The following is a 175,756-nucleotide window of genomic DNA, read 5'->3' as shown; positions in this document are numbered from 1 at the left end:
TCCCGGGGCGCTGCCTGTTCCCGGGGCCGCAGCCTCCTCCCGGGGCCCACCCTCTCCCGGGGCGCTGCGCTGCCTCCTCCCGGCCCCGGGCCGCCGCGTTCTCCCGGGCCCGCCTTCTCCCGGGGCGCTGCCTGTTCCCGGGGCCGCAGCCTCCTCCCGGGGCCCACCCTCTCCCGGGGCGCTGCGCTGCCTCCTCCCGGCCCCGGGCCGCCCGCCGGGACGGGTAACGTTCCCGGCCATGGGGATCATGCTTGTCACCGGGGCCGGGGGCGCCGGTCGGACCACCGTGGCCGTCGCCGCCGCACTCGCCGAGGCACAGACCGGCCGCCGCGTCCTGCTCGTCTCCGGCGACGCCGACGACGGCCTCGGGGTGGACGTCCTGCGGCCCACCCCCGCCGCCGACTTCCGGCGCGAGTTCCTCGCCCTGCAGGAACGCTCCGCCACCGCCCTCGACCTCCTGGGCGCCACCCCCTTCGAGGACGCCGAGCTCACCGAGCTACCCGGCAGCGCCTCCTTCGCCCTGCTCCGCGCCCTGCGCGAGGCGGCCGCACGGGTGCGCGGTCACGAGCGGGACCTCGTCGTCGTCGACCTGCCCCCGCTCCTCGACGCCCTCGCCCTGCTCGCCCTGCCCGAGCAGCTGCGCCGCTACCTCCGCCGCCTCCTGCCGCCCGAACGGCAGGCCGCCCGCGCCCTGCGCCCCATGCTCGCCCAGCTCGCCGGCGTCCCCATGCCCGCGCAGTTCCTCTACGACACGACCGCCCGCTGGGAGGAGGAGCTCGCCGCCGTCCAGGCCGTGGTCGACGCCCCCACCACCACCGTCCGCCTCGTCGTCGAGCCCGGACCCGCCGCGGCCGAGACCCTGCGCACCGCCCGCCTCGGGCTCGCGCTCCACGGCCTCGCCCTCGACGCGGTCGTCGCCAACAAGCTGCTCCCCGCCGCGTCCGAGGACCCCTGGTTCGCCGCGCTCACCGCGCAGCAGCACGCGCACCTGGCCCACCTGCGTACCGGACACGACGGAGCCGTCCACGCCCTCCCGCACCTCGGCCGGGACCCGCGCGGCGCCGAGGACCTCGCCCTGCTCGCGGTCGATGCGAAGCCCACGCCCGCCCCCGCGTGGACGGTCGAGGACCGCCGTGCCGAGGACGGCACCCTCGTCTGGCACATCCCCCTGCCCGGCGCGGTCAAGGGGGAGCTCTCCCTCGTCCGGCGCGGCGACGAACTCCTCCTCGCGGTCGGCCCGTTCCGCCGCAACGTCCCGCTGCCGCCCGCCCTGCGCCGCTGCACGGTCGCCGGGGCCGGTCTCGTCGACGGCGATCTGCGGGTCAGGTTCACCCCGGACGCCGGACTCTGGCCGAAGGCCCCCTGAGGGCGTGTACCGTCGACGGTACAAGCCGTAAGGAGTACGCCATGAGCGATTCGGATGCCTGGGCCAAGGCGTGCGCCGAGGACCTGGAGGCCGAGAAGGCCCGCCGTCGCGCCGCCTCCGGCGCGGAGCCCGGCTCGGCCGCAGAGGAACTCCGCAAGCTCTTCGACGCCGTCGCCGACAAGGTATCGACCCTGCGCGGACCGCTGACGGGTATGGCCGCCCAGGGCACCGTCCAGCAGTTCGTCAACCAGGCGAAGGCCGCCGTCGAGCCGATCATCGAGCGGAACCCGCAGGTCTTCGACCACCTCGCGGCCGCCGGGAACGAGCTGCTCGCCGCCTACCGCTCGGCGGTCGAGACCCACGAGACCCGCTGGACGCGCGACGAGCCGGGCGACCCGCGCCGCGACAGCACCCCGCGGGACGCCTCGCGGGACGACCGGCAGGACCCTTCGCAGGGCCCCGGGCCCGAGGACGAGGGGCCCGAACCCGGGCGCCCCATCGACCTGGACTGATCAGTACGGGCGGCCCCCTCGGGTACGGTTGGCCCTAGCGGGGCTCGACCGAAAACTGAGGGACACATGGGACTCACCATCGGCGTCGACATCGGCGGCACGAAGATCGCGGCCGGCGTGGTCGACGAGGAGGGCAACATCCTCGACACGCACAAGGTGCCCACCCCGCCGACCCCCGAAGGCATCGTCGACGCGATCTGCGCCGCTGTCTCCGAGGCCGGCAAGGGCCATCAGATCGAGGCGGTCGGCATCGGTGCCGCGGGCTACGTCGACGACAAGCGCGCCACCGTCCTCTTCGCGCCGAACATCGACTGGCGGCACGAGCCGCTGAAGGACAAGGTCGAGCAGCGGGTCGGCCTGCCGGTCGTCGTCGAGAACGACGCGAACGCGGCCGCCTGGGGCGAGTACAAGTTCGGCGCGGGCAAGGGCCACGAGGACGTCATCTGCATCACCCTCGGCACCGGCCTCGGCGGCGGCATCATCATCGGCAACAAGCTGCGCCGCGGCCGCTTCGGCGTCGCGGCCGAGTTCGGCCACATCCGGGTCGTCCCCGACGGCCTGCTGTGCGGCTGCGGCAGCCAGGGCTGCTGGGAGCAGTACGCCTCCGGGCGCGCCCTCGTCCGGTACGCCAAGCAGCGCGCCAACGCCACGCCCGAGCGCGCCGAGGTCCTGCTCGGTCTCGGCGACGGCACGCCCGAGGGCATCGAGGGCAAGCACATCAGCGAGGCCGCCCGCGCCGGCGACCCGGTGGCCGTGGACTCCTTCCGCGAGTTGGCCCGCTGGGCCGGCGCCGGTCTCGCCGACCTGGCCTCGCTCTTCGACCCGTCGGCGTTCATCGTCGGCGGCGGCGTCTCGGACGAGGGCGAGCTGGTCCTCGACCCGATCCGCAAGTCCTTCCGCCGCTGGCTGATCGGCGGCCAGTGGCGTCCGCACGCCCAGGTCCTCGCCGCGCAGCTCGGCGGCAAGGCCGGTCTCGTCGGCGCGGCCGACCTGGCCCGCCAGGGCTAGCTTTCGCACGGCACCCTCACCCGCCCGCCGCGCCCTCCGGGGAGCGGCGGGCGGGTGTCGTATGTTGCAGGGCATGGCGATCATCCCGCTGCCCAACTCCCGCACCGAGGCGGACGGTTCGGCCGTCGTCCGGATCCTCAGCTACAACGTCCGCTCGATGCGCGACGACGAGGACGCCCTCGCCCGGGTCATCCGGGCCTGCGCGCCCGATCTCGTCTTCGTCCAGGAGGCGCCCCGCTTCTTCCGCTGGCGCAAACACGCGGCCCGGCTCGCCGCGAAGAGCGAACTCGTCGTCCTCGGCGGCGGCGCCACAGCCGCTGGACCGCTCCTGATGTGCTCGCTGCGGGCGACCGTGGAGCGCACCGAGGACGTGCTGCTGCCGCTCACCCCGGGGCTCCACCGGCGCGGCTTCGCCACCGCCGTCGTACGGTTCGCGGGCGCCCGGGTCGGGCTCATCAGCTGCCATCTGAGCCTGCGGAGCGAGGAACGGTACGCCCAGGCCGGGATGCTCCTCGACCGGGCGGCCGACCTGGACGCCCCGCACGCGATCGTGGCCGGAGACCTCAACGAGCGCCCCGACGGCCGGAGTTTCACCCGCCTGACGAAGGAGCTCCAGGACGGCTGGGCGGTCAGCCCGTGGGGCGGCGAGTACACCTCGACCCCCGCCGACCCGCACCAGCGCATCGACGCGATCCTGGCGACGCGGGGTGTGGAGTTCCTCGGCTGCGGGGTCCCCCAGGACCTCGACCCGGCGGACCTGCGGGCGGCGACGGACCACCTGCCGGTGCTGGCCGCCGTACGGATCCCGGCGTCCTGACCCCGACGGAAGCGCGGCCATGCGCAGCACTCGGACAGGCGCGCGGCCATGCGCAGCACCCGGACAGGAGCGCGGCCATGCCCAGCGCCCGGACGGGAGCGCGGCCACGTGCAGCACCCGGACGGGAGCGTGGCCATGCCCAGCCCGTCACGCGCCGCGGCCCCCGCCGAGCAGGGCGGGGGCCGCGGGTGGGCGTGCGGGCGCGGTCGGACCGGCGCGGGGGGCGGTCAGACCACCGCGCCGCGGCCCGGGTCGTCGTAGCCGTCGTCGTCCTCGTCGTCGTGCTTCATCCGGGCGACCAGCGTCGCGAAGCCGCCCAGGAAACCGCCCACGCAGACGGTGGTGAGCCACCACGTCATGTCCCACTGGAGCAGGACGGCGAGCAGCAGGAGCACCGGGCCGCCCACCACGCCGAGCCAGGCGAACTTGGTCGTCGCGTCTGCCTCCGGCAGCGGCGGGGGCTCCGGCGGGACGAAGTGGCCCTCGCCGTCGTCGTCGCCCTTCCTGGCGGACCTGCCCGGCTTCCCGGACTTCCCCGTCTTCTCGCCGTCCGCCTCGCCGGGCTCGGCGTCCGGGTCGGCCAGGGAGTAGTCCCGGGGGCCGCCTCCGCCCACGCCGACGCCGACACCGGGCGCGAAGACGATCGAGCTGCCCAGCGCGGGCTTCGCCGGTCCGCCGTCCTCGGAATCCCTGGGGGCCTCGCGGCCCCCGGGACTCGTGGAGTCCCCGGGACTCTCGGGACTCCCGGGACTCATGGAGCCCCCGGGACTCATGGAGCCCCCGTGACTCTTGGGGCCCCCGGGACCCTTGGCGTTCCTGTCCCCGTCTCCGTCTGCGTCTCCGCTCCCGTCCCCGTCTGCGTCTCCGTCCCCGCTGCCGTCCCGGTCCTCGTCGGCGTCGGTCGAGATCTTCGGGCCCGTCGAGCCCTCGTCCTCCACCGGCTCCGGAAGCGCCAGGTCCTGTACCGACCGGAACGGTCTCGCTCCCGGCGGGTCCGCCGGCTCCTCGCCGTACCCCGCGACGATCGCGGCCCAGGCCGCCTCCTCGTCGATGGGCTGCGGCTCGCGCTCCCCGTCCTGCTGCTCAGCCACCGCTCGTGCTCCCCTTCTCCCCGACCAGGTCCGGAGCGAGCCGGCCGACGAACGCCCAGCTCTCCTCGAAGATCCGCTCCGCGTCATGGTCCAACGTCGCGACGTGATAGCTCTGTTCCAGCAGGAGTTCCGTCACGTCCGTCGACGAGATCCGGCTGAGGATCCGCGCCGAGTCGGCCGGCGGGACCACGTGGTCCTGCGGGCTGTGCAGCAGCACCACCGGCTGGGTGACCTGCGGCAGCTCCGCGTCCACGGTCCGGAAGAACTGACGCAGGGAGTGCGCCGCGTGCAGCGGCACCCGGTCGTAACCGATCTCCGCGACGCCCTCCTTGGCGATGTCGCTCGCGATGCCGTTCGTCGAGCGGACGAGGTGGCGGACGACCGGCAGCGCGTGCGCGGCGACGCCGTGCACCTTGTTCCCCGGGTTGACCAGGACCAGACCGCCCACCGCGTCCCCTTGCCTGGCCGCGAGCCGCAGCGCCAGCGCCCCGCCCATGGAGAGGCCGAAGACGAAGACCTGCTCGCAGCGGGACAGCAGGTCCCGGAGCTCCCGGTCCACCTCCGCGTACCAGTCGTGCCAGGTGGTGAGCTGCATGTCCTCCCACCGCGTGCCGTGGCCGGGCAGCAGGGGCACCGACACCGTCAGTCCGCGCTCGGCCAGGAACTCGGCCCAGGGGCGCATCGACTGCGGGGAACCGGTGAACCCGTGACAGAGAAGGACGCCTGCCTTGCCGCCCTCATGGCGGTACGGCTCGGCTCCAGGAAGGACCGGCACCGGGGTCTCCTGTTCGGGGGGTCGGCTTCGAGGGGGCGGGACTTCGACGAAGCACGGGCGAAAAAGGGGAAGGCCTTCACGGTACGCGACCGGACCGACACCCGACCAGGTCCGTATCCACGAAGGTGCGCCGTCCCCGGCCGCACCGGCGCGGGCGGGCGGGAAAAGGCGGGATAAGGTCTGTCCGACGGCACACGGAAGGTACTCGAGTTGATCTACGGCGCAATGAAGTTCTCCCTCGGCGGCTCGCTGAAGCTCGCCTTCAGGCCGTGGGTGGAGGGCCTCGAGAACATCCCCGCCGAGGGGCCGGCGATCCTCGCGAGCAACCACCTGTCCTTCTCGGACTCCTTCTTCCTGCCCGCCGTCCTCGACCGCAAGGTCACCTTCATCGCCAAGGCCGAGTACTTCACCTCGCCCGGGCTGAAGGGCAAGCTCACCGCCGCCTTCTTCAAGGGCGTCGGCCAGCTCCCGGTGGACCGTTCCGGCGCCCGCGGCGCCGGCGAGGCGGCGATCAAGGCCGGCATCGAGGTCATCGAGAAGGGCGGGCTCTTCGGCATCTACCCCGAGGGCACCCGCTCGCCTGACGGCCGGCTCTACCGGGGCAAGCCCGGCGGCCTCGCGCGGGTGGCCCTGGCCACCGGCGCGCCGGTGATCCCGGTCGCCATGATCGACACGGAGAAGATCCAGCCACCCGGCAAGGTCGTCCCCAAGCTGATGCGCCCGGGGATCCGGATCGGCAAGCCGCTGGACTTCACCCGCTACCAGGGCATGGAGGGGGACCGCTTCATCCTGCGCTCGGTGACCGACGAGGTCATGTACGAGATCATGAAGCTGTCCGGCCAGGAGTACGTCGACATCTACGCGACGGCCGCCAAGCGCCAGATCGCGGACGCCGAGAAGGCCGCCAAGGAGGCCGTGAAGGCCGAGATCGCGGCACGGGAAGAGTCCGGCGCCTGACCCCTTCGGGGAGGCGCCCGGGGGTGGGGGAGATGGCCAAGCGCGAGCGTGTCGTGCGGATGTCGGTCGAGCAGCCGCTGTGGCGCGCGCTCACCGCGTACCGCGTGCTGACGACGGTCTACGCCGTCCTGATCTTCGTCTTCGGCCGGGACCGCTACGAACGCCCCTGGGTCGCCGTCGTCTTCCTCGCCTTCCTGTGCGTCTGGACCCTGGCGACCCTCCCCAAGGTGGCGAACGCGGCCGGCTGCACCAAGCGTTTCCTGGTCGCCGATCTCACCGTCGCGCTCACCGGCATCCTGCTCACCCCGCTCGCCGACGAGCACGCCCGCACGGTCGACGGCCCCACCCTGCCGTCCATATGGACCGCCGGCGCCGTCCTCGCGTACGCGATCAAGGGCGGCTGGCGCTGGGCCGGTTTCGCGTCCTCGCTGGTCGCCGTCGCCAACATCATCGAGCGCGGCCACCCCACCCGCGACACCCTCCACAACGTGCTGCTGGTCTGGGTCGCGTCGATCGCCATCGGGTACGTCGTCGAGGTCGCCCGGGCCTCCGAGCGCACCCTAGCCCGCGCCCTGGAGATCGAGGCCGCCACCCGGGAACGGGAGCGCCTCGCCCGGGACATCCACGACAGCGTCCTCCAGGTCCTCGCCATGGTGCAGCGGCGCGGCACCGCCCTGGGCGGCGAGGCCGCCGAACTGGGCCGCATGGCGGGGGAGCAGGAGGTCGCCCTGCGCACCCTGGTCGCCGGCGGGCTGACCCGGCCCTCGCTGGTCTCCGAGGACGAGTCGGAGGGCGCCGTCGTCCGGATCGTGGAGGAGCCGGACGACGACGCGCCGGTCGACCTGCGCGCCCTGCTCGCGCCGCGCGCCGGGGCGCGGATCACGCTCTCGGACCCGGGCGCCCCGGTCCTGCTGCCGCCCGCCGCCGCCCGTGAGCTGGCCTCCGCCGTCGGCGCGGCCCTGGACAATGTCCGGGTGCACGCGGGCGAGTCGGCCCAGGCGTGGATCCTGGTCGAGGACTGGCCGGACGAGGTGATCGTGACGGTACGGGACGACGGCCCGGGCATCCCGGACGGGCGGCTCGCGCAGGCCGAGGGCGAGGGACGGATGGGAGTGGCCCTCTCCATCCGCGGCAGACTGCGGGATCTGGGCGGCACGGCCGATCTGATCTCGGTGCCGGGCCAGGGCACGGAAGTCGAACTGAAGGTCCCGAGGGACGCACGGGGGAAGGCGGGAACGCGATGAGCGAGCAGCGGTCGGAGCAGCAGACCGAGCAGGCGCGGATCAGGGTGATGGTGGTGGACGACCATCCGATGTGGCGGGACGCGGTCGCCCGCGACCTCGCCGAGGCCGGCTTCGACGTGGTGGCCACGGCCGGCGACGGCGAGCAGGCCGTGCGCCGCGCCGGGGCGGTCGGGCCGGACGTCCTCGTCCTCGACCTCAACCTGCCCGCCAAGCCGGGCGTCCAGGTCTGCAAGGAACTCGTCGGTGGCAACCCCGCGCTGCGGGTCCTGGTGCTCTCCGCGAGCGGCGAGCACGCCGACGTCCTGGAGGCGGTCAAGTCCGGCGCCACCGGCTATCTGCTGAAGTCGGCCAGCACGGCCGAGCTGATCGACGCCGTGCGCCGCACGGCGGCCGGGGACCCGGTGTTCACGCCCGGCCTCGCGGGCCTGGTCCTCGGTGAGTACCGCCGGCTCGCCTCCGAGCCCTTCCCGGCCGCCGGCGCCGACGAGCCCAAGGCGCCCCAGCTGACCGACCGCGAGACCGAGGTGCTGCGGCTCGTGGCCAAGGGCCTGAGCTACAAGCAGATCGCCGAGCGGCTGGTCATCTCGCACCGGACCGTCCAGAACCACGTGCAGAACACGCTCGGCAAGCTCCAGCTGCACAACCGGGTGGAGCTCGTCCGGTACGCCATCGAGCGCGGCCTCGACGACGCCTGACAATTCACCCTCCATGCCGTGTCGGAGTGACCCACGTCACTACTAGCGTGGGTCGTGCACCCCGTCCGCCACGGCGAAGGAGAGCCCCATGCGCGTCGGCGTACTGACCGGAGGCGGCGACTGCCCCGGTCTCAACGCGGTCATCCGCGCCATCGTCCGCAAGGGCGTCCAGGAGTACGGCTACGACTTCACCGGGTTCCGCGACGGCTGGCGCGGGCCCCTGGAGGGAATCGCCGTACCGCTCGGCATCCCGGCCGTCCGGGGCATCCTGCCGCGCGGCGGCACGATCCTCGGCTCCTCCCGCACCAACCCCTTCACCGTCGACAACGGCGTCCGCCGGATCAAGGAGAACCTCGCCAAGTACGAGGTCGACGCCCTGATCGCGATCGGTGGCGAGGACACCCTCGGCGTCGCGGCCCGGCTGGTCGACGAGTACGGCGTCCGCTGCGTGGGCGTCCCGAAGACCATCGACAACGATCTCTCCGCCACCGACTACACCTTCGGCTTCGACACCGCCGTCTCCATCGCCACCGAGGCCATCGACCGGCTGCACACCACCGCCGAGTCCCACATGCGGGTCCTGGTGGTGGAGGTGATGGGCCGTCACGCGGGCTGGATCGCGCTGCACTCCGGCCTCGCGGGCGGCGCCAACGTCATCCTCATCCCCGAGCAGCGCTTCGACCTCGACCAGGTCTGCGCCTGGGTCCACTCGCGCTTCCAGGCCACCTACGCCCCGATAGTGGTGGTCGCGGAGGGCGCGATGCCCAAGGACGGGGACGTGGTCCTCAAGGACGGCACCCTCGACTCGTACGGCCACGTCCGGCTCTCCGGCGTGGGCGAGTGGCTGGCCAAGGAGATCGAGCGCAGGACCGGCAAGGAGGCCAGGACCACGGTCCTCGGCCATGTGCAGCGCGGGGGCACGCCCAGCGCCTTCGACCGCTGGCTCGCCACCCGCTTCGGCCTGCACGCCGTCGACGCCGTCCGCGACGGCGACTGGGGGCAGATGGTCGCCCTGCGCGGCACCGACATCGTCCGCGTCCCCATCGCCGAGGCCACGGCGCGGCTGAAGACGGTCGACCCGGCGCTGTACGCGGAGGTGGGCGTGTTCTTCGGCTGAGGGCCGGGTGTCCACGGAGGTGAGGGCCGGGTGTCCGTGGAGCCAAGGGCCGGGTGTCCGCCGAGCCGAGGGCCACGCGGACCGCTTCCGGGGGTCGTATATTCGCCGTTACGCGACAATTCCGGCAAACCCCCGGGAGGGGATCCGTGGAAATCCTGGCATTCGGTGTCCAGTCCGACGAGAAGCCGCTGATCGAGAAGGCGTTCGCGGGGCACCACGGCGTCCGCTGCCTGGACGTCTTCCTCACCGAGGACACGGCCCCCATCGCGGCCGGCCACGAGATCGTCTCCACCAGCGTCAACGCCGACCTCGGCGGCCAGGTCCTGCGGGCCCTGGCCGCCGGCGGGACGAGGTTCATCGCCCAGCGCTCCACCGGGTTCAACAACATCGACCTCGACGTGGCCGGGGAGCTGGGCCTCACCATCGCCCGGGTCTCGTACTACTCCCCGTACTCCGTCGCCGAGTTCGCCTGGACCCTGGCGATGGCCGTGAACCGGCGGATCGTCCGCGCCTCCAACCGGACCCGCGACTTCGACTTCCGCCTCGACGGGCTGATGGGCCGCGACCTGCGGGGCCGTACGGTCGGCGTCCTCGGCACCGGGAAGATCGGCGAGGGCTTCACCAGGATCGCCCACGGCTTCGGCATGAACCTCCTCGGCTGGGACGTCGCCGAGAACCCCGCCTGCGTCGAACTCGGCATGAAGTACGTCGGGAAGGAGCAGCTCCTCGCCGAGTCCGACCTCGTGAGCCTGCACGTGCCGCTGCTCCCGGCGACCCGGCGCATCCTCGACGCGGCCGCCCTGCGGACGATGAAGGACGACGCCATCCTGGTCAACTCCAGCCGCGGCGGTCTCATCGACACCGAGGCCCTGGTCACCGAGCTCCGCGCGGGACGGTTCACCGGTGTGGGCCTCGACGTGTACGAGGCGGAGGCGGGGGTCTTCTTCCTCGACAAGTCCCTGGAGGTCGTCGAGGACGACACCCTGGCCCGCCTGGTGACCTTCCCGAACGTCGTGGTCACCTCCCACCAGGCGTACTACACCGTCGACGCGGTCGGCCAGATCGTCGACACGACCGTCCAGAACGTCCTCGACTACCTCGCGGGCAGGCGCAGCGAGAACGTCCTGGTACCGGCGGCCCCCTAGGGGGTGCCCTGCCCCGGACACTCCCTAGACCAGGACTCCGGCGAGCAAGGAGGCCGTCAGCGCCGCGCCCTGTCTCGTCAGCACCGACTCGGGGTGGAACTGGACGCCGGCGAATCCCGGCCCGCGCAGCGCGTGGACCTCGCCGGTCTCCTCGTCGCGGCTCACCTCGATGCGGTGCAGCGCCAGTTCGGTGGCGGTCCGCTCGTCGCAGCGGGCCGCGAAGCTGTTGTAGAACCCGACCGTCTGCTCCTGCCCGAAGAGATCGATCCGCACCTGCGCCCCCTGGAACGGAGTGCGCTTGCGGACGATCTCCAGGCCCAGTTCGGCCGCGATCAACTCATGGCCGAGGCAGACGCCCAGCAGACCGTGCCGGTGGTCCCGTACGAGATCGGCCGTCAGCCCGCGCAGGAAACGCATCTTGGGGTCGGCCGCGTCGCTCGGGTCGCCCGGCCCCGGGCCCAGCACCACCGGGCCGTCGTGCGCGAGCGCCGACTCCCGCAGCCCGGGCTCGTCGTAGCGGACCACCGAGACCTCCAGACCCGAGGAGCGCAGCAGGTGGGCGAGCATCGCGGTGAACGTGTCCTCGGCGTCGACCACCAACGCGTGGCCCGTCAGCTCGGCGGACCTCACCTGCATCCGCAGCCAGAACGGAGCCAGGTCGGCCCGCCGGGCGTCCAGCGCCGCCCGTACCCGCGGATCGTCCGCGAGCTTGGGCGCCGGCACCGGCGACGCGTCGCGCGGCCGCCCCTCCCGTACGCCCAGGGCCGCGAGGACCCCCGCCGCCTTCGCGTGCGTCTCGGCGACCTCGCCCGCCGGGTCGGAGTGCCGCACCAGCGTGGCGCCGACCGGCACCCGCAGCCGTCCCGCCGCGTCGATGTCGGCGGTCCGGATCAGGATGGGGGAGTCCAGGGTCTGCGCGCCGTTCTCGTCCGTGCCGAGCAGGGCCAGCGCCCCCGCGTAGTAGCCGCGGCCGGTGGGCTCGTGCCGCTCGATGACGCGGCAGGCGTTCTGCACCGGCGAGCCGGTGACCGTCGCCGCGAACATCGTCTCCCGCAGCACCTCCCGTACGTCGAGGGAGGAGCGACCCCGCAACTCGTACTCGGTGTGCGCGAGGTGCGCCATCTCCTTGAGCCGCGGCCCGATCACCACCCCGCCCCGGTCGCCGACCGTGCACATCATCTTCAGCTCCTCGTCGACCACCATGGAGAGCTCCTCGGTCTCCTTGCGGTCCGCCAGGAACGTCAGCAGCTCCTCGGGGGTGGGGGCGGCCCCGGCCGGATAGCGGTACGTGCCGCTGATCGGGTTCATGACGACGGTCCCGCCGGCCATCCGCACATGCACCTCCGGGCTCGCGCCGACCAGGGTCCGCTCGCCGGTGTGGACGACGAAGGTCCAGTACGCGCCCCGCTCACCGGCCAGCAGCCGTCGGAAGAGCGCGAGCGCGTCGGCCCGCCCGAAGCCCGGGATCTCGCCGGTGAACGTCCGCCGGATGACGAAGTTGGCGCCCTCGCCCGCCCCGATCTCCTCCTCGATCACCCGCCGCACGGTCTCCGCGTACGCCGCGTCCGACACGTCGAACCCGCCGTCCTCCACCCGTACGTCATGGACCGGCAGCTGCTCCATCGCCGCGGCGAGCGGCAGCTCGTACGCCTCCCGCGCCACCAGGACGGAGAGCGGGGTGCCGTCGTCGCGGACGTCGAAGCCGCGCTCCCGGATCTGCCGGAAGGGCACCAGGGCGAGGGTCGGCAGGGCGCCGACGGGCAGGTCGGCCAGGCGTTCGGCCTCGTGGACCGGGCCGACCAGCACCTCGACGGTGTCGTGGTCGCGGCCGGGGGTGCGTCTGCGGAGCAGGGCGAAGGGCGGGCAGGAGTCGTCGAGGAGACGGGAGAGGTCCATGCGCGTGGGTCGTTCCTTCCGGGTGGGAGAGGATCGGCCCCGTGGAACGGAGAAGGCCGCCCTCTCGGGCGGCCTTCGTGCGTTCTGGGTGTACGCGCAGTCAGTGGGCCGCCGGAGGAGCGGTCCACCACCAGTTCTGGGTCGTCTGCGCGAACATGGCTGCACTGTAACGCAGCGGAGCGCGCGAGAGGGGCCCGGTTCACACCGTGGACGGTGCGAGCCGGGCCCCTCGGGCCCGCGGACGGATCAGAAGATCGTGTTGTAGATCTGCCAGCCCTTGCCCACCTGCGTGCGCGGCGCGTACGGAGCGGTGGCGCTGCCGGTGCCCTTGTAGAACCACAGGGTCCCGGTGGTGTCGCGAGCGATCAGGTCGACCCTGCCGTCGGCGTTGAGGTCGCTGGGTCCGACGAGCTGGTTGTAGGCCTGCCAGCCGCCGCCGACCTTGACGCGCGGGGCGAACGGAGCGGTGGTGCTGCCGGTGCCCTTGTAGAACCACAGGGTCCCGGCGGTGTCGCGGGCGATCAGGTCGGCCTTGCCGTCGGCGTTCAGGTCGCCGGTGGAGACGAGCTGGTTGTACCCCTGCCAGCCGGCGCCGACCTTGGTCCGCGTGGCGAACGGCACGGCCGGGTTGCCCGTGCCCTTGTAGAACCAGAGCACGCCGGACTTCTCGCGCGCTATCAGGTCGGGTATCTGGTCCCCGCTCAGGTCACGGGTGCCCAGGATCTTGTCGTAGACCTGCCAGCCGGCGCCGGTCTTCAGCCGGGCCTTGAACGGCGCGGAGGGGTTGCCGGTGGCCTGGTAGTACCAGAGGACTCCGGAGGCCTCCCGCGCCACCATGTCCCCGGTGCCGTCCGCGCGCAGCGCGGTCATCGGGGTGATGGCGTCGAACATGTTCCAGCCACTGCCGACGCGGTACCGGGTGAGGAACGGCGTGGTGGCGCTCCCGGTGCCCTGGTACTGCCAGAGCACGCCGGAGGCGTCACGGGCGAGGACGTTGTAGCGGTTGGTGGCGGTGACCGGGCCCACGGCCGGCGCCTCCACGATGTCGCTCTGCTTCACCCAGGTGATCTTGTGGTGGAAGCGGATCGGCACGAACAGCGTGCTGCCGATCACGTTCTTCTGGGCGGAGCCGAACCAGTCGTCACCCTTCACCGCCGGGCCGGCCTTCACATAGGCCTGGCCGGAGGCGAAGGTGAACTTCGTCAGGTGCGCGTTCTCGTCACCCGGCGCGGCGAGACCGGCGGTGGTGTACGCGGCGGTCTCCGGGAAGGAACGGCCGAAGACCTTGGCCGAGGTCGCCCCGGCCTTCACCTTCACGGTCGTGGCACCGGTCACCGGCACGGTGTACTGGCCGCCCGGGTTGTGGAACCAGGCCTTCTTGCCCGCGAACCAGATCGCCGTCCAGTCGTTCTGGGCCTCGGCGACGACATAGCTGCCACCGGCGCGCACCTTGTTGCCGTAGTTCGAGCCCTCGGTCCAGAGGGAGGAGAAGTACGGGTCCACCAGCGTCGAGGCGGTGGTCGAGGGCGACGTGTAGAGGTAGCCGAAGTTCGACGGGCGGGCCGGTACGGCCTTGGCGCCGGTGGTCAGCTTCGGCTGGTTCGCCGTGGTGAACGGCGGCACCACGCGCACGACCTGGCCGGCCTTGAGCAGACCGCCCGCGCCCTGGTCGCCCTGCGGGGCCCCCAGGAGCTTCATGTAGTAGTTCCAGTCCCAGTACGGGCCCGCGTCCCAGTGGAGCTTGGACAGTCCGGCGTCCGTCTGGAGCGCCACCTCGTCATGGCCGATGATGTGCTCGCGGTCCAGCGGCACGTTGTACTTCGCGGCCAGGAACTTCACGAGCTCGGCGGAGGACTGGTACTGGGACTCCGTGTACCAGCTGCCCTCCTTGATCGCGTAGCCCTCGTGCTCCACGCCGATGGCGTGCATGTTGTGGGTCCAGTTGCCCGCGTGCCACGCCAGGTGCTTGTTCTCGATCATCTGGGTGACGAGACCGTCGGCGGCGCGGATCAGGTAGTTCGCGCTGCCGGGGACGTCCGGGTTGGTGAGCGCCGCGAGCGAGCCGTCGTAGCCGCCCTCGGTGTCGTGGATGATGATCTGCCGGATGTCCACGCCCTGGTTGGGGCGGTCGCCGAGCGTGTAGTTGCGCTTGCCCGTGCTCGACGTGCGCGAGGGCACGAAGTTGCAGTTGAGGCCGGTGGGGCACTCGGGCGTCGGCGTGGCCGTCGTGGAGACGCGGCTCATGGCCAGCGGTACGTTCGCGGGCTTGTCCGGCACGACCGACGGGTCGGCCGGGAGGGCGACCTGCTCGCCGTCCAGGGTGAGCTCCCGCTCACCCGTCCTGATCGACTCGAAGACGCGCTTCGCGAAGAGGTCGGCGCCCTTCTTGTCGGGCGACTGGCTGTAGCGCGCGACCGCCGGGTACCACTCGCCCGGGTCGTCCGACAGCTCCGCGCCGGCCTGCTTCTGGTACTCCGCGAGCAGCGCCGCGCCCGCGCGGATGGACTCGGAGGAGTCGTTCTGGACGGCCTCGGTGGAGCTGTCGATCAGCTCGGCGGCCTTGTCCAGGGTGTGCAGCCGCGGGTCGTCGGTGTCGACGGCCGCGTTGGCCAGAATCTGACGCACCTTGGCGGGGTCGAACAACTTCTCGATCTCGGGCTTGCCGCTGCCGTTGAAGTGCTCGACGGCCTCTTCCGCGGCCTCGCCGGAATCGATGTCCTCCGGCTCCACCTTCGTCAGACCCATGACGTTGAACGCGCCGCTCGTGCTCGGCTCGCCGTCGTGCGACTCCCACCGCGTCTGGCGGTACGACACGGCCATCAGCACGCTCTGCGGCACGTCGAACTCGTCCGCCGCGGCCGCGAACTGTTCCTGGAGCGACGCGTCCCGGCCCCCCTTGCCGTCGGCCGCGCCCAGCATGCCCGGCGACGCGACGGCGATCGTGCCGATCGTCGCGGTGGCGACGACGGCCGCCGCCGCGCCGTACAGCAGCCGTTTCTTCTTGCGGTCCCTGCGGTGCCCTTGGCTCACGCCCACCCCTGTGAAGTATTTAGGCCTCAGATGTTTAAACGCGCGTGAGGGTAACACCATCCGAAGGTGTGAGGATCGTCGACGGACATTACGGGCGCGCGTCTCAGCCATTGGGCGGCGCGATGGACAGCGCGCCGGACACCGTAATGTGGTGGTTGTGACCGTGAACGCTAAGACCACCGCAGCCGGTGGCAACACCTGGCGAGACCTTCCCGCGGCGCAGCAGCCCGAGTACCCCGATGCCGAGGCTCTGCGCGATGTGATCGCGGACCTCGAGTCGTATCCGCCGCTCGTCTTCGCGGGCGAGTGCGATCAGCTGCGCGCCCGCATGGGAGCCGTCGCCCGGGGTGAGGCGTTCCTGCTGCAGGGCGGCGACTGCGCCGAGGCCTTCGACGCCGTCTCCGCCGAGCACATCCGCGCGAAGCTCAAGACGCTGCTCCAGATGAGCGCCGTCCTCACGTACGCGGCCTCCGTGCCCGTCGTCAAGGTCGGCCGCATCGCCGGGCAGTACTCGAAGCCCCGCTCCAAGGGGACCGAGACCCGTGACGGCGTGACCCTGCCGACGTACCGCGGCGACTCCGTCAACGGCTTCGACTTCGACGAGAAGTCCCGTATCCCGGACCCCGAGCGGCTGAAGCGGATGTACAACGCCTCCGCCTCCACGCTCAACCTGGTGCGCGCCTTCACCACCGGCGGCTACGCCGACCTGCGCCAGGTGCACGCCTGGAACCAGGACTTCGTGAAGTCGTCCCCGTCGGGTCAGCGCTACGAGCAGCTGGCGCGCGAGATCGACAACGCGCTCAGCTTCATGAAGGCGTGCGGCACCGACCCGGCCGAGTTCAAGGCCGTCGAGTTCTACGCCTCCCACGAGGCGCTGCTGCTCGACTACGAGGGCGCGCTCACGCGGACGGACTCGCGCACCGGCAAGCTGTACGACACCTCCGGCCACATGGTCTGGATCGGTGAGCGCACCCGGCAGCTCGACCACGCCCACATCGAGTTCGCCTCGCGGATCGCGAACCCGATCGGCATCAAGCTGGGCCCGACGACCTCGGTCGACGAGGCGCTGACCTACATCGACCGGCTCGACCCCGACCGCGAGCCCGGCCGGCTGACCTTCATCGTCCGCATGGGCGCCGACAAGGTCCGGGACAAGCTCCCGGAGCTTGTCGAGAAGGTCACCGCCTCCGGCGCGACCGTCGCCTGGGTCACCGACCCGATGCACGGCAACACCTTCGAGGCGGCCTCCGGCCACAAGACCCGGCGCTTCGACGACGTGCTCGACGAGGTCAAGGGCTTCTTCGAGGTCCACAAGAGCCTCGGCACCCACCCGGGCGGCATCCACGTCGAGCTCACCGGTGACGACGTCACCGAGTGCGTGGGCGGCGGCGACGAGATCTTCGTCGACGACCTGCACCAGCGCTACGAGACGGCCTGCGACCCGCGGCTCAACCGCAGCCAGTCCCTGGACCTGGCGTTCCTGGTGGCGGAGATGTACCGCGATCAGTAGGGAGCTTCCTACGACTGTGGGGCGCGGATCCTTGTGATCCGCGCCCCACATCATTTCCACAGCTTTACAGCTCACCGCCGCCGGGTAAGGTTAGGTTAGCCTTATCGATCCCGACGGGAGGTGAATCCGCGTGTACGTCTGCTCATGTTTCGGTGTCACCGAGAAGCAGGTCAAGGAGCACGCGGACGCGGGTGCCTGCACGCCCCGCCAGATCGCCTCGGCCTGCAAGGCCGGCACCGACTGCGGATCGTGTGTGCGACGCATCCAGGCCATCCTCGGGCGCGGCAACTGCCCGCGGCGGGAGCTGCTCGACCAGGGGATGCCCGCCCTCGCTGCTGAGTTCGCCGAGCCCGACGAGCTGTCCGAGGCCGCTTAGCCCCGGGGCCGCTTGGCCCCCGAGGTGTCGCGAGGTACCGCGAGCTAGCTCGGCTGCTCGATCAGCGTCGAGATGTAGAGCGCCTCACCGAGGTTCTCGATGAGCTCCAGCTGCGTGTCGAGGTAGTCGATGTGGTGCTCCTCGTCGGCGAGGATCTCCTCGAAGAGGTTGGCCGAGGTGATGTCGCCCTTGGTCCGCATGACCTCGATGCCCCGCTTGAGCCGGTCGATCGCCTCGACCTCCACCTGGCGGTCCGCCTCGAACATCTCGGTCACCGTCTGGCCGACGCGTACATGGAAGAGCCGCTGGTAGTTGGGCAGACCGTCCAGCATGAGGATGCGCTCGGTGAGCTTGTCCGCGTGCTTCATCTCGTCGATGGACTCTTCGCGGGTGTACTTGGCCAGCTTGGCCCAGCCCTTGTTGTCCTGGATGCGGTAGTGCAGCCAGTACTGGTTGATGGCCGTCAGCTCGCCGGTCAGCTGCTCGTTGAGGAACTCGAGGACCTCGGGGTCGCCCTGCATCGCAGAGGCTCCTTCCACGCATGTCTCAGTCGTGACTGGGCAGGATGGCCGCATCCTTGCACCACGGATGGGGGGCGTCCAGTAAGTACAGGCTTAGTGGGAGTTGCCCCAAACCAGCCGTGCTGGGGAGGTTGGCTGGTCATGACCACCCCTCGCGGTCTGTCACCATGGATGACATGGGTCAGCCGGAGAGCGGGGTACACCGGGAAGCAGGGCAGTCGGATCTTCCGCCGGGGCAGCGACTGCAGCGCGGCTGGCCGGTCACCCACTACGGCCCCGTCCCCAAGTTCAAGCCCGACCGCTGGGAGTTCCGGGTCTTCGGGGCCACGGCGGACGGCGACAAGCGGTGCTGGAACCACGAGGAGTTCTCGGCGCTGCCGTTCGCGACGGTCGTGGCCGATCTCCACTGCGTGACGAAATTCAGCATGCTCGGGGCCGAATGGGGTGGCGTGCCCGCCCGCACGATCCTGGATCTCGCCCCGCCGGCCGAGCAGGTCACGCACGTGATGGTGTGGGCCGAGTACGGCTTCAGCGCGAACCTGCGCCTCGCCGATTTCGCCTCCGACCAGACGATCTTCGCCACCCACAAGGACGGTGAGCTGCTCACCGCCGAGCACGGCTTCCCGCTGCGGCTCGTGGTGCCGCACCTGTACGCCTGGAAGGGGCCCAAGTGGGTCCGGGGCGTGGAGTACATGACCGCCGACCGCCGCGGCTTCTGGGAGGAGCGCGGCTATCACAACCTCGGCGATCCGTGGAAGGAACAGCGCTACTCGTACCAGGAGGAGCCGGGGGACGGACCGGAGCTCTGACTCCCGTGTCCGTGCCGCCGACTCCCGCGCCCGTACCCCCGGGGGGTCTCAGTGGTGGTACTGATGGACCACCGCGTGGCCCTTGCCGCGGCCGATCAGCCACTTGTTGACGGGTGTGGTGATCAGGAAGGCGACGAGGAAGGCGAAGGCCAGGGCCCCCCAGAAGAGCGCGTCCGAGAGGTGCGCGTCCATCGCGCCGGGGACCAGGAGCAGGACCCCGTTGTCGACGAGCTCCATGACGGTGATGGAGAGGGTGTCGGCGGCGAGCGCGACGCCGATGGCGGCCTTCAGACCCAGTCCCGCGCGGACGACGGCCCACAGGGTGAGTGAGTAGCCGAAGAAGAACGCCAGGGCGATGGCGAGGACCATCGTCGGGGCGTTGCCCCAGCCCAGCGCGGTGCCGATGATCATGCCGAGGACCTCGCCGATGGCGCATCCGGTCAGGCAGTGCAGGGTGGCCTTCATCGCCATCGACCAGCTGGCCTTGCCGGGAGCGTGACCGTGGCCTTCGTGGCCGTCGTGGCCGTCGTGGCCGTCGTGGTGCGCGTGCGGGTCGTGGTGGTCGGCGTGTGCGTCGTGCTGCATGGGTTCCCCCAAGGACCGATGGCGGTTCCTGCGTGCTTCACCAGGAACCGTATACCCCCCAGGGGTATTCCTCAACGGGAATCGGGAATCAGCCCCGGAGCTTCTTCAGCCGCTCCACGTCCGCCACGTGGCCTTCCTTCCCGCCGGGTGTCTCGATGATCAGCGGTACGCCGTCGGTCGCGTGGTGCCGCATGAGCTCGCGGAAGGGTTGCTCGCCGATGTGGCCCGCCCCGATGTTGGCGTGCCGGTCCTTGTGCGCGCCGACGACGTCCTTCGAGTCGTTGGCGTGGATCAGCTTCAGCCGCCCCTCGCCGACCGTCGCCACCAGCTGGTCCAGGGTCTGCGCCATGCCGTGCGGCCCGGTCAGGTCGTGGCCGGCCGCGAAGATGTGGCAGGTGTCGAGGCAGATCCCGAGCTTCGGATGGTGGTCGAGCGCGTCGAAGTACGGGCCCAGGTCCTCGGCGCGGGAGCAGAGCGAGAAGCCCTGCCCGGCCGTCGACTCCAGGAGCAGGAACGGGTCGTCCGGGTGCGTCAGCTCGTCGAGCAGCGGCCGCAGCCGCTCCCGTACCTGGGCCAGCGCCTCCGCGCGCGGACGGCCGCCGGTCGCCGAACCGGTGTGCACCACCACGCCCTTCGCCCCGATCTCCCGGCCGCGGCGCAGCGAGTGCCGGAGCGAGTCGACCGACTTCTCGACCGTGGCCTCGGTGTGGGAGCCGAAGTTGATCAGATACGGGGCGTGGACCCAGGCCGACAGGGACGCGGCCTCGCACCCGGCGCGGAACAGCTCGTCCTGTGCCGGATTGCCCACGGGCGTGGCCCAGCCGCGCGGGTTGGCGACGAAGACCTGGACGGCCTCCGCGCCCAGCTCGCGGGCGTAGCCGAGACCGACCGTGGCGAGGCCGCCGGCCACGGGGACATGGCCGCCGACGGGGTTGCGCATGAGTTCTTACAATCCCTTGATCTTGATGGTGACGGTGGAGCCCTCGGGGGCGGTGGAGCCGCCGTCGACGGACTGGCCGGAGACGGTGTCGCCGAGGAACGGGAAGGTCTTCTCGACCTTCACCTCGAAGCCCGCCTCCTCCAGCTTCGCGCGGGCGGAGTCGGTCGACTCGCCCGTCACGTCGGGGACCTCGATCATCCGGGGGCCCTTGGAGACGGTGAGGACGATCCGGTCGCCCCGGGCGGCCCGGCTGCCCTCCGCGAGCGACTGGGCGGCGACCGTGCCGGCCGGCTCGGCGGAGTGGATCTGCTCGCTCGCGACGTCCACCCTGAGGCCGGCCTCGCGGAGCGTGCGGGTGGCCTCGGAGACCGACGTGCCCGCCACGTCGGGGACGTCGATCGGGCGGCCCTTGCTGACCACCAGCGCCACGGCCGAGTCCGGACTGCGCTCGGTGCCGGCCTCCGGGTCGGAGCTGATCACGGCGCCCTGCGCGATGTCCTGGCTGAAGGCGTGCGTGACGAGACCGGCGGCCAGGCCCTCGTCGGCGAGCAACCGCCTCGCCTCCGCCAGCGGCTTCCCCTTGAGCCGGGGGACCTTCACGATCTCGGGGCCCCGGGAGAGGGTGAGCGTGACCGTGCCGTTGCCCCGGATCCGCTCGCCGGAGGCGGGATCGCTGGCCATGACCGTGCCGCGCTCGTACACGTCGCTGAACGCCCGGCGCGTCGTCCCGACGTCGAGCCCCGCGTCCGTGAGTCGCTGCGTCGCCTTCGCCTCGGTCTGGCCGAGGACGGCCGGGACGCGGGTGAACTGGCCGGAATTGATGTACCAGACGCCTCCGCCGATCCCCAGGGCGAGCAGCACGGCGGCGACGACGAGCAGCGGACCGCGCGTCAGCCGGCCGCCTTCCCGCAGGCCGCCGCCCCTGCGCCCGCGGTCCCGGTGCGTGGCCCGGCCCTCGGGCCGGAGCTCGACCGGGGGCGCGGTCAGCCGGCTGGTGTGCTGGACGGCGTGCTCGGTCTGGGGTCCCGCCTCGCGGGACACGAGCCGGGGGATCACGCTGGTCCGGTCCTCCGACCCCGTACGGTCCTCGGCGTGCGCCTGCGGCGGTACGGCGTCCAGCTGCCCGTCCGTGAGGGTCGCCCGGGCCTCCCGGGCCTGCGCGAGGAGCGCGACGCCGTCGTGCGGGCGGATCTCGGGGTTGCGGGCGGTGGCGCTCGCCACCAGCTCGTCCAGTTCGAAGGCGAGACCGGGCACGGCGGCCGAGGGGGCCGGCACGTCGGTGTTCAGGTGCTGGTAGAGGACCTGGGCGGGGGTGTCCCCGCCGTGCGGCTTGCCGCCGGTGAGCATCTCGTACAGGACGACGCCGCAGGCGTACACGTCGGCGCGGGTGTCCGCGGTGCCGTGCTCGATCTGCTCCGGCGCCAGGTACGAGACGGTGCCCAGGACCGAGCCCGTGGTGTGCGTGGCCGAGCCGACCGCCCGTACGAGACCGAAGTCGGCGACCTTCACCCGGCCGTCGTCCCCTATCAGGACGTTCTCCGGCTTCATGTCCCGGTGCACGAACCCGGCCCGGTGCGCGGCGCCCAGTGCGGCGAGCACCGGCTCCAGGATGTCGAGCGCGGCCCTCGGCTGGAGCGCCCCGCGCTCGCGCAGCACGTCGCGCAGCGTGCACCCGGCGACGTACTCCATGGCCAGATAGACGTACGCGCCGTCCGCGCCCTGGTCGAAGACGCCCACCACGTTCGGGTGGGAGAGCCGGGCGACGGACTTGGCCTCGCGGATGAACCGCTCGACGAACGCGGCGTCGGTGGCGAGGGCCGGGTGCATCACCTTGAGCGCGAGCACCCGGTCCAGGCGGGTGTCGACGGCCCGGTAGACCGTGGCCATCCCGCCGACGGCGACGCGCGCGTCGACGCGGTAGCGGCCGTCGAGCAGCTGCCCGACGAGGGGGTCCTGAAGGGTCGTGTCCACGGCCCCGAGTTTACGAGTCACCGCGGACACCCCGTCCCCACCGGCCCCGACCGCAGCACAGCTGTGACGCGACCCACGGCCCTCGGACCCCCGGCAGGCTCAGAACGCCGGGCGCTCCGGGTCCAGGGCCGCGCGGCCGTCCGTCGGCGAGGAGGCCTCCGCGAAGTGCCGGCGCGGGATCCGGCCCGCCCGGTGGGCCAGGCGGCCCGCCTCCACGGCGTGCCGCATGCCCTCGGCCATCAGGACCGGGTCCTGCGCCCGGGTCACCGCGGAGGCGAGCATGACCGCCGAGCAGCCCAGCTCCATCGCAAGCGCGACGTCCGATGCCGTTCCGGCCCCCGCGTCCAGGATCACCGGCACGCCCGCGCGCTCGACGATCAGCTGGAAGTTGTGCGGGTTGCGGATGCCGAGGCCGGAGCCGATCGGGGAGCCGAGTGGCATGATCGCCGCGCACCCCACGTCCTCCAGTTTCCGGGCGAGGACCGGGTCGTCGTTGGTGTAGGGCAGGACGACGAAGCCGTCGTCCACCAGGGTCTCGGCCGCGTCGAGGGTCTCGACCGGGTCCGGCAGGAGGGTCCGCTCGTCGGCGATGACCTCCAGCTTGATCCAGTCGGTGCCGAGCGCCTCCCGGGCCAGGCGTGCGGTGAGGATCGCCTCGCCCGCGGTGAAGCAGCCCGCCGTGTTCGGCAGGACGCGGATCGAGAGCCGCTCCAGGACGGAGAGGACGGAGCCCCGCACGGTCGGGTCGAGGCGCCGCATGGCGACGGTCGTCAGCTCCGTGCCGCTGACGGCCAGCGACCGTTCGAGGACGTCCAGGCTCGGCGCCCCGCCGGTGCCGAGGATGAGGCGGGAGGAGAACTCCGTACCGCCGAGGAGGAAGGTGTCGTCGGACATCGTGCTCAGCCTCCCTGGACGGCGGTGAGGACCTCGACCCGGTCGCCCTCGCCGAGGACGGTCGCGGACCACTGGCCGCGCGGGACGACGGTCTCGTTGACGGCCGCCGCCACGCCGGACGGCGCCGCCGTCAACGTGGTGACCAGGGCGTCGAGAGTCGTGGGCACGGTGAGGACGCGCGCCTCGCCGTTGACGGAGACGTTCGTGACGGGCGCGGCCGAGGGTGTGGGCGAGGGCGCGGGATGCGCGGCGTTCGGGGAGACGTTCATGCGGGCTGCTCCTGACGTACGGGGGAGAAGCGGCGGGGAGTGAAGGGGCGGGCCTCGTCCGGAAGCGCGCCGGTGGCGAGGTACTCGGCCATGACATCGCCGGTGACGGGCGTGAGCAGGACGCCGTTGCGGTAGTGCCCGGTGGCGAGGCGCAGGCCGTCCAGGGCGGTCGGGCCGAGGAGCGGGGCGTTGTCCGGCGACCCGGGGCGCAGGCCGGCCAGGGTCTCGGTGAGCGGCAGCTCGGTGAGGCCGGGGACGAGCTCGTGGGCGTCGCGGAGCAGCTCGTAGACCCCGCCCGCCGTGACGGTGGTGTCCCAGCCCAGCTCCTCGCTCGTCGCGCCGACCACCAGCTCGCCGTTCGCGCGCGGGACGAGGTAGACGTGGCTGCCGCGCACGACCGCCCGGACGGTGCGGGAGAGGAACGGCGCGTACCCGGGCGGCACGGTGAGCCGCAGCACCTGTCCCTTGACGGGACGCACGGGCGGCAGGACCTCCGGCGGTACGCCGGCGAGCCGGCCGCTCAGGCTGCCCGCGGCCAGCACGACCTGGTCCGCCTCCAGCGGGCCGCCGTCGGCGACGGTGACGCCCGTGGCCCGGTCCCGGACCACCGTCAGCCGCTCGGCGAGGCCCCGGTGGAAGACCACCCCGGCGCGCTCGCAGGCGGTGACGAGCGCGGCGGCGAGGCGGCGCGGATCGACCTGGTGGTCGCCGTCGACCCGCAGCCCGCCGCGCACCCCCGGGGCCAGCATCGGCTCCAGGCGGCGGCAGTCGCGCCCGCTCAGCCACTCCGACTCCAGGCCGGAGCGGAGCTGCAGGGCGTGCAGTTCGCGCAGATGGGCCCGGTCGTCGGCGTCGAGCGCGACGGCGAGCGTGCCGCAGGCGCGGTAGCCGACGTCCTGGCCCGTGGCGTCCTGGAGCTCCTCGACGAAGGCGGGGTAGCGGCGCGCGGAGGCGAGGTTGAGGGCGAGCAGCATCTCCTCGCCGTAGTGGAGTTCGGTGACGGCGGCCAGCATCCCGGCCGCCACCCGGGCGGCCCCACCGCCCGGCTCGGGGTCGACGACCGTGGTGCGCAGCCCGCGCTGCGCGGACCGCCAGGCCGTGACCAGACCGATGATTCCGCCCCCGACGACGAGAACGTCCGAGGTACTGCATGTACGCGACATGGGCGTCCAGCCCCTCCCTTCGCCGGCATGACCCGGATCAGGTTCGTACGGTCGGAGGCCGGTCAGCCTCCCTCTCAGCCCGGTGCGTCCGGGCTCCCGCGAGTGCTCTACGTTGACCGTCAGCCTAACCCCCGTGTCCGACGCCCAGTAAGGGAGCCTCCGCAGTGGCCCGCCCCCCTGTCTCCCACGACCACCCGCGACCGGCCTGTCGATCCCTCGACGGTCTGACGTTCGCCCCCGTCGCCGACCAGGCCCCCGGTCAGGTCGGGACGCGGACCCGGTTCACGTACCACGAGGAGGACGGCCGGATCTGGGCCGAGTACGCGGGCGGTGACATCGTGCGGGGGTATCTCGTCGGCACGCGCGCGGGGGACCGGCTCGACTTCCGTTATGTCCAGGCGAAGCAGGACGGAACGACATCTTCCGGGCATTGCGTCTCCACCGTGGTGGAGCTCACTGACGGGCGCGTTCGGCTGGAGGAGAGCTGGGCATGGGAGTCCCAGGAGGGCTCCGGGACCAGCGTCGTGGAGCAGCTGCCTTCCTGACGGTGCGTCAGATCGTTAAGGTGATCGGGTGAGCGAGCAGAAGCAGGCACAGCAACGGGTCGTGGTCGTGGGCGCCGGGATGGCAGGCGTCCAGACCGCCGTCGCCCTGCGCGAACAGGGCTTCGCGGGACAGGTCACGCTCATCGGGGCCGAGCCGCATCAGCCCTACGACCGGCCGCCCCTCTCCAAGGCCGTCCTCCTCGGCAAGGCCGAGGACTCCGCCTTCGACGTCGACTTCGAGGCGCTCTCCATCGAGCTGCGCCTCGGCCTCGACGTCACCGGCCTGCGCGCCGACGCCCACGAGATCGACACCGAGGCCGGACCCGTCCCGTACGACGTCCTGGTCGTCGCCACCGGCGCCGAACCCGTCACCCTGCCCGGCACCGAGGGCGTCCCCGGGGTCCACCTGCTGCGCACCCTGGACGACGCCGCCCGCCTCAAGCCCGTCCTGGAGAGCCGCCACGACATCGTCGTGGTCGGCGCCGGCTGGATCGGGGCCGAGTTCGCCACCGCCGCCCGCGAGGCGGGATGCGCGGTCACCGTCGTGGAGGCCGCCGACCGCCCGCTCGCCGGCGCGCTGCCCGCCGACGTCGCCGCCCCGATGGCCCGCTGGTACGAGGAGAGCGGCACCGAACTCCTCACCCACGCGCGCGTGGACCGGGTCGAATCCGGCACGGTCGTCCTGGCCGACGGCCGACGGCTGCCCGCCGACGCGGTGGTCGTCGGCATCGGCGCCCGGCCCGCCACCCGCTGGCTCGCCGACTCCGCCATCGCCCGGGACGCGGGCGGCTCCGTCACCGCCGACGACCGGCTGCGCACCTCCCTGCCCGACGTGTACGCCGTCGGCGACTGCGCCTCCTTCCCCTCCGCCCGCTACGGCGCCCGGCTCCTCGTCCACCACTGGGACAACGCGCTCCAGGGGCCCCGGACCGTCGCGGCCGACATCATCGGCGAGACGCCGCAGGTCTACGACCCGGTGCCGTACTTCTGGTCCGAGCAGTTCGGCCGGTTCGTGCAGTACGCCGGACACCACGGCGGAGCCACCGAGCTGGTCCGCCGGGGCGACCCGGCCGACCCCGCCTGGTCCGTGCTCTGGCTGCGCGACGGCGTCCTCGTCGCCCTCCTCGCCGTCGGCCGCCCCCGCGACCTTGCCCAGGGTCGCAAGCTGATCGAGTCCGGCGCGCGGGTCGACCCCGGGCGCGCCGCCGATCCGGCCGTCCCGCTGAAGGCGGCAGTCCTCTGAGCCCTGTCGTCCGGATCGGGCCGGGCGCCTGAGCCGGCCGTCCGGATCGGGCCGGGCGCCTGAGCCGGCCGTCCGGATCGGGCCGGGCGTCGGCGTCCCGGGACCGACGAGACACCCCGCCGGGCCCGACTACCGACTGTCAGTCCGGGATGGCAGGCTTGTCCTGTGACCGAGATTGACGCAAGAACCGATGCTCTCGTCCCCGCCTGGCTCTATCTCCCCGACATCGCGGAAATGCTCGATGTCGAGGTGACGCGCGTACGGCAGCTGGTCAAGGAGGGCCAGCTCATCGCCGTACGACGCGGCGAGAACAAGGCGCTTCAGGTGCCCGCCGCCTTCATCGACGGCGACAAGGTGGTCAAGGGCCTCTCCGGCACCCTGACCCTCCTGAAGGACGACGGCTTCACCGACGAAGAGATGCTGGAGTGGCTCTTCACTCCCGACCCGAGCCTGCCGGGCACGCCCGCGCAGGCCCTCAGCGAGAATCGCGGCACGGAGGTGAAGCGCCGCGCCCAGGCGCTCGCCGTCTGACGCACACGCACCGAAGACACCACAGGAGGCCCCTGGGGGCCGGGTCCGCCCGGCCCCCTCGGACCGCCACACCCAACGGGGGGATCCACCCATGTCCACGCCTCGCGCCCAGCTCGCCGACGCCCGGCTCTACCTCTGCACGGACGCCCGCAGGCGCCAGGGCGACCTGCCGGCGTTCCTCGACGCCGTGCTCTCCTCCGGCGTGGACATCGTGCAGCTGCGCGACAAGGGCATGGAGGCGGCCGAGGAGCTGGAGCACCTCGCCGTCCTCGCCGAGGCCTGCCGCCGCCACGGCAAGCTGCTCGCCGTGAACGACCGGGCGGACGTCGCCCACGCCATCGGCTCCGACGTGCTGCACCTGGGCCAGGGCGACCTGCCGGTCCCCGCCGCCCGCGCCATCCTCGGCCGGGACGTGCTCGTCGGCCGGTCCTGCCACACCGAGACCGAGGTGGACGCGGCCGCCGCCGAGCCGGGCGTCGACTACTTCTGCACCGGCCCCTGCTGGCCCACCCCCACCAAGCCCGGCCGGTACGCCCCCGGCCTCGGCCTCGTGCGCCACGCGGCCGCTCTGGGGCAGGACCGCCCCTGGTTCGCCATCGGCGGCATCGACGAGACCACCCTCGACGAGGTCCTGGACGCGGGCGCCCGGCGGATCGTCGTCGTCCGCGCGATCACCGAGGCCGACGACCCTGCCGCGGCCACGGCCCGCCTGGCCAAGCGGGTCCGCGAGCGCGTCGCGTAACGGCCGAAGGGCGCCGGGGCGGGGCCCCGGCGGGCACCGACGGGCCGCCCGGGAAAGTGTCCAGAACGGTGTCCATCACTCGGACAGCGCTTCGTCGGCCGCAGCACCCCGTCTAACCTGCCCGTATGGCCCTAGGTACCGCTTCCACCCGCTCGGACCACGCCCGCACGGTCCGCGAGATCCTCGCGTCCGGCAAGCCGTCGTACTCGTTCGAGTTCTTCGCGCCGCGCACCGAGAAGGGTGAGCGGAGCCTCTGGAACGCCCTGCGGCGGGTCGAGGCGGTCGGCCCTAGCTTCGTCTCCGTGACCTACGGTGCCGGCGGTTCCACGCGCGGTGGCACGGTCAAGGCCACCCAGAAGATCGCCGGCGACACCACCCTCACCCCCGTGGCCCACCTCACCGCCGTCGACCACTCGATCGCCGAGCTGCGCAACGTCCTCGGGCAGTACGCCGACGCCGGCATCCGCAACATGCTCGCGCTGCGCGGCGACCCGCCGGGCGACCCGCTGGGGGACTGGATCGAGCACCCCGAGGGCGTCCTGTACGCCGCCGACCTCGTCCGGCTGATCAAGGAGTCCGGCGACTTCTGTGTGGGCGTCGCCGCCTTCCCGGAGATGCACCCGCGCTCCACCGACTGGGACACGGACATCCGTCACTTCGTGGACAAGTGCCGGGCCGGGGCGGACTACGCCATCACCCAGATGTTCTTCGACCCCGAGAACTATCTGCGGATGCGCGACAGCGTGGTGAAGGCCGGCTGCGAGACGCCGATCATCCCCGAAATCATGCCCGTTGTTAACGTGAAGACCCTCGACCGGCTGCCTCAGCTGAGCAACGCTCTCTTCCCGTCGGACGTGAAAGACCGCATCCTCGCCGTCAAGGACGATCCGGCCGCTGTACGCTCCATTGGCATCGAGTTCGCGACGGAGTTCTGCGCGCGGCTGCTCTCCGAGGGTGTCCCCGGACTGCACTTCATCACGCTGAACAACTCCACCGCGACGCTGGAGATCTACGAGAATCTCGGACTGCACGTGCAGTCGTGACCGGCGTACCCGCCCCAGACCCGCGGCGGTGGCCGTAGGAGAGGGGCGGGCATGGGGTGGACGGTCCTCTACATCGCGTTCGGTGTCGTGGCGTTGTGGCTGCTGGGTGAGGTGCTCCTGCAGTACAAGGCGAGGCTGCGCTGGCGCGTCCTCGCCTTCTGCGGCTTCCTCGGGGTCGTCCTCGGTGTGCTGCTGCCCTCCGTCGCGGTGATCGTCGTGGGCGCGGTGGCCTTCGCCGTCGGCCAGACCTATGTGACCCTCTCCTTCCGCCGCGGCTTCTCCACCGGCTGGGCGATCGGCGGCAGCCCCGGCGCGAGCCGCCGCCGCAAGTCCGCCCCGCCCGCCGAGACCGGCCCCACGCTGGAGGTCAGCGACCTCTCCTACGAGCCGGTCGACGCCACCTCCGTCGAGCCCACGGACGTGTACGAGCCCCAGCCGATGCCCGACGACACCGGCCAGTACGGCGTCTACACCCCCGCGTACGACCACTCCCAGGCCCACCCCGAGACCTCGCAGCACTCCTACGGGACCTACGACGACGGCGGTTACGGCGGCTACGAGCAGCACCCGGGGTACGCGCAGCAGCCCGGGTACGACCAGCCGGCCTACGACTACGACAGCGGCCGGCAGCAGTACGCCGCCTACTCCGACCCGTACATCGGCCCGAGCATGGAGGGCCAGCAGTACGCCGCGTACGACTACTCCACCGGCGGCCAGCAGCCCCACGTGGACCCGTACGCGCCGTCGTACAGCTACGACACGCCCCCCGGCGGGGTGTGGGTGCCGCACCAGCGGGACGGCGAGCAGCCCGCCCAGCCGCCGCAGGGCCAGGATTTCTACGGCCACGACAACGACCAGCAGTACCGCTACTAGCCGCTCGGGTGGCCGCCGGTCCTACCGGGCCGCCCGGCCTGCGGGAGCCCGGGCTTCGAGAGGGGAGTCCCGGTCTGCGGGAGGCCGGGCCTCCGGGAGCCGGCCTACCGGGAGTCCCGGCCTAACGGGAGTCCCGCCCTACCGTGAGCCGCGGAAGTCGTCGCCCTCCACGATCAGACCGGCGACCAGGGCGCCCGACATGCCCGCGTGGGCCAGGCCGCCGCCCGGGTGGGACCAGCCGCCCGCGACGTACAGGCCCGGCAGCGGGGAGCGGTTGGCCGCCGGGAGGTAGCGGCCCCGGCCACCCGCGAGCGCGGGCCCGGGGACCCCGGCCGCGCCCGTCTCCCGCAGGGTGTCCTCGGGCGTGCGGACCTCCTGCCAGAGCAGCCGCTCGCGGAGCCCCGGCACGGCGGCCTCCGCAGCCGTGACCATCGAGCGGGCGAACTCCGCCCAGTCGTCCCGCGGATGCGGCCGCACCGTCGCGGAGAGCGTCGCTGACTCGTGGTCGCCGTCGGGGCGCAGCGCCGGATCGTCCGGCCGCAGCACGGTCACCGTCGGCCGGCCCCCGGCCGCGTGGACCACCGTGCGGTGAGCGGCCCCGGCCTCGCGCGCCCCGCGCAGGGCCAGACACACCGTCACCCGGCCCGGCACGTCCGTCCGGTACGCGGGCCCCTCGTCCTGGTGCTCCCGGGCGACGACCCGCTCCGCGTGGAGCGCGGGCACGGGCGCCCCGGCGACCACGTGGTCGGCCGCCACGATCTCGCCGCCCGCGAGCTCCACCCCGGCCGCCCGGCCGTCCTTCTCCACGACCGACGTGACGGGGGTGTCGAGGACGAACTCCACCCGCCGCTTCCGGCACCGCTCGTACACCGCGTCGGCGAGCGCCCTGATGCCGCCGCTCACGTACCAACTCCCGAAGGTCTGCTCCATGTACGGCAGGACGGCGGCCGAGGCGGGCGCGACGGCCGGGTCGAAGCCGTACGCCCAGGCGTACGCGTCGAGGAGCGCGACGAGCCGGGGGTCGCGCAGCTCCCGCGCCCCGACCTGCGCCAGCGTGGTCGTCGGGCGCCGCAACAGACCGGCCTTCAGGGCCGGGTACGGCTCTCGGGCGAGCGGGGAGGTGTCCCCGGCCTGCGGCTCCTCGAGGAGCGGGCGGCGCGTGCGGTCCCAGGCCTCGCGGGCCCGGACCAGGAAGTCGCCCCAGCGCTCGCCCGCACCCGCGCCGAGGGCCGCGTCCAGGGCGGAGACGGTGCCCGCACGCGAGGCGTTCGGCAGGTCCACGCGGGTGCCGTCGGCGAAGACATGACGGCTCGCCGGATCCACCTGCGTCAGCTCGACGAGGTCCTCCAGGGGCTCCTTGCCGGTCTTGACGAACAGATCGCGGTAGACCGCGGGCAGGTGCAGCAGCCCGGGGCCGGTGTCGAAGCCGAACCCGTCCCGCTCGAAGCGGCGCACCGCACCGCCGTACGTCCCGCCGCGCTCGAACACCGTCACCCGGTGGCCCGCCACGGCCAGCCGGGCGGCCGCCGCCATGGCGCCCATCCCGGCGCCGATCACCACAATCCGTGCCATGTCAGTGACCCTATCGGCCGCCACCGACAGCCCGGCCGACTGCCCGGCCGACAGCCCGGTCGGTCGGCCCTGCCCGGCTCGGGCGCGTTGGTCAGTCGGGCGGGGCCGCGTCCCTGGCCGCCCCCGTCGCGGCGAGGCGGCGCTCCTCCCGGCGTTGTGCCCGGCGGCGCAGGAAGCGGCGGATGCGGTGGGCGAGGAAGAGCAGTATCACCAGGCCGAGCACGAGCAGGACGGCCGCGATGATCGCCGCCGCCTGCGGGTTGAACATCGCGAAGGTGATGATCCCGGCGACGCCGAGGTCCTCCGCGGTGCTCATCGCGACGTTGGAGAACGGTTCCGGCGAGGTGTTGATCGCCATCCGCGTCCCGGCCTTGACGAAGTGGCTCATCAGGGCCGTCGAGCCGCCGACCGCGCCCGCCGCCAGGTCGGAGAGCGAACCGGACTGCCCGGCGAGCAGGGCGCCGACCACGGCGCCCGCCACCGGCCGGACGACGGTGTGGACGGAGTCCCAGACGGAGTCGACGTACGGGATCTTGTCCGCCACGGCCTCGCAGAGGAAGAGCACCCCGGCGGCGATCAGGACGTCGGTGCGCTGGAGCGACTCGGGGACCTCGTCGGTGAGACCGGTCGCGCCGAAGATGCCGAGCAGGAGGACCACCGCGTAGGCGTTGATCCCGCTCGCCCAGCCGCTGGTGAAGACCAGGGGGAGTACGGACACGCCCGCGATCGTAACCAGGTCTAGGTATCCGTACCTAGACGACGAGATGAGTAGGTACGCGGATGGGCTCCCACCTGCGAGGACGAGAGAGTGGAGTCCACGGAAGGGGCGCGGCTCCGGGACCGCCGACACGGGGTGGCGGAACGGGGCCGCGCGCCTGCCGGAACGGGGGTGCACGGGGGCACGGGGGTGCACGGGGGTGCAGAAAGGCGAACGGCGAGGCTCGGGGGGATCGAGCCTCGCCGTTCGTGGTGCGCGCGCGTGCGTGTCGCGACGTCCGGGGGTTCGGCGTTCGGGCGCGGTCGACGCGCGCGACGCCGGCGCCCGCTGGATCAGCGCCCGCTCACGCGCCCGTGCAGCAGCCGGGACAGGGCGCTGTGGACGTCGTCGAGCGAGCGCTCCCGCTGGAAGGCCTGCCAGTCCAGGGCGGCCACCAGGACCATCCCGACCAGCGCCGCCGCCGTCAGCGGAATGTCGATCTCCGCGCTCAGCTCGCCCTCGTCGACGCCCTCGCGCAACACGTCCTCCACCACCGCGACCGCCTGCTGGCGGACCACCAGGAGGGTCGAGTTCCAGGCCCGGTTGGTGCGCCAGAGCTCGGCCACGTACAGCTGGGTGAAGGCCGGGTAGCGGTCGATGAAGACCAGGCCGGCCCGGATCATCGCGTCCAGTGCGTCGACCCGGCTCCCGCCCCGCTCCGCCGTCTCCTCCGCCGCCGTCCGCAGGGAGGCGGTGAGCAGGCTGACGCCGTGCCGCAGCAGCTCCTCGAAGAGCTCGGTCTTGCTCTTGAAGTTGTAGTAGACCGTCCCCTTGGCGACGCCCGCGCGCTCGGCGATCTCGTCCACCGTCGTCGCCGAGAAGCCCTGCTCGGCGATGAGCGTGACGGCGGCCTCGTAGAGCTTCGCGCGCGTGGCCTGGCGTCTGGTGCTGCTGCTGTCCATGGGCTCGATTCTCACAGGTTCCTGAGGTCTCACAGGCTCAGATCGGGGTGCAGCCGGTCGAGCGTCCAGACCTGCTTGCGGCGGGCCGACACGGCCGTCAGCGCGAGCGCCCCGAGCGTGAACGCGGCCAGCACCGCGCAGGCCTGCCACACCGGTCCGATCCCGCCGCCCGAGATCAGTCTGCGCAGCGACTCGACCACGTAGCTCATCGGCAGGAAGGGATGGATCGCGTTGAAGAAGCCGGGGCTGGTCTGCACGGGGTACGTACCGCCCGCCGAGGTCAGCTGGAGCATCAGGACGGCGAGCACCAGGATCCGGCCGGCCGCGCCGAAGCGGGCGTTGAGCCACTGGATGATCGCGGCGAAGCAGCAGGTCACCAGGGCCAGGAAGCCGACCGTGCCGGCGGCCCTGGTCATCTGCAGTCCGAGCCCCCAGTGCAGGACCGACATCAGCGCGGCGACCTGGAGCAGCCCGATGGCCGCGACGGGCAGCCAGCCGGCCAGGGCGATCCGCCAGGCGGAGGCGCCGGCGGCGAGCGCGCGCCGGTTGAGCGGCTGGATCAGCATGTACGCCACCATCGCGCCGACCCAGAGGGAGAGCGGGATGAAGTACGGGGCGAAGCCGGTGCCGTAGTTGGGTGCCTTGTGGAGCGACTGGGAGGCCAGTTCGACGGGGTCGGCCATGACCTCCGTACGCCGGTCGCGGTCGTCCTTGTCGTAGTCGGGGATCTTGGTGACCCCGTCCTTCAGGCCGGTCGCCAGCTCGCCCGATCCGTCGGCCAGCTTGAACAGACCGCCGTCGAGTTCCCCGGCGCCCTTCTTGAGCTTGCCGACCCCGGTGTCGAGCGTGACCGAGCCGGTCTTCGCGGTCGTGAGGCCCGTGTGGAGTTCGTCGGCGCCCTTGGCGACCTTCTGGGCGCCCTCGTTCAGCTTGTTGATCTTCTTGACGGCGCCTTCGAGGTCGTCGTCCAGGTGCGGTGCGGCCTTGGCCAGTTCGGCGGACTGCTTCTGGACGGCGGCCAGCCGGGTGTCGAGCTGCTTCAGGTCGCCGTTGCTGTCCTTGGACAGCTCGTGGAGGTCGTCGGCGACCTTGGCCACGTCGTCGGCCGAGACCTTCGCCTCCTTGAGGGCCTCGCAGGTCCTGGCGTCGGGCAGCGGGTTGTCGACGCACTCCTTCTTGTGGAGGGCCTCCAGCTTGTCGTCGGCCAGGTGCGCGGCGCTCCGGGCGAGCGGTGCGCGCCGGACGACGTCGGCCAGGTCGTGCCGGACGGCCGTGGCCGCGTCACCGACCAGCCGGGCGGTGTCGCCGATCGCCTTGCCGTTGTCCTTCAGGTACGGGCGGACCTTGTCGGCCGTCCCGTTGACCTTGGCGGCGAGCTCCTTCGTGCCGGCGGCGACCTGCCCCGAACCGGTCTTCAACTGCCCCGCGCCGGTGTCGAGCTTCTTCAGGCCGGTGGCCAGGTTCCCGCTGCCGGTCTTGGCGTCCTTCAGGCCGTCGGCCAGGTCCTTGGAGCCCTTCTTGGCCTTGTCCACACCGTTCTTGAGGTCCCCCGCGCCCTTGGCCGCCTCGGCGGTGGCGTCGTGGATGTCCGAGAAGGAGATGAAGATCTTGTCCAGGAAGGAGCGCGAGGACTTGGTGGAGGCGGCGGTGCGGACCTCGGAGAAGACCGTCCGCGAGATCTGCCCGACGATGTAGTTGTTGGCGTCGTTCGTGCGGACCCGCAGCGCACCGGTCTCGGGGGAGTCGCCCGAGCTGGAGGCGATCCGGGAGCTGAAGTCGGCGGGCATGGTCAGCGACAGGTAGTACGTGCCGTCCTCCACGCCCTCGCGGGCCTCGGCGTCGCTCACCTGGTGCCAGTCGAAGACCTTGCTGTCCAGCAGGTTCTCGGTGATGTCGGCGCCGGCGTCGATCTTCTTGCCGTCGGCGGTGGCGCCCTTGTCCTCGTTGACGAGCGCGACGGGTATCCGGTCGAGCCTGCTGTACGGGTCCCAGAAGGACCACAGGTACAGGGCGCCGTACAGCAGTGGCAGCAGCAGGATCGCGACGAGCGCGGCACGCGGCAGCTTCCCCCTGCCGAACCGCTTCAGCTCAAGCGCGGCCAGTTTCGGCGAGCGCATCGGCTTCCCCCTCCTCGGTCGTGTCGTCGGTGGCTTCTGTGGCTTCGGGGTCTGCCGCAGCCTCGGGGTCCGCCGTGGGTCCAGTGGTTTCCGTGGCTTCCCCGGCGTCGGCCTCTTCGGCGTTCGCGGCCTCTTCGGCGTTCGCGGCTTCGGCCTCTTCGGCCTCGCGTGGCGCGGTGGTGATCGTCAGGGCGTCCCCGGGGGCCTCGCTGCACACGGCGAGCACGGTCGTGCCCGCGTCGGCGATCGAGCGCAGCAGGGCCCAGGCCTCGGCGCGGTCGGCGGTCGAGAGCTTGAGGTCGGTGTCGTCGAGGGCGAGCAGGCGGGGCCGGCCGATCAGGGCCAGGGCCACGGAGAGGCGCAGGGCCTCCAGGCGCTCCAGATCGCGTACGGAGGTCCGCTCGGCCTTCGGCAGGGTGCCCAGGTCGAGCCCGGCGGTCTCCAGGGCCGCGTCGATCCGCGCCCTGGTGGCGGCGGCGCGCTCGCCGGGCGGCCGGAACAGGGCCCGGACGGAGCCGTCGTAGCGGCGCTGGAGCAGGGCGCGCTCACGCAGGTGCTCGGCGACGGTGAGGGACGGGTCGAGGTCGCTGACCCCGGGCACCGGGCCGAGCGCGCTGATCCGGCGTACGGCGGCCATCCGGCGGGGCAGCGGGAGCCCGGCGACCTCGGCGTGGCCCTCGTGGGGCTTCATCCGGCCGGTCAGCGCGAGCAGCAGACAGGTGCGCCCCGAACCGGACGGGCCCTCGATCGCGACGAGCGCGCCGGGTTCGGCGCGCAGGCCGACCTCGCGGAAGACCCAGCCGCGCGGTCCCTTCAGCCCGAACCCGTCCGCGACGACGGCGGCGCCGTGCGGCTCCTCCGGCTTCGCTTCCACCGGTCACCCCCACTTTCCCCTTTTGAACTGACCAGTCAGTGCAAAAACCTACCCCGGGGCGACGTTCTCGGCAAAACCGCAGGTCAGCCGGATTGTCAGTGGTGCCCTTCACGATGGACACATACGGACACAGAGCCGTCACACGACGACAGGAGGCTCGTCATGACCAGCTCCTCCGCAGCCGCCGCGCCCCGGCGCCGTACGGGCGGCCGTGCCGCTCCCGCACCGGCCGGGCCACCCGCCGACGTCCACCCCGTGCTGCGCCGCTCCAGCGCGCCGCCCGCGGCCCTCGACCTGCTCGCCCAGGCCCGCGCGGGCCTCGACGAGGCGGTCGCCCTCGACCCGCCCAACGAGCGGTACGCCACCGCCCACCTCGCCGCGCTGCGCACCGCGGCCGCCGTGCTCGCCGTGCGGGGCAGGCCGGAGACCAATGCCCGTAAACGGACCAGGATCCGCAGCGCCTGGGAGGTGCTGCCCGAGATAGCGCCCGAGCTCACCGAGTGGAGCGCCCTGTTCGCCTCGGGGGCCGCCCGCCGGGCCCGGGCCGAGGCGGGCATACCGGGCGCGGCGACCCGGCGGGAGGCCGACGACCTGATCCGGGACGCCGCGATGTTCCTGCGCCTGGTCGAGCGCCTCCTCGTCCTCCAGCCCGTGCTGCCGCGCCAGACCGGCGCCGGGGAGGCCACGGGGTGAGGGGCCGTTGAGCCGGGGACGGCGCGCGAGGCCATAGGGTGGGAGGCGTTCGTACACCGTCACCGAGGAGTCAACAGCCGTGTCGGACCCTTCCCCTGTCTTCGGTCGAGAGGCGTCGTCGCGCCCGTCGCGCGCCTCCCTTCGTACGGCCGTCGTCTGGGACGTCCTCAAGGACGCCCTCGACCGCCGGGTCAAGGCCACCGGGAAGGACAGCCTCGATGTCCTCGACACGGGCGGCGGCTCCGGCAACTTCGCCGTGCCGGTGGCCCGTCTCGGCCACCGGGTGACCGTCGTCGACCCCAGCCCCAACGCCCTCTTCGCGCTGGAGCGCCGGGCCGCCGAGGCCGGGGTCGCCGAGCGGGTCACCGGCGTCCAGGGCGACATCCGGGGGCTCTTCGACGTGGTCGCCCGCGACGGGTACGACGTGGTGCTCTGCCACGGCGTCCTGGAGTACGTGGACGACCCGGCCGAGGGCGTACGGAACGCGGTGGCCGCGCTGCGGGGCGGCGGCGCGCTCAGCCTGCTCGCGGCGGGCGTCGGCGGCGCCGTCCTCGCCCGCGCCCTGGCCGGCCACTTCACCGAGGCCAGGAACGCCCTCGGCGACCCGGCCGGCCGCTGGGGCGAGGGCGACCCCGTGCCCCGCCGCTTCACCGCCGAGCAGCTCACCGAGCTGGCCGGCGCGGCCGGTCTGGACGTGGGCGCGGTGCACGGCGTACGGGTCTTCGCCGACCTCGTCCCCGGCGCCCTGGTCGACACCGAGCCCGGCGCGGCGGAGGCCCTGCTCAAGCTGGAGGCCGCCGCGGCGGAGCTTCCGTCGTTCCATGCCATCGCCACCCAGTTGCACCTCCTGGGCGAGAAGCGCCCCTGACGCTCGGCCCTGCGGCGCTGATCAGCGACGCAGCCGCACATGGAGTACGCCACAGCACCCCCGGCCGACGGCTTTGCCCCGTATGATCGGGGGACACCGTCCGGCATGACAGGGAAGGTGCTGGGGAATCAACGCTTCAGCAACCTGACCGCATGGCGGCCCGGATTGGCGAATACGCGTTGAGGGCGGGTTTCACGGGGGCGATTCCCTGCCTATCCTGAAAGGGCCGCATCCCGGTCGCCCCCGCGACCGACGACTAGGAGGACTCCGTGCCGCTCTCGGAGCACGAGCAGCGAATGCTCGAGCAGATGGAGCGAGCGCTGTACGCCGAAGATCCCAAGTTCGCGACAGCGCTCGAGGGAAGCGGACTGCGTACGTACACCCGGCGACGGGTCTACCAGGCAGTCGCCGGCTTCCTGGTGGGTATCGCGCTCCTCATGGCTGGAATGGTCGCTCAGCAGATCTGGATCAGCGTGGTGGGGTTCCTCGTCATGCTGGGCTGCGCGGTCCTGGCGGTCACCGGATGGCGCAAAGCGCCCAAGCCGGGTGAGCAGCAGGCGACGACAGGCGGGGCGGAGGCCGGGGGTCGGCAGACCCGACGGCGCCGCTCGGTGATGAACCGGATCGAGGAGCGGTGGCAGCGCCGCCGCGACGAACAGCAGGGCGGCGGCCACTGAGGCCGCGCCGAGGGCCCTGCCCCTGACATCTCCCGAGCCCCGTGGGCCGGCACGCCGCAGCGCGTCCCGCTCCACGGGGCTCGTTGCGTTCGGGGGCCGCGTCGAGGGCGTCGCCCCCAGGCCCTGTCCCGGCCTCGGCGCCCCCCGTCGTGGGCAGTCGTTCCGCTGGGGCGGAACGGGTGGGCCAACGGAACGGCGCCCCTGCGGGCGCCTCCGCCCGTGCCCCTCGTCCACCCCAGGGCCCTCGCGCGACGCAACCGCCCCGGTGTGCGGGCGGGGGGCCTGGAGCGGAACGCGCCCGCAGGGGCGCCGTCCCGTGTGCCCACCCTTCCCGCCCAGCGGGACGGGTGGGCACACGGGAGTGGGCACGGGGTCCCTCAGGGCTTCGGGTGGGAGGGCTTGGGGCGGAGGCGGGTGGTTGCGCGGGTTGTCAGGGCGTCGCGGGTCGCGCGCCAGCGCGTGGTCGTCGTCGACCACCACGCCGAGGCGGCCCAGACCACCCGAACGGCCGAGTGCGGCGCGAGCAGGGCGCGGATGCGGACGCCGCGGGACGACGCCGCCGTGAAGCCCGAGCGGACCAGGGACACCTCGTCCACCAGGCCCGTGCCCGGGCGGGGCCGCGGGGCGTAGAGAACCTGCTCGACCGCCCGGGCCACCCGGTGCACCGCGTTCGCCGGTTCGCCCTCCAGGGCGGCCAGGCGGACGATCCGCGCCGCCGTCCTGCGGGGCGTCATCGACTCGTCCGGCACCACCCCGTGGTCCCAGGCGGTGTCGTTGATCTCCCGCCACGCGTCCAGCGTCCTCGCCGCCCCGTCCTCGGCGGTCCGCCCCGAGGAGCCGAGCCGCCTCGCCCGTACCCGGCTCCGCCACAGCGACGGCGACAGCGGCAACAGGACCAGCGCCGCCACCCCCAGGCACACCAGCACCACCGCCAGCGGGTTCGTACCGCCGCCGTCCGACGAGGCGGCGCCCGCCACCTCGTCCTGGCCGCACTCGCCCTGGCGGCGCATCTGCGCCGGGCAGCTCTCCGAGGTGCTCGGCGCCGCGGACGGCGCCGCCGAGGCGCTGCTCGACGGCTGCGCCGACTCGGACGGCGTGCCCGACGGAGACTGCTCACGCGTGTACTCCGGCGCGGACCCCCGCGACGGGGTCGGCTCGAACCGGGTCCACCCCGCGCCCTCGAAGTACAGCTCGGGCCAGGCGTGGGCGTCCCGGATGCCGACCGACAGCGTGCCGTCGGACTGCCGGCTGCCCGGCATGAAGCCGACCGCCACCCGCGCCGGGATCCCGATCGACCGCGCCATCGCCGCCATCGAGAACGAGAAGTGGACGCAGAAGCCCTCCCGGCGCTCCAGGAAGCGCGTGATCGCCTGGACTCCCGTACCCGAGTCCACGTCGACGTCGTAGCGGAAGCCGCCGTCCGTCGTGAACCAGTCCTGGAGCTTCACGGCCCGCTCGTAGTCGTTCCGGGCGTTCTTCGTGACCTGAAGAGCCGTCGCCCGCACCACGGGCGGCAACGAGTCGGGGATCTTGGTGTACTCGGCGCGGAGCGACTCCGGCGCCGGCGGGGCGTCCGCAAGCTGCTGGGCCGTCGGCCGGACGTCGAGGCTCGTCACCGAGTAGCGCGCGCCCGCCGTGTTCTGCCCGTCGTCGCCGACGAGCATCCGGCCGGCGGGCTCGTACCGCCAGCGGCCACCGATCTCCACCCGGTCCGCCGGGAAGGGCATCGGCAGCCACTTCTGCTCGTACGTCGGGGAGGCGACGAAGTTGCCCGTCACCTCGATCGTGCGGACCAGGTCGCTCAGCCCGGTCGGCCGGGGCAGCCGCTCGGGCACGTCCTCGATGGGGCGGACCGAGGACTTCCACGACGTGCCGTCGAACTGGTCGAGGGCGACCAGCCGCAGGTACTGGCCGTTCGTGTCGGTCGCGTTCGATCGGTACCTCAGCACCTCACGGTCCTCGGGCTGGCGGAGGTTGTCCTGGAGCGAGACCAGCGGGTTCACCGCCGAGATCGTGCCGCCCTTGCCACCGTCGCCCGGTCCCCCGCCCGGCGCGCCGAACAGGCCCCCGGAGAGCGTGGGCAGCACCGCAGGCACCGCCAGCGCGACGCCCATGGCGACCACGCCGATCCGTCGCCCGGTCCGCACGGCGGCGAGCGCCTTCCCGCCCCCCGAGCCCCCAGAGCCCCCGGACCCGGTTCCGGATCCCGTCCCCGGTCGCCCGGTCCGTGGCGCGCCGCCGAAGACGCGGCCCCACTGCGAGAGCCGGTCCCGGCTCTCCGCGAGGAGCAGCAGCAGATAGCCGGAGGCGGCGAACAGGAACCAGAGCCAGCTCGCGCCGCCCTCGGAGAGCCCCGCCGCCACCGAGTACAGCGCGAGCAGCGGCAGACCCGCGGGGGCCGCGCTGCGGAAGGTCACCGCGAGCGTGTCCACCAGGAGCCCGATCAGGAGCACGCCGCTGATCACCATCAGCCGGATGCCCTCGGTGTCCGGCGCCGGCGTCGCGTACGTACCGACGTCGTCGGCACCCGCCTGGAACAGCGCGGCGAACCGGGACCAGGCCGTCGGCCCGGGCAGGAAGCCGAGCAGCGCCTGCTCCCGGGCGAAGACCAGGGTCAGCGCGAGGAGGGTGACGACGAACTGGGCCGCCACCGTCACCGGCCGCGCCAGCGGCACCCGCCGGGTCCAGGCGCCGACGCCGCTCTGCACCGCCAGCAGGATCGCCGCCGTGAGGATCCACGTCGACGGACTCACCAGCGGAAGGAGGGCTCCCGCCGCCATCAGCGTGGCCGCGTAGGCGCCCAGTGTCAGCCGCCCGCGGCCGCTCATGACCAACCTCCGTAGGTGTCACCCGAGGCGCTCTCCGCCCGGATGCCGCTCGCCTGCCGCCACAGCTCGGCGAGCCTGGCCCCCGGAGGCACGGCCAGCGCCGTCCACCCGGCCTCGCGCAGCTGCCGCAGCCGCTCGTCGATCGCGCCGGCCACCGCGCCGCCGGTCAACCACGTCCCGGAGTCCAGGACGAAGGCGACGGCCGCGCCGCCGCGCTGCCGCATCCGCGCGGCCAGCGCGGCCTGCTCCTCGTCGATGTCGCCGACGAATGCGACGAGCAGGCCCTCGTTCCCGCCGCGCAGCACGTCGTACGCGCGCGAGAGACCGGCCCCTTCGGAATGGTCCACGACGGCGAGGGCGTCCATCAGCAGCCCGGCCGCCTCGGCCGAGTCCTGCGAACTGCCGGCGAACCCCTCCGCGCCCTCGCCCGGCACCGCCGTGCCCGTGTCGGTGAGGAGCCGTACCGAGAAGCCGCGCTCCAGCATGTGCACGAGGACGGAGGCCGCGCCCGAGACCGCCCACTCGAAGGCCGAGTCGGGGCCCGCGCCCTGGTAGGCGAGGGCGCGGGTGTCGAGCAGCACCGTGCAGCGGGCCCGCTGCGGCTGCTCCTCACGGCGCACCATCAGCTCGCCGTAGCGCGCGGTGGACCGCCAGTGCACCCGGCGCAGGTCGTCGCCGTGGCGGTAGGCGCGCGGAATGATGTCGTCGTCCCCGGCGAGCGCCAGCGAGCGCAGGCTGCCGTCGCCGTACCCCGCCGCCTCACCGGTCAGCTTCACCGGCGGCAGCGCTTCGGTCCGGGGGACCACGGTCAGGGTGTCGTACGCGCTGAAGGAGCGGGTCAGCTCGCACATGCCGAACGGGTCGTTCAGCCGGAGCTGGAGCGGGCCCAGCGGGAAGCGGCCGCGCAGATCGGAGCGGACCCGGTACGACACCTCGCGCCGGCCGCCCGCCTCGACCCGGTCCAGGACGAACCGGGGCCGTGGCCCGAGCATGTACGGGACGTGGTCCTGGAGCATCAGCAGGCCGGTGGGCAGCTTGGAGACGTTGTCCATCCGGAGGTGGACCCGGGCCTCCGAGCCGACCGGCACCCGCTGCGGCGACAGCCGCCGGCTGCCCGCCACCCGGTAGCGGGTGCGGTGCAGCACGCCGACGCAGATCAGCGGCAGCACGGCGAGCAGCAGCCCGACGCGCAGCAGATCGCCCTGGCCCAGGACGTAGGCGCAGGCCCCGGCGGCGAGACCGGCGGCGAGGAAGGACCGGCCGCGCGTGGTCAGACCGCTCAGGGCGGCGCGCAGCCCGGTCCCGTCCTCGGCCGGGGGGCCGTCCCGGTCGTCGGCGCCCCGCTGCCCCTCCGGCGCGGCGGAGGTCGTCATCACAGCGGCCGGACGCCGGGCTGCTGGCCGTAGTGCGGGCCGGCGGGCGGCGCCGCGGCCGGAACGGGGGTGCGCTGCAGGATGTCGAGGACGACCTGCTCCGCGGTGCGCCGGTTCAGCTGGGCCTGGGCCGTCGGCAGGAGCCGGTGGGCGAGGACCGGCACGGCGAGCGCCTGGAGGTCGTCCGGCAGGACGTACTCGCGGCCGCTGAGCGCGGCGGACGCCTTGGCGGCGCGCAGCAGGTGCAGCGTGGCCCGCGGGGAGGCGCCGAGTCTCAGGTCGGGGTGGTGCCGCGTCGCGCCGACGACCTCGACGGCGTACCGGCGCACGGAGTCGGCGACATGGACGCCCCGGACCGCGTCGATCAGCTTGACGATGTCATGGGCGTGCGCGACCGGCTGGAGGTCGTCCAGCGGGTTGACCCCGCCGTGGACGTCGAGCATCTGGAGCTCGGCCTCCGCGCTGGGGTAGCCGATCGAGACCCGTGCCATGAAGCGGTCGCGCTGGGCCTCGGGGAGCGGGTACGTGCCCTCCATCTCCACCGGGTTCTGCGTGGCCACCACCATGAACGGGCTCGGCAGCTCGTACGTCTGGCCGTCGACCGTGACCTGCCGCTCCTCCATGGACTCCAGGAGCGCGGACTGGGTCTTCGGCGAGGCGCGGTTGATCTCGTCGCCGATCACGATCTGGGCGAAGATCGCGCCCGGCTTGAACTCGAAGTCCCGCCGCTGCTGGTCGAAGATCGACACGCCCGTGATGTCCGAGGGCAGCAGGTCGGGCGTGAACTGGATGCGGCGCACCGAGCAGTCGATCGACCGCGCCAGCGTCTTGGCCAGCATCGTCTTGCCGACGCCGGGGACATCCTCGATCAGAAGATGTCCCTCGGCGAGCAGCACGGTCAGCGAAAGCCGTACGACCTCAGGCTTGCCCTCGATCACACCCTCCACCGACCTGCGGACACGCTCCGCTGTGGTGGTCAGATCTGTGAGGCTCGCTCGATCGTCATAGGTCGTCACCCGGCCCTCCTCGGCCCCTCCGTAAACACCGACACCTGCCCCCGAGGTGTCTCGGGGGGTGTCACCCGAGCATTCTTGTTGCCTCTGCCGGGTTGTGTCACTCGGCTGTGGACAACGGGGAGCGATATGCCGGGGTTTGCTGTGTTGCGCCCGGTGAATCGGGTCGGGAGCGGCCGGGGACATGGTCGTGATCAGGCCGGATCAGGCCGGGTCGATCTCGCGCAGCAGACCGGTCGTCACGTCGAAGACGAAGCCCCGGACATCGCCGGTGTGCAGCAGGAACGGGGAGGTCCGCACCCGCTGCATCGACTGCCGGACGTCCTGCTCGACGTCACGGAAGGCCTCCACGGCCCAGGCCGGCCGCTGACCGACCTCCATCTCCAGGTCGTGCCGGAACTCCTCGGTGAGCGACTCCAGACCGCAGCCGGTGTGGTGGATGAGCACCACACTGCGGGTGCCGAGGGCACGCTGGCTGATCGTGAGGGAGCGGATCACGTCGTCGGTGACCACGCCGCCCGCGTTGCGGATGGTGTGGCAGTCGCCGAGCTCCAGGCCGAGCGCGGCGTGCAGGTCGAGGCGGGCGTCCATGCAGGCGACCACGGCCACGTTCAGCACGGGCCGGGCGTCCATGCCCGGGTCGGTGAACTTGGCGGCGTATCGCCCGTTGGCCTCGACGAGCCGGTCGGTGACGGTACCGGCGGTGCCTATCACGTCGGAGGAATCAGCGGATTCGGCGGAGAGGTGCGCAGAGGTCGACATGAATACGACGGTAATGGTCACGCCCACCGGAGGCCCGCTGTGAGAGTGGACAAAGAACGTCAATGAGCCTTGTTGTGAGGTAACCCACAGGCGGGGCGGGGGCACGTCCATCCGGGTGAGTCGCCGGGAACGACCGGCTCCGTCCGACGGCCCGCGCGACGCGCCAGCCGGTTGATTGACCGTCGGGGTCAGTGGACTAAAGTGACGCGGAGTTTCACGGAGACATTGAGCGATTTCCGCAGTTTCTCCCCCGCGTGTGCGGCGGATGCGTAGCGGCCGCGCCGAATCTGAGCCGAATTCTGAGAGGGCGCATTGAGCAACGACCGACACGTCCCGGTGATGCTCCAGCGGTGCCTGGACATGTTGGCCCCCGCCCTGGAGCGCCCCGGCGCGGTCGTCGTCGACTGCACCCTCGGCCTCGGCGGCCACAGCAAGGCACTGCTCAAGCGGTTCCCCGAGGCGCGCCTGGTCGCCCTCGACCGGGACAAGGAGGCGCTGCGGCTCTCCGGCGAGCGGCTCGCCCCGTACGGAGAGCGCGCCACGCTCGTCCACGCGGTCTACGACGAGCTGCCCGAGGTCCTCGACCGGCTCGGCATCCCGCGCGTCGACGGCATCCTCTTCGACCTGGGCGTCTCCTCCATGCAGCTCGACGAGGCCGACCGCGGCTTCGCGTACGCGCAGGACGCGCCGCTCGACATGCGCATGGACCAGACGACCGGCGTCAGCGCCGCCGAGGTCCTCAACACCTACCCGGCCGGCGAGCTGGTCCGGATCCTGCGGGCGTACGGCGAGGAGAAGCAGGCCAAGCGGATCGTCTCGGCGGTCGTGCGCGAGCGCGACCGGGAGCCCTTCACCAACAGCGCCCGCCTCGTCGAGCTGATCCGCGACGCGCTCCCGCAGGCGGCCAAGCGCACCGGCGGCAACCCGGCCAAGCGCACCTTCCAGGCCCTGCGCATCGAGGTCAACGGCGAACTGACGGTCCTGGAGGAGGCGATCCCGGCGGCGGTGAAGGTGCTCGCCGTCGGCGGCCGGATCGCGGTCCTGTCCTACCACTCCCTGGAGGACCGGCTGGTCAAGCAGGTCTTCGCGGCCGGCGCCGCGAACACCGCGCCGCCCGGCCTGCCGGTGGTCCCCGAGCAGTACCAGCCCCGCCTGAAGCTGCTCACCCGCGGCGCGGAACTCCCCACCGAGGAGGAGATCGCCGAGAACCGCCGCGCGGCCCCGGCCCGGCTCCGAGGAGCGCAGCGCATCCGGGAGGACGAGCGCGCATGACGACGAAGGGGCCGCTCAAAGGGCGGGCCGCGCGACTCGGGCGGCTGATGCCCTCGGGACCCAGCAGCGCCGCCCGTACCCCCTTCGTCCTGCTGGTCGTCGTGCTCCTCGGCGGCGGGCTGATCACCCTGCTGCTGCTGAACTCCGCCCTCAACCAGGGCTCCTTCAAGCTGCGCGACCTCAAGAACCGCACCACCGAGCTGACCGACGAGGAGCAGGCCCTCCAGCGGGACGTGGACGACTACTCCGCGCCCGACGCGCTGGAGCGGCGGGCCCGGGAACTCGGCATGGTCCCCGGCGGCAGCCCCGCCTTCCTCGACCCCGACGGGACGGTGCGCGGCGAGCCCTCCAAGGCCTCCGCCCCGACGCCCGGCGAGCCGCCGAAGCCCGACCCGGCGCCCCAGCCGGACCCCACGCCGACCACGCAAACCACGCCGACCACGCCGACCGCGACGAACACGGCGAGCACGGCGAACGGCACGCAGCCCACCCCTGTCCCGCCCTCCGCGACGACGACCGCGCCCGCCCCGACGAACACCGGCAGGTGACCCGAGTGCCCCCGAAGGAGCCCCCGCGCCGCCGGGTGCCCGGCCCCGCCCGCGCCGATCGCCCGGCGCGCCCGGCCGGCCCCCGCCCGACCACGGCCCGCCCGGCCGCCGCCCGCTCCGGAGCCCCGCGCAGGCCCGCCACCCGCCCGCCGGCCCGGCCGAAGGCGCGCACCATCCGGCTCGGCAGCCCCAAGCCCCGGCTGCGGCTCGTCTCCCTCGGCCTGACCCTCGTGATGCTGGCCTTCGTCGTCCGGCTCCTTCAGGTGCAGGCCGTCGACGCCGGCGAACTCGCCGCCAAGGCCGAGGCCCACCGCTTCCAGGAGTACACGCTCTCCGCCGACCGGGGCGAGATCACCGACCGCTCCGGCATCGCGCTCGCGGCCAGTGTCGACGCGTACGACATCACCGCCGACCCCAAGCTCTTCACGCCCGAGCAGAGCAAGGTGCGGGACGCCCCCGAGCAGGCCGCCGCGCTCCTCGCGCCGCTCCTGGGCAAGGAGCCCGCGGAGCTCGCCAAGAAGCTCCGCACCCCCAAGTCCCGCTACACCCTGCTCGCCCGCAAGCAGACGCCTCAGGTCTGGAACCAGATCAAGGACCTCAAGAAGGTCTACGAGAAGAAGGCCACGCCCGCCGAGGGCGGCAACGGCGTCAGCCTGCTCGGCGGCATCCTCAGCGAACCCAGCACCAAGCGCGTCTACCCCAACAGGGAGCTGGCCGCCGGGATACTGGGCTACGTCAACGGCGAGGGCCGCGGCGCCGGCGGCCTGGAGTCCATGCTCGACAAGGAACTCGCGGGCCAGGACGGCAAGATCAGGTTCGCCGAGTCCGGTGGCCGTCAGGTGCCCACCGCCGGCTCCCGGGGCACCCCGGCCGTGCCCGGCTCCGACATCGAGCTGACCATCGACCGGGACATCCAGTGGGCCGCCCAGCAGGCCATCACCGAGCAGGTGCGGAAGTCCAAGGCCGACCGCGGTTACGTCATAGTGCAGAACACGAAGACCGGCGAGGTCCTGGCCATGGCCAACGCCCCCGGCTTCGACCCCAACGACCTGTCCGCGGCCAACGCCGCCGCGATGGGCAACGCGGCCCTCCAGGACGCCTACGAGCCCGGCTCCACCAGCAAGGTCATGTCCATGGCCGCCGTTCTGGAGGAGGGCGTCGCCACCCCCGGCACCCACGTCACCGTCCCCAACCGGCTGCACCGCGGCGACCGGCTCTTCAAGGACGACATCGACCACCCGACCTGGTACCTGACCCTCAACGGGGTCCTCGCCAAGTCCAGCAACATCGGCACGATCCTGGCCACCGGCCAGCTCGGGAAGACCCAGGCCGAGGCCAACCGGGTCCTCCACTCGTACCTGCGCAAGTTCGGCATCGGCAGCCCCAGCGGGCTCGGCTACCCCGGCGAGACGCCGGGCATCCTCGCCAAGCCGCAGAACTGGTCGACCTCGCAGCAGTACACCATCCCCTTCGGCCAGGGCCTCTCCATCAACGCCATGCAGGCCGCCTCGGTCTACTCGACCATCGCCAACGGAGGCGTACGGATCGAGCCCACCCTCGTCCGCGGCACCAAGGGCCCCGACGGCCGGTTCACCCCGGCGCCCGCCCCCCAGCAGACCCGGGTGGTCAGCGAGAAGACCGCCAAGACCCTCGCGCAGATGCTGGAGTCCGTGGTCGGCAACGAGGAGGGCACCGGCACCAAGGCCCGCATCCCCGGCTACCGGGTCGCGGGCAAGACCGGCACCGCCAACCGCGTCGACCCCGAGCTCGGCCGCTACAAGGGGTACACAGCCTCCTTCGCGGGCTTCGCGCCCGCCGACGACCCGCAGATCACGGTCTACTGCGCCATCCAGAACCCCACCAAGGGGAACTACTTCGGCGGCCAGATCTGCGGACCCATCTACAAGAAGGTCATGGAGTTCGCCCTCAAGACCTTGCACGTGGCCCCGACCGGCAGCGAGCCCGCCCGACTGCCGGTCATTTTCAAGGACAGCGAGTGACACGCCGGGAGCACCAGTGAGCACGATCACCCCCCATTCCGGGAACCGGAAATCGAACTCCGGCGACGCCCGGGCCTCTTTTGGCCCCGCGGCGGGTGAGCCCGGTACGCTCACCGCCGTGCCACACGCTGATCAGTACCGAACCGCCCCGCCCCGCCCCGAGCAGGCCCGCCCGACACCCTTGGGCGACCTGGCCGCCCGGCTCGGGATCGAGACGCCCGGCGCCACCGACGTCACGGGCATCACCCACGACTCACGGGCGGTACGCCCCGGTGACGTGTACGCGGCCCTCCCCGGCGCCCGGGTGCACGGCGCGGACTTCGCCGCCCAGGCCGCCGGGCTCGGCGCCGCCGCGATCCTCACCGACCCGGCGGGCGCCGCACGTGCCGCCGAGACGGGCCTGCCGGTCCTGGCGGTGGAGGACCCGCGCGGCCGGATGGGCGAGCTCGCCGCCGAGATCTACGGCCGGCCGGGTGAGGACCTCCTCCAGATCGGCATCACCGGTACCTCCGGCAAGACCACCACCGCCTACCTGGTGGAGGGCGGTCTCCAGGCGGCCGGCCGCATGAGCGGCCTCATCGGCACGGTCGAGATGCGGATCGGCGACGAGCGCATCAAGTCCGAACGGACCACCCCCGAAGCCACCGACCTCCAGGCCCTCTTCGCCGTCATGCGCGAACGCGGTGTCGAGGCGGTCGCGATGGAGGTCTCCAGCCACGCCCTCGTGCTCGGCCGGGTCGACGGCTGCGTCTTCGACGTCGCCGTCTTCAACAACCTCAGCCCGGAGCACATGGAGTTCCACTCCGACATGGAGGACTACTTCCAGGCCAAGGCGCGGCTCTTCACCCCCGAGCGCAGCAGGCGCGGTGTGGTGAACCTCGACGACGCCTACGGCCGCCGGCTCTCCGAGGAGGCGACCGTCCCGATCGTCACCTTCTCCGCCGAGGGCCACCCGGACGCCGACTGGCGCGCCGAGTCCGTCGAGATCGGCTCGCACGGCTCCACGTTCACGGTCGTCGGCCCCGAGGGCGAGCGGATCACCGCCGCCGCCCCGCTGCCCGGCCCGTTCAACGTCGCCAACACCCTCGCCGCGATCGTCACCCTGGCCGTCGCCGGGCTCGACCCGCAGACCGCGGCCGACGGCGTCGCCGCCGTCCCCGGCGTCCCCGGCCGCCTGGAGCGCGTCGACGCCGGCCAGCCGTACCTCGCCGTCGTCGACTACGCCCACAAGACGGACGCCGTCGAATCGGTCCTGCGCTCGCTGCGCAAGGTCACCGAGGGCAAGGTGCACATCGTCCTCGGCTGCGGCGGCGACCGGGACACCACCAAGCGCGGCCCGATGGGCGCCGCCGCGGCGCGCCTCGCCGACACCGCCGTACTCACCTCCGACAACCCCCGTTCCGAGGACCCCCTCGCGATCCTGGCCGCGATGCTCGCGGGCGCCGCCGAGGTGCCCGTGCACGAGCGCGGTGACGTCCTGGTCGACGCCGACCGGGCCGCCGCCGTCGCCGCGGCCGTGGCCCGCGCCCAGCCGGGCGACACCGTGCTCGTCGCCGGCAAGGGCCACGAGCAGGGCCAGGACATCGCCGGGGTGGTCCGCCCCTTCGACGACCGCCAGGTCCTGCGCGCAGCGATTGAACGCAGCCTCAAGAACAGTCAGGGATAAGTTGTGATCGCCCTCTCCCTCGCCGAGATCACCGCAATCGTCGGCGGGCAGTCGCACGACATACCGGATCCGGCCGTCCGGATCACCGGTCCCGTCGTCATCGACTCCCGCGAGGTGAAGCCCGGCAGCCTGTTCGCCGCCTTCGCCGGCGAACAGGTCGACGGCCACGACTACGCGGCCCGCGCCGTCGAGGCGGGCGCGGTGGCCGTGCTCGCGGCCCGCCCCCTCGGGCTGCCCGCGATCGTCGTGGACGACGTCCAGGCGGCCCTCGGCGCCCTCGCGCGGGCCGTCGTCGAACGCCTCGGCACCGACGTCGTCGCGCTGACCGGCTCGGCCGGCAAGACCTCCACCAAGGACCTGATCGCCCAGGTCCTGCAGCACCACGCGCCCACCGTCTGGACACCCGGCTCGCTCAACAACGAGATCGGGCTGCCGCTGACGGCGCTGCGCGCGAGCGACGAGACCCAGCACCTGGTCCTCGAGATGGGCGCCCGCGGCATCGGTCACATCCGTTACCTCACCGGACTGACCCCGCCGCGCATCGGACTCGTCCTCAACGTGGGCTCCGCCCACATCGGCGAGTTCGGCGGCCGCGAGCAGATCGCGCAGGCGAAGGGCGAACTCGTCGAGTCGCTGCCGCCGGCCGACCAGGGCGGTGTCGCGGTCCTCAACGCCGACGACCCGCTCGTGCGCGCCATGGCCGAACGGACCCGCGCGCGCGTGACGTTGTTCGGAGAGTCGGACGAAGCGGTCGTACGTGCCGAGAACGTCCGTCTCACAACTGCTGGACAGCCCTCTTTCAAGCTTCACACACCCACCGGGTGCAGTGACGTGACCTTGCGCCTGTACGGTGAGCACCACGTGTCGAACGCGCTCGCCGCGGCCGCCGTCGCCCATGAGCTGGGCATGTCCGTGGAGGAGATCGCCACCGCGCTCTCCGAGGCGGGCACCCTGTCGCGCTGGCGCATGGAGGTCACCGAGCGTCCGGACGGCGTGACGATCGTCAACGACGCCTACAACGCGAACCCCGAGTCCATGCGAGCCGCCCTGCGCGCGCTCGCGGCCATGGGCCGGGCCGCACAGGCCCAGGGGGGCCGTACGTGGGCGGTGCTCGGCAAGATGGCCGAGCTCGGAGACGCATCGCTCGCCGAGCACGACGCGGTCGGACGGCTCGCCGTCCGGCTCAACGTCAGCAAGCTCGTCGCGGTCGGGGACAGGGAAGCGTCCTGGCTGCAACTGGGCGCATATAACGAGGGTTCGTGGGGTGAGGAGTCGGTGCACGTGTCCGACGCGCAGGCGGCGGTCGACCTGTTGCGCAGTGAGCTGCGCCCGGGGGACGTCGTCCTTGTGAAGGCTTCCAGGTCGGTCGGTCTGGAGCAGGTCGCCCTGGCCCTCCTCGACTCCGAGAGCGAGGTCACGGGCCGATGAGGCAGATCCTCTTCGCGGGGGCCATCGGGCTCTTCCTGACCCTGATCGGCACCCCGCTGCTCATCAAGCTCCTTGCGCGCAAGGGGTACGGGCAGTTCATCCGCGACGACGGCCCGCGCGGCCACGCCGGGAAGAAGGGCACGCCCACCATGGGCGGCATCTCCTTCATCCTGGCCACGCTCATCGCGTACGCCCTGGCCAAGGTCATCACCGGTGAGGACCCGACGTACTCGGGCGTCCTCGTCCTCTTCCTGATGGCCGGCATGGGTCTGGTCGGCTTCCTCGACGACTACATCAAGATCGTCAAGCAGCGTTCGCTGGGTCTGCGGGCCAAGGCGAAGATGGCCGGCCAGCTGATCGTCGGCATCGCCTTCGCCGTGCTCTCGCTCCAGTTCGCGGACCTGCGCGGGCTCACCCCGGCCTCCACGAAGCTCTCCTTCATCACCGACTTCGGCTGGGCCATCGGGCCGGTGCTGTTCGTGATCTGGGCGCTCTTCATGATCCTGGCCATGTCCAACGGCGTGAACCTGACGGACGGTCTGGACGGCCTGGCCACCGGCGCGTCGGTGATGGTCTTCGGCGCGTACACCTTCATCGGCCTCTGGCAGTTCCAGGAGTCCTGCGCCAACGCGATCACCCTGACCAACCCCAACGCCTGCTTCGAGGTCCGCGACCCGCTCGACCTCGCGGTCGTCGCCTCCGCCCTGATGGGCGCCTGCTTCGGCTTCCTCTGGTGGAACACCTCGCCGGCCAAGATCTTCATGGGCGACACCGGTTCGCTGGCCCTCGGCGGCGCGCTCGCCGGCCTCGCCATCTGCTCCCGTACCGAGCTGCTGCTCGCCCTGCTCGGCGGCCTGTTCGTGCTGATCACCATGTCGGTGGTCATCCAGGTCGGCTCGTTCAAGATGACCGGCAAGCGCGTCTTCCGGATGGCCCCGCTCCAGCACCACTTCGAACTCAAGGGGTGGTCGGAGGTCCTGGTCGTCGTCCGGTTCTGGATCATCCAGGGCATGTGCGTGATCGTGGGCCTGGGCCTCTTCTACGCGGGATGGGCATCCGAAAAGTGAGCTGGAACGGCAAGAGGGTCACCGTCGCGGGTCTCGGGGTCTCCGGGATCCCGGCCGCCCGGGTCCTGCACGGCCTCGGCGCCGTCGTGACCGTCGTCAACGACGGCGACGACGAGCGCTCCCGGGCGCAGGGCGCGGAGCTGGCGGCGGAGGGGATCACCGTCCGCCTCGGCGACGGCGACACCCTGCCCGAGGGCACCGAACTCGTCGTCACCGCGCCCGGCTGGCGGCCCGACAAGCCGCTCTTCGCCGCCGCCGCCGAGGCGGGCGTCGAGGTCTGGGGCGATGTCGAGCTCGCCTGGCGCCTGCGCGGCCCCGACGCCGCCCCCTGGCTCGCCGTCACCGGCACCAACGGCAAGACCACGACCGTGCGGATGCTGGCCTCCATCCTGGAGGCCGCCGGGCTGCGGACCGCCGCCGTCGGCAACATCGGCGTCTCGCTCCTCGACGCCGTGCTCGGCGAGGAGACGTACGACGTCCTCGCCGTCGAACTCTCCAGCTACCAGCTGCACTGGGCGCCTTCGCTGCGCGCCCACTCGGCCGCCGTGCTCAACCTCGCGCCCGACCACCTCGACTGGCACGGCTCGATGGAGGCGTACGCCGCCGACAAGGGCCGGATCTACGAGGGCAACACCGTCGCCTGCGTCTACAACGCGGCCGACAAGGCCACCGAGGACCTCGTCCGCGAGGCCGACGTCGAGGAGGGCTGCCGCGCGATCGGCTTCACGCTCTCCACCCCCGGCCCCTCGCAGCTCGGCGTCGTCGAGGGCATCCTCGTCGACCGGGCCTTCGTCGAGAACCGGCAGAAGCAGGCCCAGGAGCTCGCCGAGGTCGCGGACGTGAACCCGCCCGCCCCGCACAACATCGCCAACGCGCTCGCCGCGGCCGCCCTCGCCCGCGCCTTCGGCGTGGAGCCGAAGGCCGTACGGGACGGGCTGCGGTCCTTCCGGCCCGACCCGCACCGCATCGAGCTGGTCGAGGAGATCGAGGGCGTCGTCTACGTCGACGACTCCAAGGCCACCAACACCCACGCCGCGGAAGCCTCGTTGGCGGCCTACGACCCGATCGTCTGGATCGCCGGCGGCCTCGCCAAGGGCGCGACCTTCGACGAGCTCGTGACGGCTTCGGCGAAGCGTCTGCGCGGCGTCGTCCTCATGGGCGCCGACCGCGAGCTGATCCGCGAAGCCCTGACGCGACACGCCCCCGAGGTCCCGGTCGTGGACCTCGACCGGACCGACACTGGGGCGATGTCCGAGGCGGTCCAGGAGGCGGCGCGGCTCGCCCGCCCGGGCGACACGGTCCTGCTGGCCCCGGCCTGCGCCTCGATGGACATGTTCGCCAACTACAACAAGCGGGGCGAGGCCTTCGCGGACGCCGTCCGGGCCCTCGCCACCACCGGGCGCGGCTGACCTGACCAGCAAGGGGGTCCGGCAGCGCCGGGCACGACTGGAGGGGACAGCGACCATGCCGAGCAGAACCGCCGGGACCCGTCGGCCCTCCGCCGTCCGCGGCGGGGGCCGCTCTCCCGCGCCACCGGGGCCCGCCCGCGCCGGTGGCGTACGCCGGATGTACGAGCAGGCGCGGCGGGCCTGGGACCGGCCCCTCACCGCGTACTACGTCATCCTCGGCGCCGCGCTGCTCATCACCACGCTCGGCCTGGTGATGGTCTACAGCGCCTCGATGATCACGGCGCTCCGCTACGACCTCGTGCCCTCCTACTTCTTCCGCAAGCAGTTCTTCGCCGCGATCCTCGGCACCGCGCTGCTCCTGGTCGCCTCCCGGATGCCGGTCAAGCTGCACCGGGCGCTCGCGTACCCGATCCTGGTCGGCGCCGTCTTCCTGATGGTGCTCGTCCAGATCCCGGGGATAGGGCGGGCGGTCGGCGGCAACCAGAACTGGATCTCGCTGGGCGGACCGTTCATGCTCCAGCCCAGCGAGTTCGGCAAGCTGGCGCTCATCCTGTGGGGCGCCGATCTGCTGGCCCGCAAACAGGACATGAAACTTCTCACCCAGTGGAAGCACATGCTGGTGCCGCTGGTGCCCGGCACGTTCCTGCTGCTCGGCCTGATCATGCTCGGCGGGGACATGGGCACGGCGATCGTGCTCACCGCCATCCTCTTCGGGCTGCTGTGGACGGCGGGTGCCCCCACCAGGCTCTTCGTCGGGGTGCTCACGGTCGCGGGGGCGATCGGCTTCCTGCTGATCAGGACCAGTGACAACCGGCTGAAGCGGTTCGCCTGCATCGGCGCCACCGACCCCGGGGGAGAGGGCGCGCCCTGCCTCCAGGCGGCCCACGGCATCTATGCTCTGGCCTCGGGCGGATGGTTCGGTTCCGGACTGGGCGCCAGTGTGGAAAAATGGGGTCAACTACCCGAAGCGCACACCGACTTCATCTTCGCCGTCACCGGGGAGGAACTGGGTCTGGCGGGGACGCTGTCGGTACTCGCCCTGTTCGCGGCTCTAGGCTATGCGGGTATCCGCGTGGCCGGACGCACGGAGGACCCCTTCGTGAGGTACGCCGCGGGAGGCGTGACCACCTGGATCACGGCGCAGGCCGTGATCAACATCGGTGCGGTGCTCGGCCTGCTGCCGATCGCCGGTGTCCCGCTCCCGCTGTTCTCGTACGGGGGGTCGGCCCTGCTGCCGACCATGTTCGCCGTCGGGCTCCTCATCGCCTTCGCGCGACAGGAACCCGCCGCGAAAGCGGCCCTGGCCATGCGCCGCCCCGGCTGGGGCAAGCGGGCCGGGGTGAGATGGAAGTCGATGCGACGGCGCGTCAAGAAGCGTCCGTCCGGAGAGCGGTGAATTTCGGTGCATGTCGTACTCGCCGGTGGGGGGACCGCCGGCCACATCGAGCCCGCGCTCGCCCTCGCGGACGCCCTGCGCAGGCAGGACCCGACCGTGGGGATCACGGCGCTCGGGACCGAGAAGGGTCTGGAGACCCGGCTCGTGCCCGAGCGGGGCTACGAGCTGGCGCTCATCCCCGCCGTTCCGCTGCCGCGCAAGCCCACCCCTGAGCTGATCACCGTCCCCGGACGGCTGCGCGGCACCATCAAGGCGGCCGAGCAGATCCTGGAGCGCACCAAGGCGGACTGCGTGGTCGGCTTCGGCGGCTACGTGGCGCTGCCCGGCTACCTGGCGGCCAAGCGCCTCGGGGTGCCGATCGTGGTCCACGAGGCCAACGCGCGGCCAGGCCTGGCCAACAAGATCGGCTCGCGGTACGCGGCCGGGGTCGGCGTCGCCACCCCGGACTCCAAGCTGCGGAACGCCCGTTACATCGGCATCCCGCTGCGGCACACGATCGCCACGCTCGACCGGGCCCGGGTCCGGCCCGAGGCGCGCGCCGCCTTCGGCCTCGACCCGAACCTGCCGACGCTGCTCGTCTCCGGCGGCTCGCAGGGCGCCCGCCGCCTCAACGAGGTCATCCAGCAGATCGCCCCGGTGCTCCAGCGCTCGGGCATCCAGATCCTGCACGCGGTCGGCCCGAAGAACGAGGTCCCGCGTGTCGACAACATGCCCGGGATGCCGCCGTACGTCCCGGTACCGTACGTGGACCGGATGGACCTCGCGTACGCGGCGGCGGACATGATGCTCTGCCGCGCGGGCGCGATGACCGTCGCCGAGCTCTCCGCCGTCGGGCTGCCGGCCGCCTACGTCCCGCTGCCGATCGGCAACGGCGAACAGCGGCTCAACGCCCAGCCGGTGGTCAAGGCCGGCGGCGGACTGCTCGTCGACGACGCGGAGCTCTCGCCGCAGTGGGTGCAGGGCAACGTCCTGCCCGTACTGGCCGACCCGCACCGCCTGTACGAGATGTCCCGCGCCGCCGCCGAGTTCGGCCGCCGGGACGCCGACGACCTGCTCGTCGGCATGGTGTACGAGGCGATCGCCGCGCGGCGCTCGTAGGCGGCGGGCCGCGCCCGCACAGCACAGGAGGCAGGGGACGTGTCGGGACCGACGACAGCGGAGAAGCGTGGCACACGCGAGCCGAAGGGGTCGTCGGAGCGGGACTCCTCCGGTCCGGGCATCCGGAATTTCGTATTCCGAGTGCCCGGGCCGCGCTTCCTGCTGATCGCGCTCGCCCTCGTCCTGATCGCGGTCGGCGCGATCTGGGCGCTCTACGGCTCCTCCTGGTTCCGGGTGGAGCGTGTCTCGACCACCGGAACACGGGTCCTGACGCCCCGTGAGGTGGAGGAGGTCGCCGCCGTGCCGATCGGTTCTCCGCTCGTCTCGGTCGACACCGACGCCATCGAGGCGCGTCTGCTCGGGAAACTGTCCCGCATCGACACGGTCGAGGTCATGCGGTCCTGGCCGCATGGAATCGGTCTGAAAGTGACGGAGCGGAAGCCGGTTCTGGTGGTGGAAAAGGGCGGAAAGTTCATGGAAGTGGACTCCGTCGGAAAGCGTTTCGCCACCGTGGACAAAGCACCCTCAGGCGTACCGAAACTCCTCCTGAACGCCGGCGCCGCGCCGAGCCTGCGCCGCTTCGACGAGGACCGGCTGGTCCTCGAAGCGGTGGGCGTGGCGGGCGAACTCCCCGAGAAGATTGCCCGGGACACTCGTGTCGTCGAGGTCACCTCCTACGACTCCATCACCCTGGAGCTCCGAGGCGGCCGGACGGTCTTCTGGGGCAGCGGCGAGGACGGGCCCGTCAAGGCCCGGGTCCTCACCGCCCTGATGAAGGCGACGCCCAAAGCGGGGCACTTCGATGTAAGCGCCCCCACCGCCCCCGCCGCGTCGGGCAGTTGACGCCCATACATGCTGGCCAGCACCCTGGTTGGCCAGCGCTACGGGTGATCACATAGGGTGAAAAGAAAAACGGGAGGTTCGGCGTGTTCGTTGAACGTGCGCCACTTGTCGACTTAGTGTCCTGTTCGGAAGAGTCCAGCGAACAGAGACACTGGTAACCCTAAACTTCAACGTTAGGGTTTGGGTCGGCGTTTCGGACCGTCCCATCGGCATCCGTCGTCGCAGCGCGACTACCACCGCGAAGCGGCGACACGTAACTCGAGGCGAGAGGCCTTCGACGTGGCAGCACCGCAGAACTACCTCGCAGTCATCAAGGTCATCGGTGTCGGCGGCGGTGGTGTCAATGCCATCAACCGAATGATCGAGGTCGGTCTCAAGGGCGTCGAGTTCATCGCGATCAACACCGACGCGCAAGCGCTGTTGATGAGCGACGCCGACGTCAAGCTCGACGTCGGCCGTGAACTCACCCGTGGCCTCGGGGCCGGGGCGAACCCGGCCGTCGGTCGTAAGGCGGCAGAGGACCACCGTGAGGAGATCGAGGAGGTCCTCAAGGGGGCCGACATGGTCTTCGTCACCGCCGGCGAAGGTGGCGGCACCGGCACCGGCGGCGCACCCGTCGTGGCCAACATCGCGCGCTCGCTCGGCGCCCTCACGATCGGTGTGGTCACGCGGCCGTTCACCTTCGAGGGACGCCGTCGGGCCAACCAGGCGGAGGACGGCATCGCCGAGCTCCGCGAAGAGGTCGACACCCTCATCGTCATCCCGAACGACCGGCTGCTCTCGATCTCGGACCGTCAGGTCTCCGTGCTCGACGCCTTCAAGTCGGCCGACCAGGTGCTGCTGAGCGGTGTGCAGGGCATCACCGACCTCATCACCACCCCCGGTCTGATCAACCTCGACTTCGCCGACGTCAAGTCGGTCATGTCCGAGGCCGGTTCGGCCCTCATGGGGATCGGCTCCGCCCGCGGCGACGACCGCGCGGTGGCGGCGGCCGAGATGGCGATCTCCTCGCCGCTCCTGGAGGCCTCCATCGACGGCGCCCGGGGCGTCCTGCTCTCCATCTCCGGCGGCTCCGACCTCGGTCTCTTCGAGATCAACGAGGCCGCGCAGCTGGTGAGCGAGGCGGCCCACCCCGAGGCCAACATCATCTTCGGCGCCGTCATCGACGACGCCCTGGGCGACGAGGTACGGGTCACGGTCATCGCGGCCGGCTTCGACGGCGGCCAGCCGCCGGCCCGCCGGGACAACGTCCTCAGCTCGGCCTCGGCCAAGCGCGAGGAGCCGGCCCCGGCTCCCCGCTCCACCGAGCGCCCGCTCGGCGGACTCGGCACCGTCGCCCCGCGCGAGGAGCCGGCCGCCCCGTCCGAGCCGGCCCCGGCCGCCTCGGCCGAGAGCTCGCTGCCGCCGGCCACCCCGCCGGTGGTCCCCCCGGCCCGTCCGTACCCGGACACCCAGGCCGAAGAGCTGGATGTCCCGGACTTCTTGAAGTGATAGGGCGGCACGACCACGAGAACGGCGCGCACTTCGCCTTCACCGACAGGTGGGGCGGGGTGAGCGCCGTTCCGTACGAGGAGCTCAACCTCGGCGGCGCGGTGGGGGACGACCCCGAGGCCGTCCGCGCCAACCGGGCGCGGGCCGCCGGGGAGCTGGGGCTCGACCCCCGGCAGGTCGTGTGGATGAACCAGGTGCACGGCCCCGATGTCGCGGTGGTCGACGGACCCTGGGGGGGCCGGCCGGTCCCCGAGGTCGACGCGATCGTCACCACCCGGCGCGGACTCGCCCTCGCGGTCCTGACCGCGGACTGCGTCCCCGTACTCCTCGCGGACCCGGTGGCCGGGGTCGCCGCGGCCGCCCACGCGGGGCGTCCCGGGATGATCGCCGGGGTCGTACCGGCCGCCGTGCGGGCCATGATCGAACTGGGCGCCGAACCGGCCCGGATCACCGCCCGGACCGGCCCCGCCGTGTGCGGGCGCTGCTACGAGGTGCCGGCGGCGATGCGGGCCGAGGTGGCCGCCGTCGAGCCGGCGGCCTTCGCCGAGACGTCGTGGGGGACCCCCGCCGTGGACGTCGGCGCCGGGGTGCGGGCCCAGCTCGCCCGGCTCGGGGTCCGGGACGTCGAGGACGCCGGGGTCTGCACCATCGAGTCGGGTGACCACTTCTCGTACCGCCGCGATCGCACCACCGGGCGACTCGCGGGATATGTCTGGTTGGACGGATATGACGGACCGTAAGACGGAGCTCGCCGAGAACCTGGCGCGGGTGGAGGAGCGGATCGCCGCCGCGTGCGCGGCATCGGGGCGCGAGCGGTCGGACGTGACCCTGATCGTGGTCACGAAGACCTACCCGGCGAGCGATGTGCGCATCCTGCACGAACTCGGCGTACGGGATGTGGCGGAGAACCGCGACCAGGACGCCGCCCCCAAGGCCGCCGCCTGCGCGGATCTGGACCTCCGCTGGCACTTCGTCGGCCAGTTGCAGACCAACAAGGTCCGTTCTGTGACGAGTTATGCGGATGTCGTGCAGTCCGTCGACCGTTTGAAGCTGGTCACCTCTCTCTCGGCGGCCGCCGGGAAGGCCGGGCGCGAACTGGGCTGCCTCGTCCAGGTCGCGCTCGACGCCGAATCGGGCGAGCGCGGCGAGCGCGGTGGCGTGGCGTCGGACGGCATCGAGGAGTTGGCCGCCGCCGTGGCGGCGGCGCCCGGACTCCGGCTCGACGGACTGATGACCGTCGCCCCACTCGCCGGGCCCTTCGCGGGGCGCCAACGTGCGGCGTTCGACCGCCTGATGGATTTGTCGACTCTCCTGCGCACGACTCGTCCGGCTGCGAACATGGTGTCCGCGGGAATGAGTGCGGACCTCGAGGACGCCGTGGCGGCCGGAGCGACACATGTGCGCATCGGTACGGCGGTACTGGGTGTCCGCCCCAGGCTCGGGTAACGTCGCGAAGCAAGTCGGACCACAGCAGAAAATATGGTCATTCCCGCCGGTCGGTGGGGTGGACCTCGTGGATCACGGGCACTTGGCGACAGGGCCGATCCACCACAGAGCGGAGGACTCAGAGAATGGCCGGCGCGATGCGCAAGATGGCGGTCTACCTCGGCCTCGTGGAGGACGATGGGTACGACGGCCGGGGTTTCGACCCCGACGACGACTTCGAACCCGAGCTGGAACCGGAACCCGAGCGTGAGCGGCGCCATCAGCCTCCGCGCCAGGTGGAGCGGGAGGAGCCGGTGCGGGTGGTGCAGCAGTCCGCCCCTCGCGAGCCGGTCGCGCACGCCGCCCCGCTTTCCGCCGAAAGCGGACGTCCGGCGCGAATCGCCCCCGTGGCATCCATCACACCAGATCGTCCGAGCCTGGAGAAGAACGCACCGGTGATCATGCCCAAGGTCGTGTCCGAGCGGGAGCCGTACCGCATCACCACGCTGCACCCCCGGACCTACAACGAAGCCCGTACCATCGGGGAACACTTCCGTGAGGGCACTCCGGTGATCATGAATCTCACGGAGATGGACGACACCGATGCGAAGCGACTTGTCGACTTTGCCGCCGGACTCGTCTTCGGGCTCCATGGCAGCATTGAGCGCGTGACGCAGAAGGTGTTCCTGTTGTCGCCTGCTAACGTCGATGTCACGGCGGAGGACAAGGCCCGGATCGCAGAGGGCGGATTCTTCAACCAGAGCTGAGACAACGAAGACCGGAACGGCCCGGCCGGAAGGCCGGACAAGCGAGAGCACGAACCAGGGGAGAGGGAAGCGCGGGATGGGCGTCGCACTGCAGGTGGTCTACATCGCGCTGATGTGCTTCCTCATCGTGCTGATCTTCCGGCTGGTCATGGACTACGTCTTTCAGTTCGCGCGTTCATGGCAACCCGGCAAGGCGATGGTGGTCGTTCTGGAGGCCACCTACACTGTCACCGATCCACCGCTCAAGCTTCTGCGGCGGTTCATCCCGCCGCTGCGTCTCGGGGGCGTGGCACTCGACCTGTCCTTCTTCGTTCTGATGATCATCGTCTACATCCTGATCTCCATCGTGAGCAGCTTCGCGAGGTGAATGTGGACGATACGGTCTTGCCGACTGCCGACGACTACGTAGAGGTGAAGAAGAGATGCCGCTGACCCCCGAGGACGTGCGGAACAAGCAGTTCACGACCGTCCGCCTTCGAGAAGGCTATGACGAGGACGAGGTCGATGCCTTCCTCGACGAGGTCGAAGCCGAACTGACCCGCCTGCTCCGCGAGAACGAGGACCTGCGCGCCAAGCTGGCCGCCGCGACGCGTGCCGCCGCGCAGAACCAGCAGCAGCAGGGCATGCGCAAGCCCCCGGAGCAGCAGGATCGTCCCGTCGGTCCCGGCGCCCCGGTACCCGCCGCCATATCCGGTCCGCCGGTCCAGCAGCAGCCCCCGCAGATGGGTCCGCCGCAGCTGCCGTCCGGTGCGCCGCAGCTCCCCGCCGGTCCTGGTGGCCACGGCCCCGGTCCGATGCAGGGCGGCCCGATGGGCCCCGGCCCCGGCCAGATGCAGGGCGGCCCCATGGGCCAGCCGATGGGCGGCCCCATGGGCCACCCCCAGCAGCAGATGCAGCAGCCGATGCAGCAGCCGCAGCAGGGCCCCGGTGGCGACAGCGCCGCGCGTGTCCTCTCGCTGGCCCAGCAGACGGCCGACCAGGCGATCGCGGAGGCCCGTTCCGAGGCCAACAAGATCGTCGGCGAGGCGCGCTCGCGCGCCGAGGGCCTGGAGCGCGACGCCCGCGCCAAGGCGGACGCGCTGGAGCGGGACGCGCAGGAGAAGCACCGCGTGGCGATGGGCTCGCTGGAGTCGGCCCGCGCGACGCTGGAGCGCAAGGTCGAGGACCTGCGGGGCTTCGAGCGTGAGTACCGCACGCGTCTGAAGTCGTACCTGGAGTCGCAGCTGCGTCAGCTGGAGACCCAGGCGGACGACTCGCTGGCCCCGCCGCGGACGCCGGCCACGGCTTCGCTGCCGCCGTCGCCCTCGATGGCTTCGGCCGGCGCGAGCGCCCCGTCGTACGGCGGCAACGGCTCGATGGGCGGCGGTCCGTCCATGGGCGGTGCCCCGTCCTACGGTGGCCAGCAGCAGATGTCCCCGGCGATGACCCAGCCGATGGCTCCGGTCCGCCCGCAGGCGCCGCAGCCGATGCAGCAGGCGCCGGCGCCGATGCGTGGCTTCCTGATCGACGAGGACGACAACTGACGGCGCCAGCTCGCGCGATGAGCGCGTAGCCGTCGGCAGGCTGAAGGGCCGGGCCCCGGGAAACCGGGGCCCGGCCCTTTGCCGTGGGCGGGGGTGTGGGGGTGTGGGTGGTACGGGCGTGGGTGCGGGCGGGGGTGCGGGTGCGGGTGGGCGGCGCCTGCGGGGAGGGGGCGCCTGCGGCGGGCTCCTTCCCCACCCCGCCCCTTCCCGAACTGGGGCTCCGCCCCAGACCCCGGGGCAGGTGGTGCGGGGGCGCCGCCCCCACGCCCCGAGACGCGGCAGCTTCGCGCCGCCCCCCCGGGACGCGGCAGCTTCGCGCCGCCCCCCCCGGGACGCGGCAGCTTCGCGCCGCCCCCCCCGGGACGCGGCAGCTTCGCGCCGCCCCCGTGCCTCGGGACGCGGCGGCTTCGCGCCGCCCCCGTGCCTCGGGACGCGGCGGCTTCGCGCCGCCCCCGTGCCTCGGGACGCGGCGGCTTCGCGCCGCCCCCGTGCCCCGGGACGCGGCAGCTTCGCGCCGCCCTCACCCCCGATACGCGGCAGCTTCGCGCCGCGGGCGGGGCCTTGGGCGGGCGGGCGTCGCTTCCTGGGCGGGTCTTCGGCGCGGGGGCGTCGCTTGGTGGGCGGGGTCTTGGGCGGGCGGCGTCGCTTGGTGGGGCGGGAGTGGGCGGGTGGTGGGCTCCTGGCGCTTTCCGGGGACGCGAAAGGCCCGGTCCCCTGACGGGGGCCGGGCCTTTCGGGTGGGGTTACGCCTTGCGGAGGTGGAACGTCAGCGACAGGGCCTCGTCCGTGAACGGGGCGCCGTACGTGGAGTCCGACGGGCCCGAGGCGAAGTCCGTGGCGAGGACCTCGTCCGCGATCAGGGTCGCGTGGGTCGTCAGGGCCTCCGTCGTCTCCGGGGACTGTGACGTCCAGCGCAGCGCGATGCGGTCCGCCACGTCCAGGCCGCTGTTCTTGCGGGCCTCCTGGATCAGACGGATCGCGTCACGGGCCAGGCCCGCCCGGCGCAGCTCCGGGGTGATCTCCAGGTCGAGCGCCACGGTCGCGCCCGCGTCCGACGCGACCGACCAGCCCTCCCGAGGGGTCTCCGTGATGATGATCTCCTCAGGGCCGACGGTGATCGTCTCGCCGTTGACCTCCAGCGTCGCCTCGCCGCTGCGCAGCGCCAGCGACAGCGCCGCCGCGTCCGCCGCAGTCACCGCCTTCGCCACGTCCTGGACGCCCTTGCCGAAGCGCTTGCCCAGCGCGCGGAAGTTCGCCTTCGCCGTCGTGTCGACCAGCGAACCGCCGACCTCGGAGAGGGAGGCCACCGATGTGACGTTCAGCTCCTCGGTGATCTGCGCCTGGAGGTCCTCGGACAGCTCCGCGAAGCCCGTCGCCGCCACCAGCGCGCGCGACAGCGGCTGACGGGTCTTCACGCCCGACTCGGCGCGCGTCGCGCGGCCCAGCTCCACCAGCCGGCGGACCAGGGTCATCTGCGTGGCGAGCGTCGGGTCGACCAGCGACAGGTCCGGCTCCGGCCACGTCGACAGGTGGACCGACTCCGGGGCGCCCGGCGTCACCGGGACCACCAGGTCCTGCCAGACCCGCTCCGTGATGAAGGGGGTCAGCGGGGCCATCAGACGCGTGACCGTCTCCACCACGTCGTGCAGGGTGCGCAGCGCCGCCGCGTCGCCCTGCCAGAAGCGGCGGCGCGAACGCCGCACGTACCAGTTCGACAGCTCGTCCACGAACGAGGAGATCAGCTTGCCCGCCCGCTGCGTGTCGTACGACTCCAGCGCCTCGGTGACCTCCGACACCAGCGAGTTCAGCCCGGAGAGCAGCCACCTGTCCAGGACCGAGCGCTCCGCCGGCGCCGGGTCCGACGCGCTCGGCGCCCAGCCGGACGTACGGGCGTACAGCGCCTGGAAGGCGACCGTGTTCCAGTACGTGAGGAGGGTCTTGCGCACGACCTCCTGGATCGTGCCGTGACCGACCCGGCGGGCCGCCCACGGGGAGCCGCCGGCCGCCATGAACCAGCGGACGGCGTCCGCGCCGTGCTGGTCCATCAGCGCGATCGGCTCCAGGGTGTTCCCCAGGTGCTTGGACATCTTGCGGCCGTCCTCGGCGAGGATGTGGCCCAGGCAGACCACGTTCTCGTACGAGGACTTGTCGAAGACCAGCGTGCCGACCGCCATCAGCGTGTAGAACCAGCCGCGCGTCTGGTCGATGGCCTCGCTGATGAACTGCGCCGGGTACCGGGACTCGAAGAGTTCCTTGTTCTTGTGCGGGTAGCCCCACTGCGCGAACGGCATCGAACCCGAGTCGTACCAGGCGTCGATGACCTCCGGCACCCGTGTCGCCGTCTTCGAGCAGCTCGGGCAGGGGAAGGTCACCGCGTCGATGTACGGCCGGTGCGGGTCGAGCTCCGACTGGTCCGCGCCCGTCAGCTCGGACAGCTCGGCGCGCGAGCCCACGCACGTCAGGTGGTCGTCCTCGCAGCGCCACAGCGGCAGCGGGGTGCCCCAGTAGCGGCTGCGGGAGAGCGCCCAGTCGATGTTGTTGTGGAGCCAGTCGCCGAAGCGGCCGTTCTTGACCGAGTCCGGGAACCAGTTCGTCTTCTCGTTCTCCTGGAGAAGGCGGTCCTTGACGGCGGTCGTACGGATGTACCAGGACGGCTGCGCGTAGTAGAGCAGCGCCGTGTGGCAGCGCCAGCAGTGCGGGTAGCTGTGCTCGTACGGGACGTGCCGGAAGAGCAGGCCGCGCGCGTCCAGGTCGGCCGTCAGCTGTTCGTCGGCCTTCTTGAAGAAGACCCCGCCGACCAGCGGCACGTCCTCCTCGAAGGTGCCGTCGGGGCGGACCGGGTTCACGACCGGCAGGCCGTAGGAGCGGCAGACCTTGAGGTCGTCCTCACCGAAGGCGGGGGACTGGTGGACCAGACCCGTACCGTCCTCGGTCGTGACGTACTCCGCGTTGACCACGTAGTGGGCCTCCGCGGGGAAGTCGACGAGCTCGAAGGGGCGCTGGTACGTCCAGCGCTCCATCTCCGCGCCCGTGAAGGACTCGCCGGTGGTCACCCAGCCCTCGCCGAGCGCCTTGTCGACCAGCGGCGCGGCGACGACGAGCTTCTCGTCGCCGTCGGTCGCGACGACGTAGGTGACCTCGGGGTGCGCGGCGACGGCCGTGTTGGACACCAGGGTCCACGGGGTCGTCGTCCAGACCAGGAGCGAGGCCTGGCCGGCCAGCGGGCCGGAGGTGAGCGGGAAGCGGACGAAGACGGACGGGTCGACGACCGTCTCGTACCCCTGCGCCAGCTCGTGGTCCGAGAGGCCGGTGCCGCAGCGCGGGCACCAGGGGGCGACGCGGTGGTCCTGGACCAGCAGCCCCTTATCGAAGATCTGCTTGAGCGACCACCAGACCGACTCGATGTACTCGGGGTCCATCGTCCGGTACGCGTCGTCCAGGTCGACCCAGTAGCCCATGCGGGTCGTCAGCTCGGCGAAGGCGTCGGTGTGCCGGGTCACGGACTCGCGGCACTTGTCGTTGAACGCGGCGATGCCGTATTCCTCGATGTCCTTCTTGCCGGCGAAGCCGAGCTCCTTCTCGACGGCGAGCTCGACGGGCAGGCCGTGGCAGTCCCAGCCGGCCTTGCGGCCCACGTGGTAGCCGCGCATGGTCCGGAAGCGCGGGAAGACGTCCTTGAAGACGCGGGCCTCGATGTGGTGGGCACCGGGCATGCCGTTGGCGGTCGGCGGGCCCTCGTAGAACACCCACTCGGGACGGCCCTCGGACTGCTCCAGGGTCTTGGCGAAGACCTTGCTCTCGCGCCAGAAATCGAGCACGGCGTGCTCGAGCGCGGGCAGGTCGACCTGGGCGGGCACCTGGCGGTACTGCGTCATCGATCTTCCTCCGGCGGACTGCTTCGTTTCCGTCCGGAGGGACGAGAGCGCCGTGCTGCGCGGCTCCCGCGGTACCACCCTCCTTGGCCCCGGGCGTGTGCTGCCCATGGCCCCCTCATTGGGGTCGCGATGCCGGTTCTACTCGCCTGACGGCTTTCTTCCGGCGGCTCCGGGGTGATGGTTCACATCGGGCTGGCCCCCGGGCTCTCACCGTCCCCGGGTCGCTCATGGCTGCGTACGACGCTACTCGTCCCCATCCAAGCCTTTCGCTCCCGCCAGTGTACGGGCCCCGAGGGCGCTCGGCCGACCTCATTTCGGGCGGGGCGGGAGGGGGCCGCGCGTGACCCGAATGGCCATACGCGGGCGGCCGGACTTCGCAGGTCGTCGTGGGGCGGATTACCGGGCGGGGAGCTGGGCACAACGGATGCAGACTCGCCCTGCCACCGGCACGCGGCGGGTGCGAACGGCGGCGTGCCCCGTTGCCGCGGGCCTTGGGCCGATTTATCGTCCCAGCACGATTCGCGAGCAAGATCACAAAATGTGAAGGGGCCGCGACATGGTGGCGAAGAAGACCGCCGCGAAGAAGACCTCGACCGCCGGTGCCACCGGTTCCGCCGGCGCGGGCGGGGCGGCCAAGGACGCCACCGGCAAGAAGTCGACGGTCGCGGACAAGGCGGTCGCGGACGAGGCGGTCGTGGACGAGGCGGTCGCGAAGAAGGCGGTCGGGAAGAAGGCGGCCGGGAAGACCGTCGAAGCCCCCGCCGCCAAGAAGACCGCCGCCAAGAAGGCCACCGCCAAAAAGTCCGCCGCCAAGAAGGCCCCGGCGGCCGAGAAGGCGGTCGCGAAGAAGGCTCCGGCCGCCCAGAAGGCCGCCGCGAAGAAGAACGAAGTCAAGAAGAAGGCCGCTTCCGCGGCGCAGGTGGAGCAGACAGGAGCCGCGACAGTGGCAGCGAAGAAGACCGCGGGTGGCGTCACGACGGCCGAGAGCGAGGCCGCGGTCCCGCAGGCTCGCGCCGGTGAGCTGGCCGTACGGCCCGGCGAGGACCCATGGACGCCCGAGGAGGTCACCGAGGCCCGGGCCGGTCTCGAGAGCGAGGTCCTGCGGCTGCGGGCCGAGCTGCTGCACTCCAAGGAGGAGCTGACGGGCCTCATGCGGGACTCCGGGGACGGCGCGGGCGACGACCAGGCCGACACCGGCACCAAGAACATCACCCGCGAGCACGAGCTCGCCCTGGCCGCCAACGCCCGCGAGATGCTGGAGCAGTCCGAGCACGCGCTCGAGCGCCTCGACGCGGGCACGTACGGCCTCTGCGAGGTGTGCGGCAAGCCGATCGGCAAGGCGCGTATGCAGGCCTTCCCGAGGGCCACGCTCTGCGTCGAGGACAAGCAGAAGCAGGAGCGCCGCAGCTGACGGGTCCCAAGGGGTGTGCCGTACCCTCGTGCACAGTCAGGCACCTAGGTTGAGGGACTCACGTGGCAGAGGCGGAGCGCATCATCGGTACGCCGGATCCAGACGCTGACGGCACGGACGGCGCCACCGGCGCCACCGGCGCTGACGGCGCCGGTGGCGTCCGCGGCGCGGAGGACCCGGTCGGTTCGGACGGTTCGGTCGGTTCGGTCGGAGAGGCCGCTGCCGAGGCGCAGGCTCCCGCCGAGCGCCCGAAGGGCAAGCGCAAGATCGTCGCGCTGCTCCTCGTGGCGCTCGTCGCGTACGTGCTCGACCTCGGCAGCAAGATGCTCGTGGTCGCCGAGCTGGAGGGCCACGAGCCGATCCAGGTGATCGGCGACCTGCTGCGGTTCGAGGCGATCCGGAACCCGGGCGCCGCCTTCGGCATGGGCGAGGCCTTCACGATCATCTTCACCTGCATCGCGGCCGTGGTGATCGTCGTGATCATCCGGCTCGCGCGCAAGCTCTACAGCACGTGGTGGGCGATCGCGCTCGGCCTGCTGCTCGGCGGTGCGCTGGGCAATCTGACCGACCGGATCTTCCGCTCCCCGGGCGTCTTCGAGGGCGCGGTCGTCGACTTCATCGCGCCCGCGCACTTCGCCGTCTTCAACCTCGCGGACTCGGCGATCGTCTGCGGCGGCTTCCTGATCGTGATCCTGTCCTTCCGGGGCCTGGACCCCGACGGCACCGTCCACAAGGACTGACAAGGCATACTCGACGGGTGAGTACGAGTCCCGAGATCCGCACGCTGCCCGTTCCCGATGGCCTGGAGGGCGAGCGCGTCGACGCCGCCATCGCCCGTATGTTCGGGTTCTCCCGTACGAAGGCGGCCGAGCTGGCCGCTTCCGGGAAGGTCCAGGTCGACGGCGCCGTGGTCGGCAAGTCCGAGCGGGTCAGCGGCGGCGCGTGGCTGGAGGTGGAGATGCCCGGCGCCGCGGCGCCGGTCCAGATCGTCGCCGAGCCGGTCGAGGGCATGGAGATCGTCCATGACGACGACGACATCGTCGTGATCATGAAGCCGGTCGGCGTCGCCGCGCACCCGAGCCCCGGCTGGACCGGGACGACGGTCATCGGCGGCCTCGCCGCCGCCGGGTACCGCATCTCCACCTCCGGCGCCGCCGAGCGCCAGGGGATCGTGCACCGGCTCGACGTCGGCACGTCCGGCCTCATGGTCGTCGCCAAGTCGGAGCGGGCGTACACGCTGCTCAAGGCGCAGTTCAAGGAGCGGGTCGTCGACAAGCGCTACCACGCGCTGGTCCAGGGGCACCCGGACCCGATGAGCGGCACGATCGACGCTCCGATCGGGCGCCACCCGAACCACGACTACAAGTGGGCCGTGACCGCCGACGGCAAGGCCTCGGTGACGCACTACGACCTGATCGAGGCCTACCGCGCCGCCTCGCTGCTCGACATCAAGCTGGAGACCGGCCGTACGCACCAGATCCGGGTGCACATGTCGGCCCACCGCCACCCCTGCGTCGGCGACCTCACCTACGGGGCGGACCCGACGATGGCCAAGCGGCTCGGCCTGACGCGCCAGTGGCTGCACGCCGTACGGCTCGGCTTCGAGCACCCCTCGGACGGGCGCTGGGTCGAGTTCGCGTCCACGTACCCGGCGGACCTCCAGAACGCGCTGGACCGGATCGAGGCGGAGAGCGCGTGAGCGCCGGCACCCGCTACGAGGTCCGTGAGGCGATCGGCGACGACGACCGGGAGGCCTGTTTCGCGGTCCGCCGCGAGGTCTTCGTCGTCGAGCAGAACGTGCCGCAGGAGCTGGAGTACGACACGTACGACGAGACCGCCGTGCACGTCCTCGCCCTGCGGGAGGACGGTCTGCCGCTGGGCACCGGGCGACTGCTGCACGGCCCGGACGCGGTCGGCAAGACCGGCGGCGACGCCTCCGTCGGCTCGCTCGGGCGGCTCGCGGTCGCCAAGGCCGCCCGCGGCCTCGGGGTCGGCGCGGCGCTGGTGCGCGCCATCGAGGACGCGGCACGCGCGCGTGGCCTGACGGCCGTCGACCTGCACGCCCAGACCCACGCCCTCGGCTTCTACGAGCGGCTCGGCTACGAGGTGTACGGCCCCGAGTTCCCCGACGCGGGCATCCCGCACCGCGCCATGCGGCGGGCGCTCTAGCCAAGGGGCCACGGCGCGGCGCAGTACGGCACGGCGCAGTACGGCTCGGCGCGGCGCAGTACGGCTCGGCACGGCGTAGTACGGCTCGGCACGTGAGCGGCCCGCACCCCGCCGCCCCCGCACCCCGCCGCCCCCGCACCCCGCCCGACGCGTGGCGTCGCGTGAGCCGTCCCCGCCCGTCGCGTGAGCGGCGCCGCATCGCGGTTTGAAAGGATTCGTCCTCGCGCGTGGCAGGGTTGAGGCACGATCATCGACCGTGCCTGCCGTCGGGCGGCCGGAAGGGCGCCCCGTGGACCAATTGGCCCTGTTGTTCCTGCTGTTGCTGGGCGCGGTGCTCACCGTGCCGCTCGGGGACCGGCTCGGACTGCCGGCCCCGGTGCTCATGACCGTCATCGGGGTCGTGCTGGCGTTCATGCCCTTCGTGCCGAACGTCGAGATCCCACCGGACTACATCCTTCCGCTGGTCCTGCCGCCGTTGCTCTACGCCGCGGTGCAGCGCACGTCCTGGCGGCAGTTCGCGGCCAACCGGCGGCCCATCTTCCTGCTGGCGGTCGCCCTGGTCTTCGTGACCATGGCCGCCGTCGCCGCCATGGCGACCGCGCTCGTCCCCATGCTGCCGCTCGCCGCCGCCGTCGCCCTCGGCGCGCTCGTCGCGCCGCCCGACCCCGTGGCGGCGACCGCCGTGGCCGGGTCGCTCGGGCTTCCGCGCCGGCTCGTCTCGATCCTGGAGGGCGAGGGGCTCTTCAACGACGTCACCGCGATCGTCCTCTACCACGTGGCGATCGCGGCGGCCGTCGGCGGCAGCTTCAGCTGGCAGGGCGCGGGCCTCGACCTGATCCTGTCCGCCGTCGTCGCCGTCGCCGTCGGGCTCGTCCTGGGCTGGCTCAGCAACAAGCTCATGAGCGTGCTCGGCGAGGCCACTCTGCAGACCGGGCTCACCCTCCTCGTCCCCTTCGTCGCCTACGTCCTGGCCGAGGAGTTGAAGGGTTCCGGCGTCCTCGCCGTCCTGGTCGTCGCCCTCTACCTCGCCGAGAACGCCCTCGACGCCGACGACGTGATGGGCCGGCTCGCCGGGCAGACCTTCTGGCAGATCGTCGACACCCTCGTCACCGGCATCGCCTTCGGGCTCATCGGGCTCGAACTCCACAACGTCTTCGGCACCGCCGACGGCCGGCTCGCCGAGATGCTCGGCTGGGGCGCCGCCGTGACCGGTGTCGTGGTCGTCGTACGGCTGCTGTGGCTGCTGCCCGCCACCTGGCTGGCCAAGCGGCTGCACCACCGGCGCGACTACGACGAGGAGATCCCGGTCAGCTGGCGGGAGACCGTCGTCATGTGGTGGGCCGGGATGCGCGGGGTGGCGTCGGTGGCGCTCGCGCTCGCCATCCCGCTGCGCACGGACGACGGATCGCCGTTCCCCGGCCGTGAGGAGATCATCTTCATCGCCTTCTGCGTGATCATGACCACCCTTCTCCTCCAGGGCCTCACCCTGCCCTGGCTGGTCAAGCGGCTCGGCGTGCGGGCCGACACCGACGCCGAGCGCGCCCTGGAGCGGGAGCTCGCGGTCCGCGCGGCCAAGGCGGCCAAGCGGCGGCTGAAGGAGATCGAGGAGGCCGAGGAGCTGCCGGAGGAGGTCCAGGAACGGCTCCAGCGCGGGGCGTACGACATCGGGGCGCGGATCAGCCCGGACATGGTGGACGAGGAGCGACGGGCCGCCTTCGCCGAGCGGGCCGGGCGACTCAAGGCCGTCCAGCGGATCCAGCGCGAGATGATGTCCGCCGCCCGGCACGAGGTGCTCGCGGCGCGCAGCGAGCCGGGGGCCGACCCCGAGGTGGTGGACCGGGTGCTGCGCCAGCTGGACGTGCGCAGCATGGGGTGACCTCGGGCTGCCCCGGCCGGCTGGCAGGATGGACCGTATGGACATCATGCTCTTCCACTCGACCTACGGTCCGCGTCCGGCGGTGGAGGCCGCGGCCGAACGGCTGCGGGCCGCCGGCCATCAGGTGCACGTGCCCGACCTCTTCGGGGGCCGGACCGCCGACACCGTCGAGGAGGGCATGGCGCTCCAGAAGGAGATCGGCAAGGACGAGCTGCTGAGGCGGGCGATCCTCGCCGCGGCTCCGTACTCGGAACGCGGCCTGGTCTACGCGGGCTTCTCCTTCGGCGCCTCGGTCGCCCAGACCCTCGCCCTGGGGGACGCCAAGGCGCGGGGGCTGCTCCTGCTGCACGGCACCTCGGACATCGCGGAGAACGCGTCCGTCGACGAGCTGCCCGTCCAGCTCCACCTCGCCGACCCGGACGCCTTCGAGCCGCACGACTGGCTGACGTCCTGGTATCTCCAGATGGGGAGGGCGGGGGCCGACGTCGAGGTCTACCGCTACCCCGGCGCGGGCCACCTCTTCACCGACCCGGACCTGCCGGACTTCGACGAGGACGCGGCCGAGCGGACCTGGACGGTCGCGCTGGCGTTCCTGGAGAGCCTCCAGGACGGCTGACGGCCCGGGTGTCCGGACACGCGCGAGGGCGCGGCGGGGGCTCTCCCGCCGCGCCCTCGGTCGTCAGACGGTGGCTCAGGCGCGGTACGCCGTCCAGAAGTCGTTCATCCGCGTGACCTGGCCCGGGGTGAACTGGGTCATGCAGGAGTCGTACGTGTAGTCCATGAAGTTCTTGATCGGATCGACGCCCGGCTTGTTGGCGCAGCTGTCGCGACCGGTCGGGCACTCGTACGCGGGGCTCTTCTCGGCCGGGGTGTCGCTGACGGAGTCACCGGCTCCGGAGCAGCCGCCCTGGAAGGTGTGGTAGAGCCCCATCCAGTGGCCGACCTCGTGGGTCGCGGTGTCGCCCTGGTTGTAGTTGGCCGCGGAGCCGCCCGGCAGCGAGGAGTCGAGGACCACCACACCGTCCATGGACGGGTTGGAGGCGTACGAGGACGGGAAGGTCGCCCAGCCGAGCAGTCCGCCGCTGAGCTTGGCGGTGTAGAAGTTCAGCGCGCCGGCGTCGCCCTTGCGCAGGGTCTGCTTCATCTGGCGCTCGGCGGTCGAGCCGGAGGCCAGGTTGTACCAGGACGCGTTGTCCGTGTAGTCGGTCGAGGCCAGCGAGAACTGGAAGTTGGTGTTCACGTTGCCGGTGCCCTGGCCGGCGTAGGCCGCGTTGAGGACCGCCATCTGGTTGCTGATGTCGGTGGCGGTCAGCTTGCCGGCGGTGCCGCTGTGGACGACGTGGAAGTGGACGGGGATGGTGACCACGGCGGCGGCGGAGGCGCCGGAGGCGGAGGCGCGGCCGTGGGCACGGGCCGCGTCCAGTCTCTTGCCGAGGTCGGCCTCCATGGCCTTGGCCTGGGCGGCGGTGACCTCGTTGGGCTCCGCGCCGTGACCGGCGCCCCGGGCCTTGCGGGCGGCGGAGAGGCCTTCGCCCTCGTGCGTGTCGCACTCCTCGGTGCCGGCGGCGGCGGTGGTGGTCGGCGTCTGGGCGACCGAGGGGGCCGAGAGCGGGGCCAGGGCCAGGGTTCCGGCCATGACCGCGGTGCCGAGCATACGACGTGTCAGACGCGGTGATATACGGACAAGAGCACGCATGGTGACTCCTCGCGGGGGGTGAGTGGAGAGGGGATTCCTCGCCACCGCGGGGAGATTACGGGTTCATGTCAGGCCCTGATGAGCATTGATCAAGCCCAATCAATCCGGGGGCATATCGGTTCATCGGGAAGAAAATCTTCGGTCCGCATCGGTGTTTGAAAGGAGAACGAAACAAACCGGGCGGGATGGACGGGTGGTGTGTCCGGATTCGGTCGGCCGAACTCACCACCCGTCGCGGCGATGTGATCTCCCGTTAACGGGAGGGATCATGGCCGAAAACCGACCATGAAGTCATGTCAACGCACCGGCTGGTACACCCGCTCGATCCTCTGCGTTCCGCTCGTCGTCCGGTACGAGCGCTGCCACGCGGTCGTCGCGTCCGGCTTCGTACGGTCGGAGACCGTGTAGTAGTCCATCTGCGTCCGCTCGGTGGTCACGTCGAGCACGCCGTAGCCGTGGTGGTCCATGTCCACCCACTTCACGTGGCGGTTGGCGGCCTTGATCGCCCCGGACGCCACCAGCGAGACCGTGCCCGGCGGCACGTGCAGCAGGTCCGCGACGGTGTCCGAGGTCACCGAGGTCACCACGAACTCGGTCGCGGCCGACGGCGACAGCGGGTACGTCGCGGCCTTCACCGGTACGTCGTTGGCCCACGCCATGTGGATGTCACCGGTCAGGAAGACGGTGTTCCGGATCGACCGCTGGGTCAGGTGCGCGAGCAGCTCCTTGCGGTCGTCCGTGTAGCCGTCCCACTGGTCGACGTTGACCGCGAGTCCTTCCGCGGGCAGGCCGAGCAGTTCGGCGAGCGGCGCCAGGAGGTGGGCCGGCAGCGCGCCGAAGGCGACCGGCGAGATCATCACCGAGGTGCCGACCAGCTTCCAGGTCGCGTCCGAGCCCGCGAGCCCCGACTTCAGCCAGTCCAGCTGGGCGCGGCCGGTGATCGTACGCTCCGGGTCGTCGACCGAGCCGTTGCCGACGGACGACTGCTGGGAGCGGAAGGAGCGCAGGTCGAGCAGGTGCAGATCGGCCAGCTTGCCGAAGCGCAACCGCCGGTAGACCGTGCCCTCGGTCGAGGCGCGGACCGGCATCCACTCGAAGTACGCCTGCTTGGCCGCCGCCACCCGGGCCGCCCAGTCGCCCTCGGCGCCCGGCGTGTGGTTCTCCGCGCCGCCCGACCAGGTGTCGTTGGCGACCTCGTGGTCGTCCCAGATCGCGATCATCGGGTGGGTGGCGTGCAGCGCCTGGAGGTCGGCGTCTGTCTTGTACGTGGCGTGCCGGAGCCGGTAGTCGGCCAGCGAGACGATCTCGTGCTTCGGCTCGTGCTCCCGCACGGTGTACGGCGCCGTGGGGTACGAGCCGCTGGCGTACTCGTAGATGTAGTCGCCGAGATGGAGGATCGCGTCCAGGTCCGCGCGGGCGGCGAGGTGACGGTAGGCGGAGAAGTGGCCGGCCTCCCAGTTGGAGCAGGAGACGACGCCGAAGCGGACACCCGGGGTGGCGGCGTCGACGGTCGGGGTGGTGCGGGTGCGGCCGACCGGCGAGACGGTGTCGCCCGCCGTGAAGCGGAACCAGTACGGGGTCGCCGGGCGCAGGCCCCGGACGTCCACCTTCAGGGTGTGGTCGCTCGCGGCGGTCGCGGTGGCGGTGCCCTCGGCGGCGGTCCGGGTGAAGGCACGGTCCTCGGCGACCTCCCAACGGACCGTGACGGCGGGGCCCTTGCCGGAACCCGGCGTGGCGTCGGGGGCCGGGGTGACGCGCGTCCAGAGCAGGACGCCGTCGGGCAGCGGGTCGCCGGAGGCGACGCCGTGCTGGAACGCGGTCGGGTTCGAGACCGCGAGCGCGGGGGAGACGGCACCCACCAGGGCGGGAGCGGCGACGGCCGTGACGGCGGCGGCCTTCACGACGGTGCGGCGGGTGGGAGCGGAGGATATGTGTCGACTGGTCACGGCCAGTCAGATTACTGACCGGTATGACGAACGGGCGGACGAATACGGAAAGTTCGCGCACTCGTCGCCCGGCGGTCGGGACGGCCCGGACAAAGGGCGCGGGTCGGGCGGGTCGCGAGCCGCCCGGCCCCCCGACACGGGCGGGCCCGCGGGAGCGACTCCCACGGGCCCGTGCCGCACCGGCCGGCGCTGCCGGAGCTCGTGCCGGAGCGGGCGCGCCTCCGGCCGGGCGTCCGGACGCGGCGGCTAACCCTTGAGCGCGGGCGTGAGCGCCGCGTTGAACTCCTCGACCGTCATCGGCGGGTTCTGGGTGCCCTGCGTCGTCAGCGTCTTGCCGTCCATCTTCAGCGTCGGCGTGCCCTTCACGCCGCTCTTGTCGAAGGCGGCGGACATCTTCATCGCCCAGGCGTCGAACGTGCCGTCCTCCACGTTCTTCTTGAACGCGGCGTTCCCCTTCAGTGCCGGCACCGAGTCCGCGACCTTCAGGAGGTAGGAGTCCTTGGCGAACTCGTCCTTGGTCTCCTCCGGGTGGAACTCGGCGGAGTAGAGCGCCGCCTTGTACGTCAGGAACGCCTCGGGGCTCACGTCCAGGGCCGCGCCCAGCGCCGACAGGGCGTTCTTCGAGCCCTCGCCCTGGGTGGAGTCGTCGATGAACGTGGCGCCGACGTACTTGAGCCTGTACTTGCCGTCCGCCACGTCCTTGTCGACGGTCGCGCCCACCTGCTGCTCGAACTGCGCGCACACCGGGCAGCGCGAGTCCTCGTAGATCTCCAGGGTCTTCTTCGCGGTCGGCTTGCCGACGACGACCGTCGTGCCGTCGGTGCCCTCGGTGTTCCTGGGCGCGGTGATCTTCGTTTCCTTGGCCGCCGCCTCCCAGTGCGAGGGCTTGTTGGACTGGACGACGGCGTAGCCGACGCCGCCGGCGACCGCCAGGACCGCGACCGCCGACACGGCGACGGTCACCTGGCGGCGCACCTTCTCCTTCTTGGCCTGGCGTTCGCGCTCGACGCGCAGCCGCTCGCGGGCGGCCGCCTTGTTGGCGTGGCTGTTGCGTGCGCTCATGATCGTGATCTCCGTGGAAGTCGAAAGCCCACAAGGGCGAAGGGCAGGGAGGGACTGCGGTGCTCAGGCGAGGGCGAAGCCTGGGCGCGGCGGTCCCCGCCGTCCGACGGAGTGCACGAGGAGACGCGTACCGGACGGGCGCGGCCGGTCCGTGGGGCGGCCCGTGCGCGCGGGCGCCGGGCGGGGCGTGCCGAAGAGCGCGGCGACGACCGAGAGGGGCCGGAACGCGAAGGCGGCGACGGCGCCGAGCAGCCGGGCGAGCGCCCGCTCGCCGTGCCGCAGCCACGCCGCCGCGAAGAGCCCGACCGACACGTGGGCGGCGAGCAGCAGCCACGGCAGGGCCGGGGCGGGGGAGCTCAGCAGCGCGGCGGCGGTCCCGCTCTCCGGTGCGGCCACGCCCGGCAGCGGGGTGCCGACCGCGCCGCCGCACAGCACGTCCACGCCCACCGCGCGCAGCGAACCGGCGACCGGGCCGCCGGCGGGGCCGTAACAGACCGCCTGGCCGGTGGTGAAGATCGTGTCGGCGGCCAGCTCCAGCGGGACGAGCAGGCCGGCGATGGGGCCGAAGCCGCGCTCCCGGCCGGCCAGCGCGTACGCGACGGCGAAGACACCGGCCGAGAGCAGCCCCACGGTCAGCAGGGGCAGCGGAACCTGGGACAGCAGCACATGGGAACCGGCGGACAGCGTCACGACCAGTGCCGTGAAGAGCGCCGCCCGCAGCCCCCTGAGCCGCTTCCCTGATATGTCCATAGTCGCTGGAGAGTGTGCCATGCCTGCCTGTAAGAGGCCCTTAAGGACCGGCTGTGAGCAGGCCGGGCGGGACCGGCGGATCCGGCGGGGCCGGCCCCGGCCCGGCAGTGCCGCCGGCCTGGCTACAGGCCAGGGATCCGGCCGTTGCGGAAGAGGTCCACGAAGATCTGGTGGTCCGCACGCGCGCGTGCCCCGTAGCTGTGGGCGAAGTCGACCAGGAGGTCGGCGAAGCCCGCCTCGTCGGCCGCGATCGCCGCGTCGATGGCCCGCTCCGTCGAGAACGGCACCAGGGAGTGCCCGCTGGAGTCGTCCGCCGCCGCGTGCATCGTCGCCGTCGCCCGGCCGAGGTCGGCCACGGTGGCCGCGATCTCGTCCAGGTCGTCGATGTCCGACCAGTCCAGGTCCACCGCGTACGGCGAGATCTCCGCGACCAGCTGCCCGGAGCCGTCCAGCTCGGTCCAGCCCAGCCACGGGTCCGCGTGCGCCTGGAGCGCCCGCTGGGAGATGACCGTGCGGTGGCCCTCGTGCTGGAAGTACTCCCGTACCGCCGCGTCCGTCACATGGCGCGAGACGGCCGGGGTCTGCGCCTGCTTCATGTAGATCACGACGTCGTTCTCCAGGGCGTCGCTGTTCCCCTCCAGGAGGATGTTGTACGACGGGAGGCCGGCCGAGCCGATGCCGATCCCGCGCCGGCCGACGACGTCCTTGACCCGGTAGGAGTCGGGGCGGGTCAGCGAGGACTCCGGCAGGGTCTCCAGATAGCCGTCGAAGGCCGCCAGCACCTTGTATCGCGTCGCCGCGTCCAGCTCGATCGAGCCGCCGCCCGAGGAGAAGCGGCGCTCGAACTCGCGGATCTCGGTCATCGAGTCCAGCAGCCCGAAGCGGGTCAGCGAGCGGGCGACCCGCAGCGCGGCCAGGAGGGGGCCCTCGGCGGTGTCCAGGGTGAAGGACGGCACCTCGTCGTCCTTGGCGCCGGTCGCCAGGGCGTGGATGCGCTCGCGGTAGGCCGCCGCGTAGATCCGCACCAGGTCGGTGATCTGCTCGTCGCCGAGCGCCTTGGTGTAGCCGATCAGCGCGAGCGAGGCGGAGAGCCGCTTCAGGTCCCAGGTGAAGGGGCCGACGTACGCCTCGTCGAAGTCGTTGACGTTGAAGATCAGCCGGCCGTTGGCGTCCATGTACGTGCCGAAGTTCTCGGCGTGCAGGTCGCCGTGGATCCAGACCCGGCCGGTCCGCTCGTCCAGATAAGGCCCGCTGTGCTCGTTCCCGCTCGCCTGCCCGGCGGACTCGGCCTCCAGGTCGGCGTAGAAGAGGCAGGCCGTACCCCGGTAGAAGGCGAACGCGGAGCCGGCCATCTTCCGGAACTTCACGCGGAACGCGGCGGGGTCGGCGGCGAGGAGCTCTCCGAAGGCGGTGCCGAAGACGGCGAGAATCTGCTCACCGCGCTGGTCGGCGGTGGGCTGCGGGACCGACATCGAGGGGCCTCCTGGTGCAAGACTGTTCATGACAATTGGGACAGGTGTTCTGCGTCTCTCAACGCGCGACCGTACCCCTGAGTGCCCCACCCCTGTCAGTCCGGAGACGTAGACTTCCACGCTGTCCCCTCAGACTGTCCGCAGCCTGTCTCCCACCCGTCGCCCGACCACCACCCCTGTACGAGGCGCTGCGCGCCGCAGACTTTTCGGAGGCCTTCCGCCGTGACCAAGCCGCCCTTCACGCACCTTCACGTACACACCCAGTACTCGCTGCTGGACGGTGCCGCGCGGCTCAAGGACATGTTCAACGCGTGCAACGAGATGGGCATGACCCACATCGCCATGTCCGACCACGGCAACCTGCACGGGGCGTACGACTTCTTCCACTCGGCCAAGAAGGCCGGCGTGACGCCGATCATCGGCATCGAGGCGTACGTCGCCCCCGAGTCCCGGCGGAACAAGCGGAAGATCCAGTGGGGCCAGCCGCACCAGAAGCGGGACGACGTCTCCGGCTCCGGTGGCTACACCCACAAGACGATCTGGGCGGCGAACGCGACCGGCCTGCACAACCTCTTCCGGCTCTCCTCCGACGCCTACGCCGAGGGCTGGCTCCAGAAGTGGCCCCGGATGGACAAGGAGACCATCTCCCAGTGGTCCGAGGGCCTGATCGCCTCCACCGGCTGCCCCTCCGGAGAGCTCCAGACCCGGCTGCGCCTCGGCCAGTTCGACGAGGCCCTGAAGGCCGCGTCCGAGTACCAGGACATCTTCGGCAAGGACCGGTACTTCCTGGAGCTGATGGACCACGGCATCGAGATCGAGCGCCGGGTCCGTGACGGGCTCCTGGAGATCGGCAAGAAGCTCGGCATCCCGCCGCTGGTCACCAACGACTCGCACTACACGTACGCCCACGAGTCGGCCGCGCACGACGCGCTGCTCTGCATCCAGACCGGCAAGAACCTCTCCGACCCGGACCGCTTCCGCTTCGACGGCACCGGCTACTACCTGAAGTCCACGGACGAGATGTACGCCATCGACTCCTCGGACGCCTGGCAGGAAGGGTGCCGCAACACCCTGCTGGTCGCCGAGCAGATCGACACCGAGGGCATGTTCGTGCAGCGCGACCTCATGCCGAAGTTCGACATCCCGGAAGAGGGCTACACCAACACCACCTGGTTCAAGGAGGAGGTGCGGCGCGGCATGGCCCGCCGCTTCCCCGGGGGAGTGCCCGAGGACCGGCAGAAGCAGGCCGAGTACGAGATGGACGTCATCATCCAGATGGGGTTCCCCGGCTACTTCCTCGTCGTCGCCGACTTCATCATGTGGGCGAAGAACAACGGCATCGCGGTCGGCCCCGGCCGAGGCTCCGCCGCCGGCTCGATCGTCGCGTACGCCATGGGCATCACCGACCTCGACCCGATCGAGCACGGCCTGATCTTCGAGCGGTTCCTCAACCCCGAGCGCGTCTCCATGCCCGATGTCGACATCGACTTCGACGAGCGTCGGCGCGGCGAGGTCATCCGGTACGTCACCGAGAAGTACGGCCGGGACAAGGTCGCCATGATCGGTACGTACGGAAAGATCAAGGCGAAGAACGCCATCAAGGACTCCGCCCGGGTCCTCGGCTACCCGTACGCCATGGGCGACCGGCTCACCAAGGCGATGCCCGCCGACGTCCTCGGCAAGGGCATCGACCTCAGCGGCATCACCGACCCCTCGCACCCGCGCTACAGCGAGGCGGGCGAGATCCGGGCGATGTACGAGAACGAGCCGGACGTGAAGAAGGTCATCGACACCGCCAAGGGCGTGGAGGGCCTGGTCCGGCAGATGGGCGTGCACGCCGCCGGCGTGATCATGTCCAGCGAGCCCATCGTCGACCACGCCCCGATCTGGGTGCGGCACACCGACGGCGTCACGATCACGCAGTGGGACTACCCGCAGTGCGAGTCCCTCGGCCTGATCAAGATGGACTTCCTCGGTCTGCGCAACCTCACGATCATGGACGACGCCGTCAAGATGGTGAAGGCCAACAAGGGGATCGACCTCGACCTCCTGGCCATCCCGCTGGACGACCCCAAGACGTACGAGCTGCTCTGCCGCGGTGACACGCTCGGCGTCTTCCAGTTCGACGGCGGGCCCATGCGGTCGCTGCTGCGGCTGATGAAGCCCGACAACTTCGAGGACATCTCCGCCGTCTCGGCCCTGTACCGGCCGGGCCCGATGGGCATGAACTCGCACACCAACTACGCCCTGCGCAAGAACAAGCAGCAGGAGATCACGCCGATCCACCCGGAGCTGGAGGAGCCGCTCCGCGAGGTCCTCGGCCTCACCCACGGCCTGATCGTCTACCAGGAGCAGGTGCAGAAGGCCGCCCAGATCGTCGCCGGGTACTCCCTCGGCGAGGCCGACATCCTCCGCCGCGTGATGGGCAAGAAGAAGCCCGAGGAGCTGGCGAAGAACTTCACCATCTTCCAGGAGGGCGCCCGCGGCCGGGGCTACAGCGACGAGGCCATCCAGGCCCTCTGGGACGTCCTGGTCCCCTTCGCCGGCTACGCCTTCAACAAGGCGCACTCCTCCGCGTACGGCCTGGTCACCTACTGGACGGCGTACCTCAAGGCGAACTACCCGGCCGAGTACATGGCCGGTCTGCTGACCTCCGTCAAGGACGACAAGGACAAGTCCGCGGTCTATCTCAACGAGTGCCGCCGCATGGGCATCAAGGTCCTGCCGCCGAACGTCAACGAGTCCGAGTCGAACTTCGCCGCCCAGGGCGACGACGTGATCCTCTTCGGCCTCTCCGCCGTCCGTAACGTCGGCACCAACGTCGTCGAGTCGATCATCAAGTCGCGCAAGGCGAAGGGGAAGTACTCCACGTTCCCCGACTTCCTCGACAAGGTCGAGGCCGTCGTCTGCAACAAGAGGACCATCGAGTCGCTGATCAAGGCCGGCGCCTTCGACGAGATGGGCCACACCCGCAAGAGCCTGGTCGCCCACCACGAGCCGATGATCGACAACGTGGTGGCGGTCAAGCGCAAGGAGGCCGAGGGACAGTTCGACCTCTTCGGCGGCATGGGCGACGACACGAGCGACGAGCCCGGCTTCGGCCTGGACGTGGAGTTCTCCGACATCGAGTGGGAGAAGTCCTACCTGCTCGCCCAGGAGCGCGAGATGCTCGGCCTCTACGTCTCCGACCACCCGCTCTTCGGCATCGAGCACGTCCTCTCCGACAAGACGGACGCGGCGATCTCCCAGCTCACCGGCGGGGAGCACGCCGACGGCGCGGTCGTCACCATCGGCGGCATCATCTCGGGCCTCCAGCGCAAGATGACCAAGCAGGGCAACGCCTGGGCGATCGCCACCGTCGAGGACCTGGCCGGCTCCATCGAGTGCATGTTCTTCCCGGCCACGTACCAGCTGGTCTCCACCCAGCTCGTCGAGGACACGGTCGTCTTCGTCAAGGGCCGCCTCGACAAGCGCGAGGACGTGCCCCGGCTGGTCGCCATGGAGCTGATGGTCCCCGACCTGTCGAACGCCGGGACCAACGCGCCCGTCATCCTCACCATCCCGACGGTGAAGGTCACCCCGCCGATGATCAGCCGGCTCGGCGAGATCCTGGGGCACCACAAGGGCAACACCGAGGTACGGATCAAGCTCCAGGGCCCCCGCAAGACGACCGTCCTGCGGCTCGACCGGCACCGGGTACAGCCCGATCCGGCGCTCTTCGGCGACCTGAAGGTGCTGCTCGGCCCGTCCTGCCTGGCCGGCTAGCGACCGCGTACGACCTCGTTCGTACGCCCTCACCGGTACGCGCGGAAGGGGCGCGCCCGTCGTCACGGGTGCGCCCCTTCCGGGGTCTCGCGCGGTCAGTTGTGACCGAAGCGCTTCTGCCGGCCCTTGCGGGCCATGTCACCGGGGGTCACCTGCGAGGCGCGCTGTTCGGCCTGCGACTCCATCGACGACTGCTGCGCCTGCTGGGCGCCGCGCTCGGCCGGTGAGGACTGCTGCTGACTGCGGTTCTGCTTTCGGTTCTTGGCCATGGTGATGCCTCCTCTTCAAGGAACTCGGGGCCAGGGCCGCTGTCAGACTCACACATGGGGTGAACCGCCGCATTTTGGATCATTACCGACAGTGAGGGGGGTGCCGACAGGTCGCCGATTGACATCCGCCACGCCGATGATCCAGTTCCGGCCGTCAACCTCCCGACGTTCGGGCAGACTCGAAGGAAACCCGAAGCAACTTCCGATCCCGAGGTTCCCGAAAGAGGGTGGAACACGTGGACCGCTGCGTCGTTCTGGTGGACGCCGGCTATCTGCTGGGCGCCGCCGCGAGCCTTCTCGCCGGGGAACCGGCCCGCTCCAGGATCACCGTCGACCACGCCGCGCTCATCCAGAACCTGCGGGAACGGGCGGAGGCGGACACCGAGCAGCCCCTGCTGCGGATCTACTGGTTCGACGGCGCGCCCGACCGGGTCCCCCAGCCCGAGCACCGCAGGCTCCGGGTGATGCCCCGGGTGACCGTCCGGCTGGGCGCGCTGACCCGCAGCGACGGCCGCTGGGCGCAGAAGGGCGTCGACGCGGCCATGCACGCCGAGCTGACCGAGCTGGCCAGGAACCGGGCCTGCTCCGACGTGGTCCTCGTGACCGGCGACGGCGATCTGCTGCCCGGTCTGATGTCCGCCAAGGAGCACGGCGTCGCCGTCCACCTCTGGGCCGTCCAGGCAGCCGACGGCGACTACAACCAGTCCGAGGACCTCGTCGCCGAGGCCGACGAGCGGCGCGTCCTCGACCGGGCCTGGATCACCCGCGCCGTCCGCGCCAAGGATTTCAGCGGCATCTGCGCGCCGCCGCCCGCTCCCCGCCCCGAGATCGCCGCGATCCTTTCCGCGCCGCTGCCGGAGTCCGCGCTCGCCGCCTCGGCCGAGCGGGCCGCGGAACGGGCCGCCGAGGCGGCCGGCGCGTCCGCGGCCGCCCACGCCAACGGGGCGGCGGCGCCCACGGCCCCCGCCGCCGAGCCCGGCGAGGACGGTGCCGCCTCCGGCGCGCCCGCGCCGGCGGCCGGCAAGGGCGTCCCCACCCCCAAGGACCTCGCCGGTCTGCGCGGCCCGGCGGGAGCGGCCGCGTCCCCCGCCCACCCGCCCGCCGCGACCCTCCGCTGGTCCTCCGACAAGGGCTGGATCGACCGCCCCACCGCCGCCCTCGGCGAGCCGCCCGAGACCGCGTCGCTGCCCACCCTCGCCCAGCTCACCAGCGCCGAACAGCGCTGGGCGGACCGCGAGGAGGACATCACCACCGTCGGCGGCGACCCCTTCGAGGTCGGTCAGGTGTTCGCGCGGCGCTGGATGGAACGGCTCCCCGAGCAGAGCCACGTCCAGAAGCTCTCCCTCATGTACCCGCGGATTCCGCACCGCATCGACGGTGAACTGCTGCGGTACGCGGCCAGGTTCGGCCTGCTCGCGCACAAGGACGACCAGATCGACGAGCACGACCGGTATGCGATCCGGGCGGGGTTCTGGCGCGAGATCGACGTCCGGGCCGCCGCGGAACGCGCCCCCGCGGGGGAGTAGGGCGAGGGACCCCGTAGGCTCTTCCCCCGTGAGTACGGTGTGCGTGGTGCGGGATCTGGTCAAGACGTACCCCGCCGCGCGCGCCCGGCGGGGGACCCCCGCGACGCCCGAGATCCGTGCCACCGACGGCATCAGCCTCGATGTCCGGGGCGGCGAGATCTTCGGCCTGCTCGGGCCCAACGGCGCCGGCAAGTCCACGCTGGTCCGCCAGCTGACCGGGCTGATGCGCCCGGACTCCGGGACGGTCGAGCTGCTCGGCCACGATCTCGTACGCCACCCGGAGCGCGCCGCGCGGCTGCTCGCCTACCTCGGCCAGGAGTCCACCGCGCTCGACGAACTGACGGTCGCGCTCGCCGCCGAGACCACCGCGCGACTGCGCGGGCTCTCCGCGCGGGACGCGCGGGCCGAGCGGGACGCGGTCCTGGACGAGCTGGGACTCGGCGAACTGGCCGGGCGGCCGCTGAAGAAGCTCTCGGGCGGGCAGCGGCGGCTCGCCTGCGTCGCGGCGGCGCTCGTCGGCGAACGGCCGGTCCTGGTCCTCGACGAGCCCACCACCGGGATGGACCCGATCGCCCGCCGGGCCGTCTGGGCCGCCGTCGACCGGCGGCGCGCCGAGCACGGTGCGACGGTGCTGCTCGTCACCCACAACGTGATCGAGGCCGAGACCGTGCTGGACCGGGTCGCCGTCCTGGAGCGGGGCCGGGTCATCGCCTGCGACACCCCGGCCGGGCTCAAGGAGAAGGTCGCGGGCGAGGTCCGGGTCGACCTGGTGTGGCGCGAGCGCGCCCCGCTGGAGGTGCCCGAGGTCGCGGCGCTGCGCGGGCTCGCGCAGGAGTCGGGACGGCGCTGGACCCTCCGGCTCGCTCCGGACGAGGCCCGCGCGACGGTCGCGGCGGTGACGGGCGGGGCCGCCTTCGCGGCCCTGGACGACTTCACGCTGGCGACGCCGAGCCTGGAGGACGTGTATCTGGCGCTGGGCGGGGAGACGCAGGGGTTGGTCAAGGCGTGAGGAGCTGTACGGAGTGAGTATCGTGCCCGCCCAGGCCGCGTCGGGAACGGCCGCGTCCGGGGCTGTGTCCACGGCCCGGGCCGCCGGCTCCGGTGCGGCGGCGGGGAGTGCGTCCGCCCTGCCGCTCGCGCCGCTGGCGCCGCGCGCCCGGCTGCTGCCCGCGCTCGCCGCCGTCTACCGCGCGCAGCTCTCCCGGGCCCGGGTCTCCCGTATCCCGCTGCTCTTCGTCGCGACGTTCCAGTCCGTCGGGATCATGGTCCTGATGCGGGGCGTCGTCGACGGCGGGTCGGAGGCGCGGGCCGTGGTGGCGGGCTCGGCGGTGCTCGTCGTCGCGTTCGTGGCGCTCAATCTGCTCGCCCAGTACTTCGGACAGCTGCGGGCCACCGGGGGCCTCGACCACTACGCCACGCTGCCGGTGCCGCCGGCGGCCGTGGTGCTCGGGGCGGCCGGGGCGTACGCGTCCTTCACGGTGCCCGGGACGGTGGTGACCGCGGTGATCGGCTCGCTGCTCTTCGGGCTGCCGCTCGGCCACCTCTGGATCCTCGCGGCGGTCGTACCGCTGGCGGGGGCGGCGCTCGCCGGTCTCGGCGCGGCGCTCGGGCTGCTCGCGCCGCGCCAGGAACTCGCGACGCTGCTGGGGCAGCTGGGTATGTCGGCCGCGCTGCTCCTCGGCGTGCTGCCGGCGGACCGGCTGCCGGGGCCGATCGGCTGGGCACGGGACCTGCTGCCGTCGACGTACGGGGTGGAGGCGCTGGCCCGGACCTTCGACGCGCGTCCGGACTGGGCGGCGGTCGGTCTGGACCTCGCGGTGTGCGGGGCGGTCGGGGTGGCGTCGCTCGCGGTGGCGACATGGGCGTATCGCCGGGCGGCGGTCCGCTGAGGCGGGTCGTTCGCGTACCTGGCACGATGGCGGGGTGACCGCACCTCTGACACCGCCTCACCAGCCTCACGAGCCTTCGAACGAGTCGCCGAACGAGCCGCCGAACGGCTCGGTGCCGCCGAACGACGCGGTGGGGCCGCAGGGATGGCCGACGCCCTACCCGCCGCTGCCCGCCGACGACGGGGGCCCGAGCATGGCCACGGAGCTGCGGCAGGCCGCCGTGGTCGCCGCGGTCTCGACGGTGGCCGGTGCGGCGCTGGGCCTGCTGTGGCTGTGGCTCGCGCCGCGGGTTCCGCTGATCTCGGACGGCAAGGCGGTGTTCCTGCGGGACAGCGAGGGGGAGGCGGCGGTCGGGGCCGACGGGACGTTCGTGCTGCTCGCGCTCGGGTTCGGTGCCGTGGCGGCGGCGCTCGTCTTCCTCTTCCACCGGCACGGCGGGGTGGCGCTGGTGCTCTCCCTGGCGGTGGGCGGTGTGCTGGGCTCGTCGCTCGGGTGGGGCGTGGGCACGTTCCTGGGCCCGACGCACGACGTGGTCGCGCACGCGAGGGAGGTGGGCGCGAACGTGGTCTTCGACGCGCCGCTGAAGCTGGAGATGTGGGCGGGGGCGCTGTTGGCGTGGCCCTTGGCGGCGATGATCGTCCACCTGGCCCTGACCACCCTCTTCGGCCCCAGGGACCCGGAACCGACGTGGCCCCCGGCCCCGGACGCCAGGGCCTGACGCACGGGGCGGGTCGTCCGCGGGCGGCGGCTGTGGTCAGCCTCGGCCGATGGGGGCCAGGACCGCGGTGGTCAGGCTCGTCAGGGCCGCGGGGGTGAGTTCGACCTCCAGGCCCCGGCGGCCTGCCGAGACGCAGATCGTGGCGTGGGTGGAGGCCGACGCGTCCAGGACCGTGCGGAGGCGCTTGCGCTGGCCCAGGGGGGAGATGCCGCCCCGGACGTAGCCCGTGGTGCGTTCCGCCAGGGTCGGGTCCGCCATCGTCGCGCGCTTGCCGCCGACCGCAGAGGCCAGCGCCTTCAGGTCGAGCTGGCCGGCCACCGGGACGACCGCGACCGTCAGTTCGCCGTCGACGTCGGCGACCAGGGTCTTGAAGACGCGGTCGGGTGAGACACCCAGGGCCTCCGCCGCCTCCTCGCCGTAGCTGGGGGACGCCGGGTCGTGGTCGTAGGCGTGGAGGGTGTACGGGACCCCGGCCGTGGTCAGGGCCACCGTCGCCGGGGTACCGCCCGCCTGCTTCTTCTGCTTCTTCGCCAACTGCGTTCCTCCGTCAGTTCGGGCTCGTCGGCGCCCGGGTCAGATCCACCGCCGGGAGCGACGGCAGGTGCCGCAGCACCGCCGTCTCCGAACGCAGCAGCGTCAGCTCCTCGCGCAGCCGGGTCGCCGTGTCCGGCGCCTGCAGCAGCCGCTGCTTCGCCGGCGTGTCCAGCACCGCGGCCGCCGCCACCAGGTACGACACCACCGACGGGTCGTCCGGCAGGTCGCTCGTCGTCAGCGACCGCTCCCGCGCACCCGCCAGCCGCTTCTGGTAGCTGCGGAACGCCCGCAGCACGCCCTCCGCGAGCGTGCCCGCCTCCTCGCCCTGCTCCTCCGGGATCTCCTCGATCTCGGCGACCAGGAACGGACCGCTCGCGTCCACCGACAGCAGCTTCACCCGGGTCGTCCCGGTGGCCATCACCTCGAAGCTGCCGTTCGCCCGCTCCCGGATCGTCGCCGCGTCGGCGATGCAGCCGACCCGGTGGAACGCCTGGATCGGGTCCGGGCCGAAGCCCGCGGCGGGCCCCTTCTCCGGCACGGCCGTCGGGTCCGGCATCCCCGGCTCCGTCGGCGCGACCTCACGGCCGTCGCGGATCGCGACGACGGCGAAGCGGCGGGGCTCCGACTCATCGGTCTTGAGCAGTTCGCGCATCATGGCGCGATACCGCTCCTCGAACACGTTCAGGGGCAGCACGAGGCCCGGGAACAGCACCGCGTTGAGCGGGAAGAGAGGCAGGCGAGCGGTGGTCACAGCGGTCAAGCGTAATGGCCGCCGGGGCCGCTTCGTCCGGCCCGTCCATGTCCGGTCCGCCGCCCCGCGCCGTGCTCCGCTCCGTGGCCCGTTCCGTGACCCCTTCCGCGGAGCGGAATCGACCGTGACACCTCGGCCCGTACCGCGTCCCGGGTGTCCAGGAAACCGGCGAGCGGATCCTCACCGAGGAGCGCCCACGGGAACGACGTGGCGTACGGGCCGATCTTCCGGAACTCCTCCCACGCCTCCTCCCAGCGCCCGCGCCTGACCAGCACGTACACCAGCAGATTGCGGACCTCGGCGGTCCAGGGATCGCCCTCCGGATACGCCGCCGACAGCGCGAGTCCGCGCTCCGCCGCCGCGTCGATCCGGTCGTCCGGCATCGGCCCGGAGCCCGTGAGGTACTGGGCGAAGGCGGCGTTGACCGGGAGCACCCGGGCCAGCGAACCGGGCGGGGCGTCCTCGGCGGCCTGCTCCGCGAAGTCGAAGCACTCGCGGTGCGAGCCGTACCACTGGGCGGACAGATACCGCAGCGCCGCGATGTGGCAGCCGTAGTGGTGCGGGGAGCGGCGCACGGCCTGCTCCCACAGCGCCTCGAAGGCCGCGTGCCCGGCGTGCGTGCCGCGCGCGTGGTCCAGGGCGAGACGCCAGGGCACCGGGTCGCCGGGCGAGGCCTCGGCCGCCGCGTCGATCAGCGGCCCGAGCTCCCGCAGCCGCTCCGCGCGGGCCGGCGACTCCCAGGCCCGGCGCACCGCGAGCTCGGCCTTCACCAGGAGCGCGTCCGGGTCGCGCGGCGCGGCCTCCAGCCAGTGCGTCAGCCACTCGTCACGGCTGTACGCGAAGGTGGCGAGCCGCGCCACATACCGGTCCCTGGCCTCCCACTCGGCGCCGTCCCGGGTCGTCGCGAGCAGCTTGGCCGCCGGCTCGTAATCGGCCAGCGCGGCCGCGATCAGCGCGGGGGCGAGTCGTTCGTCCGGCACGTCGAGCAGCACGTCGTCGTCCGGCGGCAGGGCGGCCGTGAGCCGCGGTGCGTGCCGGACCAGACGGGCGGTGCCGATCAGGGCGCGGAGCAAAGACATGGTGCGGACCATTGAAAACCGCAGGTGGGAGCGGCGCCAGTGGGGGACTGTGAAGCTTTGGTAGCGGCGGGAAAGTTGTCCTGCGGTTGGTCAAGACAGCGTAAAGAAAGGGGCGAGGGTTGGCTGAATCCGTCACTTCAGTCTCACCATCCCCACGCACCTCGGCAGCCTCACCGGCCACCTCTCACCCCCGTCGCAGCAGCCTCGACGCCCCCGCGGCCACCGTCGTCGCCAGCACCCAGCCCAGCAGGATCAGCGCCGTCGCGGCCCACTGCCACAGGCCTTCGAGCCGCCAGTAGCCCTCCTGGCCGAGATTGATCACCGGCAGCAGCAGATCGAGCGCGTACAGCGTGGCGTTCCAGCTCGGCGACTCCTCCGGCTTCAGCGGCGGGGGGTCGTGGCGTGAGAACGCGAACGCCCCGGCCGCCCACAGCACCGCCATCCACAGCGCCGCCCGGCCCGGTCGGTAGCCGTACGCCACCGTCCAGTCCTGGAGATAGCCCCAGAGCTTCCCCGCCACCGGCAGCGTCTCCCGGCGCCTGCGCTGCTTGGCGAGCAGCACCACCCGGGCGTCCGCGTCCTCCCCGCTGGTGCGCAGCACCGTCGCCAGGCGTTCGTACGGCTCCGGGGCGTACTCCGGGGTCGCCGCCGCCACCCACTCCAGGCGGCGGGCCAGCGGGAAGTGGCCGTACGGCACGAGGTTCTCGTAGACGAAGCCGTTCATCGACAGGCCGCCGGGGCCCGGCCAGCTCGTGGAGAGGTCGATCAGCGTCACCACCCGGGCGCCGTTGAGCACCACCCGCCCCTCCTCCGGCTGCTCCCCGTTGAACCGCAGCTCCGGCGTCACGATCCGGCGCAGCGACACCTCCTCCCGCTTCGCCCCGTCCAGCACGAACCGCGCGTAGTGCAGGTCCACCGCGTCGCCGAACCGCCCGTCGTCCAGACGCACCCCGCCGTGGCACTCCACGGGCTTGCGCCGGGCCCCGCGCACCGGGGTGTACCCGATGCCGTACGGGGGAGTGGCCGTCGAGTTCCCCGTGCTCTCGTACACCCATGCCGCGTTCAGATAGAGCGAGCGCTCCACCGTCAGCTGCGGCGCGTTCAGCGCGCGCCGCAGCTGGGCGCCGCGCAGCACGCTGCCCCGCAGGCTCAGCGACACCCCCACCTTCGCCCCGCGCAGACTCAGCTCGCCGTACGTCTCGATCAGCTCGGCCTGCAGGTCCTGCGCCACCACCAGGCCGTCCGCCGTGATCGCCCGGCCCCGCCGGTCCGGCCACACCTGGATCTGGTTGATCAGCAGGTCCGTGCCTATCTGGGCGTCCGTCAGCCGGATGCCCCGCTGCACCCGGCACCGGGGCAGATGCAGATCGCCCTGCGTGTGCAGCCGCGCCGCCTCGATGCGGGGTATCGCGCACTCCACCATCCGCACCGTCCCGAACCGCGCCTCCGGCAGCACGATCTCCTGGTCGAAACGGCAGCGGTTCCACTCCACGTACGGATCGACCGTGCCGCCGGCCAGGTCGAGCGCGCCGGTGATCCGCACCCCGCGCAGCTTCAGCGCCGCGACCCGCCCGGAGCGCGGCGACGGCCCGTCGAGCAGCAGCAGCGCCACGACCTCGGCGCGCACACTGCGCGCCTCGCCCCAGACGTGCGTGCCGAAGGGGTCGTCCCGCCCCGCGTCCCCCTCGCTCAGATCGCAGATCCTGCCGATCCGGAAGGCCCGCCACATGACCCGCTCCGGGCCCGTCAGACCGTCCGGCATTCCGTCCTCGTGCGGCTCGGTCACTGCCGCCCCCTCGCTTTCCACGAACCCGCTTCCCTGGATTCGTACAGCCGTTCTTCCCGCTGAGTGACGGAGTGAACGCTAACGGTCAGCTGTGGCGACAAGACGCCAGTGTGGCTCGTATCAGCCAGTGATACAGGCGTCCGGCGCCCGTGGGGCGTCTGCGAGAATTGACCCGTGATCTCTCGAATCGACCTGCGCGGCGACGCCCTCCCCGAGGGTGGCGCTCTGCGCGACCTGCTGCCCCGTGCCGAGTTCGACGTGGAAGCCGCCCTGGAGAAGGTGCGGCCCATCTGCGAGGACGTCCATCATCGGGGCGACGCGGCGTTGGTCGAGTACGCGGAGAAGTTCGACGGCGTGAAGCTGGAGCACGTGCGGGTGCCCGCCGCCGCGCTCGCCGAAGCCCTGGAGCAGCTCGACCCGGCCGTCCGGGCGGCGCTCGAGGAGTCCATCCGGCGCACCCGGATCGTCTCCCGCGCGCAGCGCCGCGCCCCGCACACCACCCAGGTCGTGCCCGGCGGCACGGTCACGGAGAAGTGGATCCCCGTCGAGCGCGTCGGTCTCTACGCGCCCGGTGGCCGCTCGGTCTACCCCTCCTCCGTGATCATGAACGTCGTTCCGGCGCAGGAGGCCGGCGTCGAGTCCATCGCGCTCGCCTCCCCCGCACAGGCCGAGTTCGGTGGGCTCCCGCACCCGACGATCCTCGCCGCGTGCGCACTGCTGGGCATCGACGAGGTGTACGCCGCCGGCGGCGCCACGGCCGTCGCGATGTTCGCGTACGGCACCGAGTCCTGCGCCCCGGCCAACATGGTCACCGGCCCGGGCAACATCTGGGTCGCCGCCGCCAAGCGGTACTTCACCGGCCGCATCGGCATCGACGCCGAGGCCGGCCCGACCGAGATCGCGATCCTCGCGGACTCCACCGCCGACCCCGTGCACGTCGCCGCCGACCTCATCAGCCAGGCCGAGCACGACCCGATGGCCGCCGCCGTCCTCGTCACCGACTCCGAGGAGCTGGCCGCCGCCACCGAGGCCGAGCTGAAGACCCAGGTCGCCGCCACCAAGCACATCGACGACCGGATCGTCCCGGCCCTGGCCGGCAAGCAGTCCGCGATCGTCCTCGTCCGCGACCTGGACGACGGCCTGAAGGTCGTCGACGCGTACGGCGCCGAGCACCTGGAGATCCAGACCGCCGACGCGTCCGCCCGCGCCCAGCGGGTCCGCAACGCGGGCGCCATCTTCGTCGGCCCGTGGGCGCCGGTCTCCCTCGGCGACTACTGCGCCGGCTCCAACCACGTGCTGCCCACCGGCGGCTGCGCCTGCCACTCCTCCGGCCTGTCCGTCCAGTCCTTCCTGCGCGGCGTCCACATCGTGGACTACACCCGCGACGCCCTCGCCGACGTCACCCGCCACGTGGTGACCCTCGCCGAGGCCGAGGACCTCCCCGCGCACGGTGCCGCGCTCAAGGCCCGGTTCGGATGGAAGGTGCCCGAGCCCAAGTGACCCCGTACGACACGATCGGCATCGACGATCTCCCCATCCGGGACGAGCTGCGCGGCAAGACCCCGTACGGCGCGCCCCAGCTCGACGTCCCCGTCCAGCTGAACACCAACGAGAACCCCTACCCGCTGCCCGAGCCCCTGGTGGCCCGGATCGCGGAGCGGGTCGCCGAGGCCGCCCGCGGCCTCAACCGCTACCCCGACCGGGACGCGATCGAGCTCCGCACCGAGCTCGCCCGCTACCTCACCCGTACCGGCAAGCACCCCGTCGCCGTCGAGAACGTCTGGGCCGCCAACGGCTCCAACGAGGTCCTCCAGCAGCTGCTGCAGACCTTCGGCGGCCCCGGCCGTACGGCCATCGGCTTCGAACCCTCGTACTCGATGCACGCGCTCATCGCGCGCGGCACCGGCACCGGCTGGATCTCCGGCCCCCGCGACGAGGACTTCACCGTCGACGTCGAGGCGGCCGAGCGCGCCATCGCCGAGCACCGGCCGGACGTCGTCTTCATCACCTCGCCCAACAACCCCACCGGCACGGCCGTCGCGGCCGAGACGGTCCTCGCCCTGTACGAGGCCGCCCAGGCCGCGAAGCCCTCGCTGGTGGTCGTCGACGAGGCGTACGTCGAGTTCAGCCACCGGGACTCGCTCCTGCCGCTGATCGAGGGCCGCCCGAACCTCGTCGTCTCCCGCACGATGTCCAAGGCCTTCGGCGCGGCCGGCCTGCGCCTGGGCTATCTGGCCGCCCACCCGGCCGTGGTCGACGCCGTGCAGCTCGTCCGCCTGCCGTACCACCTGTCGGCCGTCACCCAGGCCACCGCGCTGGCCGCCCTGGAGCACACCGATACGCTCCTCGGGTACGTCGAACAGCTCAAGGCCGAGCGGGACCGCCTGGTCACCGAGCTGCGCGCGATCGGGTACGAGGTCACCGATTCCGACGCCAACTTCGTCCAGTTCGGCCGCTTCGAGGGAGCCGCCGGCTCCCACGAGGCCTGGCAGAAGATCCTCGACCGGGGCGTCCTGGTCCGGGACAACGGCGTACCGGGCCGACTGCGGGTCACCGCCGGCACCCCCGAAGAGAACGACGCGTTCCTCGACGCGGTCCGTGAAGTCAAGAAGGAGCAGAGCGCATGAGCCGCGTAGGAAGAGTCGAGCGCACCACCAAGGAGACCTCCGTCGTCGTCGAGATCGACCTCGACGGCACCGGAAAGGTCGACGTGGCCACCGGTGTGGGCTTCTACGACCACATGCTCGACCAGCTCGGCCGCCACGGGCTGTTCGACCTGACCGTCAAGACCGACGGCGACCTGCACATCGACTCGCACCACACCATCGAGGACACCGCCCTCGCCCTGGGCGCCGCCTTCAAGCAGGCGCTCGGCGACAAGGTCGGCATCTACCGCTTCGGCAACTGCACCGTCCCGCTGGACGAGTCGCTCGCCCAGGTCACCGTCGACCTCTCCGGCCGCCCCTACCTGGTGCACACCGAGCCCGAGAACATGGCGCCGATGATCGGCTCCTACGACACGACGATGACCCGGCACATCTTCGAGTCCTTCGTCGCGCAGGCGCAGATCGCGCTCCACATCCACGTGCCGTACGGGCGCAACGCCCACCACATCGTGGAGTGCCAGTTCAAGGCGCTGGCCCGGGCCCTGCGCTACGCCTCCGAGCGCGACCCGCGCGCGGCCGGCATCCTGCCTTCCACGAAGGGCGCGCTCTAACTCCATGACCGGCCTCTCCACCGTCCTCATCGTCGTCGGGCTCTTCCTCGCCGGCGGTGTGTACTCCTTCTCCAAGCAAGGGCTGCCCAAGGGCGTCATCGCCGTCCTCGCCATCGCCTCCGTGATGTGCCTGGTCGCGGGCGTCCTGCGGATTCAGGGAATCTGGGAATGAGCACGGCGAACACCCCCAAGAAGGTCGTCGTCTTCGACTACGGCTTCGGCAACGTCCGCTCCGCCGAGCGTGCCCTCGCCCATGTCGGCGCCGATGTCGAGATCACCCGCGACTACGACCGCGCCATGAACGCCGACGGGCTCCTCGTCCCCGGTGTCGGCGCCTTCTCCGCCTGCATGAAGGGGCTCAAGGAGGCGCGCGGCGAGTGGATCGTCGACCGCCGCCTCTCCGGCGGGCGCCCCGTGATGGGCATCTGCGTCGGCATGCAGATCCTCTTCGCCCGTGGCATCGAGCACGGCGTGGAGACCGAGGGTCTGCACGAATGGCCCGGTACGGTCGAGCCGCTGAAGGCCCCGGTCGTGCCCCACATGGGCTGGAACACCGTCGACGCGCCCGGGGACAGCGAGCTGTTCGCGGGCCTCGACGCCGACGCCCGGTACTACTTCGTGCACTCCTACGGCGTGCGCGAGTGGACCCTGGAGGTCGGCAACCCGAACATGCGCGCCCCCAAGGTCACCTGGGCCACCCACGGCGAGCCCTTCGTCGCGGCCGTCGAGAACGGCGCCCTGTGGGCGACCCAGTTCCACCCCGAGAAGTCCGGCGACGCCGGAGCCCAGCTGTTGAAGAACTGGATCGGAACGCTGTGACTGTGTCTTCTGGAAACGTCTCCTCCGGGAGCGTCCTCGAACTGCTGCCCGCCGTCGACGTCCGCGACGGCCAGGCCGTCCGCCTCGTGCACGGCGAGTCGGGTACGGAGACGTCCTACGGCTCCCCGCTGGAGGCCGCCCTCGCGTGGCAGCGCTCCGGTGCCGAGTGGCTGCACCTGGTCGACCTGGACGCCGCCTTCGGTACCGGCGACAACCGCGAGCTGATCGCCGAGGTCGCCCGGGCCATGGACATCAAGGTCGAGCTCTCCGGCGGCATCCGCGACGACGCCTCGCTCGCCGCCGCCCTCGCCACCGGCTGCACCCGCGTCAACCTGGGCACCGCGGCCCTGGAGACCCCCGAGTGGGTCGCCAAGGTCATCGCCGAGCACGGCGACAAGATCGCGGTCGGCCTCGACGTGCGCGGCACCACGCTCCGCGGCCGTGGCTGGACCCGCGACGGCGGCGACCTCTACGAGACGCTCGCCCGCCTCGACTCCGAGGGCTGCTCCCGCTATGTCGTCACCGACATCGCGAAGGACGGGACCCTGCAGGGCCCCAACCTGGAGCTCCTGAAGAACGTCTGCGCGGCCACCGACAAGCCCGTCGTCGCCTCCGGCGGCGTGTCGTCCCTGGACGACCTGCGTGCCCTGTCCGGGCTCGTCCCGCTGGGCGTCGAGGGCGCGATCGTCGGCAAGGCGCTGTACGCCGAGGCGTTCACGCTGGAGGAAGCGCTGGAGGCGGTGGCTTCCGTATGACCGACGCGGTCCGCAAAGTGGTGACGGGCGCTCCCTGGGAGGAGCAGTTCGGCTACTCCCGCGCGGTGGAGCTGCCGAACGGCCTGGTCCTGGTCTCCGGCTGCACGTCGGTGGTCGGCGGCCAGATCGCCGGCGGAGGCCCGTACGAGCAGGCGGTCAACTCCTTCAACGTGGCCTTCGACGCGCTGGGCAAGCTGGGCCTCGGCCGGGAGGACGTCGTACGGACCCGGATGTACATCACCCACGCCCGGGATGTGGAGGAGGTCGGCCGCGCCCACAAGGAGCTGTTCGACGCCGTCCGCCCGGCCGCCTCGATGATCATCGTGTCCGGCTTCGTCGAGCCGAGCCTGGTCGTCGAGGTCGAGGTCGAGGCGTACCGGAGCGAGGCCTCATGACGCTCGCCATCAGGGTGATCCCCTGCCTCGACGTGGACAACGGCCGCGTCGTCAAGGGCGTGAACTTCCAGAACCTGCGCGACGCGGGCGACCCCGTCGAGATGGCGAAGCTGTACGACGCCGAGGGCGCCGACGAGCTGACCTTCCTCGACATCACCGCCTCCTCCGGCAACCGGGAGACCACCTACGACGTGGTGCGCCGCACCGCCGAGCAGGTCTTCATCCCGCTGACCGTGGGCGGCGGGGTGCGCTCGGCGGAGGACGTCGACAAGCTGCTGCGCGCCGGGGCCGACAAGGTCGGCGTGAACACGGCCGCGATCGCCCGGCCCGAGCTGATCCGCGAGATCGCGGAGCGCTTCGGCCGCCAGGTGCTCGTGCTGTCCGTGGACGCCCGGCGCACCGCCTCGGGCTCCTTCGAGGTGACGACGCACGGCGGCCGCAAGGGCACCGGCATCGACGCCGTCGAGTGGGCGCACCGGGCCGCCGAGCTGGGCGCGGGCGAGATCCTGCTCAACTCCATGGACGCCGACGGCACCAAGGACGGCTACGACACGGAGATGATTGCGGCCGTGCGCACGCACGTGACCGTGCCCGTGATCGCGTCCGGCGGCGCCGGCCGGCTGGCGGACTTCCCGCCGGCCATCGAGGCGGGCGCGGACGCGGTGCTCGCGGCGTCGGTCTTCCACTTCGGCGACCTGCGGATCTCAGAGGTCAAGGACGCGCTGCGAGGGGCGGGCCACCCGGTTCGCTGAGCGGAGTCCGCGTTGTTCGGTGAAGGGCCCCCGGTGCTGCCGGGGGCCCTTCCGTCTGCCCGGATCCGCAGGATCGTGGGCGCGCGCAGCGGGAACGACCCCATTACGCAAGGAAAGTTGCGCAATTTCTCTTGCGCAAGATTTCTTTCGCATCTACGGTCGCTCCATGACCTCGCCCGACAGCCGCCGGATCACCGATCTCGGCACCCTCAAGGCCATCTCGCACCCGCTGCGCATGCGGCTCTACCGAGCCCTCTTCGTCGCCCGCACCGCCACCGCCTCCCAGCTCGCCGACCAGGTCGACGAGGCCGTCTCGCTCGTCAGCTACCACCTGCGCAAACTCGCCGACCACGGGCTGATCGAGGAGGCCGCCGCGCAGTCGGCCGACGGTCGCGAGCGGTGGTGGCGGCCCAGCTCCTACGGGCTCAGCGTTCACGACGAGGACATGCGCGACGCACCCGAACTGGTCGCCGCGAGCGACGCCCTCGGCCGCACGTTCAACGACCAGCGCGCCGCGCTCCACGCGCGTTTCCTGGACGAGCGGCTCACCTGGTCGGACGAGTGGCGCTCGGCCTCCATCGGCGCGGAGTGGCTGCCCCGCCTCACCGCCGCGGAACTCTCCGCCCTCGGCAAGGAGCTGGAGGCCGTCCTGCGGACGTTCGACCAGCGGGCCCGCGCCGCCGAGGAGGCCGGCGACACCGAGGGCCGCGAGAACGTCGCCATCCACCTCTACGGCTTCCCCTACCGCCCGTGACGGCGCTCGTCGAGGCCCCGCCCGCCCGGCCCGCCCACCGCGACCCCAACGTGCTGCGCTGGCTCGGGGCGTACTCCGCCTCCGCCGTCGGCGACAGCCTCTATTACCTCGCCCTCTCCTGGACCGCCGTCCGCAGCGGCACACCCGCCGAGGCCGGGCTCGTCATGGCCGTCAGCGCCGTCCCGCGCGCCCTGCTCATGCTCGGCGGGGGAGTGATCGCCGACCGCTTCGGCCCGCACCGGGTCGTCATCCTCTCCGACACCGTCCGCTGCCTCGTCGTCCTCGGCGTGGCCGGGGCGCTCCTGCTCAGCAGCCCCGGCCTCTGGGTGCTCGCCGCCGTCGCCCTGGTCTTCGGCACCGTCGACGCCCTCTTCCTGCCCGCCGTGGGCGCCCTGCCGCCCCGGATCGCCGCCCGGGACCAGCTCGCCCGGGTCCAGGGCATGCGCGGTCTCGCCCAGCGCGCCGGACTCGTCCTCGGCGCCCCGCTCGGCGGCCTCGCCGTCGCCCTCGGGGGGCCGGCCGCCGCCTTCGGGGCGGCCGGGCTCCTCTTCGCGGTCTCCCTGCCGCTGCTCCTGGCACTCCGGCTCGCCCCGCTGCCGGGCGGCGGGGCGAGACGGGAGGGCACGGCCCTGCGCGACCTCGCCGACGGCCTGCGCTACCTCCGCCGGCACCGCGTCCTCGGCCCCCTGACGATCGTCGTCGCCCTCAGCGACCTCGGCTTCGTCGGCCCCGCCAACGTGGGCCTCGCCCTCCTCGCCGACGAGCGCGGCTGGGGCGCGTCGGGTATCGGCTGGGTCCTCGCCGGATTCGGTACGGGAGCGGGCGCCGCCTCCCTGCTGCTCACCGTGCGCGGCCGGATACCCCGCGCGGGCGCCGTTCTCGGCGCGGCGATCGCCCTCAGCGCGGGCTCGGTGGGCGCCCTCGCGTACGTACCGCAGCTGCCGGTCGCCGTGGCCCTGGCACTCTCCGTCGGCCTGCTCGCGGGCCTCAGCGGCGCCCTGTGCGGGGCGCTCACGCAGACCGAGTGCGACCCCGCGTACCTCGGCCGGGTGACCGCCGTGACCAGCTTCGTCAGCCTGGGCCTCGCCCCGCTGAGCTTCCCCCTCACCGGCGCGGCGGTGGGCCTGTGGGGCCTCGGACCGGTGTTCGTGGCGAGCGCGGCGATCTGCGCGGCCGGCGGGCTGTACGGACTCTCCGTACGCAGCCTGAGGCGCGCGGAGCTGCCCGTGGCGAAGGGCTGAGCCCTCGGAGAGGCTAGATCCCCAGCTGCTTCGTCTCGTGCAGCCGCTCGATCGCGTCCTGGTCGCCGTCCAGCTCCACCTTCGCCACGTCCTGGCGGCCGAACACGAACATCGTCAGCTCGCCCGGCTCCCCGGAGACCGTCACCACCGGGGTGCCCTTGTGCGCGACCGCCGTCTGGCCGTTCGGGCGGCGCAGCACCAGGCCCACCGGGGCCTTGCGGCCGAAGAGGCGGGCGCCCTTCTCCAGGCGGCTCCAGAGGGCGTCCGAGAAGACCGGGTCCAGCTCGCGCGCCGACCAGTCGGGCTGGGCACGCCGTACGTCCTCCGTGTGGACGTAGAACTCGACGACGTTCGCCCCCTCGTCGACCTGCTTGATGGTGAACGGCGACATCCGTGGCGGGCCGGTCCGGATGAGCTGGATCAGCTCCTCGTACGGCTTCTCCGCGAACTCCGCCTGCACCCGGTCGAGCCGCGCCTTCAGCGCCGGTACGAGGGATCCGGCGGCCGCGTCCGGGCGGCGCTCGCGCACCACCACATGGGCCGCGAGGTCGCGGGTCAGCCAGCCCTCGCAGAGCGTCGGGGCTTCGGGCCCGGCCGCCTCCAACAGATCGGCGAGCAGAAGGCGTTCACGCTTCGCATGGGTCGACATGCCCGCCAGCGTACGACCGCGGCCCGCGGTCCGCCCAGTGGACGCCCGCCCGGACGTGTCCCCCGGCCACGGCACAATGGCCCCATGAGCAGCAATCTCGACCCGGCCATCGCCGCCCGCCTCAAGCGCAGCCCGGACGGACTCGTCCCGGCCATCGCCCAGCAGTACGACACCGGCGAGGTGCTGATGCTCGGCTGGATGGACGACGAGGCCCTCCACCGCACCCTCACCACCGGCCGCTGCACCTACTGGTCCCGCAGCCGCCAGGAGTACTGGGTCAAGGGCGACACCTCCGGCCACGTCCAGCACGTCAGGTCCGTCGCCCTCGACTGCGACGCCGACACCGTGCTCGTCAAGGTCGACCAGGTGGGGGCCGCCTGCCACACCGGCGCGCGGACCTGCTTCGACGCCGACGTCCTGCCCCTGGGCAAGTAGGGTCTGGCGCCATGGATCTCGAGACCTTCCGCAAGCTGGCGGCCGACCGCCGCGTGATTCCCGTCAGCCGTCGGCTCCTCGCGGACGGTGACACCCCGGTCGCGCTCTACCGCAAGCTCGCCGCCGAACGCACCGGCACCTTCCTCCTCGAATCCGCCGAGAACGGCCGCTCCTGGTCCCGGTACTCCTTCATCGGCGTCCGGAGCGACGCCACCCTCACCGTCCGCGACGGGCAGGCCCACTGGCTCGGCACCCCGCCCGTCGGCGTCCCCACCGACGGCGACCCGCTCGCCGCGCTGCGCGCCACCGTCGAGGCCCTGCACACCCCGCGCGACCTGTCCTCCGGGATGCCGCCCTTCACCGGCGGCATGGTCGGCTACCTCGGCTACGACATCGTCCGCCGCCTGGAGCGCATCGGGGACTCCACCCGTGACGACCTGGAGCTGCCCGAGCTGACCATGCTCCTGACCAGCGACCTCGCCGTCCTGGACCACTGGGACGGCTCCGTCCTGCTGATCGCCAACGCGATCAACCACAACGACCTGGAGACCGGTGTCGACGAGGCGTACGCCGACGCCGTCGCCCGGCTCGACGCCATGCAGGCCGACCTGGCCCGCCCCGTCGCCACCGTCCCCGCCGCGCTCCCGCCCTCCGAGCTGCCGGAGTTCTCCGCGCTCTGGGGCGGCCCGGCCTACCAGGACGCCGTCGAGGACATCAAGGAGCGGATCCGGGCGGGCGAGGCCTTCCAGGTCGTCCCCTCGCAGCGCTTCGAGACCCCGTGCCACGCCTCCGCGCTCGACGTCTACCGGGTGCTGCGGGCCACCAACCCGTCGCCGTACATGTACCTCTTCCGGTTCGAGAACGGCTTCGACGTCGTCGGCTCCAGCCCCGAGGCCCTGGTCAAGGTCGAGGACGGCCAGGCGATGGTCCACCCCATCGCCGGCACGCGGCACCGCGGGGCCACCCCGCAGGAGGACCACGACCTCGCCGAGGAGCTGCTCGCCGACCCCAAGGAGCGCGCCGAGCACCTGATGCTCGTCGACCTCGGCCGCAACGACCTCGGCCGGGTCTGCGAGCCGGGCTCGGTGGAGGTCGTCGACTTCATGTCGATCGAGCGGTACTCGCACGTCATGCACATCGTCTCCACCGTGACCGGCCGGGTCGCCCAGGGTCGCACGGCGTTCGACGTCCTCACCGCCTGCTTCCCCGCGGGCACCCTGTCCGGCGCCCCGAAGCCGCGCGCCATGCAGATCATCGAGGAGCTCGAGCCCTCCCGGCGCGGACTGTACGGCGGCTGCGTCGGCTACCTCGACTTCGCCGGGGACTCCGACACCGCCATCGCCATCCGTACCGCCCTGCTGCGCGACGGCACCGCGTACGTGCAGGCCGGAGCCGGTGTCGTCGCCGACTCCGACCCGGTCGCCGAGGACACCGAGTGCCGGAACAAGGCCGCCGCGGTCCTCCGTGCCGTACACACCGCCAACCGGATGAACGGCACGTGACGGCGTAAGGGATAGTGGGGTGCGTGAGTGCTGTTCCCGTACCCCAGCCCCGAGCCGCTCGCGCGGGCGGCGCGGCCGCCACGCCCGGCGGCCGCCGCAGCCTGGCCGCGGCTCTCCTGCTCGGCGCCCTCGGCGCCACCGTCGTGCTGCTGTCCGCGGGCCAGATCTGGGCCCAGGGCACGGCGTCGGTCGGCGGCGGCACGGTGCCCGTCGAGGCGAACGGCGGCGCCGTCACCGGAGTGCCGACGGCGCTCGCGATCGTCGGCCTCGCCGCGCTCGTCGCCGTCTTCGCCGTGCGCCGCGCCGGTCGCACCCTGGTCGCCGGTCTGCTCGCGCTCAGCGGCGCGGGCGCGGCGGTGGCCGCGTTCCTCGGCGCCTCCGACAGCGACGCGCTGGACGCCGAGGCCGCCCGGATCTCCGGAGACACCGCTGCGGCGGTGGAGGGCCTCACCCACACCGCGTGGCCGTACGTGACGGCGGGCGGCGCGCTGCTGATCCTCGTCGCGGGGCTGCTCGCGCTGCGGTTCGGCACGAGCTGGCCGGCGATGGGCGGACGCTACGAGCGCGCCGGCGCCCCGCGCGCCGGACGGCCGGCCCCCCGGGCGACGGCGACCGACCGCCCGGAGGACCTCTGGAAGGCGCTGGACCGCGGCGAGGACCCGACACACGACTGAGCCGGCGGCGGAACGGACGCGCGGGCGCGGGGTCCGGCGCGGCTGTGTCGTGGGTGGAGCACGCGCGGGGCGTAGAGCCCGGCGGGCGGAGCGGCACGCGAGGGCCGTGCGTGGGTCGGACGGCGACGCGTGATCGTCGGGCCACCCCGATTCATCGTCGCGCCCCTGTGTGCGGGACAATGACCACGAGTGTCCGCGCACGCGTGGGACCTCACCATCGAGCCACCACCGAGCAACAGCAACGAGGAGCAACTCATGGCGGGCAGCGCCCACGGACACACCCCGGCCGCCTGGACCGGTGTCATCATCTCCTTCATCGGCTTCTGCATCGCCGGAGTCTTCATGGTGGCGGCCAACACGGCCGGCTTCTGGGCCGGCATGGCCGTCATCGTCCTCGGCGGTGTGATCGGCCTCGCGATGAAGGTGGCGGGCATGGGCATGCCGAAGCAGTCGGCGGCGGTCGTCGCGGCCCGCGAGGCGGCGACGGCCAAGGCGCGCGCCTGACGGCAGCGGCGGCACACGACACGCGCGAAGGCGCAGCCCGGCGGGACCGGGCTGCGCCTTCGCGCGTCAGGGGCGACAATCACCGCGTGGAAGCGAAGCCGACGACCCCCGCGAAGCCCGACGACGCCATCGAGGGCGGGCAGCCGCCCCTGGCCCCCGCCGCCCCTGCCGTGCCCGCTGCACTCGCCGCCCCCGCCGCCCCCGTCGTGCCCGCACACCCCGGTGGGGTGGCCGGACCGGCGACGCGGTCGCTCGGGGTGCGGCTGCTCGCGCCGCTCGGGGCGCTGGCCGGCGTCGGCGCCGCGTTCGCGTACGTCGCGGCCGTCGACCCCAACGAACCCGGCCACTACCCGGTCTGCCCGCTCCTGCGCTTCACCGGCCTGTACTGCCCCGGCTGCGGCGGGCTCCGCAGCGCCCACGCCTTCGTCCACGGCGAGCTCTCCACCGCCTTCGGCGCCAACGCCCTCGCCGTCGTCGGCTACGGCCTCTTCGCCGTCGTCATGGCCGTGTGGCTGATTCGCGCCGTACGCGCCGTGCCCATGCGGGTCGCGATCAGTCCCGCCTGGTGGTGGGGGATCGGCTCCGTCCTGGCCCTCTTCACCCTCGTACGGAACCTCCCGTTCGGCTCCGCCCTTGCCCCATGACCCCTCCCCGGAAGTCCCAGCAGGTGGGACGCACGGCGGCCGGATGCGAGACCCGAGCGCTCGGGCGGATACCATCGACATGGCTGAACCTGGTTCATCCGCACGAACGTCACCATCACCGTCCCGGAAGGGGGCCTCTCGCGTGAGTGTGCTCGACGAGATCATCGCAGGCGTGCGCGCCGACCTCGCAGAGCGGCAGGCGCGGGTCTCCCTCGACGAGCTCAAGGAGCGCGCCGCCAAGGCGCCGCAGGCCAAGGACGGCGTCGCCGCACTGCGCGGAGAAGGCGTCACCGTGATCTGCGAGGTCAAGCGCTCCAGCCCGTCCAAGGGCGCACTCGCCGCGATCGCCGACCCGGCCGCCCTCGCCGCCGACTACGAGGCGGGCGGCGCCGCCGTCATCTCCGTGCTCACCGAGGAGCGCCGCTTCGGCGGTTCGCTCGCCGACCTGGAGGCCGTCCGCGCCCGGGTCGACATCCCGGTGCTGCGCAAGGACTTCATCGTCTCGGCGTACCAGCTGTGGGAGGCCCGCGCCTACGGCGCCGACCTCGCGCTCCTGATCGTCGCCGCGCTGGAGCAGGAGGCCCTCGTCTCGCTCATCGAGCGGGCCGAGTCCATCGGCCTCACCCCGCTGGTCGAGGTCCACGACGAGGACGAGGTCGAGCGCGCCGTCGACGCGGGCGCCCGGATCATCGGCGTCAACGCGCGCAACCTCAAGACCCTCAAGGTCGACCGCTCCACCTTCGACCGGGTCGCCCCGGAGATCCCGGCCGGCATCGTCAAGGTCGCCGAGTCCGGCGTCCGCGGGCCGCACGACCTCATCGCGTACGCCAACGCCGGCGCCGACGCGGTCCTGGTCGGCGAGTCCCTCGTGACCGGCCGCGACCCGAAGGCCGCCGTCGCCGACCTCGTCGCCGCGGGCGCCCACCCGGCCCTGCGTCACGGGCGGGGCTGACCCCGCCATGACCGCGTACCGCGCCACGCCGACCACCCGGGGCCTCGCCGCCCCGGGTGGTTTCGGCGCGGCCGCGGTGACCCGCGCGATGCGCACCCGGCTCCGTACCGCCGCCGCGCCCGCGCACGCCCCGCTGGCCCGGGGCTGCCGCCCGCGCGGCTGCCGGGCGCCGGCGCGGCGGGTCCACGGCCGCCGTGTGCGGTACGTGATCGGGAGCGAGCCGGGCCAGGTCAACGGCATGCGATGGCGCCCGCGCCCCGCGCGCACCTTCACGAACGTCACCCACGTCACCCACGCCTAGCCGAGGCGTCGCCCCCCGCCCACCCCCGTGTGCCCCGCCACCACGAGGGCGCGCCCCTGTGCACCGTACGCACCGCGAGCCTCGGCCCGGCAAGGGCGCCGTCCGTCGCGCCCACCCGTTCCGCCCCGGCGGAACGCCTGTCCACAACGCGGGCGGGCGGGCCTGGCGGAACGGTCACGGCGCCGTCGCCGTAGGTGACCGGAACGCCACGGCGTTGCCGTACGTGGAGGGCTCGCGCGCCTACCGTGACCACACAACCGCACGTCACCCGGGGCACCGCCCCGCGAGAGGCAGTCGCATGTCCAGCGAGTTCTTCCTTCCCGACCCGGAGGGTCAGGTCCCCTCCGCCGAGGGCTACTTCGGCGCCTACGGCGGCAAGTTCATCCCCGAGGCCCTCGTCGCCGCCGTCGACGAGGTCGCCGTCGAGTACGACAAGGCCAAGAGCGACCCCGAGTTCGCGCGCGAGCTCAACGACCTGATGGTCCACTACACCGGCCGTCCGAGCGCCCTCACCGAGGTGCCCCGGTTCGCCGAACACGCGGGCGGCGCCCGGGTCTTCCTCAAGCGCGAGGACCTCAACCACACCGGCTCGCACAAGATCAACAACGTGCTCGGGCAGGCCCTGCTCACCAAGCGCATGGGCAAGACCCGGGTCATCGCCGAGACCGGCGCCGGCCAGCACGGTGTCGCCACCGCCACCGCCTGCGCGCTCTTCGGGCTCGAATGCACCATCTACATGGGCGAGATCGACACCCAGCGCCAGGCGCTGAACGTCGCCCGGATGCGCATCCTCGGCGCCGAGGTCATCCCGGTGAAGTCCGGCAGCCGCACCCTCAAGGACGCCATCAACGAGGCGTTCCGCGACTGGGTCGCCAACGTCGACCGCACGCACTACCTCTTCGGCACCGTCGCGGGCCCGCACCCCTTCCCCGCCATGGTCCGCGACTTCCACCGCGTCATCGGCGTCGAGGCCCGCCGCCAGATCCTGGAGCTCGCCGGCCGCCTCCCCGACGCGGCCGTGGCCTGCGTCGGCGGCGGCTCCAACGCCATCGGCCTCTTCCACGCCTTCATCCCGGACAGCGACGTCCGCCTCGTCGGCTGCGAGCCGGCCGGCCACGGTGTCGAGACCGGCGAGCACGCCGCCACCCTCACCGCGGGCGAGCCCGGCATCCTGCACGGCTCCCGGTCGTACGTCCTCCAGGACGACGAGGGCCAGATCACCGAGCCGTACTCCATCTCGGCCGGCCTGGACTACCCGGGCATCGGCCCGGAGCACGCGTACCTCAAGGACACCGGACGCGGCGAGTACCGCGCCGTCACCGACGACGCGGCCATGCAGGCCCTGCGGCTGCTCTCCCGCACCGAGGGCATCATCCCGGCCATCGAGTCCGCGCACGCGCTCGCCGGGGCCCTGGAGATCGGCAAGGAGCTCGGCCCCGAGGGCCTGCTCGTCGTCAACCTCTCCGGACGCGGCGACAAGGACATGGACACGGCGGCCCGCTACTTCGGGCTCTACGACACCGACGCGGCCCCCGTCGAGGCCGACGCCGCCGCCGAGGACGGCGCGGGCGAGATCCGGAGGGACACCAAGTGAGCGGCACCATCCAGCTCCTCAGCGACACCCTGGCCAAGGCCAAGGCCGAGAACCGCGCCGCGCTCATCGCCTACCTGCCGGCCGGGTTCCCGACCGTGGACGGCGGCATCGCGGCGGTCAAGGCCGTCTTCGACGGCGGCGCCGACATCGTCGAGGTCGGCCTCCCGCACAGCGACCCGGTCCTCGACGGCCCCGTCATCCAGACCGCCGACGACATCGCCCTGCGCGGCGGCGTGCGGATCGCCGACGTGATGCGGACCGTCCGGGAGGCCTTCGAGGCCACCGGGAAGCCCGTCCTGGTCATGACGTACTGGAACCCGATCGACCGCTACGGCGTCGAGCGGTTCACCGAGGAGCTGGCCGCGGCCGGCGGCGCCGGCTGCATCCTGCCGGACCTGCCCGTCCAGGAGTCCGGCCAGTGGCGTGAGCACGCCGAGAAGCACGGTCTCGCGACCGTCTTCGTCGTCGCCCCCAGCAGCAAGGACGAGCGGCTCGCCACCATCACGGCGGCCGGCTCCGGCTTCGTCTACGCCGCCTCCCTCATGGGCGTCACCGGCACCCGCGAGTCGGTCGGCGCCGAGGCGGCCGACCTCGTCCGCCGCACCCGCGCCACGGCCGCGCTGCCGGTCTGTGTCGGGCTCGGCGTCTCCAACGCCGCACAGGCCAAGGAGGTCGCCGCCTTCGCCGACGGCGTCATCGTCGGCTCCGCGTTCGTCAAGCGGATGCTCGACGCCGACAGCGAGGCCGCCGGACTCGCCGCCGTAAGGGAACTGGCGGGCGAACTCGCCGAGGGCGTCCGTCGAGTTTCGTAACCCGTTCGGGTGGATCTGTGACCGGGGAGGCGCGGCCGCGCCTCCCCGGTTCGTTGCTGAGGGCGTGAGCAAGAACAGTGACGATTTCGGTAATCGGAGCGCGCGGGAGCGGCTCCAGCAGCAGCGTGAGCGTGACAAGGCACGGGAGAAGCAGCGGCGCGTCCTGATCGTGTCGGCCGCGGTCGTCGGCGTCCTCGGACTGGCCGCGGTGGTCGGCGTGATCGCCGCCAACACCGGGGGCAAGGACGGCGGCTCGGACAAGGCGGGCCCGGTCGTCGCCCCGACCGGCTCGACCGAGGGGGACAAGCCCTCCATCCCCACCGGGAAGGCGGACGCCCCCTCCACGCTCCAGATCTGGGAGGACTTCCGCTGCCCCGCCTGCGCCTCCTTCGAGAACGCGTTCCGGGACACCATCCACGAGCTGGAGGCCTCGGGCGCGCTCAAGGCCGAGTACCACCTCGCCACCCTCATCGACCGGAACATGGGCGGCCAGGGCTCGCTGCGCGCGGCGAACGCCGCGGCGTGCGCCCAGGACGCCGGGAAGTTCACGGCGTACCACGACACGCTGTACATCAACCAGCCGCCCGAGCAGGACGACACCTTCGGGGACAACGCCAAGCTGATCGAGCTCGCGGCGAAGGTGCCCGGCCTCGACACCCCGGCCTTCCGCAGCTGCGTCGAGGACGGCACGCACGACAGCTGGGTCGGGAAGTCGAACGAGGCCTTCGAGAAGGGCAGCTTCCAGGGCACGCCCTCGGTGCTGCTGAACGGAGTGTCGATCTTCCCGTCGAAGGGGAACGAGCAGATCTCCCCGGAGAACCTGAAGAAGTGGGTCGCCGAGGCCAACAAGGGCAAGAAGCCGGGCACGGCCTCGCCGTCGGCCGGCTGACGTCGCCGACCGGCCCGCCGGTGAGATCCTCGGTGAGATCCTCTTAGTTACGCAGACGTTGCCGGGTGGGCTGCCGCGACGCCCACCCGGCAAGGTAGCGTCGGTCCTGCCATGGACCTTGCCTTCATTCCCAGCCCGTCGACCGGTGTCCTCCACCTCGGACCGGTACCGCTGCGCGCCTACGCCTTCTGCATCATCATCGGTGTCTTCGTCGCCGTCTGGTACGGCAACAAGCGCTGGATCGCCCGGGGCGGCAGAGCCGGCACCGTGGCCGACATCGCCGTCTGGGCCGTGCCTTTCGGCCTCGTCGGCGGCCGGCTCTACCACGTCATCACCGATTACCAGCTGTACTTCAGCGAGGGTGAGAACTGGGTCGACGCCTTCAAGATCTGGGAGGGCGGCCTCGGCATCTGGGGCGCCATCGCGTTCGGCGCGGTGGGCGCCTGGATCGGCTGCCGCCGACGCGGCATCCCGCTCCCCGCGTACGCGGACGCCATCGCGCCCGGCATCGCCTTCGCCCAGGCCATCGGCCGCTGGGGCAACTGGTTCAACCAGGAGCTGTACGGCAGGCCGACCGACCTCCCGTGGGGCCTGGAGATCAGCGCCGGCGCGAACCGCGAGGCCGGGATCTACCACCCGACCTTCCTCTACGAGTCGCTGTGGTGCGTCGGCGTCGCGCTCCTGGTCATCTGGGCCGACCGTCGCTTCAAGCTCGGCCACGGGCGCGCCTTCGCGCTGTACGTCGCCGCGTACTGCACGGGCCGGGCCTGGATCGAGTACATGCGGGTCGACGAGGCGCACCACGTGCTGGGTCTCCGGCTGAACGTCTGGACGGCGATCGTCGTCTTCGTCCTGGCCGTCGCGTACATCGTGATCTCGTCGCGGCTGCGTCCGGGGCGCGAGGAGATCGTGGAGCCGGAGCGGGACAAGCCGGCGCCGGTCGGTGGCGACGAGGAGTCCGCGTCCGCCTCGGGCCCGGACGACTCCGAGACCGCCGAGGGCGAGACCGGCGCCGAGGGCGAGACCGGGGCCGAGGGGGGCGCCGCTCGGCGCGAGGCCTCCGCGGACCAGGCCGCGGACGTGCCCGCGAAGGGCGCGGAGTCCGCGGCCAAGGGCTGACCACGGGATCCCGTACGGGATGCCGCACAGGGCCGCCGGGACCGAGAGGTTCCGGCGGCCCTGTGGCGTACCGGGCCAGCGGTCAGCAGGTCCGGGCGGCGAGGGTGAGGACGCGGCGGGCGCCGTCGACGACCGCCGCGTCGACGAAGCGGCCGTCGGGGAGGGCCAGGGCGCCCTCCTCGTTCTCGGCCGCCTTCACGACCTCCTCGGCGGCGGCCACCTCGTCGGGCGTGGGGAGGTAGGCCTGCTCGATCACCGGGAGCTGGCGGGGGTGGATGGCGGCCCGGCCCAGGAAGCCGAGGGCGCGACCGCGCGCGCAGCTCGCCGCCAGGGCGTCCAGGTCGCGGATGTCGGGGTGGACCGACTGGGCCGGTGGCGGGAGGGCCGCCGCGCGGGCGGCGACCACGAGGCGGCCGCGCGACCAGTCGAGGCCGCTGTCGTCCCGTACGCCCAGATCGGCGCGGAGGTCAGCCTCGCCGAGGGCGATGCCGTGGACCGCGGGATGGGCGGTGGCGATGGCGTACGCGCTCTCGACGGCCAGGGCGTTCTCCAGGAGCGGGTAGAGCGGGACGCCGGCCGTGGACGCGGCGATCCGGTGGATGTCAGTGGCGTGTGTCACCTTGGGAACACGAAGACCGCGGAGGCCGGGGAGGGGGGCCAGGGTGGGGATGTCGCGTGCGGTGTGGATGCGGACATGGATCGGTACGGGGTGGGGGTCGGAGAGCAGATCGGCCGTCGCGGCCAGCGCGTACGCCTTGCGCTCCGGGGCGACCGCGTCCTCCAGATCGACGATCACCACGTCCGCACCGGAGAGCAGGGCCTTCTGGACGACGGCGGGGCGGTCCCCGGGGGCGTACAGCCAGGTGAGGGGGAGGGGCGTGCTCCTCATACGGCTCCTTGGTCGCGCAGGGCGCAGATCTCGGCGGGACTGAGTCCGGCCTCGGCGAGGACGTCCGCCGTGTCCGCCCCGTGCGGGCGGCCGGCCCAGCGGATCGAGCCGGGGGTGTCGGAGAGCCGGAAGAGGACGTTCTGCATACGGATCGGCCCCAGTTCGGGGTCCGGGACCTCGGTGACGGTGTTCAGGGCGCGGTACTGCGGGTCGTCCATCACGTCCCGGACGTCGTAGACGGGCGCGATCGCCGCCTCCGCCTTCTCGAAGGCGGCCATCGCCTCGTCCCGGGTGTGGCGGGCGATCCAGGAGCCGACCGCCTCGTCGAGGACGTCCGCGTGGGCGGCCCGGCCGGCGCCGTCGGCGAACCACGGCTCGTCGATCAGTTCGGGGCGGCCGACCAGGCGCATGACGCGTTCGGCGATCGACTGGGCGGAGGTGGAGACGGCGACCCAGGAGTCGTCGGCGGTGCGGTACGTGTTGCGGGGGGCGTTGTTGCGGGAGCGGTTGCCGGTGCGCGGCTGCACGTAGCCGAGCTGGTCGTACCAGAGGGGGTGGGGGCCGATGACGGAGAGCATCGGTTCGATGATGGCCATGTCGACGACCTGGCCGCGGCCGGTGGTCGTCCTGGCGGTGAGCGCGGTCATCACCGCGTACGCCGTGGCCAGGGCGGCGATCGAGTCGGCGAGGCCGAAGGGGGGAAGGGTGGGCGGGCCGTCGGGTTCGCCGGTGAGGGCGGCGAAGCCGCTCATCGCCTCGGCCAGGGTGCCGAAGCCGGGCCGGTGGGAGTACGGGCCGAACTGGCCGAAGCCGGTGACGCGGGTCAGGACCAGACGGGGGTTGACGGTGGAGAGCTCCTCCCAGCCGAGGCCCCAGCGCTCCAGGGTGCCGGGGCGGAAGTTCTCCACGACGACGTCGGCGTCGGCGGCCATCCGCAGCAGGGTGTCCCGCCCGCCGGGGGTGGAGAGGTCGAGGGTGATCGTCCGCTTGTTGCGGCCGAGGACCTTCCACCACAGACCGACGCCGTCCTTGGCCGGGCCGTGGCCACGGGACGGGTCGGGCGTGCGGGGGTGCTCGACCTTGATCACGTCGGCGCCGAAGTCGCCGAGCATCGTCGCGGCGAGCGGGCCCGCGAAGAGGGTGGCGAGATCGAGCACGCGCAGCCCGTGGAGGGGAGGCTGGGCGGTCGGCTCCTGGTGGGGCGTCATGTGAGGGGGCGTGGGGGGCGTCATGGGGGGCGTCATACGGTGTCGACCTCCCGGCCGGTGAAGGAGTCGTGGGCCGCGTCGATCTCGGAGCGGTACGGCATCGAGGACGAGGCGCCCTCGCGCTGGACGGAGAGCGCGGCGGCGGTGGAGGCCCAGGCCATCGCCTCGCGGGCGGGGAGGCCCTCGCCGAGGGCGACGGCGAGCGCGCCGACGAAGGTGTCGCCCGCGGCGGTGGTGTCGACGGCGCGGACGTGCGGGGCGGGGACCGTGAACGGTTCGCGGTCGCGGGCGGCGTAGAGACTGCCGGCCGCGCCGAGCGTGATGACCACCTCGGGGACGTGCGCGAGCAGGGCGGTGGCGGCGGCGCGCGGGTCGGCGAGCCCGGTGAGCGCGGCGGCCTCGTGCTCGTTGGGGACCAAGAGGTCGGTCGCGGCGAGGAGTTCGGGGGGCAGCTGCCGGGCGGGGGCGGGGGTGAGGACGGTACGGACGCCGAGCCGGCGGGCGGTGACGGCGCCCTCGATGACGGCGGAGAGGGGGAGTTCGAGCTGGAGGAGCAGCGCGTCGGAGGTGGCGATCAGGGCCTCGTCGCCGTGGTCGAGGGAGGTGACGGTGCCGTTGGCGCCGGGGACGACGACGATCGCGTTGCCGCCCTCGTCGTCGACGACGATGTGCGCCGTGCCGGAGGGGCCTTCGGCGGCGCGCAGCAGGTCGGTGTCGACACCGGCGCTCTCCAGGGCGGCGTGGAGGCGCGCGCCGAACTCGTCGGTGCCGACGGCGCCGATCATCGAGACGTCGGCGCCGGCCCGGGCGGCGGCGACGGCCTGGTTGGCGCCCTTGCCGCCGGGGATCGTCCGGAACTCCCGTCCGGTGACGGTCTCTCCGCGTGCGGGGGCCCGGTCCACGAAGGCGACGAGGTCCATGTTGGTGCTCCCGAGCACCACGATGCTGGTCATGGGCGTACTGCCTCCAGATACGTCAGTTCCGCGAGGGTGTCGAAGCCGATGCCGTCGAAGGACGGGATCGAGGTGGCGAGCCGGTTCTTGAGCGGGGCGGTCCAGCGCTCGGGCAGCCGGTCGGGGTGGCCGGCGAGGAGACCGGCGACGGAGCCGGCGGTGGCGCCGTTGGAGTCGGTGTCCCAGCCGCCGGAGACCGCCGCGCAGATCGTGCGGGAGAAGTCGCCGTCGCCGTGGGTGAGGGCGGCGGCGAGGAGAGCGGCGTTGGGGACGACATGGACCCAGTGATACCCGCCGAGGGTGGCGTGGAGCCGGTCCACGACCGCCTCGAAGTCGGGGGTGGTGCGGGCGGTCCCGATGCCGAGGCGGACGGCGTCGGCGAGCCGGGAGCGGGGCGGGACGACGGAGAGCCCGGTGGCGAGGGCCTGGTGGACGTCGGCGGTGCCGGTGGCAGCGGTGGCGATCGTCGCGGCGACGAACCGGGCGCCGTGGAGGCCGTTGGCGGTGTGGGTGAGCGCGGCGTCCCGGTGGGCCTGCTCGGCGGCGGCCCCCGGGTCGCCGGGGTGCGTCCAGCCATGGACGTCGGCGCGGATCAGGGCGCCGATCCACTCGCGGAAGGGGTTGCGGTGGGAGGCGGTCAGCGGGGGTTCGATGCCGTCGAGGAGGTTGCGGTAGGCGACGCGCTCGGCGGTGAAGGTGCGGCCGGCGGGGAGTTCGTCGAGCCAGAGGCGGGCGACGTCGGCGGTGGTGAAGTCGCGGCCGTAGCGCTGGAGGAGGAGCAGGTTGAGGAGGGGGTAGTTGAGGTCGTCGTCCTCGGGCATCCCGTCGATGTTCTCGGCGAGGGAGGTGGTGGCGGAACGCCGGTTCCAGGGGTGGGCGGCGAGGAGGTGCGGAGGTACGCCGCGCTCGGTGAACCAGCTGGTGAGGGGCCAGTTGCCGGCGGCGCGGGCGAGACGACGGATGGCGTCGAGGGGCAACTTCTCGACGGGCTTCCCGAGCAGACACCCGGCGGCCCGCCCGAGCCACGCGGCATGCAACCGCTCCCGCAGCGCGGCCCCTCCCCCCACCCCGCCCCTCCCCGAAACCCTGACGAGCCCGGGGACTCCGCCCCCGTCCCCCCGGACCTGCGGCGCTTCGGGGGCGGTGGGGGTGGGCGGGACCGCCTCGGCGCCGACGGGGGACCGCGGCGCTTCGCGCGCGGGCGTGGTGGGCAGGGTCGCCAGTTCGGACAGGAGGGTTTCGGCCAGGGGGCGGAGGTCCGGGCGGGGGGTGGGGGAGGCGCCCGCTGTCAGGGGGGCCGGGGGGCCTCCCGCCGCTTGCCAGCGGGCCACCAGGGCGCCGGCGTCGCGGCCGTCCTCCGCCGCCTGGCGGAGTTCGTGGCCGACGAGGTCCTCCGGCTGGACCCAGGTGACGCGCAGGTTCATCGCGGGGTCGCGTTCGTCAGGGCCGCGTACGCCGACTCGTGGGCCCGGCGCCGGGCCGTGTCGCGGGCGAAGACCTCGTGCGCGACCGCCGTCAGGGCTCGCGCCGGAGCATGCAGGTCCAGGCGGCTCGCCTCCGCGACCTGCTTCGCCCAGCCGGCGGGGACCGCCGGCTCGCCGCCGAGCGCGCCCACGATCGCGCCCGCCATCGTCGCGATCGAGTCGCAGTCACGGCCGTAGTTGACCGCGCCGAGCACCGTACGCCGGTAGTCGCCCGCGCCGACCAGCAGCATGCCCAGCGCGACCGGGAGCTCCTCGATCGCGTGCAGGCGCGACGGGCGGCGTGCGCCGAGGCCCGGCGCCCGGTAGTCCGCGCCCACCGTGTCGAACGGCTCCACCGCCCTACGGAGCGGGACCAGCGCCGACTCGAAGTCGCTGTGCCCGGAGGCCACTTCGGCGACCGCCTCGATCGCCGCGCGCGTGCCGTCCTTCGCCAGCGCCACCACCGCCCCCACCACGGATTCCGGCGTCGCCCCCGGCGCGCACGCCGCCGCCACCGCCGCCGCGAAGGCCCCCGCCGCCTCCCGACCGTAGGACGACTGGTGGGGGGCCGCGATGTCGAGTGCCTCCGCGTACGCCGCTTCGGGGTGGGCCGCGTTCACCAGACCCACCGGCGCCATGTACATCGCCGCACCGCAGTTGACGATGTTCCCGCTGCCCGCCTCGCGCGGGTCGACGTGTCCGTAGTGGAGCCGTGCCACCAGCCACTTCTCCGCCAGGAAGATCCGCTGGAGGGGGAGGGCCCGCGACTCCAGCTCCGGGATCCAGACCGGCGTGGAGATCAGGTCCGGCACCAGATGGTCCGCCACCGCGTAGGCGTCGAGGTGGTCGCGGACCTTCTCGTAGACCCTGATCAGCGCGTGGGTCATCAAGGTGTCGTCGGTGACGTGCCCGTCGCCCTTGTGGTACGGCGCGATGGGGCGGGCCGTACGCCACGCGTCGCCGTTCCAGGGACCGACGATGCCCATGACACGGCCGCCGTGGCGTTCGAGGATCTGGTCGGGGGTGTAACCCTCGACCGGGCCGCCGAGGGCGTCGCCCACGGCGGCCCCGATCAGGCTGCCGGTGATGCGGTCATCGAGTGATGGTGTGGGGGTCATGTCGGAATTGTCCACCCTGGCTGGCCAGTTCCGTGTCTCCGAGGAGCCCGGCGAGTTCGACCAGGTCCGTCCCCGCGAGCCGGGGCAGCGCGCACCCCGCGAGCGTGCGGCAGGCGTCGCGCCAGGTCGCGGGGAGGGAGTCGGCGCCGCCGAGCGCACCGGTGAGCGCGCCCGCGAGCGCCGGGGCGGAGTCCGCGACACGCGAGAGGCAGGCGGCGGCGGGAACCGCTCCCGACACCTCACCGCGCGCCGCGAGCGTCAGGGCGAGGGCGACGGGGAGCGTCTCGGCGGCGGCGATGCCGTAGCTGTAGACGTGGTCGACGATCTGGTGCTCCAGGAGGGGGACGAGCTCGAAGGCGCTCGTCGCGTCCTGGGCCATCTTGACGGCCTGCGCGGCGTTGCGGCCGATCTCGGTGGTGGGCGGGAGTTGGGCGAGCGCCGCGTCCACGGCCTCGTCGACGGTCGCCCCGCCGAGGGCCGCGGCGACGGCGGCGGCCATCGCGCGGGCGCCGTGCACGCCGTCGCCGTCCTGGGTGTACCGGGCGTCGAACTCGGCGAGTTCGGCGGCGGCGACCGGGTCGCCGGGGTGGACGATCGCCAGCACGGCGGCCCGTACGCAGGCGGCGTCGTCGAAGTAGTGCGGGTTGTCGTGGCCGGTGGCGGGCGGGCGGAGGCCGGTGGCGAGATTGCCGAGCCCGGCGCGTACGGAGATCCGCGCGCGGAGGGGGAGGACGGCCGACTCGACCTCGGGGGCGCGCTCGGAGGCGGCGGCGATCTGGCTGGCGAGGGAGTTCCAGGCGAGATCGACGGCGGCGCGGAGGCGGCGGTCCGGGGGGAGCGTGGCGAAGAGGGGGCCGGTGGCGGCGAGGACCGCCTCGGCGGTGAAGACCGCCCATTCGGCGTCGTCGGAGGGGCCGAGGCGGAGGGGTTCGGGGGGCTGGTTGAGGGCGATGGGGACGGGGAGGGTGGTGGTGGCGTTCTGTTCGGCGAAGGTGTCGAGTTCGCGGGTGAGGCGGCGGGTCCATTCGGGCATGCGGGCGGCTCGGTGCCTGGCCGCGGGCCAGCCGGCGGCGTCACCCGCGGCGAGGCCGAGGAGGAGACCGGCGATGGCCTCGCGGCGGGCCTCGTGTGCGGCCCCCGGGCTCCCGTGCGCGCCGACCTTGTCCCGGGCGCCCGGTCTCGTGGGCTCTGCCCACCCGATCCGCCCTGCGGAACGACTGCCCACAGCGGCAGCGGCGGGGGTGGGACGGTTGCCCACGGCTGGAGCGGCTGCGGCGGGGGTGGGACGGTTGCCCACGGCTGGAGCGGCTGCGGCGGGGCTGGGACGGTTGCCCACGGCTGGAGCGGCACCGGCGGGGGTGGGACGGTTGCCCACAGCGGCAGACGCGGTGGCAGCGGTCGAGGGCCGGTCCGTGGTCATGCCGCTTCCTCCTCGTTCGTTGTCAGTAGGTCAGCGATGTCCAGGACGTGGTAGCCGCGCATGGAGGGCAGGCAGCTGCCCGTCACCGGAGCGATCGCCGTCGCCCACTCCTCGGGGATCGCCGAGACGCCCGAGGCCGCGCCCGCGAGGGCGCCCGCGACCGCCGCCGTCGTGTCGGCGTCGCGGCCCATGTTGACCGCCGTCAGGACCGCCGTACGGAAGTCACCGCGCGCCGCCGCGAACGCGCCGAACGCGAGGCCCACCGCCTCCGGGGCCAGGTCCGTCCAGGGGTAGCCGCCGATCACGACCGCCGAGCGGACCGTGCGCTCGCGGACCAGGGCGTCGGGCTCCACCCGCTGTGCCGCGACCACCGCGCGGCGCATCGAGCGGGCCGTCCAGGAGTCCATCGGGACCACCGAGAGGGCCGCCGCGATGACCGAGGTCACCGACGCGCCGCCCATCGCCGCCGCCACGCCCGCCGCGACCGCCTGGCCGCCGTAGATGCCCTCTCCGTCGTGGCTGACGGTGCCGTCGATGGCGACGAGCCGGGCCGCCTCCGCCGGGCGGCCCGCCGCGAACACCCCGAACGGCGCCGCCCGCATCGCCAGGCCGTCCGACCAGGCGTGCCGGTGCTGGGCGGAGATAGGAGCCGCGAGGCCGCGCCGCAGGTTCTCCAGGGTGCCCCGCTCGCTGAAGCCCGCGCCCCGGAACGGGCCCTCGTCCAGGTCCGCGATCCAGTGGTGCCAGGCCCGTTCGACGTGCTGGACCGTCAGCGCCGAGCCGTGCCGGGCGAGCAGCAGCCCGGAGAAGATCGCGTACTCCGTGTCGTCCGTACCGGCCGGACTGTCCGTCACGAAGCCCTCGATCCGGCCCCACCGGCGGCGGATCTCCGACGGGCGCATGTTCTCGGCGGGCGCTCCGAGCGCGTCACCGACCGCGAGGCCCAGGAGCGCGCCCCTCGCGCGCTCGCGCGTGTCGCATGCAATCGACGTTCCCGTCTCGCTCACCATCTCGCACCCCTTTTCACCGTTCCTGGATCTGTGCCACGCCGGGGATCCGATGACGTCGAAGAAACGTCTCTGTCACCCGGCTGACACCCCGCCAGGTGAGCAAGGTGCGCCTTACTAAGTACGGCCTGCCTTGCTGGCGCGCCCCTTACATCGCGCGTATTTTCGAGGGTGTCGGGGGCGGCGGGAGCGATCCGGCCCGCTGGAACGAACAGGGGAGAGGCATGTCCATCATCGAAGCGCACGCACCACTGCACGAGGCCCACCGCGACAACCACACGCACCGCGATGTGAACGGCGGCTGGCTCCGTCCCGCGGTCTTCGGCGCGATGGACGGACTGGTCTCCAACCTCGCCCTGATGACCGGTGTCGCGGGCGGCGCGGTCTCCCAGCAGACCATCGTCATCACCGGGCTCGCCGGACTGGCGGCGGGCGCCTTCTCCATGGCGGCCGGCGAGTACATCTCCGTCGCCTCGCAGCGCGAGCTGGTCCAGGCGGAACTGGACGTCGAACGCCGCCAGCTGCGCAAGCACCCGGTCGACGAGATGGAGGAGCTCGCCGCGCTGTACGTCTCGCGGGGCGTCGAGCCCGCGCTCGCCCGCGAGGTCGCGATGCAGCTCTCCCGGGACCCGGAGCAGGCGCTGGAGATTCACGCCCGCGAGGAGCTGGGCATCGACCCCGACGACCTGCCGTCGCCGGTGACCGCCGCCGTGTTGTCGTTCGGCTCGTTCGCGCTCGGCGCGATGCTTCCCGTCCTGCCGTACCTGCTCGGCGCGAGCGCGCTCTGGCCCGCCGTGCTGCTGGCGCTCCTCGGCCTCTTCGCCTGCGGCGCGCTCGTCGCCCGGGTCACCGCCCGCAGCTGGTGGTTCAGCGGGCTGCGCCAGCTCGTCCTGGGTGGCGCAGCCGCTGCCGTCACGTACGGGCTCGGCATGCTCTTCGGTGCCGCGCTCTGACCCTGCGGCGCCTCAGCGGAGACTCCGCACGAAGGCCCTCGCCCTGCGGCGGGGGCCTTCCACGTGCATGCTTGCTGTGATGTATATCCCCTGGGCGGATCGGTCGCCCGATGAGACACTATGCACAGCGCGACATATGTAGCCGTTACCCGGCGGTTTCGAACGCTTAACCACCGGGCATGAGGCGTAAGCGCCGCGGGCAATGAGGCCCGCACAGCGACGGGCCCTCCGTCCCCTGGGGCCGACATGGATCGATCGACGTTTCGACCCATGGAATCGACCGTGAACCGGCCCCGAGCTCCACCCGGAACCACCTCTTCACGCGTGAACCACCATCACCGCTCAGTGTCAGCGGTGTCCGCATGCTGGAATGTGCTATCCACTTCGCGAGAAGCCAGCCATCATGTAACCTGCACGAAATTTCGCGGAGGGCCAACGTCGTCCCTCGGCAGCTGCATATGCCACGACGACGACGGGAGAGCCGATGCGTTCCGACGCCTGGTCGCCCATGGACGGTCGCCCCGCTCCGCAGGGGATGTACGACCCCCGTAACGAACACGACGCCTGTGGTGTCGGGTTCGTGGCCACCCTGACCGGTGTTGCCAGCCACGCGCTGGTCGAGCAGGCGCTGACCGTACTGCGCAATCTGGAGCACCGCGGCGCCACCGGCTCCGAGCCGGACTCCGGAGACGGTGCCGGCATCCTGCTCCAGGTCCCGGACGCCTTCCTGCGCGAGGTCACCGACTTCGACCTGCCCGCCGCCGGCTCCTACGCCGTCGGTATCGCCTTCCTCCCTGCCGACGGCTCCGCACAGGCCGTCTCGCAGATCGAGACGATCGCGTCCGAGGAGGGTCTCGACGTCCTCGGCTGGCGCGAGGTCCCCGTCGCCCCCGAGCTGCTCGGCGCCTCCGCCCGCGCCACCATGCCCGTCTTCCGTCAGCTCTTCGTGGCGGACGGGAGCAGCGAGGGCATCGCCCTCGACCGCAAGGCGTTCGTGCTGCGCAAGCGCGCCGAGCGCGAGGCCGGGACGTACTTCCCGTCGCTCTCCGCCCGCACCATCGTCTACAAGGGCATGCTGACCACCGGCCAGCTGGAGCCCTTCTTCCCGGACCTGTCGGACCGCCGCTGCGCCACCGCCGTGGCCCTGGTCCACTCCCGGTTCTCCACCAACACCTTCCCGAGCTGGCCGCTGGCCCACCCCTACCGTTTCGTCGCGCACAACGGCGAGATCAACACGGTCAAGGGCAACCGCAACTGGATGGTGGCCCGCGAGTCCCAGCTCGCCTCCGACCTCTTCCGCGAGGGCAGCCTGGAGCGGATCTTCCCGATCTGTACGCCGGACGCCTCCGACTCCGCCTCCTTCGACGAGGTCCTGGAGCTGCTCCACCTCGGCGGCCGCTCGCTCCCGCACAGCGTCCTGATGATGGTCCCCGAGGCGTGGGAGAACCACGACTCCATGGACCCGGACCGGCGCGCCTTCTACCAGTTCCACTCCACGATGATGGAGCCCTGGGACGGCCCGGCCTGCGTCACCTTCACCGACGGTACGCAGGTGGGCGCGGTCCTCGACCGCAACGGCCTGCGCCCCGGTCGCTACTGGGTCACCGACGAGGGCCTCGTCGTCCTCTCCTCCGAGGTCGGCGTCCTCGACATCGACCCCGCGAAGGTCGTCCGCAAGGGCCGCCTCCAGCCCGGCAAGATGTTCCTCGTCGACACGGCCGAGCACCGGATCATCGAGGACGACGAGATCAAGGCCGGCCTCGCCGCCGAGAACCCGTACGCCGAGTGGCTGGAGACCGGGGAGATCGAGCTCTCCGACCTGCCCGAGCGCGAGCACATCGTGCACACCCACGCCTCGGTCACCCGCCGCCAGCAGACCTTCGGCTACACCGAGGAAGAGCTCCGCATCATCCTCGCGCCGATGGCCCGCACCGGCGGTGAGCCGCTCGGCTCCATGGGCACGGACTCGCCGATCGCGGCCCTCTCCGAGCGCCCCCGGCTGCTGTTCGACTACTTCACCCAGCTCTTCGCGCAGGTCACCAACCCGCCGCTGGACGCCATCCGCGAGGAGCTCGTCACCTCGCTGCTCTCCTCGCTCGGCCCTCAGGGCAACCTCCTGGAGCCGACCGCCGCGTCCTGCCGCAGCGTCACGCTGCCCTTCCCGGTGATCGACAACGACGAGCTGGCCAAGCTCATCCACATCAACGCCGACGGCGACATGCCCGGCATGAAGGCCGCGACCCTGTCCGGCCTGTACCGGGTCTCCGGCGGCGGCGACGCGCTCGCCGCCCGCATCGAGGAGATCTGCGCCGAGGTCGACGCGGCGATCGAGGGCGGCGCCCACCTGCTCGTCCTCTCCGACCGGCACTCCGACGCCGAGCACGCGCCGATCCCGTCGCTGCTGCTCACCGCGGCCGTCCACCACCACCTCATCCGCACCAAGCAGCGCACCCAGGTGGGTCTGCTGGTCGAGGCCGGCGACGTCCGCGAGGTCCACCACGTGGCCCTCCTCATCGGCTACGGCGCCGCCGCCGTCAACCCGTACCTGGCGATGGAGTCCGTCGAGGACCTGGTCCGCGCCGGCACCTTCATCGACGGCCTGGAGCCCGAGCAGGCCATCCGCAACCTGATCTACGCCCTCGGCAAGGGCGTCCTGAAGGTCATGTCCAAGATGGGCATCTCGACCGTCGCCTCCTACCGCGGCGCCCAGGTCTTCGAGGCCGTCGGCCTGGACACGGCCTTCGTCGAGAAGTACTTCAACGGCACCGCGACCAAGATCGGCGGCGCCGGCCTCGACGTCGTCGCCAAGGAGGTCGCCGCCCGCCACGCCAAGGCGTACCCCGTCTCCGGCGTCCCCTCCGCGCACCGCGCGCTCGACATCGGCGGCGAGTACCAGTGGCGCCGCGAGGGCGAGCCGCACCTGTTCGACCCGGAGACCGTCTTCCGTCTCCAGCACGCCACGCGCAACAAGCGGTACGACATCTTCAAGAAGTACACGGACCGGGTGAACGAGCAGTCCGAGCGCCTGATGACGCTCCGCGGGCTCTTCGGCCTCAGCTCCGACCGGGAAGCGATCTCGATCGACGAGGTCGAGCCGGTCTCCGAGATCGTCAAGCGGTTCTCGACCGGCGCCATGTCGTACGGCTCCATCTCCCGCGAGGCGCACGAGACCCTCGCCGTCGCCATGAACCAGCTGGGCGGCAAGTCCAACACCGGTGAGGGCGGCGAGGACCCGGACCGCCTGTACGACCCGGCGCGCCGCTCCGCGATCAAGCAGGTCGCCTCCGGCCGCTTCGGTGTGACGAGCGAGTACCTGGTCAACGCGGACGACATCCAGATCAAGATGGCGCAGGGCGCGAAGCCCGGCGAGGGCGGCCAGCTGCCCGGCCACAAGGTCTACCCGTGGGTCGCCAAGACCCGGCACTCCACTCCGGGTGTCGGTCTGATCTCCCCGCCGCCGCACCACGACATCTACTCCATCGAGGACCTGGCTCAGCTGATCCACGACCTCAAGAACGCCAACCCGGCGGCCCGCATCCACGTGAAGCTGGTCTCCGAGGTCGGTGTCGGCACGGTCGCCGCCGGTGTCTCCAAGGCGCACGCGGACGTCGTCCTCATCTCCGGCCACGACGGCGGTACGGGCGCCTCGCCGCTGACCTCGCTGAAGCACGCGGGCGGACCCTGGGAGCTCGGCCTGGCCGAGACCCAGCAGACGCTGCTGCTCAACGGCCTGCGCGACCGGATCGTCGTGCAGACCGACGGCCAGCTCAAGACCGGCCGTGACGTCGTCATCGCCGCGCTGCTCGGCGCCGAGGAGTTCGGTTTCGCGACCGCGCCGCTCGTCGTCTCCGGCTGCGTCATGATGCGCGTCTGCCACCTGGACACCTGCCCGGTCGGCATCGCCACCCAGAACCCGGTCCTGCGCGACCGCTTCTCCGGCAAGCCCGAGTTCGTCGTCAACTTCTTCGAGTTCATCGCCGAGGAGGTCCGCGAGCTCCTCGCCGAGCTGGGCTTCCGTACGCTCGAAGAGGCCGTCGGCCACGCCGAGCTGATCGACACCAGCCGGGCCGTCACGCACTGGAAGGCGCAGGGCCTGGACCTCGCCCCGCTCTTCCACGTGCCCGAGCTGCCCGAGGGCGCGGTCCGCCACGCCCTGATCGAGCAGGACCACGGTCTGGAGAAGGCCCTCGACAACGAGCTGATCGAGCTCGCCGCCGAGGCGCTGGGCGCGGCGACGGCCGAGGAGGCCCAGCCGGTCCGGGCCCAGGTCGCGATCCGCAACATCAACCGGACGGTCGGCACCATGCTCGGCCACGAGGTGACGAAGAAGTTCGGCGGCGCGGGTCTGCCGGCCGACACCATCGACATCACCTTCACCGGCTCCGCGGGCCAGTCGTTCGGCGCCTTCCTGCCGAGCGGTGTCACCCTCCGCCTGGAGGGCGACGCCAACGACTACGTCGGCAAGGGCCTCTCCGGCGGCCGTGTCGTGGTCCGCCCGGACCGGGGCGCCGACCACCTGGCCGAGTACTCGACCATCGCCGGCAACACCATCGGGTACGGCGCGACCGGCGGCGAGCTGTTCCTGCGCGGCCGCACCGGCGAGCGCTTCTGCGTCCGCAACTCCGGCGCGCTGGTGGTCTCGGAGGGCGTGGGCGACCACGGCTGCGAGTACATGACCGGCGGCAGCGCGGTCGTCCTCGGCGAGACCGGCCGCAACTTCGCGGCCGGCATGTCGGGCGGCGTCGCGTACGTCGTCGACCTCGACCGGGACAACGTCAACTCGGGCAACCTGTCCGCCGTCGAGCCGCTCGACGACGCCGACAAGCAGTGGCTGCACGACGTCGTGCGCCGCCACCAGGAGGAGACCGGCTCGACGGTCGCCGAGAAGCTTCTTGCCGACTGGCCCGCGAACGCGGAGCGCTTCAGCAAGATCATCCCGTCCACGTACAAGGCAGTGCTCGCCGCCAAGGACGCCGCTGAGCTCGCCGGTCTCTCCGAGGCCGAGACCACCGAGAAGATGATGGAGGCGGCGACCAATGGCTGACCCCAAGGGCTTCCTGACCACCGGGCGCGAGGTCGCCAAGACCCGTCCGGTGGGCGAGCGAGTCAAGGACTTCAACGAGGTCTACGTTCCCGGCTCCCTGCTGCCGATCATCAGCAAGCAGGCCGGCCGCTGCATGGACTGCGGCATCCCGTTCTGTCACAACGGCTGCCCGCTCGGGAACCTGATCCCCGAGTGGAACGACTACGCCTACCGCGAGGACTGGTCGCAGGCGTCCGAGCGGCTGCACGCCACGAACAACTTCCCGGAGTTCACCGGGCGGCTCTGCCCCGCTCCGTGCGAGGCGGCGTGCGTGCTCGGCATCAACCAGCCGGCCGTCACCATCAAGAACGTCGAAGTCTCCATCATCGACAAGGCCTGGGACGCCAACGACGTCAAGCCGCAGGCGCCCGAGCGGCTCTCCGGCAAGACCGTCGCTGTCATCGGCTCGGGTCCGGCGGGTCTCGCCGCGGCCCAGCAGCTGACGCGGGCGGGCCACACGGTCGCCGTCTTCGAGCGGGCGGACCGGATCGGGGGCCTGCTTCGCTACGGCATCCCCGAGTTCAAGATGGAGAAGCGGCACATCAACCGCCGTATCGAGCAGATGCGCGCGGAAGGCACCAAGTTCCGTACCGGTGTCGAGATCGGCCGCGACATCACGGCGAAGGACCTGCGCAAGCGGTACGACGCCGTGGTCATCGCCGCGGGCGCCACGACCGCGCGCGACCTGCCGGTCCCGGGCCGTGAGCTGTCCGGCATCCACCAGGCGATGGAGTACCTGCCGCTCGCCAACAAGGTGGTCGAGGGCGACTTCGTCTCCCCGCCGATCACGGCCGAGGGCAAGCACGTGGTCGTCATCGGCGGCGGCGACACGGGCGCGGACTGCGTGGGCACCGCCCACCGCCAGGGCGCGGCCTCGGTCACGCAGCTGGAGATCATGCCGCGTCCGGGCGAGGACCGGGCGGCCGGCCAGCCCTGGCCGACGTTCCCGATGCTGTACAAGGTCACCTCCGCGCACGAGGAGGGCGGCGAGCGGGTCTACTCCGTCTCCACCACCCACTTCGAGGGCGACGAGGACGGCAACGTGCAGTTCCTGCACCTGGCCGAGGTCGAGTTCGTCGAGGGCAAGCTGACGCAGAAGCCCGGCACCGAGCGGAAGATCCCGGCGCAGCTGGTCACGCTGGCGATGGGCTTCACGGGCACGGACGTGGAGAACGGCCTGGTCGCGCAGTTTGGTCTAGACCTCGACGAGCGGGGTAACATCGCTCGCGACGCGGACTTCGCCACCAACGTCGGTGGTGTGTTCGTGGCCGGTGACGCGGGTCGCGGCCAGTCGCTGATCGTCTGGGCGATCGCCGAGGGCCGCTCGGCGGCCCGCGGTGTCGACCGCTTCCTGACGGGCGCGAGCGACCTCCCGGCCCCGATCCGCCCGACGGACCGAGCCCTGACGGTCTGACCGACCGTCCGTCCCGTCCCCAAGACGTCCCGTACAACGACGTACGGAACTGAGCGCGGCGCCCCCCGAATGTCCCCGACCGGACGACTGGGCGGGCGCCGCGGTGCGTCCGCGGTGCGTCCGCGGTGCGTCCGCGGTGCGTCCGCGGTGCGTCCGCGGTGCGGGGCGGTGGGGTGGAGGGCGGTCGGGTGCTACTGGATGCTCATGCGGTGCGGGCGGGTCGGGTTGGACGGGCAGGTGAAGGCGCGGTATTCGCCGTCCCGCCCGACCGTGATGCCCGTCGGCCGGTCGACCGGCGGGTACGGGCCCCAGCTGCCCCCGGAGTCGTACGCGTCCATCGTCAGCAGCACCCGCATCTCCGTGCCGCACTCCCGGCAGAAGACCCGGACCAGGTCCGTCCTGTGCCAGGAGTCCCAGCCGCCGATCTTCCAGCCGGGCGCGAGGGACAGGTCGTCCTGGTAGCGCGGCGCCGCTGCCCCGGCCCGCTCCGCGAGGGCGTCCTCCCAGGCCTGGATCCGCTCGTCCAGCTCCCGGGGCAGACAGTCCCCGAAGGGGTGGTCGACGACCTGCTCGGGGAAGAGCACGCAGGGCCGCGGCAGATAGTGCGTCCGCTCCACGATCGCTGGTTCCGGCTGCCGCGCCAGCGGCTCCGTCACGTCCGCCGCCCGGCGCCAGCGCAGCCGCGTCGACGGGCCCATGTCGCTGAACGCCCCCTCGTCGTCATGGCCCGTGAACGGGCACCACAGCACCTGGAGCAGGTCCGTCCCCGGCGGCGCGAACCCTGCCAGGTCCGGCACGTCCCGGGCGTAGAACTGGGCGACGGCCAGCAGCGGGAGCGGCGTCCCGTCGTGCCGGTCCGGCTGGTGACCGGAGGACGACATCGCGTCCAGTTCGACGCGCTCCGCGTCGGTGTACGGCAGGCCCTCCGCGTCCGCCGGCCGCGGCCGCGCCCAGGCCTCCTCGACCATCCGCTCGTACCGCCGCGCCCGCTCCGTCCGTACCCCCCGCACCCGCCCGTGCGCCTCCCCGCACACCGGCCACGCCTCGTCCGTCGGCCAGAGCAGCGGCCCGCCCACCGAGCTGTCCGCCGCCGTCGGCGTGCCCCGGCGCGGGTGCAGCCGGGTCGCCGTGCGGGCGTAGGCGGTCAGTTCGGGGAACGGGATCGTGATGTCGAGCGGGCGGTACGGGGTGGTGGGCTTCACCCGCACACGGTAGTCACCCAGGCCGCGGCGCCGTCGAGCGCCTTTTCCGCTTCCGGCAGCACGCCCCGCGCTCCGAGGAACCCGTGGAAGACACCGGTGTGCAGGTGGACCTGGGCCTGGACCCCCGCCGCGGAGAGGCGGCGGGCGTACGCGAGGCCCTCGTCCCGCAGGGGGTCGCAGTCCGCGAGGACCACCAGGGCGGGCGGCAGCCCGGCGAGTTCGGGCGCGAGACCGGGGGAGGCGGCGACCGGGTCGCCGGCCGGGCCCAGGTACTGCTCCCAGTACCAGCGCATATGGGCCGCGGTGTGGAAGAAGCCCTCGGCGTACGTCTCGGCCGACGGGGAGTCCAGGCGGTGGTCAAGGGCCGGGTAGAAGAGGAGTTGCCCCGCGACCGGCGGGCCGCCCGCGTCCCGGGCGCGTCGGGCCGCGCCCGCCGCCAGGTTGCCGCCGCTGGAGTCGCCCGCCAGGATCAGCGGGCCGTCGTGCCGCGCGGCCGCCCACCGCAGGACCGCGTACACGTCGTCCTCGGCGGCCGGGAAGCGGTGTTCCGGGGCGCGCCGGTAGTCCACCGAGACCACGTGCGCGCCGGCGCGGGCGGCCAGCTCCCGGCACAGCCCGTCGTGCGTGTCGAGGTCGCACAGGACCCAGCCGCCGCCGTGGGCGAAGACGACGACCGGGCGGCCGGCCTCCGGATCGGCGCCGTACAGCCGTACGCGTACGCCGTTCGCCGTCGTCTCGCGGGAGGGCGGCACGTCCCGTACGCCCGCCCGGGCCGCCGCCCTCAGCTCCTCCGGGGAGCCCGGGCCCGGGAAGCCCGCCGACATCGCGTCGCACAGGGTGCGGGCCGCCGGGGTCAGGGGATCGGTCCGCTCCGTCATCCGGTCGTCAGCCCCCCGTCCACCGTGAACTCGGCCCCCGTCATGTACGACGACGCGTCCGAGACGAGGAAGGCGATCAGGCCCCCGACCTCCTCCGGCCGGCCCATCCGGCCGAGCGGGACGTGCGACCAGTCCTTGTCGGCGACCGCCGCCGTCATCGGCGTGTCGACGGCTCCCGGGTGCACCGAGTTGACCCGGATCCCGTACCGCGCCAGGTCGAGTGCCGAGGAGCGGGTCAGGCCGCGCAGTCCGAACTTGCTCGCCCCGTACGCCGCGTGGCCCGGGATGCCGACCAGGCCGGCCGTCGACGACACGTTCACGATCGAGCCGCCGCCCGCCTCGCGCAGCGCCGGTACGACCGCCTGGATGCCCAGGAAGGGGCCCAACAGGTTGACCCTGAGGAGGAGTTCGAAGTTCTCGTACGTCTCCGACTCCACCGGGGCCGTCCGCCACAGCGCCGCGTTGTTGACCAGGGCGTCCAGCCGGCCGTACGGGGTGAGGGCCGCCGACACCGCCGTCCGCCACTCCCGCGCCGACGTCACGTCGTGGCGCACGAACCGGCACGCGTCGCCCAGCTCCGCCGCGACCGCCCTGCCCTCCTCCTCCCGTACGTCCGTGCAGACCACCCGCGCGCCGGCCGCCACCAGGAGCCGGGCCTCGGCCGCGCCCTGGCCGCGCGCCGCGCCGGTGATCAGGACGACCTTGCCCGTCAGGGAGGTCACTTGCCCTCCAGCGCACGGAAGTGCGGGATGACCTTCTCGCCCCACTGCCGGATGGTCTCCATGCAGACCTCCTGCGGGACCGTGCCCATCTGGATCAGGCACATCACCTCGTCGACGCCGATCCGGCGCAGTCGCTCGACGTACGCGATGGCGGTCTCGGCGTCCCCGTAGGCGTGGTCGGTGTTGTACGTGCCCGTGTCGACCGGGCGGGCCGGGATGTTCGCCTCGTGCAGACGGGCCACCAGCTCCTCGCGGCGCCGCTCCAGCGCGCCCGTGTGGTCCTCGTCCTCCGCGTAGCCGGTCGGCGCGGGGGCGTTGCCGTACCAGTGGGCGATCGACTCGGCGAAGAAGCGCTGACCGCGCGTGCCGAGCCGCAGGGCGCGCTCCGCGTCGTCCAGGACGATCGTCGGGCAGAGCGCCGAGAAGTGGTCGTTGACCTCGGAGGAGACGAGCCGGGAGCCGTCGCGTGCGGCGATGGCCTCGTCGTACACCGTGCGCATCGCGCGCACGTCGTCGGCGCCCGCGAAGCCCATCACCAGGGCGCCGATGCCGAGTTCGGCGGCGAGCCTGAGGGTCTCGTGCTTCGAACAGGCCATGAAGAGCGGCGGGTGCGGGTCCTGCACGGGGCGGGGCAGGATGGCGCCCGGGCCGATGTCGATCGAGCCGTGCCACTCGAACCGCTCCTCGCGCCAGGCGTGCGAGAAGATCCGCAGCGCCTCCTCCATCTGCGGATAGGTGTCCTCGGGGCGCACCCCGTACATCCGCATCTCCTGGCGGGTCGCGCCCCGGCCGGCGCCGACGTCCACCCGTCCGCCGCTGAGGACGTCGAGCATCGCGGCGCGCTCGGCCACCCGCACCGGGTGCTGGTAGCCGAAGGGCATGGTGACGACGCCGTGGCCGATCCGGATGCGTTCGGTGCGGGCGGCGACCCAGGTCAGGAAGATCTCGGACGCGCTCATGTGCGCGTACTGGGTGAGGGAGTGGTGCTCGACCGCCCAGACGCGGTCGAAGCCCATCTTCTCGGCGTGGACGGCCTGTTCGACGCAGTCGTGGATGACCTGGCGCTCCCGCTCGGGGGTCGGGTCGACGAGCTGGGCCTCGAAGATCATGGAGAACTTCACGTGAACTCCTCTATTTCGAATAGGAATACTTCTAGCAGGCATACCTAGGGTGCGGAAGGGGGGTCGTAGACTTCGCTCCGTGGCGGACATGACGACGGCGGACGGCAAGGGCCAGGGGGGCGATCCGGGGATCCCGGCGCTCCCCGCGACCAGCTGGGCGGTGCTCGGGCTGCTCTCCTTCGGGGAGGAGCTGTCCGGCTACGACCTCAAGAAGTGGTCGGACTGGTCCCTGCGCTTCTTCTACTGGAGCCCCTCGTTCAGCCAGATCTACAGCGAGCTGAAACGGCTGGAGCGGGCCGGTTACGCCACCTCGCGGATGGTCGCCCAGGAGACGGGCAGCCGTGACAAGCGGGTCTACCGGATCACGGACGAGGGGATGGCCGCCGTCCGCACCTGGGCGCGCACCGCGCCCGTCGACCCGCCGGTCCTCAAGCACGGGCCGATGCTGCGGCTCTGGCTCGGGCACCTCCTCGAACCCGAGCAGATGCGGGACGTCCTCGCCCGCCACCGGGAGTTCGCCGAGACCATGCGCCTGCGCGCGCAGACCGACGTGGACGGGTCGAAGGCCGAGGAGGCGTGGGCTTACCCCACGCTCACCCTGAAGTGGGCCGAGCGGTACTACGCCTCCGAGCGGGACCTGGCGGACGCCATGCTCGCCGACATCGAGGAGCTGGAGAGGGCGCGCGCGGCGAAGGGGGCCGCTCCGGCCTCCGGTGAGGGCAAGCGGCCGTAGGTGCGGCGGAAGTAGAGCAGCGGGCCGGTGTCCTCGGCCCGGTGCGCCGTCAGCCCGTCGACCCGGCCCAGGGCGATGGCGTGGTCGCCCCCGTCCAGTACCGCGTCCAGCGTGCACTCGACCGTGGCGAGCGCCCCGTCGAGCAGCGGGGCTCCGTGGGCGCCGGGTCGCCAGGCCGTGCCCGCGAACTTGTCGCCGCCCGTCACCGCGAAGCGCCGGCAGAGCTCCTCCTGATCGGCGGCGAGCACGTTCACCGCGAACCGGCCCGCCGCACGGATCCGCGGCCAGGTCGACGAGGTGTGCGCCGGGCAGAAGCAGACCAGCGGCGGGTCGAGCGAGACGGACGAGAAGGACTGCACCGCCATGCCGACGGGCCGTCCTTCGGCCGGGTCGAGGGCGGTGATGACGGCGACGCCCGTGCAGAAGCCGGCCAGGGCGGACTTCATGCCGGTGGGATCCATGGGACCTCCTGAGGAATGTTCCTACTAGGTATATGCCTAACCGAAACAGCTGTGATTGGATACCCGGCACGCTCGCACGTCAAGTAGGGAGGGTCAGTGATCAGCCCCCAGCAAGTGCCACGGCAACTACCCCGCACAATCGGCGAGTTGCCCGCGTGGGCCGCCGCGACGCACACCGGTCGGGGCCGGGAGGCACTCGTCGACGGTGAGGTCCGCTGGAGCTTCGCCCGGCTACGCGACGAGGTCGCCGCCGGCGCGCGGGCCGCCGTCGCCCACGGCGTACGGCACGGCGACCGGGTCGCGATCTGGGCCCCCAACAGCCGTCGCTGGATCGTCGCGGCCCTCGGCGCGGTCGCGGTCGGCGCCGTGCTCGTACCGGTCAACACCCGTTACAAGCCCGCCGAGGCCGCCGACATCGTGCGCCGCAGCGGCGCCCGACTCCTCTTCACCGAACACGACTTCCTCGGCACCGACTACGCCGCCGCCCTGCACGGCTCCGGCGAGGACCTCGGCGCCCTGCGCTCCACCCTCACCCTGCACGGCCCCGACGGGGACGCCTACCTCGCGGCCGGGGCCGCCGTGCCCGACGCCGAGCGGGTCGCCCGCGCCGCCGCCGTGGGCCCCGACGACCTCTGCGACATCCTCTACACCTCGGGCACCACCGGCCGTTCCAAGGGCGTGATGACCACCCACGGCCAGACCCTGCGCGTCTACGCCGACTGGGCCCGGCTCGTCGGACTGCGCGCCGGCGACCGGTATCTGCTGGTCAACCCGTTCTTCCACACCTTCGGCTACAAGGCCGGGGTGCTGGCCTGCCTGCTGGCCGGCGCGACCATGCTGCCCGAGGCCGTCTACGACGCCGACCGCGTCCTGGAACGGATCGCCGCCGAGCGCGTCACCTGCCTCATGGGGCCGCCGACCGTCTTCCACGGCCTGATCCACCACCCCCGCCGCGCCGCGCACGACCTCTCGGCGCTCCGCCTCGCCGGGACCGGCGCGGCCACCGTCCCCGCCGCGCTCGTCGAGGAGATACGCGGCGCACTCGGCGCGCCGGAGGTCTTCACCGCGTACGGTCTCACCGAATCCTGCGGTGTCGTCTCCGTCTGTCCGACGGACGCCGACGCCGCCACCGTCGCCCACACCGTCGGCCTGCCCCTGCCGGACACCGAGATCCGGATCGCCTCCCCGCTCGGCGCGGTCCTCGGTCCCGGAGAGCCGGGCGAGATCCAGGTCCGCGGCCACCACGTCATGCGCGGCTACCTCGACGACCCGGCGGCGACCGCCGAGGCGGTGGTGGACGGGGGCTGGCTGCGCACCGGCGACATCGGCACCCTCGACGCGCGGGGCTACCTCGCGGTGACCGACCGGCTCAAGGACATGTACGTCGTCGGCGGCTTCAACGCCTACCCGGCCGAGATCGAGCACGTCCTCCTCGGCCATGACGCGGTGCGCGACGCCGCCGTCGTCGGCGCGCCGGACGCCCGCCTCGGCGAGGTCGGCGTCGCCTTCGTCGTGACCGACCGCGCCCTCGACGAGGACGAGTTGACCACCTGGGCCCGGGAACGGCTCGCCAACTTCAAGGTCCCGCGCCGCTTCGTCGTCGTACCGGAGCTGCCGCGCAACGCGGGCGGGAAGCTCCTCAAGGGCGAACTGCGCCGGGCGGCGAGAGGAGAGGACGCATGAGGACGACACCCGAACAGGACCACCTGCGCGCGGCGGTACGGTCCGTGCTCGCCCGCCACGAGGGCGCGGCGGCCTGGGCGCCGCTGACCGGGCAGGTCGGCGTGGCGGCCCTCGCCGTACCGGAGGCGTACGGCGGGCTCGGCTGCGGGCTGCCGGAGATCGCGGTGGTGGCGCAGGAGCTGGGGCGGGCGCTCAGCCCGGTCCCGTTCCTCGGCTCCGCCGTCCTGACCGTGACCGCCCTGCTCGCCGCCGCCGACTGGGACGCCTGCGCCCGGCTCCTCCCCGGCCTCGCCGAGGGCACCCGGACCGGCGCGCTGGGGTGGGCGGAGGCCGGCGGCTGGGAGCCGGAGCCGATCGCCGCGACGGCGACGGGGGCGGCGAGGGGGGCGGGTGCGGCGACGGGAGCGGGGGCCACGGCGGGGGACGCGTACCTCTCGGGGTGCAAGGAGTACGTCCTCGCCGCGCCCGAACGCCCCGATGTCTGCCTCGCCTTCGCCCGCGACGACCGCACCGGCCGCCTGGGACTCTACGAACTGCGCGACCGAGCGGGGGAGTTCACCCCCGTCCCCACCCTCGACCGGACCCGCCCGCTCGCCAGGATCCGGCTCGACCGGGCACCCGCCCGGCTTCTCGCCGCCGACGGGGAGGGCGTCCTCACGCGGGTACGTGACGTGGCCGCGACCGTCCTCGCCGCGGAGCAGGTCGGGGGCGCCGCGCGGGCCCTGGAGATCACCGTCCGCCATGTCGGCGAGCGGGTCCAGTTCGGCCGGCCCATCGGCTCCTTCCAGGCCGTCAAGCACCGCTTGGCCGACCTGCACACCGCCGTCGAGTCCGCGCGCTCCCTCGCCCTGGCCGCCGCGCACGCGGACGCCGAGCCGCTGGCCGCCGCGGCCGCGAGATCGGCCTGCTCGGAGACGTACGAGACGGTGGCGGGCGAGATGATCCAGCTCCACGGCGGGATCGGCGTGACCTGGGAACACCCGGCGCACGACCACCTCAAGCGCGCGCACCAGTCCGCCCGTCTCCTCGGCCCGCCCGCCGCGTACCGGGGCCGTATCGCCGCCGCGCTCGGCCTCGTTCCCGCACCCTGATCCCGTACGCTCGGCACTCCGGGGGGAAAGGGGTCCCCCTGGACAGAGGGAGGGGGGCCGACCGTGGGGCTGAGTCTGCGCAAGGTCGAGGAGACCGCACCGGCGCTGGTGAGTCTGTACAAGTCGGCGGGGGTGTCCCTGCGCAAGCACGGGATGGACGGGCAGCGGGTCGCCGTCTACCTGGTGCTCGACTACTCGGGCTCGATGACGCCCTACTACCGGGACGGCAGCGTCCAGGCTCTGGCCGACCGGGTGTTGGGGCTCGCGGCCAACCTGGACGACGACGGACGCGTGCCGGTGGTCTTCTTCTCCACCGACATCGACGCCGAGACCGACATCGAACTCGCCGACCACCAGGGGCGGATCGACCGGATCGTCCGTGGACTCGGCCACATGGGCAAGACCAGCTACCACCTGGCGATGGACGCCGTCATCGACCACTACCTCGACAGCGGCGCCACCGCCCCCGCGCTCGTCGTCTTCCAGACCGACGGCGGCCCGATCAACAAGCTCGCGGCCGAACGGTACTTGTGCAAGGCGTCCGAGCTGCCGATGTTCTGGCAGTTCATCGGCTTCGGTGATCCCCGCAGCCGGCAGTTCGAATTCCTGCGGAAGCTGGACGAGTTGCCCGTCCCGGAGAAGCGGTGCGTCGACAACGCCGGCTTCTTCCACGCCGGTACGGACCCGCGCAGGGTCCCGGACGACGAGCTGTACGACCGTCTCGTCGCCGACTTCCCCGCCTGGCTCGCCGCCGCCCGGGCCCGGTCCGTCGTCCGCTCGTAGGCCGACGATATCGGCTGGCACGGCCCCCGCCCGGTGCGCGAGGCTGACGCCATGGCATCTCTCGTGCGGCACGTGACGATCGACAGTTCCGACCCCTACACCCTGGCGACCTTCTGGGCCGCCGTCCTGGACACCAAGGTCTCCGACGACGACCGGCCCGGTGACCCGGAGGCGCTGGTGGAGACGGCCGGCAGCGGCCTGCTCTTCGTCACGGTGCCGGAGGCGAAGTCGGTCAAGAACCGGGTGCACCTCGACCTCCAGCCGCAGGACCGCAGCCGCGACGAGGAGGTCGAGCGTCTCCTCGCGCTCGGCGCCACGCTCGTCGACGACCGCCGGAACGCGGACGGTACGGGGTGGGCCATGATGGCGGACCCGGAGGGGAACGAGTTCTGCGTGGAGCGGTCGGCCGCCGAGCGCGCGCAGTCATCCGGACAGGCGGAGTGATCGAGACAGAAGGTGTCGGGAATTCGGTGTTTCCTTGAACCATGGGAAACACCGACACCGGAGTCACCTGGGCGGCCTTCGCGGCCGCCGAACCCGCGTTCGCCGAGACCGTGCGGGAACGCTTCGGGCAGTTCACGCACCACGCTCTGGCCACCCTGCGCACGGACGGCTCGCCCCGGCTCAGCGGCATCGAGGCGGGGTTCCGCTTCGGTGAGCTGTGGCTCGGCATGATGCCGAACTCCCGCAAGGCCTTCGACCTGCGGCGCGACCCGCGCCTCTCGCTGCTCGCCAACCCGGGCGCGGGGACCGACATGGGCGGCGGCGACGTCCGGGTCTCCGGGCGGGCGGTCGAGGTCACCGACGCGCAGACCGTCGCGCGGTACGTGGAGGCGGCCGGCGAGCCGCAGCCCTTCCACCTCTTCCGCGTCGAGCTCACGGAGGTGGTCCGCACCTTCGTCGACGGGGACGAGCTCGTGGTCCGCACCTGGGCGCCGGGGCGCCCGGCGCGGACGCTCCGGCGCGGCAACGACGACAGCGCCCCGCGCGAGGAGTCATGACCCGCCGTGGGTCTCCACGGCCGCGTCGTCGTACGTCTCGACGACTCCGCCGTAGGTCTCCATGACCCGCGCCCGGCACCAGGACGGGGTGCCCCAGGCGTCCCTGAGGGGCCGGGCCTTGCGCAGCCAGAGGGAGAGGTCCAGCTCCTCGGTGTAGCCGACGGCGCCGTGGATCTGGAGGGCGGTACGGGCGGCGGTGTACGCGGCCTCGCCGGCGGCGACCTTGGCGGCCGCGAGATCGGTGCTCCGTAGCGTGACCGCTGCTCCGAGGACGAGGGGGCGGGCGAACTCCAGGGCGATGAGGGTGTCGGCCAGGCGGTGCTTCACGGCCTGGAACGAGCCGATGGGCGCCCCGAACTGGCTGCGCTGCTTGGCGTACACCACCGTGCGGTCGAGCAGGGTGAGCCCGACACCGAGGGACTGCGCGGCGGTGGCGAGCATGGCCCAGTCGCGCGCCTGCGCGACGGCGGCCGCGACGGCGGGCCCGGCCGCCAGCACCTCTCCACCGGACGCGGGCCGCGCGAGCCGGCGCGCCGGGTCGGCCGACGCCCGTACCTCCTCGTGCCCGGGGGCGAGCCGGAGCTCGTCGCCGTCCACGACGAGGATCACGTCGGCCCGGTCGGCGTCGAGGGCGAGGCCGCTCGTTCCGGCCCCCGACCCGGCAGCCGCGGCCCGGCCCCCGGGCCCGCCTTCCGCCCGGCCTCCAGCCATCCGGCCCCCGGGCCCGCCTTCCGCCCGGCCTTCAGCCATCCGGCCCCCGGCCCGACCTTCAGCGCCGCCTTCAGCCATCCGGCCCCCGGCCCGACCTTCAGCGCCGCCTTCAGCCATCCGGCCCCCGGCCCGGCCTTCAGCGCCGCCTTCAGCCATCCGGCCCCCGGCCCGGCCGACGGCCAGCGTCGTCACCGACTCGCCCGTCGCCATCCCCGGCAGCAGCCGCTTCGCCGGGCCCGGTTCGCCTCGGTGTGCCAGCTCCGCCAGGAGCGCCGACGCGGCCACCGTCTCCACCAGCGGGCCGGGCACCCCGTGGCGGCCCGCCTCCACGAAGGCCGTCGTCAGTTCGACGGGCAGGGGGCCCAGGCCCTCGTACGGCTCCGGGACCGCCAGGGCGAAGAGGCCCGCCTGCGCGAGGCGGGACCACAGGGCGCGCCCCGGTGCCGGGTCGCCCGTCGCCCAGGCCCGTATCGCCGCCGGCGTGTCCGCCGCCGTCAGCATCGCGTCCAGCGAGCGCGCGAAGTCGCGCTGCTCCTCCGTCGGCAGGAATCGCATCAGCGCCGCCCCTTCGGCAGGCCGAGCAGCCGCTCGGCGATGATGTCGCGCTGGATCTCGTTCGTGCCCGCGTAGATCGGGCCCGCGAGGGAGAAGACGTACCCCTCGCCCCACGCGCCGTCCGCGGCCTCCCGCTCGTCGCCCAGCAGGTCGAGCGCCGTCTCGTGCAGGGCGATGTCGTACTCCGACCAGAAGACCTTGTTCAGGCTGGACTCCGCGCCGATCCCCCCGGCCCCCGCCGCGAACCGGGCCGCGCCGCCCGCCGTGAAGAGCTGGTACGCCCGCGCGCCGATCACCGCGTCCGCGACCCGGTCCCGCACCCCCCGGTCCTCGCCCGTCTCCCGCCACAGCCGGGCCAGCCGGTCCGCCGCGGCCAGGAAGCGGCCGGGGGAGCGGAGCGTCAGGCCGCGCTCGTTGCCGGTGGCGGACATCGCGATCCGCCAGCCCTGGCCGGGCTCCCCGATCACGTCCTCCTCCGGCACGAACACCTCGTCGAGGAAGAGCTCCGCGAACGCGGGCTTGCCGTCGAGGCGGCCGATCGGCCGGACCGTCACCCCCGGCGCCCGCAGGTCGAACATCAGATACGTCAGCCCCCGGTGCGGCCGCGCGGGGTCGGTCACCGGGTCGGTGCGGAAGATCCCGAAGGCCCGGTCGGCGAAGGCCGCCCGCGAGGACCAGGTCTTCTGTCCGGACAGCAGCCAGCCGCCGTCCGTCCGTACCGCCCGTGAGGTCAGCGACGCCAGGTCCGAGCCGGAGCCGGGCTCCGACCAGGCCTGCGCCCAGACGACCTCGCCGGTCGCCATGGGCGGCAGCACGCGGGCGCGCTGTTCGTCCGTCGCGTGGTCGAAGAGCGTCGGGGCGAGGAGGTTGATGCCGTTCTGCGAGACCCGGCCGGGTGCCCCCGCCGCGTAGTACTCCTCCTCGAAGACCAGCCACCGGAAGATGTCGGCGTCCCGGCCGCCGTACCGCTCGGGCCAGGAGACCACCGACCAGCGGTCGGCGGCGAGTTCGGCCTCCCAGGCGCGGTGCGCGGCGAAGCCCTCCGCGGTCTCCAGCGAGGGCAGGGGCTCGGCGGGGACATGGGCCCGCAGCCACCGCCTGGCCTCCGCGCGGAACTCCGCCTCCCGTGGGGTGTACGAGAGATCCATCAGGCCCCCGCCTCCTTCATCGCCGCCACGTCCATCCCGCCCAGCGGGTCCGCCGCGGTCTCCGCGTTGTGGGCGTGCGCGAGATGGTGGAGGCCGAAGACCGCGTCCATGCCCGCGTGCAGGCCCTGGAGGTCCTCCGCCTGGTTGACGGCCCGCTTCGTCAGGGCGAGGCCAAGGCGGGGCATCTCGGCGATGCGCAGCGCCAACTCCGTCGTGGCGGCGGCGAGTTCGTCGCGCTCGACGACCCGGTTGACCATGCCGAGCTCGTACGCCCGGCGGGCCGTCATCCGGTCCCCGGTGTAGAGGAACTCCTTGGCGATCCGGGGTGGCATCACCCACGGGTGGGCGAAGTACTCGACGCCCGGGATCCCCATCCGTACCACCGGGTCGGCGAAGAAGGCGTCCTCGCTCGCCACGATCAGGTCGCAGACCCAGGCCAGCATCAACCCGCCCGCCACGCACGCCCCTTGGACGGAGGCGACGACCGGCTTGGGCAGTTCGCGCCAGCGTCGGCACATGCCGAGGTAGACCTCGGACTCGCGGGCGAAGCGGGACTCGGCGCCGCGCTTGTCGGAGTGGTCCCACCACAGTCCGGCGCGGCGCTCGAAGGGGAGGTGGGCGTCGCGTTCGGGAGTGCCGATGTCGTGGCCCGCGGAGAAGTGCTCGCCCGCGCCGGCGAGCACGACCACCGCGACCTCGGAGTCGTCCGCCGCCCGGTAGAAGGCCTCGTCCAGGGCGTAGGTCATGGCGGAGTTCTGGGCGTTGCGGTAGCGGGGGCGGTTCATCGTCACGTACGCGACCGGGCCGCGACGCTCGTACAGCACGGGCATCTCGCTCCTTCCCTAACAAGTGTTTGGTAGGTTAACGTACGGCCATGAGCAGCGCCATGAGCAGCGTCGAGGAGTTCCGCACCGAGATACGCACCTGGCTGCAGGCCCATCTCGACGGTGAGTTCGCCGCCCTCAAGGGCCTCGGCGGGCCGGGCCGCGAACACGAGGCGTTCGCCGAACGCCTCGCCTGGGAGCGGCACTTGGCCGCGCACGGCTGGACCTGCGTCGGCTGGCCGAAGGAGTACGGCGGGCGCGGCGCGAGCATCGAGGAGCAGATCGCCTTCCACGAGGAGTACGCCCTCGCCGACGCCCCCGCCCGCGTCAACCACATCGGCGAGCAGCTCCTCGGACCCACCCTCATCGACCACGGCACCGAGGAGCAGAAGGCCCGCTTCCTGCCTCCGATCCGCGCCGTCGAGGAGCTCTGGTGCCAGGGCTACAGCGAACCCGACGCCGGCTCCGACCTCGCCGCCGTCCGCACCCGCGCCGTGCGCGAGGGGGAGGAGTGGGTGGTCACCGGGCAGAAGATCTGGACCTCGCTCGCCCACGAGTCGCAGTGGTGCTTCGTCGTCGCCCGCACCGAGCCCGGATCGCGGCGGCACGCCGGACTCTCGTACCTGCTCGTCCCGCTGGAACAGCCCGGCGTCGAGGTCCGGCCGATCGTCCAGCTCACCGGCACCAGCGAGTTCAACGAGGTCTTCTTCGACGGCGCCAGGACCGACGCCGCGCACGTCGTCGGCGCGCCCGGCGACGGCTGGCGGATCGCCATGGCCACCCTCGGCTACGAACGCGGCGTCTCCACCCTCGGCCAGCAGGTCGGGTTCCGGCGCGAGTGGGAGGGCCTGGTCGCGCTCGCCCGGCGCAACGGCGCCCTCGCCGACCCGCTCGTCCGCGACCGGCTCGTCCGGGCCTGGACCGGCCTCCAGGCCATGCGGGCGAACGCCCAGCGCTCCACCGACCCCTCGACGGCCAAGCTCTACTGGTCGCACTGGCACCGCGACCTCGGCGAACTCGCGATGGACATCTGCGGCGCCGCCGCCACCGTCGTCGCCGCCGAGCCGTACGAACTCGACGAGTGGCAGCGGCTGTTCCTCTTCTCCCGGGCCGACACCATCTACGCCGGATCCAGCGAGATCCAGCGCAACCTCATCGCCGAGCGGGTGCTCGGCCTCCCGAAGGAGCCGCGCCCATGACGCCCCCCGCCTACGTCCCCGGGCACGGCCTGCTGGCCGGCCGGTCCGCCGTCATCACCGCCGCCGCCGGCGCCGGTATCGGCGGCGCCACCGCCCGCCGCTTCCTGGAGGAGGGGGCCAGGGTCCTCGTCAGCGACGCCCACGCGCGCCGCCTCAAGGAGACCGAGGCCGCCCTCGCCGCCGAGTTCGGCGCCGACCGGGTCGACGCCCTCGCCTGCGACGTCACCGACGAGACCCAGGTGCAGGCCCTCTTCGGCACCGCCGTACGGCTCCACGGCCGCCTCGACGCCGTCGTCAACAACGCCGGACTCGGCGGCACCGCCGCCCTCGTCGACATGACCGACGAGCAGTGGAGCCGCGTCCTGGACGTCACCCTCACCGGCACCTTCCGCTGCACCCGCGCCGCACTGCGCCACTTCCAGGGCGCCGGCCACGGCGGGGTGATCGTCAACAACGCCTCCGTGGTGGGCTGGCGCGCCCAGGCCGGGCAGGCCCACTACGCCGCCGCCAAGGCCGGCGTCATGGCCCTCACCCGCTGCGCCGCCGTCGAGGCCGCCGCCCACGACGTCCGCGTCAACGCCGTCTCCCCGTCCCTCGCCATGCACCCGCACCTGGTCAAGGTCACCTCCGCCGAGCTGCTCGCGGACCTCACCGAACGAGAGGCGTTCGGGCGGTACGCCGAGCCCTGGGAGATCGCCAACGTCATCGTCTTCCTCGCCAGCGGCTACTCCTCCTACATGACCGGCGAGACGGTCTCCGTCAGCAGCCAGCACGCGTAGGACGAGAATGGAACGGTGCCGACCACCAAGAAGAAGACCCAGGTGACCGCCTCGCCCGAGCGGCGCCGAGAACTCCTCGACACCGCCGCCGAGGTGTTCGCCGCCCAGGGGTACAACGCCACGACCGTACGCAAGATCGCCGACGCCGCCGGCATGCTCGCCGGCAGCCTCTACTACCACTTCGATTCCAAGGAATCGATGCTCGACGAGATCCTCTCCACCTTCCTGACCGAGCTGTGGGAGGGGTACGACGCCGTCCTCGCCGCCGGACTCGGACCCAGGGAGACCATCGAGGCCCTCGTCACCGAGTCCTTCCGGGAGATCGACCGGCACCGCGCCGCCGTCGCCATCTACCAGAAGGAGTCCAGGCACCTCACCGACCAGCCCCGCTTCCACTACCTCTCGGACTCGCAGCAGAAGTTCGAGAAGGCGTGGCTCGGCACGCTGGAGCGCGGAGTGGAGGCCGGGGCCTTCCGCGCCGACCTCGACATCCGGCTCACCTACCGGTTCGTGCGCGACACCGTCTGGGTCGCCGCGTCCTGGTACCGCCCGGGCGGACAGCACAGCCCGGAGGAGATCGCCCGCCAGTACCTGTCGATGGTCCTGGACGGCATCGCCCTGGACACCGCCGTGGAAACAGCCGCGGACACCGCCGTAGATTCGTAACCAGCTGGAGGAGTCGTCATGGCCGAGGCCTACATCGTCGAAGCGGTCCGCACCCCGGTGGGCCGCCGCAAGGGAGGCCTGGCCTCCGCCCACCCGGCGGACCTCGGCGCGCACGTCCTGAAGGCCCTCGTCACCCGCTCCGGCATCGACCCCGCCGCCGTCGAGGACGTCGTCTTCGGCTGCCTCGACACCGTGGGCCCGCAGGCCGGCGACATCGCCCGTACGGCCTGGCTCGCCGCCGGGCTCCCCGAGGAGGTCCCCGGCGTCACCGTCGACCGCCAGTGCGGCTCCTCCCAGCAGGCCGTGCACTTCGCGGCGCAGGGCGTCCTCTCCGGCACCCAGGACCTGGTCGTGGCCGGCGGCACCCAGAACATGTCGATGATCCCGATCGCCTTCGCCTCCCGGCAGGCCGCCGAGCCCCTCGGCCTGACCGAGGGCCCCTACGCGGGCTCCGAGGGCTGGCGCGCCCGCTACGGCGACGCACCCGTCAACCAGTTCCACGGCGCCGAACTGATCGCGCGGAAGTGGGGCATCACCCGCCGTGACCAGGAGGAGTTCGCCCTCCGCTCGCACCGGCGGGCGCTGCGCGCGATCGACGAGGGCCGCTTCGCGCGGGAGACCGTCGCCTACGGGGACGTGACCGTGGACGAGGGCCCGCGCCGCGACACGACGGCGGAGAAGATGGCCGGCCTCAAACCGGTCGTCGAGGGCGGCACCATCACGGCGGCCTGCTCCTCCCAGGTCTCCGACGGCGCCGCCGCGATGCTCCTGGCCAGCGAACGGGCCGTACGCGAACACGGCCTCACCCCCCGCGCCCGCGTCCACCACCTCTCGGTGCGGGGCGAGGACCCCATCCGGATGCTCTCCGCGCCCATACCGGCGACCGCGTACGCGCTGAAGAAGACCGGCATGACCATCGACGACATGGATCTCGTCGAGATCAACGAGGCCTTCGCCCCGGTCGTCCTGGCCTGGCTGAAGGAGACCGGCGCCGACCCCGCCCGGGTGAACGTCAACGGCGGTGCCATCGCCCTCGGCCACCCCCTGGGCGCCACCGGGGTGAAGCTGATGACCACGCTCCTCCACGAGCTGGAGCGCACGGGCGGCCGCTACGGGCTCCAGACCATGTGCGAGGGCGGCGGCCAGGCCAATGTGACGATCATCGAGCGGCTCTGACCACCGCTCGCGCGCCTCTTTCCGCCCCTCGCGGTGTGACGTGCGTCGCCGCTCCGCCCCTCGGGCGGGGCGGCGTGCTAAGGTCTGAGAGTTGCTAGTTGGTACCCATGAACTTTATGTGCGCCTGACGGGAATGTTCCTCAGGCGCAATTTTGTTTTCCGGACTCTCCGGGATGGGACCCTTACCTATTCAGGAGAAAATTATGGCCACCGGAACTGTGAAGTGGTTCAACGCCGAAAAGGGCTTCGGCTTCATCGAGCAGGACGGCGGCGGCGCCGACGTCTTCGCCCACTACTCCAACATCGCGACCTCCGGCTTCCGTGAGCTGCAGGAAGGCCAGAAGGTCACCTTCGACGTCACGCAGGGCCAGAAGGGCCCGCAGGCGGAGAACATCCTCCCCGCCTGATCGCCGTACGCGATTCTCGCAGCCGGGGCCCGCACCGCGCAGGTGCGGGTCCCGGCTCGCGCTGTGCTCAGGCGCTCTGCTCGGGCGCTCTGCTCAGGCCAGGAAGGTATTTCCCATGACTCGCTCCGAAAAGCGGCCCCGTCGGGCCGCCGAATCCCGTTCCGGAACCATGTCCGGAAATTCCCGCCGTGGCTCCGCCGCCCCCCAGGGCAGCGGCAGGGCGAAGTCCGCAGGCCGTGGCCGCGGACCGGCCACGCCTCCGCCGCCGCGTGAGTTCACCCTGCCCGAGACGCTGACGCCCGCGCTCCCCTCCGTCGAGTCCTTCGACGCCCTCGACATGCCCGCGGCCCTGGTCAAGACGCTCAACGCGCAGGGTGTGACCGAGCCGTTCCCGATCCAGGGCGCCACGCTGCCGAACTCGCTCGCCGGCCGGGACATCCTCGGCCGCGGCCGCACCGGCTCCGGCAAGACCCTCGCCTTCGGCCTCGCGCTCCTCGCCCGCACCGCGGGCCGCCGCGCCGAGCCCAAGGCGCCGCTCGCCCTGGTCCTCGTGCCCACCCGCGAGCTGGCCCAGCAGGTCACCGACGCCCTCGCCCCGTACGCCACCTCGGTGCAGCTGCGGCTCGCGACCGTCGTCGGCGGTCTGTCGATCACCAAGCAGTCGAACTCGCTGCGCCGTGGCGCCGAGGTCCTCGTCGCCACGCCCGGTCGCCTCAAGGACCTCATCGAGCGGGGCGACTGCCGGCTCGACCAGGTCGCGATCACGGTCCTCGACGAGGCCGACCAGATGGCCGACATGGGCTTCATGCCGCAGGTCACGGCGCTGCTGAAGCAGGTCGAGCCGGACGGCCAGCGGATGCTGTTCTCGGCCACCCTGGACCAGAACATCGACCGCCTCGTGAAGATGTTCCTGACCGACCCGGTCGTGCACTCCGTCGACCCCTCGGCCGGCGCCGTCACGACGATGGAGCACCACGTGCTCTACGTCGCCGACGAGACCGACAAGAAGGCCGTCACCACCCGCATCGCGGCCCGCGACGGCCGCACCATCCTCTTCCTGGACACCAAGCGGGCCGTGGACCGGCTGGTCAAGCGGCTCCTCGCGAGCGGTGTCCGGGCGTCCGGTCTGCACGGCGGCCGCTCGCAGCCGCAGCGCAACCGCACCCTGGACCAGTTCAAGACCGGCCAGGTCACCGTCCTGGTGGCGACCAACGTGGCGGCCCGTGGCATCCACGTCGACGACCTCGACCTCGTCGTGAACGTCGACCCGCCCATCGACCACAAGGACTACCTGCACCGCGGCGGCCGCACCGCCCGGGCTGGCGAGTCCGGCAGCGTCGTCACCCTGGTCCTGCCCGAGCAGAAGCGCGACATGAGCCGCCTGATGTCGAACGCCGGGATCTCCCCGCGCACGGCGCAGATCAAGTCGAGCGACGAGGAGCTGACCCGCCTCACCGGCGCCCGTGAGCCCTCGGGCGTCCCGGTCGTCATCGAGGTCCCGCAGCCGACCCAGCCCGCGAGCGCCCGCAACGGCGGACAGCGCGCGCGCCGTGGCGGTGGCGGCGGCGCCGGTGGCGGTGGCCGCTCCCGTTCGGGCGCGGGCGCCCGCACGGCGACCGGCGGTTCGCGCACGGGCGCCGGTGCGGGAGCTTCCCGTACGGGTACGGGCGCGGGCGCTTCCCGCACCGGCGCGGGTGCCGCCGGTGCGCGTACGGGCGCGGGCGGTTCGTCCACCCGTGGCCGCGGCGCCGGCGGTGGCCGTGGTCGCCGCGCGGGCGGCGCCGTCTAGTCGACGAGCCGGTCCTGGAGCTCCGCCAGCGTGCGCGGCTCCAGGCCGAGGCCGACGGTGAGGTAGCGGAAGAGACCGCCGTAGCCGCGCCGCACCTCGGCCAGCGCGGCCTCCAGATACGGCAGCCGTACCTCCTGCATCGGGATGAGCAGCTCCGGGTTCCGCATCAGCCCGGACTGCCGCAACCCCTCCCGCAGGTGGGCGTCATGGGCGGCCCGGAAGGTGTTGGAGGCCAGGAAGTCCTCCACGACGTACCGCTCCGGCACCCCCACCACCGTCAGGAGCAGGTAACTCAGCCAGCCCGTACGGTCCTTGCCCGAGGTGCAGTGGTACAGCAGCGGGCGGCCGCCGGGCCGTGCGACGTCACGGATCGTGGCGGCGAACCGCGCCCGGTTGTCGGCGCTGGTGACGAACGAGCGGTAGACCTCCGCCATGAACGCGGGCGCCCGGCCGCCGCCCAGCATCTCCTCCTGCTTCACCGGGTCGCCGGAGCCGATCGCGGACCGGATCAGCGCGTTGAGACCGTTGTCGGTCACCGGCCGTGCGACCGGGACGAGCCCGCCGGGCAGCCGGTCGGCGCCGTCCGACCGCACCTCCAGCGGAACGCGGAAGTCGACGACCGAGCCGAGGCGCAGTCCCGAGAGCGTCGTCAGGTCGGCGTCCGTGAGCTTGCCCAGGGCGTCACCCCGGTAGACCAGCCCCCGGCGTACCCGGTCGCCGCCGTACGTGAGATATCCGCCCAGGTCACGGACGTTGACCGCGCCCTGGAGCGGGATCAGCTCGGCGGTCGTCGCGCCGCGGTGCCGACGGTGGGGCGCCGCGACGGCCGGGGGAGGGGCGAGCGCCACCAGGGCGGTGGCGCCGGCGGTGCTCAGCAGTGCGCGTCTCGAAAGGGGCATGGCGGAACTCCCTGTGCTGAACTCCCGTACGGGGAGAGCGGTTTCACCCTGGTGTCGGCAGGGTGCGGAGCACTTTCTCGGCCTCGGACATGACCCGCAGGACGAGGTCCTCGCAGCTGGGCAGGTCCTCGATGACCCCCGCGACCTGGCCGGACGCCATGACACCGAGGTCGGTACGGCCCTCGACCATGGACGCCCTGAGGAGCATGGGCGTGTTCGCGGCGAGCAGGACCTGGCTCCACGACAGGTCCTTGCCGTGCTTCATCGCGAGACCGTCACGGACCATGGCCGGCCACGACAGCCCCGAGACCGCGCGGAACCCCGCCGCCCTGCGGACCGCCTGCGCCAACGCCCGTACCCGGCCCGCCCGTTCGAGGGCGACGACCAGCTCCGTACGGAGCATCCGGTGCGGCAGCCCGTCGACGGCCGTCGTCACCGTCACGTCCTTCACGGTGGCGGCGAGGTACCGCGCCTTCACGGCGTCGGGGACGGTGGAGTCGGAGGTGAGCAGGAAGCGCGTGCCCATGGCGATGCCCGCCGCGCCGTAGGCGAGCGCCGCCACCAGACCACGGCCGTCGTGGAAACCGCCGGCCGCGATCACCGGAATGTCGACCGCGTCCACGACCTGCGGCAGCAGCACCGTCGTCGCCACGTCGCCGGTGTGGCCACCGCCCTCGCCACCCTGCACGATCACCGCGTCCGCGCCCCAGGCCGCGACCTTCTCGGCGTGCCGCCGCGCCCCGATCGAGGGGACGACGACCACGCCCGCGTCCTTCAGCTCCGCGATCAGGTCGCGGGACGGGGCGAGCGCGAAGGAGGCGACCCGCACCCCCTCGTCGATGATGATCCGCACCCGCTCGCGGGCGTCGCCCGCGTCCGCGCGCAGATTGACCCCGAAGGGCCGGTCCGTCCGCGACCTCACCTCGCGGACCGCCGCGCGCAGCTCCTCGACGGTCATCGTCGCCGAGGCGAGGATCCCGAGGGCCCCGGCGTTCGCGGTGGCGGAGACCAGGCGGGGGCCCGCGACCCAGCCCATGCCGGTCTGGACGATCGGGTACCGGACGCCGGTGAGCTGGGTGAGCGCCGTCTCCATCAGACCCGTACCTCCCGGTCCCGCAGCCCCCTGGGGTCGATCACCTCACGGATCAGCCGCAGCTCCTTTGGCGTCGGCTCGCGGGTGTACGGGACGTCGTCGCCGATCACGAGGTCGAAGCCGGTCGCCTGCCGGACCTGCGCCACGGTGACGCCGGGGTGCAGGGAGGCGAGGCGCATGGCGCGGCCGGGCGTCTCGAAGTCGAAGACGCCGAGGTCCGAGACGACCCGGGGGATCCGGTGGAAGCGCTCGGCCCCGGCGGCGGCCGCCCGGTCGTAGCCGACGCCGCTGACCATGTCCACGCGCTCGACGAAGACCCTGGGCGAGTGTTTGGGGATCCAATAACTGACCGGATTGTTCAGGGTGTTGACGGGCGCGCCGCGGACGCCGAGGAGCTGGCGGGCGGGCCGCGACCAGTCGCCGACGCAGGAGATGTTCTGGTTGCCGTGCCGGTCGATCTGGCTCGCGCCCATCATGACGTGCCGCTTGCCGCCGGTGACCATCGTCAGATGGCGGCGGTACGGCAGCCAGCCCTCGGGCTCTCCGTCGAGGCCGACCAGCATCGCCTCGCCGTCGGTGAGCAGCAGGTCGGGGGCGAAGGAGCGCTTGGCCAGCCGGGCGCCGAAGGAGGAGACGGGGGCCATGGCGGCGGCGAGGACCTCGCCGTTGTCGCGCCAGGCCTCGGCGCAGGCGACGACACAGTATTCCGAACGGCTGATCATCGCTGCTCCTCGTGCCAGGTCCGGACGGCCTGCTGGTAGTCGTCCTCGCTCTTGCCGGACAGGAAGCGGGCGGAGAACGCGGGCCAGGGGGTGGTGGCGTACATCCTCTGGAAGGGCTCGTCGCGGTCGTGGTCGGGGACGCAGGAGGTGAAGTGCGCGCCGTTCGGGGTCTCCACGACGCCGGTGACGCTGTGCCGGCTGACGAGCAGGGACTGGGGGGCGGTGCCGGCGTCGAACCGGTCCACGAGCTGTTCGCAGGAGACGTACGCGGTGTCGGCGGCCTCGCAGAAGAGGTCGTCGAAGTACGGGTCGGGGCCCAGGTACTGGCCGTTGCCGAGCCGGTCGGCGCGGTTGAGGTGGACGAAGGCGGCGTCCATGCGCAGGGCGGGCACGGCGACGAACGTCTCCCCGTCCTCGTACGGCGAGGTGACCGTCCGCAGTTCGGGGTTGACCGTCATGACGTCCGAGCCGAGACCGGCGCGGACGGGCAGGAAGGGCAGCCGGTTCGCGGCGGCGTGCAGGCCCCACATGAACATCGCCTCGTCGAGCTCGGTCATGGTGAGGTCGCCGCGTTCGCGGGCGGCACGGAAATGCGGCTCCAGCGGGATGGAGTCGAGGGTGGTGAAGGCGGCGACGAGCCGGCGGATCCGGCCCGCGGCGGCCAGCAGACCGACGTCGGGGCCGCCGTAGGACACCACGGTGAGATCGGTGATCTCGGACCGGAGCAGCGCTCTGATCAAGGCCATCGGCTTACGGCGGGAGCCCCAGCCGCCGATGCCGAGGGTCATGCCGGAGCGGAGACGGCCCACCACCTCGTCGGGTGTCATGGTCTTGTCGGTCACGGGGTGCCCTCCTTGCCGAAGGTGTCGCGGACGCGGTCGGCGACACCGCTGAGGTTGGCCTCGAAGGTGAAGCCCTGCTCGAAGCGGTAGCTGCGGCGTACGTCGACGGGGTCGATGCCGTTGAGGGCGGCCTTGGCGAGCCGGATCAGATACCCGTCCTTGCGCGCGATCTCGCTCGCCAGCTCCAGTGCCGCGTCGAGCAGTTCGGCGCGCGGGACCACCTTCCAGACCGAGCCGTGGGCGTGCAGCTCGGCCGCGGTGGCGGTGCGCGAGGTGTAGTAGAGCGCGCGCATCAGGTGCTGCGGGACCAGCCGGGCGAGATGGGTGGCGGCGCCGAGCGCGCCCCGGTCCAGCTCCGGCAGGCCGAAGGTGGCGTCCTCGGAGGCGACGACGGCGTCCGCGTTGCCGACCAGCCCGATGCCGCCGCCCAGACAGAAGCCGCCGACGGCCGCGACGACCGGCACCTCGCAGTCGTAGACCGCCGCGAACGCCTCCGCGCAGCCGTGGTTGGCGCCGATGAGGCTGCCGTGGCCGGGGTCCCGCTGCATCTCCTTGATGTCGACGCCGGCGTTGAAGCCGCGGCCCTCGGCGGTCAGGACCACACAGCGGGTCTCGGGGTCGCGGCCGGCGGCGCGGACGGCGTCGGCGAGGTCGTACCAGCCGCGTACGGGCAGGGCGTTGACGGGTGGGAAGTCGACGGTGACGAGTGAGATGCCCTTGGCGGGGCTTGTGGTGGAGACACCCATGAGCGGATCAGCTACCTTTCCACCAAACATTTGTTAGGTGACTGCTTGGTCAGGAAAGGTAGCAGCCGATGGAGCTGGACGGGAGGGTGGCCGTCGTCACCGGCGGCACGCGGGGGGTCGGCGCGGGCATCGCGCGGGCCTTCCTCGGGGCGGGGGCGCGGGTCGTCGTCTGTGCGCGCCGGCCACCGGACGAGCCGGTGACCGGCGCCGGCCGGCGGGCCGACTTCGTCCCGGTGGACCTGCGGGATCCGGTGGCGGTCGGCGCGTTCTTCGCGGACGTCGGGGAGCGGTACGGGCGCCTGGACGTGCTGGTCAACAACGCGGGCGGCACGCCGTACCGGCTGCTGGGGGAGGGGGAGGCCGAACGGCACGCGCGCGTCGTGGAGTTGAACCTGACCGCCCCGCTGACCGCGTCGCTCGCCGCGCACGAGCTGCTGCGGGACGCGCGCGGCTCGGTCGTCATGATCGGCAGCGTCAGCGCGACCCGCCCGTCGCCGGGGACGGCCGCGTACGGCGCGGCGAAGGCCGGGCTGGAGAACCTGGCGCGGTCGATGGCCGTCGAGTGGGCCCCGTACGTGCGGGTGAACACGCTGGTCCTCGGGATGGTGCGGACCGAACTCGCCCACCTGCACTACGGGGACGAGGACGGGGTCGAGGCCGTCGCCCGGACCGTGCCGCTAGGCCGGCTCGCCGACCCGTCGGACGTGGGGGAGGCGGCCGTCTTCCTCGCGTCCGACCGGGCCGGATACGTCTCGGGGGCCTCGCTGTTGGTGCACGGGGGCGGCGAGCGCCCCGCGTTTCTGGATGCCGCGACCGTCAACAAGGGGAGCTGAGATGGGACTGCGTGAGGGACTGTGCGACGGCCGGGTCGTGATCGTGACGGGCGCCGGGCGGGGGCTGGGGCGGGCGCACGCCCGGGCGTTCGCCGCGGAGGGGGCGCGGGTGGTCGTCAACGACCTGGGGGTGGGTCGTGACGGCTCGGCGGGCTCGGGCTCGCCGGCCGGGCAGGTGGTGGAGGAGATCCGGGCGGCGGGCGGGGAGGCGGTCGCGCACGGCGGCGACATCGCCACGGAGGAGGGTGCGGCGTCGCTGGTGGCCGTCGCGCTGGACACCTTCGGGCGCCTGGACACCCTGGTCAACAACGCGGGCTTCCTGCGGGACCGGATGCTCGTGAACCTCGGCGAGGACGACTGGGACGCGGTGATGCGGGTCCACGTGAAGGGTCACTTCCTGCCGCTGCGGCACGCGGCCGCGTACTGGCGGGCGGCGTCGAAGGCGGGGCGCGAACCGGTGGCGCGGGTGGTCAACACCACGTCCGGAGCGGGCCTGTTGGGCAGCGTGGGGCAGGGCAACTACGCGGCGGCGAAGGCCGGGATCGTCGGCCTGACCCTGGTCGCCGCGGCGGAGATGGCCCGTTACGGCGTCCAGGTCAACGCGATCGCCCCGGCGGCGAGGACCCGGATGACGGAACAGGCCTTCGCGGGCCTGGAAGGCGTCCCGGAGGACGTCTCCCCGCTGGTGGTCTGGCTGGGCTCGGCGGCCTCCGCCGGCGTCACGGGCCGCGTCTTCGAGGCGGAGGCCGGTCGCATCACCGTGATGGAGGGCTGGCGCCCGGGCCCCACGGCCGACAAGGGCGCCCGCTGGGACGCGGCGGAGGCGGGGGAGGCGGCCCGAAAGCTCCTGACGGCGTCGGAGACGCCGTGGCCGGTGTATGGGTCGGGGGGTTGAGGGGTTGAGGGGCCGGGGGTCGGGGGCTGAGGGGGTGAGGGCTGGGGGTCGAGGGGCTGGGGGTCGGGGGCTGCCCGGCGCCCCGCCTCCTGCTTGTCCGGTCACGGCTGGTCCGGCGGCGTGGCGCTGCGCAGCGTGCGGATCGCCGGGGTCGCGAACAGGGCCACACAGCCCGCCAGGCAGGCGGCGGCCGAGACCAGGAGCAGTCGGTCGGGGGAGGCCAGGGCGAGCGCCGGTCCGGCCAGCATCTGGCCCAGGGCGATACCCGACACCGAGCCCGCCAGTTCGTAGGCGGAGACGCGGTTGAGGGCGGCGGGAGGGGTGTGGGTCTGGACGGTCGTGGCCCACATCACCGACCAGAACGCCAGGGCGCCGCCGCCGATGACATGGCCCGCCAGCAGCACCGGAAGGCCGGCGCTCAGGGCCACGCCGAGCGGCAGCACGGTGTACAGCGCCATCGCCACCGCACCCGCGGCCAGCGGGCGGGCCGGGCGGACCCGCAGAGCCACCAGGCCACCGAGCACCGTACCGGCGCCGAGGAAGGAGACCGCGAGGCCGTAGGCGTCCGGGCCGAGGCGTGCGCCCACCAGCGCCGAACTGAGCGGGACCACGGGCCCGAAGAGCAGCACGCCGTAGCCGACCCAGATCAGGATCACCGCCCACATCCAGGTGCGCGCGCGGAACTCCCGCCAGCCCTGGCGCAGGTCGGCGCGGAGCGAACCGGCGCCGCGGACGGCGGAGTCGGCGGCGGCAGGGGCGAGCCGGACCAGCGCCAGGCACAGGGCGCTGAGCAGGAAGGTGCCGGCGTCGATCGCGTACACGGTCCCCGCCCCCGCCAGCGCGATCAGCAGCCCCGCCAGCGCCGGGCCGAGCAGGTGGGCGAGCGCGTCGGCGACCTTGAGGGTGGCGTTGGCCCGTTGGGGCTCGCGCGCCACCAGCGGGACCATCCCGTTCGCCCCCGGCAGGAACATCGCGACGGCCGCACCGGCCAGCGCCGCCATCGTCACCAGCAGCCAGAACGGCGGCGTCCCCACGAAGAACGCGGCGGCCAGCACGCCCTGGGTCACCACCCGCACGAGGTCCGCGCCGATCATCATCCGGCGCGCGCCGAACCGGTCGGCCCACACCCCGCCGAACAGGACCAGGACGACGAACGTCCCCGTCCACGTGCCGAGCACGTAGCCGACCCCGGAGATCCCGTACAGCGCTCCGACGGCGAGCGCGGCCGCCACCGGCATCATCGCGTCGCCGACCATCGAGACGGTGCGGGCGGCGAAGAAGAGGGTGAAGCGCCGGTCCCACAGGGGTGGTCGGGCGGTCGGCTCGGCGGTGCGGGCGGTCGGTCCGGCGGTGCGGGCGGTCGGTCCGGCGGTGCGGGCGGTCGGTCCGGCGGTGGGGGCGGCGGGCTGGGTCCGGGTGTGCGGCTGCTCGGTGGTCACGCCCCGATAATGGTATGGACCAATCGGGCCGTCCCAGTGTCCTGAACGACATGATGGAGTACTTTCGCGCCATGACGTCTCGTCCGCTGCCGAACTCCCCGGCGCCGCACCGGGTGGTGGCCCTGCTGCGGTCCCCGCAGGCGACCTTTCCGCTGGCCTGCGCGACCGAGGTGTTCGGTGATCCCGGCCCGGCGATCCCCGTCCGCTACGCCTTCGAGGTCTGCACCGAGCACCCGGGCCCGGTGCGCACCGAGGCCGGCTACGACCTGCTGGTGACGGCCGGCCTCGACGCGCTGGAACGCGCGGACACCGTGCTCGTTCCCGGCTGGCCCCAGGCCTCCGACGCATCCGGAGCTCACGCCCCGCCCGCCCCTTCCGGCGCACCCGCCCCACCCGGCGCCGACGTGCCGCCCGGCGCACCCGCCCCACCGCGCGTCGACGTGCCGCCCGCCGTGGTCGCGGCGGTTCGGCGGGCGCACCGGCGCGGGGCCCGGATCGTGAGCATCTGCTCGGGCGCCTTCGTCCTCGCCGCCGCCGGGCTGCTCGACGGCCGGCGGGCCACCACCCACTGGGCCGGTGCCGCCGCGCTGGCCGCCCGCTTCCCGCGGGTCCGGGTCGACCCCGCCGTGCTGTACGTGGACCACGGCGACGTCGCCACCAGCGCCGGAGCGGCCGCCGGCGTGGACCTCTGCCTGCACCTCGTGAGCGCCGACCAGGGCGCCGCGTACGCGATGCGGGTCGCCCGCCGGATGGTCATGCCGCCGCACCGCGAGGGCTGCCAGCTGCAGTACGCGGACCTGCCCACCTCCGGTCCCGTCACCGACTCGCTGGCCCCGCTCCTCGAGTGGCTGGAGGCGCGGCTCGACCAGCCGGTCAGCGTCGCCGACATGGCGGCCCGCTCCCAGGTCTCGGCCCGCACGCTGACCCGGCGCTTCACCGAGCAACTGGGCATCAGCCCCGGACGCTGGCTGCTGGACCGGCGGATCGCCGCCACGCGGGCGCTCCTGGAGGAGACCGACCTGCCGGTGGAGACCATCGCCCGCCGGGTCGGCCTCTCCTCGGCCGTCAACCTGCGCCGCCGCTTCCACGAGGCCCTGCGCACCACCCCGGCCGCCTACCGGCGCGCCTTCCGCATGGCCGGCACCCGGTAGGGCCCGGGTTCGGACAGCACCCCGGCGACCGGAGCGACGCGAATCCCGCACAGTGGGAAACCGCGCTCCCGCCCCGCCCGCCGCCCTGCCTAGCCTCCCCGCATGCTCACAGAGACCGCGCGGCGACGGGTCGCCGATGTACTCGCACGGGCCGAGCGGGCGCGGCGGCCGGTCGAGCCGCTGGGGATCGGGGTCGAGGACGCGTACCGCGTCCAGTTGCTCACCATCGCGGACCGGCAGGCCGCCGGAGCCACCGTCGTCGGGCACAAGGTCGGCCTGTCCTCGGCCGTCATGCAGCGCATGATGGGCGTCGACGAGCCGGACTACGGCCACCTCCTCGACGACATGGAGCTCCACTCCGACCGGCCCGTCCCCGTCGCCCGCTACTGCGCGCCCCGCATCGAGGTCGAGACCGGCTTCGTCCTCGGCGCGGACCTTCCCGGCGCGGGCTGCACCGCGGCCGACGTCCTCGCCGCGACCGAACGCGTCGTCCCCGCCCTCGAGCTGATCGACAGCCGGATCGCCGACTGGCGCGTCACGATCGGCGACACCATCGCCGACAACGCCTCCTCCGCGGGTTTCGTCGTCGGCGAAGGCCGTCCACCGGCCGAGGTCGACCCCCGGCGGGTCGACGTCCGGCTGTACGAGGACGGGGCGCCGATCGCCGAGGGGCGCGGCGACGCCGTCCTCGGCGACCCCGCGCGCTCCGTCGCCTGGCTCGCCAGGACCGTCGCCCGCTTCGGCGTCGCACTGAAGAAGGGCCATCTCGTCCTGCCCGGGTCCTGCACCCGTGCCGTCGACGTCGCCGAAGGACGTACGTACACCGCCGAGTTCACCGGGCTCGGTTCCGTCTCCCTCTCCTTCTGCTGAGGCACGATGACCACCCCGACCACCCTCACCGCCGCCATCGTCGGCTCCGGCAACATCGGCACCGACCTCCTGTACAAGCTGCTGCGCTCCCCGCACATCGAGCCCCGCTGGATGGTCGGGGTCGACCCCGGGAGCGAGGGGCTCGCCCGGGCCCGCAGGCTCGGCCTGGAGACCTTCCACGACGGGGTCGATCGGCTCCTCGACGGCTCCGGGGACCTTCCCGACCTCGTCTTCGAGGCGACCTCCGCCGCCGTCCACCGCGCCAACGCCCCCCGCTACCGCGCCCTCGGCATCAGGGCCGTCGACCTCACGCCGGCCGCTCTCGGGCCCGCCGTCGTCCCGCCCGCCAACCTCACGGCCCATGGCGACGCCGACAACGTCAACATGATCACCTGCGGCGGCCAGGCCACCATCCCCATGGTCCACGCCGTCTCCCGCGTCGTCCCCGTCCGCTACGCCGAGATCGTCGCGTCCGTCGCCTCCGTCTCGGCCGGACCCGGCACCCGCGCGAACATCGACGAGTTCACGCGGACGACCGCGCGCGGCATCGAGACCATCGGCGGCGCGGACCTGGGCAAGGCGATCATCATCCTCAACCCCGCCGACCCACCCGTGATCATGCGCGACACGGTCTTCTGCGCGATCCCCGAGGACGCGGACCGGGAGGCGATCGCCGTCTCCGTGAAGCAGGTCGCCGAGGAGGTGCGGGAGTACGTCCCCGGCTACCGGCTGCGCGCCGAGCCGCAGTTCGACGACGCCTCCGACGTCAACGGCGGCATGGCCCGCGTCGGCATCTTCCTGGAGGTCGAGGGCGCCGGTGACTACCTCCCGCCGTACGCCGGGAACCTCGACATCATGACCGCCGCCGCCACCAGGGTCGGCGAGGAGTTCGCGAAGCGGAGCCCCCGATGACCCACCCGACGACGCCTACCCCCCACCCGACGACGCCGACGACGCCGACGACGTACGACATCCGGATCACCGACTCCTCCCTGCGCGACGGCTCCCACGCCAAGCGCCACCGCTTCACCGTCGAGGACGTACGCTCCGTCGTCGCCGCGCTCGACGGCGCGGGCGTCCCCGTCATCGAGGTCGCCCACGGCGACGGTCTCGGCGGCTCCTCCTTCACGTACGGCTTCTCCAGGACCCCCGAGCAGGAGCTGATCAAGGCGGCCGTCGAGACGGCGCGCAGCGCGCGGATCGCCTTCCTCATGCTCCCCGGCCTCGGCGTCAAGGACGACATCCGCGCCGCCGAGGCGAACGGTGCGAGCGTCTGCCGGATCGCCACCCACTGCACCGAGGCCGACATCGCGGTCCAGCACTTCGGCCTGGCGCGGGACAGGGGCCTGGAGACCGTCGGCTTCCTGATGATGGCGCACTCCACCACCCCCGAACTGCTCGCCCGCCAGGGCCGGATCATGGCCGACGCCGGCTGTCAGTGCGTGTACGTCGTGGACTCCGCGGGCGCCCTCGTCATGGACGAGACCGCCGACCGGGTCGCCGCCCTCGTCGCCGAGCTCGGCGACGACGCGCAGGTCGGCTTCCACGGCCACGAGAACCTCGCCCTCGGCACCGGCAACTCGATCGCCGCGATCAAGGCCGGCGCGCGGCAGATCGACGGCTCCACCCGGCGCCTCGGCGCGGGAGCGGGCAACACCGCCGTCGAGGCGCTCGTCGCCGTCTGCCACAAGATGGGGATCCGTACCGGCATCGACGTACTGAAGATCATCGACGCGGCCGAGGACGTCGTCCGGCCCGTCATGGACGAGGAGTGCCGGCTCGACCGGCTCGCCCTGCTCATGGGCCACGCCGGGGTCTACTCCAGCTTCCTCAAGCACGCCTACCGGCAGGCCGAGCGGTACGGGGTCTCCGGCGCCGAGATCCTGCTGCGCGCCGGGGAACGCCGCCTGGTCGGCGGCCAGGAGGACCAGCTCATCGACATCGCCGTCGAACTCGCGAAGGAGAAGGTGACCGCCCCATGACCACCGTCGACCTGCCGGACGCCGCCGACCAGGGGCCCCGCGTGATCCGCGCCGCCGCCCCGCCCACCCGGTTCGCCCGCGGCTGGCACTGCCTCGGACTCGCCCGGGAGTTCAAGGACGGCGAGCCCCACGAGATCGAGGCATTCGGGACCAAGCTCGTCGTCTTCCAGGGGCAGGAGGACGGGCGGTTGCACGTCCTCAACGCCTACTGCCCCCACATGGGCGGCAACCTCGCCCACGGCACCGTCAAGGGCGACGCCGTCGCCTGCCCCTTCCACGACTGGCGCTGGTCCGGCGACGGCCGGTGCGCGGGCATCCCGTACGCCCGCCGCGTCCCGCCCCGCGCGAGGACCCGGGCCTGGACCACCCTGGAGCGCAACCGGCAGCTCTTCGTCTGGCACGACCCCGAGGGCAACCCGCCGCCGCCCGACGTCACCATCCCCCGGATCGAGGGCCTCGACAGCGGCGAGTGGTCCGACTGGTCGTGGAAGACCGCCCGCGTCGACGGCTCGAACTGCCGCGAGATCGTCGACAACATCGTCGACATGGCGCACTTCTACTACGTGCACTACGCCTTCCCGACCCGCTTCACCAACGTCTTCGAAGGCCACGTCGCCACCCAGTACCTGGAGTCCACCCCGCGCCAGGACATGGACCTCGGCAACCTCAGCGCCCCGCTGCGCTCCGACGCCTCCTACTACGGACCCTCCTACATGATCGACCGCGTCTGGTCGGACATCGGCGGCGGTGTGGAGATGGAGAGCGTCCTCATCAACTGTCACTACCCGGTGAGCGCCGACAGCTTCGTCCTCCTCTACGGCACGATCGTGCGGAAGCTCCCGGGTATGACCGACGAACAGGTCGCCGACGCGGCGGAGTTGTTCACCGGCGGACTCGCCGTCGGCTTCGAGCAGGACATCGAGGTCTGGCGGAACAAGACCCGTGTCGACAACCCGCTGCTGAGCGAGGAGGACGGCCCGGTCTACCAACTGCGGCGGTGGTACGAGCAGTTCTATGTCGACGTGGGCGACGTGAAGGAGGAGATGGTCGAGCGGTTCGAGTTCGATATCGACACCACCCGGGCCAACGAGGCCTGGGAGGCCGAGGTCGCCGAGAACCTGTCGCGGCGCGCGCGATGACGCGGCCGGTGGAGTGCGCCACCTGCGGGAACCGGGTGCTGTGCGAGAAGTTCAGCCCCGCGCACACCTCCGTGCGGTGGTCGGCCCCCTCGGCCGCCGTGTGCCCGGTCATCCGGGCGCGCGTCGCGGCGGGCGAGCCGGCCGGGCGGGTCCGGCGCTGCGAGGAGCTGCGCGGCTCGATCGAGGCGGCGGTGGCGAGCGGCGCACTGGAGGTGACCGGTGCCGACCTTCCGTGACGTCGCCGGGGAGTCCGGTGCGGTCGCCGGGCCGGAGGGGGCCGTCCGGGCCGGGGGAGCCTCCCAGGACGCGGGGGTCTCCCAGGCCGGGGGAGACGTGGGTCCTGGGCGCGGCGTGCGGGTGCGGGTCGCCGAGGTCGTCCCCGAGACGGCCGACGCCGTCTCCCTCGTCCTCGACGCCGACTTCCCCTACCGCCCGGGCCAGTTCCTCACCGTACGGCTGCCCGACGGCGGCGCCCGCTGCTACTCCCTCGCCAGCTCGCCGCACACCGGCGAGGCGCCGAAGATCACGGTCAAGAAGGTCCCGGGCGGGCGCGGCTCCGGGTGGCTGTGCGAACGGGTGCGTACGGGGGACGAGTTGGAGGTGTTGCCGCCCGCCGGGGCCTTCACCCCGGCCTTCCCCGGCCGCGACATGCTGCTGGTCGCGGGCGGCAGCGGCATCACCCCCGTCATCTCGCTGGCCAAGTCGGCACTGGTGGCGGGCGCGGGACGGGTCGCGCTGCTGTACGCCAACCGGGACCAGGACTCCGTCGTCTTCCGCGACGAACTGCGCGAGCTGGCCGAGGACTTCGCCGGACGCTTCGCCCTCACCCACTGGCTGGAGTCCCTCCAGGGCCTGCCCACCACCGAGCTGCTCGCGCCCGCCCTGGCCCCGTACGCCGCCCGCGACACCTATCTGTGCGGCCCGGTCCCGCTGATGGACGCGGCGGAGGCGGCCGTACGGTCGGCGGGCGGTCGCCGGGTCCACCGGGAGCGGTACTTCTCGCTGACCGAGTCCGTCTTCACCCGCGAGGACGCGGTCGAGGGCGACGTCTCCTACACCGCCGAGGTCCACCTGGACGGCCGGGCCCACCGGGTCACCGGCGGACCGGCCACCCCGCTCCTCGACGCCCTCCTCGCGGCCGGCGTCGACGCCCCGTACTCCTGCCGCGAGGGCGCCTGCGCGGCCTGCGCCTGCCGGATCACATCGGGGGAGGTCACGATGGCCCGCAACGAGGTCCTGGACGCGACGGATCTGGCCGAGGGCTACGTCCTGGCCTGCCAGGCGGTGCCGCTCGGCGAGCGGGTGGAGGTGACGTACGAGTGAGGGCCGCACACGCCGATCTGCTCCTCCGGCCTCCCCGCGGCCGGACCCTCGTCCCCGCCCCGGCCGGCCGCGGGCCGGGCACGACGGTGTCCATGACCTCCCGGCCCTGCCGCCGGAGGTCCCGGTCGGGCTCCTGCGCGACCGGAAGACCGCCGTCCACGCGACGGTGAACCCCGCCCTGCCCGTCCCCGTGATGCGCCGGAATGGCCGACCTGCCGGCCGAGCCGGTGGCGGAACGGGCGCGTGATCGAAACGACAGGCGCTACATCCACTCGCTGAAGCGCAGCCACCCCATCATCGCGTCCATCTCCCCCTCCGAGACCCGGTTCTTCGGCGAGGGCGCCACGGGCCTGGACGGTGCCGGCGCCCGCCCCGGGCCGAAGAGGTCCTGCCACACCCCGCGCGTGCACGTCCGCACCGCCGGGGCCAGCCGGTCCAGTTCGCGGTGGATCCCGTGGCCCGAGACCGAGACCGCGGCGATCGCCCGGCCCGCCCCGCGCAGGGGCGCGGCCACACAGGAGACGCCCCGGTAGGTCTCCTCCCGGTCGAAGGCCACGCCCCGCTCGCGGGCCGCCGCGAGCTCGGAGCGCAGCGCGACCGGGTTGACCAGGGTCCGCGGGGTGAGCGGACGCAGCCGGTGGGCCAGGACGGCGGTGAGCGCGGCCGGGTCGCCGAAGGCGAGCAGCGCCTTGCCCGCGGCCGTGGAGTGCGCGGGCATCCTGCCGCCCGTGCGGGAGGGGACCGTGGAGTCCTCCGATCCCCCGATCCGCTCCAGGCAGACGACCTCGGTGCCGTCGAGGACGTACAGCTGGACCAGGTGTCCCGTGGACTCGTGGAGCGCGTGGAGGCGGGGGAGCGCGGCCCGGCGCAGCCGGTTGTGGTGCGCGGCGAGCGCGCCCAGCTCCAGCATCCGCATGCCCATGCGGTAGTCCCGGCCCTCCCGGTCCAGCCAGCGCAACTGGACCAGCTGGTCGAGGATGCGGTGCGCCGAGGAGCGCGGGATGCCGGAGCGGCGGATCACCTCGGTGAGCGAGAGCCTCGGCTCGGGCCCCTCGAAGGCCGCGAGCACCCGGGCGGCCTTCTCGAGCAGCGAGGGCGCAGGAGTCGGTACGCCGACGAGCTCAGCGGTCATGGACGTCTCCCGTGGTTCCGTGACGGTGCGCCGACCCTGCCACGCGGTGCGCGCCCGGGGGAAGACAGCTGCATCGACTATTTCTAATAGGTATATACGGGGTGGCTGTTGGGCTGCCCGTAACCCCTCGGTCATCCACGGCTGCGAAGCTCCCCCGGAAACAGAGTTGTCTGTACAACATGGAGTGCCCATGGTGTCCCTCGCCACCGCGCCGCCGTTCTGGCTGCGCGACAACTGCCCCTGCGCGGACTGCCGCGACCCCCGCAACGGCCAGAAGCTGTTCCAGATCACCGAGCTCCCCGCCGCGCTCGCCGTCGACGCCGTCCACGACACCCGCACCCCCGACGGCGCCCCCGCCCGCGAGGTCGTCTGGGCCCCCGACGGCCACCGCTCCGTCTACGCCGAGAGCTGGCTGGGCGCCCACCTCCCCGGCGCGGCCGCCGTACCCGGGGACGGCCGTACCGAGGACGACAAGGAGCTGTGGGCCGCCCACCGCTTCGACGACGGGCTCCCCGAGGCCGACTGGGACGCGTACACCGCCGACCCGGCCGTCCGCGCCACCGCCCTCGACGCCGTCCTGCGCCTCGGCTTCGTCCTGCTGCGCGGAGTCCCCGTGCGCGACCGCCAGGTCCTCGACGTGGCCCGCACCTTCGGCTTCGTCCGCGAGACCAACTACGGCGAGCTCTTCGAGGTCCGTGTCGAGGCCGACCCCAACAACCTCGCGTTCACCGGCGCGCGGATCACCCCGCACACCGACAACCCCTACCGCGACCCGGTCCCCACCCTCCAGCTCCTGCACTGCCTCACCAACGCGGCCCAGGGCGGCGACTCCGGCCTCGTCGACGGCTTCCACGCCGCCGCGCTGCTGCGCGCCGAGGACCCGGAGGCGTACGAGATCCTCACCCGGGTCCCCGTCCCCTTCGCCTTCGCCGACGAGCGCACCGAACTCCGCGCCCACCGACCCCTGATCGGCACCGACCCGACCGGCAGGCTCCGAGAGATCCGCTTCAACAACCGCTCCATCGGCACCCTGAGCCTGCCCACCGACGTGCTCGGCGCCTTCTACGCGGCGTACCGGCGCTTCGGCGAGCTGCTCCTGCGGCCCGCGCTCCAGCTGGACTTCCGGCTGGCCCCCGGCGACTGCCTGATCTTCGACAACACCCGTCTGCTGCACGCCCGTACGGCCTTCGCCGAGTCCGGCGACCGCCACCTCCAGGGCGCGTACGCCGACATCGACGGACTGGCCTCCACCCTGGCCGTCCTGCGCCGAGAGGAGAGCACCCAGTGAACCCCGTGGCCCCCACGGACCCCCTCGACACCCTCGCCGGACTCTTCGAGGGAGAGGGCAGCGCCGAGTACTTCGGCGAGGCCGTCACCCAGGCCGAGCACATGCTCCAGGCCGGCGCGCTCGCCGAGGCCGCCGGTGCCCCCGCCCACCTGGTCGCCGCCGCGCTGCTGCACGACGTCGGCCACTTCCAGGGCGCCGTCACCGGCCGCGACCTGATGGAGAACGGCACCGACAACCGGCACAGCCACACCGGGGCCGACTGGCTCGACCAGTGGTTCGGGCCCGAGGTCACCGAGCCCGTACGGCTGCACGTCGCCGCCAAGCGTTACCTCTGCGCCGTCGAACCCGGCTACTTCGCCCTTCTCTCCGAGGCCTCGGTCCACACCCTGGCCGTCCAGGGCGGGCCGATGACCGACGAGCAGGCGCGGGCGTTCGAGACCCACCCGGGCGCGGCCGACGCCGTCGCCGTACGGCGCTGGGACGAGCAGGCGAAGGACCCGGAGCTGCCGACGCCCGGCTTCGAGCACTTCCGGCCGCTGCTGGCCGACCTGCTCCGCCCGGAGGCGGCCGGCCGACCGGTCTGAGAAAGACCCCCGTACACGGCTGAACCCGGGGCACCCGGCCCCGGGTTCAGCCCATGTCACACCGCGAAGGCGCCTCACATGCCCAGTCTGCGGCCCAGCGCGCTCGTCGCCGTCGAGCTCTGCATCGTGAACGCCACCGTCCCCGGCAGATAGCGGTCCTGCGACCACTCCACCGGCGTCCCCGCGGGGTCCGTGGAGTGCCGCCGCTCCCGCAGCAGCGACGCGCCCACCCGGCAGCCGAGCAGCTCCGCGTCGTCGGCGTCGGCCGGCACCAGGTCGATGGTGTGTCGCGCGTCTGCGAACAGCACACCGTGCAGCGCCAGTTGCTCCGAGTGGGAGACCGTGTCCAGCGGCATCCGCGCCACCAGCTCCCCGATCCGCTCCGGATACGTCGTCCGCTCCACCATCACCGGCGCGCCCGCCAACGTCCGCAGCCGACGCACCCGGTAGACCGGCGATCCCTCCGCGACGCGCAGCTTCTCCGCCTCCTCGGCGTCCGCCGGGACCCGGTCGACGGCCACGATCCGGCCGCCCGGCTCCTCGCCGAGGGAGCGCGCCCAGCGCGTGAACGAGCGCAGCTCGCCGAAGCTGTGCAGCCGCGGACCGCCGAGCACCACCCGACGCGAACCGCGCCGCGAGGTGATCAGGCCGTCGGTGCGCAGCGCGGCCAGCGCCTGCCGGACCGTCCCCCGGGACACCCCGTAGCGGCGGGCCAGTTCGTCCTCCGCCGGAAGCTTCGCCCCCGAACCGTACTCACCCGCCGTGATGGCGGTCCGCAGATCCGCGGCGACCTTCAGATACAGCGGCGTCCTGCCCCGTTCCTCGCTCACAGCCCCACCCTGTCATGCACGCATCTCACCCGACCAGGGAGTTCAGCAGCTCGGGATCCACGTCGGTCAAGGAGTCCGCCAGCGTGACGCCTTCGGTTCCGGCGAAGTCCACCAGCGGTTCCGTCGACGGCACCGCGAGCACCCGGCAGCCGGCGGCGACGGCCGAGGTGACCCCGGTCGGACTGTCCTCCACCGCCACGCACCGTGCGGGCTCGGCGCCCAGGGCCACGGCCGCCGCCAGGTACGGATCGGGCTCGGGCTTGGTCCGTACGGTGTCCTCGGCGCCGAACAGCGCGTCGAACCGGTGGCCGTCCAGGGTGCTCGCCACCTGGGCGACGACCGCCCGGGGCGAGGCCGAGACCAGCGCCGTCGGCACCCGGCTCGCGCGGAGCGCGGCGAGCAACCGCAGCGCGCCCGGACGAGGCGCGGCCGCCACCGCGAGCCGGGCGGCGAAGTCCGCGCCCAGCTCGGCGGCGAGCTCCTCGGCCGGAGCGTCCAGATAGGCGTGCAGCAGCCCGGCGGTGTCCTCGACCGACCGGCCCGTCACCGCCGTACGGCGCTCCGCGTCCAGGGCCCGCCCTCGGCGCGCGGCCGCCGACTCGACGACGTCGAGCCAGACGCCCTCGGTGTCGACGAGCGTGCCGTCCATGTCGAAGAGGACCGCCTGCAACCGGTTGGCGCTCACACCGCACCGCCCGTCGGGGCGGCGGCGAGCAGCACGGGCCGCTGCCGGGGGCGCACGGAGACGGCCGTGCCCGGGGTCAGACCGGCCGCCGCGTGGGTGGAGACGTCCGCCTTGACGTCCGTACCGTCGGGCAGGGCGATCCGCAGCCGGGTCGTCGGACCGTGGAAGGAGACGCCGGTGACACGGGCGGGGCCGTCCGTGGTGACCTCCAGGGCCTCCGGGCGCAGCAGCACCGTCACGTCCCCGGAGCGCCCGTCCGGTTCCTGGACCGGCAGGGTCACGCCGAGCGCCTCGACCCGGCCGCCACCGTCGACGGCCCGGCCCGGTACGCGGTTCATGGTCCCGATGAACTCGGCGACGAAGTCCGTCGCGGGACACTCGTACAACTCCGTCGGAGTGGCGCACTGTTCCAGCCGTCCGCCGTTCATCACCGCGACCCGGTCGGCCATCGACAGCGCCTCCTCCTGGTCGTGCGTGACGAAGACGGTGGTGATGCCCAGCTCCAGCTGGAGCCGGCGGATCTCCTCCCGCAGCGTCACCCGCACCCGGGCGTCGAGCGCCGACAGCGGCTCGTCGAGCAGCAGCAGCCGGGGCCGCAGGGCGAGCGCGCGGGCCAGCGCGACCCGCTGCTGCTGACCGCCGGAGAGCTGGTGCGGGAAGCGGTCGCCGTAACCGGCGAGCCCCACCAGGTCGAGCAGCTCGGCGGCGCGGGCGCGCCGCTCGGCGCCGCGCACCTTGCGCATCCTCAGTCCGAAGGCCACGTTGTCGGCGGCCGTCAGGTGAGGGAAGAGGCTGTACGACTGGAACACCATCGCCGTGTCCCGGCGGTTGGCGGGCACCGGCACGATGTCCTCGCCGTCGAGCAGCACCTGGCCCTCGTCGGGGCGCTCGAAACCGGCCAGCACGCGCAGCGCGGTGGTCTTGCCGCAGCCGGACGGGCCGAGCAGGGCGAGGAATTCGCCGGGCGCGACGTCGAGGTCGAGGCCGTCGAGGGCCACGGCGGAGCCGAAGGACCGGCGCAGACCGCGCAGGCGGAGGGCGGCGCCGGTGCGGGTGGAGGCGCGGGTGCCGGTGTCGGTGCCGGTGTCGGACACGGCCAGGTTCGCGTTCTCGGTCACGGTCATCGGGAGGTCTTTCCTGGGGAAGCCGCGAGGGCTTCGGACGTAGGGGACGTGGACGGGCGGGACGTACGAGAAGGACGGGAGGCGCGGGGCCCACGGGCGGCGCGCGGTGCGCGGCGGCGGCGGTTGCCCACGGTGGTCAGCGCCAGCAGCAGCACCCAGGTCAGCAGCAGGCTGAGCAGCGACACCGCCACCGAGAGCCGGGCGTCGGAGCCGGACGCCTGCACGATCCACACGGCGAAGGGCTGGAAGCCCAGCAGCGAGGCGACCGTGAACTCGCCGAGCACCAGCGCCAGCGTCAGGAACGAGCCGTTCAGGAGCGCGCCGCGCAGATTGGGCAGCACGGCCGAGACCAGCGCGCGCGGCCAGGACGCCCCGCAGTCACGGGCGGCCTCCACCAGCGTGCGGACGTCGACGGAACGCAGCCCCGCGTCGAGCGCCCGGTAGACGAAGGGCAGCGCCATCACCGCGTACGCGAGGACCAGGACGACGGGGAAGTCCGGGTTCTGCACGGCCACGAAGGTCTGGTAGAGCGGGGTCGTGGACAGCTTCTCCGGACCCCAGCGCAGCACGGTCCCGAGCCCGGCGGTCAGCGCCACCGGCGGCACCACCAGCGGCAGCGTGCACACGATCTCCAGGACCGGCCGCAGCCGGGGCGCGGAGAGCCGGGCCGCGACCGCCGCCGGGACGGTGACCAGCAGGACGAGCGCGACGGTCGCCGCCGCGAGCCCGAGCGACAGCAGCAGGCTGCCGGTGAAGCCGGGCGCGGCGAAGATCCGCGTGTACGAGGAGAGGGTGAGCCCCTGCCCGGGGACGTCCAGGGTGAAGACGGCGGACGCGAGCAGCGGGACCAGGAAGTAGACCCCCGCGACCAGGAGGACGACGGGACGTCCAAGGGCGTGTTTCGAAAGTCCCGTCTGGCCGGGGGCGTCTGGCACGCGCTCCCCCGTAGCCCTTCGGGCACGGGAGGGGCCCCCACGCCGCGTTGTCGGTCGTCGGCGCAGCCCGCTGCGCTCTCCTCCCTCCGCCTTGCGATCGCACGCACCGGACGCCCCCGGCCCCGCCCTCCGGGCGGACGACGCTACTGTCGAAACACGCCCTAGGCGAGCCATCGGGTGCTCCTTCGCTGGAGGGGGAGGTGGACGGCCATCACGAGCGCCGCGACCACGACCATGTCGAGGCTCAGCGCGAGCGCGACGTTCTCCTGGCCGACCAGGACGTTGCCGGAGAGCGCGTCCGCGATCTGCAGGGTGACCAGCGGCACGGAGCTGCCGACCATCGCCGCCGCCGTCGCGTACGCGGCGAACGCGCTGCCGAAGAGCAGCACGAAACCGCCGAGGAGCGACGGCAGCAGGACGGGGATGCCGACGTGGCGCCAGTACTGCCAGGCCGTCGCGCCGTTGTCGTGCGCCGCCTCGCGCCACTGCACGCGCAGTCCGTCGAGCGCGGGCGCCACGGTCAGCACCATCAGCGGCACCAGGAAGTACAGGTAGGTCAGGGCGAGGCCCCAGAACCCGTACAGCGACCAGCCGTGGTCGTCCAGACCGAGCCCGGTGGTGAGCACGCCCGCGTTGCCGAGGGTGGCGACGAAGGCGAAGGCGAGCGGGACGCCGCCGAAGTTGGCGAGGACGCCGGAGGCGGTGAGGACGGCCTCGCGCAGCGCCCGGCCGCGCGAGGAGACCACGGCCTGGGCGAGCAGCAGCCCGAAGACCGTGCCGGCGGCGGCGGTGAGCGCGGAGAGCTTGAGGCTGCCGAGCAGGGCGGTGGCGTACGCGCCGTCCACGGACCGCGACAGGTTGTCGAGGCCGTACCCGCCGTCGGCGACCGTGAAGGCGCCGTCGGCCATGGCGAGCGCGGGCAGCCCGAAGGCGAGCGCGACGAGGAGCAGCAGCGGCAGCGCGGCGAGCGGGCCGAGCGCCCGCCGCTTCGGGGTGCGGGCGCGGGCGCGGGTGCCCCGGGTGGCGGCGGGTGCGGGGGCCGGGGCGGGTGTGGGACCCGCCGGACGCGCCGGCCCTGCCAGCCCCGCCGGACCCGCCGGGGCGGCCGGACCCGCCAGTCCCGCCGGCCCTGCCGGCCCCGCCGGACCCGCCGGGGCGGCCGGGCGCGTGGGGGGCGCGCCGGCGGTCCCGGGCGGGGTGGGGGAGGAGTGCGGAGTCATCGAGGCGTCACCCGGAGACGGCCGCGGCCCAGCCCTGCGCGAGGGTCTCCTTGGCCTTGGCGGTCTGCGGCTCGGTGGGGAACGTCGGAGTGCCCGCCACCTTCGGCAGCGCGGCGGCGGCCGTCTTGTCGAGGGTGCCGTCGGCCTCCATGGCCGGCATCAGGACGGGCCGGGCGTGACCCTTGAGCCACAGGTTCTGGCCCTCGGCGCTGTAGAGGTACTCCTGCCACAGCCGGGCGGCCGCCGGGTGCGGGGCGTCCTTGTTGATCGCCTGCGAGTAGAACTGCGCGTAGACGCCGTCCGTGGGCACGGCGACCTTCCAGTCGATGCCCTTGGACGCGAACTGCTCGGCGTAGCCGGAGTTCAGGTAGTCCCAGTCGATGGAGATGGGCGTCTCGCCCTTCTCGATCGTGGCGGGGGTCGACTCGACCGGGTTGTAGTTGCCGTTCTTCTTCAGCTTGCCGAAGAAGTCGATGCCCGGCTTGATGTCGTCGAACGAGCCGCCGTTGGCGAGGGCCGCCGCGTAGACGCCGCCGAAGGCAGAGCCCGACTTGGTCGGGTTGCCGTTGAGCGCGACCTTGCCCTTGTACTCGGGCTTGAGCAGGTCGGCGAAGGTCTGCGGGCAGACCGTGACGCGCTTGGCGTCGCAGCCGATGGAGACGTAGCCGCCGTAGTCGTTGAACCAGCGGCCCTGCGGGTCGGCCTGCGTCGCGGGGATCTTGTCGAAGGCCGCGACCTTGTACGGCGCGGTCAGGCCCTGCTCGCCGGCGGCCTGCGCGAAGGAGGCGCCCAGGTCGAGCACGTCGGGGGCGCGGTCCTGGCCCTTGCGGGACTTCACCGCGTTGATCTCGTCCTGACTGGAGCCGTCCGGGTTCTCGACGTTCACCGTGATGCCGTACTTCGCGGTGAAGCCGTCGATGATCGCGCCGTAGTTCGCCCAGTCACGCGGGATGGCGATCGCGTTGAGCGTGCCCTCCTTCTTCGCGGCGGCGATCAGGGCCTCCATGCCACCGGCTTCGACGGCGGAGGTCGCGGTGGCGAGGTTCTTCCCGTCGGCGCCGACGGCGCCCTTCGTGGGGGCGGCGCCACAGGCGGTGAGCGTCAGGGCGGTGAGACCGAGGGCGCCGAGCAGGACAGCGGCGCGGGCAGGGGAGGTCACGCGTACTCCATGAGGGAAGGGGAGCGGGGCCAAGATGTATGAACAACTGTTGTCCATACAACTCCTGCATTACGGGGGGTCGCGGTGACCCGTCGGTGAACACGAGACGAAGGGCGCCCAGCGATTCCCCGGCGGAACGGCTCCCCCGCCAGCCGGGCGGGCGCGGCGGGCGGAGGGGCCCCGTTCCCGCTCAGCGGGAACCTCCTATGCCGTTCCGGAACACCCCCGTCGTACGGTGCCGCCACTCCCGATTCCCTCCGAGAGAGGACACGCGATGAGCGACGCCACCGGAGCCGTCCTCGAGGCCGTCCGCGCCCTCGCCCCCGCCCTGCGCGAGCGGGCCGCCGACGCCGAGGCCGCCCGCAAGGTCCCCGAGGACTCCGTCAAGGAGCTCGCCGCGACCGGATTCTTCAGGCTCCTCCAGCCCCGCGCGTACGGCGGCCTCGCCGCCGACCCCGTCGCCTTCTACACGGCCGTCAAGGAGATCGCGAAGGCCTGCGGCTCCACCGGCTGGGTCGCCTCGGTCGTCGGCGTCCACCCCTGGCACGTCGCCCTGTACGAGCGAGCGGCCCAGGAGGAGGTGTGGGGCGCCGACCCCGACACCCGGATCTGCTCCTCGTACGCCCCCACCGGCAAGGTCACCCCCGTCGACGGAGGCTTCACCCTCAGCGGCCGCTGGCACTTCTCCTCCGGCTGCGACCACACCGACTGGGCCCTCCTCGGCGGTCTCGTCACCGACGCCGACGGCCGCCCCGTCGACATGCGCACCTTCCTCGTCCCGCGCACCGCGTACCGCGTCGACGAGGTCTGGGACACCGTCGGCCTGCGCGGCTCCGGTTCCAACGACGTCGTCTGCGAGGACGTCTTCGTCCCCGACCACCGCGCGCTCAGCTTCGGCCCGGTCACCGCGCTCGACGCGCCGGGGCTCGCCGCCAACCCCGAGCCGCTCTACCGGCTTCCGTACGCCGCCGTCTTCACCACCACCATCTCCACCCCGATCGTCGGCATCGCCGAGGGCGCGTACGAGGGCCATCTCGCCGCCACCCGCGAGCGGTTCCGCGTCTCGTACGGCCAGCAGGTCGCCGAGGACCCCTTCGCCCAGGTCCGCATCGCCCGCGCCGCCGCAGACATCGACGCCTCCTGGCTCCAGCTCACCCGCAACATGGCCGAACTGTACGAACGGGCCCGCGCCGGTGAGCCGTTGCCGCTGGAGCTGCGCGCCCGTGCCCGCCGCGACCAGGTCCTGGCCACCGAACGGGCCGTCGCAGCCGTCGACCTGCTCATGGAGAACGCGGGCGGCAGCGCGATGCGCACCGGCGCCGACCGCGTGCAGCGAGCCTGGCGCGACGTCCACACCGGGCGCGGCCACGCCGCCAACGACCCCGAGCGGGCGCTCGTCCTCTACGGCCAGGCCGCCCTCGGCCTCGACATCCAGGACACGATGCTGTGACCGCCGCCGCGACCACCCTGACGTACGAGTCGACCTCCCGGACCGCGAAGGCGGGCGCCCTCACCCTCCACTACCACGAGGCGGGCCCCGCCGACGTGCGAGCCGACGCGTCCGCCGACGTGCGAGCCGACGCGTCCGCCGACGCGCGAGCCGACGCGTCCGCCGTGATCATGCTTCACGGCGGCGGGCCCGGAGCCTCCGCCTGGTCCAACTTCGGCGCCAACCTGCCCGTCTTCGCCGGCCACTTCCGCACGCTCCTGATCGACCAGCCCTGCTTCGGCCGCTCCGACAAGACCGCCCCGGACCGCGACTACTTCTCCTTCAGCGCCCGCGCCGTCGCCGCCCTGATGGACGAAATCGGCCTGGAGAAGGCCCACTTCATCGGCAACTCGCTCGGCGGCGGCACCGCCACCCGGCTCGCGATCGACCACCCGGACAAGGTCGGCCGACTGCTCCTCATGGGGCCAGGCGGGATCTCCGTCAACCTCTTCTCGCCCGACCCGACCGAGGGCATCAAGCGCCTCTTCGCCTTCAACGCCTCGCCCGCCCCCAGCCGCGAGCAGATGCGGGACTTCCTGCTCACCATGGCGTACGACCCGGCGATCGTCACCGACGCCTTCGTCGAGGAGCGGTACGTCCAGGCGACCGACCCCGAGGCGCGGCTCGGCGCCGCCCGGATGGGGGCGGCGTTCGCCACCTGGCCGCAGGAGTCGCAGCTCTGGCGCGAGGGCCACCGCGTCACCCAGCCCACCCTGCTGACCTGGGGCCGCGAGGACCGCACCAACCCGCTCGACGGCGCGCTCGTCGCCCTGCGGACCATCCCGGACGCCCGGCTGCACGTCTTCCCGCACTGCGGGCACTGGGCGCAGGTCGAACGGTTCGACGAGTTCAACCGCCTGGCTCTCGACTTCTTCTCGCACTAGCCCCGCCCTGACGGGCGACAGGCGCCTGCTTCTCGGACATCAGGCTCCGGCTTCTCGGACCCGAATTTCCGGCTTCCTCCGATGCCAGGCCGCCGCATGCCTCGGCGCCGGGAGCCGCTGCCGTCAGCGGCGGGCCACCGCCACCGTCTCCGGCGGCTTCCTCCGACACAGGCCGCCGCTTCCTCCGGCGCGAGGCCGTCGCTTCCTCCGGCGCGAGGCCGTCGCTTTCTCCGCGCCAGGCCGCCGCCTTCCTCGGTGGCCGTCCGCCGCCCACCACCTCCCGCGTAAGGACCCCGCATGGACATCCGATCCCTCGGCTACCTCCGCATCGAGACGACCTCCCTCGCCGACTGGCGCGCCTACGCCCTCGACATCCTCGGCATGGCCGAGGCCCAGGACTCCACCGACACCGTCCTGCACACCCGGATCGACGACCGGATCCGCCGCCTCAGCTTCGTCGCCGGGACCGCCGACCGGCTGCTCGCCGCCGGCTTCGAGCTGCCGAACGCCCGCGCCCTCACCGAGGCGGCCGAGGAGCTCGAAGCGGCCGGCTTCCCGGTCAAGCACGCCGACGCGGACACGCTCGCCGAACGCCGCGTCCAGGGCCTGATCCACGTCGACGACCCGGCCGGGAACCCCCTGGAGCTGTACTGGGGCCAGGCCCAGGACCACAGCCCGCTGTCCGCCCGTCACGGCAACCGCTTCGTCACCGCCGCCCCCTCCGGCCAGGACCTCGGCCTCGGCCATGTCGTCCTGCCCGCCCCGAACATGGACGAGACCGTCACCTTCTACGAGCACCTGCTCGGCTTCCAGCTCCGTGACCGGATGCAGCTCCCGCCGGCCGCCGTCCCCAGCGGCGAACCCGGCCACGACCGCTACTGGATGAACTTCCTCAGCCCCAACGCCCGCCACCACAGCCTCGGTCTCTACCCGGGCGCGCTGCCGCCCGGAATCGTCCACTTCATGGTCGAGGCCGACTCGCTCGACGCCGTCGGCTACTGCCTCGACCGGATGAACGCGGCCGGCATCCCCATCGCCTCCACCCTCGGCCGCCACTCCAACGACCGCATGGTCTCCTTCTACGCCCAGGCGCCCGGCGCCTTCCAGGTCGAGTACGGCTGGGACGGACTCCTCGTCGACCCGGCGACCTGGACCGCGAAGGAGATCACCTCCGACAGCCTCTGGGGGCACCGGTGGAACGGCTGATGAGGGAGGTCCTCGGCCACTTCGCGAGCGGCATCACGGTCGTCGCCGCCCTCGACGGGGAGGGCCGCCCCGCCGGCCTCGCCGTGCAGTCCTTCGCCTCCCTCTCCCTCGACCCGCCGCTCGTGCTGCTCTGTGTGGCCCGAACCTCCACCAGCTGGCCCGCGGTCAGGGCGGCCGGGCACTTCGGGATCTCCATCCTCGCCGCGGACCAGCGCGAGGTCTGCGCGGCCCTCGGCCGCCGCGGGCCCGACAAGTTCGCCGGCGTCGACTGGACCGTGAGCGAGGAGGGCGCCGTCCACATCGAGGGCGCGCTCGCCACCCTCCACTGCGCGGTCCACGCCGTCCACGACGCCGGCGACCACCACGTCGTCACCGCCCGGGTCCTGGCCCTGGACGCCCGCGACGACGGCGCACCGCTCCTCTACTACCGCAGCGACTACGCGACCGGAGTGTTCACATGACCGCGCAGACCGGTCCGACCGGGCAGCCCACGCAGACCGGTCCGACCAGGCGGCTCACGCAGCCCACGCCGACCGGGCAGCCCACGCCGGCCGCGCAGTTCGCGCAGTTCGCGCAGTTCGCGCAGTCCGCGCAGTCCGCGCACTCCACGCACCCCGCGTCGACGCCCGCCTACGACGTCGTGGTCGTCGGCTCCGGCGCCGCCGGCTTCGCCGCCGCGATCACGGCCCGGCTGCGCGGCCTGACCACCCTCGTCGTCGAGAAGACCGACCGTTACGGCGGCTCCACCGCGCTGTCCGGCGGCGCGATCTGGGTCCCGGGCAACCACCACCTCGACGCGGCCGGCCTCGGCGACACGTACGAGAAGGCCCGCGCCTACCTCGACGCGACCGTCGGCGACCGGGTCCCGGACGCCCGCAAGGACGCCTACCTCGCCCACGGGCCGCGCATGGTACGGGAGTTCCACGACCGCACCCATGTCCGTTTCATGTACACCCCCGGGTACGCCGACTACTTCCCGGAGGCCCTCGGCGGCATGGCGCAGGGCCGCTCGATCGAGCCGAGGATCGTGGACCTCAAGCGGCTCGGACCGCTCGCGGCGACCATGCGGCGGGCCGGCCTACCCACGTACGGGCTGACCATGACCTCGTACGACTTCCGCCACCTCAACATGGTCGCCCGCACCTGGGCCGGGCGGCGCGCCTCGCTCCGGGTCGGCGCGCGGGCCGTCGGCGCCCTGCTCACCCGCCGCACCCTCCTCTCCCTCGGCGAGGCGCTGATCGCCCGGATGCGGCTCTCGCTGCACGAACTGGGCGGCGAGCTCTGGCTGAACGCGCCGCTCTCCGGACTCCTCGTCGAGGACGGCCGGGTGGCCGGGGTGGAGTTGGCCGACGGGCGGACCGTACGGGCCGGGGGCGGCGTCGTGCTCGCCTCGGGCGGCTTCTCGCACGACCAGGCGCTGCGCGAGAAGCACCTCCCGGCGCCCACCTCGACGGCCTGGACACACGCGTCGGAGGGCCAGACCGGCGACGCGCTGCGGATCGGCGAGGAACTGGGCGCGGCGACCGACCTGCTCGACAAGGTGTGGGGCGCGCCGTCCGTCTGCCCGCCGGGGGAGAGACCGTTCTTCCTCGTCGCCGACCGGGGCATCCCGGGGATGGTGATCGTGAACGCGGCGGGGGAGCGGTACGCCGACGAGGCGGCGCCGTACCACCACTTCGTGGACCGGATGTACGCCTGCGACCGGCCGGAGGCGACGACGGTCCCGTCCTGGCTCGTCCTCGACGCCCGCTCCAAGGCGCGGTACCTCTTCGCCGGCCTGTTCCCGGGGCAGCCCTTCCCTCGGCGGTGGGACGGCTTCGTGCGGCGGGCCGGGACGGTGGAGGAGCTGGCGCGCCGGATCGGGGCCCCGGCCCTGAAGACCACGATCGCCCGCTTCAACGGCTTCGCGGCGAACGGACGCGACGAGGACTTCGGGCGCGGGGACTCCGTCTACGACCGCTACTACGGCGACCCGACGCTGCCGAACCCGAACCTGGCGCCGCTGGAGAAGGGCCCTTTCTACGCCGTCCCCGTGCACCCCGGCGACATCGGAACCAAGGGCGGCCTGGTCACCGACGGGGACGGCCGGGTGCTGCGCGAGGACGGCGGCGTCGTGGTGGGTCTGTACGCGGCCGGGAACTGCTCGGCGGCGGTGATGGGGGAGACCTATCCCGGTCCGGGCGCGACGATCGGGCCCGCCATGGCGTTCGCGTGGGCGGCCGTCAACGACATCGCGGGCTCGTCCACTCCAGGCGGGTCCTGACCCGGGGGTCCCGGATGTACTCGACGGCGGCGAGCGCGGTGTCGCGGGCGGTGCTCTCCGGGTCCCCGTCGGCGAGGATGCCCGCCAGCACCTCGACGGCGCGCGGGTCCTGACGCATGGCCAGTCCGCGCGCCGCCTCGGCCACGGTGTCCTCGTCCTCGTCGGCGAGCCGCGCCGCGAGCGCCTCCCGCAGGACGGGGGTGTCCTCGGGCACCTCCGCGAGCGCGAGCGTCGCCCAGTCCCGTACGCCGTGGTCGTGGTCCCGGCTCAGCGCGACCAGCGTCGCCACGGCCACCGGGTCCCCGGCGGGCACGGGCCCGGTCAGCGCGGACCCCAGGGCGCGGCGCACCTCGATGTCGGGGTGGGCGGCGAGTCCCAGCAACTCGGGCAGCGCCTGCGGATCTCCGTACCGACCGAGCGCGACGACGACGGAGAGGGCGGGCTCGCGCGCGGTCGACCGGGCCATCTCCGCCGCCATGCGGCACAGCACCGGAAGGCCCTGGCGCGCGAAGCGGTCGAGGGCGCCGAGGACGCGTGCGCCGAGGGCGCGGCGCGTCGGGTCGCCGGACCGGCACCAGGCGGACGCGACCCGGAAGGTCTCCTCGTCGTCGCGGGCGCCCAGCGCCCGCACCGCCTCCTTCCAGTCGTCCAGCTCCGGATCCGCGCAGCGCAGCGCCCGGGTGGCGAGCTCCTCGGGTGGCACCCGGACGCCCAGCGCACCCTCCAGGAGGGTGGCGATGGCCGCGTGCCCGGTCTGCTGCTCGTTGCCGCGGCTCGGCGCACCGTCCGTCCGCAGCACGTCGACGACGACGGTCACCCCACCGTCCTCACGCACCCGCCGCACGACGGTCTCGGCCCCAGCCGCCCCCTTTGAACCGAAAGAGACTCCGGTGCCGGAGCCCGTGCCGAAGCCGGCTCGCGCACCGGAGCCGTTGTCGGCTCCCGTGCCCGTGCCCGTGCCCGTGCCCGTGCCCGTGCCCGTGCCGGGACCTGTACCGGCAATGGCCGCCCACGGCCCCGCCCCGGTGCCGGAGCCCGTGCCGGTGCCGGAGCCCGTGCCGGATCCTGTGCCTGTGCCGGAGCCCGTGCCGGATCCGGTGCCGGTGCCGGAGCCCCTGCCGGCCCACGACCCCGCCCCGGCTCCGGACCCTGCCCCCGCCTCCGCGACCGCCTCCGCCTCCGCGACCGCCACCGCCCCTGCCTCGCTCCCCATCCCGGTCTCCGTGCTCGCCGCCAGGAGCCCGCGGCGGAGTTCCTCCGCGATGTCCACGCCGATCCAGCGCCGCGCCTCGCGCAGCGCGTCCTCCGCCGGGCCCGCGCCGAACTCCAGGAGTGCCCGCACGCTCGGGGTCGAGCCGCGCCGCGCAGCCGCCACCAGCGGCGGCAGCCCGTCCGGGCCCGGACGGCTCGGCGCGGCGCCGTGTTCGAGCAGGATCCGTACCGTCTCCGCGTGCCCGAGCCGGACCGCCCAGTCCAGGGCCGTGAACCCGTACGCCTCCGCCTGGTTCGCCGCCGCCCCGGCGGCCAGCAGCGCCCGCACCACCTCCGCGTGCCCGCCGCAGGCCGCCCCGCACAGCGGCAGGTCCCCGGCCTCCTCGCCGCTCGCCCGCGCGGGATCCGCCCCGGCGGCCAGCAGGAGCCGGACGATCTCCGGCTCGTTCGCGACGGCTGCCCGGTACAACACGGTCTCCCCGTCCTCGTCGGCCGTCTCGGGGGAGGCCCCGGCCCGCAGGGCCCGCACCACGGCGTCGGCCCCCTCGTGCAGTGCGTCGAACAGCGTGCTCATCCAACGACCTTCACCCGCCGGGCCCGCACGGCGCAAATGGGTTGGCGCCCGCCCGCCCCGGACGCTCGGCCCCACTCGTCTGCCTCAGCCGCTCGCCCGCCCCCGGACGTCTCACCCGCCCCGCACAACCACCCCGCTCGCCCCCCTACGCGTCGCACTCCAGAACCGTCCCGCACACCCCGCACCTGGCGCGAACCCGTCGGCCCGCCGGTACCCGCAGCCGCTGTCGGCACACCGGGCACGCGAAGGAGACCCGAGCCGAGACCCCGCTCCCCTCGAAGGCGTACGGAGCGTCCGCCGCCGCCCGCCCGTAACGCCGGTCCTTGGCGTACCGGTGCCGCGCCGCCCACCCGGCCGCCGCCAGCGGGGGCCGGCGCGCGTCCCGGCCCGCCTCCTCCCGCCCCCGGGTCCACGCCTCGTACGCCCGCGCGCTGGTGAACCACGGCGAGGGGTCCTCCCCGAACACCTCCGCCCGCTTGGCCAGCACGTACCCGAACTCCTCCGGCGTCAGGTACCCCAGCTTCTGGCTCGACATCCCGTCCTCGCGGAAGGCGTCGAGCAGCAGCCAACCGGCCCCCAGATAGGCGGTCACCACATCGGTGAGGATCTCGTTGTCCCGGGTGCCGGGAAAACCGAGGTCGAGGCGGTGCAGGAGCACGTGGGTGATCTCATGGGCGAGCGCCGCCCCCACGTCCCCGCGGTGACCGCGGAAACGGTCGTTCAGCTCGACGAAGTACTCCGGACCGGCCGCCAGTTCGACGGTCGCCGCATGCGTCATCTCCCGGAAGCTCACGATCATCCGCGCCTCGGGCAGTCGCAGGTGGTGCACCAGGGCCCTGGCCACCCGCTGCGCACCGAGGTGCAGGTCCTCCTCGTCGGAGAAGGTCACGGCGGACGCGGGCACGCTCGTCGCGTACTGCCGTACCCCGTCCGCCGAGAGCCGCCGGTACAGCGCGGTGATCGCGGCCCGGACCGTGGCGAGGTGCGGAAAACCATGAACGACTCCGCCGGCCCCGTCGGCCCCGTCGACTCCGTTTCCGTCCACCACGCCGCACCCCCTTTCCCCCACTGTACGAGCCCGCGCGGCGCCGCGGCGCTGGCCGAAATCATGCCCTTGTGGCCCCCGGCGGGCGCTGTCCATAATCCGGACCAAGCCTTGACGGGCACATGCCATCAAGGCCAACCCCCCACGAAAGGCAGACACTTGAAGAAGAACACGTTCGTTCGTGCCCTGCAGAGAATCGCCGCGGCCGGCGCCGTCGTCCTCGCCGCGGTCAGCCTCCAGCCCTCCACCAACGCCTCCGCCGCGCCCGCCCCGGTCGTCGGCGGAACCCGTGCCGCCCAGGGCGAGTTCCCCTGGATGGTCCGGCTGTCCATGGGCTGTGGCGGCTCGATGCTGACCCCGCAGATCGTCCTCACCGCCGCCCACTGCGTCAGCGGCTCCGGCAACAACACCAGCATCACCGCCACCGTCGGAGTCGTGGACCTCCAGTCCAGCGCCGCCATCAAGGTCAAGTCCACCAAGGTCCTCCAGGCCCCCGGCTACAACGGCACGGGCAAGGACTGGGCCCTGATCAAGCTGGCCTCGCCGATCACCTCGGTGCCCACCCTCAAGATCGCCGACACGACCGCGTACAACAGCGGCACGTTCACCGTCGCCGGCTGGGGTGCCGCCCGCGAGGGCGGCGGGCAGCAGCGCTACCTGCTCAAGGCCACCGTCCCGTTCGTCTCCGACACCGACTGCAAGAAGGCCTACGGCAGCGACCTCGTCGCCGGCGAGGAGATCTGCGCCGGCTTCCCCCAGGGCGGCGTCGACACCTGCCAGGGTGACTCCGGAGGCCCGATGTTCCGCCGGGACAACGCCGGCGCCTGGATCCAGGTCGGCATCGTGAGCTGGGGCCAGGGCTGCGCCCGCCCGAACTACCCCGGCGTCTACACCGAGGTCTCGACCTTCGCCGCCCAGATCAAGTCCGCGGCGGCGACGCTCTAAGGACGACGCTCCAAGCACGACGCTCCAAGCACGACGCTCCAAGAGCGACCGGGAGTGGGCACGGGGGGCCGCCCGCACCCACTCCCGCACCCATCCGGCCGGATGGATGGATGGATGGATGGGCGGGCGGGGGGGGGTCGGCCGCGGCGCGGCCCCGGCCCCCCCGGCCCCCCCCCCCCACCGCCCCCCCC

At 72.8% G+C, this 175,756-nt stretch carries 164 protein-coding genes and 1 riboswitch; of the genes, 101 read left to right on the top strand and 63 right to left on the bottom strand.

Going from position 1 to position 175,756, the window contains the following annotated elements:
• Positions 1-238 precede the first annotated feature (238 nt).
• The 4 genes from ACIPPS_RS17400 (at position 239) to ACIPPS_RS17385 (ending at position 3,703) form a co-directional block, all read left to right on the top strand.
• Positions 239-1,366: an ArsA-related P-loop ATPase gene (locus ACIPPS_RS17400; RefSeq protein ID WP_401432327.1), complete on the top strand. Its 1,128-nt coding sequence runs from the start codon at positions 239-241 to the stop codon at positions 1,364-1,366.
• A gap of 41 nt (positions 1,367-1,407) precedes the next feature.
• Positions 1,408-1,878 (top strand): DUF5304 domain-containing protein, encoded by a 471-nt coding sequence (locus ACIPPS_RS17395; RefSeq protein ID WP_401432325.1) that lies wholly within the window; start codon positions 1,408-1,410, stop codon positions 1,876-1,878.
• Between the two features lie 66 nt (positions 1,879-1,944).
• On the top strand, positions 1,945-2,886 hold the full coding sequence (locus ACIPPS_RS17390; protein ID WP_401432322.1) for an ROK family glucokinase: 942 nt from the start codon (positions 1,945-1,947) through the stop codon (positions 2,884-2,886).
• Positions 2,887-2,959: 73 nt separating this feature from the next.
• Positions 2,960-3,703: an endonuclease/exonuclease/phosphatase family protein gene (locus tag ACIPPS_RS17385; RefSeq protein ID WP_401432319.1), complete on the top strand. Its 744-nt coding sequence runs from the start codon at positions 2,960-2,962 to the stop codon at positions 3,701-3,703.
• A 227-nt stretch (positions 3,704-3,930) separates the two neighbouring features.
• Here the strand turns inward: ACIPPS_RS17385 and ACIPPS_RS17380 are convergent, their stop codons facing one another.
• Together ACIPPS_RS17380 and ACIPPS_RS17375 are read right to left on the bottom strand one after the other, a co-directional pair.
• Positions 3,931-4,659: a hypothetical protein gene (locus ACIPPS_RS17380; protein ID WP_401433115.1), complete on the bottom strand. Its 729-nt coding sequence runs from the start codon at positions 4,657-4,659 to the stop codon at positions 3,931-3,933.
• A gap of 127 nt (positions 4,660-4,786) precedes the next feature.
• Positions 4,787-5,569, bottom strand: a complete 783-nt coding sequence (locus tag ACIPPS_RS17375; protein WP_401432316.1) for an alpha/beta hydrolase — start codon at positions 5,567-5,569, stop codon at positions 4,787-4,789.
• Positions 5,570-5,794: 225 nt separating this feature from the next.
• On the opposite strand from ACIPPS_RS17375, the gene ACIPPS_RS17370 reads away from it, so the two are divergent.
• The 5 genes from ACIPPS_RS17370 (at position 5,795) to ACIPPS_RS17350 (ending at position 10,727) form a co-directional block, all read left to right on the top strand.
• A complete protein-coding gene (locus tag ACIPPS_RS17370) occupies positions 5,795-6,526 on the top strand; it encodes a lysophospholipid acyltransferase family protein (protein ID WP_401433113.1) in 732 nt (243 codons plus the stop codon).
• A gap of 32 nt (positions 6,527-6,558) precedes the next feature.
• Positions 6,559-7,770, top strand: a complete 1,212-nt coding sequence (gene macS / locus ACIPPS_RS17365; protein ID WP_401432313.1) for a MacS family sensor histidine kinase — start codon at positions 6,559-6,561, stop codon at positions 7,768-7,770.
• Positions 7,767-8,465 carry a response regulator gene (locus tag ACIPPS_RS17360; RefSeq protein ID WP_401432310.1) on the top strand — a complete coding sequence of 233 codons (699 nt, stop codon included), beginning with the start codon at positions 7,767-7,769 and terminating at the stop codon, positions 8,463-8,465. The genes macS and ACIPPS_RS17360 overlap by 4 nt, the downstream gene beginning before the upstream one ends.
• A gap of 88 nt (positions 8,466-8,553) precedes the next feature.
• Positions 8,554-9,582, top strand: coding sequence for a 6-phosphofructokinase (locus ACIPPS_RS17355; protein WP_401432307.1), 1,029 nt, complete (start codon positions 8,554-8,556; stop codon positions 9,580-9,582).
• A 146-nt stretch (positions 9,583-9,728) separates the two neighbouring features.
• Complete coding sequence (locus ACIPPS_RS17350) at positions 9,729-10,727, top strand: 2-hydroxyacid dehydrogenase (protein ID WP_401432304.1); 999 nt, start codon at positions 9,729-9,731, stop codon at positions 10,725-10,727.
• Between the two features lie 24 nt (positions 10,728-10,751).
• Here ACIPPS_RS17350 and ACIPPS_RS17345 read toward each other — a convergent pair whose 3' ends face one another.
• The 3 genes from ACIPPS_RS17345 to ACIPPS_RS17335 all read right to left on the bottom strand — a co-directional run bounded on the left by ACIPPS_RS17345 (position 10,752) and on the right by ACIPPS_RS17335 (position 15,653).
• Entirely contained in the window at positions 10,752-12,623 is a 1,872-nt protein-coding gene (locus ACIPPS_RS17345) for an anthranilate synthase family protein (protein ID WP_401432302.1), read from the bottom strand.
• Between the two features lie 100 nt (positions 12,624-12,723).
• Entirely contained in the window at positions 12,724-12,780 is a 57-nt protein-coding gene (locus ACIPPS_RS17340) for a trp operon leader peptide (protein WP_401433111.1), read from the bottom strand.
• A gap of 89 nt (positions 12,781-12,869) precedes the next feature.
• Complete coding sequence (locus tag ACIPPS_RS17335) at positions 12,870-15,653, bottom strand: N-acetylmuramoyl-L-alanine amidase (RefSeq protein ID WP_401432299.1); 2,784 nt, start codon at positions 15,651-15,653, stop codon at positions 12,870-12,872.
• Positions 15,654-15,810: 157 nt separating this feature from the next.
• Here ACIPPS_RS17335 and ACIPPS_RS17330 point away from each other — a divergent pair, with 157 nt between their 5' ends.
• Both ACIPPS_RS17330 and ACIPPS_RS17325 read left to right on the top strand, forming a co-directional pair.
• Positions 15,811-17,163, top strand: a complete 1,353-nt coding sequence (locus ACIPPS_RS17330; RefSeq protein WP_401432296.1) for a class II 3-deoxy-7-phosphoheptulonate synthase — start codon at positions 15,811-15,813, stop codon at positions 17,161-17,163.
• A 130-nt stretch (positions 17,164-17,293) separates the two neighbouring features.
• On the top strand, positions 17,294-17,539 hold the full coding sequence (locus ACIPPS_RS17325; RefSeq protein WP_401432293.1) for a bacterioferritin-associated ferredoxin: 246 nt from the start codon (positions 17,294-17,296) through the stop codon (positions 17,537-17,539).
• A gap of 44 nt (positions 17,540-17,583) precedes the next feature.
• Here ACIPPS_RS17325 and bfr read toward each other — a convergent pair whose 3' ends face one another.
• Positions 17,584-18,060 carry a bacterioferritin gene (gene bfr, locus ACIPPS_RS17320; RefSeq protein WP_401432291.1) on the bottom strand — a complete coding sequence of 159 codons (477 nt, stop codon included), beginning with the start codon at positions 18,058-18,060 and terminating at the stop codon, positions 17,584-17,586.
• 176 nt (positions 18,061-18,236) lie between these two features.
• Here bfr and ACIPPS_RS17315 point away from each other — a divergent pair, with 176 nt between their 5' ends.
• Positions 18,237-18,869, top strand: coding sequence for a sulfite oxidase-like oxidoreductase (locus ACIPPS_RS17315; protein ID WP_401432288.1), 633 nt, complete (start codon positions 18,237-18,239; stop codon positions 18,867-18,869).
• Positions 18,870-18,917: 48 nt separating this feature from the next.
• Here ACIPPS_RS17315 and ACIPPS_RS17310 read toward each other — a convergent pair whose 3' ends face one another.
• The 6 genes from ACIPPS_RS17310 to thiO all read right to left on the bottom strand — a co-directional run bounded on the left by ACIPPS_RS17310 (position 18,918) and on the right by thiO (position 24,691).
• On the bottom strand, positions 18,918-19,454 hold the full coding sequence (locus ACIPPS_RS17310; RefSeq protein WP_401432285.1) for a DUF4396 domain-containing protein: 537 nt from the start codon (positions 19,452-19,454) through the stop codon (positions 18,918-18,920).
• Between the two features lie 88 nt (positions 19,455-19,542).
• On the bottom strand, positions 19,543-20,394 hold the full coding sequence (locus ACIPPS_RS17305) for a deoxyribonuclease IV (protein ID WP_401432282.1): 852 nt from the start codon (positions 20,392-20,394) through the stop codon (positions 19,543-19,545).
• 6 nt (positions 20,395-20,400) lie between these two features.
• On the bottom strand, positions 20,401-22,365 hold the full coding sequence (pknB, locus tag ACIPPS_RS17300; protein ID WP_401432279.1) for a Stk1 family PASTA domain-containing Ser/Thr kinase: 1,965 nt from the start codon (positions 22,363-22,365) through the stop codon (positions 20,401-20,403).
• 99 nt (positions 22,366-22,464) lie between these two features.
• Positions 22,465-23,259: a thiazole synthase gene (locus ACIPPS_RS17295; protein WP_401432276.1), complete on the bottom strand. Its 795-nt coding sequence runs from the start codon at positions 23,257-23,259 to the stop codon at positions 22,465-22,467.
• 5 nt (positions 23,260-23,264) lie between these two features.
• Positions 23,265-23,528, bottom strand: coding sequence for a sulfur carrier protein ThiS (thiS, locus tag ACIPPS_RS17290; protein WP_401432273.1), 264 nt, complete (start codon positions 23,526-23,528; stop codon positions 23,265-23,267).
• Positions 23,525-24,691 (bottom strand): glycine oxidase ThiO, encoded by a 1,167-nt coding sequence (gene thiO / locus ACIPPS_RS17285; protein ID WP_401432270.1) that lies wholly within the window; start codon positions 24,689-24,691, stop codon positions 23,525-23,527. Before thiO ends, thiS begins: the two co-directional genes overlap by 4 nt.
• Positions 24,689-24,801: riboswitch (TPP riboswitch) on the bottom strand. Its footprint overlaps the gene before it by 3 nt.
• A gap of 54 nt (positions 24,802-24,855) precedes the next feature.
• On the opposite strand from thiO, the gene ACIPPS_RS17280 reads away from it, so the two are divergent.
• The 6 genes from ACIPPS_RS17280 to ACIPPS_RS17255 all read left to right on the top strand — a co-directional run bounded on the left by ACIPPS_RS17280 (position 24,856) and on the right by ACIPPS_RS17255 (position 29,668).
• A complete protein-coding gene (locus ACIPPS_RS17280; RefSeq protein ID WP_401432267.1) occupies positions 24,856-25,236 on the top strand; it encodes a hypothetical protein in 381 nt (126 codons plus the stop codon).
• Positions 25,237-25,264: 28 nt separating this feature from the next.
• Positions 25,265-26,479, top strand: coding sequence for an NAD(P)/FAD-dependent oxidoreductase (locus ACIPPS_RS17275; protein WP_401432264.1), 1,215 nt, complete (start codon positions 25,265-25,267; stop codon positions 26,477-26,479).
• Positions 26,480-26,644: 165 nt separating this feature from the next.
• Positions 26,645-27,010, top strand: coding sequence for an Rv2175c family DNA-binding protein (locus ACIPPS_RS17270; protein ID WP_383562399.1), 366 nt, complete (start codon positions 26,645-26,647; stop codon positions 27,008-27,010).
• Between the two features lie 91 nt (positions 27,011-27,101).
• On the top strand, positions 27,102-27,752 hold the full coding sequence (gene thiE / locus ACIPPS_RS17265; RefSeq protein ID WP_401432261.1) for a thiamine phosphate synthase: 651 nt from the start codon (positions 27,102-27,104) through the stop codon (positions 27,750-27,752).
• A 125-nt stretch (positions 27,753-27,877) separates the two neighbouring features.
• Positions 27,878-28,795, top strand: a complete 918-nt coding sequence (metF, locus tag ACIPPS_RS17260; RefSeq protein WP_401432258.1) for a methylenetetrahydrofolate reductase [NAD(P)H] — start codon at positions 27,878-27,880, stop codon at positions 28,793-28,795.
• Between the two features lie 51 nt (positions 28,796-28,846).
• On the top strand, positions 28,847-29,668 hold the full coding sequence (locus ACIPPS_RS17255) for a hypothetical protein (protein WP_401432255.1): 822 nt from the start codon (positions 28,847-28,849) through the stop codon (positions 29,666-29,668).
• Positions 29,669-29,806: 138 nt separating this feature from the next.
• On the opposite strand, the gene ACIPPS_RS17250 is transcribed toward ACIPPS_RS17255, so the two are convergent.
• The 5 genes from ACIPPS_RS17250 to ACIPPS_RS17230 all read right to left on the bottom strand — a co-directional run bounded on the left by ACIPPS_RS17250 (position 29,807) and on the right by ACIPPS_RS17230 (position 35,890).
• The gene (locus ACIPPS_RS17250) at positions 29,807-31,240 is read right to left on the bottom strand and encodes a phytoene desaturase family protein (RefSeq protein WP_401432252.1); all 1,434 of its coding nucleotides are present in this window, start codon (positions 31,238-31,240) and stop codon (positions 29,807-29,809) included.
• A gap of 91 nt (positions 31,241-31,331) precedes the next feature.
• Positions 31,332-31,958: a DUF4126 domain-containing protein gene (locus tag ACIPPS_RS17245; RefSeq protein ID WP_401432249.1), complete on the bottom strand. Its 627-nt coding sequence runs from the start codon at positions 31,956-31,958 to the stop codon at positions 31,332-31,334.
• A 332-nt stretch (positions 31,959-32,290) separates the two neighbouring features.
• Positions 32,291-32,899: a TetR/AcrR family transcriptional regulator gene (locus ACIPPS_RS17240; protein ID WP_401432246.1), complete on the bottom strand. Its 609-nt coding sequence runs from the start codon at positions 32,897-32,899 to the stop codon at positions 32,291-32,293.
• 29 nt (positions 32,900-32,928) lie between these two features.
• Positions 32,929-35,016: a YhgE/Pip family protein gene (locus ACIPPS_RS17235; RefSeq protein ID WP_401432243.1), complete on the bottom strand. Its 2,088-nt coding sequence runs from the start codon at positions 35,014-35,016 to the stop codon at positions 32,929-32,931.
• Positions 34,988-35,890 carry an ATP-binding cassette domain-containing protein gene (locus ACIPPS_RS17230; protein WP_401432240.1) on the bottom strand — a complete coding sequence of 301 codons (903 nt, stop codon included), beginning with the start codon at positions 35,888-35,890 and terminating at the stop codon, positions 34,988-34,990. The genes ACIPPS_RS17235 and ACIPPS_RS17230 overlap by 29 nt, the downstream gene beginning before the upstream one ends.
• 162 nt (positions 35,891-36,052) lie before the next feature.
• Between ACIPPS_RS17230 and ACIPPS_RS17225 the strand changes: the two genes are divergently transcribed.
• From ACIPPS_RS17225 to ACIPPS_RS17215, 3 genes are all read left to right on the top strand, one after another.
• Positions 36,053-36,583 (top strand): SAV_6107 family HEPN domain-containing protein, encoded by a 531-nt coding sequence (locus tag ACIPPS_RS17225; RefSeq protein WP_401432237.1) that lies wholly within the window; start codon positions 36,053-36,055, stop codon positions 36,581-36,583.
• A 79-nt stretch (positions 36,584-36,662) separates the two neighbouring features.
• Positions 36,663-37,451 carry a class I SAM-dependent methyltransferase gene (locus ACIPPS_RS17220; protein ID WP_401432234.1) on the top strand — a complete coding sequence of 263 codons (789 nt, stop codon included), beginning with the start codon at positions 36,663-36,665 and terminating at the stop codon, positions 37,449-37,451.
• 269 nt (positions 37,452-37,720) lie between these two features.
• Positions 37,721-38,128, top strand: a complete 408-nt coding sequence (locus ACIPPS_RS17215; RefSeq protein ID WP_401432231.1) for a DUF3040 domain-containing protein — start codon at positions 37,721-37,723, stop codon at positions 38,126-38,128.
• A 377-nt stretch (positions 38,129-38,505) separates the two neighbouring features.
• On the opposite strand, the gene ACIPPS_RS17210 is transcribed toward ACIPPS_RS17215, so the two are convergent.
• The 4 genes from ACIPPS_RS17210 to ACIPPS_RS17195 all read right to left on the bottom strand — a co-directional run bounded on the left by ACIPPS_RS17210 (position 38,506) and on the right by ACIPPS_RS17195 (position 44,104).
• Positions 38,506-40,956 (bottom strand): DUF3488 and DUF4129 domain-containing transglutaminase family protein, encoded by a 2,451-nt coding sequence (locus tag ACIPPS_RS17210; RefSeq protein ID WP_401432228.1) that lies wholly within the window; start codon positions 40,954-40,956, stop codon positions 38,506-38,508.
• Complete coding sequence (locus tag ACIPPS_RS17205; RefSeq protein WP_401432225.1) at positions 40,953-42,329, bottom strand: DUF58 domain-containing protein; 1,377 nt, start codon at positions 42,327-42,329, stop codon at positions 40,953-40,955. Before ACIPPS_RS17205 ends, ACIPPS_RS17210 begins: the two co-directional genes overlap by 4 nt.
• Positions 42,329-43,345 carry an AAA family ATPase gene (locus ACIPPS_RS17200; protein ID WP_401432222.1) on the bottom strand — a complete coding sequence of 339 codons (1,017 nt, stop codon included), beginning with the start codon at positions 43,343-43,345 and terminating at the stop codon, positions 42,329-42,331. Before ACIPPS_RS17200 ends, ACIPPS_RS17205 begins: the two co-directional genes overlap by 1 nt.
• Positions 43,346-43,546: 201 nt before the next feature.
• The gene (locus tag ACIPPS_RS17195) at positions 43,547-44,104 is read right to left on the bottom strand and encodes a beta-class carbonic anhydrase (RefSeq protein ID WP_401432219.1); all 558 of its coding nucleotides are present in this window, start codon (positions 44,102-44,104) and stop codon (positions 43,547-43,549) included.
• Between the two features lie 312 nt (positions 44,105-44,416).
• On the opposite strand from ACIPPS_RS17195, the gene rsmH reads away from it, so the two are divergent.
• The 16 genes from rsmH (at position 44,417) to ACIPPS_RS17115 (ending at position 62,037) form a co-directional block, all read left to right on the top strand.
• The gene (gene rsmH / locus ACIPPS_RS17190; RefSeq protein WP_401432216.1) at positions 44,417-45,376 is read left to right on the top strand and encodes a 16S rRNA (cytosine(1402)-N(4))-methyltransferase RsmH; all 960 of its coding nucleotides are present in this window, start codon (positions 44,417-44,419) and stop codon (positions 45,374-45,376) included.
• Entirely contained in the window at positions 45,373-45,924 is a 552-nt protein-coding gene (locus ACIPPS_RS17185; RefSeq protein WP_401432213.1) for a septum formation initiator family protein, read from the top strand. Before rsmH ends, ACIPPS_RS17185 begins: the two co-directional genes overlap by 4 nt.
• Positions 45,925-45,929: 5 nt before the next feature.
• A complete protein-coding gene (locus ACIPPS_RS17180) occupies positions 45,930-47,924 on the top strand; it encodes a penicillin-binding transpeptidase domain-containing protein (protein WP_401432210.1) in 1,995 nt (664 codons plus the stop codon).
• Positions 47,925-47,940: 16 nt separating this feature from the next.
• A complete protein-coding gene (locus ACIPPS_RS17175) occupies positions 47,941-49,590 on the top strand; it encodes a UDP-N-acetylmuramoyl-L-alanyl-D-glutamate--2,6-diaminopimelate ligase (protein ID WP_401432207.1) in 1,650 nt (549 codons plus the stop codon).
• 3 nt (positions 49,591-49,593) lie between these two features.
• The gene (gene murF / locus ACIPPS_RS17170; RefSeq protein ID WP_401432204.1) at positions 49,594-51,018 is read left to right on the top strand and encodes a UDP-N-acetylmuramoyl-tripeptide--D-alanyl-D-alanine ligase; all 1,425 of its coding nucleotides are present in this window, start codon (positions 49,594-49,596) and stop codon (positions 51,016-51,018) included.
• Positions 51,015-52,085: a phospho-N-acetylmuramoyl-pentapeptide-transferase gene (mraY, locus tag ACIPPS_RS17165; protein ID WP_401432201.1), complete on the top strand. Its 1,071-nt coding sequence runs from the start codon at positions 51,015-51,017 to the stop codon at positions 52,083-52,085. Before murF ends, mraY begins: the two co-directional genes overlap by 4 nt.
• Positions 52,067-53,494 (top strand): UDP-N-acetylmuramoyl-L-alanine--D-glutamate ligase, encoded by a 1,428-nt coding sequence (gene murD / locus ACIPPS_RS17160; protein WP_401432198.1) that lies wholly within the window; start codon positions 52,067-52,069, stop codon positions 53,492-53,494. Before mraY ends, murD begins: the two co-directional genes overlap by 19 nt.
• Before the next feature lie 55 nt (positions 53,495-53,549).
• Positions 53,550-54,890, top strand: coding sequence for a putative lipid II flippase FtsW (ftsW, locus tag ACIPPS_RS17155; protein WP_401432195.1), 1,341 nt, complete (start codon positions 53,550-53,552; stop codon positions 54,888-54,890).
• A 6-nt stretch (positions 54,891-54,896) separates the two neighbouring features.
• Positions 54,897-55,988 carry an undecaprenyldiphospho-muramoylpentapeptide beta-N-acetylglucosaminyltransferase gene (gene murG, locus ACIPPS_RS17150; protein ID WP_401432192.1) on the top strand — a complete coding sequence of 364 codons (1,092 nt, stop codon included), beginning with the start codon at positions 54,897-54,899 and terminating at the stop codon, positions 55,986-55,988.
• 39 nt (positions 55,989-56,027) lie between these two features.
• Positions 56,028-56,831 carry a cell division protein FtsQ/DivIB gene (locus ACIPPS_RS17145; RefSeq protein WP_401432189.1) on the top strand — a complete coding sequence of 268 codons (804 nt, stop codon included), beginning with the start codon at positions 56,028-56,030 and terminating at the stop codon, positions 56,829-56,831.
• A gap of 279 nt (positions 56,832-57,110) precedes the next feature.
• A complete protein-coding gene (gene ftsZ, locus ACIPPS_RS17140; protein WP_401432187.1) occupies positions 57,111-58,322 on the top strand; it encodes a cell division protein FtsZ in 1,212 nt (403 codons plus the stop codon).
• On the top strand, positions 58,319-59,062 hold the full coding sequence (gene pgeF / locus ACIPPS_RS17135; protein ID WP_401432185.1) for a peptidoglycan editing factor PgeF: 744 nt from the start codon (positions 58,319-58,321) through the stop codon (positions 59,060-59,062). Before ftsZ ends, pgeF begins: the two co-directional genes overlap by 4 nt.
• Positions 59,049-59,768 (top strand): YggS family pyridoxal phosphate-dependent enzyme, encoded by a 720-nt coding sequence (locus ACIPPS_RS17130; protein ID WP_401432183.1) that lies wholly within the window; start codon positions 59,049-59,051, stop codon positions 59,766-59,768. The genes pgeF and ACIPPS_RS17130 overlap by 14 nt, the downstream gene beginning before the upstream one ends.
• Positions 59,769-59,893: 125 nt before the next feature.
• Complete coding sequence (locus ACIPPS_RS17125; RefSeq protein ID WP_401432181.1) at positions 59,894-60,514, top strand: cell division protein SepF; 621 nt, start codon at positions 59,894-59,896, stop codon at positions 60,512-60,514.
• A 76-nt stretch (positions 60,515-60,590) separates the two neighbouring features.
• Positions 60,591-60,881 (top strand): YggT family protein, encoded by a 291-nt coding sequence (locus tag ACIPPS_RS17120; protein ID WP_019885526.1) that lies wholly within the window; start codon positions 60,591-60,593, stop codon positions 60,879-60,881.
• Positions 60,882-60,936: 55 nt separating this feature from the next.
• Positions 60,937-62,037, top strand: a complete 1,101-nt coding sequence (locus ACIPPS_RS17115; RefSeq protein ID WP_401432178.1) for a DivIVA domain-containing protein — start codon at positions 60,937-60,939, stop codon at positions 62,035-62,037.
• A gap of 743 nt (positions 62,038-62,780) precedes the next feature.
• Here ACIPPS_RS17115 and ileS read toward each other — a convergent pair.
• Entirely contained in the window at positions 62,781-65,912 is a 3,132-nt protein-coding gene (gene ileS / locus ACIPPS_RS17110) for an isoleucine--tRNA ligase (RefSeq protein ID WP_401432176.1), read from the bottom strand.
• 556 nt (positions 65,913-66,468) lie between these two features.
• Here ileS and ACIPPS_RS17105 point away from each other — a divergent pair.
• The 6 genes from ACIPPS_RS17105 (at position 66,469) to ACIPPS_RS17080 (ending at position 71,984) form a co-directional block, all read left to right on the top strand.
• Positions 66,469-67,323 carry a TraR/DksA family transcriptional regulator gene (locus tag ACIPPS_RS17105; protein ID WP_401432174.1) on the top strand — a complete coding sequence of 285 codons (855 nt, stop codon included), beginning with the start codon at positions 66,469-66,471 and terminating at the stop codon, positions 67,321-67,323.
• A gap of 62 nt (positions 67,324-67,385) precedes the next feature.
• Complete coding sequence (gene lspA / locus ACIPPS_RS17100) at positions 67,386-68,063, top strand: signal peptidase II (protein ID WP_401432171.1); 678 nt, start codon at positions 67,386-67,388, stop codon at positions 68,061-68,063.
• A 17-nt stretch (positions 68,064-68,080) separates the two neighbouring features.
• Positions 68,081-69,022, top strand: a complete 942-nt coding sequence (locus tag ACIPPS_RS17095; RefSeq protein ID WP_401432169.1) for an RluA family pseudouridine synthase — start codon at positions 68,081-68,083, stop codon at positions 69,020-69,022.
• Positions 69,019-69,492 carry a GNAT family N-acetyltransferase gene (locus ACIPPS_RS17090; protein ID WP_401432166.1) on the top strand — a complete coding sequence of 158 codons (474 nt, stop codon included), beginning with the start codon at positions 69,019-69,021 and terminating at the stop codon, positions 69,490-69,492. Before ACIPPS_RS17095 ends, ACIPPS_RS17090 begins: the two co-directional genes overlap by 4 nt.
• 289 nt (positions 69,493-69,781) lie before the next feature.
• Positions 69,782-71,368: a Na+/H+ antiporter gene (locus ACIPPS_RS17085; protein ID WP_401432163.1), complete on the top strand. Its 1,587-nt coding sequence runs from the start codon at positions 69,782-69,784 to the stop codon at positions 71,366-71,368.
• 37 nt (positions 71,369-71,405) lie between these two features.
• The gene (locus tag ACIPPS_RS17080; RefSeq protein ID WP_401432160.1) at positions 71,406-71,984 is read left to right on the top strand and encodes a dienelactone hydrolase family protein; all 579 of its coding nucleotides are present in this window, start codon (positions 71,406-71,408) and stop codon (positions 71,982-71,984) included.
• 75 nt (positions 71,985-72,059) lie between these two features.
• On the opposite strand, the gene ACIPPS_RS17075 is transcribed toward ACIPPS_RS17080, so the two are convergent.
• The 5 genes from ACIPPS_RS17075 to ACIPPS_RS17055 form a co-directional block, all read right to left on the bottom strand.
• Positions 72,060-73,022 carry a zinc metalloprotease gene (locus ACIPPS_RS17075; protein ID WP_401432158.1) on the bottom strand — a complete coding sequence of 321 codons (963 nt, stop codon included), beginning with the start codon at positions 73,020-73,022 and terminating at the stop codon, positions 72,060-72,062.
• Positions 73,023-73,360: 338 nt separating this feature from the next.
• On the bottom strand, positions 73,361-75,010 hold the full coding sequence (locus ACIPPS_RS17070; protein ID WP_401432156.1) for an alkaline phosphatase D family protein: 1,650 nt from the start codon (positions 75,008-75,010) through the stop codon (positions 73,361-73,363).
• Positions 75,011-75,256: 246 nt separating this feature from the next.
• Entirely contained in the window at positions 75,257-76,072 is an 816-nt protein-coding gene (locus ACIPPS_RS17065; RefSeq protein WP_401432154.1) for a DsbA family protein, read from the bottom strand.
• A gap of 63 nt (positions 76,073-76,135) precedes the next feature.
• Complete coding sequence (locus ACIPPS_RS17060) at positions 76,136-76,822, bottom strand: hypothetical protein (RefSeq protein WP_401432151.1); 687 nt, start codon at positions 76,820-76,822, stop codon at positions 76,136-76,138.
• A 122-nt stretch (positions 76,823-76,944) separates the two neighbouring features.
• A complete protein-coding gene (locus ACIPPS_RS17055) occupies positions 76,945-78,294 on the bottom strand; it encodes a DUF2252 domain-containing protein (RefSeq protein WP_401432149.1) in 1,350 nt (449 codons plus the stop codon).
• A 222-nt stretch (positions 78,295-78,516) separates the two neighbouring features.
• Between ACIPPS_RS17055 and dnaE the strand changes: the two genes are divergently transcribed.
• A complete protein-coding gene (dnaE, locus tag ACIPPS_RS17050; protein WP_401432147.1) occupies positions 78,517-82,059 on the top strand; it encodes a DNA polymerase III subunit alpha in 3,543 nt (1,180 codons plus the stop codon).
• A 95-nt stretch (positions 82,060-82,154) separates the two neighbouring features.
• Here the strand turns inward: dnaE and ACIPPS_RS17045 are convergent, their stop codons facing one another.
• Positions 82,155-82,328: a hypothetical protein gene (locus ACIPPS_RS17045; protein WP_175439074.1), complete on the bottom strand. Its 174-nt coding sequence runs from the start codon at positions 82,326-82,328 to the stop codon at positions 82,155-82,157.
• A 227-nt stretch (positions 82,329-82,555) separates the two neighbouring features.
• On the opposite strand from ACIPPS_RS17045, the gene ACIPPS_RS17040 reads away from it, so the two are divergent.
• Genes ACIPPS_RS17040 through ACIPPS_RS17025 form a run of 4 tightly spaced genes read left to right on the top strand, consistent with a single transcriptional unit; the run spans position 82,556 to position 86,461 of the window.
• Complete coding sequence (locus tag ACIPPS_RS17040; RefSeq protein WP_401432145.1) at positions 82,556-83,854, top strand: NYN domain-containing protein; 1,299 nt, start codon at positions 82,556-82,558, stop codon at positions 83,852-83,854.
• A 37-nt stretch (positions 83,855-83,891) separates the two neighbouring features.
• Positions 83,892-84,863 carry an ABC transporter ATP-binding protein gene (locus ACIPPS_RS17035; protein ID WP_401433108.1) on the top strand — a complete coding sequence of 324 codons (972 nt, stop codon included), beginning with the start codon at positions 83,892-83,894 and terminating at the stop codon, positions 84,861-84,863.
• 13 nt (positions 84,864-84,876) lie between these two features.
• Entirely contained in the window at positions 84,877-85,743 is an 867-nt protein-coding gene (locus ACIPPS_RS17030; protein WP_401432143.1) for an ABC transporter permease, read from the top strand.
• A 34-nt stretch (positions 85,744-85,777) separates the two neighbouring features.
• A complete protein-coding gene (locus ACIPPS_RS17025) occupies positions 85,778-86,461 on the top strand; it encodes a DUF2567 domain-containing protein (protein WP_401432140.1) in 684 nt (227 codons plus the stop codon).
• Positions 86,462-86,497: 36 nt separating this feature from the next.
• Here ACIPPS_RS17025 and ybaK read toward each other — a convergent pair whose 3' ends face one another.
• From ybaK to ACIPPS_RS17005, 4 genes are all read right to left on the bottom strand, one after another.
• A complete protein-coding gene (gene ybaK / locus ACIPPS_RS17020) occupies positions 86,498-86,995 on the bottom strand; it encodes a Cys-tRNA(Pro) deacylase (protein ID WP_401432137.1) in 498 nt (165 codons plus the stop codon).
• 13 nt (positions 86,996-87,008) lie between these two features.
• A complete protein-coding gene (locus ACIPPS_RS17015; protein ID WP_401432134.1) occupies positions 87,009-87,746 on the bottom strand; it encodes an LON peptidase substrate-binding domain-containing protein in 738 nt (245 codons plus the stop codon).
• 5 nt (positions 87,747-87,751) lie between these two features.
• The gene (locus ACIPPS_RS17010; RefSeq protein WP_401432131.1) at positions 87,752-88,837 is read right to left on the bottom strand and encodes a hypothetical protein; all 1,086 of its coding nucleotides are present in this window, start codon (positions 88,835-88,837) and stop codon (positions 87,752-87,754) included.
• Positions 88,838-89,009: 172 nt separating this feature from the next.
• The gene (locus tag ACIPPS_RS17005) at positions 89,010-90,611 is read right to left on the bottom strand and encodes an oxidoreductase (RefSeq protein WP_401432129.1); all 1,602 of its coding nucleotides are present in this window, start codon (positions 90,609-90,611) and stop codon (positions 89,010-89,012) included.
• A gap of 174 nt (positions 90,612-90,785) precedes the next feature.
• On the opposite strand from ACIPPS_RS17005, the gene hisD reads away from it, so the two are divergent.
• The 10 genes from hisD (at position 90,786) to ACIPPS_RS16955 (ending at position 98,544) form a co-directional block, all read left to right on the top strand.
• Complete coding sequence (hisD, locus tag ACIPPS_RS17000; protein WP_401432126.1) at positions 90,786-92,111, top strand: histidinol dehydrogenase; 1,326 nt, start codon at positions 90,786-90,788, stop codon at positions 92,109-92,111.
• On the top strand, positions 92,108-93,238 hold the full coding sequence (locus tag ACIPPS_RS16995) for a histidinol-phosphate transaminase (protein ID WP_401432124.1): 1,131 nt from the start codon (positions 92,108-92,110) through the stop codon (positions 93,236-93,238). Before hisD ends, ACIPPS_RS16995 begins: the two co-directional genes overlap by 4 nt.
• Complete coding sequence (gene hisB / locus ACIPPS_RS16990) at positions 93,235-93,828, top strand: imidazoleglycerol-phosphate dehydratase HisB (protein WP_158986436.1); 594 nt, start codon at positions 93,235-93,237, stop codon at positions 93,826-93,828. The genes ACIPPS_RS16995 and hisB overlap by 4 nt, the downstream gene beginning before the upstream one ends.
• Before the next feature lie 4 nt (positions 93,829-93,832).
• On the top strand, positions 93,833-94,000 hold the full coding sequence (locus tag ACIPPS_RS16985; protein WP_401432120.1) for a hypothetical protein: 168 nt from the start codon (positions 93,833-93,835) through the stop codon (positions 93,998-94,000).
• Positions 93,997-94,647, top strand: a complete 651-nt coding sequence (gene hisH, locus ACIPPS_RS16980) for an imidazole glycerol phosphate synthase subunit HisH (protein ID WP_401432117.1) — start codon at positions 93,997-93,999, stop codon at positions 94,645-94,647. The genes ACIPPS_RS16985 and hisH overlap by 4 nt, the downstream gene beginning before the upstream one ends.
• A gap of 2 nt (positions 94,648-94,649) precedes the next feature.
• Complete coding sequence (gene priA / locus ACIPPS_RS16975; RefSeq protein WP_401432115.1) at positions 94,650-95,402, top strand: bifunctional 1-(5-phosphoribosyl)-5-((5-phosphoribosylamino)methylideneamino)imidazole-4-carboxamide isomerase/phosphoribosylanthranilate isomerase PriA; 753 nt, start codon at positions 94,650-94,652, stop codon at positions 95,400-95,402.
• Positions 95,399-95,797, top strand: a complete 399-nt coding sequence (locus ACIPPS_RS16970) for a RidA family protein (RefSeq protein WP_401432112.1) — start codon at positions 95,399-95,401, stop codon at positions 95,795-95,797. Before priA ends, ACIPPS_RS16970 begins: the two co-directional genes overlap by 4 nt.
• Complete coding sequence (gene hisF / locus ACIPPS_RS16965) at positions 95,794-96,549, top strand: imidazole glycerol phosphate synthase subunit HisF (RefSeq protein WP_401432110.1); 756 nt, start codon at positions 95,794-95,796, stop codon at positions 96,547-96,549. The genes ACIPPS_RS16970 and hisF overlap by 4 nt, the downstream gene beginning before the upstream one ends.
• A gap of 166 nt (positions 96,550-96,715) precedes the next feature.
• Positions 96,716-97,303: an ArsR/SmtB family transcription factor gene (locus ACIPPS_RS16960; RefSeq protein WP_401432107.1), complete on the top strand. Its 588-nt coding sequence runs from the start codon at positions 96,716-96,718 to the stop codon at positions 97,301-97,303.
• Positions 97,300-98,544: an MFS transporter gene (locus ACIPPS_RS16955; RefSeq protein ID WP_401432105.1), complete on the top strand. Its 1,245-nt coding sequence runs from the start codon at positions 97,300-97,302 to the stop codon at positions 98,542-98,544. Before ACIPPS_RS16960 ends, ACIPPS_RS16955 begins: the two co-directional genes overlap by 4 nt.
• 13 nt (positions 98,545-98,557) lie before the next feature.
• Here ACIPPS_RS16955 and ACIPPS_RS16950 read toward each other — a convergent pair whose 3' ends face one another.
• Positions 98,558-99,193 (bottom strand): TIGR03085 family metal-binding protein, encoded by a 636-nt coding sequence (locus ACIPPS_RS16950; protein WP_401432102.1) that lies wholly within the window; start codon positions 99,191-99,193, stop codon positions 98,558-98,560.
• A gap of 84 nt (positions 99,194-99,277) precedes the next feature.
• On the opposite strand from ACIPPS_RS16950, the gene hisI reads away from it, so the two are divergent.
• The 11 genes from hisI (at position 99,278) to lgt (ending at position 108,619) form a co-directional block, all read left to right on the top strand.
• Positions 99,278-99,628: a phosphoribosyl-AMP cyclohydrolase gene (gene hisI, locus ACIPPS_RS16945; RefSeq protein WP_401432100.1), complete on the top strand. Its 351-nt coding sequence runs from the start codon at positions 99,278-99,280 to the stop codon at positions 99,626-99,628.
• Positions 99,629-99,639: 11 nt separating this feature from the next.
• Positions 99,640-101,130, top strand: a complete 1,491-nt coding sequence (locus ACIPPS_RS16940; protein WP_401432098.1) for an anthranilate synthase component I — start codon at positions 99,640-99,642, stop codon at positions 101,128-101,130.
• Positions 101,131-101,144: 14 nt separating this feature from the next.
• Complete coding sequence (locus ACIPPS_RS16935) at positions 101,145-101,804, top strand: TIGR02234 family membrane protein (RefSeq protein ID WP_401432096.1); 660 nt, start codon at positions 101,145-101,147, stop codon at positions 101,802-101,804.
• 255 nt (positions 101,805-102,059) lie between these two features.
• Positions 102,060-102,308 (top strand): HGxxPAAW family protein, encoded by a 249-nt coding sequence (locus ACIPPS_RS16930; protein WP_401433106.1) that lies wholly within the window; start codon positions 102,060-102,062, stop codon positions 102,306-102,308.
• 86 nt (positions 102,309-102,394) lie between these two features.
• Complete coding sequence (locus ACIPPS_RS16925) at positions 102,395-102,952, top strand: DUF2752 domain-containing protein (protein ID WP_401432094.1); 558 nt, start codon at positions 102,395-102,397, stop codon at positions 102,950-102,952.
• Between the two features lie 142 nt (positions 102,953-103,094).
• Positions 103,095-103,904, top strand: a complete 810-nt coding sequence (gene trpC, locus ACIPPS_RS16920; RefSeq protein WP_401432092.1) for an indole-3-glycerol phosphate synthase TrpC — start codon at positions 103,095-103,097, stop codon at positions 103,902-103,904.
• An 88-nt stretch (positions 103,905-103,992) separates the two neighbouring features.
• A complete protein-coding gene (trpM, locus tag ACIPPS_RS16915) occupies positions 103,993-104,205 on the top strand; it encodes a tryptophan biosynthesis modulator TrpM (protein WP_401433103.1) in 213 nt (70 codons plus the stop codon).
• Positions 104,206-104,503: 298 nt separating this feature from the next.
• On the top strand, positions 104,504-105,799 hold the full coding sequence (trpB, locus tag ACIPPS_RS16910) for a tryptophan synthase subunit beta (RefSeq protein WP_401432089.1): 1,296 nt from the start codon (positions 104,504-104,506) through the stop codon (positions 105,797-105,799).
• Positions 105,796-106,611: a tryptophan synthase subunit alpha gene (trpA, locus tag ACIPPS_RS16905; protein WP_401432087.1), complete on the top strand. Its 816-nt coding sequence runs from the start codon at positions 105,796-105,798 to the stop codon at positions 106,609-106,611. Before trpB ends, trpA begins: the two co-directional genes overlap by 4 nt.
• Before the next feature lie 64 nt (positions 106,612-106,675).
• Positions 106,676-107,500 (top strand): DsbA family protein, encoded by an 825-nt coding sequence (locus ACIPPS_RS16900; protein ID WP_401432084.1) that lies wholly within the window; start codon positions 106,676-106,678, stop codon positions 107,498-107,500.
• A 111-nt stretch (positions 107,501-107,611) separates the two neighbouring features.
• The gene (lgt, locus tag ACIPPS_RS16895; protein ID WP_401432081.1) at positions 107,612-108,619 is read left to right on the top strand and encodes a prolipoprotein diacylglyceryl transferase; all 1,008 of its coding nucleotides are present in this window, start codon (positions 107,612-107,614) and stop codon (positions 108,617-108,619) included.
• An 82-nt stretch (positions 108,620-108,701) separates the two neighbouring features.
• Here the strand turns inward: lgt and ACIPPS_RS16890 are convergent, their stop codons facing one another.
• Genes ACIPPS_RS16890 through ACIPPS_RS16860 form a run of 7 tightly spaced genes read right to left on the bottom strand, consistent with a single transcriptional unit; the run spans position 108,702 to position 116,680 of the window.
• Positions 108,702-109,508, bottom strand: coding sequence for an HpcH/HpaI aldolase/citrate lyase family protein (locus ACIPPS_RS16890; RefSeq protein ID WP_401432079.1), 807 nt, complete (start codon positions 109,506-109,508; stop codon positions 108,702-108,704).
• Positions 109,505-110,740, bottom strand: coding sequence for a CaiB/BaiF CoA transferase family protein (locus ACIPPS_RS16885; RefSeq protein WP_401432077.1), 1,236 nt, complete (start codon positions 110,738-110,740; stop codon positions 109,505-109,507). The genes ACIPPS_RS16890 and ACIPPS_RS16885 overlap by 4 nt, the downstream gene beginning before the upstream one ends.
• A gap of 8 nt (positions 110,741-110,748) precedes the next feature.
• Complete coding sequence (gene rbsK, locus ACIPPS_RS16880; RefSeq protein WP_401432075.1) at positions 110,749-111,669, bottom strand: ribokinase; 921 nt, start codon at positions 111,667-111,669, stop codon at positions 110,749-110,751.
• Complete coding sequence (locus ACIPPS_RS16875; protein WP_401432072.1) at positions 111,666-113,093, bottom strand: ADP-ribosylglycohydrolase family protein; 1,428 nt, start codon at positions 113,091-113,093, stop codon at positions 111,666-111,668. The genes rbsK and ACIPPS_RS16875 overlap by 4 nt, the downstream gene beginning before the upstream one ends.
• Entirely contained in the window at positions 113,090-114,250 is a 1,161-nt protein-coding gene (locus tag ACIPPS_RS16870) for an ADP-ribosylglycohydrolase family protein (protein ID WP_401432070.1), read from the bottom strand. Before ACIPPS_RS16870 ends, ACIPPS_RS16875 begins: the two co-directional genes overlap by 4 nt.
• The gene (locus ACIPPS_RS16865; protein WP_401432068.1) at positions 114,225-115,670 is read right to left on the bottom strand and encodes an ADP-ribosylglycohydrolase family protein; all 1,446 of its coding nucleotides are present in this window, start codon (positions 115,668-115,670) and stop codon (positions 114,225-114,227) included. Before ACIPPS_RS16865 ends, ACIPPS_RS16870 begins: the two co-directional genes overlap by 26 nt.
• Positions 115,667-116,680: an ADP-ribosylglycohydrolase family protein gene (locus ACIPPS_RS16860; protein ID WP_401432066.1), complete on the bottom strand. Its 1,014-nt coding sequence runs from the start codon at positions 116,678-116,680 to the stop codon at positions 115,667-115,669. Before ACIPPS_RS16860 ends, ACIPPS_RS16865 begins: the two co-directional genes overlap by 4 nt.
• Before the next feature lie 221 nt (positions 116,681-116,901).
• On the opposite strand from ACIPPS_RS16860, the gene ACIPPS_RS16855 reads away from it, so the two are divergent.
• From ACIPPS_RS16855 to ACIPPS_RS16845, 3 genes are all read left to right on the top strand, one after another.
• Positions 116,902-117,630 (top strand): VIT1/CCC1 transporter family protein, encoded by a 729-nt coding sequence (locus tag ACIPPS_RS16855; RefSeq protein ID WP_401432064.1) that lies wholly within the window; start codon positions 116,902-116,904, stop codon positions 117,628-117,630.
• A gap of 484 nt (positions 117,631-118,114) precedes the next feature.
• Positions 118,115-122,674, top strand: a complete 4,560-nt coding sequence (gene gltB, locus ACIPPS_RS16850) for a glutamate synthase large subunit (RefSeq protein ID WP_401432062.1) — start codon at positions 118,115-118,117, stop codon at positions 122,672-122,674.
• Positions 122,667-124,127, top strand: coding sequence for a glutamate synthase subunit beta (locus ACIPPS_RS16845; RefSeq protein WP_401432060.1), 1,461 nt, complete (start codon positions 122,667-122,669; stop codon positions 124,125-124,127). The genes gltB and ACIPPS_RS16845 overlap by 8 nt, the downstream gene beginning before the upstream one ends.
• 191 nt (positions 124,128-124,318) lie before the next feature.
• Here ACIPPS_RS16845 and ACIPPS_RS16840 read toward each other — a convergent pair whose 3' ends face one another.
• From ACIPPS_RS16840 to ACIPPS_RS16825, 4 genes are read right to left on the bottom strand one after another with little or no spacing between them, the layout of a single operon-like run.
• Complete coding sequence (locus ACIPPS_RS16840; protein ID WP_401432058.1) at positions 124,319-125,329, bottom strand: hypothetical protein; 1,011 nt, start codon at positions 125,327-125,329, stop codon at positions 124,319-124,321.
• Positions 125,326-126,207, bottom strand: coding sequence for an alpha/beta hydrolase (locus tag ACIPPS_RS16835; protein ID WP_401432055.1), 882 nt, complete (start codon positions 126,205-126,207; stop codon positions 125,326-125,328). The genes ACIPPS_RS16840 and ACIPPS_RS16835 overlap by 4 nt, the downstream gene beginning before the upstream one ends.
• Positions 126,204-126,929: a glucose 1-dehydrogenase gene (locus tag ACIPPS_RS16830; protein ID WP_401432052.1), complete on the bottom strand. Its 726-nt coding sequence runs from the start codon at positions 126,927-126,929 to the stop codon at positions 126,204-126,206. The genes ACIPPS_RS16835 and ACIPPS_RS16830 overlap by 4 nt, the downstream gene beginning before the upstream one ends.
• Positions 126,926-128,050, bottom strand: coding sequence for an LLM class flavin-dependent oxidoreductase (locus ACIPPS_RS16825; protein ID WP_401432050.1), 1,125 nt, complete (start codon positions 128,048-128,050; stop codon positions 126,926-126,928). Before ACIPPS_RS16825 ends, ACIPPS_RS16830 begins: the two co-directional genes overlap by 4 nt.
• Before the next feature lie 88 nt (positions 128,051-128,138).
• Here ACIPPS_RS16825 and ACIPPS_RS16820 point away from each other — a divergent pair, with 88 nt between their 5' ends.
• Entirely contained in the window at positions 128,139-128,783 is a 645-nt protein-coding gene (locus tag ACIPPS_RS16820; protein ID WP_401433101.1) for a PadR family transcriptional regulator, read from the top strand.
• Here ACIPPS_RS16820 and ACIPPS_RS16815 read toward each other — a convergent pair.
• The gene (locus ACIPPS_RS16815; protein ID WP_401432048.1) at positions 128,669-129,244 is read right to left on the bottom strand and encodes a flavin reductase family protein; all 576 of its coding nucleotides are present in this window, start codon (positions 129,242-129,244) and stop codon (positions 128,669-128,671) included. The genes ACIPPS_RS16820 and ACIPPS_RS16815 overlap by 115 nt on opposite strands.
• Positions 129,245-129,391: 147 nt before the next feature.
• Between ACIPPS_RS16815 and ACIPPS_RS16810 the strand changes: the two genes are divergently transcribed.
• The 5 genes from ACIPPS_RS16810 (at position 129,392) to ACIPPS_RS16790 (ending at position 133,802) form a co-directional block, all read left to right on the top strand.
• On the top strand, positions 129,392-130,927 hold the full coding sequence (locus ACIPPS_RS16810) for a FadD3 family acyl-CoA ligase (RefSeq protein ID WP_401432045.1): 1,536 nt from the start codon (positions 129,392-129,394) through the stop codon (positions 130,925-130,927).
• Positions 130,924-132,018 carry an acyl-CoA dehydrogenase family protein gene (locus tag ACIPPS_RS16805; RefSeq protein WP_401432042.1) on the top strand — a complete coding sequence of 365 codons (1,095 nt, stop codon included), beginning with the start codon at positions 130,924-130,926 and terminating at the stop codon, positions 132,016-132,018. The genes ACIPPS_RS16810 and ACIPPS_RS16805 overlap by 4 nt, the downstream gene beginning before the upstream one ends.
• 63 nt (positions 132,019-132,081) lie before the next feature.
• Positions 132,082-132,801 carry a VWA domain-containing protein gene (locus ACIPPS_RS16800; protein ID WP_401432039.1) on the top strand — a complete coding sequence of 240 codons (720 nt, stop codon included), beginning with the start codon at positions 132,082-132,084 and terminating at the stop codon, positions 132,799-132,801.
• 51 nt (positions 132,802-132,852) lie between these two features.
• The gene (locus ACIPPS_RS16795; RefSeq protein WP_401432037.1) at positions 132,853-133,245 is read left to right on the top strand and encodes a VOC family protein; all 393 of its coding nucleotides are present in this window, start codon (positions 132,853-132,855) and stop codon (positions 133,243-133,245) included.
• A gap of 41 nt (positions 133,246-133,286) precedes the next feature.
• Positions 133,287-133,802, top strand: coding sequence for a pyridoxamine 5'-phosphate oxidase family protein (locus ACIPPS_RS16790; RefSeq protein ID WP_401432034.1), 516 nt, complete (start codon positions 133,287-133,289; stop codon positions 133,800-133,802).
• Here ACIPPS_RS16790 and ACIPPS_RS16785 read toward each other — a convergent pair.
• Genes ACIPPS_RS16785 through ACIPPS_RS16775 form a run of 3 tightly spaced genes read right to left on the bottom strand, consistent with a single transcriptional unit; the run spans position 133,797 to position 137,046 of the window.
• On the bottom strand, positions 133,797-135,068 hold the full coding sequence (locus ACIPPS_RS16785; RefSeq protein WP_401432032.1) for an acyl-CoA dehydrogenase family protein: 1,272 nt from the start codon (positions 135,066-135,068) through the stop codon (positions 133,797-133,799). The two genes, ACIPPS_RS16790 and ACIPPS_RS16785, sit on opposite strands and share 6 nt — an antisense overlap.
• Positions 135,068-136,216 (bottom strand): acyl-CoA dehydrogenase family protein, encoded by a 1,149-nt coding sequence (locus ACIPPS_RS16780; protein ID WP_401432029.1) that lies wholly within the window; start codon positions 136,214-136,216, stop codon positions 135,068-135,070. Before ACIPPS_RS16780 ends, ACIPPS_RS16785 begins: the two co-directional genes overlap by 1 nt.
• On the bottom strand, positions 136,216-137,046 hold the full coding sequence (locus ACIPPS_RS16775) for an enoyl-CoA hydratase (protein WP_401432027.1): 831 nt from the start codon (positions 137,044-137,046) through the stop codon (positions 136,216-136,218). The genes ACIPPS_RS16780 and ACIPPS_RS16775 overlap by 1 nt, the downstream gene beginning before the upstream one ends.
• A 56-nt stretch (positions 137,047-137,102) precedes the next feature.
• On the opposite strand from ACIPPS_RS16775, the gene ACIPPS_RS16770 reads away from it, so the two are divergent.
• The 6 genes from ACIPPS_RS16770 (at position 137,103) to ACIPPS_RS16745 (ending at position 143,056) form a co-directional block, all read left to right on the top strand.
• Positions 137,103-138,239: an acyl-CoA dehydrogenase family protein gene (locus tag ACIPPS_RS16770; protein ID WP_401433098.1), complete on the top strand. Its 1,137-nt coding sequence runs from the start codon at positions 137,103-137,105 to the stop codon at positions 138,237-138,239.
• Positions 138,236-139,018 (top strand): SDR family oxidoreductase, encoded by a 783-nt coding sequence (locus tag ACIPPS_RS16765; protein WP_401432025.1) that lies wholly within the window; start codon positions 138,236-138,238, stop codon positions 139,016-139,018. Before ACIPPS_RS16770 ends, ACIPPS_RS16765 begins: the two co-directional genes overlap by 4 nt.
• A 15-nt stretch (positions 139,019-139,033) precedes the next feature.
• A complete protein-coding gene (locus tag ACIPPS_RS16760; RefSeq protein WP_401432022.1) occupies positions 139,034-139,684 on the top strand; it encodes a TetR/AcrR family transcriptional regulator in 651 nt (216 codons plus the stop codon).
• A gap of 18 nt (positions 139,685-139,702) precedes the next feature.
• Complete coding sequence (locus tag ACIPPS_RS16755) at positions 139,703-140,860, top strand: acetyl-CoA C-acetyltransferase (protein WP_401432020.1); 1,158 nt, start codon at positions 139,703-139,705, stop codon at positions 140,858-140,860.
• A 203-nt stretch (positions 140,861-141,063) separates the two neighbouring features.
• Positions 141,064-141,267, top strand: coding sequence for a cold-shock protein (locus ACIPPS_RS16750; protein ID WP_290114082.1), 204 nt, complete (start codon positions 141,064-141,066; stop codon positions 141,265-141,267).
• 115 nt (positions 141,268-141,382) lie between these two features.
• Complete coding sequence (locus ACIPPS_RS16745) at positions 141,383-143,056, top strand: DEAD/DEAH box helicase (RefSeq protein WP_401432016.1); 1,674 nt, start codon at positions 141,383-141,385, stop codon at positions 143,054-143,056.
• Here the strand turns inward: ACIPPS_RS16745 and ACIPPS_RS16740 are convergent.
• The 5 genes from ACIPPS_RS16740 to ACIPPS_RS16720 are packed head-to-tail and all read right to left on the bottom strand — an operon-like array spanning position 143,053 to position 147,358.
• Positions 143,053-143,955, bottom strand: coding sequence for a tyrosine-protein phosphatase (locus tag ACIPPS_RS16740; RefSeq protein WP_401432014.1), 903 nt, complete (start codon positions 143,953-143,955; stop codon positions 143,053-143,055). The two genes, ACIPPS_RS16745 and ACIPPS_RS16740, sit on opposite strands and share 4 nt — an antisense overlap.
• Positions 143,956-143,998: 43 nt before the next feature.
• Complete coding sequence (locus tag ACIPPS_RS16735; protein ID WP_401432011.1) at positions 143,999-145,048, bottom strand: NAD(P)H-dependent flavin oxidoreductase; 1,050 nt, start codon at positions 145,046-145,048, stop codon at positions 143,999-144,001.
• Positions 145,048-145,770 carry a CoA-transferase subunit beta gene (locus ACIPPS_RS16730; RefSeq protein WP_401432009.1) on the bottom strand — a complete coding sequence of 241 codons (723 nt, stop codon included), beginning with the start codon at positions 145,768-145,770 and terminating at the stop codon, positions 145,048-145,050. Before ACIPPS_RS16730 ends, ACIPPS_RS16735 begins: the two co-directional genes overlap by 1 nt.
• Entirely contained in the window at positions 145,767-146,612 is an 846-nt protein-coding gene (locus ACIPPS_RS16725; protein WP_401432006.1) for a CoA transferase subunit A, read from the bottom strand. The genes ACIPPS_RS16730 and ACIPPS_RS16725 overlap by 4 nt, the downstream gene beginning before the upstream one ends.
• Complete coding sequence (locus ACIPPS_RS16720) at positions 146,609-147,358, bottom strand: enoyl-CoA hydratase family protein (protein ID WP_401432004.1); 750 nt, start codon at positions 147,356-147,358, stop codon at positions 146,609-146,611. The genes ACIPPS_RS16725 and ACIPPS_RS16720 overlap by 4 nt, the downstream gene beginning before the upstream one ends.
• Before the next feature lie 68 nt (positions 147,359-147,426).
• Here ACIPPS_RS16720 and ACIPPS_RS16715 point away from each other — a divergent pair, with 68 nt between their 5' ends.
• Both ACIPPS_RS16715 and ACIPPS_RS16710 read left to right on the top strand, forming a co-directional pair.
• Positions 147,427-148,191 (top strand): SDR family oxidoreductase, encoded by a 765-nt coding sequence (locus ACIPPS_RS16715; RefSeq protein WP_401432002.1) that lies wholly within the window; start codon positions 147,427-147,429, stop codon positions 148,189-148,191.
• A 1-nt stretch (position 148,192) separates the two neighbouring features.
• Positions 148,193-149,086: an SDR family oxidoreductase gene (locus ACIPPS_RS16710; protein WP_401431999.1), complete on the top strand. Its 894-nt coding sequence runs from the start codon at positions 148,193-148,195 to the stop codon at positions 149,084-149,086.
• Positions 149,087-149,187: 101 nt separating this feature from the next.
• Here the strand turns inward: ACIPPS_RS16710 and ACIPPS_RS16705 are convergent, their stop codons facing one another.
• Positions 149,188-150,525: an MFS transporter gene (locus ACIPPS_RS16705; RefSeq protein WP_401431996.1), complete on the bottom strand. Its 1,338-nt coding sequence runs from the start codon at positions 150,523-150,525 to the stop codon at positions 149,188-149,190.
• 71 nt (positions 150,526-150,596) lie between these two features.
• Here ACIPPS_RS16705 and ACIPPS_RS16700 point away from each other — a divergent pair, with 71 nt between their 5' ends.
• From ACIPPS_RS16700 to ACIPPS_RS16670, 7 genes are all read left to right on the top strand, one after another.
• Positions 150,597-151,676, top strand: a complete 1,080-nt coding sequence (locus ACIPPS_RS16700; RefSeq protein WP_401431993.1) for a GlxA family transcriptional regulator — start codon at positions 150,597-150,599, stop codon at positions 151,674-151,676.
• 102 nt (positions 151,677-151,778) lie between these two features.
• Positions 151,779-152,546 (top strand): 2-keto-4-pentenoate hydratase, encoded by a 768-nt coding sequence (locus tag ACIPPS_RS16695; RefSeq protein WP_401431991.1) that lies wholly within the window; start codon positions 151,779-151,781, stop codon positions 152,544-152,546.
• A gap of 6 nt (positions 152,547-152,552) precedes the next feature.
• A complete protein-coding gene (locus tag ACIPPS_RS16690; RefSeq protein WP_401431988.1) occupies positions 152,553-153,458 on the top strand; it encodes an acetaldehyde dehydrogenase (acetylating) in 906 nt (301 codons plus the stop codon).
• Positions 153,455-154,528: a 4-hydroxy-2-oxovalerate aldolase gene (dmpG, locus tag ACIPPS_RS16685; RefSeq protein ID WP_401431986.1), complete on the top strand. Its 1,074-nt coding sequence runs from the start codon at positions 153,455-153,457 to the stop codon at positions 154,526-154,528. Before ACIPPS_RS16690 ends, dmpG begins: the two co-directional genes overlap by 4 nt.
• Positions 154,525-155,667, top strand: coding sequence for a Rieske 2Fe-2S domain-containing protein (locus ACIPPS_RS16680; RefSeq protein WP_401431983.1), 1,143 nt, complete (start codon positions 154,525-154,527; stop codon positions 155,665-155,667). The genes dmpG and ACIPPS_RS16680 overlap by 4 nt, the downstream gene beginning before the upstream one ends.
• Positions 155,664-155,903: a hypothetical protein gene (locus tag ACIPPS_RS16675; protein WP_401431981.1), complete on the top strand. Its 240-nt coding sequence runs from the start codon at positions 155,664-155,666 to the stop codon at positions 155,901-155,903. The genes ACIPPS_RS16680 and ACIPPS_RS16675 overlap by 4 nt, the downstream gene beginning before the upstream one ends.
• Complete coding sequence (locus ACIPPS_RS16670) at positions 155,887-156,990, top strand: 2Fe-2S iron-sulfur cluster-binding protein (protein WP_401431978.1); 1,104 nt, start codon at positions 155,887-155,889, stop codon at positions 156,988-156,990. Before ACIPPS_RS16675 ends, ACIPPS_RS16670 begins: the two co-directional genes overlap by 17 nt.
• 262 nt (positions 156,991-157,252) lie before the next feature.
• Here ACIPPS_RS16670 and ACIPPS_RS16665 read toward each other — a convergent pair whose 3' ends face one another.
• Positions 157,253-158,122, bottom strand: a complete 870-nt coding sequence (locus tag ACIPPS_RS16665; RefSeq protein ID WP_401431976.1) for an IclR family transcriptional regulator — start codon at positions 158,120-158,122, stop codon at positions 157,253-157,255.
• 190 nt (positions 158,123-158,312) lie between these two features.
• On the opposite strand from ACIPPS_RS16665, the gene ACIPPS_RS16660 reads away from it, so the two are divergent.
• Together ACIPPS_RS16660 and ACIPPS_RS16655 are read left to right on the top strand one after the other, a co-directional pair.
• On the top strand, positions 158,313-159,410 hold the full coding sequence (locus tag ACIPPS_RS16660) for a TauD/TfdA family dioxygenase (protein WP_401431973.1): 1,098 nt from the start codon (positions 158,313-158,315) through the stop codon (positions 159,408-159,410).
• Positions 159,407-159,994: a phosphonate degradation HD-domain oxygenase gene (locus ACIPPS_RS16655; RefSeq protein WP_401431971.1), complete on the top strand. Its 588-nt coding sequence runs from the start codon at positions 159,407-159,409 to the stop codon at positions 159,992-159,994. The genes ACIPPS_RS16660 and ACIPPS_RS16655 overlap by 4 nt, the downstream gene beginning before the upstream one ends.
• A 74-nt stretch (positions 159,995-160,068) precedes the next feature.
• Here ACIPPS_RS16655 and ACIPPS_RS16650 read toward each other — a convergent pair whose 3' ends face one another.
• The 6 genes from ACIPPS_RS16650 to ACIPPS_RS16625 form a co-directional block, all read right to left on the bottom strand.
• Positions 160,069-160,824: a GntR family transcriptional regulator gene (locus ACIPPS_RS16650; protein ID WP_401431969.1), complete on the bottom strand. Its 756-nt coding sequence runs from the start codon at positions 160,822-160,824 to the stop codon at positions 160,069-160,071.
• Positions 160,825-160,849: 25 nt separating this feature from the next.
• Positions 160,850-161,509: an HAD family hydrolase gene (locus ACIPPS_RS16645; protein WP_401431966.1), complete on the bottom strand. Its 660-nt coding sequence runs from the start codon at positions 161,507-161,509 to the stop codon at positions 160,850-160,852.
• Complete coding sequence (locus ACIPPS_RS16640) at positions 161,506-162,633, bottom strand: ABC transporter ATP-binding protein (protein WP_401431964.1); 1,128 nt, start codon at positions 162,631-162,633, stop codon at positions 161,506-161,508. Before ACIPPS_RS16640 ends, ACIPPS_RS16645 begins: the two co-directional genes overlap by 4 nt.
• Complete coding sequence (locus ACIPPS_RS16635; RefSeq protein WP_401431962.1) at positions 162,630-163,568, bottom strand: ABC transporter permease; 939 nt, start codon at positions 163,566-163,568, stop codon at positions 162,630-162,632. Before ACIPPS_RS16635 ends, ACIPPS_RS16640 begins: the two co-directional genes overlap by 4 nt.
• A 161-nt stretch (positions 163,569-163,729) precedes the next feature.
• Positions 163,730-164,788 carry an ABC transporter permease gene (locus ACIPPS_RS16630; protein WP_401431959.1) on the bottom strand — a complete coding sequence of 353 codons (1,059 nt, stop codon included), beginning with the start codon at positions 164,786-164,788 and terminating at the stop codon, positions 163,730-163,732.
• Positions 164,789-164,795: 7 nt separating this feature from the next.
• On the bottom strand, positions 164,796-165,947 hold the full coding sequence (locus ACIPPS_RS16625) for an ABC transporter substrate-binding protein (protein WP_401431956.1): 1,152 nt from the start codon (positions 165,945-165,947) through the stop codon (positions 164,796-164,798).
• Positions 165,948-166,221: 274 nt separating this feature from the next.
• On the opposite strand from ACIPPS_RS16625, the gene hsaA reads away from it, so the two are divergent.
• The 5 genes from hsaA (at position 166,222) to ACIPPS_RS16600 (ending at position 171,789) form a co-directional block, all read left to right on the top strand.
• On the top strand, positions 166,222-167,397 hold the full coding sequence (hsaA, locus tag ACIPPS_RS16620; protein ID WP_401431953.1) for a 3-hydroxy-9,10-secoandrosta-1,3,5(10)-triene-9,17-dione monooxygenase oxygenase subunit: 1,176 nt from the start codon (positions 166,222-166,224) through the stop codon (positions 167,395-167,397).
• Complete coding sequence (hsaD, locus tag ACIPPS_RS16615; RefSeq protein WP_401431950.1) at positions 167,394-168,320, top strand: 4,5:9,10-diseco-3-hydroxy-5,9,17-trioxoandrosta-1(10),2-diene-4-oate hydrolase; 927 nt, start codon at positions 167,394-167,396, stop codon at positions 168,318-168,320. Before hsaA ends, hsaD begins: the two co-directional genes overlap by 4 nt.
• Before the next feature lie 297 nt (positions 168,321-168,617).
• Positions 168,618-169,526: a VOC family protein gene (locus tag ACIPPS_RS16610; protein ID WP_401431948.1), complete on the top strand. Its 909-nt coding sequence runs from the start codon at positions 168,618-168,620 to the stop codon at positions 169,524-169,526.
• Positions 169,526-169,987: a flavin reductase family protein gene (locus tag ACIPPS_RS16605; protein ID WP_401431946.1), complete on the top strand. Its 462-nt coding sequence runs from the start codon at positions 169,526-169,528 to the stop codon at positions 169,985-169,987. Before ACIPPS_RS16610 ends, ACIPPS_RS16605 begins: the two co-directional genes overlap by 1 nt.
• Complete coding sequence (locus ACIPPS_RS16600; protein ID WP_401431943.1) at positions 169,984-171,789, top strand: FAD-dependent oxidoreductase; 1,806 nt, start codon at positions 169,984-169,986, stop codon at positions 171,787-171,789. The genes ACIPPS_RS16605 and ACIPPS_RS16600 overlap by 4 nt, the downstream gene beginning before the upstream one ends.
• Here the strand turns inward: ACIPPS_RS16600 and ACIPPS_RS16595 are convergent.
• Positions 171,749-173,575 (bottom strand): ankyrin repeat domain-containing protein, encoded by a 1,827-nt coding sequence (locus ACIPPS_RS16595; protein ID WP_401431941.1) that lies wholly within the window; start codon positions 173,573-173,575, stop codon positions 171,749-171,751. The genes ACIPPS_RS16600 and ACIPPS_RS16595 overlap by 41 nt on opposite strands.
• A 145-nt stretch (positions 173,576-173,720) precedes the next feature.
• A complete protein-coding gene (locus tag ACIPPS_RS16590) occupies positions 173,721-174,620 on the bottom strand; it encodes a hypothetical protein (RefSeq protein ID WP_401433096.1) in 900 nt (299 codons plus the stop codon).
• A gap of 159 nt (positions 174,621-174,779) precedes the next feature.
• Between ACIPPS_RS16590 and ACIPPS_RS16585 the strand changes: the two genes are divergently transcribed.
• The gene (locus ACIPPS_RS16585; RefSeq protein WP_401431939.1) at positions 174,780-175,565 is read left to right on the top strand and encodes a S1 family peptidase; all 786 of its coding nucleotides are present in this window, start codon (positions 174,780-174,782) and stop codon (positions 175,563-175,565) included.
• Positions 175,566-175,756 lie beyond the last annotated feature (191 nt).

Source organism: Streptomyces sp. NPDC090127 (genome assembly GCF_044746945.1).
GTDB lineage: Bacteria > Actinomycetota > Actinomycetes > Streptomycetales > Streptomycetaceae > Streptomyces.
Note: the sequence above shows the minus strand (reverse complement) of the source record. Positions and strands in the feature narration are given on the sequence as shown.

Excerpts from the sequence above, each read along its gene's own strand:
- ACIPPS_RS17105 (WP_401432174.1), top strand. The coding sequence starts at position 66,469 with ATGGTGGCGAAGAAGACCGCCGCGAAGAAGACCTCGACCGCCGGTGCC.
- ACIPPS_RS16695 (WP_401431991.1), top strand. The coding sequence starts at position 151,779 with ATGCTCACAGAGACCGCGCGGCGACGGGTCGCCGATGTACTCGCACGG.
- ACIPPS_RS16940 (WP_401432098.1), top strand. The coding sequence starts at position 99,640 with ATGGATCTCGAGACCTTCCGCAAGCTGGCGGCCGACCGCCGCGTGATT.
- ACIPPS_RS16665 (WP_401431976.1), bottom strand. The coding sequence starts at position 158,122 with ATGACCGCTGAGCTCGTCGGCGTACCGACTCCTGCGCCCTCGCTGCTC.
- mraY (WP_401432201.1), top strand. The coding sequence starts at position 51,015 with ATGAGGCAGATCCTCTTCGCGGGGGCCATCGGGCTCTTCCTGACCCTG.
- ACIPPS_RS17395 (WP_401432325.1), top strand. The coding sequence starts at position 1,408 with ATGAGCGATTCGGATGCCTGGGCCAAGGCGTGCGCCGAGGACCTGGAG.
- ACIPPS_RS16795 (WP_401432037.1), top strand. The coding sequence starts at position 132,853 with ATGGCATCTCTCGTGCGGCACGTGACGATCGACAGTTCCGACCCCTAC.
- ACIPPS_RS17225 (WP_401432237.1), top strand. The coding sequence starts at position 36,053 with ATGACCAGCTCCTCCGCAGCCGCCGCGCCCCGGCGCCGTACGGGCGGC.
- ACIPPS_RS17255 (WP_401432255.1), top strand. The coding sequence starts at position 28,847 with ATGGGGTGGACGGTCCTCTACATCGCGTTCGGTGTCGTGGCGTTGTGG.
- ACIPPS_RS16680 (WP_401431983.1), top strand. The coding sequence starts at position 154,525 with ATGACCACCGTCGACCTGCCGGACGCCGCCGACCAGGGGCCCCGCGTG.
- ACIPPS_RS16950 (WP_401432102.1), bottom strand. The coding sequence starts at position 99,193 with ATGTCGACCCATGCGAAGCGTGAACGCCTTCTGCTCGCCGATCTGTTG.
- ACIPPS_RS17315 (WP_401432288.1), top strand. The coding sequence starts at position 18,237 with ATGGGTCAGCCGGAGAGCGGGGTACACCGGGAAGCAGGGCAGTCGGAT.
- ACIPPS_RS17080 (WP_401432160.1), top strand. The coding sequence starts at position 71,406 with ATGGACATCATGCTCTTCCACTCGACCTACGGTCCGCGTCCGGCGGTG.
- ACIPPS_RS16785 (WP_401432032.1), bottom strand. The coding sequence starts at position 135,068 with ATGCGATTCCTGCCGACGGAGGAGCAGCGCGACTTCGCGCGCTCGCTG.
- ileS (WP_401432176.1), bottom strand. The coding sequence starts at position 65,912 with ATGACGCAGTACCGCCAGGTGCCCGCCCAGGTCGACCTGCCCGCGCTC.
- ACIPPS_RS17205 (WP_401432225.1), bottom strand. The coding sequence starts at position 42,329 with ATGACGACCTCCGCCGCGCCGGAGGGGCAGCGGGGCGCCGACGACCGG.
- ACIPPS_RS16640 (WP_401431964.1), bottom strand. The coding sequence starts at position 162,633 with ATGACCGTGACCGAGAACGCGAACCTGGCCGTGTCCGACACCGGCACC.
- bfr (WP_401432291.1), bottom strand. The coding sequence starts at position 18,060 with ATGCAGGGCGACCCCGAGGTCCTCGAGTTCCTCAACGAGCAGCTGACC.
- ACIPPS_RS17250 (WP_401432252.1), bottom strand. The coding sequence starts at position 31,240 with ATGGCACGGATTGTGGTGATCGGCGCCGGGATGGGCGCCATGGCGGCG.
- ACIPPS_RS16735 (WP_401432011.1), bottom strand. The coding sequence starts at position 145,048 with ATGGAGACGGCGCTCACCCAGCTCACCGGCGTCCGGTACCCGATCGTC.
- ACIPPS_RS17360 (WP_401432310.1), top strand. The coding sequence starts at position 7,767 with ATGAGCGAGCAGCGGTCGGAGCAGCAGACCGAGCAGGCGCGGATCAGG.
- ACIPPS_RS16865 (WP_401432068.1), bottom strand. The coding sequence starts at position 115,670 with ATGACCACGGACCGGCCCTCGACCGCTGCCACCGCGTCTGCCGCTGTG.
- ACIPPS_RS16630 (WP_401431959.1), bottom strand. The coding sequence starts at position 164,788 with ATGACTCCGCACTCCTCCCCCACCCCGCCCGGGACCGCCGGCGCGCCC.
- ACIPPS_RS16780 (WP_401432029.1), bottom strand. The coding sequence starts at position 136,216 with ATGGATCTCTCGTACACCCCACGGGAGGCGGAGTTCCGCGCGGAGGCC.
- hisH (WP_401432117.1), top strand. The coding sequence starts at position 93,997 with ATGAGCACGGCGAACACCCCCAAGAAGGTCGTCGTCTTCGACTACGGC.
- ACIPPS_RS17370 (WP_401433113.1), top strand. The coding sequence starts at position 5,795 with ATGAAGTTCTCCCTCGGCGGCTCGCTGAAGCTCGCCTTCAGGCCGTGG.
- ACIPPS_RS16860 (WP_401432066.1), bottom strand. The coding sequence starts at position 116,680 with ATGGTGAGCGAGACGGGAACGTCGATTGCATGCGACACGCGCGAGCGC.
- ACIPPS_RS17185 (WP_401432213.1), top strand. The coding sequence starts at position 45,373 with ATGACGACGAAGGGGCCGCTCAAAGGGCGGGCCGCGCGACTCGGGCGG.
- murD (WP_401432198.1), top strand. The coding sequence starts at position 52,067 with ATGGGCATCCGAAAAGTGAGCTGGAACGGCAAGAGGGTCACCGTCGCG.
- ACIPPS_RS16845 (WP_401432060.1), top strand. The coding sequence starts at position 122,667 with ATGGCTGACCCCAAGGGCTTCCTGACCACCGGGCGCGAGGTCGCCAAG.
- ACIPPS_RS16730 (WP_401432009.1), bottom strand. The coding sequence starts at position 145,770 with ATGATCAGCCGTTCGGAATACTGTGTCGTCGCCTGCGCCGAGGCCTGG.
- ACIPPS_RS17120 (WP_019885526.1), top strand. The coding sequence starts at position 60,591 with ATGGGCGTCGCACTGCAGGTGGTCTACATCGCGCTGATGTGCTTCCTC.
- thiO (WP_401432270.1), bottom strand. The coding sequence starts at position 24,691 with ATGTCGCGTACATGCAGTACCTCGGACGTTCTCGTCGTCGGGGGCGGA.
- ACIPPS_RS16885 (WP_401432077.1), bottom strand. The coding sequence starts at position 110,740 with ATGACGCCCCCCACGCCCCCTCACATGACGCCCCACCAGGAGCCGACC.
- ACIPPS_RS16960 (WP_401432107.1), top strand. The coding sequence starts at position 96,716 with ATGACCTCGCCCGACAGCCGCCGGATCACCGATCTCGGCACCCTCAAG.
- ACIPPS_RS17130 (WP_401432183.1), top strand. The coding sequence starts at position 59,049 with ATGACGGACCGTAAGACGGAGCTCGCCGAGAACCTGGCGCGGGTGGAG.
- ACIPPS_RS16805 (WP_401432042.1), top strand. The coding sequence starts at position 130,924 with ATGAGGACGACACCCGAACAGGACCACCTGCGCGCGGCGGTACGGTCC.
- ACIPPS_RS16770 (WP_401433098.1), top strand. The coding sequence starts at position 137,103 with ATGAGCAGCGTCGAGGAGTTCCGCACCGAGATACGCACCTGGCTGCAG.
- ACIPPS_RS17125 (WP_401432181.1), top strand. The coding sequence starts at position 59,894 with ATGGCCGGCGCGATGCGCAAGATGGCGGTCTACCTCGGCCTCGTGGAG.
- ACIPPS_RS17075 (WP_401432158.1), bottom strand. The coding sequence starts at position 73,022 with ATGCTCGGCACCGCGGTCATGGCCGGAACCCTGGCCCTGGCCCCGCTC.
- thiE (WP_401432261.1), top strand. The coding sequence starts at position 27,102 with ATGTCCACGCCTCGCGCCCAGCTCGCCGACGCCCGGCTCTACCTCTGC.
- ACIPPS_RS16660 (WP_401431973.1), top strand. The coding sequence starts at position 158,313 with ATGGTGTCCCTCGCCACCGCGCCGCCGTTCTGGCTGCGCGACAACTGC.
- ACIPPS_RS16595 (WP_401431941.1), bottom strand. The coding sequence starts at position 173,575 with ATGAGCACGCTGTTCGACGCACTGCACGAGGGGGCCGACGCCGTGGTG.
- metF (WP_401432258.1), top strand. The coding sequence starts at position 27,878 with ATGGCCCTAGGTACCGCTTCCACCCGCTCGGACCACGCCCGCACGGTC.
- dmpG (WP_401431986.1), top strand. The coding sequence starts at position 153,455 with ATGACCCACCCGACGACGCCTACCCCCCACCCGACGACGCCGACGACG.
- ACIPPS_RS16985 (WP_401432120.1), top strand. The coding sequence starts at position 93,833 with ATGACCGGCCTCTCCACCGTCCTCATCGTCGTCGGGCTCTTCCTCGCC.
- trpM (WP_401433103.1), top strand. The coding sequence starts at position 103,993 with ATGCGCACCCGGCTCCGTACCGCCGCCGCGCCCGCGCACGCCCCGCTG.
- rbsK (WP_401432075.1), bottom strand. The coding sequence starts at position 111,669 with ATGACCAGCATCGTGGTGCTCGGGAGCACCAACATGGACCTCGTCGCC.
- ACIPPS_RS16765 (WP_401432025.1), top strand. The coding sequence starts at position 138,236 with ATGACGCCCCCCGCCTACGTCCCCGGGCACGGCCTGCTGGCCGGCCGG.
- ACIPPS_RS17310 (WP_401432285.1), bottom strand. The coding sequence starts at position 19,454 with ATGCAGCACGACGCACACGCCGACCACCACGACCCGCACGCGCACCAC.
- hisB (WP_158986436.1), top strand. The coding sequence starts at position 93,235 with ATGAGCCGCGTAGGAAGAGTCGAGCGCACCACCAAGGAGACCTCCGTC.
- ACIPPS_RS16610 (WP_401431948.1), top strand. The coding sequence starts at position 168,618 with ATGGACATCCGATCCCTCGGCTACCTCCGCATCGAGACGACCTCCCTC.
- ACIPPS_RS16715 (WP_401432002.1), top strand. The coding sequence starts at position 147,427 with ATGGAGCTGGACGGGAGGGTGGCCGTCGTCACCGGCGGCACGCGGGGG.
- ACIPPS_RS17115 (WP_401432178.1), top strand. The coding sequence starts at position 60,937 with ATGCCGCTGACCCCCGAGGACGTGCGGAACAAGCAGTTCACGACCGTC.
- ACIPPS_RS16710 (WP_401431999.1), top strand. The coding sequence starts at position 148,193 with ATGGGACTGCGTGAGGGACTGTGCGACGGCCGGGTCGTGATCGTGACG.
- ACIPPS_RS16870 (WP_401432070.1), bottom strand. The coding sequence starts at position 114,250 with ATGACCCCCACACCATCACTCGATGACCGCATCACCGGCAGCCTGATC.
- ACIPPS_RS17055 (WP_401432149.1), bottom strand. The coding sequence starts at position 78,294 with ATGTCGGTCCCGCAGCCCACCGCCGACCAGCGCGGTGAGCAGATTCTC.
- ACIPPS_RS17345 (WP_401432302.1), bottom strand. The coding sequence starts at position 12,623 with ATGGACCTCTCCCGTCTCCTCGACGACTCCTGCCCGCCCTTCGCCCTG.
- ACIPPS_RS16855 (WP_401432064.1), top strand. The coding sequence starts at position 116,902 with ATGTCCATCATCGAAGCGCACGCACCACTGCACGAGGCCCACCGCGAC.
- thiS (WP_401432273.1), bottom strand. The coding sequence starts at position 23,528 with ATGAACGTCTCCCCGAACGCCGCGCATCCCGCGCCCTCGCCCACACCC.
- ACIPPS_RS17240 (WP_401432246.1), bottom strand. The coding sequence starts at position 32,899 with ATGGACAGCAGCAGCACCAGACGCCAGGCCACGCGCGCGAAGCTCTAC.
- ACIPPS_RS16750 (WP_290114082.1), top strand. The coding sequence starts at position 141,064 with ATGGCCACCGGAACTGTGAAGTGGTTCAACGCCGAAAAGGGCTTCGGC.
- ACIPPS_RS16875 (WP_401432072.1), bottom strand. The coding sequence starts at position 113,093 with ATGAACCTGCGCGTCACCTGGGTCCAGCCGGAGGACCTCGTCGGCCAC.
- ACIPPS_RS16815 (WP_401432048.1), bottom strand. The coding sequence starts at position 129,244 with ATGGATCCCACCGGCATGAAGTCCGCCCTGGCCGGCTTCTGCACGGGC.
- ACIPPS_RS17065 (WP_401432154.1), bottom strand. The coding sequence starts at position 76,072 with ATGAGCGCACGCAACAGCCACGCCAACAAGGCGGCCGCCCGCGAGCGG.
- ACIPPS_RS16890 (WP_401432079.1), bottom strand. The coding sequence starts at position 109,508 with ATGAGGAGCACGCCCCTCCCCCTCACCTGGCTGTACGCCCCCGGGGAC.
- ACIPPS_RS17045 (WP_175439074.1), bottom strand. The coding sequence starts at position 82,328 with ATGGCCAAGAACCGAAAGCAGAACCGCAGTCAGCAGCAGTCCTCACCG.
- ACIPPS_RS16690 (WP_401431988.1), top strand. The coding sequence starts at position 152,553 with ATGACCACCCCGACCACCCTCACCGCCGCCATCGTCGGCTCCGGCAAC.
- ACIPPS_RS17010 (WP_401432131.1), bottom strand. The coding sequence starts at position 88,837 with ATGGTCCGCACCATGTCTTTGCTCCGCGCCCTGATCGGCACCGCCCGT.
- hisF (WP_401432110.1), top strand. The coding sequence starts at position 95,794 with ATGACGCTCGCCATCAGGGTGATCCCCTGCCTCGACGTGGACAACGGC.
- ACIPPS_RS16835 (WP_401432055.1), bottom strand. The coding sequence starts at position 126,207 with ATGACGGAGCGGACCGATCCCCTGACCCCGGCGGCCCGCACCCTGTGC.
- macS (WP_401432313.1), top strand. The coding sequence starts at position 6,559 with ATGGCCAAGCGCGAGCGTGTCGTGCGGATGTCGGTCGAGCAGCCGCTG.
- ACIPPS_RS16755 (WP_401432020.1), top strand. The coding sequence starts at position 139,703 with ATGGCCGAGGCCTACATCGTCGAAGCGGTCCGCACCCCGGTGGGCCGC.
- ACIPPS_RS16700 (WP_401431993.1), top strand. The coding sequence starts at position 150,597 with ATGACGTCTCGTCCGCTGCCGAACTCCCCGGCGCCGCACCGGGTGGTG.
- ACIPPS_RS17195 (WP_401432219.1), bottom strand. The coding sequence starts at position 44,104 with ATGTCGACCTCTGCGCACCTCTCCGCCGAATCCGCTGATTCCTCCGAC.
- ACIPPS_RS16930 (WP_401433106.1), top strand. The coding sequence starts at position 102,060 with ATGGCGGGCAGCGCCCACGGACACACCCCGGCCGCCTGGACCGGTGTC.
- ftsW (WP_401432195.1), top strand. The coding sequence starts at position 53,550 with ATGCCGAGCAGAACCGCCGGGACCCGTCGGCCCTCCGCCGTCCGCGGC.
- ACIPPS_RS16740 (WP_401432014.1), bottom strand. The coding sequence starts at position 143,955 with ATGCCCCTTTCGAGACGCGCACTGCTGAGCACCGCCGGCGCCACCGCC.
- hsaA (WP_401431953.1), top strand. The coding sequence starts at position 166,222 with ATGAGCGACGCCACCGGAGCCGTCCTCGAGGCCGTCCGCGCCCTCGCC.
- ACIPPS_RS16675 (WP_401431981.1), top strand. The coding sequence starts at position 155,664 with ATGACGCGGCCGGTGGAGTGCGCCACCTGCGGGAACCGGGTGCTGTGC.
- ACIPPS_RS16720 (WP_401432004.1), bottom strand. The coding sequence starts at position 147,358 with ATGGGTGTCTCCACCACAAGCCCCGCCAAGGGCATCTCACTCGTCACC.
- ACIPPS_RS17385 (WP_401432319.1), top strand. The coding sequence starts at position 2,960 with ATGGCGATCATCCCGCTGCCCAACTCCCGCACCGAGGCGGACGGTTCG.
- gltB (WP_401432062.1), top strand. The coding sequence starts at position 118,115 with ATGCGTTCCGACGCCTGGTCGCCCATGGACGGTCGCCCCGCTCCGCAG.
- ACIPPS_RS17305 (WP_401432282.1), bottom strand. The coding sequence starts at position 20,394 with ATGCGCAACCCCGTCGGCGGCCATGTCCCCGTGGCCGGCGGCCTCGCC.
- ACIPPS_RS17210 (WP_401432228.1), bottom strand. The coding sequence starts at position 40,956 with ATGAGCGGCCGCGGGCGGCTGACACTGGGCGCCTACGCGGCCACGCTG.
- ACIPPS_RS16820 (WP_401433101.1), top strand. The coding sequence starts at position 128,139 with ATGACGACGGCGGACGGCAAGGGCCAGGGGGGCGATCCGGGGATCCCG.
- ACIPPS_RS16790 (WP_401432034.1), top strand. The coding sequence starts at position 133,287 with ATGGGAAACACCGACACCGGAGTCACCTGGGCGGCCTTCGCGGCCGCC.
- ACIPPS_RS17235 (WP_401432243.1), bottom strand. The coding sequence starts at position 35,016 with ATGCGCTCGCCGAAACTGGCCGCGCTTGAGCTGAAGCGGTTCGGCAGG.
- trpB (WP_401432089.1), top strand. The coding sequence starts at position 104,504 with ATGTCCAGCGAGTTCTTCCTTCCCGACCCGGAGGGTCAGGTCCCCTCC.
- hisI (WP_401432100.1), top strand. The coding sequence starts at position 99,278 with ATGAGCAGCAATCTCGACCCGGCCATCGCCGCCCGCCTCAAGCGCAGC.
- ACIPPS_RS16775 (WP_401432027.1), bottom strand. The coding sequence starts at position 137,046 with ATGCCCGTGCTGTACGAGCGTCGCGGCCCGGTCGCGTACGTGACGATG.
- lgt (WP_401432081.1), top strand. The coding sequence starts at position 107,612 with ATGGACCTTGCCTTCATTCCCAGCCCGTCGACCGGTGTCCTCCACCTC.
- ACIPPS_RS16605 (WP_401431946.1), top strand. The coding sequence starts at position 169,526 with ATGAGGGAGGTCCTCGGCCACTTCGCGAGCGGCATCACGGTCGTCGCC.
- ACIPPS_RS17355 (WP_401432307.1), top strand. The coding sequence starts at position 8,554 with ATGCGCGTCGGCGTACTGACCGGAGGCGGCGACTGCCCCGGTCTCAAC.
- ACIPPS_RS17060 (WP_401432151.1), bottom strand. The coding sequence starts at position 76,822 with ATGGACATATCAGGGAAGCGGCTCAGGGGGCTGCGGGCGGCGCTCTTC.
- ACIPPS_RS17400 (WP_401432327.1), top strand. The coding sequence starts at position 239 with ATGGGGATCATGCTTGTCACCGGGGCCGGGGGCGCCGGTCGGACCACC.
- ACIPPS_RS16745 (WP_401432016.1), top strand. The coding sequence starts at position 141,383 with ATGACTCGCTCCGAAAAGCGGCCCCGTCGGGCCGCCGAATCCCGTTCC.
- ACIPPS_RS17390 (WP_401432322.1), top strand. The coding sequence starts at position 1,945 with ATGGGACTCACCATCGGCGTCGACATCGGCGGCACGAAGATCGCGGCC.
- ACIPPS_RS16970 (WP_401432112.1), top strand. The coding sequence starts at position 95,399 with ATGACCGACGCGGTCCGCAAAGTGGTGACGGGCGCTCCCTGGGAGGAG.
- ACIPPS_RS16600 (WP_401431943.1), top strand. The coding sequence starts at position 169,984 with ATGACCGCGCAGACCGGTCCGACCGGGCAGCCCACGCAGACCGGTCCG.
- ACIPPS_RS17295 (WP_401432276.1), bottom strand. The coding sequence starts at position 23,259 with ATGTCCGACGACACCTTCCTCCTCGGCGGTACGGAGTTCTCCTCCCGC.